Annotated in this window: 138 protein-coding genes, 1 tRNA gene and 6 pseudogenes; 67 read left to right on the top strand and 78 right to left on the bottom strand. The window is 68.1% G+C overall.

What is annotated here, in order from left to right; genetic code table 11:
• Nucleotides 1–110: 110 nt before the first annotated feature.
• Nucleotides 111–722: an NAD(P)H-dependent oxidoreductase gene (locus tag ABZW96_RS25020; RefSeq protein WP_355078052.1), complete on the bottom strand. Its 612-nt coding sequence runs from the start codon at nt 720–722 to the stop codon at nt 111–113.
• A gap of 12 nt (nt 723–734) precedes the next feature.
• Nucleotides 735–2,210, bottom strand: a complete 1,476-nt coding sequence (locus tag ABZW96_RS25015; RefSeq protein ID WP_355078051.1) for an ornithine decarboxylase — start codon at nt 2,208–2,210, stop codon at nt 735–737.
• Nucleotides 2,211–2,379: 169 nt separating this feature from the next.
• Between ABZW96_RS25015 and ABZW96_RS25010 the strand changes: the two genes are divergently transcribed.
• The 4 genes from ABZW96_RS25010 (at nt 2,380) to ABZW96_RS24995 (ending at nt 9,872) form a co-directional block, all read left to right on the top strand.
• Nucleotides 2,380–3,570, top strand: coding sequence for an alcohol dehydrogenase catalytic domain-containing protein (locus tag ABZW96_RS25010; RefSeq protein ID WP_355078050.1), 1,191 nt, complete (start codon nt 2,380–2,382; stop codon nt 3,568–3,570).
• 92 nt (nt 3,571–3,662) lie between these two features.
• The gene (locus ABZW96_RS25005; RefSeq protein WP_355078049.1) at nt 3,663–8,267 is read left to right on the top strand and encodes a cation-translocating P-type ATPase; all 4,605 of its coding nucleotides are present in this window, start codon (nt 3,663–3,665) and stop codon (nt 8,265–8,267) included.
• Between the two features lie 166 nt (nt 8,268–8,433).
• Nucleotides 8,434–8,994 (top strand): hemerythrin domain-containing protein, encoded by a 561-nt coding sequence (locus tag ABZW96_RS25000; protein ID WP_355078048.1) that lies wholly within the window; start codon nt 8,434–8,436, stop codon nt 8,992–8,994.
• Between the two features lie 38 nt (nt 8,995–9,032).
• Entirely contained in the window at nt 9,033–9,872 is an 840-nt protein-coding gene (locus ABZW96_RS24995; RefSeq protein WP_355078047.1) for an SDR family oxidoreductase, read from the top strand.
• Between the two features lie 67 nt (nt 9,873–9,939).
• On the opposite strand, the gene ABZW96_RS24990 is transcribed toward ABZW96_RS24995, so the two are convergent.
• From ABZW96_RS24990 to ABZW96_RS24980, 3 genes are read right to left on the bottom strand one after another with little or no spacing between them, the layout of a single operon-like run.
• The gene (locus ABZW96_RS24990) at nt 9,940–10,170 is read right to left on the bottom strand and encodes a DUF6480 family protein (RefSeq protein WP_355078046.1); all 231 of its coding nucleotides are present in this window, start codon (nt 10,168–10,170) and stop codon (nt 9,940–9,942) included.
• A gap of 9 nt (nt 10,171–10,179) precedes the next feature.
• On the bottom strand, nt 10,180–10,296 hold the full coding sequence (locus ABZW96_RS24985; RefSeq protein WP_355078045.1) for an LPXTG cell wall anchor domain-containing protein: 117 nt from the start codon (nt 10,294–10,296) through the stop codon (nt 10,180–10,182).
• A gap of 49 nt (nt 10,297–10,345) precedes the next feature.
• Nucleotides 10,346–10,726, bottom strand: a complete 381-nt coding sequence (locus ABZW96_RS24980; RefSeq protein WP_355078044.1) for an inorganic diphosphatase — start codon at nt 10,724–10,726, stop codon at nt 10,346–10,348.
• Between the two features lie 178 nt (nt 10,727–10,904).
• Here ABZW96_RS24980 and ABZW96_RS24975 point away from each other — a divergent pair, with 178 nt between their 5' ends.
• The 5 genes from ABZW96_RS24975 to ABZW96_RS24955 all read left to right on the top strand — a co-directional run bounded on the left by ABZW96_RS24975 (nt 10,905) and on the right by ABZW96_RS24955 (nt 14,902).
• Nucleotides 10,905–11,846: an alpha/beta fold hydrolase gene (locus ABZW96_RS24975; protein ID WP_355078043.1), complete on the top strand. Its 942-nt coding sequence runs from the start codon at nt 10,905–10,907 to the stop codon at nt 11,844–11,846.
• Nucleotides 11,843–12,406 carry a helix-turn-helix domain-containing protein gene (locus ABZW96_RS24970; protein ID WP_355078042.1) on the top strand — a complete coding sequence of 188 codons (564 nt, stop codon included), beginning with the start codon at nt 11,843–11,845 and terminating at the stop codon, nt 12,404–12,406. The genes ABZW96_RS24975 and ABZW96_RS24970 overlap by 4 nt, the downstream gene beginning before the upstream one ends.
• Before the next feature lie 92 nt (nt 12,407–12,498).
• On the top strand, nt 12,499–13,122 hold the full coding sequence (locus ABZW96_RS24965) for a hypothetical protein (RefSeq protein ID WP_355078041.1): 624 nt from the start codon (nt 12,499–12,501) through the stop codon (nt 13,120–13,122).
• Nucleotides 13,123–13,277: 155 nt separating this feature from the next.
• The gene (locus tag ABZW96_RS24960; protein WP_355078040.1) at nt 13,278–14,057 is read left to right on the top strand and encodes a helix-turn-helix transcriptional regulator; all 780 of its coding nucleotides are present in this window, start codon (nt 13,278–13,280) and stop codon (nt 14,055–14,057) included.
• Nucleotides 14,054–14,902 carry a fructosamine kinase family protein gene (locus ABZW96_RS24955; protein WP_355078039.1) on the top strand — a complete coding sequence of 283 codons (849 nt, stop codon included), beginning with the start codon at nt 14,054–14,056 and terminating at the stop codon, nt 14,900–14,902. The genes ABZW96_RS24960 and ABZW96_RS24955 overlap by 4 nt, the downstream gene beginning before the upstream one ends.
• A 13-nt stretch (nt 14,903–14,915) precedes the next feature.
• On the opposite strand, the gene ABZW96_RS24950 is transcribed toward ABZW96_RS24955, so the two are convergent.
• From ABZW96_RS24950 to ABZW96_RS24940, 3 genes and pseudogenes are all read right to left on the bottom strand, one after another.
• Nucleotides 14,916–15,791 (bottom strand): TIGR03619 family F420-dependent LLM class oxidoreductase, encoded by an 876-nt coding sequence (locus ABZW96_RS24950; RefSeq protein ID WP_355078038.1) that lies wholly within the window; start codon nt 15,789–15,791, stop codon nt 14,916–14,918.
• Nucleotides 15,792–15,918: 127 nt separating this feature from the next.
• Complete coding sequence (locus tag ABZW96_RS24945; RefSeq protein ID WP_355078037.1) at nt 15,919–16,422, bottom strand: VOC family protein; 504 nt, start codon at nt 16,420–16,422, stop codon at nt 15,919–15,921.
• A pseudogene (locus tag ABZW96_RS24940) lies at nt 16,419–17,038 on the bottom strand (SDR family NAD(P)-dependent oxidoreductase). Before ABZW96_RS24940 ends, ABZW96_RS24945 begins: the two are co-directional and overlap by 4 nt.
• A 76-nt stretch (nt 17,039–17,114) precedes the next feature.
• Here ABZW96_RS24940 and ABZW96_RS24935 point away from each other — a divergent pair.
• Complete coding sequence (locus ABZW96_RS24935; RefSeq protein ID WP_355078036.1) at nt 17,115–17,753, top strand: TetR family transcriptional regulator; 639 nt, start codon at nt 17,115–17,117, stop codon at nt 17,751–17,753.
• Nucleotides 17,754–17,765: 12 nt separating this feature from the next.
• On the opposite strand, the gene ABZW96_RS24930 is transcribed toward ABZW96_RS24935, so the two are convergent.
• Nucleotides 17,766–18,017 (bottom strand): hypothetical protein, encoded by a 252-nt coding sequence (locus ABZW96_RS24930; protein WP_355078035.1) that lies wholly within the window; start codon nt 18,015–18,017, stop codon nt 17,766–17,768.
• A 240-nt stretch (nt 18,018–18,257) separates the two neighbouring features.
• Between ABZW96_RS24930 and ABZW96_RS24925 the strand changes: the two genes are divergently transcribed.
• Together ABZW96_RS24925 and ABZW96_RS24920 are read left to right on the top strand one after the other, a co-directional pair.
• Complete coding sequence (locus ABZW96_RS24925; protein WP_355078034.1) at nt 18,258–18,437, top strand: hypothetical protein; 180 nt, start codon at nt 18,258–18,260, stop codon at nt 18,435–18,437.
• Nucleotides 18,438–18,568: 131 nt separating this feature from the next.
• Nucleotides 18,569–19,867 (top strand): NtaA/DmoA family FMN-dependent monooxygenase, encoded by a 1,299-nt coding sequence (locus ABZW96_RS24920; protein WP_355078033.1) that lies wholly within the window; start codon nt 18,569–18,571, stop codon nt 19,865–19,867.
• 22 nt (nt 19,868–19,889) lie between these two features.
• On the opposite strand, the gene ABZW96_RS24915 is transcribed toward ABZW96_RS24920, so the two are convergent.
• Nucleotides 19,890–20,219: a helix-turn-helix domain-containing protein gene (locus ABZW96_RS24915; RefSeq protein ID WP_355078032.1), complete on the bottom strand. Its 330-nt coding sequence runs from the start codon at nt 20,217–20,219 to the stop codon at nt 19,890–19,892.
• Nucleotides 20,220–20,282: 63 nt separating this feature from the next.
• Here ABZW96_RS24915 and ABZW96_RS24910 point away from each other — a divergent pair, with 63 nt between their 5' ends.
• Complete coding sequence (locus ABZW96_RS24910) at nt 20,283–20,678, top strand: VOC family protein (protein ID WP_355078031.1); 396 nt, start codon at nt 20,283–20,285, stop codon at nt 20,676–20,678.
• Here the strand turns inward: ABZW96_RS24910 and ABZW96_RS24905 are convergent.
• From ABZW96_RS24905 to ABZW96_RS24895, 3 genes are all read right to left on the bottom strand, one after another.
• Nucleotides 20,675–21,454: a hypothetical protein gene (locus tag ABZW96_RS24905; protein WP_355078030.1), complete on the bottom strand. Its 780-nt coding sequence runs from the start codon at nt 21,452–21,454 to the stop codon at nt 20,675–20,677. The two genes, ABZW96_RS24910 and ABZW96_RS24905, sit on opposite strands and share 4 nt — an antisense overlap.
• A 565-nt stretch (nt 21,455–22,019) precedes the next feature.
• Nucleotides 22,020–22,841: a proteasome subunit beta gene (gene prcB / locus ABZW96_RS24900; protein ID WP_355078029.1), complete on the bottom strand. Its 822-nt coding sequence runs from the start codon at nt 22,839–22,841 to the stop codon at nt 22,020–22,022.
• Between the two features lie 95 nt (nt 22,842–22,936).
• Nucleotides 22,937–24,256 carry a family 1 glycosylhydrolase gene (locus ABZW96_RS24895; protein WP_355078028.1) on the bottom strand — a complete coding sequence of 440 codons (1,320 nt, stop codon included), beginning with the start codon at nt 24,254–24,256 and terminating at the stop codon, nt 22,937–22,939.
• Nucleotides 24,257–24,595: 339 nt separating this feature from the next.
• Here ABZW96_RS24895 and ABZW96_RS24890 point away from each other — a divergent pair, with 339 nt between their 5' ends.
• Entirely contained in the window at nt 24,596–25,693 is a 1,098-nt protein-coding gene (locus tag ABZW96_RS24890) for a hypothetical protein (RefSeq protein ID WP_355078027.1), read from the top strand.
• A 42-nt stretch (nt 25,694–25,735) separates the two neighbouring features.
• Here the strand turns inward: ABZW96_RS24890 and ABZW96_RS24885 are convergent, their stop codons facing one another.
• From ABZW96_RS24885 to ABZW96_RS24870, 4 genes are all read right to left on the bottom strand, one after another.
• The gene (locus tag ABZW96_RS24885; RefSeq protein WP_355078026.1) at nt 25,736–26,983 is read right to left on the bottom strand and encodes an alpha/beta fold hydrolase; all 1,248 of its coding nucleotides are present in this window, start codon (nt 26,981–26,983) and stop codon (nt 25,736–25,738) included.
• A gap of 36 nt (nt 26,984–27,019) precedes the next feature.
• Complete coding sequence (locus ABZW96_RS24880; RefSeq protein ID WP_355078025.1) at nt 27,020–28,018, bottom strand: SMP-30/gluconolactonase/LRE family protein; 999 nt, start codon at nt 28,016–28,018, stop codon at nt 27,020–27,022.
• Nucleotides 28,019–28,358: 340 nt separating this feature from the next.
• The gene (locus ABZW96_RS24875) at nt 28,359–29,075 is read right to left on the bottom strand and encodes a metal-dependent hydrolase (RefSeq protein ID WP_355078024.1); all 717 of its coding nucleotides are present in this window, start codon (nt 29,073–29,075) and stop codon (nt 28,359–28,361) included.
• 397 nt (nt 29,076–29,472) lie between these two features.
• Complete coding sequence (locus tag ABZW96_RS24870) at nt 29,473–30,015, bottom strand: AAA family ATPase (RefSeq protein WP_355078059.1); 543 nt, start codon at nt 30,013–30,015, stop codon at nt 29,473–29,475.
• Nucleotides 30,016–30,464: 449 nt separating this feature from the next.
• Here ABZW96_RS24870 and ABZW96_RS24865 point away from each other — a divergent pair, with 449 nt between their 5' ends.
• Both ABZW96_RS24865 and ABZW96_RS24860 read left to right on the top strand, forming a co-directional pair.
• A complete protein-coding gene (locus ABZW96_RS24865) occupies nt 30,465–31,337 on the top strand; it encodes a hypothetical protein (protein WP_355078023.1) in 873 nt (290 codons plus the stop codon).
• 859 nt (nt 31,338–32,196) lie between these two features.
• Complete coding sequence (locus ABZW96_RS24860; protein WP_355078022.1) at nt 32,197–32,784, top strand: hypothetical protein; 588 nt, start codon at nt 32,197–32,199, stop codon at nt 32,782–32,784.
• Between the two features lie 72 nt (nt 32,785–32,856).
• On the opposite strand, the gene ABZW96_RS24855 is transcribed toward ABZW96_RS24860, so the two are convergent.
• On the bottom strand, nt 32,857–33,705 hold the full coding sequence (locus tag ABZW96_RS24855) for an LLM class F420-dependent oxidoreductase (protein ID WP_355078021.1): 849 nt from the start codon (nt 33,703–33,705) through the stop codon (nt 32,857–32,859).
• A gap of 54 nt (nt 33,706–33,759) precedes the next feature.
• Here ABZW96_RS24855 and ABZW96_RS24850 point away from each other — a divergent pair, with 54 nt between their 5' ends.
• The 4 genes from ABZW96_RS24850 (at nt 33,760) to ABZW96_RS24835 (ending at nt 38,267) form a co-directional block, all read left to right on the top strand.
• Complete coding sequence (locus ABZW96_RS24850; RefSeq protein ID WP_355078020.1) at nt 33,760–34,146, top strand: MerR family transcriptional regulator; 387 nt, start codon at nt 33,760–33,762, stop codon at nt 34,144–34,146.
• Nucleotides 34,147–34,458: 312 nt separating this feature from the next.
• Nucleotides 34,459–35,028: a GNAT family N-acetyltransferase gene (locus ABZW96_RS24845; RefSeq protein WP_355078019.1), complete on the top strand. Its 570-nt coding sequence runs from the start codon at nt 34,459–34,461 to the stop codon at nt 35,026–35,028.
• A gap of 66 nt (nt 35,029–35,094) precedes the next feature.
• The gene (locus ABZW96_RS24840) at nt 35,095–37,308 is read left to right on the top strand and encodes a molybdopterin oxidoreductase family protein (RefSeq protein ID WP_355078018.1); all 2,214 of its coding nucleotides are present in this window, start codon (nt 35,095–35,097) and stop codon (nt 37,306–37,308) included.
• Nucleotides 37,309–37,682: 374 nt separating this feature from the next.
• Complete coding sequence (locus tag ABZW96_RS24835) at nt 37,683–38,267, top strand: SMI1/KNR4 family protein (RefSeq protein ID WP_355078017.1); 585 nt, start codon at nt 37,683–37,685, stop codon at nt 38,265–38,267.
• 92 nt (nt 38,268–38,359) lie between these two features.
• Here ABZW96_RS24835 and ABZW96_RS24830 read toward each other — a convergent pair whose 3' ends face one another.
• Nucleotides 38,360–39,331, bottom strand: coding sequence for an enoyl-CoA hydratase-related protein (locus ABZW96_RS24830; RefSeq protein ID WP_355078016.1), 972 nt, complete (start codon nt 39,329–39,331; stop codon nt 38,360–38,362).
• Between the two features lie 137 nt (nt 39,332–39,468).
• Nucleotides 39,469–40,371, bottom strand: coding sequence for an alpha/beta hydrolase (locus ABZW96_RS24825; RefSeq protein WP_355078015.1), 903 nt, complete (start codon nt 40,369–40,371; stop codon nt 39,469–39,471).
• 127 nt (nt 40,372–40,498) lie between these two features.
• Here ABZW96_RS24825 and ABZW96_RS24820 point away from each other — a divergent pair, with 127 nt between their 5' ends.
• Complete coding sequence (locus tag ABZW96_RS24820; protein ID WP_355078014.1) at nt 40,499–42,355, top strand: Na+/H+ antiporter; 1,857 nt, start codon at nt 40,499–40,501, stop codon at nt 42,353–42,355.
• Between the two features lie 10 nt (nt 42,356–42,365).
• Here the strand turns inward: ABZW96_RS24820 and ABZW96_RS24815 are convergent, their stop codons facing one another.
• A complete protein-coding gene (locus tag ABZW96_RS24815; protein WP_355078013.1) occupies nt 42,366–42,914 on the bottom strand; it encodes a TetR/AcrR family transcriptional regulator in 549 nt (182 codons plus the stop codon).
• 145 nt (nt 42,915–43,059) lie between these two features.
• On the opposite strand from ABZW96_RS24815, the gene ABZW96_RS24810 reads away from it, so the two are divergent.
• From ABZW96_RS24810 to fadD11, 3 genes and pseudogenes are all read left to right on the top strand, one after another.
• The gene (locus ABZW96_RS24810) at nt 43,060–43,182 is read left to right on the top strand and encodes a hypothetical protein (protein ID WP_355078060.1); all 123 of its coding nucleotides are present in this window, start codon (nt 43,060–43,062) and stop codon (nt 43,180–43,182) included.
• A gap of 25 nt (nt 43,183–43,207) precedes the next feature.
• A pseudogene (locus ABZW96_RS24805) lies at nt 43,208–43,402 on the top strand (enoyl-CoA hydratase/isomerase family protein); the annotation flags it as partial.
• Nucleotides 43,403–44,039: 637 nt separating this feature from the next.
• The gene (fadD11, locus tag ABZW96_RS24800; RefSeq protein WP_355078012.1) at nt 44,040–45,881 is read left to right on the top strand and encodes a fatty acid--CoA ligase FadD11; all 1,842 of its coding nucleotides are present in this window, start codon (nt 44,040–44,042) and stop codon (nt 45,879–45,881) included.
• Here the strand turns inward: fadD11 and ABZW96_RS24795 are convergent.
• The 7 genes from ABZW96_RS24795 to ABZW96_RS24765 all read right to left on the bottom strand — a co-directional run bounded on the left by ABZW96_RS24795 (nt 45,865) and on the right by ABZW96_RS24765 (nt 52,039).
• Nucleotides 45,865–46,944, bottom strand: coding sequence for an MBL fold metallo-hydrolase (locus tag ABZW96_RS24795; protein ID WP_355078011.1), 1,080 nt, complete (start codon nt 46,942–46,944; stop codon nt 45,865–45,867). The genes fadD11 and ABZW96_RS24795 overlap by 17 nt on opposite strands.
• Nucleotides 46,945–46,987: 43 nt before the next feature.
• On the bottom strand, nt 46,988–48,226 hold the full coding sequence (mshC, locus tag ABZW96_RS24790; protein WP_355078010.1) for a cysteine--1-D-myo-inosityl 2-amino-2-deoxy-alpha-D-glucopyranoside ligase: 1,239 nt from the start codon (nt 48,224–48,226) through the stop codon (nt 46,988–46,990).
• A gap of 137 nt (nt 48,227–48,363) precedes the next feature.
• Entirely contained in the window at nt 48,364–48,786 is a 423-nt protein-coding gene (locus ABZW96_RS24785) for a hypothetical protein (protein ID WP_355078009.1), read from the bottom strand.
• A gap of 78 nt (nt 48,787–48,864) precedes the next feature.
• On the bottom strand, nt 48,865–49,674 hold the full coding sequence (locus tag ABZW96_RS24780) for an SCO1664 family protein (protein WP_355078008.1): 810 nt from the start codon (nt 49,672–49,674) through the stop codon (nt 48,865–48,867).
• Nucleotides 49,675–49,678: 4 nt separating this feature from the next.
• A complete protein-coding gene (locus ABZW96_RS24775; protein ID WP_355078007.1) occupies nt 49,679–50,263 on the bottom strand; it encodes a DUF3090 domain-containing protein in 585 nt (194 codons plus the stop codon).
• A 71-nt stretch (nt 50,264–50,334) separates the two neighbouring features.
• Nucleotides 50,335–51,093 carry a histidine phosphatase family protein gene (locus ABZW96_RS24770; protein ID WP_355078006.1) on the bottom strand — a complete coding sequence of 253 codons (759 nt, stop codon included), beginning with the start codon at nt 51,091–51,093 and terminating at the stop codon, nt 50,335–50,337.
• 16 nt (nt 51,094–51,109) lie between these two features.
• Complete coding sequence (locus ABZW96_RS24765) at nt 51,110–52,039, bottom strand: undecaprenyl-diphosphate phosphatase (protein ID WP_355078058.1); 930 nt, start codon at nt 52,037–52,039, stop codon at nt 51,110–51,112.
• A gap of 281 nt (nt 52,040–52,320) precedes the next feature.
• On the opposite strand from ABZW96_RS24765, the gene ABZW96_RS24760 reads away from it, so the two are divergent.
• The 4 genes from ABZW96_RS24760 (at nt 52,321) to ABZW96_RS24745 (ending at nt 56,357) form a co-directional block, all read left to right on the top strand.
• Entirely contained in the window at nt 52,321–53,280 is a 960-nt protein-coding gene (locus tag ABZW96_RS24760) for an aldo/keto reductase (protein ID WP_355078005.1), read from the top strand.
• A gap of 83 nt (nt 53,281–53,363) precedes the next feature.
• Nucleotides 53,364–54,353, top strand: a complete 990-nt coding sequence (locus ABZW96_RS24755) for an ABC transporter substrate-binding protein (protein WP_355078057.1) — start codon at nt 53,364–53,366, stop codon at nt 54,351–54,353.
• Nucleotides 54,350–55,444, top strand: a complete 1,095-nt coding sequence (locus tag ABZW96_RS24750) for an iron ABC transporter permease (RefSeq protein ID WP_355078004.1) — start codon at nt 54,350–54,352, stop codon at nt 55,442–55,444. Before ABZW96_RS24755 ends, ABZW96_RS24750 begins: the two co-directional genes overlap by 4 nt.
• 82 nt (nt 55,445–55,526) lie before the next feature.
• The gene (locus ABZW96_RS24745) at nt 55,527–56,357 is read left to right on the top strand and encodes a heme ABC transporter ATP-binding protein (protein WP_355078003.1); all 831 of its coding nucleotides are present in this window, start codon (nt 55,527–55,529) and stop codon (nt 56,355–56,357) included.
• A gap of 88 nt (nt 56,358–56,445) precedes the next feature.
• On the opposite strand, the gene ABZW96_RS24740 is transcribed toward ABZW96_RS24745, so the two are convergent.
• The 5 genes from ABZW96_RS24740 to ABZW96_RS24720 all read right to left on the bottom strand — a co-directional run bounded on the left by ABZW96_RS24740 (nt 56,446) and on the right by ABZW96_RS24720 (nt 60,750).
• Nucleotides 56,446–57,234 (bottom strand): hypothetical protein, encoded by a 789-nt coding sequence (locus tag ABZW96_RS24740; RefSeq protein WP_355078002.1) that lies wholly within the window; start codon nt 57,232–57,234, stop codon nt 56,446–56,448.
• Between the two features lie 185 nt (nt 57,235–57,419).
• Nucleotides 57,420–57,719: a recombinase family protein gene (locus ABZW96_RS24735; protein WP_355078001.1), complete on the bottom strand. Its 300-nt coding sequence runs from the start codon at nt 57,717–57,719 to the stop codon at nt 57,420–57,422.
• Nucleotides 57,720–57,748: 29 nt separating this feature from the next.
• Nucleotides 57,749–59,842, bottom strand: coding sequence for an MMPL family transporter (locus tag ABZW96_RS24730; protein ID WP_355078056.1), 2,094 nt, complete (start codon nt 59,840–59,842; stop codon nt 57,749–57,751).
• An 11-nt stretch (nt 59,843–59,853) separates the two neighbouring features.
• Nucleotides 59,854–60,387, bottom strand: coding sequence for a hypothetical protein (locus tag ABZW96_RS24725; RefSeq protein ID WP_355078000.1), 534 nt, complete (start codon nt 60,385–60,387; stop codon nt 59,854–59,856).
• A 6-nt stretch (nt 60,388–60,393) separates the two neighbouring features.
• Nucleotides 60,394–60,750, bottom strand: a complete 357-nt coding sequence (locus ABZW96_RS24720) for a hypothetical protein (RefSeq protein WP_355077999.1) — start codon at nt 60,748–60,750, stop codon at nt 60,394–60,396.
• 153 nt (nt 60,751–60,903) lie between these two features.
• Here ABZW96_RS24720 and ABZW96_RS24715 point away from each other — a divergent pair, with 153 nt between their 5' ends.
• The 3 genes from ABZW96_RS24715 to ABZW96_RS24705 are packed head-to-tail and all read left to right on the top strand — an operon-like array spanning nt 60,904 to nt 63,297.
• Nucleotides 60,904–61,917, top strand: coding sequence for a hypothetical protein (locus ABZW96_RS24715; RefSeq protein WP_355077998.1), 1,014 nt, complete (start codon nt 60,904–60,906; stop codon nt 61,915–61,917).
• The gene (locus tag ABZW96_RS24710) at nt 61,917–62,216 is read left to right on the top strand and encodes a DUF5703 family protein (protein ID WP_355077997.1); all 300 of its coding nucleotides are present in this window, start codon (nt 61,917–61,919) and stop codon (nt 62,214–62,216) included. Before ABZW96_RS24715 ends, ABZW96_RS24710 begins: the two co-directional genes overlap by 1 nt.
• Before the next feature lie 4 nt (nt 62,217–62,220).
• Nucleotides 62,221–63,297: a quinone-dependent dihydroorotate dehydrogenase gene (locus tag ABZW96_RS24705; RefSeq protein ID WP_355077996.1), complete on the top strand. Its 1,077-nt coding sequence runs from the start codon at nt 62,221–62,223 to the stop codon at nt 63,295–63,297.
• Nucleotides 63,298–63,307: 10 nt separating this feature from the next.
• On the opposite strand, the gene ABZW96_RS24700 is transcribed toward ABZW96_RS24705, so the two are convergent.
• Entirely contained in the window at nt 63,308–63,697 is a 390-nt protein-coding gene (locus ABZW96_RS24700; protein ID WP_355077995.1) for a hypothetical protein, read from the bottom strand.
• Nucleotides 63,698–64,456: 759 nt separating this feature from the next.
• Here ABZW96_RS24700 and ABZW96_RS24695 point away from each other — a divergent pair.
• The 3 genes from ABZW96_RS24695 (at nt 64,457) to ABZW96_RS24685 (ending at nt 68,697) form a co-directional block, all read left to right on the top strand.
• Complete coding sequence (locus tag ABZW96_RS24695; RefSeq protein WP_355077994.1) at nt 64,457–65,938, top strand: PfkB family carbohydrate kinase; 1,482 nt, start codon at nt 64,457–64,459, stop codon at nt 65,936–65,938.
• Nucleotides 65,935–66,675: a GTP cyclohydrolase II RibA gene (gene ribA, locus ABZW96_RS24690; RefSeq protein ID WP_355077993.1), complete on the top strand. Its 741-nt coding sequence runs from the start codon at nt 65,935–65,937 to the stop codon at nt 66,673–66,675. Before ABZW96_RS24695 ends, ribA begins: the two co-directional genes overlap by 4 nt.
• Before the next feature lie 189 nt (nt 66,676–66,864).
• Entirely contained in the window at nt 66,865–68,697 is a 1,833-nt protein-coding gene (locus ABZW96_RS24685; protein ID WP_355077992.1) for a long-chain fatty acid--CoA ligase, read from the top strand.
• 124 nt (nt 68,698–68,821) lie between these two features.
• Here the strand turns inward: ABZW96_RS24685 and ABZW96_RS24680 are convergent, their stop codons facing one another.
• Together ABZW96_RS24680 and ABZW96_RS24675 are read right to left on the bottom strand one after the other, a co-directional pair.
• Nucleotides 68,822–69,352, bottom strand: coding sequence for a hypothetical protein (locus ABZW96_RS24680; RefSeq protein WP_355077991.1), 531 nt, complete (start codon nt 69,350–69,352; stop codon nt 68,822–68,824).
• A 73-nt stretch (nt 69,353–69,425) separates the two neighbouring features.
• Nucleotides 69,426–69,878 (bottom strand): helix-turn-helix domain-containing protein, encoded by a 453-nt coding sequence (locus ABZW96_RS24675; RefSeq protein ID WP_355077990.1) that lies wholly within the window; start codon nt 69,876–69,878, stop codon nt 69,426–69,428.
• A gap of 84 nt (nt 69,879–69,962) precedes the next feature.
• Here ABZW96_RS24675 and ABZW96_RS24670 point away from each other — a divergent pair, with 84 nt between their 5' ends.
• Nucleotides 69,963–71,273 carry an MFS transporter gene (locus ABZW96_RS24670; protein WP_355077989.1) on the top strand — a complete coding sequence of 437 codons (1,311 nt, stop codon included), beginning with the start codon at nt 69,963–69,965 and terminating at the stop codon, nt 71,271–71,273.
• 235 nt (nt 71,274–71,508) lie between these two features.
• Complete coding sequence (locus ABZW96_RS24665; protein ID WP_355077988.1) at nt 71,509–72,639, top strand: FAD-dependent monooxygenase; 1,131 nt, start codon at nt 71,509–71,511, stop codon at nt 72,637–72,639.
• 223 nt (nt 72,640–72,862) lie between these two features.
• Here ABZW96_RS24665 and ABZW96_RS24660 read toward each other — a convergent pair whose 3' ends face one another.
• Both ABZW96_RS24660 and ABZW96_RS24655 read right to left on the bottom strand, forming a co-directional pair.
• Nucleotides 72,863–73,090, bottom strand: a complete 228-nt coding sequence (locus ABZW96_RS24660) for a hypothetical protein (RefSeq protein WP_355077987.1) — start codon at nt 73,088–73,090, stop codon at nt 72,863–72,865.
• A 96-nt stretch (nt 73,091–73,186) separates the two neighbouring features.
• Nucleotides 73,187–73,543, bottom strand: coding sequence for a hypothetical protein (locus ABZW96_RS24655; protein ID WP_355077986.1), 357 nt, complete (start codon nt 73,541–73,543; stop codon nt 73,187–73,189).
• Nucleotides 73,544–73,913: 370 nt separating this feature from the next.
• Between ABZW96_RS24655 and ABZW96_RS24650 the strand changes: the two genes are divergently transcribed.
• Nucleotides 73,914–75,251 carry a hypothetical protein gene (locus tag ABZW96_RS24650; protein ID WP_355077985.1) on the top strand — a complete coding sequence of 446 codons (1,338 nt, stop codon included), beginning with the start codon at nt 73,914–73,916 and terminating at the stop codon, nt 75,249–75,251.
• Nucleotides 75,252–75,866: 615 nt separating this feature from the next.
• The gene (locus ABZW96_RS24645; RefSeq protein ID WP_355077984.1) at nt 75,867–77,003 is read left to right on the top strand and encodes a hypothetical protein; all 1,137 of its coding nucleotides are present in this window, start codon (nt 75,867–75,869) and stop codon (nt 77,001–77,003) included.
• A gap of 139 nt (nt 77,004–77,142) precedes the next feature.
• On the opposite strand, the gene ABZW96_RS24640 is transcribed toward ABZW96_RS24645, so the two are convergent.
• The 5 genes from ABZW96_RS24640 to ABZW96_RS24620 form a co-directional block, all read right to left on the bottom strand.
• Nucleotides 77,143–77,562 carry a hypothetical protein gene (locus ABZW96_RS24640; RefSeq protein WP_355078055.1) on the bottom strand — a complete coding sequence of 140 codons (420 nt, stop codon included), beginning with the start codon at nt 77,560–77,562 and terminating at the stop codon, nt 77,143–77,145.
• A 142-nt stretch (nt 77,563–77,704) separates the two neighbouring features.
• Nucleotides 77,705–77,944, bottom strand: a complete 240-nt coding sequence (locus tag ABZW96_RS24635) for a hypothetical protein (RefSeq protein WP_355077983.1) — start codon at nt 77,942–77,944, stop codon at nt 77,705–77,707.
• A 128-nt stretch (nt 77,945–78,072) separates the two neighbouring features.
• Nucleotides 78,073–78,606 (bottom strand): YbhB/YbcL family Raf kinase inhibitor-like protein, encoded by a 534-nt coding sequence (locus ABZW96_RS24630; protein ID WP_355077982.1) that lies wholly within the window; start codon nt 78,604–78,606, stop codon nt 78,073–78,075.
• 22 nt (nt 78,607–78,628) lie between these two features.
• On the bottom strand, nt 78,629–79,990 hold the full coding sequence (locus ABZW96_RS24625) for a M20/M25/M40 family metallo-hydrolase (protein ID WP_355077981.1): 1,362 nt from the start codon (nt 79,988–79,990) through the stop codon (nt 78,629–78,631).
• Nucleotides 79,991–80,111: 121 nt separating this feature from the next.
• Nucleotides 80,112–80,615 carry a GtrA family protein gene (locus tag ABZW96_RS24620; protein WP_355077980.1) on the bottom strand — a complete coding sequence of 168 codons (504 nt, stop codon included), beginning with the start codon at nt 80,613–80,615 and terminating at the stop codon, nt 80,112–80,114.
• 107 nt (nt 80,616–80,722) lie between these two features.
• On the opposite strand from ABZW96_RS24620, the gene ABZW96_RS24615 reads away from it, so the two are divergent.
• Nucleotides 80,723–83,086, top strand: coding sequence for a beta-ketoacyl synthase N-terminal-like domain-containing protein (locus ABZW96_RS24615; protein WP_355077979.1), 2,364 nt, complete (start codon nt 80,723–80,725; stop codon nt 83,084–83,086).
• Nucleotides 83,087–83,384: 298 nt separating this feature from the next.
• Here the strand turns inward: ABZW96_RS24615 and sigJ are convergent, their stop codons facing one another.
• Both sigJ and ABZW96_RS24605 read right to left on the bottom strand, forming a co-directional pair.
• Nucleotides 83,385–84,305: an RNA polymerase sigma factor SigJ gene (gene sigJ / locus ABZW96_RS24610; protein WP_355077978.1), complete on the bottom strand. Its 921-nt coding sequence runs from the start codon at nt 84,303–84,305 to the stop codon at nt 83,385–83,387.
• On the bottom strand, nt 84,302–85,495 hold the full coding sequence (locus tag ABZW96_RS24605; RefSeq protein WP_355077977.1) for an FAD-dependent oxidoreductase: 1,194 nt from the start codon (nt 85,493–85,495) through the stop codon (nt 84,302–84,304). The genes sigJ and ABZW96_RS24605 overlap by 4 nt, the downstream gene beginning before the upstream one ends.
• 425 nt (nt 85,496–85,920) lie before the next feature.
• Between ABZW96_RS24605 and ABZW96_RS24600 the strand changes: the two genes are divergently transcribed.
• Nucleotides 85,921–87,375, top strand: coding sequence for a serine/threonine-protein kinase (locus ABZW96_RS24600; protein WP_355077976.1), 1,455 nt, complete (start codon nt 85,921–85,923; stop codon nt 87,373–87,375).
• Between the two features lie 13 nt (nt 87,376–87,388).
• On the opposite strand, the gene ABZW96_RS24595 is transcribed toward ABZW96_RS24600, so the two are convergent.
• Nucleotides 87,389–88,366: a zinc-binding dehydrogenase gene (locus ABZW96_RS24595; RefSeq protein ID WP_355077975.1), complete on the bottom strand. Its 978-nt coding sequence runs from the start codon at nt 88,364–88,366 to the stop codon at nt 87,389–87,391.
• Between the two features lie 120 nt (nt 88,367–88,486).
• On the opposite strand from ABZW96_RS24595, the gene ABZW96_RS24590 reads away from it, so the two are divergent.
• Entirely contained in the window at nt 88,487–89,257 is a 771-nt protein-coding gene (locus ABZW96_RS24590) for a helix-turn-helix transcriptional regulator (RefSeq protein WP_355077974.1), read from the top strand.
• A gap of 13 nt (nt 89,258–89,270) precedes the next feature.
• Here the strand turns inward: ABZW96_RS24590 and ABZW96_RS24585 are convergent, their stop codons facing one another.
• Nucleotides 89,271–90,272 (bottom strand): YafY family protein, encoded by a 1,002-nt coding sequence (locus ABZW96_RS24585; RefSeq protein ID WP_355077973.1) that lies wholly within the window; start codon nt 90,270–90,272, stop codon nt 89,271–89,273.
• 104 nt (nt 90,273–90,376) lie between these two features.
• Here ABZW96_RS24585 and ABZW96_RS24580 point away from each other — a divergent pair, with 104 nt between their 5' ends.
• Together ABZW96_RS24580 and ABZW96_RS24575 are read left to right on the top strand one after the other, a co-directional pair.
• Nucleotides 90,377–91,498 carry an epoxide hydrolase family protein gene (locus tag ABZW96_RS24580; RefSeq protein ID WP_355077972.1) on the top strand — a complete coding sequence of 374 codons (1,122 nt, stop codon included), beginning with the start codon at nt 90,377–90,379 and terminating at the stop codon, nt 91,496–91,498.
• A gap of 24 nt (nt 91,499–91,522) precedes the next feature.
• Nucleotides 91,523–91,762: pseudogene (locus tag ABZW96_RS24575) on the top strand (DUF4158 domain-containing protein); the annotation flags it as partial.
• Between the two features lie 65 nt (nt 91,763–91,827).
• On the opposite strand, the pseudogene ABZW96_RS24570 reads toward ABZW96_RS24575, so the two are convergent.
• Nucleotides 91,828–91,959, bottom strand: a pseudogene (locus ABZW96_RS24570) (resolvase); the annotation flags it as partial.
• Between the two features lie 41 nt (nt 91,960–92,000).
• On the opposite strand from ABZW96_RS24570, the gene ABZW96_RS24565 reads away from it, so the two are divergent.
• Together ABZW96_RS24565 and ABZW96_RS24560 are read left to right on the top strand one after the other, a co-directional pair.
• Nucleotides 92,001–92,336, top strand: coding sequence for a metalloregulator ArsR/SmtB family transcription factor (locus ABZW96_RS24565; protein WP_355077971.1), 336 nt, complete (start codon nt 92,001–92,003; stop codon nt 92,334–92,336).
• Complete coding sequence (locus ABZW96_RS24560) at nt 92,336–93,100, top strand: DUF2071 domain-containing protein (RefSeq protein WP_355077970.1); 765 nt, start codon at nt 92,336–92,338, stop codon at nt 93,098–93,100. The genes ABZW96_RS24565 and ABZW96_RS24560 overlap by 1 nt, the downstream gene beginning before the upstream one ends.
• Nucleotides 93,101–93,520: 420 nt before the next feature.
• On the opposite strand, the gene ABZW96_RS24555 is transcribed toward ABZW96_RS24560, so the two are convergent.
• On the bottom strand, nt 93,521–94,360 hold the full coding sequence (locus ABZW96_RS24555; protein WP_355077969.1) for a LysR family transcriptional regulator: 840 nt from the start codon (nt 94,358–94,360) through the stop codon (nt 93,521–93,523).
• 105 nt (nt 94,361–94,465) lie between these two features.
• Here ABZW96_RS24555 and ABZW96_RS24550 point away from each other — a divergent pair, with 105 nt between their 5' ends.
• Complete coding sequence (locus tag ABZW96_RS24550) at nt 94,466–95,191, top strand: SDR family oxidoreductase (RefSeq protein ID WP_355077968.1); 726 nt, start codon at nt 94,466–94,468, stop codon at nt 95,189–95,191.
• A gap of 73 nt (nt 95,192–95,264) precedes the next feature.
• A complete protein-coding gene (locus ABZW96_RS24545; protein ID WP_355077967.1) occupies nt 95,265–96,188 on the top strand; it encodes an NADP-dependent oxidoreductase in 924 nt (307 codons plus the stop codon).
• Between the two features lie 241 nt (nt 96,189–96,429).
• On the opposite strand, the gene ABZW96_RS24540 is transcribed toward ABZW96_RS24545, so the two are convergent.
• Nucleotides 96,430–96,942, bottom strand: coding sequence for a helix-turn-helix domain-containing protein (locus ABZW96_RS24540; RefSeq protein WP_355077966.1), 513 nt, complete (start codon nt 96,940–96,942; stop codon nt 96,430–96,432).
• Between the two features lie 134 nt (nt 96,943–97,076).
• Between ABZW96_RS24540 and ABZW96_RS24535 the strand changes: the two genes are divergently transcribed.
• Nucleotides 97,077–98,030: an NmrA family NAD(P)-binding protein gene (locus tag ABZW96_RS24535; RefSeq protein WP_355077965.1), complete on the top strand. Its 954-nt coding sequence runs from the start codon at nt 97,077–97,079 to the stop codon at nt 98,028–98,030.
• A 125-nt stretch (nt 98,031–98,155) separates the two neighbouring features.
• On the opposite strand, the gene ABZW96_RS24530 is transcribed toward ABZW96_RS24535, so the two are convergent.
• From ABZW96_RS24530 to gmd, 8 genes are read right to left on the bottom strand one after another with little or no spacing between them, the layout of a single operon-like run.
• Nucleotides 98,156–99,505, bottom strand: coding sequence for a cytochrome P450 (locus ABZW96_RS24530; RefSeq protein ID WP_355077964.1), 1,350 nt, complete (start codon nt 99,503–99,505; stop codon nt 98,156–98,158).
• A gap of 11 nt (nt 99,506–99,516) precedes the next feature.
• Nucleotides 99,517–100,794 carry an NAD(P)-binding domain-containing protein gene (locus tag ABZW96_RS24525; protein ID WP_355077963.1) on the bottom strand — a complete coding sequence of 426 codons (1,278 nt, stop codon included), beginning with the start codon at nt 100,792–100,794 and terminating at the stop codon, nt 99,517–99,519.
• Nucleotides 100,791–102,359: a glycosyltransferase family 87 protein gene (locus ABZW96_RS24520; RefSeq protein ID WP_355077962.1), complete on the bottom strand. Its 1,569-nt coding sequence runs from the start codon at nt 102,357–102,359 to the stop codon at nt 100,791–100,793. Before ABZW96_RS24520 ends, ABZW96_RS24525 begins: the two co-directional genes overlap by 4 nt.
• Before the next feature lie 55 nt (nt 102,360–102,414).
• Nucleotides 102,415–103,593: a nucleotide disphospho-sugar-binding domain-containing protein gene (locus ABZW96_RS24515; protein ID WP_355077961.1), complete on the bottom strand. Its 1,179-nt coding sequence runs from the start codon at nt 103,591–103,593 to the stop codon at nt 102,415–102,417.
• Nucleotides 103,594–103,597: 4 nt separating this feature from the next.
• A complete protein-coding gene (locus tag ABZW96_RS24510; protein WP_355077960.1) occupies nt 103,598–104,782 on the bottom strand; it encodes a class I SAM-dependent methyltransferase in 1,185 nt (394 codons plus the stop codon).
• Nucleotide 104,783: 1 nt separating this feature from the next.
• Nucleotides 104,784–105,731 (bottom strand): GDP-mannose 4,6-dehydratase, encoded by a 948-nt coding sequence (locus ABZW96_RS24505; protein ID WP_355077959.1) that lies wholly within the window; start codon nt 105,729–105,731, stop codon nt 104,784–104,786.
• 1 nt (nt 105,732) lies between these two features.
• Complete coding sequence (locus ABZW96_RS24500; RefSeq protein WP_355077958.1) at nt 105,733–106,986, bottom strand: class I SAM-dependent methyltransferase; 1,254 nt, start codon at nt 106,984–106,986, stop codon at nt 105,733–105,735.
• Entirely contained in the window at nt 106,983–108,005 is a 1,023-nt protein-coding gene (gene gmd / locus ABZW96_RS24495) for a GDP-mannose 4,6-dehydratase (protein WP_355077957.1), read from the bottom strand. Before gmd ends, ABZW96_RS24500 begins: the two co-directional genes overlap by 4 nt.
• 116 nt (nt 108,006–108,121) lie before the next feature.
• On the opposite strand from gmd, the gene ABZW96_RS24490 reads away from it, so the two are divergent.
• Nucleotides 108,122–108,850: a polyprenol monophosphomannose synthase gene (locus ABZW96_RS24490; protein WP_355077956.1), complete on the top strand. Its 729-nt coding sequence runs from the start codon at nt 108,122–108,124 to the stop codon at nt 108,848–108,850.
• Here the strand turns inward: ABZW96_RS24490 and ABZW96_RS24485 are convergent.
• The 6 genes from ABZW96_RS24485 to ABZW96_RS24460 all read right to left on the bottom strand — a co-directional run bounded on the left by ABZW96_RS24485 (nt 108,828) and on the right by ABZW96_RS24460 (nt 146,018).
• Nucleotides 108,828–109,553 (bottom strand): hypothetical protein, encoded by a 726-nt coding sequence (locus tag ABZW96_RS24485; RefSeq protein ID WP_355077955.1) that lies wholly within the window; start codon nt 109,551–109,553, stop codon nt 108,828–108,830. The two genes, ABZW96_RS24490 and ABZW96_RS24485, sit on opposite strands and share 23 nt — an antisense overlap.
• 58 nt (nt 109,554–109,611) lie before the next feature.
• Complete coding sequence (locus ABZW96_RS24480; RefSeq protein WP_355077954.1) at nt 109,612–110,025, bottom strand: hypothetical protein; 414 nt, start codon at nt 110,023–110,025, stop codon at nt 109,612–109,614.
• Between the two features lie 15 nt (nt 110,026–110,040).
• Entirely contained in the window at nt 110,041–111,864 is a 1,824-nt protein-coding gene (locus ABZW96_RS24475) for a thioesterase domain-containing protein (RefSeq protein ID WP_355077953.1), read from the bottom strand.
• The gene (locus ABZW96_RS24470) at nt 111,861–123,782 is read right to left on the bottom strand and encodes a thioester reductase domain-containing protein (RefSeq protein WP_355077952.1); all 11,922 of its coding nucleotides are present in this window, start codon (nt 123,780–123,782) and stop codon (nt 111,861–111,863) included. Before ABZW96_RS24470 ends, ABZW96_RS24475 begins: the two co-directional genes overlap by 4 nt.
• Complete coding sequence (locus ABZW96_RS24465; RefSeq protein WP_355077951.1) at nt 123,779–145,489, bottom strand: SDR family NAD(P)-dependent oxidoreductase; 21,711 nt, start codon at nt 145,487–145,489, stop codon at nt 123,779–123,781. Before ABZW96_RS24465 ends, ABZW96_RS24470 begins: the two co-directional genes overlap by 4 nt.
• A gap of 178 nt (nt 145,490–145,667) precedes the next feature.
• The gene (locus tag ABZW96_RS24460; RefSeq protein WP_355077950.1) at nt 145,668–146,018 is read right to left on the bottom strand and encodes a helix-turn-helix domain-containing protein; all 351 of its coding nucleotides are present in this window, start codon (nt 146,016–146,018) and stop codon (nt 145,668–145,670) included.
• Between the two features lie 144 nt (nt 146,019–146,162).
• On the opposite strand from ABZW96_RS24460, the gene ABZW96_RS24455 reads away from it, so the two are divergent.
• Entirely contained in the window at nt 146,163–147,032 is an 870-nt protein-coding gene (locus tag ABZW96_RS24455; protein WP_355077949.1) for an NAD(P)-binding domain-containing protein, read from the top strand.
• Between the two features lie 133 nt (nt 147,033–147,165).
• Nucleotides 147,166–147,253, top strand: a tRNA-Leu gene (locus ABZW96_RS24450).
• Here the strand turns inward: ABZW96_RS24450 and ABZW96_RS24445 are convergent.
• The 6 genes from ABZW96_RS24445 to ABZW96_RS24420 form a co-directional block, all read right to left on the bottom strand.
• Complete coding sequence (locus tag ABZW96_RS24445; protein ID WP_355077948.1) at nt 147,232–148,977, bottom strand: recombinase family protein; 1,746 nt, start codon at nt 148,975–148,977, stop codon at nt 147,232–147,234. The genes ABZW96_RS24450 and ABZW96_RS24445 overlap by 22 nt on opposite strands.
• A 776-nt stretch (nt 148,978–149,753) precedes the next feature.
• Nucleotides 149,754–150,167 carry an arsenate reductase ArsC gene (locus ABZW96_RS24440; RefSeq protein WP_281880391.1) on the bottom strand — a complete coding sequence of 138 codons (414 nt, stop codon included), beginning with the start codon at nt 150,165–150,167 and terminating at the stop codon, nt 149,754–149,756.
• A 15-nt stretch (nt 150,168–150,182) separates the two neighbouring features.
• Complete coding sequence (locus ABZW96_RS24435) at nt 150,183–150,854, bottom strand: arsenate reductase ArsC (protein WP_355077947.1); 672 nt, start codon at nt 150,852–150,854, stop codon at nt 150,183–150,185.
• Nucleotides 150,855–150,887: 33 nt separating this feature from the next.
• On the bottom strand, nt 150,888–151,247 hold the full coding sequence (locus ABZW96_RS24430) for a low molecular weight phosphatase family protein (RefSeq protein ID WP_355078054.1): 360 nt from the start codon (nt 151,245–151,247) through the stop codon (nt 150,888–150,890).
• 53 nt (nt 151,248–151,300) lie between these two features.
• Entirely contained in the window at nt 151,301–152,419 is a 1,119-nt protein-coding gene (gene arsB, locus ABZW96_RS24425; RefSeq protein ID WP_281880388.1) for an ACR3 family arsenite efflux transporter, read from the bottom strand.
• Nucleotides 152,416–152,793, bottom strand: coding sequence for a metalloregulator ArsR/SmtB family transcription factor (locus ABZW96_RS24420; protein ID WP_043737611.1), 378 nt, complete (start codon nt 152,791–152,793; stop codon nt 152,416–152,418). The genes arsB and ABZW96_RS24420 overlap by 4 nt, the downstream gene beginning before the upstream one ends.
• A 160-nt stretch (nt 152,794–152,953) precedes the next feature.
• On the opposite strand from ABZW96_RS24420, the gene ABZW96_RS24415 reads away from it, so the two are divergent.
• The gene (locus ABZW96_RS24415) at nt 152,954–153,826 is read left to right on the top strand and encodes an AbiV family abortive infection protein (protein WP_355077946.1); all 873 of its coding nucleotides are present in this window, start codon (nt 152,954–152,956) and stop codon (nt 153,824–153,826) included.
• A 24-nt stretch (nt 153,827–153,850) separates the two neighbouring features.
• Here ABZW96_RS24415 and ABZW96_RS24410 read toward each other — a convergent pair whose 3' ends face one another.
• Nucleotides 153,851–154,717 (bottom strand): metalloregulator ArsR/SmtB family transcription factor, encoded by an 867-nt coding sequence (locus tag ABZW96_RS24410; RefSeq protein WP_355077945.1) that lies wholly within the window; start codon nt 154,715–154,717, stop codon nt 153,851–153,853.
• A gap of 102 nt (nt 154,718–154,819) precedes the next feature.
• Here ABZW96_RS24410 and ABZW96_RS24405 point away from each other — a divergent pair, with 102 nt between their 5' ends.
• The 5 genes from ABZW96_RS24405 to ABZW96_RS24385 all read left to right on the top strand — a co-directional run bounded on the left by ABZW96_RS24405 (nt 154,820) and on the right by ABZW96_RS24385 (nt 159,992).
• Nucleotides 154,820–156,208, top strand: a complete 1,389-nt coding sequence (locus ABZW96_RS24405; RefSeq protein WP_355077944.1) for an FAD-dependent oxidoreductase — start codon at nt 154,820–154,822, stop codon at nt 156,206–156,208.
• A 14-nt stretch (nt 156,209–156,222) separates the two neighbouring features.
• Nucleotides 156,223–157,452, top strand: a complete 1,230-nt coding sequence (locus tag ABZW96_RS24400; protein ID WP_355077943.1) for an MFS transporter — start codon at nt 156,223–156,225, stop codon at nt 157,450–157,452.
• The gene (locus ABZW96_RS24395; RefSeq protein ID WP_355077942.1) at nt 157,449–158,285 is read left to right on the top strand and encodes an alpha/beta hydrolase; all 837 of its coding nucleotides are present in this window, start codon (nt 157,449–157,451) and stop codon (nt 158,283–158,285) included. Before ABZW96_RS24400 ends, ABZW96_RS24395 begins: the two co-directional genes overlap by 4 nt.
• A 47-nt stretch (nt 158,286–158,332) precedes the next feature.
• Nucleotides 158,333–159,412, top strand: a complete 1,080-nt coding sequence (locus ABZW96_RS24390; protein ID WP_355077941.1) for an FAD-dependent oxidoreductase — start codon at nt 158,333–158,335, stop codon at nt 159,410–159,412.
• Between the two features lie 124 nt (nt 159,413–159,536).
• Nucleotides 159,537–159,992: a VOC family protein gene (locus ABZW96_RS24385; protein ID WP_355077940.1), complete on the top strand. Its 456-nt coding sequence runs from the start codon at nt 159,537–159,539 to the stop codon at nt 159,990–159,992.
• An 853-nt stretch (nt 159,993–160,845) separates the two neighbouring features.
• On the opposite strand, the gene ABZW96_RS24380 is transcribed toward ABZW96_RS24385, so the two are convergent.
• The 3 genes from ABZW96_RS24380 to ABZW96_RS24370 all read right to left on the bottom strand — a co-directional run bounded on the left by ABZW96_RS24380 (nt 160,846) and on the right by ABZW96_RS24370 (nt 163,734).
• The gene (locus ABZW96_RS24380) at nt 160,846–161,511 is read right to left on the bottom strand and encodes a sigma-70 family RNA polymerase sigma factor (protein WP_355077939.1); all 666 of its coding nucleotides are present in this window, start codon (nt 161,509–161,511) and stop codon (nt 160,846–160,848) included.
• 484 nt (nt 161,512–161,995) lie between these two features.
• Nucleotides 161,996–162,811, bottom strand: a complete 816-nt coding sequence (locus tag ABZW96_RS24375) for an ABC transporter permease (RefSeq protein ID WP_355077938.1) — start codon at nt 162,809–162,811, stop codon at nt 161,996–161,998.
• Nucleotides 162,808–163,734 carry an ATP-binding cassette domain-containing protein gene (locus tag ABZW96_RS24370; RefSeq protein ID WP_355077937.1) on the bottom strand — a complete coding sequence of 309 codons (927 nt, stop codon included), beginning with the start codon at nt 163,732–163,734 and terminating at the stop codon, nt 162,808–162,810. Before ABZW96_RS24370 ends, ABZW96_RS24375 begins: the two co-directional genes overlap by 4 nt.
• Before the next feature lie 956 nt (nt 163,735–164,690).
• Here ABZW96_RS24370 and mobF point away from each other — a divergent pair.
• Entirely contained in the window at nt 164,691–169,421 is a 4,731-nt protein-coding gene (gene mobF / locus ABZW96_RS24365; protein ID WP_355077936.1) for a MobF family relaxase, read from the top strand.
• A gap of 332 nt (nt 169,422–169,753) precedes the next feature.
• Here the strand turns inward: mobF and ABZW96_RS24360 are convergent, their stop codons facing one another.
• On the bottom strand, nt 169,754–170,650 hold the full coding sequence (locus ABZW96_RS24360) for an aminoglycoside phosphotransferase family protein (protein WP_355077935.1): 897 nt from the start codon (nt 170,648–170,650) through the stop codon (nt 169,754–169,756).
• Entirely contained in the window at nt 170,647–172,107 is a 1,461-nt protein-coding gene (locus ABZW96_RS24355) for a helix-turn-helix domain-containing protein (RefSeq protein ID WP_281918472.1), read from the bottom strand. The genes ABZW96_RS24360 and ABZW96_RS24355 overlap by 4 nt, the downstream gene beginning before the upstream one ends.
• 640 nt (nt 172,108–172,747) lie before the next feature.
• On the opposite strand from ABZW96_RS24355, the gene ABZW96_RS24350 reads away from it, so the two are divergent.
• From ABZW96_RS24350 to galE, 4 genes are read left to right on the top strand one after another with little or no spacing between them, the layout of a single operon-like run.
• Nucleotides 172,748–173,146, top strand: coding sequence for a hypothetical protein (locus ABZW96_RS24350; protein WP_355077934.1), 399 nt, complete (start codon nt 172,748–172,750; stop codon nt 173,144–173,146).
• Between the two features lie 17 nt (nt 173,147–173,163).
• On the top strand, nt 173,164–174,492 hold the full coding sequence (locus ABZW96_RS24345; RefSeq protein WP_281918470.1) for a phosphomethylpyrimidine synthase ThiC: 1,329 nt from the start codon (nt 173,164–173,166) through the stop codon (nt 174,490–174,492).
• 1 nt (nt 174,493) lies between these two features.
• On the top strand, nt 174,494–175,519 hold the full coding sequence (locus ABZW96_RS24340) for a hypothetical protein (RefSeq protein WP_281918469.1): 1,026 nt from the start codon (nt 174,494–174,496) through the stop codon (nt 175,517–175,519).
• A complete protein-coding gene (gene galE, locus ABZW96_RS24335) occupies nt 175,516–176,496 on the top strand; it encodes a UDP-glucose 4-epimerase GalE (RefSeq protein WP_355077933.1) in 981 nt (326 codons plus the stop codon). Before ABZW96_RS24340 ends, galE begins: the two co-directional genes overlap by 4 nt.
• Nucleotides 176,497–177,151: 655 nt before the next feature.
• On the opposite strand, the gene ABZW96_RS24330 is transcribed toward galE, so the two are convergent.
• Nucleotides 177,152–177,544 (bottom strand): transposase, encoded by a 393-nt coding sequence (locus ABZW96_RS24330; protein WP_355078053.1) that lies wholly within the window; start codon nt 177,542–177,544, stop codon nt 177,152–177,154.
• Nucleotides 177,545–177,816: 272 nt separating this feature from the next.
• On the opposite strand from ABZW96_RS24330, the gene ABZW96_RS24325 reads away from it, so the two are divergent.
• The 3 genes and pseudogenes from ABZW96_RS24325 to ABZW96_RS24315 form a co-directional block, all read left to right on the top strand.
• Nucleotides 177,817–181,413, top strand: a complete 3,597-nt coding sequence (locus ABZW96_RS24325) for a P-loop NTPase fold protein (protein WP_355077932.1) — start codon at nt 177,817–177,819, stop codon at nt 181,411–181,413.
• Between the two features lie 209 nt (nt 181,414–181,622).
• Entirely contained in the window at nt 181,623–181,766 is a 144-nt protein-coding gene (locus ABZW96_RS24320) for a hypothetical protein (protein WP_281918466.1), read from the top strand.
• Between the two features lie 245 nt (nt 181,767–182,011).
• Nucleotides 182,012–182,116 (top strand): annotated as a pseudogene (locus ABZW96_RS24315) (excalibur calcium-binding domain-containing protein); the annotation flags it as partial.
• Nucleotides 182,117–182,572: 456 nt separating this feature from the next.
• Here the strand turns inward: ABZW96_RS24315 and ABZW96_RS24310 are convergent.
• Nucleotides 182,573–182,786, bottom strand: a pseudogene (locus ABZW96_RS24310) (N-acetyl-gamma-glutamyl-phosphate reductase); the annotation flags it as partial.
• 623 nt (nt 182,787–183,409) lie between these two features.
• Here ABZW96_RS24310 and ABZW96_RS24305 point away from each other — a divergent pair.
• Both ABZW96_RS24305 and ABZW96_RS24300 read left to right on the top strand, forming a co-directional pair.
• Nucleotides 183,410–183,802: a hypothetical protein gene (locus ABZW96_RS24305; protein ID WP_355077931.1), complete on the top strand. Its 393-nt coding sequence runs from the start codon at nt 183,410–183,412 to the stop codon at nt 183,800–183,802.
• Entirely contained in the window at nt 183,799–184,806 is a 1,008-nt protein-coding gene (locus ABZW96_RS24300) for a site-specific integrase (RefSeq protein WP_355077930.1), read from the top strand. The genes ABZW96_RS24305 and ABZW96_RS24300 overlap by 4 nt, the downstream gene beginning before the upstream one ends.
• Nucleotides 184,807–185,014 lie beyond the last annotated feature (208 nt).

Raw genomic sequence — 185,014 nt, 5'->3', positions numbered from 1 at the left:
CGCCCGCGGCGCGCGTGGTGTTTTTACACCCGCCCGGCGCGGGGGGGGGGGGGGGGGGGGGGGGGGCCCCCGGGGGGGGGGGGGGGGGGCCCCCCCCACGGGCGTGGGAATCATTCAGCGGGAGGGTACTGCTGGGCGCCGAGCACCCGGGCCAGGTGCGCGGCGTTCCTGGCCAGCGCCGCGGTCGCCGAAGCCACCGCCTTCGGCACCGAGTCGAGGTCCTGATAGTCGGTGCCGCCCATGGCCTGATCGTTCCAGTACGTGCACCCCTGTGCCGGGATGGTGAATCCGATGTCGTTGAGCCCTTGATACAGGTCGGCGACGATCTTGTGCGCGCCGTCCTCGTTGCCGACGACCGCGACCGTGGCCACTTTGCCGACCATGGCGGGACGACCCGCGTCGTCGGTTTCGGACAGTTCGGCGTCCAATCGCTCCAGCATCCGCTGCGCCACCGACGACATGTGCCCGACCCAGGTGGGGGTGGCCACCAGCAGGATGTCGGCCGCCGCGATCCGTTCGCGGATGGACGGCCACTGGTCGCCGGGGCCTTCGTCGGCGGTCACTCCGGGTAGCACGTCGTAGTCCACCAGCCGCAGCACCGTGCCCTGCACGTCGTGTTCGGCCAGCTCGTCGAGGACCTGCCGGGCGATGACATCACTGCTGGATTCGGCGGGGGACTTCTTCAGCGTGCACACCAGGGCGAGCGCGGTCGGTCCGGCCATGAAAGAAACCTCCTACGTTTCGGTTCGATCGCGGGCGACGACGCGGATCGTGCGCAGCCGGGAGTCGGCCGCGTCGGGGACGTTCATGCCCGCGTCGAGCCCGGTGCGCAGGTAGTCGACGACGGCGGCGTCGATGCGCTCGCCGGGTATGACCACCGGAATGCCCGGCGGATAGGGCGTGATCTGTTCGCCGGCGATCCGGCCGACGGCGTCGCGCGCGTCCACGGTCTCCACCGGGCCGAAGAACGCGTCGCGCGGCAGCATCACCGAGTCCAGTTGCAGGTCCTCGGGCGAGGGCAACTGGATGCGTGGCGGCCGCGGATCGCTCAGTTGGTCGCGCCACGCGGCGATGCCGTCGACCAGGACATCGATGGTGTCCTTGTCGTCGGCGAGCGACAGCGTGGCGAGCAACCGGCGGTGATCGGTCAATCCCATGTCGATGCGGCGGTGCTCACGCAGCCAGTCAGCGGCCTGATAACCGCTGGCCCCGGTACCGGACACGTCCATGAGGACCTGCAACCGGTCGAGGTCGTGGGAGGCTTCGACACCGAGCAGTTCGTCTTCCAGCACCTTGATGCCGGGGATCTCGGCGAGCCGGCGCCTGGCCTGTTCGGCTACGCGCAGCGCGGAACCGAGCAGTTCCTGCCCCCGCTCGACCATCTGCCTGCGCCAGCCGTCGAGCGCGGCGTAGACCAGCACGTTCGGGCTGGTGGTCATCAGCAGGTCCGCGCATTCGCTGAGCCTGATCGTGTCGACCAGATCGCCTTGGACGTGGAAGACCGAGCCCTGCTCGAAACCGGCGCCCATCTTGTGCACGCTGACCACACACAGGTCCGCCCCTGCGTCCATCGCCCAGGTCGGCAGGTCGTCGTGGAACGGCAGATGCGCGCCCCACGCCTCGTCGACGATGAGCGGCTTGCCGCGCTGGTGACAGACCTCGGCGATGCCGGCGATGTCCGCGCAGGTGCCGTAGGGACTCGGGCTCACGATCAACGCGCCCGCGGCGTCGGGGTGTTCCTCCCATGCCTCGGCGACCTGCCGCGGCGAGGGCGGGTGGGCGAAATGCTGCTCGGCGTCCCAGCGCGGGGTGATCCAGTGCGGCTGGACACCGGAGAAGATCAGCCCGGCGACCACGGATTTGTGGCTGTCGCGCGCCACCAGCAGGCCGCCGTCGTGACCGCCCGCCACCGTCATCATGGCCGCCTTCACCGATAGCGAACTGCCGCAGGTGGAGAAGAACGCCGATTCCGCGCGCACCGCGTCGGCCATGAGCGCTTCGGCGCGCGACAGGTAGCCACCGCGCGAGAGCCGGTCGTCGAGCCCGGCGACGGCCAGGACATCGGAGCCGAAGGCGTCGCGGCCGATCACGTCCAGGACGCGTTCGTCGGTTCCGCGTCCTTGCCGATGCCCAGGAGGCGTGAAGCCGTACCGGCCCAGCCGGTGATAGTCGGCGAGGGCTTCCAGCAGGGGAGCTCGTGAATGGTCCACGGCTACCGCCTACCCCGAATGCGCGGCGGCACACATCCGGCGTACCCGCCGCGCACCGAGCCCGTGGCCTGCGGTGTTGCCCCACGGCAAACCCCGGCGCGGTCGTTTCGGGCACAGGTGTCCGGGTAGGACGGGGACAAGTACCGACCCCGACCGAGGAGCCGCGCGGATGAAGGCAGTGACCTGGCAAAGGCGACACAAAATCGCCGTGGAGACGGTGCCCGATCCTCGGATCGAGGCCCCGACGGACGCGATCATCGAGGTCAGTTCCACCGGCATCTGTGGATCCGACCTACACCTGTACGAGGTGCTCGGCGCCTACATGAGCAACGGCGACGTCCTCGGCCACGAACCCATGGGACGTGTGGTGGAGACCGGTTCGGCCGTCACCGGGCTGGAACGCGGTGACCGCGTGGTCATCCCGTTCCAGATCAGCTGCGGCGCCTGTTACATGTGCCGGACCGGGCTGCCCACCCAGTGCGAGACGACGCAGGTCCGCCGATACGGCTGCGGCGCCGCCTTGTTCGGCTATTCGAAGCTCTACGGGCAGGTGCCCGGCGGCCAAGCCGAGTATCTGCGGGTGCCGCACGCGGACGCCACCCACATCACCGTGCCCGACGGACCGGCCGACGACCGCTTCCTGTACCTGTCGGACGTACTGCCCACCGCGTGGCAGGCGGTGGAATACGCCGGGGTGCCCGACGGCGGATCGGTGACCGTGCTGGGTCTGGGCCCGATCGGGGACATGGCCTGCCGGGTGGCCGCGCATCGCGGCTATCGCGTCATCGGTGTCGACCGGGTACCCGAGCGGCTGGCGCGGGTGGCCGAGCGCGGCATGGAAGTGATCGACCTCGACGCCGTCGACGAGCCGCTCGGCGACATCATCCGCGGCTGGACCGACGGCCGGGGCACCGACTCGGTGATCGACGCGGTGGGGATGGAAGCCCACGGCTCGCCGATCGCGTCGATGGCCCAGCGCTCGGCGGCGTTCCTGCCCGATTTCGTGGCCCAGAAGGTGATGGACACCGCGGGCGTCGACCGGCTCGCGGCACTGCACTCCGCCATCGACATCGTCCGTCGCGGCGGCACGATCTCGGTGATCGGCGTCTACGGCGGCATGCTCGACCCACTGCCGATGCGGGTGTTGTTCGACAAGCAGATCCAGCTGCGGATGGGCCAGGCGAACGTCAAACGGTGGGTCGACGACATCATGCCGCTGCTGCGCGACGGCGACCCGCTGGGCGTGGACACCTTCGCCACCCACCGCCTCCCACTGACCGATGCGGCGCAGGCCTACGCCACCTTCCAGCAGAAGACCGACGGCGCGGTGAAGATCGTGCTCGACCCGACCGCGAACTGACCGGCGGAGCGGGTCCGCACCGGACCCGGCCGCGGTGCCCGCACCGCGGCCGCGGACGGTTTGCTCTGCGCATGCCTGGGTAGCTGCCGTGTATGAGCTTCTTACTACGCGGAGTCGTCTCACCGTGGTGGCTCGAGGCGCCGACCTCCGTTGCGGCGGAGATGGCCCGCGCGAGCGTGGAGAAGGCCGTCGATGTGGGAATGAAGGCGGCGCAGGCGCCGGTGCAGGCGGTGGCAGCGGGCGCACGGGCAGGCGTGTCGCTGCTGAATCTGGGCAGTAACGAGGAGTTGCGCGACGAGTTGGCCGCGCTGATCGACCCGCACGCGCTACGCTCCCGGCGCCGGGTGGCGCTCAACGAGGACCGGGCCACCGTGGAGGTGCGCGGCCTGGACTCCGGCAGGAGCGGAGACATCACCGAGGCGCTGCACCGGACGCTGGACCGCCGCCGCGATGTGCGTTGGTGGCGAGTGAACGCGGTGACCGGCCGCGTCGTGGCCGCTCTCGAGCACGGTGCGGCCGACCTGCCCGCCCTGGTGTCGGCCATCGAATCCGTCGAGACCGATACCGCGGTCGGCGATCTGGACTGGAGTCGCGGCTGCGAGCACCCGGGCGACCGGGAACCGCTGCTGGCGGCCGGGATCCAGGTCGCGGGCGACGTGTGCGCGATCGGGTTGTCCGCCATGAGCGCCGTGCTGCCGTTGCGCGGACCCGCCCGTGTGTTGCGCGCCGCCGCCGCCTTCGTCGACACCCAGCCCCGCCTCCGCAAACGGCTCGAGGATCAGCTCGGCCGTCCACGGACCGATTTGGTGCTGACCACGGCGAACGCGATCGGCAACGCCCTGGGCAACAGTGCGGCGGCGGGCACGGCGAATCTGGTGATCGACGCGGTGCACCGCGGTTTCACGCTGACCGAATCGCTCACCCGCTACGTGCAATGGCAGGACTGGGAGGCCGAGATCGACCGCCGTCCAGCGGAAGTGTGCGACCCGCTGACCCCGCCCGACCGTGTGGTCGACATGCCGCAGGGCCCGATCGAACGGGTCGCCGACGAAACGGCCGCGGGTGCGCTGGCGGGCGCGGTCACCTCCGTCCTCGGCGGACGTGGCCTGTTCGGCGCGGCCGACGCACTGGAACTCGGAGCCCCCAAGGCGGCGCGGGCCAGCCGCGAGGCCTACGGCGCGCTGGTCTCCACGATGCTGGGCCGCGCGGGTGTGCTGACGCTGCACCCGCGGGTGTGGCGGCGGCTGGACCGACTGTCGGCGCTGGTCATCGATGGAGAATCGCTGCTGACCACACGGCGTCTGGTCCTCGAGGCCGAAGCGAGCGACCCGAGATGGTCGGTCGCCGAGGTATGGAGCGCGAGCCAGCGGCTGCTGTGGGAGCACGAGACCGGCGAAAGCCGCGACGACGCGCAGCCCGACCACACCGGCCGCTACCTGTCGGCCGGCGGCCACCGCAGACTGGTGCACCCCGCGACCGGAAAACCCGACGACGGTGTGACGCGCCGCCCAGTGTGGCGCGAACTCCACGACAACGGAACACCGGTCGGGCGGGTCCTGGTCGGCCGGGAACTCGACCGTCGGGCATACGCGCTGCTGGGCCGGGCGCGCAGCGCGGGCCTGCGCGTGACGCTCGCCGCGAGCGCCGACGCCGCCGAGTTGCGGTCCATGGCCGACGAATTCGTCTCCCCGTCCACGTCGATGAGCGGGCTGGTGCGCGCTCTGCAACAGGACGGTCACGTCGTCGCCGTGTTGAGTCCCCGCGCGCACAAGGCGCTGGCCCACGCCGACGTCGCGATCGGTCTGGCCGTGCGGGAGGACAACGCGCTGCAGATGCCGTGGACCGCCGACGCGGTCTGCCGCGACCTCGCACAGGCCGACCGCGTCCTCGCCGCCGTCGCTCCGGCCCGTCAGGTGAGCGAACGCGGCCGATCACTGGCCCTGTCCGGCGCGGCGCTGGGCGGTCTGCTGCTCGCGGTCGCCCCGGACAGCGCGGGCCGCTCGTCGCCCATGACCGCCGCCCACTACACCGGTCTGCTCACCGGCGCCTACACCGGATGGCGTTCGGCGCGCACCGCCCCACCGGCCACGCTCGCACCGTTGCTGCCCTGGCACGCCCTCGAACCCCAAGAGGTGCTGAGCCGGTTGCCGCGGCCGCTCGCGGTGCCCGAGCGCGCCCGGCCCGGCGCGGTCGCCCGCATCCCCGGCGTGAGCGTCATCGCGGCGGCGGCGTCGTTCGCCGGTCAGTTGCGCCGGGAACTCGCCGATCCGCTCACCCCGATCCTCGGCGTCGGCGCGGTCGCCACCGCGGTGCTCGGCGCGCCGTCGGACGCGGTGCTGCTGTCGTCGGTGCTCGGCGTCAACGCGCTGGTCTCCGCCTGGCAGCGCCAGCGCGCGGAGAACGCGCTGTTCCGCCTGTTCGAAGGCGAGCAGCTCAGCGCCCGCGTGATCGACCGCGCCGACCTCGACACCGCCGAACCGCGCGAGCACCTGGTGCCCGCCGACCTCCTCGAACTCGGCGACGTGATCGTGCTGCGAGCCGGGGAAGTGGTCCCCGCCGATGCCCGGCTGCTGCGCGCGGACGATCTGGAAATGGACGAATCCGGCCTCACCGGCGAATCGATCACCGTCGAGAAACAGGTCGCGGCGACCCCGGGCCGGGCGCTGGCCGAGCGCGCCTGCATGGTCTTCGAAGGCAGCACCGTGGTCAACGGCACCGGGCGAGCGATCGTCGTGGCCGTCGGTCACGACACCCAGGCCGGCCGCGCCGCCGCCGGTGCCATCCCGCCGGAAAAGGCCGGTGTGCAGGCGCAATTGCGCCGCCTGACCGACCGGGCCCTGCCGTTGACGCTCAGCGGCGGCGGCATCGTGACCGGACTGGGCATGCTGCGCGGCAGGCCGCTGCGCACCGCGATCGCCGACGGCGTGGCGGTCGCGGTCGCCGCGGTCCCCGAAGGACTGCCGCTGGTGGCCACGGTCGCTCAGCTCGCCGCCGCCCGCAGGCTGTCGCGACACGGCGTGCTGGTGCGCGCCAGCCGCACCGTCGAGGCACTGGGCCGGGTGGACACCCTGTGCTTCGACAAGACCGGCACCCTCACCGAGGGGCGGCTGCGCCTGACCACACTCGCCGATCTCGACGAGCAGTGGCCCGCCGACGCCGACTGCGAGCACGCGCACCGCCTGCTGCGGGCCGCGACCCGCGCCTGCCCCGATCCCGCCGAGGGCCCGATCGTGCACGCCACCGACCGCGCGGTGGTCGAGGCCGCGGCCGAGGCGCTCGGCGACGACCCCCGCCGCTGGGACGCGATCGAGGAGATCCCGTTCGAATCCAACCGCGGCTACGCCGCCACTCTCGGTCACACCTCCCGCAAACTGCGGCTGATCGTGAAGGGCGCCCCCGAGGTGGTGCTCTCGCGCTGCACCGGCGTGCGGATCGACGAGACCGACCATCCCTTCGACGACCGCCTGCGTGAACGCGCCGAACAGGTGGTTCGCGATCTGGCCGAGCAGGGCTTGCGGGTGCTGGTGGTGGCCCGGCGCGACCTGCCGACCGAACCCGACGACGTCGAGGCGGCGGTCGCCGAACTGAGTCTGCTCGGCTTCATCGGCCTCGCCGACGCCCCGCGCCCGCAGACGGTGCCGCTGGTCACCGCGTTGCAGCGCAACGGAATCAGCGTCCGCATGATCACCGGCGACCACCCGGTGACCGCGGCGGCGGTGGCCCGCCAGCTCGGCATCGAGGCGGGGGAGGTGGTGACCGGCGCGGATCTCGACCGTCTGGACGAGACCGCGCGTGCGGAACTGATCGAACAGAGCACGGTGTTCGCTCGCGTCAGCCCGGAACACAAGGTGCGCATCGTGGCGGCGCTGCGCCGCGCGGGACACGTGGTCGGGATGACCGGCGACGGCAGCAACGACGCCGCCGCGATCCGCACCGCCGACGTCGGAATCGGTTTGGCCGCACAGGGTTCGGTCGCCGCCCGCAACGCCGCCGACATGGTGCTCACCCATCCCGACCCCCTGGTGCTGCTGCACGCCCTCGTCGAAGGCCGCGGCATGTGGCAGCGGGTCACCGACGCCGTCGGCGTGCTGGTCGGCGGCAACGCAGGCGAGGTCGCCTTCACGCTGTACGGCACCGCCGTCAGCGGCCAGGCGCCGCTGGGCACCCGGCAGTTCCTGTTGGTGAACATGCTCACCGACATGTTCCCCGCCATGGCGCTGGCGCTGTCGCGGGAACGGGACGCGGTCGATCCCGACGACACCGACGACCCGCAGGCCCAAGCGCAGCGCGCGGCGGAGCGGCTGGCCGAACTGCCGCCCGCGCGCCTGGGCCCCGACCTGCTGCACACGCTCGGCGTGCGCGGTGTCGCCACGGCCACCAGCGCCTCGGTCGCCTGGACCCTCGGCCGGATGACCGGCACGCAGCGCCGCGCCGCCACCATCGGCCTGGTCGCGCTCATCGGCACACAGCTGGGTCAGACGCTGGTCTCCGGTTACCGCAGCCCGTTGGTGTGGCTCACCACGGCCGCCAGCGGTGCGGTGCTCGGCGCGGTGGTGATGACACCGGGACTGTGCGGCTACTTCGGTTGCCGCCCGCTGGATCCGGTCGGCTGGGGGATCGCGACCACCTGCGCGACCACCGCCACCGTCGCCGCGGTGCTGGTTCCGCGGCTGCTGCCCCCACCGGAATCGGAGTAGCAGCGGCGCGCTGATTGGCGTCTGTCCGCCCGGGTACCCGCCGGGCGACGGGCCTCGCCACGGGCACATGATCCCCGGTCCGCGCGGCGACCCGGCGGCCGGTCGCCCAGGGCACGAAAACCTGAGCCCACGAACGCATTCCACGACAACAGAAACGAGTGTTGCGATGACCGACCAGGATGTCGTCGACCTGCTCACCGCCCAGCACGAGGAGATCCGCACGCTGCTGGCGCGACTGAAGTCGGGTAACGACGGGAAACAGGACTTGTTCACCGAGTTGGTGCGGTTGCTGGCCGTGCACGAGAGCGCCGAGGAGGAGGTCGTGCATCCGGTCGCCGGACGGGCCCGGTTCGGCGCCGACGCCGACATCGTGCAACCGCGGCTGGAGGAGGAGAACGCGGCCAAACGCGCGCTGGCCGACCTCTACGACCTCGGGGTGGACCATCCCGAATTCGATGCCCGGCTCGCCGAATTCGCCGACGCGGTGGACGAGCACGCCGCGCACGAGGAGGCCGAGGAATTCGCCCTGCTGCGCGCCCAGTTCTCCAGCAGCCAGCTCCAGCGGATGGCCGGATCGCTGCGGGCCGCCGAGGCCGTGGCGCCCACCCGGCCGCACCCGCACGCGGGGGAGTCCGCGCTCGCCAATCTGGCGGCGGGCCCGCCGCTGGCGCTGTTCGACCGGGCCCGCGACGCGGTGCGCGACTGGCGCCGCCAGCACGACAGCTGAACCACCCACAGCCCCGAAACGCCAGAAGGAGGACCGACATGGGGTTTCCCGAGCAGCAGCAGAAAGTCCCCGGTATCCAGGCCAAGATGACTCCGGTGCCGGATTGCGGTGAGGACAGCTACCGCGGTTCCGGCAAACTGACCGGCAAGGCCGCGGTCGTCACCGGCGCCGACAGCGGCATCGGGCGGGCGGTGGCGATCGCCTACGCGCGTGAAGGCGCGGACGTATTGATCTCCTACCTCGACGAGGACGAGGACGCGAAGGAAGTCGCCGATCTGGTGACGCAGGCCGGACGCAAGGCCGTGCTCGTGCCCGGCGACCTGTCCGAAGCCGCCCACTGCCGCGCCGTCATCGACCGGGCAGTGCGGGAATTCGGCAAGATCGACGTCCTGGTGAGCAACGCGGCGTTCCAGATGACGCACGAGACCCTGGAAGAGATCAGCGACGAGGAGTTCGAGCACACCGTCAAGCTGAACATCAACGCCTACTTCTACCTGGTGAAGGCGGCGCTGCCGCACATGCCGCCGGGGTCGTCGATCATCGGCAGCTCTTCGGTGAATTCCGACATGCCCTCGCCCACCCTGGCTCCGTACGCGGCGACCAAAGCCGCCATCGCGAACTTCTCCGCCAGCCTCGCGCAGCTACTGGGTGAGCGCGGGATCCGGGTCAACAGCGTTGCGCCGGGACCGATCTGGACTCCGTTGATCCCGTCCACCATGCCGGTGGAGAAGGTCACCCACTTCGGGGACGACACCCCGCTGGGCCGCGCCGGTCAACCGGCCGAACTGGCGCCCACCTACGTCATGCTGGCCTCCGACGACGGCAGCTATGTCTCGGGCGCTCGGATCGCCGTCACCGGCGGCAGGCCGATCCTGTGACCCTCGGCGCGCGATAGCCCCACGGTCGGCCGATCTCCCGGATCGGCCGACCGTGGGTGGCGGCGGGTCACAGCATCGTCACCACGAGCCCGACCGCGACGGCGACGAACAGCAGGATTACCAGCGCCCCGATGAGCATCGCCAGCACGCCGGTGACCGGGAAGTGGTGTCGGGTGCTCGGCTCCGGCGCGGACAGACCGGACGTCTGCGGGGTGTCCGGTGGTGTGGCGCCGGGCGACACCCCGCCGCCGGGTTCCAGGTCGGGAGTTTTCGCGGGGTCGGGGTCCATCGCGTTCATAGCCGCTCCCTACTCGCCGTCGTTTCCGGGTGCCTCGGGTGCGTCGGGCCGTTTGCCGGACCTCTTGCGATACAGGATCACCGCGCCGACCAGCACCGCGAGTCCGAGAATCACCAACAGTTCCATGGCAGGGGCCTACCCGGTATCGGCGTGCCCAATCGAGAGGGGCTGCCGGTCACCTGCCGATGATCACGTAGTGACCGGCGGTCTCCTGGAACTCGACGGCGTCGGCGATCGCCGCGTCGTCGAGCGCGGGGCTACCGTCCGCGACGACGAGCAGCTTGTCGTCATCGTCGTAGAACCGGTGGATGATCCCCACGCAGCGTCCGCGGGCGAAGACCAGAGGTTCGGACGGTCCGAGGAAGTACCCGTCGAGTTCTTGTCCGTCGGGGGCGCGGGTGAGCGGAACGTATCCGTAGTTGACGAGATAGCGGAATCCGCATCGCGGATGATGGCTGCCGTACGGGCGGTCGATGACCAGATCCACTGTGCGGCCGAGGAATAGACGCGCCAACCGCAGCGATTCGGAGTCCTCGAGTTTCACCGGATCGGTCACCCGCCCCAGGCTACGGCAGATCGATCATGCCGTGGCGCGCGAGCCACGACGGAGCATCACACCGGGCGGCGGCAGGCCGGTCGATCGGGCGCTCCGCTTCGCCCTTCCCGCCCGGCCGCGACACCTGTACGCTATGACCGACCGGTCGGTCATAGCGTGTTCAGTGAAGGAGTAGCAGGTGCGAACCTTGCTTCGATTTGCCGCATCGACGGCCACCGCCGCGGTGTGCCTCCTGGGAGCCGCGCCCGTCGCCGGGGCGCAGGAGCCCGCGAGCGTTCCCTACAGCTATCTGGCGGGGTTGGCCGCGCAGCTGGCGGCGCCGGGGGCGCCCCCGCCGGGAGCCAACGATTGGACCTGCCACCCGGGTGCCGCACATCCGAATCCCGTGGTGTTGCTGCACGGCCTGGGCAACGAGACGGTGAGCTGGCAGACCCTGTCGCCGTTGCTGGCGGCCGCCGGTTACTGCGTGTACACCACCACCTACGGCACCGGTGCGTTCGGTCCGGCGCTGGGCGCGGTGGCGCCGGTCCCCGAGAGCGCCCGCCAGATCGGAGCGTTCATCGACCGCGTCCTCGCCGCCACCGGCGCGGCGAAGGTCGATGTCGTGGGGCATTCGATGGGCGGTGCGGTGCCGTTCTACTACTTCCACCACCTCGGCGGCGCCGGAAAGGTCGCACGCCACATCGGGCTGGGCGCTCCTTATCACGGGTCGACGCTCAGCGGCGCCGACACCGCGGCGAAGCCCCTGCGGGATCTGCCGGGCACCGCGGACGCCATCGCCGACTGCGGCCCCTGCCAGATGTCGCCGGACTCGCCGTTTCTGCGGGAGTTGAAAGCGGACGCCCGGCTGGTGCCCGATGTGCAGTTCGTCAGCATCGTCAGCCGCTACGACGAGATCGCCACGCCCTACACCACCGGCATGCTCGACGGGCCGAACGCCCGCAACATCGTGCTGCAGGACGTGTGCGCCACCGACTACTCCGAACACTACGGGCTCACCTCCGATCCGGTCGCGGTGCGCGAAGTGCTCGACGCGCTGGATCCTGAGCACGCCCGGTCGGTGGAATGCCCGGTGGTCGCGCCGATCGTCGGACCGCTCACCTCGGCGGCCGGGTCGTGAGGTCGGCCGAGCCCGGCCGCAAGGCACTGCTGCACGCGGGCCGCACCCTGCTGGGGGAGGCGGATCTGGCCAAACTGTCGGTGAACGCGATCGTCGCGCAGGCGAACATGGCCAAAGGCAGCTTCTATCAGCACTGGTCCAGCCGCGGAGACTACATCCGAGCGCTGCACCACGCTTTCCACGAGGATTTGTTCGCCCAGGTGCTGGACACCGTCTCCGGCACGCCGCCGGGTATCGAGCGGCTGACCGCGGGTATGCACGCCTACCTCGACGGCTGCCTGGCCCAGCCGGCGACGAAGGCGCTGCTGATCCAGGCGCGCTCCGAGGCGGGCCTCGGTGAGCAGGTCGCGGCGCGCAATCGGCAAGCCGCGCTGGTCATCACGGACGATCTCGCCGCCGCCGGGTGGGCGGACCCGGAACCGGTCGCGATGCTGATCGTGGCCGCGATCGCCGATATCGCGCTCGCGGAGCTGACCGCCTCGCGGACCCGCCCGGACCTGCGTGCGGCCTTGGTACGCCTGGCCACCGGACACCACGGCAACGGGGTAGCCGAACGGTAGCCGAGGCATTGCGTGTGGGCGTGGGCTGGAGGAAGGTGAGTATGTCCGGTGGCGCCACCGGGGCGCCGCCATGAGCATTCGGGAGGTGGCCCGTGTACGCACGTTCCAGCACAATCGCGGCCCAGCCGTCATCGATGGACGACGGGATCGCATACCTCCGCGATGAAGTGATGTCGAATCTGCCGGAGCTGCAGGGGTGGGTCGGCATGTCGTTGCTGGTGAACCGGTCGACGGGACGTTGCATCGCTACGACCTCGTGGGAATCGCAGGAGGCATTGCATGCCAGCAGAGGACGGGCCCAGCAACTGCGCGACGGCCTGGCCCGCCGACTCGGCGGCGAGGTGGAGCGCGTCGAGGAATGGGACATCTCGGCGATGCACCGCGACCATCCCGCCGGCGACGCCGCCTGCGCCAGGTGCAGTTGGGTGCAGGTCGACCCGGGGCAGGTCGAGCGCCTGATCGACACGTTCCGGATGGAAGTGCTGCCGCAGATCGAGACGCTCGACGGATTCTGCAGCGCCAGCCTGTTCGTCGACCGGGACAGCGGCCGAGGGGTGGGCGCGATGGTGTGGGCGACTCGCGAGGCGATGGACGCCACCCGCGAGCACAGCACTCGGATCAGGAGCGCGGCGACTCAGCGGGTCGGCGCCAACGTGCTCGAGGTGGGGGAGTTCGAGCTGGCGTTCGCGCATCTGCGCGTCCCCGAAATGGCCTGACAGCGCCCGAGTTCCGGCCGGAGCACACGCTTCCGGCCGGACATTCGTGTTCCCGCGCGGGCACGGCGACCGGAACGGCCAGGACGCCGCAGGTATCGGCGGCCCTTACCCGAGAGGTAATGGCCGCGACGGCCGGCCGTTCGTAGGATCGGGGCGTGACTACCCCCACGGCAGGTGACCTGCTGCGACATTGGCGCCTGGAACGCAGGCTCAGCCAGCTGGAGCTGGCTGGACGGGCCGACACCTCGGCGCGGCACCTGAGCTTCATCGAAACCGGGCGCGCCACCCCGAGCCGCACCATGATCGTGCACCTGTCGGAGCATCTGGAGATCCCGTTGCGCGAACGCAACCGCGTCCTGCTGGCCGCGGGCTACGCGCCCGCCTACGCGCAGCCCGGTCTGGACACTCCGGCCATGAACGCCGTCCGCGGCGCCATGCGCCAGATCCTCGCGGGCCACGAGCCCTACCCCGCGCTGGCCATCGATCAGAACTGGACGATGATCGACGCCAACAGCGGCGTGGCCGTGCTCATCGCGGACATCGATCCGGCACTGACGAAACCGCCGGTGAACGCGCTGCGGCTGAGCCTGCATCCCGACGGCATGGCCGGCCGCATCCGCAACCTCGCCGAATGGCGTGGCCACATCCTCGCCCGTCTGACGCGCCAAGTAGAGGTCACCGGCGCCAGGGACCTGGCCGACCTGCTCGAGGAGCTGCGGTCCTACCCCGGTGGCGAAGTGGAGCTCACCGTGCCCGAACCCGACCAGGCGGTGGTGCCGCTGCGGATCGAGCACGACGGCAACGAGTTGTCCTTCCTCAGCGTCACGACGGTGTTCGGCACCCCGATGAACGTCACCGTCGCCGAACTGGCCATCGAGTCGTTCTTCCCCGCCGACGAGGACACCATGAAACGGCTCACCGCGGGCGCCCGGTGAGCCGCGCGGCCCAGCTGTCGGCCCTGCTGGACGCGCCCGTCCGCGCCGTCACCGATCTCGGCGCCCGCCACGCGTGGACGCTGCACCGCGCCGAAACAGCCGACGGCAGAACTGTTTTCGTGAAGGCTTCGGCCGAGCCGACATCCGTCTTCGCGGCCGAAGCTGCGGGCCTGTCCTGGCTGCGCGCCACCGCGCCCGACCCGGCCGGGGCCTTGCTGCCGCAGGTCCTGGCCGCCGACGACCGGACACTGGTGCTGCCCTGGCTGGAGGAGACCGGACCCACCCCCGCGGCCGCCGAGCGATTCGGCCGTGAACTGGCCGCGCTGCACGCCGCCCGCGCCGAGCGGTTCGGGGCCCCGTGGGAAGGCTGGATCGCGAGCCTGCCACTGCCCAACACCCCGACCGACGGCCCGTGGTCGCGGTGGTACGCCGAGCAGCGCCTCGCGCCCTACCTCGCTCGGGCGGCGGCGGCGCTCGGCGCCGACGGCACCCGCCTGATCGAACGCGTCATCGATCGCATCGATGAGCTGGCCGGCCCCGCCGAACCACCGGTCCGCATCCACGGCGATCTCTGGTCGGGCAACATCGTGTGGACGCGGGAACGGGCGATGCTCGTCGACCCCGCCGCGCACGCGGGCCACCGCGAGACCGATCTGGCCATGCTCGCCCTCTTCGGCGCTCCACACCTGGACCGTATCCGCGCCGCCTACCACGAAACCCACCCGCCGGCCGACGGATGGCGCACCCGCACGCCGCTGCACCCGCTGCTGGTGCACGTCGCGCTGTTCGGCGCGGGCTACCGAGCGCGGACCCTCGCCGCGGCCGCCGCCGCGCTCGGGTCCTGACCCGCACCCGGCGTCACCCGTCGACCCGGGCGATGACCTTCTCCGCGAAGCGGGACAGGTTGGCGATCTTGGTCTCCAGCGGCTCGGTGTCCTGTTCGGTGGTGTAGGGGAGCCGGAAGCCGACGATCACATCGGTGACTCCTTTGTCCTCGAGACGTTTGATCCCGTCGACAGTGAAACCGTCCAGCGAGATGACGTGCACCTCGAAGTCCTTGCGGGTGCCGTACTCCGCGCGCAACGTGTCCAATTCGCCCAGCAGCCGGTCCAATTCGGCGCCGTCGCCACCGGCGTGCATCCACCCGTCGCCGCGCTGCGCGGCCCGGCGCAACGCGGGCCTGCTGTGGCCGCCGATCAGGATCGGCACCGGTTCGGTCGGCACCGGGCTGATCTTGATCGGCGGAATGTCGTAGAACTGCCCGTGGTATTCGAAATACCCGCCTGCCGAAAGTCCGCGCACGATGTCGATGCATTCGTCCATCCGCGCGCCGCGCTTGTCGAACGGCACCCCCATGATCTCGAAATCGTCCGGCCACGGGCTGATGCCGACACCGAGTCCGAACCGGTTGCCGCTCAGCGCGGCCACCGACGCGGCCTGCTTGGCCACCAGCACGGGCGGGCGAATCGGCAGCTTCAGCACGAACGGGGTGAACCGCAGCGTGGTGGTCACCGCCGCCATCGCCGCGCTGAGCACGAATGCCTCGACGAACGGCTTGTCCTCGAGAAACTCCCGGTTCCCGTCGGGGGTGTAGGGATATTTCGCGTCGGACTCTTTCGGGTACGCCACGCTGTCGGCGACCGCCATGGAGGTGTAGCCCGCCTCCTCGGCGGCCTTGGCCAGAGCGAGGTAATACGACGGGTCGGTCATCGTCTCGGCGTAGGTGAAACGCATGGTGCCTGCCTTCCTGGCGCGTCGAGCGCGCCGCGCGGGTCCCGGGCGGTTGCCGAGACGTGAGGGGAACTGCCGCAGGCGCGACCGTGGCGCCGCGACGGCATCGCGGACTGCCGTGGGTCGCCGCCTACTGCCATGGGTTGGTGAATCCTTCCGGAATCAAATGGTCGAACAGCGCTCGCATCTGCGGTGACAACCGCAGCAGTTCGATGTGCGAGCCGATCGGCCCGCCCTCGAGATAGGCGAACTCCATCCCGACGCCGTCGAACCGGCCGCGCGCGGTGATCTCGATACCGGCCGCCGCGGCCTCGGCGAGCGCGGCGTCGTAGTCCTCGGGCACCCACGCGGCGTGATGCAGTCCGGGGCCGACCCGATCGAGATGCTCGGCGTACAGGCTCACCCCGCCACGCGGCTCGATCAGCTCCAACTGCTGGCCACCCGCATAACCGAGCGCCACACCGATCGTGTAATCGGCCGGGGCCCCGCGCAATTCGGCCGCATGGGGCCCGAAGTGGACCTCCGGAATGGTGAACCATTCACCGACTCCGTACCGGGTGGTGAACGTCTCACGAGCCGAAGCCAGATCACCCACCACCCAGCACAATTGGAAGATCGGGCCGCCTGTGATCATCGGCGGCCTCCGAGACGGCTCAGCAGACCCGGACACCACCGGTGTGCGGCGACCACCGTCCTGTTGTAATGCGGAAACACGATGTAGGGCCGGTTCTTCCGCATGCCACGCAGGATGTGCCGCGCGGCCCGTTCGGAGCCGGTCATCCCGATCGGCGTCCGGCGCAACGGTTCGCGATAGGAGTACCCGGGCAGGTCGCTCCCGGAATCGACGATGTCGGTCGCGACCCCGCCGGGCACGGCCACGCTCACGCGGACACCGGCGGCGGCCGCTTCCACGCGCAGCGCGGTGCTGAGCCCGACCACCGCGTGCTCGGTCATCGCGTACGCGGCCGACGGCGCCACCGGTGTCAATCCGGCCGGCGACGCCACGTTGACGATGTGGCCGGAGCCCTGCGCGCGCATCAGTGGAGCCCCAGCTCGGCCACGGCGCCGTGCACCAAGCGGCGCATCTGGTCGTTGTCGGAGACGTCGACGACCTGGGTGTGGATCGCGGTATCGGCGGCCGGCCCGACCAGCCCGGCGGCGTCGATGTCGGCGGCGACCACCGCGACGCCCCGCGCGGCCAACAGGCGGCACAGCGCGGCGCCGAGGCCGGACGCGGCACCGGTGACCACCGCCACATTATCCACGCCGTTTAATTAATCATCTGTGTTTAACATCGTCAATACTCGTGTTTAGTAGAGTGCGTGCATGCCGAGCGACGAATCGCGCACCGCCTTGCTCGACGCCGGAGAACGCCTCATCGCCGAACGCGGCCTCGACGTGCCGCTGCGCGACATCGCCGCCGCCGCGGGCCAGCGCAACAACTCCGCCGTGCACTACTACTTCGATTCGCGCACCGGACTGATCGAGGCCATCGTCGAGCGCCGGATGAACTGGCTCGAACAGCGGCGCATGCAGCTGCTGGCCGCCCACGAGGCCGACGGCCGCACCAACGACGTGCACACCCTCGTCGCTATGCTCGCGACCCCGATCCTCGAACTGCTCGGCCACGACCGGGTGACTCATCTGGGCCGGTTCCTGGAAGTGGTACGCACCCATCCCGTCGTGGCGGACGCGCACCGTCTCGCCGACGCCGACCGCGCCGCCGTCCGCATCATCGCCACCCGCCTCGACGCCGCGCTGACCGCTCTGCCGCGGCGGCTGCGCAGGCAACGCCTGGAAACCATGGCCACCGTCATGTTCGCGTTGATCGCCGACTACGAACGCACCCTGGAAGCGGGGGTGCGCACCGCCCACCCCGGGGACGCCGCGGAGATCGTGGACATGATCGTCGCCATGCTCACCGTGCCCGTCCCCGAGCGCACGGCCACCGCGCCGGGGCACTGACAACGGCACCCCTCAACCCAGCACCGGCCGTGTACCCGGGGCGACGGCCAGCTGCCGACGCACTTGCGGCCCCGCGGTATCGGGGAACCGTCGGTGCAGTCGGTCGATATAGCGGCGCACCACGCGCAATTCGCTGGACAGCGCGTGCCGCGCGGCGGGATCGTGGCGGTAAGTGGATTCGATGTCCCGCGCCAACGTCCGGGCCTGCCGGGTCAGCAACTCCAAGAAGACCCGAGCCTGGGCGAGGTCGGCGTCGTATTCCATTCGGTAGGCCGATCTGTCGTTCGATTTCTGTATCGGTCGCCCAGCGCTCCCCGTGCCGCGGTCCTCGGCCGATCGGAGCAGAACATGATGCTAACCGAGCCTCAGCCCCTCGGTCGCCGAAACGGAACCGTTCGACCGCTATCGCCTGGCGATCACGTCCGCACTCGTCGACCGAACGCCATCGGCGGGGATGCGCCGTGCCGGACTCGGTCGGATACCGCTCGCGCGTATGGTGATCGTATGGGCGTCATCGGGGAGCTGTTTCCTGGCAAGAAGCTGAACCATGAGGGCAGCGAGGACAGCGACGGGCAGACCCATACACCGCGGTTCGACATCGATCTCGACACCGGAGTGGTACGGGTGCCGCGCGCGGACCGGACACCCGCCGAGGACCACGGCGACGGGCGAGAACAGGCCTAGGATCGGCCCCGGTGTACGAAGCCATGCCACATCACCTCTGTGGCACCGCCCCGCAAATTCCGCTCGGACAGAAAACATCTCGCTGATCGCAACCCGTTACGACAGCGGTGCGCACCGGTAGCGTCGCCGCAATGGGCAAAGTTGGTGGGCGACGACGGCCCCTGAAGACCGTCACGGGAGTCAGCGGTGCGGTCAGCGTGTACGCGGCGGCCATCGATCCGTCCGCCACGACGATCGCGTCATCGATCGAGATCGCGAAAATCGCCGAACAACACAAATTCGACGCCCTCTTCGCCGCCGACCTGCTCAGTTTCGGCGCACAAGGCGCCATCGGCGCCCAGGAACCGTTGATCTTCCTGTCCGCGCTGAGCGCCGTCACCTCGCACGTCGGCCTCATCGCCACGGTGACCACCACCTTCCACCACCCCTACAACCTCGCCCGGCTCTTCGGCACCCTCGACCACATCAGCAACGGCCGCGCGGCATGGAACGCGGTGACTTCCTCGGTGGGGGAGGAGAACTACGGCGACCAGGACCTGCCGAGCCCCGAAGACCGGTATGCCCGCGCCACCGAATCCCTCGAGGTGGTCAACGCCCTGTTCGACAGCTGGCAGTCCGGCGCGCTGACTCCCGACGGGCGCGGCGGCGCGATCCTGGACGCCACCCGCGTGCGGCCCATCGATCACGCCGGGCGGTACTTCACCGTTCGTGGACCGCTGAACATCCCGCCCCTACCGCAGCGCAGACCCGTGCAATTCCAGGCCGGGCAATCGGCGGGCGGCATCGAACTGGGCGCGCGATTCGCCGAGGTCGTGTTCACCTCACTGCCGACCCTCGAAGACGCGGTCACCTACACCAAACGCATTCGCGCACGCGCGAGCGAACTCGGCCGCGCCGAAGGCCTGCCGCTGATCATGAGCTCGTTCCACGCCACCTACGGCGCCACCGAAGCCGAAGCGAAGCGCCTGGCGCGGGAACAGGCCGAGGCGACCGACTTCGAAGCGGGACGCGCCGCCCTCGCCGACATGCTCGGCGGCGGCGTCGACCTGTCCGGCCTGCCGCTGGACAAGCCCCTCCCGGACAACGTGCTCCCCGACGTGGCCTCCGTGCACCGCCGACGCGGCCGGGTAGAGATCTTCAGCAACTTCGCACGGTCGGGAAAGACTTTGCGAGAGCTGATCATCGCCGCCAAAGACACCGGCCACTGGGCCGTAGCGGGCACCCCCGAACAACTCGCCGACGCGATCGAAGAACGCTACGACGCAGGCGTTCTCGATGTGATCTCCCTCGGCGGACTCGCCGACGAACGCACCCGCGACTTCGTCGTCAACGGACTGCTGCCCGAACTACGCCGCCGCGGCATCACCGGTTCCGACTACGTCGGCGCGACCTTCCGCGAAAACCTCGAACTACCCCCGCTACCGGACTGACACGTGCGGCACGCAGCCGCTGTCACATCAACTCGGCGAGATGGGCGCGCGACCACGCGCACATACCGTGCACCAGCCGCAGCAACTCGTCTCCCGCAGGGGTGAGGGAATACTCCACCCGAGGATTGGCCGTGTGGTGATCACGCCGCGCGACCAAACCCTCCCGTTCCAGCGAACGCAGTGTCTCGGTCAGCATCTTGTAGCTCACGCCCTCGATCGACCGATGCAACTCGCCGAAACGGCGTTCGCCGTCCCCGATCTCCTCGAGCACCCGCAACGCCCACTTCGTCGACAGCGCCGCGAAAACACGCCGGGCGACCGCCCTGGCCTGCTGCTCCTCGGTCTCGGACATCCTCACCACTCACCTTCGAGTGCGTACTGCCGGTCGTGCCGATCCGCGCCTAGCGTCGGACCGGTGCGCATCCTGAAAACCTATGCCAGAGTCTTCGTCACCGACCTCGACACCGCCCTGCCGACCTACGAACGGCTGGCCGGAGCGAAGGCCGATCTCCGTTTCGGCTTCGAGCGCGCCGAACTCGCCGCCGTCGGCGACTTCCTGCTCATCGCGGGCCACCCGGACGATGTCGAGCGCTACCGGACCACCGTCGGCCCGGTCATCGTCGATGATCTCGACGCTCTGCTGCGGACGGTGACCGACTACGGCGCTGAACTCATCGCAGGACCACTCACCAGCGCCACCGGGACATTCGCCTACGTCCGGCATGCCGACGGAGCCGAGCTGGAATATGTGCAGTGGTCGCCCGAGACACGAGCGCGCGTACTGGGACCGGACCACAGCATCGCGCGCTAGCGGGTGAGGACCGGCGTCGACCGATGCCCTGAGGTTTCCGGCCGCGGCGGGTTCGTGTTCCGCACCCACGTGACGTTGGCGACCAAGTCGTCATCGAAGACCAGTTCGTCCCACAGCAGCCGCTCGGCGGCGTCCGGCGTCGGCTGTACCGCCGGCCGCGGCGCCGCCGCGACGGCCGCGGGCTGCTCGGGCTCGGCGGGCGGCGGCGTCACCAACCACGACAGGGCCCGCATCGGGCTGAGGCTGTAGCGGCGAGCGCCCTGCGCGATCGCGGCCACCGCGGCGGCGGAGCTCAGCACGCCGGCGACCAACGCCACGGGCGTGAGTCCGGCGCTGGCCATACGCCGTTCCCCGCTGCCCGACCCGCCCTCGCCGAAGATGCGGTGCAGCAACCCCGCGCCGAGACCTTCACCCGGATCGACCAGGATCCGCAATTCCGGCCCCCTGGCATCCAGGTACAGCAAGGCGCTCAGCACCACGATCGCCGCCAGCACACTGGAGCCGACCACCAGGTGCGCGAACCCGCGGGTCCGCAACCGCAGTTGCGCCACCACCGCGAACACGGTGACGACCATCGCTGCCGCGGCCAGCAGACCCCAGGCGCCGCTGATGTTCACGTCACGGAACTTCGACACCGACCACTCGTCGAAACCATTGGTCGCCCCGGTCACCCGGCCGAACGCGTCGGAGCGCGCCTCGCCACCCGAACCCGACGCCGAAAGCCACGGCTGGAACAGCAAGGCGAAGCCGACCGCGCTCGCGGTCGCGGCGAACAAGAAGCCCCAATCCACACCCCGTGGTGGCGTCGCCCCGCGTCCGGTGCCTCCGGAGCCACGGCTCCGACGGTCGCGCGTTTTGCTTGCCTGCCAGGGGGTTGGTTGTACCATTGCTCCAGTTTCGCCGGTGCCGCATGAATAACTCTGCCGCCCAGAGCAATAACAGTGGAATTGCCCCAGAAGCCGAATATCGCGGCACATCGATAAGATGTAATTCGATCGGGCATCATCGGCCATCGACGAAAATCACCGTAAGCAGCTGCGCGACAGCAGGCAAGCGTGATCGATCTCCCACGCATCGCCGCAGCTCCCACGGCCTACCGACGAAGAGTGACCCAACCGGCGAGTAACTTTTCGCGCACGGCGTTGAACTCGACATTCACAGATTTCACCGCAACGATGCCCAACGCGCCGCGCCCCGATTGCTGTGACACGCTTAACAAGACAGCACTAGGACGTCGGTCACAAAATTCACGCGGCACGAACTCGACACGGCCGGAAATTCGCGAATCCCCGCCGCCCGAACGCATTCCCAGCAGCACCGCCCGAAGCGGACATCCCGCCGCTAGTGCCCCTCCGCGGCCGCACGCGCATCCGCCACCGCCCGGGCGATCCGCGCCAGACGCTCCTCCGGCACCTCCACCGCGCCGTCGGCATCGACCAGCACCGCGGTCGGATAGATGTCGCGCAACAGATCCGGGCCACCCGTCGCGGTATCGTCATCGGCCGCGTCGAACAGCGCCTGCACCGCCAGACGCAACGCCGCCTCCGCATCGATCGCACGGTGATAGGTCTTCTTCAACGACGACTTCGCGAACACCGACCCCGAACCGACCGCCGTGTAACCGAAACGCTCCTCCTGCCGACCGCCCACCGCGTCATACGACACGATCCGCACCGCCCGCTCCGGCTCCACAGCGTCCGGGTCGTAGCCGACCAGCACCGGGATCACCGCCATATCCTGCAGCGCCGCAGGCAGATTCGCCCGCACCATCGCCGACAACTTCGTGGCCTTGCCGTCGAACGTCAGCGACGCTCCCTCGATCTTCTCGTAATGCTCGAGCTCCACCGCGAACAACCGGATCATCTCCACCGCCATCCCGACCGTGCCCGCGAAACCCGCCGCCGAATACGTGTCGGTGATGAACACCTTCTGCATATCGCGCGTCGACACCAGATGCGCCATCGTGCCCCGCCGATCACCCGCCACCAGCACACCACCGCGATAACCGATCGCGACGATCGTCGTCCCGTGCGGCGCGACACCACTCGCGCCACCGCCGAAATCCGGATCCGGCAACAACCGCGGCGCATACCGGCGCAGATACTCCGAGAAGGACGCCGCCGGGTACCGCAAGCCGAGCGGCAGGTGACTATCGGTCGTCATGAATCACCTCTCCGGGGGGAGCGTGCCCCACCCGCGAACGCGTGCACTTCCGCCCGACGTTACCGGAACCCCACCACCACCCGGCGACAACCGCGCTAGGCCGGATCCTCCCCGACACAGGTCTCCGCCGCATCGATGTGGACACAGGGAACCGGAGCCCGCGTCGGCCGATAATCCGGCGCCACACCACCCGCGCGGATCAGCCGGGCATACGCGTCGACCCCATCGGTCGGGCGGCGCGCCAACGTCGGATCGGTCAGCACATCGACCGTATAGAGCCCGAACCGCGGCGCATAGGAACCCCACTCATAGTTGTCCGTCAGACTCCAATAGTTGTAGCCGACCACATTCATCCCATCGGCCTTCGCCCGCTGCAACCAATACACCGTGTCCCGCAGATGATCGGCGCGGGTATACCCATCCGGGCGCACCTGCCCGTTCTCCGTCGGAAGCCCGTTCTCCACCACATACAGCGGCCGCCCCGGAAACTGGCGCGCGTAATGCCGCAACGCGTAGTAGATACCCTCCGGATGCACCGGCAGCTCCCACATCGGCGGACCCCCCTCCACACCGCCCTGCGCCGCCTCCCCGGTCTGCGGCAACGGAGCGAAGTAATAGTCCAGACCGATGAAGTCCAACTTCGCCGAAATCCGATCCACAATCGGCTGATTCACCTCCGTCTCCGCACCCGCCACATACCCCAGATTGCTGGTCACCTGAGCACCCGACCGATAACCGTGGATGACGTCGTAGATCTCGTTGTGCGCCTGCGCGATCCGATCCAGCATCACCGGCGCCTCATCGACACCGATCCCGCCCGTGCGCAACTCGGTGCCGACATACGCCACAGGCTCGTTGAACGTCACCCACAGCGGATCACGCGAGGCATACCGCCGCACCACCTTGCGCATGTTCGCCAGCCAATCCTCCACCATGCCCGGATCGCGCCACCCGCCCCGATCCACCGCCCACCCCGGATACACCCAGTGATCCAACGTCAGCATCGGCCGCATCCCCGCCGCGACGATCCGGGCGATCACATCGTCGTAGAACCCGAACGCCGCCTCATCCCAGGCATGCGGCGCCGGCTGCAACCGCGCCCACTCGATACCCACCCGATACACCCGCACACCCAGCCGCGCCGCCAGATCGATATCGGTGAGATAGCGGCGAGCGAAGTCCACCGAATCCAGATACGGATCCGCCGTCCCACCCGACGCGATGAAACGCGACCAGTTGCTGTCCGGCGCATGACCCTCGGACTGAAACCCCGACGACGCCACGCCCCACAAGAAATCCCTACCGAACGCGGGCAACTCCCGGCCCGGCTGAGCAGCGGAAACCCCCGAAGCCATCAGCATCGCCGCAGCGGCCGACAACGCGGCGAACCCGCGCCGGTGAGTGCGTGTACGCATCGCCGTAGCGTAACTGTGCGATTGCTGGCGATCGGGGGAAGAACTCGCGTGTCGTAGATCCCACAACCGTCACAATCCGGGCCCACCCCAACCCCGACCGCCGCGCCAACTCCACGCCCACGGCGAACCATCCGCCGCCGCACTCGCCGACCTCGCGGTATTCGACCCGGCCGCAATAGTTCTCGCCGCCTCCACTGCCGAAGGCCCGCCGCCCGGATCACCATGATCGACAGTCATAGCCCCATCCTCCCAGCGCGTCCCCAGGAAACGCCGCACAACATCACACAAGCGAATCAATTGACCGAGCGCATCCGCCGCCGATCGACCAGACTTGCCCAGGTGACCAGATACGCATTCGATGCCGACCGCGCCGCCCTCGTCGCCACCTGGGCGACCGGACGAGGCGACCTCGCCCAGACGGTGGCCACCCTGCCCCCGCAGGTGACCACGGACCAGGCAACCGATCTGGCGTCGAACCTCACCACCCTCTCGCGGTTCCAATGGCGCACCTACACCCACCCCGCCAGCGCCGCGGGCGACCCCGACGTCCCCAACAGCGAAGCATGGCGCCGCGCCGAAGAACGCCGCAACTTCAAAGAAGTCGAAGCGGGACTGCGCAATCCCCACCTGCCCACCGACGAAGGACTGCTCGTCTCCTACAGCGGCGTCGTCGAATCCGCCCACCGCATCGGCCGCACCCTGCACGACATCGACCACGCCGCCCTGCTCGAAACCGTCGCCGCCGAGGTACGCACCGAACAGGAAGCCATCGAATCCGCCGAACGCGGCGACCTCTCCGGCCGCGCCCGCCAAGCCGTCGAACTGTCCCGCCCCGACGTATCCCCGGCCCAGGTCCACGCCGCCGACGCACTCCTGCGCAACGACCCACTCGGCAGCATCGAACTGTTCACCGAACTCGACCCCGCCTCCGCCTCCGTCGCCGCGGCACACTGGCTCTACGCCGCCGCCGAAGTCGCAGGCGAGGCCGCGAACGTAGCCACCACCGATGTCGTCGCCGAAGCCGACGACATCGAAGCACTCCAAGTCGAGACACCCACCCTCGTCCTCGAACGGCTCGCCGCAGGCGACACCCCGACCGAAGTCGTCCTCGACCTGATCGCCGAAGCGATGGCCGTCCACGAAGGCCGCGTCCCGGCCCCCTGGAGCCTCGTCGCCCGCGTCGCCGACATCGAAGCCCAAGCCCACCGATTCGGCGTCGACGCCGACACCCGCGAAGCAATGCTCACCAGCTTCCGCATCAGCCGACTCGACCCCGCCCGCCCCGCTCTCGACCTCTTGGAAGACCTCCTCGACGGTATCCGCGGCTGCCTGCTGCTCTACGCCGCCCACACCGAGCACGACGACGCCGAAACCGAAAGCCGCTTCGCCGAAGACGTGCGCCTCGAAGCCGACGCCGACCCCGAAGACCTTCTCTGAACGCCGAGGCGGGGCACGGCCACGCCTTGCCCCGCCGGGAGTTCAGCGAGAAACTTCATCGGACCCGGCCGATTCCGAGGCCAACCAGGTACGCAACGCGCGGTAGACCGCCGCGTGATTGAGCAACGTGAAGTGATGCGCCGACGCGACATGCATACCCTTGTCGACATCGAACCCGATGCGCCGGGTCCGAGCCCGGCCCCCACCACTCGGTGTGAGAACCAGCCCGTCACCGATCACACGCCCCAGCGGATGCCGCGAATTCCTCGTGACCGTGGCGGTAACGAAATAATGCTCCGCGTCCCGCAGCAGCGGAACCTCCCGAACCGCCCGGCGACGCAGCGCATCGGCGTCCAGATCACGCCAATCCTCGTCCACCAGGGAGCCGTCCCGAAGGTCCCGGATACCCGCGCTGCGGCGACGCAACAGCCGCCCGAACGGACGAGTTTCCGGAAACCGCACCAGCGCCGCCGACGCGTAATGCACCAACTGCTCCAGCGGCGCGCCCATATGCGGTGAACCCAGGCACACCACGTGGCGCACCCGCCGCACCCACGGCACCCCGGCTTCACTCGCCACAAAGCACGCACCCCGGGCGACCAACCCACCCATCGAATGACCTACCAGCGACACCCGCTCGATCGGCACCGGCCACCCGTCGACCAAGCCCTGCATCAGCTCGCTGAACTGCGCCGCGTTCTCCGAGATATGCAGACCGGTGTTGTACCGGACCTGCAACGACGTGCATCCCGTATCGGACTCCAGACGCTCGGCGTAGGTCGGCCCGCCGCCCAAACCCCACGCGTGCTCGGTTTCCACCAAGCCGTGCAAGAACACCACGATGTGCGCGGCGGGCCGTTGAACGCGCGCACCGACGAGCTCCGCGGGCACGGGAGCGCCGTCGATCCGGAACGTCATCGGCCCGGCCAGAATCGGCCGCGTCCGTTCGAGATCATCACCGATCAAACCCTGCAGCGCGGCCAGCAATCCCGAGCCGTACACCGTGCGTGACGGTGCGGCGCCGGGCAGATCCGCTGCCCGTTCCGCGACCATGCCCGCCGCCACCGCGGATCCACCGACCACGCGGTAGACGCTCTCCGCGATCGCATCGTGCATCAACTCGACCGGAGCCGCCGCAGGCCCCACGCCCCACCGCACCGCCGCGAACACGCGCTGCGCGATCGCCCGGTGCACGGCCGCGATCCCGTCGACCGCACCGCCGAGTTCGTCACCGGCCAACCGGGCCAGCGCCCTGACCTCCGCTTGCCGCTGGGTCACATCCTCCGTCACAAGCTCAGTGTACAAGTGTGCACTGAAAAGTGAACCCTACGGCACCCGCGACACGGCCACCGCCGCCTCGGTGAGACTGCCCAGATACAGCACGCCGTCCTGCTCGACCACGCCGGTCACCATCGAATAGTCGGTGCCCTCGACCTGAAGGTCGTGCACGACGTTGCCGTCGAAATCGACCGCCAGCACCCACACCGTCCGCGCAGGCTTCGGCTGCACCCACTTCGGCAGCGTCCACACGATGCGCCGCAGAATGCCAGGCAGCGGAAGCAGGCGATCCAGCAACGGATTACGCGGCGAAGGAAGCGTGATCCAGATCAGGCCGTCGCTGCCGAGGCCGAGGTTGTCCGGGAATCCGGGCAGATTCTCGATCAAACGTTCCTGCTTTCCCGCCTTCGGGCCGGTCAGCCAATAGCGCGTGAGACGGTAGCCGCCGGTCTCCGCGACGACCACGCTGGAGCGATCGGGTGCCAGGACCACGCCGTTGGCGAATTGCAGATCGTCGATGAGCGTCTCCACGTTGCCCGCGGGGTCCCGGCGGAACAGGCGACCCGTGCCGGAGTGCTCCAGGATGTCACCCATGTACTCGTCGAGCGAGTACCGGCGCGACGACGCCGAGAAGTAGATCGTGCCGTCGGCATCGCGCACCACATTGCTGGCGAACCGTAGTCGCTCGCCGTCGATTTCGTCGACCAGGACGTTCAGCCCGCCCTCGGCGTCCAGCTCCAGCAGTCCACGTTCGAAATCGCAGATCAGCACGCGCCCGTCGGCGTCGGCGTGCAGACCGAGCGGGCGGCCTCCAGTGTTCGCGAGTTCGCGGACGTCGCCGGTCGCCGGATCGATGCTGAGGACCGCACCGCCTTCGACGCCCGCGATGATCTTGCCGTCGGGGGAGAGGACGACATCTTCCGGGCCGGCACCCGGCAGCTCGAGGCGCCGGATGTCGGGAAGAGGTGGAGCACTACGAGTTTGATGCGCTCGTGCGGGGGAGCGCGGTGGTGTCCAGCGTTGCGGCTGCATGGTCGAGGCGAGCATGGCATCAGGGTAGCCGGGGGAGTGCCGAGGTCTCCGAGAAACGGTGCGCGGTCGGGGACCGCTTATGGGCGGAGGCGGAGGTGCCAAGGACGGATGCGTACGGACTGCGCGTAGAAACATGTCGATACGTAGATATGCGCATCTACGAATTCCTTATCATTCCAGCCCGCCTCACTCAACCCGAACAGGCCAAAGCAGCATTGAAGGGGGAGGGGAGCGCGCGAGATCGGCGACGACTACGCGGAGCGGAACGGGCGGCCTCTCACGCTGCTGCCCAGGCCGCCTGTCGCGGCAATCGCGCCGCCGGGAGCGCGGCGGCCTGGGCAGCGGCATCGAGACGTCAGGGCTGGTGGGTGATGGTGTACCAGAGAATTGCCAGGGTACCGACCGTGAAAAGCGGTGCGATGATAAAGGTTTCGACCTTGTTCCCGGTGCGCTCGATGACGGGAAGGCTGACTCGTAGGCCGAAGGGCCAGAACAGGCGGCAGCCGCGCTCGGTGAGGCAGTCGCCGAGCAGGTGGGCCAGTGCGCCGAGTCCGACCGCGAACGGCAGCCAGACCGGCTTGTCGGCGATCCAATGTTCCATGGCGAACGTGCCCGCGGAGGCGAGCACGACGATCGGTCCCCATGCCTTGAAGTTGTTGCCGGACGGGCACAGATGCAGTGCGCGCACAGCCAGGGCGAGGAGGAAGAAAACCAGGCTCAGGGTGAACCAGTGCCCGAGCCAGTGCTCGCCGGCCCACGTGCCGTAGGCGGCGGCCGCGACGAAGACCAGGGAGTGCGTGGCGCCGCGATGGCCGCCGGAGGCCCAGGAGATGAGCTTGCATGCGGTGTGCGTGATCGGACCCAAAGTGTGCGAGATGGTCCCGTCGGGGTGGTCCGCGTCTGGCAGCAGTGCGGCCCCGGCCGTGAGAAAGACGCCGAGCAGCAGATCGACGGTACCGAGATGTCCCGTCGCATCCTGGAGAGCCGGAAACGTCAAGATCGTGACCGGCAGCGTCGCCGCTGCCGCCGACCAGGCCAACGCGCCACTGGTCGCATGTGAATGTCCAAGCACGATTCGAACGTTAGTTCAGCTTGCTATCGGTTCGCGAATGCCGCTGTGCGAGGTCGGAAGTCGTGCGGGAAGCGTGTCCGGCGTTCGGGCTTGCGCGGAAATGAGGTAGGGGAGTGCTGGTAAGAGTCGTGGCGATGCGTAAAACGTTCTGTAGGTGGACAATCCGGTTCAACGCGGGATGCGGGCGTGAGAACCGTTCATGCATACCTCGCGACATCATGAGCGTCGCTTGAAGCGATCCGTGGTGCGCGTGCATTAGCGCGTGAAGGGAAAAAATTGCGATACGTTCCTTTGCGTATATATGCATGATTCCACCTACCGTCGAAGTTCCGACCCAGCCGGACTCAAACCAAAGCAACATCGAGGCCGGGGGACCAGGCGTGATGTGAATCCAGTGCTAGAGGACGTCGCCGATGGCAACAGTCGCTGCGGCCATGATCCGGCGTGCGAGGTCGGATCCGTCGACCGGGCCGGTGGTATCGACGGCGACGACCGGCGTGAGCGCGAGCGGTTCGGCCAGGCGCGCCCAGTGGTCCCAGTCGTGCGCGAGGTGCGCGTCGTCGTGGTACAGGGCGGCACGTGTACGGCCGCGGTATCGGTCGCGGGCGAGCTCCGGCGGAACCGAGCACCAGACCTCCACTGCTCGCGTCGCGCCCGACTTCACGATGCCGTTGGCGGCGTAGCGCGCATCTCGGGGTTTGAACCACCACGAGTCGATCAGCGCGACACCGGGAAGCGCGGCGGCCAGCGCCCAGGCGGCCTCTGTCGCGATCGCCCCGATATTCGGTAGTACCGCGGTGTGATCGAGCCCTGAGCCCAGCGCCTCTTTGATGGCGTCCCGCGTGATCAAGTGCGCACCGAGTTCGAGCGCCAGCGCCGGAGCCAAGGTGGACTTCCCGGAGCCTGGTAGTCCGTTGACGAGAACGAGTAGTTCGCAGATGGCGACGAACCTCCGGGGCGATCGAGAAGAACAAGTCGGCGGGCCTGATTCTCGTTGCGCAGCGCCATGACCGGCAAGCCGGAAGGGGGAGTGTTCGGCCAGTGAACCTATCGCCGATGGTTCCCAGAACTGGGGATCTCACTTCGCACTCCGCGCATACGCTGCATCGCATAGCGCTAGATGATCGATAGCTATATCTCGATCCGGACGTCTGGACGGAGCGTGGCAAATGTCTGGTTTCGATCAGTTCGGCCCAACCAGTGGTAGGCCCTGCGGAGGAGGTTGTGGTGGGTGAGGGGCGCGGAGTTCATCTGTGCGGCAGTGTGCCGTTGGCGGATGCGGAAACAGTCTTCACCGAGGCGGCGCGGCGAATCGGCAAGCACTTGAAGCGCATTCCGGATGGGGAGACCGGAGTTCGGGACAACTGGGTAGTGTGGCAGTTGCCCAAGATGCAGGCGCATCCGGATCTGGAAACCATTCCGCCGCCGAGCCCCGAGTACGGGCCGAGCGAGCGGGTGCGGCCCAAGCCCGGCGTGGACGCGGCGTCGATCGACTTTGGTCCCTTGGGTTACGCGGAGGCGGCGCTGGAATCCTGGCGAGTCTTCCACCGGCTGCGTGAGGACGGGACGATCCCCGCGGGCATTCGGTTCCAGGTGAGCTTGCCAACGCCTATCGCGGTGATCGGTGCGTTCGTCGCGGGTCCGCAGGGCGAGTTGGAGCGTAGGTACGAGGCGCGGCTGCTCGACGAACTCGCCGTCATCCTCGGCACGATCCCGGCGGAAGATCTTGCGGTGCAGTGGGATGCCGCGGTCGAGTTCGCGATCTTCGAGGGCGTCTTCCCGTCGTGGTTCGGCTCCGACTACCCGACGCAGCTCGAGGAAGTGGGGCGGCGGCTCGTTCGGTTGGGCGGTGCTGTGCCCGAGTCGGTAGATCTTGGTTATCACCTCTGCTATGGCGATTTCGGTCACCGGCACTTCGCCGAACCCGCCGATACCGGCAAGCTGGCTGCGGTCGCCGGCCGTATCCTGGGCGGGCTGGAGCGGCGGGTCGACTGGATTCACCTGCCGGTTCCGCGCTCGCGTACCGATGCCGACTATTTCAAGCCTCTCGCCGATCTTGTTTTGCCATCTGGAACGGACTTGCACCTCGGGCTGGTGCACGCGACCGACGGCCGTGCCGGCGCGCTGGCACGGATCGAAGCTGCCCGCTCGGTGGTCGGCGAGTTCGGCATCGCCACCGAGTGCGGTATGGGCCGCCGTCCGGCCGGTCAGATTTCCACGTTGCTGGATCTGCACGCGGAACTCGCGGACTTGCTGGCTTGAATCCGCCTCCTCGACGCCGGGTCATATTTCGGGGTTGGGCCCGGCGCCGAGCCGCGAACCGGCGCGGACACCGACCACGACCACATCGTCGTAACGCACGGCTACGCGCTGGCCTTCGTCATCACCACGTGGATGATGCTGCCGGTGGAGGGTGGCGGTTTCGTGCCGTTCGCAACCGCGCGATCCTCAGCCTCGCCGATACGTCTCACTTGGATGCGCCGGGAGATGAGGCTTCTTCGAACCGGAGGGGCGGTTACCAGTCCTCTAGTTGACATAATGTTGATTATCGGCGCAATTTTGGGGCGGTTCGCAGCAGTGATTGTGCAGCGTATTCGTTGTCTGTCTGCCCGATCCGGTAAGGCGAGAATGATTCGGTGAGTTCGAGGGCTGTCGGACTTCTGCTGCGATTCCGGGAGTGACCTGATTGCGTAACCTGCTGCATAACAGGTTGTGCATCGTCATTTTGTCACTGTGACGTATTGCGTGGCCAGGTGCGCGCCGATACGAAGAACTTGGCAAATATGCCGTCGACGTATGACGCTCTGCGGCAGTGGATGATTGGTCGGCGACGTCGTGGAACGAACGGTTGGGCGACGTCGACCGCATCGTTGCGGACCTGCCCCCTACCCCAGGATGGTTGGAGTGGGTTGGTTGACGAGTCTTGGAATTTTCCTAGATCGGGCTCGTTGGGGCTAGCGGCGGGCTCGGTGGACCGGGATGGCGCTGGATGGCTGTCGTCGCACAGTCCAGTGTTCGGTGATTGGCTCTGGCTGTGGGGGCCAGTTGCGGGCACGCTGGGTCGGTGCTGGTTCGTCGGTTGGTCGCGTTGTAGGTCGGATTGTGGTTGTACGGGTTCTCGATGGCGGTGATGGTGCGGGCGGGGCTCGGGCTGGATCCGTGGGATGTGTTTCATCAAGGTGTGGCGCGGCACGTGCCGATCAGTTTCGGTGCCGTCACGGCACTGACCGGTGTCGCGGTGCTGTTGGCTTGGATTCCGCTGCGACAGTTGCCGGGTCTGGGCACGGTGAGCAATGTCGTGGTGATCGCCGTGTCGGTCGATGCCGGGCTCGCCTGGCTGCCGTCGTGGGATGCGCTGGCGGTGCGGGCCGGTGCCATGGGGGCCGCTGTCGTGTTGAACGCGGTGGCGAGTGTGTTGTACATCGGCGCGGGTATGGGTCCGGGCCCGCGGGATGGACTGATGACTGGACTGGTCCGGTGCACTGGACGTTCGGTGTGGGTGGTGCGCACGGCGATCGAGGTGACGGTGTTGACGACGGGATTGGTTCTCGGCGGCAGCGTCGGTGTGGGGACTTTGGTCTACGCCTTCGGGATCGGACCGCTGATCCACCTGATGATCCCTGCTGTGAACCGATTCCTGCCGGGGTTTTCGCCGTCGAAGCCGGTGCTTGCCGTCGGCGGTGAAGTGGTGGAAGCTCCGGCCGGGTAGCTCGACTCCCCTACTCCTCTTCGAAGCGTCTTCGAATCGTCACAGTGACGAGGGTGTGACTTCGATGTCGGTTCAGCGGTGTGGTCCGAAGCTCACCTCGGCGAGCCGGTCCAACTCGTGCAGCGCCGCATCGTGTGGCAGAACTGGAACGATGCCCAGCAATGTGCGGTGAATTCCCAACTCCGCCAGGTATTGCAGTTGGTGGCGCTGTGGTTGGAACAGTGTCGCGATCACCGGCACCGGCGCTCGACCGTGGCGGTCGGCCAGGGCCTGTAGTTCGTGGATCCCCCTCGCCAGCTCGTCGAGTGGTAGGCCGACGGGGGCCAACCATCCGTCGGCGTGGTCGAGGATGCGTTGGTGTGTGGATGGTCCCCAGCCGCCGAGCCACACCGGGGGGCGCGGCTGCTGGACTGGCTTCGGCCACGAGTACAGCGGGTCGAAATCGACGAAGTCGCCGTGGAATTCGGCTTGTCGGTGGGTCCAGATGTTTGTCATCGCGAGGAGTCGTTCGCGCTGTAGCGCAACTCGTGTTCTGGGATCGGTGCCGTGGTTGCGCATCTCTTCACGCAGCCAGCCGACGCCGACGCCGAGTTCGAACCGTCCTCCCGAGGCCAGGTCCAGGCTCGCCACTTCCTTGGCCAGAATGATCGGATCGCGTTGGACGACCAGCGTCACGGCCGTGCCGATCCGTAGCCGTTGTGTCGCGGCGGCTGCGAACGACAATGTGACGAACGGGTCGAGATTGCGGTGGTAGTCGTGTGGGATCTCGTCGCCACCGGGGTATGGCGTGGTGACCGTGACCGGTATGTGTGTGTGCTCGGCGACGAACAGCGACTCGAAGCCGCGGTCTTCCACTGCCCGGGCGAGGTCGGCCGGGCCGATGCTTTCGTCGGTCACGCCGGTGAAGATTCCGATCTGCATTGGGCTACGGTAAACATTGACGCCAGCGTCAAGGTCAAGGTCGAGGTGAGTGGTATGCGGATCGGTGAACTAGCGCAGCGCACTGGTTGCAGCACGAGGGCATTGCGCTATTACGAGCGGCAGGGTTTGCTGACGGCAGCGCGTGGCGGCAACGGCTACCGCAGATTCGACGACTCCACCGTAGAGACCGTTCTTCGTATCCGTGCTCTTCTGGCAGCCGGGTTGCCCACCGATGTCATCCGTCGGGTACTGCCATGCGCCCGCGACACCGTTCCGCGGTTCGAGCCGTGTGCCGAGGTGGTAGCGATCTTGAAGTCGGAGATCGACCGAATGGACGCGCTTGCCTCGGATCTGGCGCGCTCCCGCCACCTGCTCGCCTCGATTCTGCTCGACTCCGGTGTACCGGTAGCGAGCGACCGCGCCGCGCAGAGCACGACGTAGCAACCGCGCGGTGCTGCGGATCCGGCACGACGTCCCGCGTCGTCTGCGTGGGGCGCACCGAGTGGCCACGGCCGGGCACGATGGGAAACGAGACGCTGTCCGTCGGGGTGCTCGGGTCGATATGAGCACGTTTCGGGCGCAGGCGTGCGGCTGGCCGTACCTCGCCTGGTGACGGCGCATATCCTGCCGGTGGGTACTGTGGGCGGCCGCGCGGCGTCGTCACGTGCGAAACAGGTTGGTGCGAATAGTCTTCGGCGATTCGGTCGACGAAATGCGTGGCGGCAGAGCGCGCGTGTGAGTGACAATCCGGATGTGTCCGCTCTGATGCCCGATGTGGTCGCCGCCGAAGTGTTCGCAGCCGGGACGCAGCCCGCTTTGAGGGGTGAGACCGTGTTGTTGCGGCCTTGGACGAACGCCGACGCGGCGGTGATCCAGGCCGTCTACCAGGATCCGGATATCCAACGCTGGCATGTTCGCGATGTCGTCTCCGAGGCCGAGGCGCGGGAGTTGATCGCCCGCTGGCAGGCGGGGTGGAGCAATGGTGACGGCCCGCAGTGGGCTGTCGTCGTCGGTGACGTGGTGGCGGCGCGGGTCGGTTTGCGGGGCATGTCGGCGGCGGATGGCGTGTCGGGGATCGCGTACTGGACGGCTCCGGGATGGCGGGGCCGCGGCGTGACGCCCGCCGCGGTCGAGACGGTGACTCGGTGGGCGTTCGAGGTGGGTTTCCATCGGCTGGAGGTGTCGCACTCGGTGCGTAATGCCGCGTCCTGCCGGGCGGCGGTGAAGGCGGGATTCGCGCCGGAGGGTGTCCGGCGCAGTGCTGGGTTGCACGCGGACGGTTGGCACGACATGCATTTGCATGTCCGCCTCCGCCCGGCATAGATCCCTGTACGGAAGCAGCTGTCCCAGATAGCCTGTGGGAAGCGATCCGGCAGAAGGTGAAAATTCATGAGCGCTACCACCATTGCCCGGCAGTGCACGTTGTGTGAGGCGCACTGCGGAATTCTCGTCACGGTCTCCGGTGACCAGGTGACGCGGATCGAGGGCAATCCGCAGGACGTGCTGTCGAAGGGGTACATCTGCCCGAAGGCGACGGCGATGGGCGGGTTGCACCACGACCCGGATCGGTTGCGGACGCCGGTGCGGCGGGTGGGTTCGTCGTTCGAGCCGATCGGCTGGGACGAGGCATTCGACGAGATCGGTCGGCGGTTGCGCGAGGTGCGTCGCGAGCACGGCAACAGCGCGATCGGCATGTATCTGGGGAATCCGGCCGCGCACAGCTCGTCGGTGCTGTACGCGGTGTTGCTGCGGTCGGTGCTGCTGACGCGGAACTTCTTTTCGGCGTCGTCGATCGATCAGTTTCCGCAGGAGTTCGTCGCGTGGCGGATGTTCGGCTCGAATGTGCTGATGCCGGTGACCGATATCGATCGGACCGACCGCCTGGTGATCCTGGGGGCGAATCCGGCGGTGTCGAACGGGTCGGTGACGACCATGCCGAATGCGAAGCAGCGGATCCGGGACGTGCGGCGGCGTGGTGGGAAGGTCGTGGTGATCGACCCTCGGCGGACCGAGACGGCGCGGCTGGCCGATCAGCATGTCGCGGTGGCTGCGGGCGGTGATGTGTATCTGCTGCTGGCGATGTTGCATGTGCTGGTCGCCGAGGATCTGTGTGACGAGAAGGCGATTCGCGCGTCGAGCACCGGTTGGGAGCGGTTGCGTGCGCTGGTGGCCGAGGCGTCGCCGGAGCAGATGGCGCAGTACGCGGGAGTGGACGCGCAGACGATTCGCGGGCTGGCTCGGGAGCACGCGGCGGCGCGCTCGGCGGTGCTGTACGCGCGGATCGGGGTGTGCCAGCAGGTGACCGGCACGTTGACGCATTGGCTGGTGAACACGATCAACGCGGTGACGGGCAACTTGGATCGGGCGGGTGGGCAGATGTTCGCGACGCCGCCGATCGATGCGCCGCGGTATGCGAAGTACCTGCCGATGGGGTATGGGGCGTGGACCGACAGCTCCGGGACCTACAAGTCGTTCCGCTCGGAGTTGCCGGTGGCGGCGCTGGCGCAGGAGATGTCGGCCGAGGGGCCGGGCCGGATCCGCGCGATGATCACGTATGCGGGCAATCCGGTGTTGTCCACGCCGCAGCGCGGCCGGTTGGGGGCGGCGCTGGACGGGCTGGATTTCTATGTGGCCGTGGACATGTACGTCACGGAGACGACGCGGCACGCGGACATCATCCTGCCGCCGATCTCGCCGTTGGAGCGCGAGGATGTCAACATCCTGTTCCCGGTGTTCAGTGTGCGCAACAATCTGCGTTTCGACGCGCGTGTGTTCGAGCCGCCCGCCGATGGGCTGGAGGATTGGCAGATCATGGCGCGGTTGGTCACCGAGATGGTGCCGTTGCCTGCGCGGCGGTTCACCGCGCGGGTGCTCAACGCGGTGTTCGATCGGGTCAGCCCCGTGCGGATCGCCACGCTGGGGGTGGCGGCGGGGCCGTATGGGGTGTTGCGGCGGGGTCGCAAGGGTTTGACGGTGGGTAAGGCGCGTGCGGCGGCGGGCGGTATCGATCTGGGTCCGTTGCGGCCGAGGTTGCGGTCGCTGCTGGGGACGAAGGATCGGAAGGTGCATGTGGCGCCGGAGGATTTCGTGGCGGCCGCGCGTGAAGTTCTCGCGGCCGCGCGGCGGGGTGAGGCGGTGACCGCGCCTGCCGGCGGCTACGACTTGAAGTTGATCGGTCGCCGTCATCTGCGCAGCAACAATTCGTGGTTGCACAATGTGCCGTCGATGGTGAAGGGGCGCGATCGTTGCACGGCGCTGATGCATCCGCAGGATGCGGCGGCGCGCGGGTTGCGCGACGGTGAGCCGGTGACGGTGCGTTCGCGCACCGGGGCGATCGTGGTGCCGTTGGAGGTCAGCGACGATATCCGGGCCGGGACGGTGGCGATCCCGCACGGGTGGGGACATCAGGAGCCGGGTGTCGGGTGGACGGTGGCGGCGTCGCTGCCGGGCGCGAATGTGAACCTGCTGCACGATCCGGCGGTGACCGACACGTTCTCGGGGACGGCGGCGGTGAACAACACGTGGGTGACGGTGACGCGGGCGTCGGTCGATTCCGGGGAGCGTGTGGACCTCAGCGAGCGCGAACCCGCGCCGACCGCTTGACGAGTGTGGACCGTCTGCTCGGCAGCGTGATCGCCGTTGGCTGGCGCCAAACGGCTTGACCAGCGGTTATGGCGGTGGCGGTTCGGCTGTCCGGAATGTCCCTCCGCCGGATGGGGTCGCTAGTTCAGGTCTCCCGCGGTTGCCGCATGCAAGGCGTGTTGCGGGCTACAGCCGTGACTGGGAACAGCTCGGGCCGACACGCGCGAATGTTGGCATGATGGGTGCGCCTCCGCCCGCCGGCACTGAACACCGATGTCTCGCAACGGGCTGTTGAACCGTGAAGCCAGGGCGGGTCACGAGACACGGCTGACCCGGACAATCGCATGAATCCGGCGAGTCCCGTTCCGACGGGTCCGACGGATTAGGGAGAACCGATGACAAGCGATGCGCTCGAACGTTTGCGGCGGATTCTGCCGCCGTCGCCGGCCAGCGCGGAGTGGGCGGCGCTGGACCTGCAGGGGGTGGCGGAGGCCGAGGCGGCGTTGGGGGTCCAACTGCCGCCGGACTACCTCGACTTCCTCGCGGTCTACGGCGCCGGGTTGCTTGACGACTCCCTGCTGATCGCGGCACCGGCGACGGCGCCCGGCCACCGGTACAGCACGAGTGTGGTGGAGATCACCGGGACGTTTCGGCGGGCTGCTGCCAAGCCGTACAGGGCCGAGATTCTGGGTGACGGTGACATGTATATCCACTGGGGTGTTGATGGCGGTGGCGACTTCTACTACCTGTGGCGCGTCGAGGGTGAGTCGAGCGCCGAGTGGCCGGTGTGCGTATACGACGACGAATTGACGGTGCTGCCGTACGGGATGGTGGAATTCCTGGCCAGAGCCTGTACCGGAGGCCTTCCCGGCGAGCTGCAGGGCAAGTTCCGCGGCAACGGCCACGAGTTCCTGCACTGGCAGGACCAGTACCGCCGCGACGTCGAGCAGTACGGGTCCGGGTCATACATCCCCGGCTGAGCGACTCGCTTCCGCTCCGCCGACTTCACTGCACCTGACTATGAGCGTGGAACGCTGACGGCCCCCGTGGGTGTCGTCCCCCGCGAGGTGGGTCATTTGCTCACCTGGTCGACGCGGGTGCCGTCCAGCCAGGGTTGGGGGTCGGCCAGGAACGGGGTGTCGGCGAGGCGGTCGAGGTCTTCGAAGAAGGCTTTGGTGGTGCGGGCGGCCGCGGTGGTGGTGCCGACGGAGACGAATCCGGCTTGTTCGGCGTCGAGGCCGCGGGAGAGGGATTTGTCGGAGCCGAAGTAGACGGCGCGTTTGAGTTCGGCGACGACGACCGGGTTGCGGGCGGCCAGCCGGGCCGCGGTGGCCTGGGTTTCGGTGAGCAGGTCCTCGGCCGGCAGTACGCGGTTCACCAGGCCGAGACGCAGCGCTTCCTGGGCGGTGAACGGCGTGCCTTCGAGGGTGACCTCGATGGCTTTGGCGGCGCCGAGCAGGCGGGTGAGGCGTTGGGTCGCGCCGCCGCCGGGAATGAGGTTGGCCAGCGTCTCGATCTGGCCCAAGCGCACGTGGTCGGCGTCGGCGGCGTAGCGCAGATCGCAGGCCAGCGCGATCTCGTGCCCGCCGCCGAGTGCGGGTCCGTTGATGGCGGCGAGGTAGGCGACGCCGGAGCGGTTCATCCGCAAGGTGGTGCGTTTCCAGCGGTAACCCCAGACCAGGCCCGCACCGAGACCGCCGCCGTGGCGTTCGACCAGGTCGGTGGCGCCGGGAACGTGCAGGACGGCAGCGGCGGCGCGCAGGAACGGTGCGGCGGCGCGAGCGGGGACGAAGGGGCGTGGCTTTTCGATCATGCCGCCGAGGGCGGCGGGGTCGGCATGGGTGAGGAAGCGGCCGGGCAGTCCTCCGGTGAGCACGACCGCGCCCACGGTGTCGTCGATATCGACCGCGGCGGTGAGAAGGTCGAGGTCGCGGACGACCGCGGTGGTGACGAAGTTCCACGGGGGCGCGACCACACGCGCGGTGAGTACCCGCCCGGACTGGTCGAGTTCGATGGTTTCCAGGGGCAGGTCGGCGGCGGACATCGGCGGCTCCTTCGGTGCGCATGTCGGCGGTCGGGACGCGAGAACGGTTCCACGCGAACGCGTTTCGGAAGCGGTCCAGCGCGGTCGTGGACTACACCCTAATGTTGCGGACCGGCCGGGCCGGTCCGCAACATCGGTCAGGCCGTGGGCTTGTGGACGCGGGTGTCGTGGAATTCCAGGAATGCCGCGAGGGTCTGCTCGGGTGCCTCCAGTTGCGGGTAGTGGCCGATTCGCGACAGTTCCACGACATCGGGGTCGGTGATCAGTTCGCGGTAGCGGTGCACCATGTGGCCGCCGGAGACGGGATCGGACAGGCCGTCGACGAGCCGGACCGGGACCTGGGTCTGCTGCAGTGCGCCCACCCAGCGCTTGCGCTGCTTGCGGCGTTCGGCCATGTAGCGGATGAGTTTGTGGCCGTTGCTCTTGCCGTGCCTGCTGCACCACAGCAGCCAGAACTGGTGCAGTTCGATGTCGGTGGGTTTGGTGTCGGGCCCGAATACCGCGGCCAAGCTGTGGTGGAAGGTGCGTTCGCTGCCCAGGACGCCGACCAGCGGGCCGAGCGGGCTCGCCAGCAGCCGCTGCACCGGGCGGGGGCGGTGTGTTTCGGGGAACAAGCCGCCGTTGAGTAGGCACACCGACTCGATCACCAGGGATTCGTCGCCGGCGGCGCGGCGTTCGGCGTCGCGGGCCACAAGCTCCTGGGCGACGGTGTCGCCGTAGTCGTGGGCGAGGATGTGGTACCGGCTGATGCCCTGTTCCCGCAGCAGGTTCTCGTGGATGTCGGCTTGGTCGGTGATGCGGTAGTCGTAGTGGCGGGGTTTGGCCGACCAGCCGAAGCCGATCATGTCGGGGGCGATGACCCTGGCGAATCGTTCGCACAGGCCCGGCCAGATCCGATGCCAGTCCCAGGACGCGGTGGGAAATCCGTGGATGCACACCAGCGTCCCGTGGGTGCCTGCGCCTCCGTCGCGCCAGAAGATCTGGTGGCCGCGATGAGTGTGGCGTCGTCCGTTCGCCCGCCAGGACGCGAACTCCTCCATGTCTACCTCCTTGTCGTCGACAAGCATGGCGCGTGTGTGCGCCCGGGCACAGTAGTTCGGTCGGCCGTGCACGTGTCATCTACCGCGCCGGCCGATAGCCGATCGTGCGCTCTGCGAGAATTTCACCGTGCATGTCGCGATCGGCCTGGTTGTTCTCGTCGCGTCGGCGGCCGCGTTGGCGGCGCTGGCGCGACGGTTCGGGATCTCCGAACCGCTGGTACTGACGGTGGGCGGGGTGGCGGCGTCGTATCTGCCGTTCGTGCCGGAGATCCATTTGGAGCCGGAGATCATTCTGCTCGGTTTCCTGCCTCCTTTGCTGTATACCGCCGCGATCCGCACGTCGCTGGTGGATTTCCGGGCGAATGCGCGCACGATCGGGTTGTTGTCGGTGGGGTTGGTGTTGTTCACGACCTTCGCCGTGGCGGTGGTGGTGTGGTGGCTGCTGCCGGTGCCGTTCGCGGTCGCTGTCGCGCTGGGTGCGGTGGTGGCTCCGCCGGATGCGGTGGCCGCCACGGCGGTGGCGCGGCGGATCGGGATGCCGCGGCGGATCGTGACGATCCTGGAGGACGAGTCGCTGTTCAACGACGCGACCGCGCTGGTGGCGTTGCGGACGGCGCTGGCGGCGATGGTGGGCACGGTGTCGGTGTGGGCGGCCGGCGCCGATTTCGCGCTGGCGGCCGGTGGCGGCGCGGCGGTGGGAGTGGTGGTGGCCTATCTGCTGGCGATGTTGCGGCGGCGGATCACCGACCCGGTGATGGACACGACGTTGTCGTTCCTGGCGCCGTTCGCGGCGTATCTGCCCGCTGAGGGCATCCACGCCTCGGGGGTGATCGCGGTGGTCGTGTGCGGGATGATCCTCGGACACAACGCGCCGGTGTGGCAGAGCGCCGCGTCGCGGATCGCCGAGCGCATCAATTGGCGCACGATCCAGTTCATCCTGGAGAGCGCGGTGTTCGTGCTGATCGGGTTGCAGGTGCGCGGCATCGTGGAGGGTGCTTGGCACAGCGAGCTCGACCACGCCACCCTGCTGTGGTCGGCGGTGGCGGTGCTGGCCGCGACGATGCTGGCGCGTCCGGTCTGGGTGTTCGGGTCGTCGTTGTTGTCGCGCAGTCTCGGTGGTGGCGAGGCGGTGCCGGTGAGTCATCTGGTGGTGGTGTCGTGGGCGGGGATGCGGGGGGTGGTGACGTTGGCGGCGGTGCTGCTGCTGCCGCAGGACACTCCGTTGCTGGCCGTGCTGCGGCTGCTGGCGCTGGTGGTGGTGGCGGGAACGCTGCTGGTGCAAGGCACGTCGTTGCCGTGGCTGGTGCGGTGGCTGCGGTTGCGCGCGCCCAGTCGCGCCGAGGACGCGTTGCAGAAGGCCAACGTGTTGCAGCAGGCGACCGCGGCCGGTTTGGCCGCTCTCGAGCGGGAAGTCACGCCGGACACGCCGTCGGGGGTGGTGCAGACGTTGCGTGATCGGGTCCTGTGGAAGGCCAACGCCGCCTGGGAGCGGTTGGGGCGGGCGGAGTCGGAGCTGGTGACACCCACCGCGGAGTACCGGCGGCTGCGGTTGGCGATGTTGCAGGCCGAACGCGAAACCGTCTTGCGCGTACGGGATTCGGGTGCCGTCGACTACGAGATCCTGCAGCATGTGCTGGCGCAGTTGGATCTCGAGGAGTCGATCATCGATCGCTACGACGAGACCGAGGAAGAACGGGTCGAACCGCTGGCGGCGGCGGGGGCCGACGACGCTTGCGCGCATCTGCGGGACGCGCCGCTGGTGCGTGCGCACGGCGGGCCGGACGAATGCGGCGAATGTCTCGCGGAGGGACTGGCGTGGGTGCATCTGCGGATGTGCTTGTCGTGCGGGCACATCGCCTGCTGCGACTCTTCTCCGGGCAATCACGCGACCAAGCACTACGGCGCCAGCGGGCATCCGGTGATGCGCAGTGTGGAGCCGGGAGAGGCGTGGCGCTGGTGCTATGTCGACGAGCTGCTCGGTTAGCCGGAGTGGGTCAGCGCTGCGCGTGGGAGTAGATCAGGCGCGCGTATTCGGCCAGCAGCTGGTCCAGTGACAGGTTCTCCCCGCCCGCGGCGATCTGCTGGTAGCCGACGAGCATCGCCATGCCCAGTGAGGTGACCACGGCGGCGGTGTCGTCGTCGCCGACGACCCCCTTGATCGCTTTGTGCACGGTGCGCCTGCGGGATTCGTCGACGCGCTTGAGTGCGAGGTTGACCGATTCGTCGTTGGCCGCCCAGGCGCGGATGGCGGCTTCGGCGGAATGGTGCAGTCCGGCGGCGAGGTCGGACATGGCGCGGATGTCGTCATCGGGGTTGCCCTGGTTGAACGGCATGGTCCCCAGGATGCGCACTTGGCGGTTCTCCCAGTGTTCGAGCAGGGCGTCGACGAATCCTTGCCAACTGCCGAAGTGGTGGTAGAACGATCCGCTGGTGACGCCGAGCTGCCGGCACAGGACGCCGATGTTGAGACCTTTGAAGCCGAGTTCGGCGAGCACTTCCAAGCCGGTGTCGAAGTACTGCTCCTTGGTGACCACTCGTGACATACGCGCGCCGTTCTCTTCGTTCGGTCAGGGGGAGGGACCGAACAGTACCCCATCGTAGCGTCGGCTGGACCGACCTCGGGAAGTACCGATGCGTACGCCGAGAAGACGCTTCGGTACCTGTTACCTGCTGAAATATTTAGCGCGCGTGGGTGGATCGCGCGCGGATCTGCTCAGCGAGGCGCTCGACCAGGCACAGCCGGTTCGCGCACGGGCATACCTGCGCAGCGGCGTGCGGGCCGTACTCGCCGTCGGTCCCCCACCCCTTTGACCCCTGTTTTCACCATTCCCTTCACCCCGCGATGGCCGCGGTGATCCAGGTCGAGCTCACCCCGAAAAGCGCCGTCGCCTCGATGACCACCGGCCGCCGCTTCGGCGGCGTCGACGCCGCGGTAGCGCTGCTGGCCCCGCTGGGCGGCAAGGACCCCGGCACTCTCGGTGCGATCGAGAACACCAAGTACGCCGCCGCCGTCACGGCACTGACCACCTAGCGCTCCGGCCACCGTGCGGGGCGCACTCGAAATTGCTGCGTCGCAAGAATTCTCCCTCATTCCGTGGGTTGGTAATTCCTGATGGATTGCTGTGTCACGCCTTTTCCTCGGCTTCACGGTGAAGTCGTCGACGGAATGCGGCACGGTGGGAGCGGGAATCTTGTCATCGGACCGGGTGATGGCCGAAGCCGGAGAGATGGCGATGAATCCCAGCTCAGCGCGTATCAGAGGTGGAACACGGCGGTCACCCCGTCCGGTGCAGGCCGGTTTCTGTTTATTCATTCCTCGTTCACGATAAAGACGATCGCGTCATACACGCTGCTGACTTCGTGTTTTCTACTGAAAGGGAGCGATCGTGGAATTGCTGACAGTTCTCGCCGACCTCATGACCGCCGTGTTCCAAGCCGGTAGCGGCAGCGCGGCCTGACCCGCCCCGCCGCGGCGGTCGGTCCGCGACCCCATCGCCCGGCGCGGCGGAATCCGCACGGCCGGAACCGCCGATCCCGTTGCCGGAGAAGTGGTTCGGTCGTGCGCGGACGAACCGGTCGTGGATCCGGAAACGGGCGAAAACGCCCCGCCGAGCACGGTCGGACACCTACGGTCTGGGAAAGCCGGGTGTACCGAACGGGGTTGTGCGATGACCGAACCGAACACGTCCTGCGCCGCATTCCAGCACAGCGCCGCGATCGATGCGGACGCGGTGGCCGTCCGGTCCATCGGCGGCGGACAAACGCTCACCTGGCGCGTGTACGCCGAAGAAGTGCGCGCGGTCGCGGCGGGCCTGGCCGCGCTGGGTGTCGGCCGCGGCGACACGGTGGCGTTGATGATGGGCAACCGGGTGGAGTTCTATCCCCTGGAAGTCGGCGCGCAGCACACCGGCGCGACCTCGTTCTCGGTGTACAACACCCTCTCGCCCGAACAACTGACCTACGTGTTCGCCAACGCGGGCAATCGGGTGGTGATCTGCGAGCAGCAGTACCTCGAGCGGATCCGTGCCTGCGGCACGCCGATCGAGACCATCGTCTGCATCGACGCCACGCCCGAGGGCACCGTGGGGCTCGACGAACTGAGAGCCATGGGCCGCCCCGATTTCGACTTCGAGGCGACCTGGCGGGCCGTGCGGCCAGACGACGTGCTCACCCTGGTCTACACCTCCGGCACCACCGGCGACCCCAAGGGCGTGGAGATCACCCACGCCAATCTGCTGGCCGAAGCGCGAGCGTTCCACGCGGTGCTGCCGGTGGAGTTCGGCGACCGGCAGACCTCCTACCTGCCCTCGGCGCACATGGCCGACCGGTTCTGCTCGCTGTATCTGCAGCAGGTGTACGGCACGCAGATCACCGTGGTGCCCGACCGGTCGCTGCTGCCGGCCGCGTTGGCCGACGTGCACCCCACCATCTGGGGCGCGGTGCCGCGGGTGTGGGAGAAACTGAAGGCCGCCATCGAGTTCTCCGTCGCCGCCGAACCCGACGACGCTCGGCGCGGTGCGCTGCGGTGGGCGCTGGACGTGGCGGCGCGCAAGGCCGACGCCCAGCTGCGCGGCGAACCGATCGATGACCAGCTGGCGGCCGAATGGGCGCGGGCCGACGAGCAGGTGCTGTCGGCGTTGCGCGCCGGAATCGGCCTGGACCGACTGAAGTGGGCGATGTCGGGCGCCGCGCCGATTCCACCGCAGACGCTCGGGTTCTTCTTCGGCATCGGCATCCCGATCTCGGAGATCTGGGGCATGTCCGAACTGACCTGCGTGGCCAGCGCCTGCTCGCCGGAGCAGGCGCGGCTGGGTTCGGTGGGCCGGATGCTGCCGGGAATGCAGTGGCGGATCGCCGAGGACGGGGAATTCCTGGTGCGCGGGCCACTGGTGATGAAGGGCTACCGCAAACAGCCGCGGCAGACCGCCGAAGCGCTCGACCCGGACGGGTGGCTGCACACCGGCGACATCATGTCCGTCGACGCCGAGGGGTATCTGCGGGTGGTCGACCGCAAGAAAGAGCTGATCATCAACTCGGCGGGCAAGAACATGTCCCCGGCCAACATCGAAAACGCGATCAAGGCCGCGACGCCGCTGGTGGGCGCCATCGCCACCATCGGGGACGCGCGCCCGTACAACACGGCGCTGATCGTCATCGACGCCGAGACCGCGGCACTGTATGCCGCCGAGCACGCGCTGCCGGATGCATCGGCGGCGGCGTTGGCGGCCGAGGACGGGGTGATCGCCGCGATCGCGCGCGGCGTGGCGGCGGGCAACGCCACGTTGTCGCGGGTCGAGCAGATCAAACGGTTCACCGTGCTGCCGGTGTTCTGGGAGCCCGGCGGCGACGAGGTCACCTTGACGATGAAGTTGCGGCGCAAGCCGATCGCCGACAAGTACGCCGAGCAGATCGCCCAGCTCTACGCCGAAGACCTCGCCGCGACCGTGCATGAACCCGACGGGCAGCGATCCCGCGCCGGCGGCGCGGACACGCTCACAGCTGGAAGGTGAGCCGCTGCGGGCGCACGTAGTCGGCCGGATCGTGCAGGGTGCGCAGTTCCGGTCGCCGTGGCGCGGTGATCCGTTCCAGTTCCGCGCGCAACGGTGCGTCGTAGGTCGCCGCGCTCGCGGTGAGTCCGGGCAGCCAGTTGTCGTGATGGCTCGGCACGAACAGCGCGGGGGTGAGGGCTTCGATGTAGGTGCGGGGATCGCGCAGCCCGTTGCTGATCTGGTTGTAGCCCTGCACCGCGCCGATCTGCACGTCGGTGGCCGGGAGCGCGGCGAGGGTGTCGAAGACCTGCGGGGCGCGTTCGGTGAGCGGTCCGGTCGAGTCGTGCCACACCAGGCACAAGCCCGGCACCCGGAACTGGTACAGCAGCACCCCTCCTTCGGGGTCGCGCAGCCGCGGCACACCTTGCAGCAGACCGCTCAGCGTCGGCGGGTGGGTCAGCACGATGCCCGGTTGCGGGCGGGGAAAGAAGCGCGGTGATCCGCCGACGGGATCGGACGGGGTGCGTGCGGAGTGCAGGTGCCGCACGACGGTCACCTCGACCGCGCCCACAGCGAAATCCTCCCGGGTGCCGATCGCGGTGCCCGCGTCACCGTGCACGGCGGTGGGGAACGCTGGATCGGTGACCTGTGCGGCGATGCTCGCGCGGTGCTCGGCGGTGCCGTGTACGACCGCGCCGCTGGCCTGGGCGATGCGTCCGGCGTCGGCGGCGTGGTCGAAGTGGCCGTGGCCGATGAAGATCGCCGCGGGCGCCAGGTCCACCAGGTCCTGCGGGGTGGCGGGGACGTAACCGGTGCTGGTCAGCCGGGGCACCCACGCGTCGAGCAGGAACACCGAACCGCCGATGGCCAGGGCGAAGGTGGTGCAGCCGACCCACGACAGCACGACCCGGTCGGTCCGCAGGGCGCCGGTCTGCGGGTCGACGGTGTCGGCGCCGAAGAAGCGGGTGCGCGCGGCGATCGTGCGCGGGTCGGCGGGATCGGCCGCCGGCCGCAAGACGCCTGCGCTGAGGGAGGTCAGTTTGCCGCCGGGGCCGAACAGGCCGAGGCCGGGAAGCTTGCACACCCCCGTACCCCATCACGTGCGGGGGATGCGGGCAAGAGACCGGCTACAGGCGTACGCCCAGCAGGGCGTCGACGGCGGTGGTGATCAGCGTGGGGGCGGCGGTGTCCTGGCCGCCGTAGTCCAGTGCCTGGCGGGCCCAGTTGTCGAGGGCGTCGAGCGCCTTGGGGGTGTCCAGATCGTCGGCCAGGTGCTGGCGCAGGCGGGCGACGGTGTCGGTGGCCGACGGGCCCGCGGGCAACGCGGTGGCTTCGCGCCACAGCTCCAAGCGCTGCTGCGCCCGCTCGAGCAGGGCGTCGGTCCACATCCGGTCTTGCCGGTAGTGGCCGGCCAGCAGGCCGAGGCGGATGGCGGCCGGGTCGACGCCGCCGCGGCGCAGCGTGGACACCAGCACGAGGTTGCCGCGGGACTTCGACATCTTCTCCCCGTCCAGCCCGATCAGGCCGGCGTGCACGTAGTGGCGGGCGAAGCGGCGGCCGGCGATGAGCGACTCGGCGTGCGCGGCGGAGTATTCGTGGTGGGGGTAGATCAGGTCACTGCCGCCGCCCTGGATGTCGAATTCCGGGCCGATGCGGTTCAACGCGATCGCCGAACACTCGATGTGCCAGCCGGGTCGGCCCGGGCCGAACGGAGCGGGCCAGGACGGCTCGCCGGGCCGCGCCGAGCGCCACAGCAGCGCGTCGATGGTGTCGCGTTTACCGGGACGGTCCGGGTCGCCGCCGCGTTCGGCGAACAGCCGCTGCATGGTGGCGCGGTCGTAGCCGGATTCGTAACCGAACTGGTCGGTGGCGTCGGCACGGAAGTAGATGTCGGGGTACTCGGCGTCGTCGACGACGTAGGCGGCGCCGGAAGCCAGCAGTTTCTGCACGAATTCGACGACCTCGTCGACGGATTCGACGGCGCCGACGTAGTCGCGGGGCGGCACGATCCGCAGCGCGGCCATGTCCTCACGGAACAGGTCGGTCTCCGCCGCGCCGAGGTCGCGCCAGTCCACGCCGTCGCGGGCGGCGCGTTCGAACAGCGGGTCGTCGACGTCGGTGACGTTCTGCACGTAGTGCACGTCGTGGCCCGCGTCGCGCCACAGCCGGTTGACCAGGTCGAAGGTCAGGTAGGTGGCGGCGTGCCCGAGGTGGGTGGCGTCGTAGGGGGTGATGCCGCAGACGTACATGGTGGCGGTGGGGCCGGGGGTGACCGGGCGCACCAGACGGTCGGCGGTGTCGTACAACCGCAACGGCGGTCCTGCTCCGGGGACGGTGGGGAGGGCGGTATCGGACCAGGACTGCATGCTTACGAGGGTAAAGGTGTGGTGGAGATCATCGGGCCCCGGCCCGGTCGCCGCGCCCACGCGGCCGGTAGGGTCGCCTGCCGCGACCTGCGTCTTCCAGCAAATCGTGGGATGTCAATAATTACGGTTTCGCTGAATCAGCTGTCGGTGCCGCGGGTGGGATCGGTGACGGTGTTGGGTCCGATCGCGAACGTCCCGTCCAGTTCGGGGATGTCGGGATCGGTGTCGGCGAGCGCGAGCTGAGTGAATTCGCCGCGCGCGACGTCGAACTCGAGTTCGTGATAAGCGACCGTATCGCCCCAGTCCGCGGAAGGCAACGAGATGAACCGCATGGTGAACCGCCCGGAGTCCACCGAACCCTCGGTCATGACGTAGACGCCGAAGTGGTTCTCCCCCGCCGAGCTCAGCCAGTAGACGCCGTTGTCGTAGAGGTGCAGGTCGGTGTCGGGGTAGGGCTTCTTGTCGTAGAGGTGCACGTAGTGCAATGCGATGCGGTAGGTCGGCGCGCCGACGGCGACCCGCACCACCGGCGCCGCGCGATCGGGAGTGGAGTGGGGCATCGCGTCCTCCTCGTCGTCGCGCCGAGCGCTCGAAGCTTCAACTGTGCCAGGAAACCCCGCGCACGGCAGCGGTCGCGATCAGAACGCCGGCCACGGAATGGGCCGGGCGGTGCGCGGCAGCGGCATCACCGGGTCGTCGAGCACCTGCTGGGTGCGTTCGATCAACGCGTCGATCTCGGCGTCGGTGATGTGCTCGCCGAGCGTGTCGGCGAACGCGCCCGGCAACTGCTTGGCGAAGGCGGTGATGTCGGCGATCAGCCCGTCGTCGATGGGCTGCCCGGCCCAGCCCCACAGCACCGTGCGCAGTTTGTGGTCGGTGTGCAAGCAGATGCCGTGGTCGACGCCGTAGACCTGCCCGTCCACCCCTTCCAGCGCGTGCCCGCCCTTGCGGTCGGCGTTGTTGAGCAGGACGTCCAGCACCGCCATGCGCTGCAACCGCGGATCGTCGGCGTGGATCAGCGACACTTCGTTGCCGACGTCGTCCACCGCGCGCAGCACCTCGCGGAAGCCGTCGGGCACCGCGCCCGCGGGGCACAGGTCGATCAGGTCGAGGCGGTCGCCGCGGTCGGTGTGGTTGTCGACGCCCACGACCCAGCGTTGCACCATGCCGAAGCCGAAAGGGCCGTCGCGCAAGATGGTTTCGGGGATCACGCCCCAGCCGATCGCCTCGGAGATCAGATACGAGGCCACCTCGCGTCCGGCCAGGGTGCCGTCGGGGAAATCCCACAGCGGTCGTTCGCCGCGGATCGGTTTGTAGACCACCCGCAGGGGTGTCTCGCCGGTGGCGGTGTCGTTCACGTCGCAGACCAGGGTGACGTTGCTGGCGGTGCTGACCCGCCCGATCACGGTCAGTTCACCGTTGTGGAATCCGTCCCCGGCCTCGGCCACCGAATCACTCCTCCATTTCGGCCGCGCCGAAGATCTCACCGCGTTTGTAGCCGTTGGTGCGCACGCACATGTGCCCGCGCGCCGACAGCGGCTCACCGCACAGCGGGCACGGCGGGCGGCCCGCCGCGATCACCCGGGTGGAGCGCAGCGCGAATTCGCGGGCTTGGATCGGGGTGAGGAACACCCGCACCGCGTCGGGCCCCTCTTCGGTGTCGTCGAGGACCACCGACTCGTCGACCTCGGTCTCGGTGATCGCCAGCAGTTCCACCACCACCGCGCCCGCGTCGGCGTCCCAGCCCAGGCCCATGGTGCCGACACGGAACTCGGCGTCGATGGGGGTGACCAGCGGTGCGTTGTCGGCGACGTCTTCGGCCTGCGGGGGCACTTCGGCGCCGAAGCGGCGCGCGACCTCGTCCAGCAGCAGACCCATCCGGTCGGCGAGCACCTTGACCTGCTGCTTTTCCAGCAGCACGCTGACCACGCGCGGTTCCTGCACGGCCTGCAGATAGAACGCGCGATCGCCCGGCTCACCGACGGTCCCGGCGACGAAACGATCGGGGGTGCGGAATACATGGATTGCGCGTGACACATGCACCTCCTGATATGACCCTGATCGACTACCCGCGGCGCGGGGATTCCATACAACGACCGCTCGGTTGTTTACAAGGAATCTCGACGCTCCGCATTCCCATTATCCGCACTTGCGCTATTGCCGAGCTCGCCACCGGGGACTGGTCCGGAGACCTCGGGTCCCGGCGTCGACGACGACGCCGCTTGCTGTTGAGCGCCGGAGGCGGCGAGGGCCGACAGGTCGGCGCCGGTGTCGTTGAGCCGCCACACGTACGGTGCGGTCGGGGTGTAGCGCACGACGCTGAGCGAGGCCGGTTCGACGAGGATCCGCTGGAAGCCGTCGAGGTGGATGCCCAGGGCGTCGGCGAGTACCGACTTGATCACGTCGCCGTGGGTGCACGCCACCCACAGCGCGTCGCGGCCGTGCTGGGTGGCCAGGGCGCGGTCGTGTTCGCGGATCGCGGCGACCGCGCGGGCTTGTACTTGCGCCAGCCCTTCTCCGCCGGGGAACACCGCGCCGGAGGCGTGCCGTTGCACGACCTTCCACAGCGGTTCCTCCAGGAGTTCGGCGATGGGCCGCCCGGTCCACTCGCCGTAGTCCACCTCGACCAGCCGGTCGTCGAATACCGGTTCCAGCCCGAACTTTTCCGCCAGCGGCGCGACCGTGCGCTGGCAGCGCAGCAGCGGGGAGTGCACGATTCGTTCGATCGGCAGCCCGGCCAGTCGTTCGGCCACGGCCCTCGCCTGCTCCTCGCCGCGCTCGGTGAGCTCGACGCCGGTGCTGCGACCGGCCAGGGTGCGGGCGGTGTTCGAGGTCGACACACCGTGCCGCAACAGGATCACCGTCATGCGGTCAGCCTAGCGATCATGTCGCCGAGACCACCCCGCCCGCCAGCAGACCCATGAGGATCGCGCCCAGCACGATGCGGTAGCCGACGAACCAGTACAGCGAGTGCCGTGCCACGAAACGCAGCAGCCACGCCACCGACGCGTAGCCGACCGCGAACGCCAGCACGGTGGCCACCAGCAGCTGCGGTCCGCTGGCGTTGAGGCCCTCACCAGCGGGTTCGAACGCGTCCGGCAGGCTGAACAGGCCCGAGGCGGTCACGGCCGGGATGGCCAGCAGGAACGAAAACCGTACGGCCGCTTCGCGCTCCAAGCCCAAAAACAGGCCCGCGGTGGAGGTGGCGCCCGAGCGCGAGACACCGGGGATCAGCGCCAGGCACTGCGCGAAACCCATGGCCAGCCCGTCACGGGTGGTCAGTTGCTCGATCGGGCGATCCTTGCGGCCGAAGTGTTCACCGGCGGCGATGACCAGGGCGAAGAAGATCAGCATGAACGACACCAACCATAGATTGCGGGCGCCGGTGCGGATCTCGTCTTTGAGCAAGAATCCCAGCACACCGATCGGGATGGTGGCGATGATCACATACCAGCCGATGCGGTAGTCGAGTTCGCGCTGGGCCTGTTCGTCGAAGACGCGCTTGTGGTCGGCGGTGATGACCGGAAGTCTGGTCGTGGGCTGATCGTGCAGCGGGATCTGCTGGCGGCCGCGCGTGGTCAGTTGCTCGCGCAGACCCGCGAACCAGGCCAACAGGATCCGCCAGATGTCCTTGGCGAAGTACACCAGCACCGCGGCCTCGGTGCCCAGCTGGGTGACCGCGGTGAACGAGGCGCCCGCGTCGTCGCCGAAGAAGACCGACGAGACGATGCGCAGATGCGCCGAGGAGGAGATCGGCAGGAACTCCGTCAGTCCCTGCACCAGACCGAGCACCAAGGCCTGCACCCAGGTCATCGACTCGCCGACCACGAACCATCCTCCACTTCCGCGCGGAATACGCGTTGCTACCTGGGCATTGGTGCGGCGATCGGTCGATTCTTCCTGACCACCGCGCCAATCACGCAGCGACAGTACAGTGTCGAGGCCGCGGCGGCGTGCCCGGCCGTGGCGCTGCCGCCGCCGCGCGGGTCGCGGGTGTGCTCGCCGCACCCGAGCGCGACCCACTGTGCTGGTGGCCGCCGAGTCGCGTATCCACACTCTAGGCTTGGCGCCGTGACGAATGCGCGGACACGGTGATGGAACAGCGGACGGTGGGCCGCAGCGGCCTGCGGGTGTCGCGGATGGGCCTGGCGACCCATACCTGGGGTGCGCACACCGACGCCGAGGACGCGGCGGGGCAACTGGTGGCGTTCGTCGAGGCGGGCGGCACACTGGTGGACACCTCCCCCGCCTACGCGGGCGGGGCCGCGCAGCGGATCCTGGCCGAATTGCTCGGTGACCTGGTCTCCCGCGACGAGCTGGTGCTCAGCGGTTGCGCCGGGATCGCGCCGTGGGGATTCGCCGCGGCGGGGATGCCGGAGGCGGCGCAGGTCACCGTGGACACCTCGCGGCGGGCGCTGCTGCGGCAGCTGGACCGCACGCTGCTGGAGTTCGGCACCGACCATCTCGACATCTGGAATGTCGCGGTGTGGGATCCGCGGACGCCGTTGGAGGAGGTCGCCTCGACGTTGGAGCAGGTGGTGCGCTCGGGCCGGGTGCGTTACGCGGGGGTGCGCGGGTTCGGGGCCTGGCAGCTGGCCAGTCTGGCCGCGGTGGCGCCGGTGACCGCGGCGCAGACGCCGTATTCACTGCTGGCGCGGGGGGCGGAGACCGATGTCGTGCCCGCCGCGCGGTTCCACGGTGTCGGGGTGATCGCCTCGGCGCCGTTGGCGGGCGGCATCCTCACCGGCAAGTATCGCGACGGTGTTCCCGCTGATTCGCGCGGCGCCGACGAGGCGACCGCGGCGGAGATCCGCAGTGGTCTCGACGACCGCGCCACCCGGGTGGTGGATGCGCTGGTGACCGCCGCGGACGGGTTGGGCACCTCGCCGCTGGCGGTGGCGCTGGCCTGGATCCGGGACCGGCCGGGTGTGGCGAGCATGATCGTCGGCGCCCGCGATATCGGACAGCTCACCGGCGTGCTGGCCGCCGAGACCCTGGAGTTGCCGCGGGCGATCGCCGCGGCCCTGGACGACGTCAGTGCACGCGCGGAGTGACACAGATTAGCCTTGCCTGCATGAGCACTGCAGCGGCCAGGGGTGGGAGTCGGATCCGAACCGGATGGCGGCGCGCCCTGCCGATGTTGTTCGCGGTGAGCTTGCTGGCGGTGGTGGTCGCGTGTGGCACCGACGCCGGGTCCTCGCACGGCGGGCACGGGCCGACGACGGCGACGCTGACCGATCTGGATCCGGTGCCCATCGGGCCGGAGCCCACGCCCACGCTGCCGGTGACGGTGCGTTCGTTCGACGGCGCCGAGGTGACCGTCACCGACGCCTCCCGCATCATCGCCGTGGATCGCTACGGCACCCTCGCCCAGATCGTGTACGCGCTCGGGCTGGGGCCCAAGCTGGTGGGCCGCAGCACCTCGGCGGCGTTTCCCGCGGTGCGGGATGTGCCGAACGTGGCCGGGGGCAACGGGTCGCTGAATGTGGAGTCGGTGCTGGCGATGCGGCCGTCGGTGTTCTTGACCGACACCACCAGCGCGGCGCCCGCGGTGCGTGAGCAGTTGCGTGCGGCGGGGGTCACGGTCGTGTACTTCGATCCGGAGCGCACGATGGACGGGGTGGTGCCGCAGATCGAGGCGGTCGCGGGCGCGTTGGGGGTGGCGCAGCGGGGGCAGGCGCTGGCGCAGCGAACCCGCGACGAGATCGCCGCCGCGAGCGCCGCGGTGCCCGCGCAGGACCCGCAGCTGACCATCGCGTTCCTGTATCTGCGTTCCACCGCGATCACGATGCTCGCCGGCCCGGGGTCGGGTGCGGACGCGTTGATCGCGGCGTTGCGGGCGCGGGACGCGGGCGCGGTGGCCGGGGTGAAGGAGCCGTTCACGGCGATCACCAGTGAGGCCATGATCGGCGCGGCGCCGGATGTGCTGCTGGTGATGTCGGACGGGTTGAAGTCCGTCGGCGGTGTGGAGGGGCTGGAAAAGGTGCCGGGGATCGCGCAGACCCCGGCGGGCCGCGACCGGCGTGTGGTGGACATGTCGGATGCGGTGCTGCTGAGTTTCGGGCCGAACACCGGCCGGGTGATCGCGGCGTTGAGCGCGGCGGTGTACGGCACCGGGCACGCATGAGCGTCTCGGAGACGGACACCGCGCGGCCGCCGGTGCCGCCGCTGCCGAAGTCGCGGGGCCGTTCGCGGGTGCTGCTGGTGTTCGCGGTGGCGGTGGCCGGGCTGGTCGCGCTGGCGGTGGCGTCGGCGGCGATCGGTCAGGTGCCGACGACGCCCGCCGAGGTCGCCGGCAGCGTATTGCACCGGATCGGGCTGGATGTGGGGCCGGTGCCCGCGCATCCTGCCGGTGAGGTGACGTTGTGGCAGGTGCGGTTCCCGCGGGTGGTGCTGGCGATGCTGGTCGGTGCGGCGCTGGCGACAGCGGGTGCGTTGTTGCAGGGTGTGTTCGCCAATCCGCTGGCCGAGCCGGGCGTGATCGGGGTGTCGGCGGGGGCCGCGGTCGGTGCGGGCACGGTCATCGTGGTGGGTGGGGCGTTCGTGGCGGCGTGGTCGGTGGCCGCGGCGGCGTTCGTGGCGGGGCTGGCGACCACGTTGCTGGTGTATCTGCTGGCGCGCTCGGGCGGGCGCACCGAGGTCGTCACGCTGGTGTTGACCGGTGTCGCGATCAACGCGTTCGCGGGCGGATTGATCGCGCTGCTGCTGTTCGTGGCCTCCCCCGCCGCGCGCGATCAGATCGTGTTCTGGCAACTGGGGTCGCTCAACGGGGCCACCTGGGAGTCGGTGGGTGTGGTCGCGCCGCTGGCCGCGGTCGGGGTGGCGGCGGCGGTGCTGCTGGCGCCGCGGCTGGATCTGCTGGCGCTCGGAGAGTCGGCGGCCCGCCATCTGGGTGTCGACGTGGAGCGGTTGCGGCGCAACGTGATCGTGGTGGTGGCGATCCTGGCCACCGCCGGTGTCGCGTTCACCGGCATCATCTTGTTCGTCGGTCTGATCGTGCCGCATCTGGTGCGGATGCTGGTCGGCCCTGCCCACCGGATCCTGATCCCGCTCAGCGCCGTGGTCGGCGCGGTGGTGTTGCTGGCCGCCGACGTCGCCGCCCGCTCCCTCGTCGACAACGCCGACCTGCCGCTGGGCATGCTCACCTCCCTCATCGGCGGCCCGGTCTTCTTCTACCTGCTGCGCCGCACCCGCGCCCGGGCCGGAGGCTGGGCATGAGCGGGCCGCGCCGAGTGGCGCATGGCTGCGGTGAACGCCGAGAAGACCTCTCGATGGTGTGCCACTCGACGGGAGATGTGGGGTGAAGGTGCGGGTTGTGCACGAGGTGCCGGGGTGGCCGCGGCGGGGAGATGTGACGGTGCGGGCGTCGGGGGTGAGTGTGGAGCGGCGCGGGGGCGGGCAGGCGCGGCGGGTGCTCGACGGTGTGGATTTCGAGGCGGTGGCGGGGCAGGTCGTCGCTCTCGTCGGGCCCAACGGGGCCGGTAAGTCGACGTTGCTGGCCGCGTTGGCCGGTGAGTTGGCGCCGAGTGCGGGGACGGTGGAGCTCGACGGGCAGCCGTTGGCGCACTGGACGACGTTGGACATGGCCCGGCGGCGGGCGGTGTTGCCGCAGACCCACACCGTCGGGTTTCCCTTCACCGCGCGGGAAGTGGTGGCGATGGGCCGCGCGCCGTGGGTGCGCACCGAACGCCGCGAACACGACGAGAAACAGATCGCCGCCGCGATGGCCGCCACCGATGTCGCTCATCTGGCCACGCGATCGTTCCCGACCCTGTCCGGTGGTGAACGCGCCCGGGTGGCGTTGGCGCGTGTGCTGGCGCAGGACACCGCCACCCTGCTGCTGGACGAGCCGACCGCCGCGCTGGACCTCGGCCATCAAGAGGCCGTGCTGCGTCTGGCCGCCGAGCGCGCCGACGACGGCGCCGCGGTGGTGGTCGTCTTGCACGATCTGGGTGTCGCGGCCGCCTACGCCGACCGCGTCGCGGTCCTGGACTCAGGTCGCATCGCCGCCGACGGTCCACCCCGTGAGGTGCTCACCACCGAACTGCTCACGCGGGTCTACCAGCACCCGGTCGAAGTGCTCGACCACCCGGTCACCGGGGCACAACTGGTGCTGCCGGTGCGCCGCTGAGCGCAGCGGCGACACCGCCTGCCGGGGGTGCGGTCAGGGATCGTGTCCTCGGGTACATGACGAACCGTGACCACAGCTCTAGCAGTGCTCATGTCGCCAGGAAGGTTCTGATGGCTTCGTCGCTGGAGAGGTGGTTGGCACTGATGGTGACGTCGATCGTCGGGTAGTTTCTGCGCACGGCCTCGGCGATGCCGGTGAGTCGATCGGCGACTACCGCGGGGTCGCGCAACGAATCCTGCCCAAGGCCGTCGAAGCCTGGGAACCCGTCGGCGACCAGGGTTACCTCGGGGTTGTCGATGATGTGGTCGTAGGTTTGGAATTCCACGCTGACGATTTTGGATGTGTCTACGCGGCCTGGCGTGGTGAATACGCGGTCGCTGACGCCTTCGACGTAATCGGCCGCCGAATGCCCTTCCGCGGCCATCGGATTCACCCGGATGCGGGTGGCGTCGATACCCAGTACCATCCCCGCGGGATGGAACCGCATCGTGCCGTCGCGGACATCGGTCCAGCTCGTGATCGTTCCGTACACACCGGCGATATCGGGGCCGTCGGTCAGGTAGACAACGTCTCCGGCGGTGCTGTGCGACGCTGTGCGGATATAGCCTTCCTCGGCTGTGGTTTCTGGTCCACGGAAAGCTCGGGGAAAAACTTGGTCGACCTGCCACAGGCGTGCTCCGTTGTAGAAACGATCCGGCGGCGCGGAACCGGGTTCCAGCAGCGGACGCGGGAACGACGGGTCGCCGGTATCGAAAGCATGGCGAAAACCTCTGTCGGCGTCGGAAAATACTCGGGCTGCCTCCGCGGCTCCACCAGCGACGGGCCTGAGGCCGTGTTCGGCATCAGCCCTGGCCAATCTCCTGATCTCGTTGCTCAAGTGCTGGGCGAATCGGGCGTATGCCCGTGCGATCACCTCGGATCTGGTCAGCAAGTCAACGCCCTCGGCTCGATCACCGCAGCTTCCTCGTCTTCTCCCGGCACCGTCGGCGACGTCCGTGTGGTCCTGTGTTCGCGACCGTCAGCCGTGCCGGGGATACAGCCGGGTCGAGCCCAAAGCTGCCGTCAGGGAGATCTGGTCGTCGCGTCTGGCAGGCCGCGGGCGGCGGGGTCGTCACCGACCGCTCGCGCGGTCGGGACCGAGCGGGCGAGCCGGTCGAGTCCCGGGACCACGAGAGCGTCCCCGGCGCGGGCCGCCGCGCGCGTCTGGTCGGGTCCGGGACGCTGACGGTTGGTGCCTGTCGATCCGTGGACGGGACAGCTGCGTTGCCCGCTGCTGCCGAGCTCACCCAACCGGTCGCGCTGAGCGATGAGATCCTTTGTGCCCGTGCAACAGCGGGCATAGCCGATCAACGTGCCGGACATGCCCGAAAGCGTAAACGATTGCCGGTGTCCTACCGCCAGATCAGTTTCAGCACCGCGGGTGTCAGCAGCATGCGGATGACGGTGGCGTCCAGGATCAGGGCGGCGATCATGCCGTAGGCGATGTATTTCATCAGCACCAGATCCGAGAACCCGAACGCACCGGTGACCACGATGAGGATCGCGGCGGCGGAGGTGATCACGCCGCCGGTGTGGGCGATGCCGTAGCGGATGGCCTCGGGGGCGTCCGCGCCGGCGGCACGCGCTTCCGACACCCGCGACAGCAGGAATACCTCGTAGTCGGTGGACAGCCCGAACACCACCGTCACGATCAACGCCAGCACCGCGAACATCAGCGGTCCTGGCGTGAACTGGAAGATCCCCGCGCCGTGCCCCTCGACGAACATCCAGGTCAGCATGCCGAGGGTGGACACGAGGCTGAGCGCGCTCATGGCCACCGCTTTCAGCGCGAGCACCAGCGAGCGGAACGCCGCGTACATCAGCGCCAGTGCCGCGGCGACCAGGATGGCCAGCAGTACCGGCAGGCCGTCGAGCAGGCCGTTGATGCTGTCGCGTTCCAGGGCCGGCACGCCCGCGACCATCACCTGTGTGCCGGGCGGTTCGGGAATGGCGCGCAGTGCGGCGATCACCCGGTCGGCGTCGCGTTTGTCGGTCAGCCCGGCGGCGAGCACGTTGATGCCGTCCTTGGTGGGTGCGGCGGGTTCGAAGCGTCCGGTCAGGCCGGGGATCTGGTTGGCGGCGTAGCGGATGTCGCTCAACTGCTGTGGGTCGGCGCCGAGCACCACCAGTTTCAGTGGCTCGGTGCGGAAGCTGGGAAACAGGGCGTCGAAACGTTCCTGCGCCACTCGCGCCGGGTTGTCGTCGGACAGATAGCGTTCGCTCAGGCCGCCGAATTCGATGTGACGTATCGGGATGCTCAACGCCAGCAGGGCCAGCACGATCGGCACGGCCACCGCCAGGGGGCGGCGCATCGCCCACAGCGCCAGGCGGGAGAAGAAACCGGCGTCGATCTGGGCCTCGGTCTTGCTGCGGGAGAAGCGTTTCCACCCCAGGAAGTCGATGCGGCGTCCGACGATGCTCAACGCCGCGGGCAGCGCGGTCACCGACAGCAGCGCCGCCAGCAGCACCGAGCTGATACCGCCCAGCGGCACAGAGCGCAGCACCCCGTTGGGGAAGATGAACAGCGCCCCGAGGCTGAGGGCGATGATCGCCGCGGAGAACAGCACGGTGCGCCCGGCGGTGGCGACGGTGCGGGCGGTGGCCTCTTCGACGGTGTGGCCCGCGGCGAGTTCCTCGCGGAAGCGGGTGACGGTGAACAGGCCGTAGTCGATCGCCAAGCCCAGGCTGACCAGGGTCATCACGGCGCTGGCGAAGACGTTGACGTCGAGGTGGTCGGTCAGCGCCCGCAGCGCGCCCTGGGTGCCCAGGATGGTCATGCCGCCGATGAGCACCGGCAGCAGCGCGCCGATCACGCCGCCGAACACGAAATACAGCAGGATCGCCACCAACGGCAGGGCGATCATCTCCGCGCGTTTGATGTCGCGTTGCATGCCGGTGTTGATGCCTTCGACGATCGGCTGCAATCCGGCCAGTTGCACGGTCGTGCCGCCCGGGCCGCCGCCTGCGCGTCCGGCGCCGAGATGGTCTTCGATCGCGGCGTAGTTCTGCACCGTCGCGGTGCCCGAACCGCGCAGGCCGACGCTGGCGAAGGCGTGGGTGTGCGTGGCGTCGGTGGCCTGGGCGGAGAACGGGCTGTCCCAGTAGCTGTCGATCTTCTGGATGCGGTCGGGGTAGGCGGCCAGCAATCCGGCCAGGTGCTGGGTGACCGGGCCGCGGACGGCCGGGTCGTCGACGGTGGCGCCGTCGGGTGCGGTGTAGAGCAGGATCAGGTCGCTGTCGGTGTCGCGGCCGAAGGTGCGGTCGGCCAGTTGGGCCGCGGCCACCGATTCGCTGCTCTCGTCGAACCAGCCCTCCTGGGTCAGCCGCCCGGCCAGGTCGCGGCCGTACCAGCCGGAGCCCAGCACGAACAGTACGAACAGGGCGAGAACGAGGTAGCGGTTGCGGTGGACCCACCGCCCCCACCGCAGTGATCCGGAACGGCGCATCGCGTCGCGGGTCAGCCGCAGGCCGGGGTGCGGTAGTCGGCCGAGCGCAGGATGCCGCACAGGTCGGTGCGCGAGATCTTCCACTTGCCGTCGACGAGCACGAAGTGCACGACGGTGGTGCGGACCGCGGCGCCGGTGCCGTCCTTGTCCAGCCGCATGGTGGCGGTCAGGGTGCCGTCGTGGTTGTCGAACACCGGGTCGGTGACGCCGTAGACGGCGCGCGGGTTGTCCTGCAGCGCCTTGTACATGTCGGGGATGGCCTGGCGGAAGGATTCCCCGTCCTCGATGAGGGCGGTGCGTTCGCTGTCGGGCAGCGCCGGGTCCAGTGCCCGCTTGATCTGGGCGTCCAGGTCGGCGGCGGTGGGCAGCGGCGGGTGGGCGGCACGGGAGGACACGGCGATCGAGGACGACAGCGACGCGTTCGCCGAGGACCGGGCGGCGTCGACGGCGGCCTCGTCGGTTCCGGTGTCGCACGCGGCGAGGACCGCCGTCAGCAGCAGACCGGCGGCGGTGAGCGCGGCGCGGGCGAGTGGTGTGTGGGTCATCACTTCCTACATACCTTCGATGACGGAGCTGATCCGTCCCAGCAGGGTACGCACGGTCGTGACGTCCCGTCCCGCGGCGGCCTCGATCGTCGCGGTGTCGGGGATCATATCCCGCACCAGGGCGGCGACACTGCGCTCGTCGTCGAGGTCGATGTCGGTGACCGTGGCGTCGGCGGTGGCGAGCACGTCCTCCGGGCCGGGGACGGCATCGCCCAGATCGCGGCGGTAGATCTCCAGTGTCAGGGTGGCGCGGACCGTGCGGAACGCGAAGGGGTGGCCCTCGGCGGTGGTCCCGAAGCCGTGCGCGTGGGGGCCTACGGTGATGTCGTCGATGACAAATCCCGACGTATGGTCGGCTTTCAACCCGGATCTCCCTGTATCGGACAGTGTGGTCTCCACCGTAGCCGCCGCCGCCGACATTCCGCTCGAGCCGCCACCCCGGTCGGTCGGTTGGTTGCCGCATCATGGTCAGATGGTGAGGTTGCGGAAAATTCGTCGGTAGAAGGAGTTCGGTGGATGCGTCCTCGCGGCTCGCTCGTCTCGGTGTTCGCGGGTGCGGCGGTGCTGGTGTTGCTGGCCGGCTGCTCCTCCGGCTCGGGCGGCCCTGATCTGCCGACCAGGGAACCGGCCACCCCCGCGGTCGCGCCTGCGGTGACGACGCCGCCGGTCGGGCGGGTGCTGCCCGCCGGTCCGCTGGCCGAGTTGCAAGCCGATTCCGGCGGCGGGTTGCTGGCCGGTCTGGACGGTTCGGTCCTCACCGTGCTCGATCCCGCCGCCGCCGCGCCGGTGGTGCGCACGGTGACGTTGCCCGATCGCGCGGGCGGTCTCACGCCGGGCAAGCCGGGTGAGATGCTGGCGGCCGCACCGGGGCGGGTGCTGCGGGTGGACCTCGCCTCCGGGGCGGTGTCCGCGGTGGCCGTCGACGGCGATGTGCGGTCGGTACGCGCACGCCCCGACGGCGGGTTGCTGGTCGGCACCGCCGACGGCCGGGTGCTGGACCTGGCACCCGACGGTGCGGTGACCCGCACGGTGTCCGGGCTCGTCTCCGCCGATGTGCTGGCCGAAGCCGACGGGAACCTGACCGTGCTCGACCGGCATCAGACCGCCATTTTCGAACTCGACCCGGGCGAACAGCGCCCCGGATTGGCGTTGCGCGCCGGTGACGGGGCCACGCAGCTGATCGGCGACACGCGCGGACGGTTCGTGGTCACCGACACCGCGGGCGGCGAACTGCTGGTCTACACCGCGGGACCACTCGTGTTGCGGCAGCGTTTCCCGGTAGGATCTTCGCCTTACGCACTTGCCTACGACCAGCGGTCGGACACCGTGTGGGTGACGTGCACGCAGCGCAACGAGGTCGTCGGATTCGACCTGTCGACTGGTATACCGAAGGAAGTGGGCCGCTACGCCACCGTCAGGCAACCGAACTCGGTGGCTGTCGAGCAACGCACCGGTGATCTGTTCGTGGGGTCCGCGACCGGCGACGGTCTGCAACGGATCGGTGCGGACGATCGGAAGAGAGGGCACTGATGGCTCGGACACCACACGCGGACGAGGATTCCGCGGCATCTACCGAACCGGCAGCACATCGGGGGCGCGGGCGCGCACTGCCCGCGGGCTGGGAAACCACCAGCGACGACTACGAGTACGTGCCGTTGCGGCTGCCGCCGGATGTCACGCGGGTGACCGCGTCCATGCGGCTGGCGATCCAGGCGGAGTTCGGCGGCTGGGAACTCTCGCGGGTGCGCGCCTACACCGACGGCAGCAGGCGGGTGCTGCTGCGGCGGCGAAAATCCGCACTACTACCCCAGCCCGAACCCGGAATGTGAGCCGATGTACGCCCTGCTACTCCGACTGATGTTCCTGGTCGCGCCGGAACGCATCCACCACCTGGTCTTCGCGGTCATGCGGCTGGCCGCCTGGCTCGCGCCGCTGCGCTGGGCGATGAGCAAGGTCCTCGTCAGCCGCGATCCGATCCTGCGCGCCGAGGCGTTCGGGGTCGAGTTCCCCGCGCCGCTGGGACTGGCCGCCGGTTTCGACAAGAACGCCGACGGTGTGGATGCCTGGGCGCCGCTGGGGTTCGGTTTCGCCGAGATCGGCACCGTGACCGCGCAGCCGCAGCCGGGCAATCCGGCGCCGCGGCTGTTCCGGCTGCCCGCCGACCGCGCTCTGATCAATCGGATGGGGTTCAACAATCACGGCGCCGCCGCGGCCGCCGAACGGCTGCGTGACCGGCGTGGTGGGGTGCCGATCGGCGCGAACATCGGCAAGACGAAGATCGTGGCGCCCGAGGCCGCGGCCGCGGACTACGCCACCAGCGCCGCGCTGCTGGGGCCGCTGGCCGATTTCGTCGTGGTCAACGTCAGCTCCCCCAACACGCCGGGCCTGCGGGATCTGCAGGCGGTGGAATCGCTGCGGCCGCTGCTGCGGGCGGTGCTGGACAGTGTGCGGGTGCCGGTGCTGGTGAAGATCGCGCCGGATCTGTCCGACGAGGACATCGACGCCGTCGCCGATCTGGCCGTGGAACTCGGCTTGGCGGGGATCGTGGCCACCAACACCACCATCCGCCGGGACGGTCTGCGCACCGACGCGGCGCAGGTGGCCGCCATGGGGGCGGGTGGCTTGTCCGGTCCGCCGGTCGCCGACCGTTCGCTCGAGGTGCTGCGGCGGCTGTACCGGCGGGTGGGTGACCGGCTGGTGCTGATCTCGGTCGGAGGTATCGAAACCGTCGACCAGGCGTGGGAACGCATCCTGGCCGGGGCGACGTTGTTGCAGGGCTACACCGGTTTCATCTACGGCGGCCCGTTCTGGATGCGCAGGATCCATCGTGGGCTGGCGCAGCGGTTGCGTGCCGGGGGCTATCGCAGCATCGGTGAGGCCGTCGGCGCGGAGCACAAAGCCCACGCCTGAATCAGGTGAGCTAGCCGAGCACGAACGGTGGTTCGGCAGTGCGGGTGCGCACTCGCCGGGATCGTGGTCGATGCCCCGGCGGTGTCGGATCTCCCTTCGGCCGCAATTGCTGGCCCAGCCGAGCGGCCATTCGCTTGGCGAGCAGGATCACCGCGTGGTCGCGCAAGATGCCCAGTTGGTCGGCATAGGCCTCGACGCGGGCCTGGGTCATGCGGTCGTGCACGACGTGCGGGTCGCTGAGCAGTTCGTCCAAAGACATCCCGGCCAGTGCCTGGCCCCGGGTCAGCCGCCGGTCCGGTAGCCAGCTCAGCCGCCAGCTGTCGGTCGCGTCGGTGTCGCGGTAGGCCGATTCCGGGGTTATGTCACTGGTCATCGTCCATTCGGTGGTGTGTATGGTCATCGCGGTCTCCGGTGCAACAGGTGGAGTGAGGCCGGCTCCAGGGTGCTGAGTTCGATGATCACGAATGCCTCCTGTCGTGCATCCGCTGGTGCGGCGCGGTGCAGGCGCCGCATCGTGTGTTCCGCCGGTCCGGCGGGCGCGGTGGGTGTGCCCGGGCCGGAGAAGTCCGCTGCCGGGCCGGGTGGTCCAGGGGGTGGCTCGCTGCTGTGCGGCGGCCGGGGGCACCGCGGTATCGGGCGAGTCGGTGGGCGTCGCGCGCCGAGGGTGGCGTGCGAGGCTGGATCGGCGCGGTGGCAGGCGCCACGGCTGTGGGGTTCGGGAAACGGAGTGGGTAGCTGCCGTCGGGCCGAGAGGCCGGGGCGCTACGGCGTGTGGTCGGCGTACCGGTGTGCCGCCGCGAGGCGGGTGATGACCGGTGCGTTGCCGCGGGGAGCGTCCGGCGGCTGGTTCAGTCCCTCACCTGCTTGGGCACCAGCTCGGTATCGGATCCGCCGGAGCGGTGTTGCCGTCGCCGTCGCGGCTGCCGTATCTGAAGAATCATTCTCATCACCAGCCCTCCCGATGTGCCTGGTGGTGCGATGGGGATCGCCACATACAGTGTGGCATTTGCCGTTCCCCGCGCGCAATTGCCGTTGTAATTTGGTAATTGACAATTTGCCCGCTGGCTAAACCCGATTTGCGTGGCCAACATGCGCGCGACGGCCCGGTGTCGCGCCGATAGAGGAGGGTGGCATCGCCATGGTCCCGCAGGATTCGGGAATGGTTGCCGTTCGCAATATCCTCACCCGCTTGTGCAAACGCTCCGGCCTGAGCTCGGATCGGTTGCGCAGCACCGAGATCGACGTACTACCCCTGCTGGATCTGCTGGCCGTGCGGCAGTACGCCCGGCGTGCGGGCGTCGACCGGGAAGAGGCGGTGCTGCCGCTGGTGCGCGAACTGGCGCTGCGCTTGGGCCCCACCCACCGGCTCGTCGTCGACGCGGAACTGTCACTGGGGCTGTTGCGCGAAAACCCGCCTGCCGGAGTGGATCCCGGCCGGCTCTACGCGCCGGACCTGGGTGAGCGGCGCGAATATCTCGCCGAGCGATGGGCGGTGTTGCACGAAGCCCTTGGGGCGCAACCGATTCCCGGCACACTGACGGTGCGCTCACTGCGTGGCGCCCCCGAGCGCCGGGCGTTCACCGAACTGGCCGCGCAACTGGCCACGGCATCGGTGTTCGACGGCGCGCACGTCGTCGACTTCGGTGCCGCGACGGAAACCACTGCGGCCGAAACCGTTCCGGTGGACGACCGCAGTGTGGTCACGGTGATCGGCGACGCGGTCATCGACCACATGTACGTGGTCGACCGTATCCCCGGCTCCGGCGCGACCGCGCGCGGCAGCTACCGGGAGCATCCCGGCGGCAAGGGCCTCACCCGCGCCGTGGCCGCGGCCCGGCTGGGGCTGCGGGTGCGGTTGATCTCGGCGGTCGGCGACGACGACGCGGGCGATCGCATCCTGGAATACCTGCGCAGCGAACGCGTCGAGACCGAACTCGTCAAAGTGGTGCCTTTCGCGCCGACGCCCGTGACCGCGGTGATCGTGGCCCGCACCGGCGCGGCGAGCACGATCGGCTGCAAGGACGAGCGAATCCGGTTGAGCGCGCAGGAATTGCGCACCGACGCGATCCGTTCGGCGATCGCCACCGCGGACGCGGTGCTGCTGACGTTCGAGCAACCCACCGGCGTCATCGAGCAGATCATGGGGCAGCTGCGCGAACTGCCGCGGCGGCCGCTGGTGGTGGTGCATCCGGCGCCGCGATTGGAACGCCCGCAGTACCTGTATCAGCATCTCGGGGCGGTGGACTACCTCGTCGGCGGCGACAAGGACCTGCAAGCGCTGGCGATGGCCGGCGATGACGCGACCCGGTGTGGCGAGCCGACCGCCACACGGCTGCGCGCGCTCGGCGTCGGTGCGGTCTGCGCGATCCAGGATTTCCGGTGCGAGGTGTGGTCGGACCAGGTCAGCGACCGATTCCAGCCGTTCCCGACGGCGCTGGAGGACTCGGTGGGCGCTCACGCTGCCTTCTCCGCCGCCCTGGTATATCGTCTCGTTTCGACGCGCCGCCCCGCCGAACGCAACGACTACGTCTGGGCGACCGCCGCAATGGTGGCGACGCAATCGATCGGGGATGTCCCCGGGGCAATGCCACTGGTGAGTGAGGTCGAGCGAATTTACAAACTCGCTACGGAGGAGCATTGACCAAAGTTGTGGATCCTGCCGACACCGAGCATCGGTTCCGTCGCAACGGGCATGATCTGCGAGTTCGGGTGGTGGAGTTGACCGGGGAGGGCGAGAAGGGGCACCTGCTGCTGTTCGGCGCGGTCGCCGACGGCTGCCTGGTGCGGGTGCACTCGCGCTGCCTCTACGGAGAGGCGCTGCGGTCGCAGGACTGCGACTGCGGGCCGGAACTGGACAAGGCACTGGATCTCATCCAGGCCGCGGGCTCGGGCGTGCTGGTCTACCTGGAACAGGAGGGCCGCGGCGCGGGCCTGATCGCCAAAGCGCTGGGCTACCGGGAAAGCGAGCGCTCGGGCGCGGATACCTTCTCCAGCTACGAAGCCCTCGGCTACCCCGCCGACGGGCGCACCTACGTGGCCACCGCTCGCGCGCTGGCCGAACTCGGACTGCGTTCGGTGCAACTGTTGACCAACAATCCCGCCAAGGTCGAGGCCCTGCGGCAGGAAGGGTTGCGGGTCACCCCCGTGCCGTTGCGTACCCGGGCGCTGAGCGAACGCGCCCGCGAGTACCTCGAGGCCAAGCGCACCCGGCGCAAGCACTGGATCCCGACCGACTCCGCGCCGTGGGCGTTCGACGAGCACGACAGCGATCCCACCGGCGAACTTCGGGGGGCTGTGGACGCGGTCGTGCTCGCATCCGGTGAGAACGTCCGTCCGCGTCCAGGGCCCGGCGCCGCGCCGGATCTGATCGGTGCCTGAAGGATTGTTGAAGTTTGCCCCACCCGGCTTCCCGCCTGTGGCTACCATGAGTGAGCCGCGCCACATGTGGCGCGCCGACTCGTAGGACCGACAGCGCCTTCGTCGCGCTGTGTCACGGCTTCGAGTCCTGGATCGGGCGTCGGCGCAGACCGGCGCCCGGTTCACGCCAGCGCTATCGGGAACAGGGATATGACGACAACAGAAATCGGATACGCGCATCAGTCGGGCAAAACGGTGTACACCGTTCCCGCCGCATTCCAAGAGACCGCGCGGCTGCGCCCCGACCAGATCGCCTTGCGCAAGGTGGGCGGCACCCAGCAGTACACCTGGCGCGAGTACGCCGAACGGGTGCGTTCGATCGCCGCGGGCCTGGCCGGGCTCGGCGTCGGCCACGGCGACACCGTCGGCATCATGCTCACCAACCGCCCCGAGTTCAATCTCGTCGACACCGCCGCCCTGCATCTGGGCGCCACCCCGTTCTCCGTCTACAACACCAGCTCCCCCGAGCAGATCACCCACCTGTTCACCAACGCGGGCAACAAAATCGTTGTGACAGAACAGGTCTTCCTCGACCGGATCACCGCCTCCGGCGTGCCGGTCGACCACATCATCCTGGTCGACGGCCCCGCCGAGGGCACCGTCACCCTGGAAGAGGTGGAGGCCGCGCCCGCCGCCGACTTCGATTTCGACGCCGCCTGGCAGGCCGTCGGCGCCGACGATTTGGCCACCCTGATCTACACCTCCGGCACCACCGGACCGTCCAAGGGCGTGGAGATCACCCACCGCAACGTGCTCGCCCAGATCATCGTCCTGGTCAGCGGCCCGCTGCAGGTCGGCCTGGACGACCGGGTGGTGTCCTACCTGCCCGCCGCGCACGTCGCCGACCGGATCTCCGCCCACGCGCTCAACCTGCTCACCGGCATCCAGATCACCACTGTCCCCGACCCGCGCGAAGTCGCCGCCGCGCTGCCCGACGCGCGCCCGACCACCTTCTTCGGCGTCCCGCGCGTCTGGCAGAAGATCAAGGCCGGTGTCGAGGGCAAACTCGCCGAAGAACCGAGCCCGGTGAAGAAAGCGCTGGCCAACTGGGCGATCAGCACCGGAATCGCCGCCGCACGCGCCGATCTGGCGGGCAAAGGACGCAGTCCCCTGCTGAGCGCGCAGCATCGGATCGCCGAGACGCTGGTGCTGTCCAAGCTGCGCCACGCCTTGGGCCTGGATCACCTGAAAGTCGCCTCCTCCGGCGCCGCGCCCATCCCGCCGGAGACCCTGGAGTACTTCCTCGGCCTCGGCTTCACCGTCAGCGAGGTGTGGGGCATGTCGGAAACCACCGGCGTGGGCACCTACACCGAACTGGACAAGCCTCGCCCCGGTTCGGTCGGGCGCGCGGCCGACGGCGTGGAGGTGCGACTGGACGCCGACGGCGAGGTGCTGGTGCGCGGCGCGATCGTCACTCGCGGCTACCGCAACATGCCGGACAAGACCTCCGAGGCCATCGACTCCGACGGCTGGCTGCACACCGGCGACATCGGCACCTTCGACGCCGACGGTTACCTGCGGATCGTGGACCGCAAGAAGGAACTGATCATCAACGAAGGGGGCAAGAACATCGCCCCCAGCAACATCGAGAACTCGGTGAAGGCCGCCTCCTCGCTGATCGGTCAAGTCGTGGCCATCGGTGACGCCAAGCCCTACATCGCCGCCCTGATCGTGCTCGACCCCGACGTCGCCGCCCTGCGCGCCAAGGAACTCGACGCCACCGGCGAGGACATCGCCGCCCTGGCCGCCCGGCCGCAGATCGTCGAGGAAGTACTCGCCGCGGTCCAGGCGGGCAACGCCAAACTGTCCCGCGTGGAACAGATCAAACGCTTCACCGTCCTGGGCGCGGTCTGGGAACCCGGCGGCGACGAACTGACGCCGAAGATGTCGCTCAAACGCGCGCCCATCGCGGCCAAGTACAGCGCGGAGATCGAGGCGCTGTACGCCAAAGAGCCCTCCGGCCAGGTGGTCAGCGTCAAGTAAGTCCGTCGAAGAGCGCTGTGGCCCAGAGCATCACGCCTGGGTCCACAGCGCTTTTGCGGTCCCCAGAGGCGACGATTGTGGCCACCCGTCATGCGACTGTCGCCACGCGCGACGAGATCGACACTCAGAACCGTAGTTCGCCGACAGTGTTGAGATCGATGCCGTGCCGCGCGTAGATCTTGATCGTGTTCTCGCCGGTCAGATCGGCTTCGGTGTAGCCGAGCAGTCCGGCGATCCGGATGACGTCGTCCTTGGTCGCGGCTTCGATCTCCAGATACGGCGGGATCCGCGGCCAGGTATCGATCTCGAGCTGCGCGCCGTCGAGGACGAAACTGATCCGCTTGGTCTCCTGATAGGACTTCGCGGTGAAACCCAGCATCTCGAGCAGGGCATTGGCGGCGGCGAAGTCGTCGACGCTCACCTCGACTTCGTGGGTGCCGTCGATGGCGTCACTGGTGATGTGCTTGACGGCGAGCGTGGTCCCATTGCCGTTGTCGCGCAGCCTGATCCACTTCGAGTCATCGCCCGGCGCGATGTCGTAGACGTAGCGGCGCATGAATCGCTCGCCGAGTTTCCGGCCGCCCTTGTCGATGATGTGCTGTTCGATGGCGCCGGGGTCGATGTCGAGAATCTTGGCTTCGTGCTCGATGGGCACTGCTGACTCCTGTTTCGGATGGGCGGTCGATCGAACTTACCCGCCGCGCGCCGCTGGTACCGCCAACTCCTGCTCAGCCGACCTTGTCGACTCGGGTCGTTGCCGCGGTGAGGTTCTTGCCTGCCGGGGTTTGCGGGCGCAGTTCGGCGACCGGGCTGCCGTCGAGGTCCAGGAGTGTGGAGCGCGGCTCGTTGCCGATGAAGGCGTGGCGTTCTCCCCACTGCCGCAACGCGACAATCGTGGTGAAGAGGTCCTGCCCGGCTTCGGTGAGCTCGTAGATGTGCCGCTTGCCGCCGGGGTTCGGGCTGCTGGTGAGGATGCCGTAATCCACCAGCCGACGGAGGCGGTCGGCGAGGATGTTCCGCGCGATCCCCAGGCGCTGCTGGAACTCGGTGAACGCGGCCGCGCCGTCCATGGCCTCGCGCACGATCAGCAAGCTCCACCGATCGCCCACCAGGTCGATCGTTCGGGCTACGGGGCAGGTGGGGTCGGTCCACTCGCGTGCGGAACCGAGCGGCGTCGTCATCGCACTCCTCCCTATCGGTTGCAATACGAAACCATTATGCCTACGCTTCAATGGTTTCATTTTGCTACCAATGATGGAGGTGTGGTGTCGACCGGAGTCACACGATCGCAGCGATGGATCCTGGCGCTGATCTGCGCCGTGGCGGTGTCGACCATCTACGCGATCCAGCCCGTAACCGAAGCAGCGGGACGGGATCTGGGGCTGTCGCCGCAGTCGCTGGGCGGGCTGGTCGCCGCCGGGCAGATCGGCTACTTCGCCGGTCTGGTGGTCTTGGTGCCGCTCGGAGACGTGGTGAACCGCCGCCGCCTCATCACCGCGCATCTGGCACTCACCGCGGTGGGCACCGCTATCGCGGCCGCAGCACCGAACGGTGTTTCCGTGATGGCGGGGCTGGCGATCGCGGGGTTTTTCGCAGTCGTGGTGCAGGTGACGGTCGCGTATGTCGCTGCTGTCTCCGAGCCGGGCGAGCGGGGCCGCAATATCGGGGCCGTCACCTCGGGCGTGGTGATCGGCATTCTCGGTGTCCGTGTCCTCGCGGGCGCGCTGGGCGATACGGTCGGCTGGCGAGCGGTCTACGCGCTGCTCGCCGCGTCCTGTGTGGTGCTCGCCATCACCGCCCGAGCGAGGCTCCACCCGGACCACAGGACGAGCGAGGTGCGATACACGCAGGTGCTGGCATCGATGGGACGGCTCGTGCGCACAGATCGACTGTTGCGGAGCCGGGGCCTGATCGCCCTGTTCCTGTTCGCGTCCTTCGGGACCCTGTGGAGCGGGCTCGCGCTGCCACTCGGCGCCGAGCCGTGGAAGCTGGGCACCACCGAGATCGGGCTGTTCGGATCGGCCGGGCTGGCCGGAGCGCTCGGGGCCGCCCGTGCGGGACGATGGGCCGATGCCGGTCGCGCGCAAACGATCACCGGCTGGTCACTTGCTCTGCTCACCGGCTCCTGGTTGCTCATCGCCCAAGCCCGATCGAGCCTCTGGCCGCTCATCGCCGGTATCATCCTGCTCGACTTCGCCGTCCAAGCCGTGCACGTGAGCAGCCAGCACCTGCTGACCACCGCGCATCCGAACCGCGCCAGCAGCGTCATCGGCGTCTACATGGCCTTCTACTCCCTCGGATCCGCCCTCGGCGCCATCACCACCACCTGGGCATACAGCTCGTGGGGATGGCGGGCCTCCTGCTGGGTCGGCGCGATCTACGCCCTGTCGGCACTGATGCTGTGGGGGCTGGGCCGACTCGGCGGCATCGCGCGCCCCGCCGACTCGAGTGCCGAAGGCGCGAAAGCGCGGACGAACGCCGACCCTCGGCTCTGGATCCCACAGCCCACAGCTCGTTCCGCGAGCGCCCCGCACTCGGAGCTGGAGTGCCGAGCCGGATCGTCGGAGCATCCTTGACGGATGGCAGGCATCCGGCCTGCCACTCACGCCTGCGCGCTCGGCGCGACGATCAGCGTCGAATACCACCGGCACGAAAATCGCTGTGCCAGAGTGTTTCCCGGGCTCCAGGATGGCTGGATGCCTGACGAGGTTCACGCTGCGCGTGGCCGTATGCGGCATACGGGGGATGGACGCATGCGGGTGCAAGCCGGGCGCAAGGACGGTGCAATCCCTGCCCAGCACTCTCGTCACCATGACAAAGTCAGTAACGATCATCGGCGCCGGACTCGGCGGACTCGCTCTGGCCCGCGTCCTGCACGTCCACGGCATCCCGGCCACGGTGTACGAGGCCGAACCGACCCCGACGGCACGCACGCAGGGCGGCATGCTCGACATCCACGACTACAACGGCCAACTCGCCATCGCGGCGGCCGGACTGATGGACGAATTCCGCGGCCTCATCCTGGAGGGCCGCCAGGCGATGCGGGTCCTCGACCCGAACGGGACCGTCCTGCTGGACAAACCCGACGACGGCACCGGTGGACGCCCCGAGGTGCAGCGTGGCGAACTGCGACAACTGCTGCTCGACTCGCTGCCGGCAGGCACAGTCCGATGGGGTCACAAATTCAGCGGCGCTCGCGCTCTCGGCGCGGGCCGCCACGAGGTGACCTTCGCCGATGGCGGCACGGTCGTCACGAGCCTGCTGGTCGGCGCCGACGGCGCGTGGTCACGGGTCCGGCCGCTGCTGTCCACCGCCGTACCCGACTACACCGGCGAGTCGTTCGTCGAGACCTACCTGTTCGACGCCGACACCCGCCATCCCGCCGCCGCGGAAGCGGTCGGCGGCGGGTCGATGATGGCGCCCTCGCCGGGCCGAGAGATCCACGCGCACCGGGAAAGGGGCGACACCTTGCACGCCTACGTGGTGCTCGCCAGGCCGTACGACTGGTTCGCCGCCATCGATTTCACCGATGCCGCCGCGGCCACCGCACGGATCGCGCAGGAGTTCGACGGCTGGGCACCGGAACTCACCGCACTGATCACCGACGCCGACCTACCGCCGGTCTGGCGCCCGCATTACACCCTGCCGATCGGGCACCGGTGGGATCGGATACCAGGGGTGACCCTGCTCGGCGACGCCGCCCACCTCATGCCCACGAACGGCGAAGGCGCCAACCTCGCCCTGCTCGACGGCGCCGAACTCGGCAACGCCCTCGCCGCGCACCCCGACGACATCGAGACCGCCCTGAGCGAATACGAGCAGAACATGTTCGCCCGCAGCACCGAGGTCGCCACCCAAACCGCCGAGCTCTTCGGGGACCGGAACGACGGAACGGCCCAGGGCCTGGTCGCCGCGTTCACCGCACGCGAGCACACCCACTGACCTCGAGCCACTCCGTCGGGCATTCGTACCTGACGCGGGCGCGCGTTGATCAGCCACCCAGCTTCGCTCCGGATCGGTTGAGAAACCGGGCTTGTCAACGCGCGCTCGCGCCGATGGCGAGATCGCGCCGAACACCCACATCGACCAGCAGCTACCCGAATTTCGATGGTGGCGCGACTACGACCGGAACCCTGCCCGGGCCGCAGCGCGTTCGGGCCGACTTTCACGGCTCCAGATACAACCGCTCGCACGGCAGGCGCGGATACCCGTCGGTGTCGTCCATCGACACCTCGACTGCGTCGTGCCAGTGCCGGGCACGCCACTCCTGGACGAACAAGCACGCGGCGGTGACGCAGGCGACGAAATCCATCCGGACGCCGTGCCAGAACACCGACAAATGGACATCCGGCTCGGACGGCAGCGGAGACACGCCGCGCTGATCGCCGTTCACCGTTGCGGCTCCGTAGGCGCGTGTCGGACATGGAGATCGCAGCGTTCGCATCCGCCGATCCCGCAGTGCCTCAACGTGTTCCACACCGCAGGCGCCTCATGCATACGCGATGCCCCGCTTCCGGCGAGCAATGCTTTCGGCCACGCATCCACGGATAGCGGCCACAACGACGCTTCCGGCGGGGCGAAAAGCGCTGGCGGGTCGAACTACCCAGGAACGGAACGTGGTCCCTTGATCGGCTGGACTCGGCAACGCCACGGTTCCACCGGCGCACACCAGCGAGACATTGAGCCGGAACATCTCCGCGAACAGCGTGATGTCATCGGGAAGGTCGGGCTGCGTCAGATACGTCCACCGCTTCGACCGAGGATGCGACATGATCGGCCCGATAGCGTGGTGGTGCCGCTGCATCCAGACCTTCACGTCCTGCCCCAACGTGGCGGGCATGATCACCGCCCACGCCACCCCCATGCGTAGCACTATGCGCCCCACCTGAGGCGGATCGACCTCCGCAGGCAGATCGCACACCTGCCGGTAGTAGGCGCACCGGGACAGCGGTGTGTTCCCGAAAAGTACCTGGACCATCATCAAACCCCCTGCTCAGATCAATCGACGGTGGAGATGCGCCCGGTACCGCGATATGCGGAAACCACCAGGAAGCGGGAGGGGGCGCGCGGTGAGATTCGCGCTGAGCTCCCCCTGACCGGGCGCGTATTCAGCACACACTTCGGATGCGTGGCGAGTAAGGTCGCAGCGGGTGTTGAAAGGTGGTGGATCGGCTTCTTCCGGTGACGAAATGGCGGGCGTGATGAACAGTGCGAACATGCACCTTTCCCAGTGGCTGGCCCGTTCCGGCTGGAGTCGCAGCGAATTGGCGCGCCGCGTGCGCACGCTGGCGGTCGAATGGGGCGAGCCCCAGATCAGGCCCGACGCGTCCAGCGTGCGGCGCTGGGTGGACGAGGGAGAACGCCCGCGCCCGCCGGTTCCGGCAATCCTCGCGGATCTGTTCTCGGCGCACTTCGGATATCGCGTGACGACCTATGACCTCGGTCTGGGTGAGATGCCGGCCGTTGACCGCGCCCTCGTTTACCACCCATCGTGGACACGGACACTGGAAGCGGTCGCAGACCTCGGGAGGGCAGACGTGGATCGCAGGAAGCTCCTTGCCACAGCTCCGTTCGCCGCCGTCGCGGCGATCGGGCCGTCCCGCGACTGGCTGCTGAACACTCTGGATCAGCTACCGGATGAACGTCGGCGAGTACGGCTCGAGGACGTCACCGCCGTGAAGAACATGTTCGGCACATTCCAAGAAATGGATATCTTCCAGGGCGGTGGCTCGGGGCGGCTGGTGCTGGCGGCCTACATGAACGAGCACGTGTACCCGCTGCTGCGGCGCACGCACACAGAAGACGTCCGCGTGGCGCTGTGCGGTGCGGCGGCCGAACAGACCTACCTGCTCGGATGGATGGCGTTCGACAACGGCGAGCACGGCACGGCGCAGCGGTATCTGATCCAGGCGTTGCGCTTGGCCGAAGAGTCACGTGATCCCGCGCTCGGCGCGCACGTCCTCGCCGGACTGGCCGACCAGGCGACCTTGCTCGGGCATCCGCACGAAGGCCGACGCCTCGCGCAGGCGGGCCGCCAAGGCCTGGCGAAGGTGGACGCGCCCGCTTGCCTCGCGGATTTGTGGACCTTGGAGGCCCGCTCGCTCGCCGTCATCGGTGACAAGACAGGTGCCGCGCGTGCGATCAACGCCGCGGAAAACGCGTTCGCTCGCATCGAGCCCGATCGTGAACCCGAATGGGCTCTGTTCATCGATCAGGCATACATCTGCGGTGAGTGGGCGAACGCGTTTCGCGATCTGGGACAGCCGGAACAAGCCGCATCGCACGCCCGCCGATCGATCGCCTACGCCCGTGCGCAGAACCGAGCACGGCGAGGAGCGCTCTCGCACGCCGCGCTCGCGGTCACCCACCTGCAACGACGCGACCTCGAGGCCGCTCACGCCACCGGCGTGCGGACACTGGATCTCGCCCGAAAGGTCAAGTCCTCTCGCTCAGTGGAAGCCGTGCACGACATCCAACGGCGCATGGTCGCTTTCGGTCCACATCCTTTGGTCGCGGACTTCGCCGAACGCACCAGATCTTTGCTCGCGGCCTGACCGCGCAGCAGCCGGCTGGAAGGCAGCAGCGTTTCCGCGCAGGAGTGCACACGGTGTGGCGCACTCGCTCGTTCAGCGACGAATTCGAGGCGGTGGACCGGCGAGTGATGCCAGTTGGATCCACCACCTCGTCCAGCGGTTTCCGACTGTCGATCTCCGTAGTCGCCGCCGAGCGCAGGAGTGGCTCGATTTCGGCGACTATCCGATCCTGTTCGTCGGAGGTCTTTCCGAACGGATTCGTGTCACGATGCGCGATGCGGTCGAGTATGGGGGTTGAGGTCCAAGTCCGCGGAATCCGGCGCTAAGAACCACCGATAGCTATTCGCATTGTGCGGCAACGAGTTTCAGCGGTGTCGTCTTGCGGCATCGATCTTCCTGCACGGGTCGACATCTCGACACCGGCGTTGACCCCTGCTGGTTCGTTACACGGCGGGCAGCAACCGCGTGCGGGGCGCATGATGCCGGCGAGGGGCGGGCATGATCCTTCCCGCGATCGGGTGCAGCCTTCCCGTGCCTGGCGGGCGGTTCGATAAAGGAGCCGAGGACAATGAGGTCGCGTGAGGATCGGAACGAACCCGTTCGGGCGGAGCGGGGTAGCGGTGTGTTCGAGCGGCCATGGATGAGCACCGGCGTGACAGGCTGTCGATCGAATCTGCCCGCCGGCTCCAGCGCCAGCTGCCGGCCGAGATCACACCGGGGCTGACCGACAGCGAATTCGACACCATCGAATCCCGCTACAACTTTCGATTCGCCGACGACCACCGAGCCTTCCTGGCAGCCGGACTCCCCGTGGACAAGCCTGGTGAGTCCGGCTGGCGAGGCTGGCCGGACTGGCGACGCGACGACACGGAAGTCTTGCGTGCGTGGCTCGCTCAACCCGCCGAGGGTGTGCTTTTCGACGTTGAACACAACGGTTTCTGGCACCCAGCATGGGGAGACCAGCCCGCCGATCCGATCCGATGTCTGGGGATCGCGCGCCGCGGGCTCGAGGCCGCGCCACGGCTGGTTCCTGTGTTCGGTCATCGGTTCCTGCCCGCCATCGCGGGGCAATGGGGTCACCCGGTGCTGTCGATTGTCCAGACCGACGCGATCTACTACGGCCTGGACCTTTCCGACTATCTTCGGCACGAATTTCTGGGACAGGCCAGCGACCTCGACTTGGCCCACGCAACAGTTCCCTTCTGGAACTACCTTCTCGGCGACAGCGGCGGACCGCCGACCTTGAGGGTCGTCGCACCGTCTGATCCCTACGCTGTCAGTCCCGACCAGGCCGTAGAACGACTGCGCATGCTGGCGCTGGAGCGTCTCATCGGACACCCGGTGGAACCGGAAAAGCTCATCGAAGCCGCCCTCGTCGCACTGGTTGTCGATATCGACAGCGAGTCCCTGCCTCTGCTCGGCGGACTCACCCGAGCAGAGCAAGACCGAGCCGAGGAACTGTTCGACCAGGTGCTGGACGAACTCGACATCGTGGCAACGATTCCCACCGATGAGCGCGATGTCCGGCACCTGCTGGTTCGATGGTGGCTTCGTCAGATCACACAGGGCCACCTGCCACCCGTGATCGGTGCCGAACTGATCGCGACCCAGGCTTGGATGCAGCTCAACCGGCCGCAATCGCTGCGCCCGCTGCTAGAGCTCACCGACCGCTACAGCGACTGGGAAGCCAACCAAACCGCCACGCCTTCCCAGCTTGCTACAGACATCGTCACTGCGGCGCAGGGGCTACTGAACAGCTCGTGGGCGTACTGATCAACTCTCGGGCAGCCGAAGAACAGCTCGATCGACAGCACCGATCGCTGATGCCCAGAATCCGCGACGCGGATCGGATGCACCTGATCAGTTGTGCAGCAAAGACATTGGGCGTAGGTTCGCCCTCGGATCAGCCCGGCTAGCCCAATTGCTCGACGGCGAAGCCGGCCAGTAGCACGGCGAATCCGCCGATCTCCCCCATGATCAAGGCGGCGAGGACGAAACGCATCGACGGCGGCGGGTTGCGCATCTGGTTGTCGGTCTCGCGCTGCAGTCCGAGCCGGACGTAGTTCGCGATCGTCACCACGAACAACAGGATGATCGCACCCGCCGCGGCGGCGTTCACCGCGGTCGGCCAGCCCGACAGCTCGACGAACCACGCGATCAATCCGGTCGCGAACGAATACAGCAACGCGGCCCGGTGGGCGATGTCGACGTACGGGTGGGCCAGGCCGTCCGGCGAAGTGGTCATCCCCTGCCACTTCCACACACCGAGCACCAGCGCCCACAGGAAGATGAGCCCGGCGAAGAAGAGCACCCAGGCGGTTTCCGTGCGAATGATCACGTTCGTACCCTCATCAATCCAATCGCGCCCCCACTCGGGCGCAGTCGAGCGGCAGCGTATCGGCTCCGGGCAACCGGAGCGCAACAGAAACGAACCGCCACTGGGAAGACCGACCAGTCCGACCGGGCAGGTGTGTTCACGCAGGTCCGAGTTCGCCATACGGTACGAGATAGGCATGATTCGTCATGCTCTGCCAGCCTCGCTCGGTCGCCCGCAACGCGTGGGCGCTGGCGGCGGGATCGCTCGGCCACGGAAGCTCGTGGAAGCGATGCCACTGTTCTTCATATTCGGTGCCGACCTCGACCGAAAAGCCGAGAGACCTCTCGATATCGGCAGCGAGCAGACGCGCGCCTCGAACTGCTTCAGAGATGTCCATGGGGTGATTCTCGCCTCCACACGGCGATTCGCGCGTGCGAGCTCCCGCTCCACAAGCTGCGCCGAGCTGGCGACAAAAGCACCGTGGCCCCGAGCGTTTCGCTCAGGGCCACGATCGTGCTGCGGTTCCTACTTCTGCTCGTAGGTGGCGATCAGGGTCGCACGAGCCAGCGTGTGGGAGAACAGGTTGAAGCCCAGGTAGGCGGGGCTGGCGGTCTCATCGATGCCCAGGCTGTCGACGTCGACGGCGTGTACGACGATGAAGTAGCGGTGCGGGCCGTGCCCGGGCGGAGGGGCCGCGCCGACGAAGCCGTGGAAGCCGCCGTCGTTGCGCAGAGTGATCGAACCGGTCGGCATCGCGCCGCCCTCTTCGCCGCTGCCCGCGCCCGCGGGCAGGGAGGTCGCGCTCACGGGGATATCGGCGACGACCCAATGCCAGAAGCCGGAGGCGGTGGGCGCGTCGGGGTCGTACACCGTCACCGCGAAGCTCTTGGTCTCCGCAGGGAAACCCGACCAGGACAGCTGCGGGGAGATGTCCTGGCCTCCCGCGCCGAAGATGCCGCTGACCTGCTCGTTCTTGAACGACTGCCCGTCGGTGACGTCGTCGGAGGTGAGGGTGAACGACGGCACCTTCGGCAGCGCGTCGTAGGGGTTGTAGGTCATGAAACCTCTCTTCCGGATCGGATCAGCTGTGCAGAAGGAAGTGTTCCAGCACGCGGGTGCCGAACTCGAGGGCCTCCACCGGCACCCGCTCGTCGACGCCGTGGAACAAGGCGGTGAAGTCCAGCTCCGGCGGCAGCTGCAACGGCGCGAAACCGAAGCAACGAATACCCAAGCGGGCGAACGCCTTCGCGTCCGTGCCTGCGGAGAGCATGTAGGGGACCGTGCGGCCGCGCGGGTCGTGCGCCAGCACGGCGTTGTTCATCGCGTCGACCAGATCGCCGTCGAAGGTCGTCTCGTAGGCGTCGAGCTTGGTGATCCACTCGCGTTCGACGTCGGGGCCGATCAGCTCGTCCACCTCCCGCTCGAAGGCCGCCTGCCGTCCGGGAATCACACGGCAGTCCACCACCGCTTCGGCGGTCTGCGGGATCACGTTGGCCTTGTACCCGGCCTGCAGCATGGTGGGGTTCGCCGTGTCGCGCAAGGTGGCGCCGATGATGCGGGAGATGGTGCCCAGCTTCGCCAGCTGGCCCTCGATGTCGGGGCCGGCCGGATCGAACTCCAGACCCGTCTCCTCGGCGACGGCGGCCAGGAACGCGGCCACCGAATCCGACAGCACCAGGGGAAAGGTGTGCTTGCCCAGCCGCGCCACCGCCTCGGCGAGGATGGTGACCGCGTTGTCCTCGTGCAGGAACGAGCCGTGGCCCGCACGGGACTTGGCGCGCAATCGCATCCACCCCAGGCCCTTCTCGGCGGTCTCCACCAGATACAGCCTGCGTTCGGTGCCGTCGGGCCGCGGCACGGTGAGCGAGAACCCGCCGACCTCCCCCACCGCCTCGGTGACGCCGTCGAACAGATCGGGGCGGTTGTCCACCAGCCACTGCGAGCCCCACTTGCCGCCGTTCTCCTCGTCGGCGAGGAAGGCGAAGACCAGATCGCGCGGCGGCACCGTGCCCTCGAGCTTGAACTGGCGGGCCACCGCCAGCGCCATCCCGACCATGTCCTTCATGTCGACCGCGCCGCGGCCCCACACGTAGCCGTCGCGCACCGCACCGGAGAACGGATGCACGCTCCAGTCCGCGGCCTCGGCGGGCACCACGTCCAGATGCCCGTGGATCATCAGCGCGCCGCGACTCGGGTCGGCGCCTTCCAGTCGCGCGAAGACGTTGCCGCGCCCGTCCGCGCCGGACTCGACGTACTCGGTGACATACCCCGCTTGATGCAGTTGGTCGGCCACCCACTGCGCACACTCGCGCTCGCCTTTGGTGGTGGCCAGGTCGCCGGTGTTGGAGGTGTCGAAGCGGATCAGCGTGCTGACCAGCTCCACCACTTCCGACACCGCGCGGGAGTTTCTGTTCGGGTCTAATCCTTCGCCAGTTGCGGACACGCTCCCTTTCCTACCACCCGCGCGGCGGGGCGAACGCGCGGCCGGGGTGTCACGGCGAGGCGATGCGGCCCGCACGGTGCGCGATCACCTTCGACAGGGTTGTCATCAGAGTGATCGGAACTCACACCGGATCAGGCGGCTGGACCTTGTCGGGGAACACCACCCGCACGAAGGCCCAGAACCGGAACACCATCCCCAGCGCGGTGCCGATCAACTGGGCGGCCACGAAGTCGGCCACGTTCTGGGTGAAGCGGGAGACCTCGGGCACCTCGAGATGCAGCACGTACCGCGACACCCACAGCGGCGCGGTGTTGATCGCGACGGCAAGGAAGCTGACCAGGTAGAACAGCGCGGCCTCGTGATGACCGCGCCGCCCACCGCGTTCGTCGAAGGACCACTGCTTGTTGAGCACATATGACAGCGTGATCGCCGCCAGCACAGCGACCACTTTCGCCGTCACCGGATGCGGCTCGAGCACAGTGCTCTTCAAGGTCAGGAACACCGCGGTGTCCAGCGTGAACGCTGCGACACCGACGGAAGCGAATCGGAATAGTTCTCGACGCCGTGCCTCGCCCCCCAGCGCGGACGTCACCCGGGCGAAAACGGGGCGTTCGGAAAACAGCACAGGTAAAGTCTCCGACACATGTCCCGACCCCACAACAAGATCGGCAGATTCACCGCACCGCCTGTTGCGCGAGTGCACGGTCGGTGGATCGCGGGCAGGTGAGTAGCGTGAAAAAGACCAAGCGGCGCAACGGTTCTCGGCCGGACCGCGTCGGCGCGGAGCCGATCGCCGTGATCGGCATGAGCTGTCGCTTCGCCGGCGGCGCCGACTCTCCGGAAGCGTTGTGGCGGTTGCTGATCGAGGAGACCGACGCGATCGCCGACGAGCCGCCGCCGGGCCGCTGGTCCGGCGACCACCGCGGGCGCGATCGTGCCGCAGTGGGCAAGACGGTGTCGGTCGCGGGCGGGTATGTGGCGGATGTCGCCGGTTTCGACGCCGAATTCTTCGGGATCACCCCGCGTGAGGCGGCCGATATGGATCCGCAGCAGCGCTTGGCGCTCGAATTGGCCTGGGAAGCCTTCGAAGACGCGGCGATCCGGCCCGACCGGGTGCCGGACACCGGCGTGTATTTCGCCAACAAATTCAACGATTATCGCGCCGTCAAACTCGCCAGGGGCGCCACCGCCATCACCCCGTTCACCAGCACCGGAGATGTCGAGGGTGTGATCGCCAACCGGGTGTCGTACTTCCTGGGTTTCGACGGTCCCAGCATGACCGTGAACGCCTCCTGCGCCGGATCGCTGGTGGCGGTGCACCTGGCCTGCCAGGCGTTGCGGACGGGTGAGAGCGCGCTGGCCGTCGCCGGTGGCGTGCAACTGAATCTGATACCGGAGACCGCGATCGGGTTGTCCGCGCTGGGTGTGCTGTCCGCACGCGGCCGGTCACACACCTTCGACGCCTCCGCCGACGGCTACGTGCGCGGCGAAGGCGGTGCGGTCGTCGTGCTCAAGCCGCTGCGACAAGCGTTGCGCGACGGCGACCGCGTCTACTGCACCCTGCTGGGCAGTGCCACCAACAACAACGGCAGGCACCGCTCCATGCCCGCCAGCAGCGCCGACGGTCAACGGCAGCTGTTGCGGCGGGCCTGCGCGCGAGCGGGTGTGGACGCCTCGACGATCGACTACGTCGAGGCGCACGGCACCGGCACCGCCGTCGGTGACCGCGCCGAATTGACCGCACTGGCAGAGGTTTACGGCACCGGCAGGCCGCCCGGCGCACCGCTGATCGTCGGCTCGGTCAAAACCAATATCGGACACACCGAAGCGGCCGCGGGCATGGCCGGACTGGTGAAAGTCGCGCTCGCCCTGTCGCATCGCCGGATCCCGCGCAGCCTCCACTTCGACCACGCACCCGCGGAATTCGATCCCGCCGCGACGGGAGTGCGCGTGGCCGACACCGCGATGGCGTGGCCGCGGCACGACGCCCCCGCGCGCGCCGCGGTGAGCGCGTTCGGTTTCGGCGGCTCGAACGCCCACGTCATCGCCGAAGCGGCACCCGCGCACGATCCGGTCGATGACGCTGGCGTCTCGCAGCGGCTGGTGGTGCTGTCCGCCCGCACCGAAGCCGCGCTGCGGGAACACGCTCATCGGCTACGTGAGCGTCTCGTGCGCGACCCGGACATCCGCCTGAGCGACCTCGCGCACACGCTTGCCACGAGAACCGCCTTCCAGCATCGAATTTCGACGGTCGCCGACAACGTCGGCCAGGTTGTCGAATTCCTCGACGCCTACCTCGCCGGGGATGGGGACACCGAGGGAGACGACAACGAGGCGCTGAATCTGCTGCTGGCGGCGGCTCTGCGTCCCGGCACAGTGGACCACCGCGACCTACTGCACGCGGTGGGAAGGCTGTTCGAGCGTGGCATCGAACCCGACTGGACTGCCGTGAACCCGGCGGGCCACCCGGTCTCGCTGCCCACCTATCCCTTCCAGCGCGAACGGCATTGGGCCGACCCGCAGGCCCGCGGCGAGGCACCCGGGTCGCCCTCGTGGGACGCGGTGCCCATCGAAATCGCTGCCACTACTGGCATTTCGAGTGCAAGATCTCAGTCCGCGGCGGTCGCGGCGTCGGGCACAACTGCCGAATCGGTCGATTCCATTGCGATGATCGACGACTCGGCGGCGCGCCCCGTGGCGATCGCGTCGAGTGACCCCACACGTTCCTCCGCGCCCGGCGTCGCTGCGCTCGCCGCCCTGGTCACCACCGAACTGGCCGAAGTCGTCGGCATCGAGCCCGACCGGGTGGCCGCCCGGCAGAACTTCGAACAGCTCGGAATCGGCTCGGTGCACGCCGTGGAACTGTCGGCCCGACTCGGAGCCCGCCTCGGCATCGAGGTCCCCGCCGCCGTCATCTGGGGCTGCCCCACCGTGGAGCTGTTGGCCGCCGAACTCCACGCCCGCCTCGAACCCACGAACCCGGCGACGGCGCCCCCGGAACCCACTGCGTCGGCGGCGGACCCGCGACCGCCGGTGCAGGAGGAAGCTCTGTCGACCGCTGAACTGCTCGCATTGAGCCGGGAATTGCTCGGCTGAACCGAAATCGCAAGCGAGAGCATCTGCGGTGCAGTCGATTCGCGCTTTCGCTGCGGTCGATCGCACTCTCGTCCGGCCTGCGGGAGATCAGCCGGAGAGGTGGGACAGCGCGACGTCCTCCCAGTGGTCCGATCAGTGGGTTCGGGTGGTGCGCGTGGGTGCCGACAGGTGCCCTCGCGGGAAGATCCCACGACCTGGTCCACCTGGCGCGCCCTGCGTCCACACATCGACGCACTCCTCAGCTACACCACTACCGACACCGTCCCCGGCATTATGGGATGCACCAGGTGGGGCGGGACTACGCCGTGGGCGTTTCAGTGCGGCTGATGGCGCGCGGGATTTCGAGAGCGGCCAGTTTGTCGGGGTTGCGGATGCCGTAGCCGCTGACGATCTGGTCGTCGGCGATGTCGAACACGAGGACGGCTTCCAGTTTGTCGCCGATATAGCACGCGAGTGCCGGTTGACTGTTGCAGTTCACTGTCTCGATGCGTACTTCCGGTCGCCGCTGAGCGTATTTGAAGACCGCCATGAGAATCGCGCCCACTCGTTCGGCGCCGACCATGACCAGCTCCGGCAGTGCGGTCACCTTGCCGCCGCTGTCAGTGGTCCAGGTGATGTCCGGCGCGAGCAGCGACAGCAAGCCTTCCATGTCCCCGGTGGTCGCGGCCGTGATGAAGCGTTCGGTGACCGCGGCGGTTCGGACGGTGTCGACGGGGCCGTAGCGCTTGCGCCGGGAATGGACATGGTTGCGGGCGCGGCGGGCGGTCTGATGCACGGCGTCGACGGATTTCCCTGTCGCGGAGGCAATTTCGTCGTAGTCGAAGCCAAAGACCTCACGCAGCACGAAGACCGCCCGCTCGGTGGGGGTGAGCGTTTCCAGCACGATCAGCATCCCCATCGAGACCGATTCGGTGAGTACCACATCGCTCGAGGCGTCACCGTCGGTGAGCAGCAGCGGCTCGGGCAGCCACGGTCCGACGTACTCCTCGCGACGACTGGCGCCGGCCCGCAACGCATTCAATGCCTGCCGCGTGACGAGCTGGGCCAGATAAGCTTTCGTATCCCGGACCGTGGCCAGGTCCACCCCCCGCCACCGTAGATAGCTGTCCTGCAGCACGTCGTCGGCTTCGGTTGCGGAGCCCAGGATTTCGTAGACGATGGTGAACAGCAGCGGTCGCAGGTGAACGAAACGCTCGGTGTGCTCGTCGGTGGAGGTCACGGCTTCGGAACTCCCTGCGGCTCGGCTGCGCTCAGATCCTTACGCCTGCCCAAGCCCAGGAAGGTCGGGATCGCGCCGGGTTTGCGGGCTTCTTTGCGGATGGTCCCGATCGGGCCCGCGAGACCCACCCGTTCCTTGATCCACCCGGCAGTTCGCCCGCCGAGATACATCGGCACGGGTGTGTCGTCACGACGGCTGAATTGCATGGCACCCGCGCGGCTACCCAAACCCACGGTGCAGGCGGTGAAGGCCACGTCCAGCACAGCAGGTTCGTCCCCGGCGATGCGGGCCAGTACATTGTCGGCGGCCTGCGCGCCCAAGGGTTGGGCGGCATAGCAGCTCATCCGCAGTGGGCGGCCCGATGGCGCGACCGCGTCCCCTGCGGCGACGATGCGTTCGTCATCGAGACTGGTCAACGTCTCGTCGGTCAGCAGCCGGCCCAGGTCATCGGTGCGCAGCCCACTGCGTGCCGCCAGTTCGGGCACCCCGAATCCGGCGGTCCAGATCGTGATCGCACCGGGCAGCACATCGCCGTCGGTCAGGACGACCCCGTCGCGTCGCACCTCGCCCACCCGCGCTTGCTCACGCACCTCGACTCCATTCTCTGATAACCACTTCGCCACCGATCGCCGGGCCGGATTCGAGAAGTTCGCCGCCAACTTACCGCCACCCACCAGTGTCACGGTACGGCCCTGCTCCACGAGTTCGGCGGCGGTCTCGATGCCGGTGAGCCCGCCGCCGACGACGACAATCGGCGCCTGGACCGGCACGTCCGCCAGCGCCGCGCGCAGCCGCTGGGCGTGTTCGAATTCGGCTATCGGGAAGGCGAATTCGGTGGCACCGGGCACCGACCCCGGCACGGCGGCGGTGCTGCCGACCGCGTAGACCACGTAGTCGTAGTCGAGTGCGCGCCCCGAACCCAGTTCCACCCGGCGGGCGGCGGTATCGATGCGGATGGCACGATCGACGATCATCCGCACCCCGGCGCCGAGCAGTGTGTCGTAGTCGATGGCAGCCTCATGGGTACCGGCCACGAACTGGTGCAACCGCATGCGCTCGACGAACCGCGGACGCGGATTGACCAGTGTGATCTCGACATCGCGCCGCAGCCGCAGCCGATTGGCCGCCACGGTACCGGCGTAACCGCCGCCGATCACAACCACTTTGGTGATGGCATTGAAATCAGTCATGCCCTCCAGACACGCCACACCGTCCAGATCTGACACGAAGTGACAGCCGTCACATTCGCAGCCCGTCGCCAGCCCGCTGAGATCGTCGACTCGCGTACAGGCGGAGTGCACGAATCGGCAGTACAGGGCGGCCTGCGGGTCCTCCCAACGCAGGTATCGCGTCGCCGATCTGGAACATGTTCACTCAGAGGATGACGGCTTCCGCCGGCCCCCAGCCTCGCCGCAGGGCGGTCCGATGACGGATGCAGAACTGGTATACGCTGCGCGGCCACTCCTCGGCATACTTGGCCGCGATCGGTTCGAACCGGTCGACCTTCGGCGACGGCCACGGACCGTGCGGCAGGTCCCCGTCGCGAAGCCGGGCCCGGAAACCAGGAGTTATGCTGCCTGCGGTCCGGGTGGCCGGGTCTAGAAGGGGGCCATAGGTGTTGAGGCAGCACGAGTCGTTCGCCGGCTACGTGATCGAGGGCGTGCTCGGGCAAGGCGGTATGGGCACCGTCTATCTGGCGCGGCACCCGCGCCTGCCGCGGCTGGTGGCGCTCAAACTGCTCAATCGCGCGGTGTCCGAGGACGAGGAGCTGCGCAGGCGGTTCGAACAGGAAGCCAATGTGGTTGCGCGCCTGGAGCATCCGGGCATCGTCGGCGTCTACGACCGCGGCACCGAGGACGGGCACCTGTGGATTTCCATGCAGTACGTCCGTGGCACCGACGCTGCGCGGCTCGATCCCCGGAGCGCCCGCCCCGAACAGGTCCTGCGGATCGTCGGCGATACGGCGAAGGCGCTGGACTACGCCCACAGCCGAGGTGTGCTGCATCGCGACATCAAACCGGCCAACATCCTGATCGCCGAACCGGAAGCCGGTCGCGAAACACATGCTCTGCTCACCGATTTCGGGATCGCGCGAATACTCGACGCCGATACCAAACTGACCGCCACCGGAACGTTCACCGCCACACTCGCCTACGCCTCGCCGGAGCAACTGTCCGGTGAGCCGGTCGATCACCGCGCCGATCAATACTCCCTCGGGTGCACCCTCTACACGATGCTGGCGGGGCAACCACCGTTCCCCTCGACCAACCCCGGTCAGATCGTCGCCGGACACATCGCCAAGCCGGTGCCGCGCCTCAGCGAAACCCGCCCCGAGTTGCCACGACGACTCGACGAGGTGATCGCCCGTGCCCTGGCCAAGCACCGCGACGAACGATTCGCCAGCTGCGGCGACTTCGCCGCGGCCGCGGCGGCGGCCCTGCGCGGCGACGCTCCCGCCGTGGCGCCCGCGCCGACTTTCGTCGACCAACGCTCGGCCCACCCCGCCACGGCGGTCGACCCGTGGCCGCGTTCGGCCCCGACCCTGCTCAACCAGCCTTCGGAGCCCCGGTGGCGCGCCCAACACCTACCGCCGCTGCAGCCGCTCACGCCCATCCACGATCCGGCCCGGCCATCCGGCGTCGTTCCCAGGATCGGCGCTGTCGTCGCGTTCGGCTTCGGGCTGGTCTTCTGTCTGATCATCGCCAACGGGGTGATGGAGCTGACGACCCCGCACATCGAATACGGTCACCGCCAGACGCTGCGTGAGGTCGCCCTCGAACTTCTCGCCCCCATGGCGATCTCCACCACGATGGCACTGGTGCTGCTCGGCGGCTCGATCGCACTGTTCCGGCGCAAGCGAGCGGGCCGCATCGCCGTGGCGCTGGGTACCGGGATCCTCACGCTGGTCGGCTTGGTCGGAGCCGGAGCCGGTCTGGGTGGCGACAGCCGTACCAGCGACCTGGTTTTCGTTGGCACGCTCCTGTTTTTCTCCTGTACGGGGCTGCTGTGCACCCTGTCCCCCGCGACCAGGCGCTGGCTCGCTGACAAGCGTCCCAGGAACCGGCCATGAGCCCGCAGAGCGCTCAGGGCACCACGACGATCTTTCCGGTGGCCCGGTTGTCCTCCATGTACCGATGGGCTGCGACGATGTCGTCCAGACCGAAGACACGGTCGAGGTTGGGTCGATAGACACCGGCCTCGACTTCGTCGACGACGCGCTGCAGCACGGCCGCGCCCGCGCTGCCCTTCAGGTTGTCGCTGTGGAAAGCCGTCAGTTTGGTTCCGGACGGGATCATCGCTATCGGTTCGAAGTCCGAGATCAGCCACCCACTCAGCGAACCCGCCACACATACCGTGCCGCCCCGGCGGACCAGGCGCAGCGAGTCCACCGCCGTGCGCGCTCCGACGAGATCCAGCACGTAGTCGGGCCCTTCGGGCCAGACCGCCTGCACGCCGGCCGCCAGCGACCCGCCGTCGTCGACGAGTACGTGGTCGACGCCGATCGCGGTCAGCGCGTCGATCTTGTCGTGCCGTCGGGTCGTGGCAGCGATCTCGACGCCGCGGCCGGACGCGATCGACGCTGCCGCCATACCCACCGACGATGTCCCACCGCGAATCAGCAACCGCCCCTGGCTATCCGCCACGATGCCCAATGCGTCGAGTGAGCCCTGCGCGGTCAAGTATGTCTCGGGCAGTGCGGCCAAGACCTCCCACGGCAACCTGGTGGTGACCGGCATCAGCAGCGAATTCGGCAACAACGCGTACTGCGCGTAGCCGCCGTCGAACTCCCGGCCCATCTCCCCCATCACCGCCGCGACGGTCGCGCCGACCGGCAACATGGGATCGGTCGAGGCTGCCACGATTCCCACACATTCGATCCCGAGCACACGGGGGAACCGGACGTTCGGGGAATGTCCCTGACGGGTTCGCAGCTCCGATCGGTTCAAGCCCGCGCCCTTCACCCGCACCAGGCTCCAGCCCTCCCGAATCGCTGGTACCGGTAGCTCACGGATCTCCAGTACCTCCGGGTCACCCGCCCGTACACAGACGGCCGCTCGCATCGTCGTACTCGTCGTCTCACACCGCATCGGGGCGGCGGTGCTGGCTGAATGGAGGTCATTGCGCATGCGTCCACTGTCGCCAGCCGATCGTGTGGCCGTCTACCGATAGAATGCCAACCCATGCCCGTTGGCCGCCAACTTCCCCGGCTCGGCCCGACATCCCAACTGTGGCCGTCCGGAGGGGTGCACCTGTGGCCGTCGGGGGGAACGAGCTCGGTGCACTCCCATCCGCGTGGACACCTGGTCTACGCGGCTCGCGGCGTCCTGTCCGTGCACACCGAACAGGGCACATCGATCGTTCCGGCCAATCGAATCGCGTGGACCCCTGCCGAGTTCACGCACTACCATCGGGCGCACGGCGACACCGACATGCGGATCGTCTTCCTACCCCCATCCCAGGCGCGGCTCGTGCCGGACCGTCCCGCCGTGTTCCTGGCTTCCGGCCTCGCCCGCGAAATCTTGCTCACCCTCACGAGCCCACGCGACCACGACCGCGCCGCGCGGGCTCGCCTTCGCCGCGTCCTCGTCGATGAACTCCAGGAAGCACACGAACAGCCACTCGTGCTGCCGAAACCCGATGACGACCGGTTGCAAGCGATTGCGCGGATCCTCTCCGAGAACCCCGCGGACAACACGTCACTGGCCGAACTCGGGCGCACGATCGGAGCCAGTGCCCGCAGCCTCAGCCGCCTGTTCCACAACGAACTCGGCATGACCTTCTACGAGTGGCGCACCCAGCTCCGCGTCTACCACGCACTCGTCCTGCTCGCCGACGGCCACGACACCACCCGCGTCGCCCACGCCTGCGGCTGGGCGAACCCCAGCAGCTTCATCGCCGCTTTCACCAACCTCGTCGGCACCACCCCGGGCCGCTACCGCACCACTCCATGACCTCGGCGCCACATCACAAGGCCCCGCCCGTCGGTGGCGACCAACGACGTCGACCCGACGACGGGGCGAGCGCGCGCTGGTAGCGCTCGCTGATCGTCCGCAGGGTCCGCACCAGTTCGGGTGAGTCCACGATCTCGAAGTCGGCGCCAAGCAGCCCGAGGTAGAGCGCCAGCATTTCCGGATGGTCGGAGCCGGGTTCGAACGCGCACCGGTCCTCGCTCAACGGCTCGACGTCGACGGGAATCGGGAGTCGGCTGCGCACGTGATTCGCGGGCGCGTGCACGATCACCCTGGCGCGGAAGCGCCACGTCGACTCGCCGATTCCGCGGGCGACTCGTGCGGTGATCTCATGGTCTGGCGGCAGTGGCCGCGGCGTAAAGCGGGGGCCGGTCGGTGTGCGGGGCCGCATCCTGTCGACGCGAAAGGTCCGCCAGTCGACGCGGTCGAGGTCCCAGGCCATCAAATACCAGCGTTGTCGATCGTTGATCAGGCGATAGGGCTCCACCGAACGCCGACCGGCGGCCCCCGAATGCGTCTGGTAGTCGAACCGCAGTCGTTCATGGTCGCGGCAGGCGTCGGCGATCACGGTCAGCACATCCGGGTCGACGAGCGGGCCGCGCGGGGCAAGCGCGAGGGTGTGCGACCCGAAGGCGTCGACGCGACGGCGTAGCCGCGACGGCAATATCTGTTGCAGTTTCGTCAGTGCACGCAACGAGGTCTCCTCGATGCCCGCGATGGAACCGGCTGCGGCGCTGCGCATCCCGATCGCGATCGCGACCGCTTCGTCGTCGTCGAGCAGCAGCGGCGGCAGCGCACCTCCGACACCCAGCCGGTATCCACCGTCGACACCCGGCCGAGCCTCGACTGGATAGCCGAGCCGTCGCAGGCGGTCGACGTCGTTGCGGACGGTGCGCACGGTGACCTCCAGTCGAGCGGCCAACTCGGGTCCGGTCCAGTCGCGGCGCGCTTGCAGCAAGGAAAGCAGACGAAGCAGTCGTGCCGAGGTTTCGAACATTGATCGATCTTCTCCCGAATTGAGGAACCAACCTTTCCGCAATGGCAACTACCTTATGTTTCACCGGCGCGAAACGCTCGCCCGAGCCGACAGAGAGAATCCCAATGAGTGACGCAATCCAGCCCTTTCGCATCCACATCGCGCAGTCCGATCTCGATTACCTGCACCATCGGCTCGCCGATGCCCGCTGGCCGGCCGAGTTGCCCGATGCCGGCTGGAACCGCGGCATACCGCAGCTCTACCTGAAGGAGCTGGCCGAATATTGGCGCACCGGCTACGACTGGCGTGCGCAGGAAGCCGCGCTCAATTCCTATCCGCAGTTCACGACCGAGATCGACGGCCAGCGCATTCATTTCCTGCACGTCCGCTCCGGCCGAGCGGACGCGACGCCACTGCTGATCACCCATGGCTATCCCAGCTCGGTCGCCGAATTCCTCCACCTCATCGAGCCTTTGGTCGACCCGGCCGAGGGGCCTGCGTTCCATGTGGTCGCGCCGTCGTTGCCCGGTTATGCCTTCTCCACTCCGCTCAGCGCGACCGGCTGGGCGATGGGCCGCACCGCGGACGCGTGGATCGAGCTGATGCGCAGGCTGGGCTACCAGCGCTACGGGGTTCACGGCGGCGACGTCGGCGCAGGCATATCCGGCCTGGTCGGCGCCCGCGACAGCGAGCATGTCATCGGCGTCCACGTCGTTACCGATCCGCTGACCGCCGCCAATGTGGCGACGTTCCTTCCCGGAATGGCCGAGCGCCTCGATGCCGACGACCCGGTCGACAAGCTGATCCTCGAGCGCATGGACGCGTTCCGCAAGGAGGGTTCCGGATACTTGTCGATCCAGCAGAGCCGACCGCAGACCATCGGTTACGGTCTCGTCGATTCGCCGCTACTGCAGCTGGCGTGGATCGCCGAGAAGTTCGAGGAATGGACCGACTTGCCGATCGATCGCGACCAATTGCTCACGACCGTCAGCCTTTACTGGTTCACCGGAGCGGGCATCACCGCGGCGCACACCCTCTATGACCAAGCGCACTCCTCGGATTGGGGCGCGCCCGCGGTACCGCAGGGCTTCGCGGTGTTCAGTGCGGACGAGACCGTGCGCAAGGTAGTCCCGGCGCCGCCGGACGCGCACTGGACCGAATTCGAGCACGGCCTGCACTTCCCGGCCATGGAGGCGCCGGCTCAACTGGCAGCTGATCTGCGAACATTCTTCGAACATCTGCGATAGCCCGAACCCGATGGAGTAATCGCAGCTGTTGCGCTGTGCACACTGCCTCGGCTCGGGTTCGTGCCGGACAAGGTGTCGACGGCGCCGCCGGTAGCGGTGGCCCGGCTGGCTACCGAGCTGAACGTCGATGCGAGCGCGATCGGTTCCTACGGCCGCCGAGCGCAGACACACACCGATCACCTGCGCTTGGTGGCGCAATACCTGGGCCGGCGGGGGCCGGGTCCGGCGGTCCTGGTGGAGCACGTGGCTCATGCCCGCGAGCAGGGGTCCCGGTAGAACTCGCGCGAACTGAATTGATAGGGCTACACGCGCGGTGCGGGGCCGCTGAGGTGGATCGTTTTCCGGGCGGTGAGAGGGAGTTTGGGCTGCTTGCCCTCGAGGCGGCCCTTCGCGCGGGCCTTGGCCATGCCTTCGCGGGTGCGCATGTGGCCGAGATTGGCCACGAATTCGGCCACCATGGCCTTCTTTATTCGCTATTTAGCTATGGTGCTAAATTGTAAACATGACCGAGTTCGGGCCTGAAGAGGAAGCCGGGGTGTTCCGCGCGCTGGCCGACTCCACGCGTCGACAGATCTTGGAGGACCTCCGCTCCGGCGAGTTGACCGCGGGTGATATCGCCGCGAGGTTTCCGATCAGCGGTCCCTCGATCTCCCGGCATCTGGGCGTACTCAAGGCAGCCGGGCTCGTCCGAGAGCGACGAGCCGCCAATCGAATCTTCTACTCGCTTGTCGAGGAACGACTGGCGCTGTGTGTCGGCAGGTTCCTCAGCGCGATCTGCCCGGAGCAGGTCATCGTCAGGCAGCGCAGACTGCGAACCACCAAGAACAGGGGAACCTGATGAGACCTCCGCGGCTGTCCAGCGTCGTCGAGCGACGCCTTCTGGTCAATTACCGAGTCGACCCTGACGCCGCCGCGAGCTTGGTGCCGCCGCCGATGCGACCTCAATTGGTTGGCGGTTGGGCGGTTGCCGGCATCTGCCTGATCCGCCTCGGACAGCTCCGGCCCAGTCGGCTATCCGGCTGGGTCGGGCTGCGCAGCGAAAACGCGGCACATCGCATCGCGGTGGAGTGGGATGGTCCGCAGGGACGCTCGACCGGTGTGTACATCCCGCGCCGCGACAGCGGTTCGGCGATCAATGTCCTTGCCGGTGGCCGACTGTTTCCGGGTAAGCACAGTTTGGCGCGATTCGACGTGCGGGAAACAGCGCAGGACGTGCATGTGGCCTTCACCAGTCAGGACAAGATGGTCTCCGTGAGCGTGGACGTCCGGACCACCGAGCGGTTCCAAGGAAGTGAACTGTTCGCCGATCTGGCGCAGGCATCGGACTTCTTTCGGCGTGGCTCGGCCGGATTCTCGGCCACGCGTAGCGGTCAATGCCTTGATGGGCTCGAACTCCAGACGGACGCATGGCAAGTCGAGCCGGTCGATATCCAATCGGTTCGGTCTACGGTCTTCGACGACCGGGACCGGTTCCCGCCAGGCAGCGCGGTGCTCGACTGCGCCTTACTCATGCGGCAGGTGCCGGCGACCTGGCACCCCCTTCCGCCGCTGCGGGTCGATGCCGGCTCCACGCCTGCAGGGAATAGCGCACATCCGGAATGAGTGCACTGCGCCAGTCGTCGGGCGGGTAGCACCGGATCCAGCTCCCCGTACACGGCAGTTTCATGAGCGCGACTTTCCGCGCCGAAGTCGAGGGCCTTCTCGCGGGGAACCTCAACGGCAGCCAAGCCGACCACCAGCCCAGCACACCCCGCAGCCCGAACCAGACAACACGACATCGGTGCTGGTCAAGCCATTGTCGTTGTTTTTCGCGCGAGTTCTACCGGGACCCCGAGCAGGCGCAGCGGGAAACCTATGACCGGCTGGCGCATGAACTCGCGCCGCAACGGTGCGCACAGCTGGACGGGTTGCCGGTCACCGATGTGTCGCCGAAGGTGTCACGGTCGCGGTGGCTGTCGACCGGCCGGTGGAGGCGCCTGTGGTGGCGGTGAACTCGGTGCGGTCGGCGAACAGTGGTGCCGATCAGAGGCGTGTCGCGGTGCGGACGAGGTCGGCAACGGCTTTGGATCTGCTGTGTGGCGGCCAGGCGATGACGGTCGTGACCACCGGTGCGTCCGGCACCGCCACCACGGCATGATCGTCGCGTAGCTGAGTTCGCAGCGACTCGGGCACGACCGCGCAGGCCAGTCCGAGCGCGATCAGTTGGAGCAGTTGGGTATGGTCGCGCACCCGCGGGCCGGGGCCGTCCGGATAACTTCCATCCCGTCGCGGCCAGCGCGGCAGAGGCAGATCCGTCTGGGCGTTGAGCTCGGCGAACGACAGATGCGCCCGGTCGGCGAGGGGATGACCCGCGGGCAGGACCACCACCTGCTGTTCAGTATGCAGATCCTCGGTGTCGAATCCGGCTGTCGTGTCGTAGGGCCGGTGGAGCAGCGCAACGTCGGCACGCCCGTTGCGCAGCAGGCTTTCCGGTTCGCCGGGCCCGCACAGCATCACCTCGACGGCCACGGCGCCCGGTTCGGCGGCGTAGGCGTCCAGCAGCTTCGACAACAGTTCCCTGGACGCACCGGCCTTGGTGACCAGCACCACACCCGGCTGGTCGGCCGCGGCGCGGCGGGTGCGGCGCTCGGCGGCTTCGACCGCGTCGAGCGCGGTCCGGGCCTCGCGCAGCAGCACCGTCCCGGCCTCGGTCAAGGCGATGGCGCGAGCGGTGCGGTGCAGCAGAACGACTCCGAGCCGCCGCTCGAGCTGCTGGATGGCTCGCGAGAGTGGTGGTTGCGCCATGGAGAGCCGTTGTGCCGCCCGCCCGAAGTGCAACTCCTCGGCGACGGCGACGAAATATCGCATCTCCCGCGTCTCCACCAGGCCATGGTAACCGGCGATGACCTCGACCGATACCCGTGCGGTATCGACGCAAACCCGACCGGTCTTGGACGCCGCACCCGCAACCGCAGCAGGATCGACGGTGTGAGTGAACAGACGATCGCGCTGGTGACCGGCGCGAACAAGGGAATCGGATACGAGATCGCCGCCGGCCTGGGCGCGCTCGGCTGGCGAATCGGTGTGGGCGCGCGGGATCGGCAACGCCGCGACACCGCGGTGGAGAAGCTGCGCGCGGCCGGGACCGATGCGTTCGGTGTGCCGCTCGACGTGACCGACGACGCGAGTGTGGCCGCCGCGGCCGAAATGATCGCTGACCAGGCCGGCGGGCTCGACGTCCTGGTCAACAACGCCGCGATCACCGGCGACCTGCCGCAGACACCGACCACCGTCGATCCCGCGACCGTGCGAATCGTCGTGGAAACCAACGTGATCGGGGTCATTCGGGTCACCAACGCGATGCTGCCGATGCTGCGCGCCTCGGCCACACCGCGAATCGTCAACATGTCCAGCAGCGTCGGCTCGCTCGCCCTGCAAACCACACCCGGCATCGACATGGGCCCGGTTCCCGCCGCCTACTTGGCGTCGAAGACCTTCCTCAACGCCCTCACGATCCAATACGTCAAGGAACTCAGCGACACCAAAATCCTGATCAACTCCGGCTGCCCCGGCTTCACCGCCACCGACCTCAACGGCTTTCGCGGCGTCCGCACACCGCAACAGGGCGCGGCCATCGCGATTCACCTCGCGACCCTGCCCGACGACGGACCGACCGGCGGATTCTTCGACGACGCCGGAACAGTGCCCTGGTGACAAGAACACCGTTGCCGCCCGTTCCCGTTCTCGACGTCAGCTGCGCGCCGCGCGCCGAGGGAGAAGCAAGACCATGACAAAGGCAGTCAGATACGACGAGTTCGGCGGAATCGAGGTCTTGCGGGTCGACGACGTCGACCGGCCCGTACCCGAGGACGGGCAGGTCCTCGTGCAGGTAAGGGCGGCAGGCATCAATCCCGGTGAGGCGGCCATCCGTACCGGCGCGATGGCCGACATCTTTCCCTCGACATTTCCGTCCGGGCAGGGCAGCGACCTCGCTGGGGTTGTCGCCGAGGTCGGCGCCGGAGTCGACCGATTCTCGGTCGGCGACGAGGTGATCGGGTTCTCCGAGAAGAGGGCCGCCCAGGCCGAGCTGGTCCTGGTCGACGTCGACAACCTCACACCCAAACCGCGCAACGTCTCATGGGAGGTGGCGGGCGGCCTCTACGTCGCCGGCGTGACCGCCTGGCGGGCAGTGCATTCCGTACAGCTCGAGCAGGGTGAGGCCGTTGTGGTATCCGCGGCGGCCGGCGGAGTCGGCTCGCTCGCCGTACAGCTCGCTCGCCGTGCCGGAGCCACCGTCATCGGCCTGGCGAGCGAGCGCAACCACGAATGGCTGCAAAGCCACGGCGTGATTCCGGTAGCCTACGGAGCCGGCGTCGCCGAACGGATCGAGACCGCCGCACCGGGCGGCGTCGATGCCTTCATCGACACCCACGGCGGCGGCTACGTCGAACTGGCCCTGGCTCTCGGCGTCTCGGTCGAACGGATCGACACCATCGCCGATTTCGCGGCAGCCGCGAAGTACGGAGTCAAAACCGAACCCGGAACCGACGCCAGGCCCGGCGCCGAGGTGCTCGCCGAATTGGCCGCCCTGATCGCCGACGGACACCTCGAAGTCCCGATCGCGAACGTCTACCCGTTGGCGCAGGTCCGCCAGGCCTACACCGAACTCGAACGCCGCCACACCCACGGCAAGATCGTGCTCGAGCCCTGACCTGCACCAACACAATGCAGCCTGCTCCGAACGGCCTCGCTCATTGCCGCGGCGCGTGCCTCCGTGGTGATGGGCAACGCGGACGGACCAGGCGAATCCCGATCTGTCCTGGCTTCGAACGCGTCCGAAGGGCCGAACTGCATCGAGTTGCGGTAGCCGCGGCTGTCGCGGCTCGGCACATCAGGCCGTTGCTCCGCGCGGTTTTTCCGTCCGGCATCAGTCCGTCAAAGGAGACGTGCACTTAGTTGGCGCCGCGTCGGCGCCGCGCCTCCCGCAACTCGGGGTCGAGACGTTCACGCATGAAACCGTCGGCCCCTGGGCCGGCGAGGAAGGCGAGGTCGACGGCCGAGAGGGGGCGTCCGCTGTGCTGGTCCACGAGGCCGGGCATGACCTCCTCCCCGGTGTCCCGATCGGTGAGGACCACGCTCGGCGCATCCGATCCCGTGTGTTTGCGGCCCCAGGCGTACAGGGCGACGAGGACCGGAGAGAGGTCTCGCCCCTTGTCGGTGATGACGTACTCGTAGCGGGGCGGGGACTGGCTGTAGCGCCTGCGTTCGAGCAGCCCGGATTCGACCAAAGTGCGCAATCTCCTGGTCAGCATATTCGGGGCGATGCCGAGGTTGCGTTCGAACTCGTCGAATCTGGTGAACCCGTCCAGCGCGTCGCGCACGATCAGCAGCGTCCACCAGTCGCCGACATACTCCAGAGCGCCCGCAATCGGGCACCCCATCGCCTGGAAACTCGTTCGCCGCACCTGCTGATCCTTTCGCCATCCACAGTAACCCTACAGTAACTTGCATAATAGTAGTTACCGGTTCTAGCGTGGGCGTCGCAGCCGGACCACGAGCTGCCACATCTCACCCTGGTGAACGATCGGAAGGCGCACTTGTGACTTTCTCCCCCGACAGCCCCCGAACCACCACGCTCGTCATTGGTGCGGGCGGACGACACGGCGGCACCGGCTCACATGTCGTGCGGCGTCTTCGTGAACACGACCACGGGGTCCGCGTGCTGGTCCGCGCGGATGACGAACGCGCACAACGCCTCCGCGCTCTCGGCGCGCAAATCGTCGTGGGCGATCTGCTGGATCGCCGGACGCTGGATGCGGCCGTGCGGGACGTGGACACCGTGTATTTCACCTATCCGGTCGCTCCCGGCATCGTGCAGGCCGCCGCCAATCTCGCCTCCGCGATCCGGCATGCCGAGACCACGCCGCGGCTGGTCGTGATGTCCATGGCGGTCTCGGCCTCCGACAACCCCAGTGGGCTGGGACGCGCGCAATGGGCCGCTGAACAGGTGCTGTCCTGGGCGGGACTGGAACCGACGATCTTACGGATCAAGGCCCTGTTCTACGAGAACATCGTGCTGTTGCACGCCGGATCCATCCGCCAGACCCGCAGCTTCGCCAACAGTTTCGGCGATGCGGCGGTGCCGTGGATCAGCGGTCTCGACGCCGCCGATCTCGCCGTGGCGGCGCTGACCGACCCGGCGCGATACGCTCGCGGCACCACGCTCTACCCGCAGGGGGCGACCGTGCACAGCCACGCCGAGATCGCCGCTCTCATCGGTGCCGAAACGGGAACACCGGTCCGATACACCTCCATCCCTGCCGGTCAATGGCAGCGCGAACTGGAAGCCCTCGCACACAACGGCACCGAACCATCCATCAATCCAGCCATGGCGCAGCACATTTCGGCCATCGGCGCGGTGTTCTCCCAGCTGCCCTCGGCCCCGCCGGTCGATACCACCGCACCCACCGAGGCCATCGGCCGTTCGCCGCAGACGTTCGCCGAGTTCCTCCGCGAACACAGTCACCAGTTCGTTGCGGCCCCCGGACGTTGATCCATCGGATCCGGGCGTGTGCGCACTAGTGGGCAGCAACGCTTCAGGTACCAGGTGACACGATTCTTACTGGCACCCCGTCAGGCATGCTCGAAGCTCCTGAAGTGTGCGGCCACGGCGGGAGGTCAGGTCGTCGCGGGTTCGGTGACGCGGCGGACCGGGCGGATGCGGATGCCGAACTCCGGGCGCAGGTTCACCGAAGCCAGCGGCACCACCGGGTGGGTGTCGTCGAGTTCGAGGCGGAAACGCTGCACCGTCATGGCCAGGATCAGCACCATCTCCGTCATCGACATGTCCTTGCCCAGGCAGATGCGGGGGCCGCCGGAGAACGGGAAGAACGCGAACTTGTGCCGTTCGGCCACGGCGGCGTCGGCGAAACGCTCCGGACGGAACTGCTCCGGGTCGTCCCACAGACGTTTGTCGCGGTGGACGTAGTACATGCACAACGTGACCCGCGCGCCCGCGGGCACGTGGTAGCCACCGATCTCGTCATCGGCGATCGGCGTGCGTTCGACGATCCAGGCGGGCGGATACAGCCGCATCGTCTCCTCGATCACCATGCGGCAGTAGCTGAGCTGTCCCAGATCGGCGAAGGTGGGCGTGCGGTCGCCGATCACGGAGCGGACCTCCTCGGCCAGTCGCTCTTGGATCTCGGGATGGGTGGCCAGCAGGTAACACGCCCACGACAGCGCGTTGGCCGGTGACTCGTGACCGGCCACCAGCAAGGTCTTGATCTCGTTGAGCAAGTCCTCCTCCCGCATGCCCTGCCCGCCCTCGTCGCGAGCGCGCACCAGCGCGGTGAGCACGTCGCTGGTGTCGCCGCCGCGGCGGCGTTCGTCGATGAGATGGCGCACCACGTCGTCGAGTTCGCCGACCTTGCGCGCGACCCGGCGGGCCTCCGGCGTCGGGAACGACTGCGGTAGCTTCACCGGCGCGTTCACCCGCTTCATGATGAGCGCGAACGCCGCGCGCATCGCGTCGGTCACCTGTGTGGTGTCGGTGGACAGGTCGATGCCGAACAGGATCCGGCCGGTCACCGCGAGCAGCAGCTTGACGTAGTCGTCGTAGATGTCGCGGAATTCTCCGGCCGCGGCGTCCCAGCTGTCGAGCATCGCCGCGGCGCTGTCGGTGATGTCGTCGGCGAAACCCTTGACGTGCGAGTGGGAGAACGCCGGGGAGATGAGTTTGCGCTGTCTACGCCAGTACTCCAGGTTGTTGGTGGTCAGCTGCCCGTCGCCGAGCAGGATGCTGAACTCGTCGTAGATCGGGCTCTTGCGATAGTTGGTGTAGTTGTCCTTGAGGACGTACTCGGTCATCGCCGGATCCGCGACGAGGTAGACCAGCATCGGGCCCGCCTTGACCCGCACGACGTCGCCGTAGCCGTCCAGCAACGCGCCCACCGTCGTCAGCGGGTTCTTCGCCAGTTTCGGCAGCATGCGTCCGGTTTCCACCAGACCGGGCCCGGGTGCTTTCATGGTCCGACCTTTCACTTCAAGAGCTTGGCGTGCTTGCGCAGCTGGTTCACGTAGTCCTGTTTCTCCACCACCAGCGGGTACTGGTCGGCGTGATAGAGCCGCAGCCCGGCGTACAGGTCGGGCTGGCGGCCCTGGGTGGCGCGGTCGAAACGCTCGACCCGCACCGGGTCGTTCGCCTTGGCGCGCAGATATTCGGCGACCAACTCGGCCTGCTTCTCGTAGACGTCCCAGTGCGAGCCGATCGGGCGCACCATCCCGATCACGAACAAGTCGCGGGTGTGCGGCGGAAAGATGTTGAGATACAAACCCGGTCGCAGGCTGCCGTCGGCCCAGTTCAACAGAGTTCGGTCGACGACGGGGTAGTTCGGCACGAACCCGGTGGCCAGCACCACCAGGTCGACCTTCTCCTCGGTGCCGTCGGCGAACGTCACCCGGTCGTCGTCGATCGATGTGACGTCGGGTTTGGGTGTGATGTCGCCGTGTGTGTAGTAGTGGTGCAACTGGTCGCCGAGCATCGGGATGACGATGCCCTCGGCGAAATCGGGCACCGGCAGCCCAAACGAGCGAGAGCGGCCGCGCAGATAGGAGAACAGCCGCTCGAAGGCCCGCTTGCGCAGCGGCCGCCACATCCGGCCCTGCAGCATGCTGTCGGTCGGGCGGCCCAGCATGTACTTGGGCATGCAGTAGAACCCGCGCCTGCTGCTGTGCAGGGTCAGCGCGGCGTTGACCGCGCAGTCGGACAGGATGTCGGCCGCCGACTGCCCGGCCCCGATCACCAGCACCCGCTTGCCGAGCACCTGTTCGGGATCGCGGTACTCGCTCGAATGCAGCACCGGCACCGTGCCCGAGCCGGGGATGTCGATGCGGCGCGGGGTGCGGTCGTGGCCGGTGGCGATGACGACTCCCGCGTAGCGTCGCTCGGATCCGTCGGCCAGCGTCACCGACCAGCCGTCATCGCCGGGCTCGACGTGCCGCACCGCGGTGTTGAACCGGATGCGCGGCCACAGCTCGAAAGCGTCGGCGTAGGCGTTGAGGTAGCGCAGCACGAGTTCGTGCCCGGGATAGTCGGGATAGTCATTGGGCATCGGGAACCCCGAAAACGCCTGCACCCCTTTGGAAGCGATCACGTGCGTGTTGCGGCTGACCGGCGAGTCCGGGCGCCGGGCGTCCCAGATCCCGCCGATACCGTCGGCCGCTTCCAGCACCTCGAAATCCAAGCCGTGCGCGGCGAATTCGCGTGCGGTCGCCAGACCGGCCGCACCCGCGCCGATCACGCAATAGGTGCTCATGCCGCGGAGACCCGTTCCGTTCGCGGGGAGTCCTCTTGCGGCGGCGTTGCTTCCGGCTCGGTGCCCGCGCTCGCCCGCCAGGCCACGAAGAAGCAGGCCACGTAGATGATCGTCTGCGCCACCAGCGTGAAGTAGACGTTCTCGTTGTAGACCGCGATGATCAGCCAGGCCACCGTCAGCAGGGCGACGGTGCGTTTGCCGCCGCGCATCAGCCCCGCGTACACCGCCAGCATCCACACCGCGCCCACCGCGATGTACACCCACGGCCCGAACGGCGCGCGGAACGACGCCAGCGTCAGCACCGCCAGCCAGATGGCCAGCTGCTCGGCGCGCACCCGCGGCCCTTCGGCCCCCGCCGACAGCCGCCGGTGGATGCGCACCGCGGTGACCGCCACCAGGATCAGCAGCAGCAAGGTGTAGACGTTGGTGATCAGGCGAGCGGGACCGACAGGATCGCCGATGTCCCAGCCCATGATGTTCGCCTTGTAGGGCAGCCCGAACGGCGAATAGTTGACCAGCTGATTGGCGCGTTCGACCAGCACGAACTGGTGGAACTCCCCGCTGGCCAGCCGCTTCCAGGTGCCGTCGGACAAGAACTGCCGCCACGGCTCCCAACCGAAGATCGCCAACGTCGCCAGTGAATACAGGCCGCCGAACACGGCCGTCCAGGCCGCGGGCCGCCAGCGCCGCTGGACCAGCAGATAGACCAGCAGAATCGCCGGGGACACCTTGGCGACGATCGCGAACGCCAGCGCCGCGCCGCCGAAGATGTTGCGCCGCAGATGGAAAAGCGCCATCGCGCCCGCACCGCCGACATACAGCACCAGCACGTGGACGTTGCCGATCTGCATGGTCGCCAGCGTCGGCAGGCTGATCCACACCACCGGGGTCAGCGCCGCCAGCACCCCGCCCTGCCTGCCGCCGATCCAGCGGGCGATGGCGAACATGGCCACCAGCACGATCGCCACGTACAGCGAGTAGTACAGCGCCCGCAGCGTGGCGAAGTCGTGGCTGAACAGCAGCAGCAATCGCGGCAGCAGCAGGAACGGCGGCGGGTAGAGGTAGGCGTCGCGATCCTGCGGTGTCACCGCGGGCAGGATCGAATCCGCCTGGGGCGACTCGTAGCGGTGACGGTCGTAGAGACCGGCCGGGTCATGTTCGGCCATGAGCGCGCCGCTGATGTAGCCGGACAGGTGGGTCTTCTTGACCAGGAAGTCGTCGTCGGCCGACAGCGAGGCGTCCACGTTGTCGGCGTCGAGGATGAACTGCGTCAACCGGGCCAGGACCGCGACGACGAGCACGATCACCAGGCTCCACAGCACCCGCACCACGATCGGTTTGCTGCGCACCACCTCCCGCCACTCGTCGGGCACCCTCGGCACGAACAGCACGAACAGCACCGCCGCGCACACGATGCCGAGCACGGCGGTCACGGGGCCCGGTAGGCCGGTGAGCGCGAGCACGATCATCACGACGGGGACGAGAATGCCGACCACGAACACCGCGTACATCGCGGCGTAGTAGTCGAGCGAACCACGGAACCTGGTCCATGTCCTGGATATCATCTGCAACCTACGGCTTTCGGTTCCCGCGCCGCCCGGTTCGGGCCGCGCGGTCGGTCTATCTGGTCGCTGCTCCGGCGTGCTCGGCCAGCAGCGGAACAACCTGGGACACCACATCGCCCGGTGCGGGCGCGGCGCGCAGGTCGGCGCCGATCTGTTCGGCGGCGGCGCGGAAACGCGGCTCCCGCAGCAGCGTGCGGATCGCGGTGGTGAGCGCCTCGACGTCGCCTTGCCCGGCAGCGGTCTCTGCGGTCAGCCCGGCCCCGCTGCGCACCAGGCCCCTGGCGTAATCGAACTGGTCGAACATCTGTGGCAGCACCAACTGCGGCAGGCCGAACCAGCCTGCGGTGAGGCCGGTGGTCGAGCCGCCGTGATGCACGAGCAGATCGCAGCCCGGCAGGAATAGGTTCAGCGGAACCTCTTCCACGACACGGACATGGTCGGGCAGTTCGCCGACCGTGGCCCGGTCCGGTGCCGAGAGCGCGACGACGACCTCGGCGTCGTCGACGGCGGCCAGCGCGGCGAGCACGGACTCCAGCGGCCGGGGACCGGTCAGGCCGAGCGTGCTGCCGCCCATGCAGACCGCGATCCGTTTGCGGCCGTGCTCGTTGCGGTGCCACGGCGGCAGCACGCCGGTGCCGTTGAACGGGACGTAGCCCAGCCGGATGCTCGGCGCGGCATCGGGCGCTTGCAGCCGCGGCGGGCAGATGTCGAGCACGGCGACCGGGTCGGCCAGCCGAGTGCCCGCCTCCTCGGCGAGTGCGGCGGTGCGGTCGGTGAAGGGACCGCCGGTGGGGTCGATGCCCCAGCGGTGCACCAGCACCGGCAGATCCAGTTGCGCGCCGAGCGCGCGGCCGATGGTGGCCAGCGGGTCGGTGAGGATCACCTCCGCGCCCCAGTCGGTGGCCACCGCGGCGAACGTCTCGAGGTACTGGCGGGCGTGGTTGTGCCAGTTCTGCGCGGCGATCTGCCACAGGCCCTGTCCGCTGGACTGGTCGCGGTCGGCGAACAGCGGCAGCGGGAACATGCCCGGGTTCACCTGGGTACGCAACTGGTCCATCGGCACGTTCAACGCGGTCACCTCGACGGCGTTGAGCCCCGAGCGCAGCGCGGTCGCCGTCACGTCGTCGCGCGAGGCGACCAGCACTTCGTGGCCTGCCTGGCGCAGCGCCCAGCAGAACGGCACCATCGCCAGCAGATGGCCCGACGAGGGCACCGGCACGACTAGAAACTTCATCCGATCACTCCTTCGGCTTCATCCACTCCATCGGATTGGTGTGCCGAGGCACCCATGATGGAGCCGATTGCTCGGCATTGCGGCGTTTTTCGATCACCACGATGTTGTGGTAGAAGTGCAGCGCCCCGATCCAGTCGTCGAAAGCGCCTGCCGCTCGGCCGGATTCCTTCTCGAATTCCTGGTGGTGCAGGGCGTCCACCAGGGTCTTCAGATAACCGATGGTGGTGGCCGGATCGTCGGTCGCGGTGCTGCTTCCGCCCCAGCCCGACCAGTAGGAGGTCTGAGTGTCCTCCACCACGTACAGTCCGCCCGGCCGCAGGTGGGCGAACAGCGCACCGAACGAGGCGATCACGTCGCCGCTGATGTGGCTGCCGTCGTCGATGATGATGTCGAACGGGCCGAGCGAGTCGCCGAGCCCGTCGAGAAACGCCGGATCGCCCTGATCGCCGCGCAGGGGTTGCAGGCGCGGCTCGGCGATGCCGGACTTGTCGAAGTAGTCCAGCCCGAACACCAGGCCGCGGCGGAAGTACTGCTTCCACATCCGCAGCGACGCGCCGCCGACGTCGGGGGCGGTGTATCCGCCGATGCCCAGTTCGAGGATGCGGATCCGGCTGTCGCGCAGCGGCGCGAAATGCCGCTCGTAGTGCTGGGTGTACCAGTGCCCGCCCCACTTGTCCGAACCGAAGTGCAGCGACAGCGCGTCGAGGTCGTAGTGGTGGGGACGGCAGGCGGTGACGATGCGGTCGGCGGCGACGGCGGCGGCGTCGCGGGCCAATCGCCACGGGTCGTCCGGCGCGAAACTGCCCGGCCCCGGCTCGTCCTTGATCGTGATGGCGCGGGTGCCCAGGGCGGCGTCGGGCGGTCCGTAGACCGCGCGCAGCAACTCCACCAGATCCTGGCGCACCACCAGCCACGGATCCTCCAGGGTGCCCGGCGCGATCGCGGGGTCGTCGGCGCCGAAGGTGACCAGGTAGTCCAGCTGTTTGCCCTCGTGGGTCAGCTCGAACACCGCGGTCACCGGTTGTCCAGGGCGCGCGCCGTAGCCCGCGCGCCAGGCGATCTCCTTCAGCACCGCGTCGGCGACGGTCTCGGTGCCGATCTCGCCGATCCGGGCGGCGGTCTCCTCGGGGACGCCGTCGGCGACGGAGATCAAGTGGGCGGCGAGAACGTTCTCGTCGTTCAGGGTCACGTCATCCATCCGTTCCGCCGGTGCGTACCGGCCTCGATTGCTCAGCAAGGCGCACGCCCTCGGCGACGAGCATGGCCCGCACCATGCCGTGGAAATCCACCGAAGGGCGCCACCCGGTCCGCGCGCGTAACTTCCTCGACTCACCCACTCGCGGTCGCCCGCCGCGGGTGAGCACCGAGGACCGTTCGCGGACATGGTCGTGCCAGTCCAGTCCGGCCATGCCGAACGCCGCCGCGCAGAACTGCGCGACCGTGTGGTGTTCGCCGGTGGCGACGACGAACTCCTCCGGCTCGTCGAGCGCCAGGATCCGCGTCATCGCCTCGACGTAGTCCGGCGCGTATCCCCAGTCGGCGCCCGCGTCCAGCCTGCCCACCTCCACCGCGCCGGTCTCACCGCGCTGGATCCGGGCGACGGCGCGCACGATCTTGCGGGTGACGAATTTCTCTGCACGCAAAGGAGATTCGTGGTTGAACAGAATGCCGGCCGCCGCGAAGACGCCGCGGGCACGGTAGGTGCGGCAGGCCAGCAGGCCGGCCGCTTTGGTCACCCCGTAGATGGAGTCCGGTCGCAGCCCGCTGTTCTCGTCGCACACCGCGTCGCCGTCGGAGCCGAAGACGTGCGACGAGGCCGCGTAGAACAGGCGGGTGCCGGTGCGGTGGCGATCGATCGCCTCCGCGAAATGCTGCACCGGCAGCGTATTCACCCGATGCGAGGCGCGGGCCAGCTCGTGCGGGTCGCCGTGGTCGTCCTGCGAGGAATGTTGCACCGCCGCCAGCAGGTAGACCTGCCGGGGGCGTTCGGCGGCGACGAGTTCCTCGACCGCGGCGGCGTCGGTGATGTCGACCGGGCCGTCGCGGCCGATGCGCAGCACGCGCTCGCCGCGCCCGGCGAGCAGGTCCGACAGCAGCGTGCCGTCCTGCCCGGCCGCGCCCGTGACGACGATGGTCATCTCACACCACGTCCAGTTCCGGCAGCGGGAACACCAACCGCCCGCCCGCCGCGCGGAAAGCGCTCTCCCGCTCCAGCATCATGGTGCGGAAATGCCAGGGCAGCACGAAGAACTGGTCGGGCGCCATGGCACGCGCCTGCTCCTCGGACACGATCGGGATCGCGCTGCCGGGGGTGAACTTGCCGAACTTGTCGTCGTTGACCTCCGCGATGCACGCCAGATCCTCCGGCCCGATCCCGCAGTGCTGCAGCACCACGTTGCCTTTCGTGGAGGCTCCGTACCCGAGCGTGCGCAGGCCGGCCTTGCGGGAGCGGTCGAAGAACTCCCGGACCTGTTCGCGGTGCTGGTCGACCCGTTTGGCGAATTCCGCGTACGGCTGCGAGGTGTGCAACCCGAGCGCGGACTCCTCGTGGCGCATCCGATCCAGCGCGGCGGCGTCGGCAGGCGAGGCGACTCCTTGCTTGCCGAGTGTGAGTGCGAAGCTGCCGCCGTTGACGGTATTGCGTTCCACCTCGAGCACCACGAATCCGCACCGTCGCGCCATCCACTCGATCTGGTCGAGGGTGTAGTACTCGAGGTGCTCGTGACAGATGGTGTCGTAGGAGGTGGTGGCCAGCATCGCGGGCAGATAGCTCTGTTCGAGCACCCAGATGCCGTCGTCGGCGAGGTTGTCGTACACCGCGCGCATGAACTCCAGCGGGCGCGGGACGTCATAGAACATGGCGATCGAGGTGATCACCTTGGCCCGCCGCCCCTCGAGCACCGATTCGGCCAGCTCGTGGTCGAAGTAGCCGGTCACCAACCGCGCGTGCGGCGGATAGAACCGGCGGAACTTCTCCCCCAGCGGGTCGATGCCCAGAATCGTCGCCGACCCTTCCGGATAGGCGCGCAGCAACGTCGCGTCGTTGCTGCCGATGTCGATCACCACGTCGTCCGGTGACAGCGGCACCCGCTGCCGGATCCTGTCCACCCGGTGGGCGAGGTGCTCGATCATCGATCGATTCAGCCCGGAGCGGTATCCGTAGCCGGGGGAATACATTTCGCCGAAGTCCGCGGTGTGGCGCAACTGCACCAGCCCGCACTCCTCGCTGCCTTCGGGCACGCAGCGCACCAACTCCAAGGGGTAGCGCGGCACCTCGGTGGGATCGGTGGCCGGGAACACTCCCGTCAGCGCCATCGTGCCGAGGTCGACGACCGTTTCGAGCCGGGTGTTCCCGCACACCCGGCAGCCCTGCACCGCCACTGCTTGCGTCACGCGTTCTCCATATCGTGGGCGACCATCAACTCGACGAGTTCGGTGAAACTCGTCCGGGGCTGCCACCCGAGCTTCTCGCGCGCCTTGCTCGGGTCACCGGTGAGATGATGCACCTCTGCGGGGCGGAAATAGGTCGGATCGACCTCGACGAGCACTCGCGAGGTTCGCCGGTCGATCCCCTTCTCGGTCAATCCGGTTCCTTCCCAGATCAATTCGACACCGGTGGCGGCGAACGCGGTCTCGCACAGCTCGCGCACGCTGTGCGTCTCGCCGGTGGCGATCACGTAGTCGTCGGGTTCGGACTGTTGCAGCATGAGCCACATCGCCTCGACGTACTCCTTGGCGTATCCCCAGTCCCGGCGAGCGTCCAGGTTGCCGATGAACAACTTCTCCTGTTTGCCCTGCGCGATGCGCACCGCGCCCCTTGTCACCTTGCGGGTGACGAAAACCTCGCCGCGCCTAGGTGATTCGTGGTTGAACAAGGTGCCGTTGACCGTGTACATCCCGTAGGCCTCGCGGTGGTTGACCGTGATCCAGTACGCGTACAGCTTCGCCACCGCGTACGGCGAGCGCGGATGGAACGGCGTGCGCTCGCTGAGCGCCACGTCGTGCAGGCCGCCGTAGAGCTCCGAGGACGAAGCCTGGTAGAAGCGGGTCGCGATGCCGGTCTTGCGGATGGCGTCCAGGATGCGCAGTGTGCCGATCGCGTTGGTCTCCGCGGTGAACTCCGGGATCTGGAACGAGATGTGCACGTGCGACTGCGCGCCCAGGTTGTAGATCTCCGCCGGTCGTACGTCCTCCAGGATCCGGTTGAGACTGCTGGAATCCATCAGATCCCCGTAGTGCAGGAACAGCCGGCGTTGGGAATGGGTATCGGAATACAGGTGGTCTATGCGGTCGGTATTGAAATTCGACGCACGCCTGACAATCCCGTGCACCTCATATCCTTGCTGCAACAGGAATTCTGTCAGATAAGACCCGTCCTGGCCGGTGATGCCGGTTATCAGTGCCTTTCTCATCAAACCTCCAGCCCCGAGACTAACCGGTCGTCAAATGGCGGGCAATACCTATCTTTCGGTCGCCGCCGGTATTAGAATTCGATTGCATGAGCGCGGCCTCCGAAAAAACTCTGGTAATGATTCCGACGTACAACGAGCGTCGCAACGTGGGCCCGTTGCTCGCTCAGATCCTGGAACAGGGCTCCGATTTCGACGTCCTGTTCGTCGATGACAATTCCCCGGACGGCACCGGAGATCTGCTCGATGAGCTGGCCCGACAGCACGCGCCCCGCATCCATGTGCTGCACAGGGCGGGACGGCAGGGCGTGGGCTCCGCACACCAGGCCGGTATCCGCTGGGCATACGCGCAGGGATATGCGCACATCATCACGATGGATTCCGATTTCGCGCATCCGCCGTCGTATCTTCCGGCATTGCGCGCCGCTTCCGACGGTTTCGACATCGTGGTCGGATCGCGCTATCTGAAAGAGGACAGCCTCGCCGACTGGACTCCCTTCCGCAAGGTCCTCACCCGGGTCGGGCATTTTCTCACCGTGACACTGCTGCGGATGCCCTACGATGCCACCGGCGCGTTCCGATACTACCGGTTGGACACGGTTCCGGTGGCGGCTTTCGATCGCGTTCGCTCGAACGGCTACTCCTTCTTCTTCGAAAGTCTCTACATCCTCGCCGCCAATGGTTTCCGGATCGAACAGGTGCCGATCCACGTCCTCAACCGCACCGCGGGCGCCTCCAAGATGCGCACCCGCGATGTCGCGACCAGCGTGCGCTTCCTGCTGGTGCTGTGCGGGGAGAAGTACCTGCGCCCCGGCAGGCATCGCGTCACCTCGCCCGCGCATCGCTGATCCTCCGCCCGGCCAGCCAGTCGATCACCGCCGCCGCCTCCGGCCAGTCCGGGCCGGTGGCGGTGGTCGGGAACTGGTCGTCGACAACATCTTTGGCGAACTGCGAGGACGAGCCCACCGCGTCGCGTACCTCCGCCAGCGTCACGGTGGTGCGTGCGCCGACCTCGCGCAGGCCGGTGTCCTCCAGGTGGGCGGCGATCCAGTCGGCGCACCAGTCCACCGGGGCGAAACTCTGCCGGGAGCGGCCGCTGGCGAACACCGGACGGTCGGCGGCCATGTCGGCCAGCACACCCTTGCGGTAGTCGCCGCCGTACATCGGGCCGAGCCGGACGACGAAAGTGTCGCGGCCGGAACACATTCGCTCGGCCTCCGCGCGATGGCGGCCGTAGACCGTGTCCAGCTGGGTCCGTGCGGAGATGCTGCTGATCTGCACGAACCGGTCCCAGCGCCACTGCTCGCGCAGCAGGCGCGTCTTGTCCACCGTCTCCCGGCGATCGTCGCCGGGATGCTGCTCGGCCCAGAACCGCTTCGACGGGCAGGCGGCGTTGATCAGCACGTCGTAACGACCTGCCGTGCAGTGGAATTCGTGGTCGTCCCGCACCACGGGCACGACCTCCCATCGCCGCATCCTGCCGAGCGCCTCGACCAGTGCGGCGCCCACGTATCCCGCGGCGCCGAGCACCGCCACCCGCATCCCGCTCATGCGAGGTCCTGCCCGGCACGGGCGGCCGCGCTGGTCGGCCGCACCGATATTCGGCCGCTCACGACTTGCCTTCCAAGGTGTGCGGCAGCGGCGCCACCTGCACGATCGGCGGATCGCACTCGTCCCACGGCTTGGTCAGCATCGCGACGAAGGTCAGCGGGGTGATCGAGTACACGGTGTGCATCACCCCGATCGGCGTGCGCGTGCAGATGCCCTTGCCCACATGGATGAACTCCTCCGGGCAGTCCGGATCCGCGTAGTCGTCCTTGGTCACCAGCACGCCGTTGCCCTCGACGAACAGCAGGTACTCGACGAAATGCGGGTGGTAGTGCAGGCCGCGCACCTTGCCGGGGTGCATGTAGATCAGGTTGAACTCGAGCAGGGGTTCCGGCGGGACCCAGGTGAAAATGCCACCGCGCCCGTCGCGGACGGTGTCGAGGTTGCACGACGGGGTGAGGACTTCGACCTTCATTACTGCATCCCTTCATCAGGCGGATACCGCGTCGGGGCGGACAGCGGCGAGCTTGTCCGCGAGCGAGTCGAGCAGCGCTGCCCGCTGCTCGACGAGAAAGAAGTGGCCGCCGGGCAGCAGCTCGGTGGAGCGCAGTCCAGGCAGGACGTCGCGCCAGGCCTCCAGCTGGGAGGCCGCGACCTGGCGGTCGTCGCGACCACCGAACAGGTGGGCCGGGCACGACGGCGCGGCGGCGGGTGTGAATCGGTAGTCGTCGAAGATCTCGAAGTCGCTGCGCAACGCGGGCAGGAACAGCGCCATCACCTCCGGGGTCTCGCGCACTTCCGGCGGTATGCCGCCGTAATGGCCTACCGCCGCAACGAACTCGTGGTCCGGTAGCTCCGACAACCGACCCGGCCTGGGGAGATGCGGGGCCACCGCACCACCGAGGAACAACGCGCGTGGCGCGATCCCCTCGGGCAGGCGGCGGGCGACCTCGTAGGCGGCCAGCGCGCCGAGGCTGTGGCCGAAGAACGCGAACGGAAGATCGGTCAGCGGCAGCACCGCGGTCAACGCCGTCTCGACCAGATCGGTGAATCGCCGGATCGGCGTCTGCGCCAGATGCCGTTGGCGGGCAGGCAGTTCCAGAACGCACAGCTCGATCCAGTCGGGCAGCTGGCGCCGCCACGGCGTGTAGGCCGCCGCCTTGCCGCCGGCGAAGGGCCAGCAGAACAACCGCAGGCTCGGCGTCGCGGCGCTCTTGCGATGGATGGTCAGCCCTTGCGCCTCGCGAATTGGTTGCGCCGCAACCGCCGTCGGAGAGGTCATCGCAGCCGGAGCGGGTTCCGGTACGACCGGCATAGCCGTTCTCGGTGTGACCGGCGCAGCCGCTGTCAGTGCGGCTGCCGAGGAAATCGCCGAGACCATCTCAGCCGGAGCGGCTTTCGATAGGGGCAGCGCACGTACATCAGCTACCGTCGCGATCCGGGTCACCGGGGCATCCAGCGTCGCGAAGAACTTCGACAGCGGTGCCGACGGGCCCACCTCGTAGCGAGGTGTGCCCGAGCGCAGCAACGCTCGCATGTTCGCCGTCCAGCGCACCGGGGCGGAGATCTGGCGGACCAGATGCTCGGCGAGGGTTTCGGGCCGATGGAACTCCCCGGTGTAGTTCGAGGTCACCGCGACCGCGCGCTCAGCCCGTATGCGCGGTGTGCATTCGGCCAGATGCCCCGCGAACTCGTCCTCGATGCCGCGCATCCAGCGGGAGTGGAACGGCGCGCTGACCCGCAACGGGACGAACCGCAGTTCCGGGAAGCGCTCGCCGAGCACGACACGGGCGGCCGCGACAGCGTCGCGTTCACCGCTGATGACCAGCTGATCGGTGGAATTGTCGTTGGCCACCTCGACGCCCGCCTCGGCCACCAGATCGGCCACCCCCGAGTCGGCGATGCCCGGTAGGATCAGCGCGGCCATCGCGCCCGCGCCCTCCGGCACCGCGCGCTGCATCAGCGCGCCGCGCGTGCGCACCAGCCGTACCCCGTCGGCGAGTTCGAAGACGCCGGCCGCGACCAGCGCGGCGTACTCGCCGAGACTGTGTCCGCCGAAAGCGACCGGTTGCCAGCCGGATTCGCTCACCAGCACCCGGTAGGCGGCGATCTCCATCGTCAGCACGCACGGCTGGGTGTACTCCGTGCGATGCAGTCGCGGATCCCGCTCGACGCAGATCCGCAGCAGGTCCTCGCCCACCGCGGCGCTCGCCTCGGCGAAAGTGTCTCGCGCGAGCGGGAATTCGGCGCAGAGATCCGCTCCCATCCCGGTGCGCTGCGCACCCTGCCCCGGGAAGACGATCGTGCAGCTCACCGCAGCACCTCCGCGGTCGGCTCGGCCCCGCGGGGTGCGGGGATGTAGCCCACCTCCGCGCAGTGCGCCAGGTACACCCGCACCAGATCCTCGGTCGGCGGGCAGTCGATGCCCGCCGCGCCGAGCACGCGGCGGGTGTAGGTGCAGTCGGCGTAGGAACTCTCCTCGTAGTGGATGGTGCCGAACAGTTCGATGCCGTACTTGAACATCTCCAGGGTCTGGCTGTCGTACACCTCGTCGGTGCCCAGCCGGTAGATCTGCCGGTCGGTGGCCCTGCGGTGGAATTCCTCCAGCGGCACCAACGCCACCTCGTACCCGGCACGCTGGACGTAGCGGACCACGTCGTAGTAGCGCCGGATGTCCGGATTGGTCAGGTGGTAGGTCTCCCGGTAGGTGGCGCGGCGCGTGGCGATGTGCACGATCGCGGCGCTGACGTAGTCGACCGGACTGATGTCCCAGTGCACCGGCGTCAGCATCGTCTCGCCGGTCTCGATCATCGTCTTGAGGATGTCGTAGTACGCGCCTTTGACGCTGACCTCGGAGAACGGGTACCGGCCGGTCCGGCTGTCGCCCATGATGTTGCCGGGGCGAACGATGTCCCACAGCAGTCCGCGTTCGCTCGCCTCCCGGATCAGCTTCTCCGACTCGTATTTGGTCTGCTGGTAGGGCAGATGGTCGTAGCCCTGACCCAGTTCGAGATCCCGCTCGGTGAACGGCGGGTTGTTGAAGTTGAGCCGATCGCCCAGCGCGCTGAAACTCGACACGTACACCAGGTACTTGCCGCGCGAGCGCAACGCGAATTCCACCGCGCGACGGGTTCCTTCGACGTTGATCGGGGCCAGGGCGTCGTAGAAGGTGACCAAGGTGGTGCGGCCCGCGGCGTGGATGGTCAAGTCCACGTCGTCGGCCAGCCGCCGCCAGGTGACCTCGTCCAGGCCGAGCCGTTCGCTGGAGACGTCGCCGAGCACCGCGGTGACGCGCTGCGCGAACGCCTCGTCGAGGGTCGACTCCGGGTCGTAGGTGCTCAGGAAGTGCTTGATCCGCCGCTCGGCCGCGGCCACGGTCTTGCCGCGCACCAGACAGGTCACCCGGACGTCGGTGCGGGTGAGCAGATCGTGCAGCAGCTTGCCGCCCAGCACGCCGGTCACGCCGGTGATGAAGACCGACCGCACCGGGATCGGGACCTCTGTCGTCACCACGGGGATGTCCTGCTGGGCCGCTGTGGCCGCGGCGGCCACGGTCGGGCGCGGAGCGTCGTCGTGTGCCGTGCCGGAGATGATGCCCTCGGCCACCAGGTAGTGCGACAGCGACGCGATCGTCGGATGCAGCTCGGTCGATTCCGCCGGGATCTTGACGTCGTAGTGCTTCATCAGCCGGTTGAGCATTCGGACGGTGGCCACCGAGTCGAATCCGAAGTCGGCGAATTCCGCCTCGAGGTCGAGCTCGGCCGGGTCGGACTTGGTCAGATCGGCGAAGATCTCCCGGATGTGCTCGGCGAGCCGGTCGCACAACTCGCTGTCGAATGCGTCACCGGAGGACTCGGCGACGGCCGGTGCGGCGACTTCGGCGGTGGGCGTTTCGACCGGTTCCGGCGGTGCCGCAACGCCCTGAAGCGCTGTGCCGTTCGGTGAGTGCCCGTTGCGCTGCTCCGACTGCGGTGGCTCGATCTCCTGCGTGACCACCGTCTTCGCGACCACGTGCGGTGTTCGTCTGCGGTAGTCCTCGGGCACGATCCAGTACCTGCGCCGGGCGAACGGATAACCTGGCAGACCCACGATCCGGCCGAAGGGCTGCTCGTAGCCCTGTTCCCAGTCCACGGTCCATCCGCCTGCCCACAGTTCGGCGACTCGCGGCAGGTTGCCCGACCGCAGCAGGGCGCGCACTTCGGCGCGGTCGGCATCCGATTCGCCGGGCAGCTCGTCGAGGTCGCGGTGGGTGCGGGCCACGCCGCGGAAGACCAGTAGTCCCTCCGCCGGTGCGGGTGCGCCGGCATCGGCTGTGCTGTCGAGTAGTTCGACGAGTTCGGCCGTCGAGGTGGCGACCACCGCGAGTCGATGTTCGAACGGTGTCCGGCCGACGGCCAGCGTCCACGCCACATCGGGCAGGGCGAGCGGGTGATCGCGCAGCCGATCGGCGGTGCGGGCGGCCAGCTCCGCGAGCCGGTCGGCGTCGCGGGCGGACAACACCACGATCCTCGGCCGCCCATCTTCCGGCGTTGCCGCGACGGGCTCGGCGTCGGTGAGGATCATGTGGGCGTTGGAGCCTCCCGCGCCGAACGAGCTGACGGCGGTGACGCGTGGTGTGCCGTCGCCGGGGCGCGGCCAGGGTGTGGGCCGATCGATGACGTGGAACGGTGTCGCCGCGAAGTCGATTCCCGGGTTCGGTGGATCGCTGTGCAGGTTCGGCGCGATGGTGTCGTGGCGCAGTTGTAGCAGCGCCTTGACCACGCCCGCCGCGCCCGCCGCCGCTTCCAGATGTCCGACACTGGATTTCGCCGAGCCGATGCCGCAGTAGCCCTGCTCCGCTGTCGAGCGCCGATAGGCCTTGGTGAGGGCCGCGATCTCGATCGGGTCGCCCAGCGCGGTACCGGTGCCGTGGGCTTCCACGTAGCCGATGTCGGCCGCGTCGACGCGTGCCGCGGTCAGGGCTCGGCCGATGAGGTCGGCCTGGGCGACTGGGTTGGGGACGGTGAACCCGTTGGTGCGTCCGCCGTGGTTGACGGCGCTGCCCCGGATCACGCCGTAAACGCGGTCACCGTCGGCGCGTGCGTGCCGCAGCGGTTTGAGGACCAACGTGACCACACCCTCGCCCGGCACGTAGCCGTCGCCGCCCGCGCCGAACGTCCGGCAGCGGCCGTCGGTGGATGCCCAGCGGCCGTAGCCGAGCAGCAAGTACTTGCCGGGATGGATCGACACGTTCACCCCACCGGCCAGCGCGTAGGCCGCTTCGCCGCGGCGCAGACTCTCGCAGGCCAGATGCAGCGCGGTCAGCGACGCCGAGCACGCCGTGTCGACCGCGAGAGACGGGCCGGTGAAGCCGAAGTGGTAGGACACCCGATTCGCCACCGCGAAATACCCCGAGATCGGCACGCCCACGAACGCCTGGTACTCGGCGTAGCCGACCCCGGCGAAGACGCCGGCATCCGGCAGGCCGCGTGCGGCGGCGCTGCGGCGTACCCGATCGGGCGAGTAACCCGCGTCTTCCAAAGCCGCCCAGGAGGTTTCGAGGAACAGCCGCTGCTGCGGGTCCATCTCCTCGGCGTCTTTGGGGGTGATGCCGAAGAAGCGAGCGTCGAACTTGTCGACGTCGTCGATGAATCCGCCCCAGCGCGCGTAGGTGGTGCCCGGTTCGTCGGGATCGTCGGACAGGTATTCGCGGTGATCCCAGCGTTGCGGCGGCACCTCGACGATGCAGTCGCGACCGGCGACCAGGTTGGCCCAGAACTCCTCGATGTCCCCCGCCATCGGGAACTTGCCCGCCATGCCGATGACGGCGATGTCCTCGGCGTCGTCCGCGTCGTCCGCGTCGTCGACGGAATGCTCGGCGGGAGCGGTGGGCTCGGAGGCGACCGAGCCCACCGACGCGGGTGCGCCGCCGGATGCCGCGGTTGCGGTCGTCGTGTCGTCGGTGATGGCGGCCAGACGCGGCCCGTGCTCGTCGGCGAGGTAGCCCGCGAGGTCGCGGACGGTCTGGTATTCGAACATCAGCGTGCTCGGCATCGGTCCGAAGTCGGTTTCCAGCCGGTCGTTCATCTTGCTGATCAGCACCGAGTCGATGCCATAGTCCTGCAGCGGGATTCGGGTGCGGATCCGCTGCGGGTCGAGTCGGCAGTACTCGGCGAGCAGGCCTTTGAGGTAGGTCTCGGCGGACTGCCGTCGCTGCGTGGGGTCCGGCGATGTGGGCAGGACATGATCAGGCGCAGCAAGTCCACGAGCCCGATCGTCGGCAGCGTTCTGGAGCGCGCTGTTGTCCTGGAGCGCAGCGGCCGTCTGTGTCGCGGGCACCGACGAGCCTCCGACCGCTCGCGAGGATGTCGCAGGTCCATCGAGTGCCGTCTCGACCATGGACGTGCCGGATGCCACCGCTGCGGCGGTGCTGAGCTCGCGGGGCGCCGCGCCGGTCGATGGGGCTGCGGTGCGCTGCGTCGCGGCGAGGTCCTGGGCTTCGCCGACAACGGAGCTGTGCGACGGGCGCGCCGTGTGCTCGGACGAAGGGACGCTCATGTCCGGTGCCCAGCACCGTTCCCGGTCGAACTCGTAGCCGGGCAGATGGATACGGCGCGCGGCCGGGTCGGCCCAGCCCGCATGTGAGACGTGCCCGCCCTCGACCCATTGCCGTGCCACCGCCTCCGGGTCGTCCAGCACGGTGGCAGTGTCGCGGTCCGCGGCGGGGGTGTCGGTCGTTCCGGTGTAGACCCCGGCAGGCCGGTCGCCGTCGGCGAAGGCGGCAAGCCGGGCCACGACCGCATCCACCGAATCCCCGACCACCGCGAGCCGATGCTCGAATTCGCTGCGCCCGACCGCGAGCGTGCGCGCTACGTCGGCGAGCGACAAATTCGGATGCGCCGCGAGATGCCTGCGCAGCGTCCGCGCCATCCGCGACAGGCTCGTAGCGCTGCGCGCGGAGAGCACCACCACCTGCGGTACCCCGGGCCCCGCACGCCGTGCGGTCGCTACGGCCGGTGCGCCGTCGACCACCAGGTGCGCGTTGGTGCCGCTGAAACCGAAGGAACTGATCGCGGCTCGGCGTGGCGCGCCGTCCCAGGCCCGCAGTTCGGTGTTGACGAAGAACGGCGACTGCTCCAATCCGAGCAGCGGATTCACCGAAGCGACGTGCAGCGACGGCGGCACCTGTCCGGCGCGCATGGCCAGCAGCACCTTGAACAGGCTCGCCATGCCCGCGGCGTGCGAGGCGTGCCCGATGTTCGATTTCACCGATCCCACCGGGATGACGCCGACCGCGTCGGTGTAGCGACGGAACGCCGCGGTGAGTGCCTCGAGTTCGATCGGGTCGCCCAACCGCGTTCCGGTGCCGTGCGTTTCGACGTAACCGATGGTGGACGGATCGATCCCGCCGTCGCGATACACCGCCAGTTCCAGTTCGGTCTGCGAACGAACGCTGGGTGCGGTGATGCCGTTGGTGCGGCCGTCATGGTTGACGCCGATCCCGCGGATCACCCCGTGGATCGGGTCGCCGTCGCGTTCGGCGGCGGCCAACGGCTTGAGCACCACCACACCGACACCCTCCGCGATCACGAAACCGTCGGCGTCGGCATCGAAACTCGCGCATCGCCCGCGTGGTGAGAGCATGCCCATCGACGAGGCGAGCAGGTGGTATTCGGGTGTCACGAACACCGCGACACCCCCGGCCAGCGCCAGCTCCGACTCCCCCGCGGCGAGACTGCGGCAGGCCTGGTGCAACGCGACCAGCGCCGAGGAACACGCGGTGTCCAGACCGAGACACGGGCCGGTGAGATCCAGGTGATAGGCCACGCGGGCAGGCAGGATGGCCGGGCTGTTACCGGTGAACACGTGATGGGAGCCGACCGTTCCGCGGTTGCGCAGCAGGGTGGCGTAGTCCGAACCGGGTGACCCAGCGAAAACGCCGCAGCGGGTGCGCCGCAACGACTTCGGGTCGATGGCGGCGTCTTCCAGGGCCAGCCAGCTGTGTTCCAGGAACAGCCGCTGCTGCGGGTCCATGTAATCGGCTTCGGCAGGCACTATGTCGAAGAACGCCGGATCGAACTCCTCGACGCCGTCGAGGAAGCCGCCCCACTTGGAGTAGGTCTTGCCCGGCGTCGCCAGGCCGGGACGGAAATGCTCAGCGATCGGCCAGCGTCCGGCGGGGATCTCGGTCACCGCGTCCCGCCCTGTGGCGAGATCGCGCCAGAACTCCTCGAGGTTCGCCGCGCCCGGGAACTGCCCGGACATGCCGATGATGGCGATGTCCATCGATGTCGACCTTTCGCTGGGCCGTGCGGGCGGCGCGGTGGCGGTTCGAGGAGCCGAAGCGCCTTGTTCGGCCATGTGCCTGCTGAGCAGCCGCACCGACGGATGGTCGAAGACCACCGTGGGTCGCAGCGCCAAGTCGTAGCGGGCGTTGACTCGATCGATGATCTTCACCGCGAGAATGGAATCGACGCCGTAGTCCGAGAGCGGCAGCTCCGCGCGCACCTCGCCGCGCCCGACACCGAGGCCCTCGGCGACGAGGGCGACGAGTTCGGCTTCCAGGGCGGCCGCACCACGCACGGTGGCCGGTTCCGCGTCCGGCCGCGCACCGGCGGGCGGGTTCTCGGTATCGGCGAGGCCGACTCGCGCGGTGGCGGGCTGCGCATCGGCCGGGGGCAAGGCGACAGCGGGCAGCGTGGTGACGCTGACCGCGGCCAACACCCGGAAACTCGGCTCCGGGTCCTCCGACAGGCCGGGACCCCAGGCGCGGATTCCGGAGAAACCCGCCGCACTCATGGCGTCCCGCCACTGCGATTCGGACAGCAACGGCGAATACGGGAGACGCGCCTCGGGATCGCGATACGCGTGCCAGCCCTCCAGCAGGCCGAACGTCAGCGCGAGAACCTCGAGGTCGGCGGTCGCTTCGGTACAGGCGAGCACGCCACCGGGCGCGAGCAGCCGCCGGACGTTGCGTAACGTCGCGTCGATCGACCGCGTCGCGTGCAGGACGTTGGCACAGATCACCAGATCGGCCTGGTGTGCGGGGAAGCCTTGCGCGATCGGATCCGCCTCGATGTCCAGCACCCCGAACCGCACGTTCGACCGCGTACCGAAGGTGCGTCGCCCGTGCGCGACGAAACTGTGCGACACGTCGGTGTAGTGATAGTCGAACGCGATCCCGTGTTCGGCGAGCGCGTCGAGCACCGCGTGCGTGGAACCTCCGGTGCCCGCGCCGACTTCCACGATCCGCACCGGCCGGGTCTCGCCGTGCCGCTGCGCCACGGCCGACACCAATCCGGCGAGCAATCCGTTGGTGAAGTCGTAGGCGGCGTTGCCGCGATAGATCGCGCCGACCAGTTCGAGGTCTCCGGCGGGGAACAGCACCTCGGTCGCGGACATCTCGCCGCGCAGTACGCGGGGATAGGCGGCCAGGCAGGCATCGAGCAAGGCCACGTACGGTTCGGTCTCCGGGAAGCGCGCGAGCAGGTCGGCGCGCATCCCGCCGGTACCGGGTGGCGGACCAGGCACTTCGATCCGGTCGTCGTGCCATCGCACCAGCCCATGTCGCCGCAGGATATCCAGGCAGCTGGTGCGTAGCCGGTCGAATTCGGGCCGCACACCAAGGCGCGCGTCCAGCGACCGCGTGGTCCACTCCCCCGGCGTGAGCCCCATTCCGGCGAAGGTGGCGAACAGCAGCATCGCCGCGTAGCGGCCGAGTTCGGCCTTACCGGGCTCCACTGTGCCCGCGGGCCGGACAAACGCTTCGAACCCCTCCACCGCGGCGTCGAATCCCGAGCGCGGCGGTGCGATGATCCAGTAGTCGGTGCGCTCGAACGGATAGCCGGGAAGCGGAACTCGGCGCTGTGGCCCGCCGCGTCCACGCCAGTCGACATCGGCGCCCGCGACCCACTGCCTGGCCAGCTCTCGGTCGTCCGCCGCGGGCGCGTACAGCGGTGGCCGGGGGTGTGCGTCGACGCTGCCGGTGACCACGGGGCCGAGCTGGTCGGCGCCGAACTGGTCGAGCGCGTCGGCCACCTCGAGCGGCGAGGACGCGACCACCGCGAGCCGGTGGGCCAGTGCGGGCCTGCCCACTTGCAAGGTGCGCACCGCGTCGAGGAAATCCGCGGGGTCGAGGGTGCGGAAGTGCCGTGCCATGATTTCGGCATAGCGGCGCAGCCGCTCCGGAGTGCGCGCGGACAGCACGAAGATCTCGGGTTCACCGGTGGCGCCCGGACGCACTCGGTCGTCGATGAACTCCGCGAGCACCACGTGAGCGTTGGCGCCGCCCGCCCCGAAGGCGCTGATACCCGCGTGCCGCGCGACCGCGACGCCGTCGACGGTGCGGCGCGGCCAATCCTCCAGTTCACGCGGTAAGCGGAACGGCACCGAGTTGAACGCGATGGCCGGATTGACCTGTGCGGCATGCAATGTCGGCGCGATCCGGCCGTGACGCAGCTGCAACAGCACCCGGGTGAGACCCGCGACGCCCGCAGCCGCTTCCAGGTGGCCGATGTTCGACTTCGTCGACCCGAGTGCGCGGGAGCGGCCGCCGTCGTTCCTGCCGAAAGCGGCGGCCAGCCCGGCTATTTCGATCGGATCGCCGAGCGGTGTCCCGGTTCCGTGCGCCTCGAGGTAGTCGATCGCGGCGGGGTCGACCCCGGCGGCGCGCAGGGCCTCGCCGATCACGTCGGCTTGCGCCCCTGGATGCGGCACGCTGTACCCGGAGGTCTGCCCGCCGTGATTCACCGCGCTGCCGAGGATCAGGCCGTGGATGGTGTCGCCGTCGGCGCGGGCGGCCGACAGCGGCTTCAGATACAGCGCCCCGACGCCTTCGCCGGGCACATAACCGTCGGCGCTCGCGGCGAAGGGCCTGCACCGGCCACTCTCGGACATCATGCCCAGGCTGTGCAGCAGCAGGAATTTGTCCTCGTGCAGCAACAGGTTCACCCCGCCGACGAGCGCCGCGTCGCATTCGCCGTCGAGCAGGCTGCGCCGCGCCAGATGCAGTGCGGTCAGCGACGCCGAACACGCGGTGTCCACGGTGAGGCTCGGTCCACGCAGACCGAGGGTGTAGGAGGTGCGGTTCGCGATCGACGACGGGATCGAGGCCACCGCGACCGGATCGCCGTCGCGGCTGGCCGCCACTCCGAGCAGCCGGTAGTCGCTCCAGGTGGCGCCTACGAACACACCCACCCGGCGGTCGCGCACGGCCGGGTCGGTGTGGTGGTAGCCGGCGTGCTCGAGCGCCGCGTACGCCTGCTGCAGGAACAACCGCTCCTGCGGGTCAAGCAGCGGCGCCTGAACCGGCGGGATGCGGAAGAACTGGGGGTCGAAACCACCCACGTCACGCAGGAATCCGCCGGTCATCGGTGGCGCGCCGGGCGTGCCTCGGACGGAGGTGAGCCACCAGCGTTCGGCGGGGACCGGGCCGACCGCGTCGTGTCCGTCGCGCAGATTGCGCCAGAACTCCTCGATGTCCTCCGCGTCGGGGTAGCGGCCGCTGATTCCGACGATCGCGATGGGCTCCTCGACGGACTTGCGATGCTCGTCGACCGGCACGGTCGCGTGATGCGCATCGCCCTGCGCGGATGGCGCGTCGGACGGTGCGGTTGCCGGTTGTAGTCGTGCTCGCAGGATGTCGCTGTGGCCCCATACCGCGGCCAGTTGTGCGCGGTGGAGCGTCGCGCAGGACAACAGCAGGTCCAGTCCGGTCGCGGTGGGCAGCAGTCCCACACCGGCGCGCCGCAGCGCGGCGATCTGCTCGGCGGGCGGACGCATACCGCCTTCGGCCCACAGCGGCCAGCCGATGCTGATCGTCCTGCTTCCGGCTCGGTCGCGTTGTTCGGCGAAGACGTCGAGATAGCGGTTGGCCGCCGCGTAATCGGCTTGCCCCGGGTTGCCCAGCACCGCGGAGACCGAGGAGAACAACACGGTCAGGCGGGTCTCCGGCAGCGCCCGCGTCAAGTGCTCGACGCCGTAGACCTTCGGTGCAAGAACGGTTCTCGCGTCGTCGCGGCTGCTGCCGGACAGCAGTCCGTCGCGCAACTGACCCGCACCGTGGTAGAGCACGTCGACCGGCCCGAAGGTGGCGTGGGCGATCGCGGCGACGCGTTCGGCGTCGGCCGCGACCGACACGTCGGCGCGCACGTGTACGGCTTCCGTGCCGAGTTCGCCGAGCTCGGCCAGCAGTCCCGCGGCCGACGCGTCGAGCGGACGGCGCGATACCAGCACCAGCCGTGCGCTGTACTCGGCGGCGAGGCGGCGGGCCAGGTGACGGGCGATCCCACCGAATCCGCCGGTGACGACGACCACCGACCCCGTGCGCAGCACCGCGTCGCCGGAACTCGGCGTGGCATCGGTGAGCGGGCGGGTCCGGCGGATCCGGCGTTCTGCGCCGTGGTAGCGGATCTCGGTGGCGGGGTCGCGTTCTTCGACGCCCAGCTCCGTGGCCACGATGTCGTCGATCGGACGGGCGGGGTCGCGTTGGATGGCCCGCAGCAACGGTTGCGGCTGCTCGAGCCGCAGTGTGCGGGCCGCACCGCCCAGGAGGGCGCAACTCGATTCACCCGCGGGTGTCGCCGGTGTGAGAGCCAGCACCAGGCGCACCGGCGGTTCGGACACCGCCGCGACCGCGCGCAGCAGATCGCGCAGCGGCAGGTACACCCGTTCGATCAGCGCCTGCGGCTCACTGTCTGTCGTCGTTTCGGGCCACAGGTACACCGCGGCGTCGAAGCGCAGCCGCCGGGCCGTCAGCTGGTCGACCAGCAGCTTCATGTGCCGTGCGTCCGCCGGGTCGACGACGAAAGCGTCTGTACCGGAGACGAACTCGCCACCGGGACGGACCCGGATGACAGTCGCGGCCGCGCCGTGCGGGTAAGGGTGCTCGGCGGTATCGAAGACGAGCAGGCTGGTGGGTTCCCGACGCGTATGCGCGGTGGTGTCGGGCTCCCAGTCGAACCCGAAAACGACGAGGTCTTCCGCCGCTACCGATTCCGGCGACGCGACCTGGTCAACTGTCGGCGGGCCCGCCACCTCGGCGACCACGGTGGATTCAACGGGCACGGTGTCCGGGGTCGACGTGGCGGGGCGGTAGTTCGCGCCGGCGATGTCGGCGAGATGTCCGGCGAGCGCGTCGATGGTCTGGTACTCGAACAGCAGCGTCGGATACAGCGGCTCGCCGACTCTCGCCTCCAACTCGGCGGTCAGCCGCAGTAGACGACCGGAATCCAATCCGAGCTCGTAGAACCCGACGTCGGTGGCGATCCCCGCGGCGTCGGCGCCGAGTTCACCGGCCACGAGAGCGGCCAGATCGGCGGTGATCACCGCACGCGGATCACCTGAGGCCACCGGCACAGTCGTCGGTCGCGGCGTGGCTTGTCCCGTGGGTGCTGCCTGCGGCCGCGTCAGCAACCGCTGGATATCCGCGCTGCCACGCACACGCTTGGACGTCAGCCGATACCGCGCCACCGGCGCCCCGTCCCGGTCGTAGAGCGCCACATCGGCTTCGAGCAGGTCCCCGCCGTGCCCGCCGCCGCGGACCGCCGCTCGCACGAGCACCTCCTCGGGAGTCGCGCGCCAGGCGCGGACGTCGCCGAAGAAGATGGGGATGAACGCGCTGTCGTCGTCCACGCCGAGCCGCTGCGGATCGATGAACGGCACGATCGTGGAGGCGTCCAGGAACGTGGGATGCAGCAGGAAGCCGGGCAGATGCGCCGCGGCCTCCGCGCCGAGACCGAGCGTCGCGGTGACCACATCGTCGCGCCGAGCGAAATACCCAGTGGCGCGCATGAATTCGCGATGATCGATACCGCGGCCGCCGGTCTGGGCGTACAGCTCCGCCATGCCACGCGCACGCGACGCCGCCCGCAACTCGGCCGCATCGATCCCCGGCGGCTGATCGGAGGAAGCAGACCGCACCACAACGCATTCCGCGACAGGCTCGATCGCGCCGACCGGCACGCCTTTCGCGTCCAGGCTCTGTACGTCGATGGCGATCCGGCCGGTCGGACGATCCACGCGGAACGCGATGCGCACCGCGCCGTCGTCGGCGAGGGCGACCGGACGCTGGAACAACGCCTCCCGGATCGTCAGCTCGCCGGGCCGGTACCCCGCCGCCATCGCCGCGCGCAGGATCATGTCGAGATACACCACGCCCGGCAGGATCCGCACACCGTGCACGCGATGGTCGCGCACCACCGGGTCCTCGGCGCGCAGGGTGGTGGCGAAGCTGTCCAATTCGATCCCGCTCATCGCAGCGGCTCCACTTGGAGGAACGACGGTGCGGGCGCGCTGATCGGCACCACGATCCGCGGCGCGGGCTCCGTCGATGTGCTGGGAACCGTTTTCGGCAGCATGAAGCTCCTCTTGCGGAAGGCGGGTGGATCCAGGGGGTGGCGTGTCGGACGGTGCCCATCGGGCGCCTGCTCGACGATGAGGTGGGCATTGGTGCCGCCGAAGCCGAACGAGCTGACGCCCGCCGCGCGGGGCCTGCCGTCGGCCGGCTGCCACGGGCGCAGTTCTCGGTTGACCTGCAGCGGCGATCCGGCGAACTGGAATCGCGGATTGAGGTTGTCGCAGTGCAGCGACGGCGGCAGCGCCGAGTGGTGCACGGCCAGGATCGTCTTGACCGCCCCGGCGATGCCCGCCGCGGACAGCAGGTGCCCGATATTGGTTTTCACGCTGCCGACCGCGCACGGCTCCGGGCCGCGCGACCGGTCGCCCAGCACGGTCGCCAACCCCTTCAGTTCGATGGGGTCGCCGATCATGGTGCCGGTGCCGTGCGCCTCCAGATACGACAGCGCGTCCGGGGACATGCCCGCCACTTCGAGCGCCGCGGTGACCACCTCGATCTGCGCCCGCATGTTGGGTGTGGTGATGCCCATCGTGTGCCCGTCGTTGCCGATCGCCGAGCCACGCAGCACCGCGTAGACCCGATCGCCGTCGGCGAGCGCGTCGTCCAGCCGCTTGAGCATCAGCAGCGCCGCGCCCTCGCCCGGCACGAAACCGTCGGCGTCCTCGGAGAACGTCGCGCACCGCCCGTTCGGCGAGAGCACACCCGCCGCCGACAACGTGACGAACAGCATCTCGTCGAGCAGCACTTCCACCCCACCGGCCAGCGCCGCGTCGACCTCGCCCGCCCGCAACGCCTGGCAGGCCAGATGCACCGACAGCAACGACGACGAGCACGCGCTGTCGAGCACGACATTGCCCGCGTGCCAGTCGAAGAAGTCCGAGATGCGCGCGGCGATGAAGTTCTGCCCGATGCCGATGATGGTGTGCCGGTCGGCGACCGGGATGCGGTTGAAGTAATTCGCCGCCCTGCTGCCTGCGTAGACGCCGACTCGCTTGCCCGCCAACTCTTCGCGCCGGTATCCGGCGTCGGTGGTGGCCAGCACCGACGTCTCGAGCAGCAGCCGCTGCAACGGGTCCATCTGCCAAGCGAGCTCGTCGGTGACCCCGAAATACTGCGGATCGAACAGATCGACACCGTCGACGAACCCGCCCCATTTGCTGTTGGTCAGACCGGGCCCGCCGCCAGGGCGGTAGAACCGGGCGGGATCCCAGCGAGCCGGGTCCACCTCCCGGATGCCGGAGGCGCCCGTGGCGAGCAAGCGCCAGAACGCGTCCGGAGTGTCGCCGCCCGGAAGGCGGCAACCGATGCCGACCACGGCGATGGGCTCGGCTGCCCGGCCACGGCGGGCGTCGGCCGCCCAGGTGGCCGCACCGGGACGGTATGTCCCGCTGTCGGGTGTGCGTTGATGATCAGCCGATGGCCGCTGCGGATCGGCCGGTGGATCCGGCGGCGCTTCGGGCGCGAAACGTTCCGGGAACTGCTCGGTCAACAGGCCCGCCAAGTCGTTCAGGGTCGGGAACTCCAGTACCAGCGCCGGGTCGAAGGGCGCGTCGACGACCTGCTCGATCCGGCGCACCGCCGAGGCGATCAACACCGAATCCGCGCCGTACTCCTCGAACCGTTTGTCGCCCTCGAAGCGGGCGGGGGCCAATTTCAGTTCGTCGGAGAAGATGCGCAGCAATTCCTGATACGCCGCCGCGGAGCCGTTCGCCGCCGTGGGCCGCGCGGTCGGCACGGGCGCCGACTCTGCTGCAGGTCGATTCGTCTGTGTCGAAAGATGAAGGGCCGCACCGTGGTAGGGCAAGACCACCGGGGCGGGTAGACCCAGTGCCGCGTCGAGTAGTTCGAATCCTTCCTCGGCGCTGAGGGTGGGCAGGCCGGTGGCGCGGTAGGCCGCGCTGGTCACCTCGCCGAACCCGGTGTCACGGAACGACGGCCAATTGATCGACCGGAACCAGTGTCGTCCCAGTGCGTGCTGGGCCTCGGCGAAGCGGTCGAGGTGCGCGTTGGCCATCGCGTAGTCCGACAGGCCCACCGACAAGCCGGGCAGCACGGCCGACACCGAGGAGAACAAGACGAAGAAGTCGGGACGGTCGGCGGCCAGGACGTCGGCGAGGACCGCGGTGCCCGCCAATTTGGGCGCGAGCACGGTCGCGACGGCGTCGCCGGTCTTGCGCACGAACGCCGGGCTCTCCGCGGATACGCTTCCCGCGCAGTGCAGCACGCCGCCGATCGGGCCCAGCTCGTTGCGCACTCGGTCGAAGAAGCCGGACAAGCCCGCCTCGTCGGTGAGGCTGCCGAAGTAGGTGCGCACGGCGACGCCGCGGTCACGCAACTGCACCAGCCGCCGAACCTTCTCCGCCTCGGGGCCGGTTCCGGCAGCGATCCGGTCCCATTCCGTCTGCGGCGGTAGCGGTTCCCGGCCGAGGACGGCCAAGCGGCGCGCTCCGCGTTCGGCCAACGCCGCCGCGAACGCCGCACCCAGTCCGCGCGTGCCGCCGGTCACCACATAGGTGCGGGCGGGATCCACCACCAGACCGTCGCGTGCTGTCGCGTCGGTGAGTTCGACGGCTTCGCGTATTCCACCGCGATACCGCACCCGCGGCGCGCTGTCCTCGGTGGCCGCGCTCTCCGCGCCCAGTATCGCCAGCAATCGCGCGGGATCGGCGCACACCGCGTCGCGCTCGTCACCTATATGGACGCTCCGTGTGCGCACGTCGCGGATCTCCTCGGCGAGCGCGGCGACCAGGCCGCCCAGCGGCGCGGACTCCGGGCCGTCCGCGCCGGGGTGTCCGGCGGCGATGTGCAGCAGCGCGAGCGAACCGGCGCGCGCCTCGATCACGCCTTGGTAGAACCCCATTCGGCCGAGGTCGCCGGTGGGTCGTCCGGTCGCCGCGGGTACGAGATCGCACACATCGAGGACGCAGTCGGTGTCGGGGTAGCGGGCCGCGAGCGCCCGGCCGAGCGCAGCGCCCGCGTCGAAGTCGTCGCGGTGCAGGTCGCCCGGTAGTTCGGAGAGCCGCACCAGGCGGCCCGGATCACCGGTAGCGGCGGTCAGCGCCTCCACCAGGTGGTGCGGGGTTCGCGCGTCGTATACCAGCAGGGCGCGGCGGGAACGCAGGTCACCGCCGGGCAGCGCGGCTTCTCGCCAGACCGGGACCAGCAACCGTTGCGCTGCTGCCCGGCGGGTCGGCGCGGACTCCCGCATCCCGGCCTCCGTCTCGAATCCGCCCGTCGAAAGCTCCGACAACGGCTCGAGTGCGAGCCGTTGCGCTGATACGGGTTGCGGTGCTCCCGCTTGGAGCGTGGCCTGCCCATTCAGCGCGGGTTGCGCGACCGGGACAGGTCCCGAAGTCGACGTGGGCTGCGGCAGCGAGGTGTTGTCCGGCGTGAATGTGGACTGGTCACTGTGCCCGGCACCCGGTTCGACGCTGGACGCGACGTCCGGAATCCAGTACCGCTCACGGGCGAACGGGTACGTGGGCGCGGGAATCCGGCGTCGCGGTCCCGGATCACGGACGGTGGCCCAATCGAGGTCCTTACCGCCGAGCCAACGCGCGATCCGGGAATCCTCCGCCGCGTCCCGGCACGACCTGGCGCCCGGCACGTCCTCGACCCAGGCGCGGACCGCGGCGCGCAACTGGCCGATGTCGCGCGCGACGAACGCGGCGCGCGCGCTGCCCGCCTGCCGACCCACCTGCATGGTGAAGGCCAGATCGGCGAGGTTCTGCTGCTGCCCGGAGAGGAAACGATCCAGCGCGGTGACGTACTCCGTGAGCCGCTCGCCGTCGCGCGCGGAGACCGGGACGACCTGACCGCCGCTGAACCGCGTCTGCGGCCTGCGATCCACGTACTCCTCGATCACCACGTTCGCGTTGGCCCCGCCTGCCCCGAACGAACTCACCGTCGCCCGGCGCGGCCGCGCCGGATCTCCGCCGGGCCATGGCAGCGGGCGGGACGGGATTCGGAACGGTGTGGCCGCGAAGTCGATGTTCGGGTTGGGCGGCGTGGCGTGCAGCGACGGCACGATGGTCCGGTGGCGCAACTGTAGGAGCACCTTCGTCAGCGCCGCGACACCGGCCGCGGCCTCGAGGTGGCCGACATTGGACTTCACCGAACCGATCGGCAGCTCGGTCACGCCGGACGTGCCGAACACCTTTGCCAGACCGGCGATTTCGATCGGGTCGCCCAGCGCGGTGCCGGTGCCGTGCGCTTCGACGTAGGAGACCGACGCCGGGTCCACGCCACCGGTGCGCAGCGCCGAGCGGATCACCGCCGCCTGCACGTCGGGATTGGGCACCGTGAACCCGTTGACCCGGCCGCCGTGGTTGATCGCGGTGCCCTTGATGACGCCGTAGATGGTGTCGCCGTCGGCTTCGGCGTCGGCCAGCGGCCGCAGCACCAGCGCCCCCACACCCTCACTGGCCACATACCCGTCGCCCCCTGCGCCGAAGGAACGGCAGCGGCCGTCGGTGGAGGCGAACTGCCCCTGGCTGAGCGCGACGAACTTGTACGGGTGCAGTGACAGATTGACGCCGCCGACCAGCGCCAGCCTGCATTCGCCGGCCCGGATGCTCTGGCAGGCCAGGTGCAGTGCGGTGAGCGAGGACGAGCACGCCGTGTCCACCGCCATGCTCGGCCCTTGGAAGTCCAGGGCGTGCGAGACACGATTCGGGATGCTCCAGAACGTCGACCCGGGCAGCGTGCCGCGCCCGAGCCGGGACTCCTCGGCCCCGAACATCTGATAGGTGCCCCACATGACACCGACGAACACACCGGCCTGCTCCGGACGCAGGCCGCCACGGGCCAGGTCGGCCCGGGAGTGTCCGGCGTCTTCCAATGCGGCCCAGGCGGTTTGCAGGAACAGCCGCTCCTGCGGGTCCAGGATCTCCGCCTCGCGCGGGGAGATGGCGAAGAACAGCGGATCGAAGCAGTCGACGTCGTCGAGGAACCCGCCCCACTTGGTGTACGCGGTGAAAGGGTTGTGGCGGTCGGGGACGAAATAGCGGCTGTGATCCCACCGCTGCCGCGGGATCTCGGTGACGCAGTCGCGTCCCTCGACCAGCACCCGCCAATACTCGTCGAGCCCGTCCGCGCCCGGGTAGCGTCCGCTCACGCCGACGATCGCGATGTCCCCTGTCGTGTCGGCGTGGCGATCGGTGTTCGAGATGGCGGCCGCGGTCGGTGTCTCGCGCGATGCGAACGACTCGGCCGACGCATGTCGGGCCTCGTGCTGACCGACGCTAGGCGCGGTCGGCGCGAACGGGTCTGCCGATGCGTGCGCGGTCACGGGCGGCCGGTCGCGCGAAGCCGAGCGGTCGGCAGTGGCAGCCGCGTCGTTTGTGCCGGTCTGGTGAGTGCGCGGGGCAGTATCCGTTGCCCGCGGCGGCACGGTCGCGACGCCGTTCGACATCGGCACGGTGTCGCCCACGGCCATTTCCACGTTCAGCCGGGGAGCGGGCGTCCGCGCCGCCGGCCGATCGGAGGAATCGCCATTGCTGTCGATCGGCGGCGGCGCGGACGGCGCTTGCGCGGAGGCCAGCCGCACCAGCAGGCCGACCACCGCGCGCGGGGTGGGGTACTCGAAAGCCAGGGTGGCGGGCAGGCGGTGACCGCTGGAGCGCGACAGTTCGTCGCGGATCTCGAGCGCCGCGACCGAGTCCAGCCCGAGTTCGTGCAGCGGCCGATCGAGATCATCGCCGGGCGCCAACCCGAGGCAGCGGCGCACCAGCGCCTCCGTGCGCGCGGACAGGTCGGCGGCCAAATCTATTGGCGTGGACGCATTTTCGATCGGCGCGACGAATTCCAGCAGCACGTCCGGCACGTCGGCGGCGGTCGTACCCGACATCGTCAACGGCATTGCGGTGACCGCCGGAGCCGCGGAACCGATCAGTTCGGCGAGCGTGTCGAAAGCCTGCTCGGGCCGCAGCAGGCCGTAACCACGGCGGGCCAGCCGTTGCACCGCGCCGCTGCTGAGCCGCTCGACCATTCCCGTGTCCGCCCACGGGCCCCACGCGATCGACAGCGCGGGCGCGCTCGCCGCGTCGCGCGACTCGGCCACGCCATCGAGGAAGGCGTTCGCGGCGGCGTAGCCGGCCTGACCGGGCAGTCCGACCACTGCCGCGGCCGAGGAGAACAGCAAGAAGAATCGCAAGGACCGGCTCTCGGTCAGCTCGTGCAGATGCCATGCCCCGAACGTCTTCGGCGCGAGCACCCGCCCGACCCGTGCGGCCGTCTGCTCGGCGATCACGCCGTCGTCGAGCACCCCGGCCAGGTGCACCACGCCCGCCAGCGGCGGCAGCTCACGGTCGATCCACGTCAGCGTGGCCGCCACGGCCGTACGGTCGGCGACGTCGAGCGACCGCACCTCGATCCGAGCTCCACGCCCCCGCAATTCGGCGATGGCGGACTCCGCTCGAGCATCGGGCGCGGACCTCCCGGCGAGAACCAGGTCCGGCCAACCGCGATCGACGAACCAGCGCGCCAGCCGCAGACCGACCCCACCCAGGCCACCGGTGATCAGCACCGTCCCACCCGTGCCGGAGGCGACCGTCGGCGCGCTGGGCACTGTCAACGGCACGAGCCGAGGCACCCGACGACGCCCCTGACGCAGCGCGAGCTGCCGCGGCGACGAGGGTGTCACGAACGTGTCGACTACGCAGCGAACGTCGGCATCCTTATCGAGATCGATTACATGACAGCCCATTTCGCGGTGTTCGAGCTGCGCGCTGCGGGCGAATCCCCACAGCGCCGACTGCTGCGGCGCCACCCGATCGGAAGGCTCGACTCGCTGACCGTGACGGGTGAGCAGCCACACCGCCGGTTCTCCGGCCAGCGCCGCGGCCTGCACGAGATGCAGCGCGCCCACCACCAGACGTTCCGCGGCCACCGGTGCGGGCGCGTCCTCGTCGGACAGCGCGACCGCGGAGACGATCCCGCGCAGCGGTGCGCGACCGTCAGCCACCGCGCCGAGCAACGCCCGCACGGCCGCGGGCACGCCGAGGTCGATCTCGAACTCGTCTTCCCCGCGGAACCTGAACCCGTCACCGGGCCTGGCGACTACACACTCCCCGCCACGTGCCCGCAAGTCGTCCGCGACGTCGTCGGCGAAGCTTCCGGGCGCACCGATGACGAGCCAGCGCCCGGCCGCGGAGGCCGGTGCCGCCGGGCCGGTCTCCCGCCAGTCGATACGGTAGGTGTCTGCGACCGACCGATCGGGGAACGCCGGGGCGGACGACTGCCCGGCCGAATTCGGCGTGGGCATCACTCGCAATCCGTTCGCGACCAGCACCGCAGAGCCCTCCTCATCGAGCAGTCGAACATCGGCGACACACAGCTGCGGCGTCTGCTCGAGGACGCGCACATGGCCGAATCGAACGGTGCCCGCCGCGGCGGAGACGAGTACCTGGTCCACCGCGAACGGCACCCACGTCTGCTCGTCGGCCCGCGGCGACATCGCCGCGTAGGTGGCTTGGAACGCCGCGTCCAGCAGAACCGGGTGCACCGCCCCAGGGCCGGTATCGGTCTCGAAATCCGACAACGTGGCCAAGGCTTCGCGCCGACCCAGGCGCAGGCCGACGACACGGCGGAACGCCGGTCCGTAAGGCAGGCCCGCGCGGGTCAGCCGTTGGTAGAACTCCGCTGCAGCCAGGTGTTCCGGGCAGGCGCCGAGAATCTCCCCGAGAGAGGCACCATCCGGGATCCGGTGCGTTCCGGTGCGGACATGGGCGCGGGCGTGTGTGCCCGAGCTTTCCGTCCGCACGTGCACCGCGAATCCGTCGGCGGCCGGGTCGAAGACGATTCGTACCTGCTGCGGGCCGGTCAGCGCGAGCCCGCTGGTGATCACGAGGTCCTCGATCGCGACGACGTCACCGGCGACGAGTCCGCGCGCGACGTCGGCGATGGTGGCGACGAACCAGGCGCCCGGCACGACGACAGTCCGATCCACGACATGGTCGGCCAGATATGACGGAGAATCCGGCCCGAGCGTCAGATCGAAATTCGTTGCCGTGCTGCTCGATATCGAATGATCTGCCTGCCGGGCCGCAGCCGCGGCGATCTCTTGCCGCGTCCGAAGACCCGCATAAGGGACGGCATCCACCTCGGCCGACGGAGGCGCGGCCCCGAGGTGCGTCAGAGGATTCGGCTCGGCTGCGATGCCCGATCCTGGGACCGTCTCGTGACCGCGAGTTGGATGGGTCGTGACGCTGCGATCCGATAGCTCGGCATGCAGATGCATCGAAACCTTCGAGTGTCCTGCGCCGGCGGCCTCGGAGTGCGAAAGGACTGCGTCGACCGGACGCGTCGAGTAGCCCACGGCGGGTGTCGGTGCGGTTCCGGGCTCCTCCGAGACGCTGCCCGACCGCGTGGAGATAAGCGTGTGCCCGTCGCCAGCGCTGCTCGGTGCCGCCACAGCGGCGTAGGACCGGGATTCGACCCAATAGCGTTGCCGCTGGAAGGGATACGTCGGTGCGAGCACGCGCCGACGATCGTGCGGACGGTGCACCTGCTCCCAGTCCACCGCCACGCCCCCGACATACAGGCGTCCCAGCGCCGTCATCATCGTCTCGCGATCACCACGACCGCGACGCAACGACGCGACGAACCGCGCCGAGTCACCCAGCACGCGCCCGCCGAGCGCGGACAACGTCGGATGCGGCCCGATTTCGAGGAACTCGTCGATCCCCAGCTCGGCCAGCGCCCGCAAGCCCTGTGCGAACCGGACCGGCTGACGCGCATGCCGCGCCCAGTGCCGCGGGTCGAGTTCGCCCGGGCGCAGCACCGCACCGGTGAGGTTGGAGATCAGCGGAATCACGGGATCGGACATCCTCGCCCGGGACGCCGCCGCGGCGAGGTCGTCGAGAATCGGGTCCATCGCCGCGGAGTGGAAGGCGTGCGAGACGGTGAGATCGGCGGACCGTATACCGTCGGCCGACAACTGCTCGCGCAGCGGATCGAGTGCGGCTCCCGGTCCGGCGACCACCACCTGAGCCGGTCCGTTGTATCCCGCGATCGACACCGCGGGCGCATACCGTGCGACGAGCGGCGAGATCTGCTCGGCGGGGGCGTCGACGGCCACCATCGCGCCTCCGTCCGGCAGGCGCTGCATCAGGCGACCGCGCACGGCCACGAGCCGCAGGGCGTCCTCCACGCTCATCGCCCCGGCGGCGCAGGCCGCGACGTATTCCCCGACGCTGTGCCCGAGCACCGCCGCCGGGGCGATCCCCCACGACCGCCACAGCTCCCACAGCGCCCACTCGACCGCGAACAACACCGGCTGGGTGAACACCGTGCGACGCAACAGCTCCGGACCGTGATCGCCGTAGAGGGCCTCGATCAGCCCGATACCGTCCGCGATCGGCCCCAGCACCGCGTCACAGTGCCGCAGCGCGTCACGGAAGACCGGTTCGGAGTCGAACAACTCGCGTGCCATGCCCGGGTACTGCGATCCCTGCCCGGTGAACAGCAGTGCCACCTTCGTGCGCGCGGTTCGCTCCACCCGGCCACGGATCAGAATCGGCCCACGCAGCTCTCGTGCCGCGACGGCGCTGGTGTCGGCGACCACCGCGAGCCGTTCTTCGAAGTGTGTCCGCGCGGTCGCGGCGGTGTAGGCCAGATCGCCGAGTGTCGCCTGCGCCGAGTCGATTCGGTCTGCCCAGAGCCGCGCGCTGTCGGCGAGGGCGGTCTCGTCGCGCGCGGAGAGGACGAGCACCTGCGCGGTCGGCGATTCCGGTCGCGGCGCGAGTACCGGATCACCCTGCGCCAGGATGACGTGCGCATTGGTGCCGCTCATCCCGAAAGAGCTGACCCCGATCGCCGGTTCGTGCCCGGTGCGCGGCCAGTCCCGCGCCTCCCGCACCACTTCCAACGGCAGCCCGGCCCAGTCGATCAGCGGGTTCGGAGTGTGGAAGTGCAAGCTCGGCGGGATCCGGCGGTGCTGCAACATGAGCACGGCTTTGATGACGCCCGCGACACCTGCCGCCGCCTCGGTGTGCCCGATATTGGTTTTCACCGACCCGATGAGCAGAGGCTGCGTGCGGCCCGATCCGTACACCTCGGCCAGGGCGGTGGCCTCGATCGGATCGCCGAGCGGGGTGCCGGTGCCGTGTGTCTCGACGTAGTCCACCGTGTCCGGCCGCAGGCCCGCCCGTTCCAGCGCGTCGGTGATGACGCGCTGCTGGGCCGGGCCGTTGGGTGCGGTGAGACCGTTGGACCGTCCATCGTGATTCACCGCGACGCCGCGCACGATCGCCAGCACCCGATCGCCGTTGCGCCGGGCCTGCGACAGCCGGGTCAGCACCAGCACGCCGCAGCCGTCGGCGCGGACGTAGCCGTTGGCGTCGGCGTCGAACGCTCGCGAGCGTCCATCGGGCGACAGCGAGGCCAGGCGGCAGAAACCGATGGTGGTCTCCGGAGCCAGCTGGAGGTTCACCCCGCCCACCAGTGCCAGATCGCAACGGCCCGCTCGCAGCCCGTCTTCCGCCGCTTGCAGCGCCACCAGCGAGGAGGAGCATGCCGTGTCCAGCGTCATCGCCGGGCCTTGCAGCCCGAGAACGTAGGCCAAGCGCCCTGCCGCGACGCTCGGCGCCGAACCGATCACCGAGTAGGCGCCGATCGCGGTCGGATGGTCGGCTCGGGTCGGCGTGGCCGGATATTCGCTGAAGCACAGTCCGACGAACACGCCGGTGCGGCTGCCCGCCAACGCGCCGGGTGCGCGGCCCGAGCGCTCCAGCGCCTCCCACGTGGTTTCGAGCAGCAGGCGTTGCTGCGGGTCCATCGCGCGTGCCTCCGCCGCGCCGATACCGAAGAACGCGGGGTCGAACTCGTCGGCGTCGTCGACGAAACCGCCCCAGCGGGTGTACATCGTGCCCAGAGACGCCAGGTCCGGGTCGTAGTAGGCGTCGATGTCCCAGCGCTGCGGCGGCACCTCGGTGATCGCGTCGCGTCCGTGCCACAGCAGGTCCCAGAAGTCCTCCGGTGTGCGCACCCCGCCGGGGAAACGACAGCTCATGCCGACGATGACGATCGGGTCGTCGTCGGTCCGGTCGGTCTCGAAGTCGATGCCCGGCGAAACATCCTGTCTCGCAGACTGTTTCGGTGGAGCCGTGATCGGGTACCGCGGCGTGGGTGCGACCGGGTTCACCTCGTCAGCGACCGGGGGCACATCAGCCGCGACCAAGGGCGCGTCAGCGGGCACCGGGGACACGTCGGCCGCGACCAGACGCACGTCGGCGACCACCGGGGGCACCTCAGCCCCGGTGGGGGACAAATCGTCAGCCCCGGTCAGAGGCAAATCGGCCGCGTACGAGGGCACATCAGCGGCGATCACGTTCGCGCCGCCGGCGGGAGCGGCTGTGCCTCCGCTGGGAGCGGCTGCGCCCTTGCGGTGCAGGAACCGCGCCATCTCACGCACAGTCGGATAGTCGAAGACGAGCCCGGCAGGCAGCGGCATTCCGACCTCGACGGCGAGTGCGGCCCGCAGTTCCATTCCGGTCAGGGAGTCGACGCCCGTGTCGTGCAGTGGCAGATCAGGATCGAGTTCGCCCGCGCGATCGAGTACCCGCATCGCGACGCGCTGGACGAGCGCCTCCCACGGAGCGAGATCGTCGGACGCCGACTGCGTTCGCGGTACCCCGGTGGTCTCCGGCCGAATCGTCGGCGGTACGGCCGGCGCGATCTGCGGCATGCGCTGCGCATACCACCGCTCGGGCACGAATTCGAAGACGCCAGGGGCAGCACTGTCGTGCCGGACGAGGTGCTCCAGCGCCGCGACCGCGTCGCCCGCGGACAGCGGAGGCAGCCCGCGCCGCACGAGACGTGCGGTGACGTCGGGCCGATCGGCGGCCATGCCCACGTCGGCGAACGGCCCCCATCCGATGCTCAGCGCGGGCAGTCCCTCGGCACGCCGCCGCCAGGCCAGCGCATCCAATGCCGCGTTGGCCGCGGCGTAATTCGCCTGGCCAGGGGTGCCGAGTACGCCCGCAACGGAGGAGTAGGTGATGAAGAGTTCGATCGGTTGATCGCGGGTGAGCTCATCGAGGTGGCGCGCCGCATGGTATTTGGGTCCGAGCACGGTCTCGAACCGCGACCAGGTCTGCTCGCTGATCACGCCGTCGTCGAGCACTCCCGCGCAGTGGACCACGCCGCGCAGTGGCGGGAATCCGGATTCCGAAATGCTTTGCAGCAGTTCCGCGACGGCCGCGCGGTCGCCGACATCCGCCTGCCGCGCCGTCACTCGAGCGCCGGTGCCGCGCAGCGATTCCAGCAGCCGTTCCCCTGCGGGATCCGGCGCGCGTCTGCCTACCAGCACCAAATGCCGTGCTCCGCGGTCGGCCAGCCAGTGCGCGGCCTCGGCGCCGAGGCCGCCGAACCCTCCCGTCACAAGATAGGTGCCATCGGGCAACCGGTCGCCGCCCGCGGCAACCGGGACGTCTTTGCCGAGCAGGACGACGCGACCGGGATGATCTCGTTGCGACATGGCGCGGAACGCCTCGGCGGCACGATCGATGCCGTAGGCAGCGTGCGGCAGCGTGGTCAAAGCGCGCTGCTCGAACAGTGCCAGCACACTGCGCAAGGCAGCGCCCAGTCGCCGCGGGTCGACAGCGACCGGATCGAAGGTCCGGTGGTCGACATCCGCATGCCGATGCACCGTTCCGGTCTGCACCGGGTCGACGATCTCGACGAATCGGCCTCCCGCATGCAGTACTTCGGATGCGTGTGCGGCGAGGCCGTCCCCCGAGGTGTGCACGACGACGTCCAGTCCGTGCCCGGCGGTCGCCGCCCGAACCCGTTCGCCCAACTCGTGGCTGCGCCAGGTATGGATCTGTGTGACCGGCAGACCCGTGCTCCGCGCCCAGCGACACAGCGCGGCGGTCGCGCACACCTGCGCTCCGGCGTGCACGGCGAGCTGCACCGCGGCCATGCCGATGCCATCGGCGGGGCCGTGGACGAGCACCCGGTCCCCGGCGCGCAGACCGCCGAGGTCGAACAGCGCGTGCCAGGCGGTGGTGAAGGCGTAGGGCACGGTCGCGCCGTCGGCGAAGGGCAGGTTGTCCGGCAGCCGGGCCACCATGGCCTGGTCCACCGTCACGTGGCGGGCGAAACTGTCGGCCGCCAAGGCGACGACGCGGTCACCGACCGCGAATTGCTCGACCCCGGCGCCAATCGCGGTGATCCGGCCTGCGCACTCGGAACCCAGCGGTCCCGCCCCATCCGGATGGATGCCCGAGGCCACCCAGAGGTCGTGGGCGTTGAGGCCGGTGGCGGCGACGACGATTTCGACTTCCCCTGCTGCCGGTGCGCGTCGGATACCGGGCTCCAACCGCATCCGTTCGAACTCGCCGGAACGGTGCGCGACCAACCGGTAGTCAGTGGACGCGAGGCCTTCGGCGACGCGCGCGGTCAGCCAACGGCCGTCGCGGAGGGCGAATTCGCCTGCGGCGCGGCCGCTGAGCAAACCATCGACGATCGGGGCGCTGTCCACGATGGTTTCCGCGGGCAGGTCCAGCAATCGGCATCCGAACTCGGGGTGCTCGGTGGCCAGCGTTCGTCCGAAACCCCACAGCAAAGCTTGATCAGGGTCTGGCAGGTCGGCCGGGGTGACGCGCTGAGCGTTCACGGTCAGCAACCAGAGCGCGGCAGGCCGGTGTGCTGCCGAGTCCAGAGCGCGCGTCAACCGCAGGGCGGCTTCGATGCGAACCTGGGCAGGAGCCGCCGTCCACGCGAAGGCTATGCCTTGAAACGAATTCGCGGCCTCGGAAGACAGGATCTCGTCGGCTGCGTGCCCGTCCTCGGGGCGAATCATCACGATTTCAGCGCCCCGCGCGCTCAATCCGGCGGCGACAGCGTCCCCGACCGCTCCGTCACCGAAGATCAGCCATCGACCCGCAGGTTCCTCGCGCACGCCACCCTCGACAGGAGCCCATTCCACGTGATGCAGCAGACGTGCGAGTCTTGTCGAGTCCGACTCCGCGGCAAACGATTCCGGCAAGGTATCGAACTTCGCGGCCAGCAGGCTCACACCCTGAACGCTGGCGAGCGGCCGCCCGGACTCCGAGTACAGGGTGGCGTCACCGACGATGATCCGCCTCCCTCGTTCGGTCACCCGCACCCGGCACCGCACGGTCGCATCCCCCGCCGTCGGGTTGCCGAAGAATCGGACACGATCGATCTCCGACGGCAAGAACAACTCCTCGCCCCCGGTAGCCGTCACCACGATGCTGTGCAGACAGGCATCGAGCAGGATCGGATCGAGCGCCGTGCCGTCACCGGCCAACCGGAACGCCGTCTCGGCCTCGGTGGCGCTGATCCGCCGGAACTCCAGGGCGCAGCGGTAGTCAGGACCCAGGTCCAGGCCCAGCCGGGCGAGAGCGTCGTAGTAGGCGGTCCAGATGCGCGCATCGGAATGAGCGGAGTCTGCCGCATACGGTTTCATCGGCTCAGGCTGCGCCGCAGTGAGTGTCGCTTGCGCATAACCGGCTCGGGCGTCGTCGGAGCCGAGGAAGCGCACATCGTGGCCGTCCGGGCCGGGTTCGACCACGACCCGCACCACTGCTTCGGCGGTGACCTCCAACGGCGTGATCAGCCGCAGCTTCCTGACTTCCCATGCCCCGGGCAGTCGAGTGGCGATCTCGTTCAGCTGAACGCTCAGCCACGCCGCGGGCACTGTCGGCAGACCACGCAGCCGATGTCCTGCGAACATCTCCGGGGTGAGCCGCAGGGCGCGTGACGAACTCGAGTCGTCCCGGCGCGGCGTCAGCTCCAACCAATGTCGTTTGCGCTGGAACGGGTAGGCCGGTACATCGACATGTCGCCAATGGTGACCGGAATAGACGGCACCCCAATCGATCTCGGCGCCATCGACATACCGTCGAGCCAGTTCGAGCGACCCGCTCGACACCTCAGTGGCCGACCCGCTCACTGTGACCCCGGAGGCGACGTTCTCGAGCGCGGCACGCAGCTGCGCGGCAGTGTCGAAACCGATCGCCACGCGCTCACCGAAGTGTGTTCGGCCCAGCGCGGCGCGCGCACACAGATCCACCAATGCGATCTCAGGGTGGGCGACGAGCAGATCCCGGTAGCGAGCCGCCAGTTCGCGCAGGGCATCGGTGCTTTTCGCCGACAGGACCAGCAAATGAGGCCCGGCGTCCTTTGGGGCATCGGCCTCCGAGACCTGTGGCGGTTCTTCGATCACCACGTGCGCGTTCGTCCCGCTGATCCCGAAGGCGCTCACCCCCGCCCGCCGGGGCCGTCGAGAACGCCGCCACGGTCGCTCCTCGGCGACCACCCGGATAGCGACCGAATCCCAGTCGATATGCGGATTGCCCGAACGGAAATGCAGCGAGGCGGGAATGCGCTCGTGGCGCATCGACTCGATCACCTTGATGATGTTCGCGATGCCCGCCGCCGCCTGGGTGTGCCCGAGATTCGACTTCACCGACCCGATCCACAGCGGCGTGGTTTCCGTGCGACCCTCCCCTAGGGCTGCGGCCAGGGCGTTCACTTCGATCGGATCACCGAGTGCCGTGCCGGTGCCGTGTGTCTCGACGTAATCGATGTCCCCCGCCTCGACGGCCGCGTCCGCCAGCGCCGCGCGGATGACCCGTTCCTGCGCCGGACCGTTGGGTGCGCTCAATCCCTGGCTGCGGCCGTCGGAATTGACCGCGGAGCCGCGCACCAGCCCCAACACCCGATCGCCGTCCCGCCGCGCGTCCGCCAGCCGCTTGAGCACGAGCATTCCCGCGCCGTCACTCCAGACGACGCCGTCGGCGCGTGCGTCGAAGCTCTTGCACCGGCCATCGGCGGCCAGGCCGCGCGCCCGCGCGAAGTAGATGTCGAGCGAAGGCGTCAGCACCACGGTGGCGCCGCCTGCCAGCGCCAGATCGCATTCGCCGCTGCGCAGACTGCGCACCGCGGTGTGGACGGTCACCAGCGACGAGGAGCACGCGGTATCGATGGTGAGGCTCGGCCCCTGCGCGCCGAGGAAATACGACAGCCGGCCGGAGGCGACGCTGGAGAGGTTTCCGGTGCCGAACCAGGCATCGGGCGCGAGGTCGGCCCGCGCCATCCGTTCGGCATAGTCGTTGGACATCACACCGACGAAGACGCCGGTCCGGCTGCCCTCCAGCCGGCTCGCCGGATAACCGGCGTGTTCGAGCGCCTCCCACGCCGTTTCGAGCAGCAGCCGCTGCTGCGGGTCCAGCATCCGCGCCTCGCCGACGGAGATGTCGAAGAATCCGGCATCGAAATCCTCGACACCGTCGACGAAACCGCCCCAGCGGGTGTAAGTCTTGCCGTCGGCATCCGGGTCCGGATCGAAGACGGCGTCCACGTCCCAGCGGTGCGCGGGTACCTCGGTCACCGCGTCGGTTTCGGTGGTCAGCAGGCGCCACAGATCGGCGGGCCCGCGCACGCCGCCGGGATAACGGCAGCCGACGCCGACGATCGCGATCGCGTCGGCGTAATTGTCCGGGGCAGGCTCGGCTTCGCGTGCTGTGAGCTGAGACACGTTCGGTGTACTAGGTGTAACCGGAAGTTTCGTTGGGTATACCGGGGCTGTGAGCTGCTCGGAGATGCGCGTGGTCGGTCGCTGTTCGGCCTGCTGCCCTGCCGTGCGGCCGGGGGCGGACGTGGCGCCGAGCCGGGCGATCTCCTCCGAGACCGCGGCGACCGTCGGATGATCGAACAGCAGCGTCGCCGGAAGTCGCATCCCCAGATCCGCGGACAGCGCGTTGCGCAGCTCGACCGCCATCATCGAATCGAGCCCGAGTTCTCGCAGCGGCGTGCGGTCGGAAACCGCTGTCGTGCGGCCGAGTGCCGTCATGGCGTGGGTGCGCACCAGTTCCCGCAGTTCCGCCGGATCGCGCGAATCCTGGGATTCGACCGCGGCGATCGGCTCCGGCTCCGCCGAAACCTCTGTGGCGGCGGGAAAGACCGACACGACTCCCTCCGCCGACAGCAGCCAACGCAGTGCTCGGACACCGTCTTCGGCGGCCAGTTCGCCGACACCGTGGCGTGCCCACGCGCGGCGGGCGGCGTCGCTCAGCCCTTCGGCCATGCCGGTGCCCGCCCACGGCCCCCACGCGATGCTCAGGGCCGGCAGTCCTCGAGCCAGCCGCAGGCGGGCGAGGGCATCGAGATACGCGTTCGCCGCGGCGTAATTGCCCTGCCCGGCTGTGCCCACCACGGCGCTGACCGAGGAGAACAGCACGAACAGATCGAGCGGCTGTCCCGCGGTCAGCTCGTGCAGGTGCCACGCGCCCGCGACCTTTCCCGCGAACGCCCGGTCGATGTGCCCGGCAGTCTGCTCGAACAACAGGGCGTCGTCCAGAACTCCCGCACAGTGCACGACCCCGGCCAGCCTCGGCAACTCCACGCCGAAGCGGCTGATCAGGCGGGACAACGCATTCCGGTCTTCGACATCGACCACCGCGGTCTCGACTCGCGCCCCCGAAGCCGCGATCCGCGCCATCTCCCGCTCGTCTCGCGAGGTCGGGCCGCCGCGCCCGGCCAGCACGATCGTGCCCGCGCCGGCCTCGGCCAGCGTCCGCGCGGCAGTCAACCCCAGCGCGCCACGTCCGCCGGTGATCAGATACGCACCGCCACGCTTCACCTCGGGCGCCCCGCCCGGTTCGTCGGAAGGCTGCATCCGCATCGTGTAACGGTGACGCCCGCGCAGCGCGATCGCGGAATCAGTGGCGCCGGAGCGAATCTCGTCCACCAAGCGGTGGTCGTCGCAGCGCGCGTCCGCGGGCAGGTCGATCAGGCGGCACCGCAACTCGGGCAGTTCGGTGCGCGTCACGGCACCCAATCCCCACAGGGTCGCGGCGGCCGGACGCACGGGTTCCCCGGCGAGCGCTCCGGTCGCCCCCATTGTCACCAGGTACAACGGTGCGTCGGAAACCAGCCGAGCCATCCGTTGCACCACCGCGAGCGCGAATCGCGTTTCCACCCGCGCCGATTCGGCGCTGTCGTCCGCTTCGGCATCGGCGAGGTAGATCACCGCACGGTCGTCGCCGGGCCACACGTCGGGATCGGTCGTACGCTCCACGGATACCGCATCGGTACCCGCGGCGCGCAGCGCGGCGGCGAGCCGGTCCGCCTGCTGCCGGACGCCGACCACCAACGCGGCGGCGGGCGCCCGTCCGCTCGGCGACGCCACGACGCGCTCCCAGGTCGGACGGTGGGTGAAGCCGGACATGCTATCCCGATCCTGCGGCTGCCCGGCAGTGCCGGACTCGGCGAACCATACGTCTTCGATATCGCAGACCACCGCGCCGGCGGTATCGAAGACCGTCAGACGAACGGTGCGGCCGGTGCGCTCGGTCAGCGCCCACGCCGTTGCCCCCGCATCCTGGCCGGACAGACGCAGACCGCCGATACCCACCGGCAGACGCGCCGCGTCGCCATCTGCGGACACCAACGCGAGACCGGTCTGGATCGCGGCGTCGAGCAGACACGGCAGCCAGGCGTCCGGTTCGTCGGCGAGTTCCGCCGGGCGCGTCAGTTCGGCGAGCACGCGGCCCTCGCCGGACCACAATCGCGTGATCCAGCGGAATCGCGGGCCGAAAGTCAATCCGGCATCGGCACACCGGCGGTAGAAAGCCGCGACATTCTCTTCGGTGGACAGCGCGAGCCGCGCCGCGGACAGTTCGTCGGAATCGCGGGGTCGATTCGTGGCGGCTCGAACCGTCGCGGACACCGCGGTGACCGCGCCCTCGTCGACGTGGAACCGCACCTCGGCGCGACCGCCCACATCGGAGACCAGCGGCTCGGACAACTCCTCCAGCGGCACCGGTCGCGCGGCGACGAAGTCGATCAGCTCGTGGCCTGCGCCTCCGGCCGCACGCAACGCGCGCAACGCGAGCTCCGCCGCGGGCACCACCGCATGGTCGCGGAAGCGATGCTCGGCGAGATACCCCGTGCTCGGCGACGCGCTCTCGATCGGCACAAAGACCCGCTCTCGTTCGAAGGGGTAGGTGGGCAGGCCGTTGCGCCTGCGCGCGTCCAGCGGAACCACTGCGCTCCAGTCGATTTCAACGCCCAGGCGATACAGCTCGCCGAGCCCGGTCAACAGCACCTCGTCGTCGGTGGACGTCCGGCGCATGCTCGGCACCCACACAGCGGCGGGGTCGGTGTGCCGCCCGAATTCCGACAGCACCGGATGCGGTCCCACATCGAGGTAGACATCCACGCCCGACTCGGCGGCCGAGCGCACACCCTCGGCGAAACGGACGGTGCCACGGGCATGCGCGCGCCAGTACGCCGCATCCATGAGGCCCTCGATCCGCGTGCCGGTCACGTTCGACACCAGCGGAATCGTCGCCGCGCGCGGGACGGGAACCAACTCGCCGACCCTGGCTTCGAAGTCGTCGAGCATCGGATCCAGCAGGGGCGAGTGGAACGCCGCCGTCCCGGGCAGCCGCACGGCACGGATCGACCGTTCCTCGGCAGCCCGCACAACCCGCTGCACCCCGTCCGCCGACCCCGACACAACGAATTGCCCAGGGCTGTTGACCGCCGCGACCGACACACTCGCCGAGAGCTCGTCCAACAGTGTTTCGAACTCCACGGGCGCGGCGAAGACCGCCGCCATCGCCCCTTGCTGCGCCACTGCCTGCATCAACCGGCCCCGTTCGGCAGCCAGACGCAAACCGGTGGCGAGATCGAACACGCCCGCGACGGTCGCCGCGACCAGTTCACCGAGGCTGTGTCCCAACACGACGTCGGGGCGGACGCCGAACGCCGACCACAGCTCGGCGCAGGCCCATTCGAGCGCGAACAAGGCCGGTTGCGCGTACTCGGTACGGGCCAGCACATCGTCGTCCGCCTCGAACAGCACCGACCGCAGACGCAGGCCGCCGCGAAGCGGTCCCAACAACTCGTCGCACCGGTCGAGCGCCGTGCGGAAAGCCGGGTACCTGCGGTCGAGCGCCGCGCCCATCCCGGCGTACTGTGCGCCCTGCCCGGTGAACAGCATCGCGACCCGCGGCTTGCCCGGATCCGGATCGATGGACCGATCTGACGGTGCCGCGAGATCGCGCGCCGCTTCCTCGGCTGTCCTGGCCACGACCGCTCGCCGGTACGCGAAATGCGTGCGTCCCAGCGCCGCGGTGGCGGCGACGTCGGCGAGCGGCATCTCCTGCCGGTCCAACTGCTCCGCATAGCGGTGGGCCAGCGCATCGAGGGCCGACCGGGTGCGCGCCGAAATGACCAACAGCGCAGGCTCATTCGGATCGGCACGCGCCAGGGGCTCGGGTGCCTGCTCCAGCACCACATGTGCGTTGGTGCCCGCGAATCCGAACGAACTCACCCCTGCCAATCGCGGCTGTCGCGTCTGCGGCCAGGCGACGTCGTCGGTCGGCACCGCCAGCGCCGTGCCGTCGAGCCTGATCTTCGGATTCATTGTGGCGAAATCGTGCTGACGTGGAATTCGTTCGTGCTGCATCTGCAGCACCACCTTGATCAGCCCGGCGACGCCCGCGGCCGCCTCGAGGTGCCCGATCTGCGACTTCACCGAACCGAGCAGGCACACCGACCCATCCGCACGTGGCACGCCGACCACCTGCGACAACGCCTCGATCTCGATCGGATCGCCCAGCGGCGTGCCCGTGCCGTGCGTCTCGACGTAGCCGATCCGATCGGCGGCGCACCCGGCGTCGGTCAACGCGTCGCGCAGCAACTCGCGTTGTGCCGTCGGATTCGGTGCGGTCAGCCCCATGGAACGACCGTCGTGGTTCACGCTCGAGCCTCGGACGAGCGCCCTGATCTCGTCACCATCGGCGAGCGCTCGCGAAAGCGTTTTGAGCACAACGACACCCGCGCCCTCGCCACGCACATACCCGTTCGCGCGCGCGTCGAAGGGGCGACAGTGCCCATCCGGAGAGAGCGCGCCCATGCGGGCCAGCGCCTCCGAGGTCAGCTCGGATTGCAGCAGATTCACTCCGCCCGCCAACGCGACGTCGCACTCCCCAGCCCGCAGACTGCGACACGCCTGATGCACCGCCACCAGCGACGACGAGCACGCGGTGTCGATCGCCACTGCGGGACCACGTAATCCGAGCACGTAGGACACCCGCCCCGCCACGATGCTCGACATCGTCCCGGTGAGCGTGTGCGCGTCCACCGAACTCACCCAGTCCGGGGTGATCGTGCGCTGGTATTCCTGCCAGCTGACACCGAGGAACACCCCTGTGCGGGCCGCGGCCGGACCACCTGGCACCAGTGCGGCGTCTTCCATTGCCGCCCAAGCCACTTCGAGCACCAGCCGCTGTTGCGGATCCATCGACGCCGCCTCGCGCGGCGCGATCCCGAAGAACTCCGCGTCCATCGCATCGATCGGACCTGCGAGCAGCCCGGCTCGCCGCCGCGCCCGTCGAGGCGCCGAATCCGTTACCACCCAACGGTTCTCCGGCGCCTCGACGATCGCGTCGCGGCCCGAGGACAGCAGTTCCCAGTACTGCTGCGGGGATTCCGCGCCGCCGGGAAAGCGACAGCCGATTCCCACGATGGCAATCGGCTCGCGCTGCGGCCGCGCCTCCAACTCCTGAATCCGGCGGAGCGCCCGCGTCAGCAAGACCCGTAGGCCGTACCCATCATCCGACATCTGCGAAGCCACCCACATCTTGCAAAAGTTGTGACGTGGAACATACGACGCGCCCGGTTAGGCGTCAATTACCTTCGGTGTGCACAAAATTAACTCAAGTTACCAACTAGTAGCTTGATCTTCCGCTGAACCATGTTGCCCAAGTGAAACATTCACTTTTGAAGGATTCACTTCCGAGCTACTCATGCACCCGCCGCGCGCCGATCCGATCGATCCGCTCCCGCCCCCACGCACCCAGCGGCTCCAGCGCGGCGTTCAGCGCGACACCGATCTCGGTCAACCGGTACTCCACCCGCGGCGGCACTTCCCGATAGACGGTCCTGTCGACGATGCCGTCCTCCTCCAGCTCCCGCAGCTGCTGGATGAGCATCTTCTCCGAGACGCCGGGCAGCCCCTTGCGGAGCTCGCCGAAGCGCCGAACCCGGTGGTTGTCCAACTCCCAGAGAATCAGCGCCTTCCACTTGCCGCCGACGACATCCATCGCCGCGTCGATCCCACAGAAGTACGGCCCCGACCGCTTCGAGCCCATCGTCCACCTTCTCCACCTGTTCACAAACCATTCGGTAAGTACCCCACAAAATAGTAGGTACTTGCCCGCCCGCCGGTTGTCGAGCACTCTTGATTTCAGCGCGCTGACCAGGATTTTCTCGACCTCAAAGGAGCTGAACCCGCAATGGCGGAGACCACGAAGACCCCGGTGACCATCCTGGGACTCGGCGCGATGGGGCAGGCGCTCGCCGCGACCTTCCTGAAGGCGGGGCTGCCGACCACCGTGTGGAACCGCACCCCCGGCAAGGACGCCGACCTCCGCGCCGCCGGAGCCACGAGCGTCGCCACCATCGCCGAGGCGATCGACACCGACGGCCCGATCATCGCCGTACTGCTCGACCACGCTTCGGTGCACGCCACCCTCGACCCGGTAGCCCACCGACTGGCCGGACGGCAACTGATCAACCTCACCAGCACCGCCCCCAACGAGGCCCGCGAACTCGCCGCCTGGGCGGCCCGTCACGACTGCGACTACCTCGACGGCGGCATCATGGCGATACCACCCATGATCGGACAGCCGGGCGCGTCCATCCTCTACAGCGGCTCACGGACGGTCTTCGACGCACACCACGAATCCCTCGAATTACTCGCTGCCGCAGAATACTTGGGCGACGACGCGGGCCTCGCCTCGACCTACGACTTCGCCCTGCTGGCGGCCATGTACGCCATGTTCGGCGGCTTCCTGCACGGCGCGGCCATGATGCGGTCGGTCGGCGTCCCCGCCGCCGAATTCGGCCGGCGAGCCGCCACATGGCTCACCGCGATGACCCAATCCTTGCCGCACCAAGGCGCCGTCATCGACACCGCCACCTACACCGACCCCATCCAGTCCATCGCCTTCCACAAAGCCGCACTCGACGCGATCAACCGCGCCAGCCGCGACGCCCACGTCACCCTCGACTTCGTCGCCCCCTTGAAAACCCTCCTCGACCGCCAAGTGGCCGACGATCGAGGAGCCCTCGGCTTCGAACGCACTTTCGAAGAACTTCTCTGATCCCCCGCGTGGGCCGCACTCCTTCCACCGGTGCGGCCCACACGCCCTTCGCCCGCAAACGCTCAAGAATCCGCAGGTCAAGCCGCGATTTGGTCCACACGGAGATGATCCGATAATCTTGCTGGGCACACCGGTCCGGGTGGCGGAATGGCAGACGCGCTAGCTTGAGGTGCTAGTGCCCTTTATCGGGCGTGGGGGTTCAAGTCCCCCTCCGGACACCAGTGCTAACCCCACAGGGGGTGGCACCAACAATTGCAAGTTGCTGTTGGTGCTGGTAGCGCACTTCTAAGGCCAAGGCTCGGTACAACCGGGCCTTATCGGCCGGATCTCCCGCAGCGAGCACCGCGCGGATGTCACCCAGCGAGTCGATCAACTTCCGGATCTCGGTGTCGGTGAGTCGATTGATCTTGGGAAGACTCTTCAACTCGGCCTGAGCTGCCGCTTTGTCCGCCTGTGCCGCGTTCATGGCCGTGACGAGGGCTTGCGGATCGACTCCGGCCTCGATGGCGGCGAGGTGACGCGCGAGTCTGGCCTCGGCGTCGGTGGTGCGTTGTCGAAGCATTCGCCGACGGGTGTCGGTGTCATCGGTGTCTTGGGCGGCCACGAGAGCCGCGATGGTGTTCTCGCGGTGCTCGCGATCGAACAGGCTCGCCAGCCAGCGGTCGATCGGCCCGACGACGATGTCTTCGCGCAGGTTCACTGTCCGGGGATGGTCTTGTAAGGCCGGACTGCCGGGGGCGATGGTTCTGGCGCGGCATCGGTAGTACACGGCGTCACGAACCAACTCCGCCTGCATCTTTCGACTACAGCCAGCGCAGCGCACGAGGCCGCTCAGTAGATACGGGCGCAGACCGCTGGATGCTCTGTTGCGTTCGAGCTTGGCGCGGGTGCGGTTGCCGCCGCCTGCCCGCTGGCGTCGCAGCAGTTGAGCCTGGGTGAAGGTTTCTACCGAGACGATGGGTGGATGCGCGGGGCTTTTCGAGCGAACGATGCGGTGGGTGGGCGAGCGCCGGAACCGGGTGACGTTACCGGCGGCAGCGTCGTCGGGATCGAGAAGTTCTTCGTGCTTGGTCCATCGTCCGAACACCGCGTAGCCGGTGTAGCGGGGATTCTGCAGGATCGCGGCAACGGTTCCGGCCTGCCAACCGTCCTTGGCGCGATGCCGGTTCTGCTCTGGTCGATGCGCTGACGGACACGGCACACCCTCCCGATTCAGAGCGATCGCGATCGCCTTATCGCCACGGCCAGCGAGGTAGTCACGAAAGATCCGCTGTACCACCGGGGCGGTACTCACATCGAGCGAAAGGATCCGCAACTTCAGCCCATCCGAAGCGCGATTAGGGTTCGGATGCGGCGGACCGTCCACCACTATGTACCCGTAGGGCGGTCGGCCTCCTTGGTGTCGGCCTTCGTTGAGCACTTGAGCGTCCATGCTGGCGCGGGTGCGTTGCTGAACATGCTGGCGTTCGGACTCACTCAGCCCGCCGAGCATGCTCATCATCATCGAGTGCGTGACATTGCGCGGGTCGAAACGCCCGCCGAGTTCCGGCACCCAAACTTCCACTCCATGCGCTTGCAGGCGTGGTGCGACCAAACTGAACTGGTTACCGAACCAGCACCGAGTGCCCTCACCGACAACGATGGCCGTCCACCCTCGGCCCGGATTCTTCAAGTCGGCTAGCAGCCGTGCGGCTTCCCGACGGCGATGCCAGGGCACCGACCGCGACTGGCCGATGTCGAAGTAATCGGCGACGATGGACGCTTCGGACACGAACTTCTCCGCGTTGCCTCGCTGCCACCGATACGAGGTCTCCGGATCCTGATTGTCCTCGGTCGAGCAGCGCCCGTAGAACGCGAACCGTTGATCATCGGCGCTTTCGACGGTTTCGGGGACCAGTCCCAGCAGTTCGTCGAGGACGGCCCATTCGTTGGGTTCGGTCGGCATCGTCGTCCCTCTCGCCGGAGTGTTCGCGGGAATGTCGAAGCAGAAGCGCAAGCAGTGCCCTGGCCGCGTCGTCGGTCAGCGCGGGTGGGCTGTCGGGGCAAACCACTCCGATGATGCCAGGCTCATCGCCTTCTCGGTTAACCCCCCGATTGCTGGCTTCAGTAGACATGCTCGGACCCCGAGCTTTCAAGCCCCTGCGCTGGGCTGAAGATGGCAGAACGCGCGCGATCGCCGCGGAAGGCTCGGCGCATGTCCGCGGAAAGGATGTACGGACCACCCGCAGCAGCGCACGGTCGTAAACCGAAACTCGATGCCAGCCGACCGAGCGCGAAACACTCTGTCCTGCGGTGTATTACGGAAGGTGGCCGACGATGCGGCCGAACCCCGTCTCCACGACTGAGAGGCGCTCTCGAATAACCTGAACGGGCGCGGATATCAGAACCAACCAGTGGCGAGCCTACGAACTCGCGGCGCGCTCCGCTGAAGGTAATGCCAGCTACGCCTGAAGGTGTTTCGAATCCCGCGCCAATGCCTGCGATTCGGGAAACCGCAGCCCGCGACACCATGGTCGTACTCCGAACTCGCTCGGTCGGAAGGAAACAACACCAGCTCGGCAGCACGCACGAGGGAAGCGATGAACCAGGCACGGACATGACAGTCTCCTGACGACCTGTCCGCCGATTCTCCCGCACCCAGGTTACCGGAACGACGGATCCGCCGCCGTTGCCTCGGGTGCGCTCTCGTAGACGCCAGATGTACTGATCGTGTCGATGTCCTCAGTTCAAGCGCGCGGGCAGCAGTTCGGCGACGAGTTCCTCGACACGGACCTTGATCTCGTCGCGGATCGGGCGCACCGACTCGACGCCTTTGCCTGCGGGGTCCTCGAGCACCCAGTCGCGGTAGCTGACTCCGGGGAAGACCGGGCAGGTGTCGCCGCAGCCCATGGTGATGACGACGTCGGAGGCTTCGACGGCGTCGAAGGTGAGGATTTTGGGTGACCGGTCGGAGATGTCGATGCCGACCTCGCGCATGGCTTCGACCGCGGCGGGGTTGATGGACTCGGCGGGCGCGCTGCCTGCGGAGCGGACTTCGATGGCGTCTCCGGCGAGGTGGGTGAGGAATCCGGCGGCCATCTGGGAGCGTCCGGCGTTGTGGACGCAGACGAACAGCACGCTGGGCTTGGATGCCATGAGCGAGTTGGCCTTTCAGCTGGTGGGGATGTCGAGTTCGGCAAGCAGGTGGCGGACGCGGGTTTCGATTTCCTCGCGGATGGGGCGGATGGCGGCGACGTCGAGTCCGGCGGGGTCGTCGAGGTCCCATTCCTCATACCGGCGGCCCGGGTAGAGGGGGCAGGCATCCCCGCAGCCCATGGTGATGACCACGTCGGCTGCCTGCAAGATTTCCTCGGTCCATGGCTTCGGGAATTCGGTGGTGATGTCGATGCCTACCTCGGCCATGGCTTCGACAGCGGCGGGGTTGATCTGCTCGCCGGGCTCGCTGCCGCCGGACCAGGCGACGGCGTTGTCTGCGGCGAGGTGGGTGAAAAATCCCAGCGCCATCTGCGAGCGTCCGGCGTTGTGAGTGCACAGGAACAGCACGGTGGGTTTGCCGGTGTGGGCTTTCCCCTCGACCTTGGCGAGGGCGTTGAGGCGTTGGCGGGCGAAGCGTTCGGCCAGTAGCGGTAGGAAGTTCATGACGGTGGCGCGGCCGGCGAATTGGTCGTAGGAGGAGTGCAGGAACCGTTCGATGGTCTCGACGCCGAAGGTGCCGTCGAATTCTCGCTGCAGGCGGGAGGCGGCGGTTTTGAGGGCGAGTTGCTGGTCGATGGTCAGGTCGTCACGAACGTAGGTGGCGTGGGCGAGGGGGCTGTCGCTCATAGCGGTGTTCCGATGCTGAGTGGTGTGACAGGGTCAGACGGAGGGCTCGAGTTCGGTGAGCAGGTGCTGCACACGGGTGTCGATGTCGTCGCGGATCAGGCGCATGCGTTCGAGGCCGTCGATACCGCGTTCGGAGGGTTCGTCGGTGTCCCAGTTCACGACCCGTACCCCGTCGACGGGATCGACGTGCGCTTCGCGGCCCAGCGTGACGACGAGGTCGACTGCGCGCAGCAGTCGCGGGTCGATCGGTTTCGGGGTCTCCTTGCGGATGTCGACGCCGACTTCCAGCAGCGACTGCACCGACAGCGCGTTGAGACTCGCGCCGGGGGCGGTGCCCGCGGAGTACACCTCGATGCGTCCTTCGGCGGCGTGGCGCATCAGCCCGGCGGCCATCTGGGACTTGCCGCCGTTCTTCACGCACACGAACAGCACAGCAGGGTTCGCGGTCACCGCTCGAGCACCTTTTCCTCTGCCACACCCGAAGAGACGGTCGCGGCAGTGCCGGAGGCGCCGAAGCGGGTGCGCAGCGCCAGTGAGACGTACACCAGCCCGACCAAGACGGGGACTTCGATGAGCGGGCCGACGACTCCGGCGAGAGCTTGGCCGGAGGCGGCGCCGTAGGTAGCGATCGCGACGGCGATCGCGAGTTCGAAGTTGTTGCCCGCCGCGGTGAACGCCAACGTGGTCGTGCGCTCGTAACCAAGGCCGAGGACGGCGCCCAGCAGGTAGCCGCCGCCCCACATGATGGCGAAGTAGGCCAGCAGCGGGATCGCGATCCGCACCACATCCAGCGGTTGGGAGGTGATCTGTTTGCCTTGCAGGGCGAACAGGATGACGATGGTGAACAGCAGCCCGTACAGCGCCCACGGCCCGATCCGCGGCAGCAGCGTGGATTCATACCAGTCGCGTCCCTTGCCGCGCTCGCCGAGACGGCGGGTCAGATAGCCCGCCAGCAGCGGAATCCCGAGGAAGATCAGCACCGACTTCGCGATCTGCCACGGCGAGGTGTCGATCGTGGTCTGCTCCAACCCGAGCCAGCCCGGCAGCACCGACAGGTAGAACCAGCCCAGCACGGCGAACATGAGCACCTGGAACATCGAATTCAGTGCCACCAGCACCGCGGCGGCTTCGCGGTCACCGCAGGCCAAATCGTTCCAGATGATGACCATCGCGATGCAGCGCGCCAACCCCACGATGATCAACCCGGTGCGATACTCCGGCAGATCCGGCAACAGCAGCCACGCCAGGGCGAACATCAACGCCGGGCCCAGCACCCAGTTCAGGATGAGGGAGCCGAGAAGAAGACCGCGGTCGCCGGTGACGGAGTCGAGGCGGTCGTAGCGGACTTTTGCCAGCACCGGGTACATCATGATCAGCAACCCGATCGCGATCGGCAGCGAGATGCCGTCAATCTCTACCGCGCTCAACGCGTCCCCGAGGCCGGGGATCACGCGGCCGAGTAGGAGCCCGGCGACCATGGCGGCGCCGATCCACACCGGCAGGAACCGGTCCAGGGTCGACAGCTTGCCGACGACAGCAGTGTCGGGTTCGGTCCGCACGCTCACGCGCCCACCCCCAACGTGTCGCCGCTGTTGATCAGCAGCACATGCGAAAGGCGTTGCAGCGCTTCGGGAACCACGCGGTAGTACACCCATGAGGCCCGGCGTTCGCTGGTCAACAGCCCTGCCTCGCGCAGCACCTTCAGGTGATGGGAGATCGTCGGCTGGGAGACATCGATGCCTTCGGACAGGTCGCACACGCAGGCTTCCTGGTTGGCGCGGGAGGCGACCACACTCAGCAGCCGCAGCCGCACCGGATCCGACAGCGCCTTGAACACGCCCGCCAAATCGGCGGCGGCCTGCGCGGTCAGTGGCTCTCGCACCAACGGTGCGGCAATGCACGCCTGGACCGGCGTCAACGGCAGCTGAGACTTAGACATGCATCGATATTGACAGATATGGAATCAGTGGCCAAGCGAACATCTGGTGAATGCCGGTCGGCGACCGGTCGCAACACCTCGTCCGAGGCGGGATCATCGTGGTCGGCCAGCGGTACGGAGACGGCATGACGTGGCCGGTGCGTTGCCTCACACTGGTCGGATGCCAACGCCCCGTCTATCGGACCTCACTCCCACGCAGGTCGTCCAGGTGCAGGATGCGCTGTTGCAGAACGCCGACAACCTGCTGAGGTCGGCCATCGCCGTGCTCGACTTGGGCAATGCTGGTTTGGCCCGATCGCTGGCTATTCTTGCCCTGGAGGAGTCCGGCAAAGCGATCGCGATACACCAGCGGCGCGTCGAAATGGCCTACGAACCGGAGGGCACACCCTTCGTGGACCAGCCTCTTCGACAGCTGTGGGGACGGCACGAGGAGAAGTTGCGCCGCGTGCACAGATTCCTGGTTCAGGAGGACTACTGGTTCGATGTCGAACCTCCCGACCCTGATGCCAACCTTGCGATCCTCGGAACTATCGAAGAATGGTCGAAGAACCAGAATGCGATGAAGCAGAAGGGATTTTACGTCGATGTCGAGGGAGGCATTATCGTGTCGCCCTCCGACGAGGTGGACAACCAAGGCTTGCGGGACATCATCGGTCGTGTTCATCAAATCGGTTGGCAACTGCGCCTCGGCGAGCACATCGAAGCCAAACAGCAGGCCGAATGCGCCGAGCCGACCCCGCCGGCGTCCCCGGAGAACATCAAGGAGATCCGGAAGCTGCTCATGAACGCGATGGGTGATGATGGCTTCGACGAAACGACGCTCGACGTTCTGCGGCACGGCAGGCCCGGAATGACCCTGAACAACGATGCCTATAGGTTGCATCTTCCATCGCCGGGGTCCAACCCGTTCCAGAACATGGGCAAACCGGGCTACGAGGCCCAAACTCGGGAATTGCTTCGACTCGGTGAGGAAAACGAGCTTCCGGACGAAGATTCCACACCCGACGATCAGAACATCGGCACCGAGCGCTGAGCACCGGTCACTCGCCGCGCGGGGTCAGCGCACCGGGCTGCGGCGTTCGAGGAACACGCTGTCGCGCCACTTTCCGTCGAGTTGGGCGATGCGTTCGCGCACCCCGACGGTGCGGTAGCCCGCGGAGTGGTGCAGGGCGATAGCGGCGCGGTTGTCCGGAAAAATGGAGGTCTGCAGGGTCCACAGCCCGGCTTCGTCGGCCGCGATGACTTGTTTGTGTAGCAGGGCTTTCCCGACGCCGCGTCCGCGCATCTGCTCGGCCACATACACCGAACTCTCGGCTACGCCCTCGTAGCCTTCATCGCGGGAGGCGTGGCTGAGTGCGGCCCAGCCCACGACTTCGCCGTCGATCTCGGCGATCCATCGGTGCTGCGGTAACCATCGCGCCTCGAGGGTGTCGCGGCTGGGAACCTCGGTGGCGGGTGTCGCCGTGCCGGTGGCGATGCCTTCGCCGTAGATGCGGCGCACCGCCTCCCAATCGTCTGCGCGCATCTGCCGGACGGCGACGTCGGCGGGCAGGTCCTCGGGGCAGCAGGGACGCGGGGTCAACACGCCCATGACCGCGTCGGCGGCGTGGGGCAGGCCGGTGCAGCAGGCGGGGTTGACCATCACCACGGTGGAGGTGCGGTCCTTGTGGACGCTGACGAACCCGACATCGGCGAGCTTGCGCACGTGATGCGACACCGTGGGCTGCCCGATCCCCAGTGCTTCGGCGAGTTCACCGACGGTGATCCCGGCCGGGCGGGTGGCGACTTGATGCAGCAGCCGCACCCGCGTCGGATCGGCCAGGCAGGCGAACCACTGCGCGTAGGTGGTGGCATCACCCACCGTCAGCGCGTCCACCCGGTCCGCACCGGCGGCGCGCACGACCGGCATGTCCAACGACGTCATAACCACCACTATATCGACGAACATCGATGCTTGCATTCATCGACGGACGTCGATAGAGTCCTGCATCAAGTTAATCGATGACCGTCGATGAAAGGATTCCTCATGGTGGACAAACTCCCCGTCGTGGTGGTCGGAGCCGGGCCGATCGGTCTGGCCGCTGCTGCTGAACTGCGTGAACGAGGACTGAACCCGCTGGTGTTCGAACGCGGCGCCACCGCTGGGGCGGCCGTGGGCGAGTGGAATCATGTGCGGCTGTTTTCCCGCTGGGCCGAACTCATCGCCCCGGCCGCGCGCCGCCTGCTCGAGCCCAGCGGCTGGGCCGCCCCGGCCGAGAACACCTACCCGACCGGTCAGGAGTGGGTGAACGATTACCTGATGCCGCTGGCGAAAGCCCTCGGCGAGGACGTGGTCGTCCTCGACACCGAAGTCGTGGGCGTGGCCCGCCGCGGCCGCGACCGGGTCGTGAACGCCGGACGCGACAGCGAACCGTTGTCGGTGCACCTGCGCTACGGCGACGGCAGCGAAGACCGGGTGCTGGCGCGAGCGGTGATCGACGCCTCCGGCACCTGGGGCGCGCCCAACCCCCTCGGCGGCGAAGGGCTGCCCGCGCTCGGCGAAACCGCTGCTACGGCGGTGATCGACTACCGGGTGCCCGACCTCGACGACGACACCGTCCGCGCCCGCTACGCAGGCAAGCACACCGTGATCGCCGGGAGTGGGCATTCGGCGTTGACCGCGATCATCGCACTGGCCGAGGTCGCGAGCAACGAGCCGGGCACCCGGTTGACATGGGTGCTGCGCCGCGGGGAGGTCGGGTCCACTTTCGGTGGCGGCGAGGCCGATCAGCTACCCGCCCGCGGCGCGCTCGGGCAGCGCGCCAAACAAGCCGTCGACGCCGGCCTGCTCACCGTGGTGACCGGATTCCGCACCGACGCAATCGAACCCACCGGCAACGGTCGGCACACGCTGGTGTCGGATGCCGGTCGCCGGATCGAGGAGGTGGATCGGGTGGTGGTGTTGACCGGGTTCCGGCCGGAGTTGTCGTGGCTGTCGGAGATCCGCCTCGGCCTGGATCCTGTGCTCCAAGCGCCGGTGGAGTTGGCGCCGTTGATCGACCCGAACGTGCATTCCTGCGGCACCGTCTACCCGCATGGGGTGAAAGAACTCTCGCATCCGGAGCCGGGTGTGTTCCTGGCCGGGATGAAAAGCTACGGTCGCGCCCCGACGTTCCTGGCGATGACCGGCTACGAACAGGTCCGCTCGCTGGCCGCCGCGCTCGCCGGGGACCACGAAGCCGCTGAACGCGTCGAACTCGCTCTGCCCGACACCGGTGTCTGCGGCGGCTCCGGAGTCTTCGACGCGCCGGCCGAAGAACCCGCTGAAACCACAGCTGGTGGCTGCTGTGGTGGTGCACCGACCGGGCCGGATGTGTTGTCGTCGGGGCCGGTGGCGTTGCAGGAACTGCCGTTGACCGCCGTGCCCGCCCGCTGAGGCGGCCCGTTGTGATGGAGGCTGTTTCCGCGCCATCGCGGCCAGCGGCCACCGGGTCCGGGTTGCGACGAGTGCTGGTGGTGCTGTGCCTCACCGAGATCACAAGCTGGGGAATCCTGTTCTACGCGTTCCCTGTGCTGCTCGGGCGCATCACCACCGACACCGGCTGGTCGGCGACCGCGCTGACCGCCGCGTTCTCCGCCGGGCAACTGCTTGCCGCCCTCACCGGCATCCCCGTGGGCCGCTGGCTCGACCGCCACGGACCCCGCGGGATCATGACCACCGGCTCCCTGCTGTCCATACCCGCCTTGATCCTGGTGGCGACCGCACCCACCTTGGTGTGGTTCGTCGCGGGCTGGCTGCTGGCAGGGATCGCGATGGGGGCGGTGCTGTATCCGCCGGCCTTCGCCGCCCTCACCCGCTGGTACGGCCCGAACCGGATCCGTGCGCTGACAGTGCTGACCTTGGCCGCGGGTTTGGCCTCCACCGTGTTCGCCCCGTTGACCGCGGCCCTGGTCGCGCACATGGATTGGCGGGCAACATATCTGGTTCTGACCGTGATTCTTGCGGTGGTGACTGTGCCGGGGCACTGGTTCGGGCTGCGGCTGCCGTGGCCGCCGCGCCCGCCCGCCGAACCCGAACACGCCCATCTCACCCACCCCGGACCGGTGGCGCGCAGCCGCGCGTTCCTGGTGCTGGCGATCTCGTTGAGCGTCAGCGGGTTCGCCTCCTTCGCCGTGGTGGTCACCCTGGTGCCGTTGCTGACCGAACGCGGTCTCGACACCACTGTCGCCGCGATCGCGCTCGGATTGGGCGGCGCCGGGCAGGTCGCCAGCCGCCTGGGCTACGCGACCCTCGCCGCCCGCACCAGCGTCCGCACCCGCACCGTCGCAATTCTGCTCGCCATCGCCGCCACTACCGCCCTGCTCGGGATGTTCACCACCGCCGCCGCGCTGATCGCGGCCGCGATCGCCGCCGGTATGGCACGCGGCGTGTTCACGCTGCTGCAAGCCACCGCAGTCACCGACCGCTGGGGCAGCGCCCACTACGGCCAGCTCACCGGCCTGCTGTCCGCGCCCCTGACCATCACCATGGCCCTGGCCCCCTTCGGCGCCACCGCCCTGGCCGCCGCGGTCGGTGGGTACGCCACCGCGTTCCTCATCCTCGGCGCCCTCGCCGCCGCTGCCGCGCTACTGGCCGCCGCTAGCATCCCCACCACGCCTGCGAAAGAACCTCACCGATGACCAGCACTCTGCAGCCCGCGCCGCCACCTGGCCGGTCACCGTCCCCGCGGACCCTGGTACGCGGCGGTCGAGTGAAATCCTCGGACGGAACCACAATCACCTACCTCGCCCGCGGTAAGGGCCCCGTCGTGCTCGGTGTGCACGGTGGGCTCGGCAGCGCGATCAGCCTGCTGCCGCTGGCCGAGCACCTCGCGGCCGATTTCGAGGTCGTCTTGATCAACCTGCGCGGGCACGGAACCAGCGGATGGGGCAACTCACCCCCGCACATCACCCACATGATCGACGACATCCGAGCCGTCACCGCCGCCGTCGGACCGGTCACCACCCTGTTCGGCTACTCCTACGGCGCGGTCATCGCCCTCGAAACCGCCCTCGCCGCACCGGAACACTTCAGCCGACTCGCCCTCTACGAACCACCCCTACCGATCACCTACCCGATCCCGGACATCACCCACCTCGAAAACCGCATCAGTGCAGGAGATTACGAACAACTCCTGTTGGACATCACCCCCGCTGCCGGTGGGTTCTCCGCCGCCGAACTCGCCGCCCTGCGCAGCGACCCGCTGTGGATGTCGAAAGTCGCGCACGCCCCCACCCTCATCCCCACCATGCAGATCCTCGCGAGCCTGCCGCCCGCCGTCGACCAGTACGCCGCGCTCACCCTGCCCACCCGGCTGATCGTCGGAACCACCAGCGCCCCATACATCCTCGACGCCGCCGACCACCTCGCGTCCGCGATACCCGGCCTCACTCGCGAAACGCTGCACGGGCAAGGACACCACGTCGACCACCACCTCCTCGCCACCTCCCTAGCCGCCTTCACCCACTCCTGACACACCCGCACCCACCGCCGAAACCCACAACTGAAAGAACGAAACTCATGAGCGACGCCATCGTCATCGGCGCCGGCCAATCCGGCCTGGCCGCCACCTACCACCTGCGCCGCCGTGGCCTGACGGTCACCCTGATCGAAGCCGGCAGCGAACCCGTCGGCTCCTGGCCGCACTACTACGACAGCCTGACCCTGTTCTCACCCGCCCGATACAGCTCCCTACCCGGCATGCCCTTCCCCGGCGACCCCGACTACTACCCCCACCGCGACGAAGTCGTCGACTATCTCCGCCGCTACGCCAGCAGCCTCGATGCCGACATCCACCTCGAGCACCGGGTGGACACCGTTACCCACGACGGACGCACCTTCACCGCCCACACCAACACCGGCGCCGCGTTCGGCGCACCCCGGCTGATCGCGGCCACCGGCGGGTTCGCCTCCCCGAACATCCCCGTTCTCCCCGGCCAGGACAGCTTCACCGGAAAACTCCTGCACGCCAGCCGATACCGTTCCCCACACGACTACACCGGACAGAACGTGATCGTCATCGGCGCAGGCAACACCGCCGTGCAAATCGCCGCCGAACTCGCCCAACACGCCACCGTCACACTCGCCAGCCGACACCCGGTCAAGTTCGTCCCACAGCGACCCCTCGGGCGAGACCTGCACTTCTGGTTCCGGATCACCGGATTCGACACCCTCCCACTCGGCCGATTCGTCACCCACCCACCAACCCAACCCGTCCTCGACACCGGCCGCTACCGCACCGCCCTCGCCACCGACAACCCCACCACCCGACCCATGTTCACCCGCCTCGACCGCACCACCGCCATCTGGCCCGACGGCACACGCCAGCCCGCAGACACCGTCATCCTCGCCACCGGCTACCGACCGCACCTGCCCTACCTGAAAGATCTCGGCGCACTCACCGACAACCACACCCCCCGCCACCGGCAGGGACTCTCCCTCACCCACCCCGGCCTGGGCTACCTCGGCCTGGAATGGCAACGCACCCCCTCCTCCAACTCTCTACGCGGAGTAGGCCGCGACGCCCAACACCTCATCACCAGAATCACCAGCCGTAAGCTGACGACATCGGCACACAGCGATGCTCATCCGAGGTCATGAACCAGCCGAAGTCACGGCGCCAGTCCGACCATGTGCACGCAACAAGCGATCCGGGCTCACGTAACGGCATGAGCGTGCGCTACTCCGTCCGCAACCTGGCCGGGATCGCGCTACGCTTCGGGTCGTGAGCCATCGAAGTCGACTGTGCCACATTGTCATCGACGTATCGGATCTCGACCGAGCGGTCATATTCTGGGGGCGCGCCCTCGACGCGACTGAGGAACCCCTGAACCCCAGCAGCCGCCGTGTCTACCGGCGTCTGCGCCTACCCGATTCCGAGGTACGGATCTTGCTGCAAGCGACCCCCGATGAGAAGGTGTTGAAGGAGCGGATACACATCGACATCGAGACCGACGACGTGGAAGCCGAGGTACGTCGACTCGAGGCGCTCGGCGCAGCCAGGTGGGATCACCAACAGGAACGCGGCTACGACTTCTGGGTCATGCGAGATCCTTGGGACAACGAGTTCTGCGTACTGCAAACCGAATTCCCTCACCTGCTGGCCAGGCGCCCGTCCTGGGATTGGCAGTTACTACTGCGTCCGGTCAGCGCGGAATGCGGCAAGAACGATCCCACGTAGGAATGCCCGCGCACGAAAAATAGGCGACATCCACTTCTGTCTGTGCAAGTACGCTCGACCACGTCAGCTGCCACCACGGCGGACAAAAACGCCAACTGCAGCCCGGTCACTCCGCGGCATGCTCTTCGAGGTTGCCGGATCCGTAGGACACAGGGTTCGGTCCTCACCCAGTATCCGGCTGGTCCAATGTAGGACCGAACCGAACGCCGAGCACACAGACCGAGCAGCTGGCCCTACCAGCTAGGCACACGATCATCGGCGTAGGCACGCCCTGCCAGCAAGACTCGCTCGTTGGTGACGACACTTCTCGCCGATACCGCCACATCCAGGCTCGGTCCTAGTTCGTCGATGAACAACGCCAGGATTCACCAGGAGAGAGCAAGCACCCCGCGAGCACTCGATGCCACGCCAGTTCGGTGAGCGCCGGGAGGATTCCAAGGTCCCAGCCGAATCTTCGACCGTGCCGCGATTGTCCTGCCCGCGTTCACTCACGCTGCGGCGAGGTGCGTCCTTTCCTGTGGTCCTCCGTCTGTCCTGATGCCAGTCCCCACGGATCAAGGAGTCACCATGACCGACCCGACCGAGTTCCAGTCCCCGGCGACAGTTCGCACGGACGCACCCCCGCAACCTGCGGCGCCCACCTGTTGCAGCACCGAACGGCAGACCGCGTGCTGTGATGACAGCGAAAAGGCGACATGCTGCGCTCCAGCGGCCACGGCCGGCGGCGGATGCGGCTGTCAGTAGCCCTCACCCGGGACAGCGCGGTGCGAGCCCCTCGAGGCTCGCACCGCACCTTTGTCTGGTCGTGGTGATATGCGGATGACCGGTGGACGTTCCGAGTCGATGCGCCGGTCTACTGGTCCGAGGGTGCGGTAGCACCACAGCCGCAGCCTGCGTCCCTACTGGCTGTGTCTCCGCAGGCTCCCTCGCGGGGTTGGTAGTCGTGGACGTGGCCGGTGCGGTCCTGGCTGATCCGGCAGCAAGCGTGCAGTTGGGCGTGCAGGGCGGCGCGGCCGCGTTGGACACGGGATTTCATCCCGGACACTGAGATACCGGCCTCGCTTGCGGCAGCGGCGTGCGTGCGGGCGTCGAGGTCGACCATCTTCACCGCGGCCGCCTGCTCGGCGGGCAGCGCGGAAAGCATCGGCACAAGGCAGGCGGCGAGTTCTTTCTGCGCCGCGTCGTCGGCGTCGAGTTCGTCCTCGCCCGCGGACGGGTTGTCCGGGACGGCGTCGACGGGTAGTTCGCGGCGATGGGGCGCCGACCGGTAGTAGTCGGTGATGGCGTTGCGGGTGATGGCATACATCCAACCCAGAAGCCGGTCCTGATCGCGCAAGTTGTCCAAGCTTTTGCCCATGCGCAGGAACACGATCGACAAGATGTCGTCGGCGTCTTCCGGGCGGGAGACCCGGCGGGCGATGAAGGCGCGCAGGTCGCTGGAAAAGCGGCGCCACAGCTGTTCGAGATCACCAGGTTGCGGCTGTGGTGTGGTCGCTGTGGTGGCCGTTGGCTGGCTCATGATCGGGATTCCTCTCCGTCTCCAGCATCCTCGCCTGCTAGCGCGGTGGCGAGCCCTTGGTTCGTCATCGCACGTAATGACGGTGATGACCGCGATCGGACGCATCCGTGCGTCCCTATCCGGAGTGTCACGTCTGTATGGGTGTCGAAGTCGATATCGGAATCTCCGATTCGACAAACCCAATCAGCGCGGTGAGGAGGTGAGAGCGATGCTCACGACACATCTGCTGTCGGATCTGACCGACGAAGAGGTCGATCTGATCGTGGCCGAGGAATTGCATCTGCTCGACACCACCCCATGAGCGCGATCCACGCCGCCACCGGGCATATCCGCTGAACCAGGACACACCCATGCGCCCCTACCTCGCCGCCGGGTAGGGGCCATCAGCGTGCCCGGTTCCAGGTAGGCGGACAGCGCACACGCGAAACCGCCTCGTCCTATCCCTGCCGGATGGAGGAGACGAGGCGGATGCGGCGTACGTCGTTCAGCGGGCACGGGCCGACCGGGCCCACCGGGCGATAGCGGGGGCAACGGTGACCGCGGCCCACAGTCCGAGCGCCGCGACCAGGGCGGTGACGGTGTCCGCGGTGGTGGCGGTGCCGAGAACATGTCCGCGCAGGGCGTCGGTGGCGTGGGCGACCGGATTGACCGTGGCCATGGCCCGCATCCAGCCGGGCATGGTGTCGATCGGTGCGAACGCACTCGAGACGAACATCAGCGGCATCATCACCATCATCCCGGCGAACTGGACCACGTCCGGGCGGCGTAGCCGGTCCCCGATCAGCCCGAACAGCGCGCTCATCGCCCCCGCCAGCACCACCAGCACCACGACCGCGGCAACGGCATCGACGGCGCTGCCGTGGAAGTCGAAACCCAGCAGCACAGCGGCGATCCCGAGCAGCCCGGCTCTCGCGAGAGTGAACACGGCCTCGTTGACGGTGCGAGCCACGCCGGGCAACGTCGCTCGCATGGGCAGGGCCGCGAAGCGGTCGTGCAGGCCGTTGGTGTGATCGATCGCGGCGGAGACTCCGGCGTTGGTGCCGGCCATCACCGTGGAGACCGCGAGCATGGCCGGGGTGAGGAAGTTGATGTAGCTGACCCCGGCCGGGAAGCCGGGTCCGGCGGCGACGCTGCGGAACACCTGGCTGAACAGCACGAGCATCGCCATCGGCATGGTCAGCGAGAACATCAGCAGCTGCGGGACGCGGGCGCTGGTGCGCAGGCTCCGGATGGTCAGGGCGGCGAGCTGGTCGACGATCGGGGAACGCCCGATCACGGTCGTACTAGTGGTGGTGGTCATCGGTGGGCTCCGGTGGTGTGGGCGAGATGGGAGAAGACGTCGTCGAGGCTCGGGGAAGTCACGTCCAGATCGGTGACGTCGATGCCGGCGCGGTGCAGGTCGGCGACTAGTGCGGTCGCGGTGGGGGCATCGTTGACGGTGACCGACACCCGCACCCGGGTGCCGTCGACCCGATCGGTGTCCGGGGTGAACGGCAGATCCGAAATCCGGTGGGCGGGGACGGTGGCGTGCAGGACCTTGCCGCCGACGATCCGTTTCAGCTCGGCGGGAGTGCCGCGAGCGGCGACCCGGCCGTGGCTGAGCACCACGATGTGGTCGGCGAGCCGGTCGGCTTCCTCGAGATACTGGGTCGTGAGCACGACGGTGGTGCCCGCGGCGGTGAGCTCGTCGACGACGTCCCACAATCCGGCGCGGGCGAGGGGGTCCAGACCGGTGGTCGGCTCGTCGAGGAACAGCACCGACGGATCGCCGACGAGGCTGGCGGCCAGGTCAATGCGGCGGCGGGAGCCGCCGGACAGTTCCCCGACCCGCCGGGTCGCGTATTCGTGCAGCCTGAGCCGGTCGATCAGCGCGTCGGCTCGTGTGAGGGCGGTGCGGCGCAGCCCGGTCAGGCGACCGATCAGCTCCAGGTTCTCCCGCGCGGTGAGGAATTCGTCGAGTCCGGCGTATTGACCGGTCACCCCGATCCGGCGGCGAACCTCGGTGGCATCGGCGATCACGTCCAGACCGGCGATCTGCACGCGGCCGACGGTGGGCCGCACCAGAGTGGTGAGCGCGCGGATCAGCGTGGTCTTGCCCGCAGCGTTGTGGCCGAGCACCCCAAGGGTCGTGCCCGCAGCGGCTTCCACGTCGATGCCGTCGAGGGCCCAGGTTTTGCCGTAGGCGACGTGCAGATCCTCGACCACGACGGCCGGGGCGGTCATCGCACACCCCCGACACGGTTGAACACGTGGTTGGAAAGATGGATGGTCATCGCAGGGTTCCTCTCGGAAGAAGGTGTGCTCCCACCCCGGGGTGGATGGGAGTCCGCTTCCTCAGACGAACCAGCCGCGCGATGGATGCACGGGGCCCAGCGGAGGTCGGTGATCATGTGGATCACACGCGGGGCGAGCTACGCCGGGTGCTGCAACCCATGCAGTGACACCGATGACAGCAGCCACTGCCACTCCCGACCCTCATAGCGGCAACGCGGATGCTCGTGAAAGAGGCACCCACCGCGAGGGCGCCGCAAATCACCTGGCGCGGGCGTAGCCGCCTGGCCACGTCCACCCGGAGCCCGCTCCGGTCTCCACGTGCATCAGCCGACATCGACCGCGTCGGCTCCCCGTTGGACCAGCGATCGGATCGCCATCCCATCAACGAAAACCTCTACGCCTCAATTGCGCCCAACATGCCACCCACTTCGCAACTACATCTACATAGACCACTCCTCGTGTCCGGTCCGCGTGAACCTTTCGGACCGCGCCCGCCTGACCTGCGGCACGAAAAGTTGGGGTGGACAGCTCGGCGGCGCAGGTGTCCGGATCTACCTTTCGGATCGAGGGGCGTCAGCCCGGCTGGAGCACGCGACGGAGCGAGTGACAGCGGAGTGACTGACAGCAACGAGCGGATCTTTGCAGGTCAGCATCAGCAGTCACGAAACCTACATCCGAACTCCGAACCCACCCACGAAAAGTAGACCCGAACACCGAAAAGTACATCCGAACAGGACACCTCGCTACCACACCTCCACGACCCATGGCTTCCCCCTCATCTCAGGCACACCTCTTTCATCCCGGATAACACGGTTTGATAACGACCAGCGATTCGTCGAACTCGACGCAAAATCGGGTGGGCGAAACCCTTGGCAACAATCGCGAAGTGTGTGCTTGATAGATGTATGACCGCGACTATTCACAAAGTCGTGGCAGGCAATGGCTATCAGTACTATCTGCGAAATGTGGCTGCGCACGATGCCAGCTCGCGTGGCCGTTCCAGCCTGGCCGACTATTACTCCGCGCATGGTGAGGCACCTGGAGTCTGGCATGGCACCGGCTTGACCGCTCTCGACATCACCCCAGGCGATGAAGTGACCGAGGAACAGATGAAATCCCTGTTCGGGTTGGGTCGTCACCCGAACGCCGACCTGATCGAAACCGAAGTCTACGACGAGCAGGTCCGGCTGGGTGCCAAGCACAAGGATGCCGCGCGAGCAGCAGACAAAGCCTCCCGGTTGGGCAATCCGTATCGCGTTTATCGCGAGGTTTCCGAGTTCCGAAAACGATGCGCGGACGCATTCGAGACACACAATATGTCACGCGGATCGGATCCGCATGACGCTATTCCTGATGCCGAACGGGCACGCATGCGCACTGCGGTGGCGACAAAAATGTTCACCGAAGAATACGGTCGTGCGCCGATAGGTGCGCGCGAGTTGTCCGGCTGGGTGGCGAAGAACTCACGCCCGAACACCGCCGCGGTGGCGGGTTTCGACATCACGTTCTCACCGGTGAAGTCGGTGTCGGTGCTGTGGGCGCTCGCGCCTCGCAGCGTTGCGGAGAAGATCGAGGCCGCCCACCGCGCCGCGATCGACGACGCCCTGGCGTGGATGGAACAGCACGCGGTCGTCACCCGTCTGGGTCGTAACGGTGTTCGGCAGGTAGATGTCGAGGGCATCGTGGCTGCCCGGTTCACGCACCGCGATTCCCGTGCCGGCGACCCGGACCTGCACACACACGTGCTGATCGCCAATCGGGTCGCCACGCTGGATGGGCGTTGGCGCACCCTCTATGGCGCCGCGATCTATCAGTCCGTGGTCACCGTCTCGGAGATCTACAACACCCGTTTAGAGCACCACCTCGAGGATCTCGTCGGTGTGCAGTTCACTGAACGCACTATGAGCGATCAGGTTAAGCGACCGATCCGGGAAATCGACGGCATCCCAGCGTCGTTGATCGAGGCTTGGTCGCGGCGGGAAGCCGACATCAGACTGCGGTCGGGCACGCTCGCGGCAGACTTCCAGCAGCGGTTCGGGCGCGAACCCACCCCCGGTGAAATGTACGACCTGGCGCAGCAGGCCACGCTCGAAACACGCCCCGCCAAGCACGCCTTGCGGTCTCTGGCCGAACAACGCGCCAGCTGGCGGGCCGAGGCGCTGTGGCTGCTCGGTGGCCGGGGCGCCGTGTCGCGGATGATCACTGCGGCACTGAATCCTGGACAGACGCTGCGGGTTACACCATCACCGCAGTGGATCGCCCGTGCGGCCGAGCAGGTGTTGGAGGTGGTTTCGGAGCATCGCTCGACGTGGCGGGCCACCAACGTGCGCGCCGAAACCGAACGACAGTTGCGCGGCAAGGTCACGGGCAGAGAATGGGAACGGGTCACCACAGCCGTCGTTGCCGAGGCGTTGTCGCCTGCGCGGTCGATCGCGCGCGGGGACCCCGACCAGGCCGACGAGCCCGAATTGTCCACGGTTCCGCAGGTGCTGCGCCGCCGCGACGACACCAGCGTCTACGCGAATCCGGCAGCACAGCTCTACACTTCGGCGCGCGTGTTGTCGGTGGAGCGGCGGCTGATCGAGCTGTCGGTCCAGCCCGGCGGACGGCAACTGCCACCAGAAGCAGTCCACGCCGCCGTCCACAGCTTCAACACCACCCACCCGGACCGGCCGTTGAATACCGGGCAGGTCGGTGTCATCGGAGGCTTCGCCACCTCCGGCTTGCGCGTGCATACTGCCAACGCCCCGGCCGGAACAGGCAAGACCACTGCAATGTGCGTGCTCACCGACGCGTGGCACACCAGCGGCGGGAACGTCCTCGGCCTCGCTCCCACCGCATCGGCTGCGGCAGTGCTGGGGAGGTCGATCGGCGCCCGCGTGGAGACCGTCGACAAGCTCCTCTACGTCTTGAACCAGCACACTCCGGGCGCGGACAGCCCCGAGTTCGAACCACCCCCGCTGCCGGATTGGGTGCGTGAGATCGGCTCGGAAACGTTAGTGATCATCGATGAGCACGTCAGGATCAGCAACATCAAACGCCTACGACTGCTCGAGTTCTTAACCGAGCGCGGGGCGACGATCCGCTGCATCGGCGACGACCAGCAGCTGCCCGCGATCGAAACCGGCGGTGCGGACACCGACATGCGTGTCGCCGCAGCCGACCACACGATGACCCTCACGAACGTCGTGCGGTTCGCCTCGACGGCCGAAGGGACTGCCAGCTTGCAGCTGCGCGACGGCGACCCGGCCGCGTTGGGTTGGTATCTGGACAACGGCCGTGTGTATGCCGGTCACCACGGTGCCACCCACGGTGACGCCTACACCGCGTGGATGAGCGACCATCTCTCCGGCCGTGACGGCGTCATGCTGGCGGCCACGCACGAGGTGGTGAGCGCGTTGAATATTCGCGCACGAGCCGACCGGATCGCGCGGGCCGGGGGCGTAGTCGGCGGCGAGTGTGTGCTCGCCGACGGCCTGACCGCCTCTGTCGGCGACACGATCCGCAGTCGCCGAAACAATCCACGACTGCGTCTCGGCGACCACGATTGGGTGCGCAACGGCTACGTCTGGACCATCACCGCCATCCACAACGACGGCAGCATCATCGCCACACACCGCCACTCCCGCGACGAAGATTCCGGCGGGAGTGTGCGCTTTCCTTCGGATTATGTGCGCGCGCATGTGCGTCTCGGGTATGCCGCGACGATCGATTCCGCGCAAGGAATCACCGCCGACACTTGCCATGTCGCGCTCACAGGAGGCGAATCGCGCCAGCAGTTGTATGTCGCGATGACTCGTGGTGTCCATGGCAACCACCTCTACATCCCGACCGCATCGAACGGCAGCGAAGCCTCCTTTTGGAGCGAACCCGCCGTCGTTCCACGCACCGCAGTCGAGGTTCTGGTGTCCATCCTCGAGCGCGATAGTGCACAGAAGTCCGCGCACGTGCAGCTGCGTGATGCGCTCGATCCGCACACCCGGATCGGGCGTGCCCTCGATATCTACCTCGACGCGATCGGGGTCGCAGCCGAAGAAGCGCTCGGTCCGGCCGGACTGGACCGCATCGACACTGCGGCCGAAAACCTGCGCCCGCATCTCACCGACAGCCCCGCCTACCCTCTCCTGCGCCAACACCTCGCGTTCGTCGCGATGACCGGACGCGACCCCATCACCGCCCTACACACCGCGGCCGCGCGCGAACTCGACACCGCCCACGACCCCGCAGCCGTCCTCGACTGGCGCCTCGACCCGTCCGGCACACACTCCACCGGCACCGGTCCCTTGCCCTGGACCCGCGGACTACCCCACACGCTCGACGACCATCCCCTCACCAAAGAACTGCGAGCCCGCCACCGCATCGTCGCCGACCTCGCCGAACAGATCCGCGACGACACCGGCAACTGGACACCCGCCACCGCACCCCACTGGGCGCGCGCACTGTTGGATGTCGACCCGCAGCTGGTGGCCGACCTAGCCGTGTGGCGAGCCGGTCTCCACATCCCCGACCACGACCTACGACCCACCGGTCCACACCGCTACGCCACCATAGAACACGAGCATCAGCAGAGGCTTGACCGCCGTGTCACAAGCGCTTTGGGGGACCGTAATCTGCCGGTCAAAAAGTGGGCGCCCGTCGTCCAACACCTCAACCCACGCATCACCACCGACCCCTACTGGCCCACCCTCGCCGCCAAACTCGAGACCGCACACGAAAGCGGAATCGACGTCATGGGCCTGCTCACCGACGCCGCGAACCAACATTCCCTCCCAGACGAGATGCCCGCCGCCGCGCTGTGGTCACGCGTGCAACTCCAAACACCCACCTCCGACAACGGCGTCATCCACCATCAGCCATCGGACGACGACGCCACGAACTCACTGTCCTCAGAGCTGACAGGGCAGGCGGAGAGCAACCCCCTGATGCTGCTGACCGACGAGGAACTCGATCAGCACATCAGCGAACTCCACCAGCAACTTGCGCTCGTCGACACGGATGCGTTCATCTTCAGCCCTGCCACGTACCGGCACGAAGAGCCCGATCCCGAAGACACCGCCCGCCGCCACCGCGCCGCGCAGGAGGCGATCCGCAACGCCCAACACGCCGACCACCAGCTCGAGGCGGCGGTCGAAGCCGCTGGCACCGCAGCGACCGAATTACACAATGCCCGAGACGAACTCGCCGCGACTCCCCGCTACCGCCGCGGCCACCGCCGCCAGCTACAAGCCCGCATCGACACACTGATCGTCGAACGCAACATTCGCGACCGGCATCACAACTCTGCCCGCACCAACGCCCGCAACGCTCACCGTGAGGCAGTCCTCTTCGCCGGGCCAGAAGACGACTGGCACCACCAACTCACCAGGCACCCACAACCACCGCCGAATGAGCAACTTCCCGAAAGCCAGGTCGAAGCCACCGTCGATGAAGAAGCCAGCGAGCGCACCACCTACTTCCGCCGGCAACTCGTCGAATACCACGCCGAACAGCACCGCCGCAGCACACTGAGCCCGGAACACCGGGTACTGGAAGACCAACTTCGGCAAGCTCCCGCCATGGCGGGCGAGAACGACTTCGACGTCGACCAATCGGTGAGCGTTCCTGATCAGCAGATCGGTACGGATTTCGGACTATGACGTCATCGGCACCTGGACGGCCGAACCATACGGACGCCGATCAGGAGACCGCATGCCAAACCACGGCTCTGTCGACCGGTGCCTAGCGATCGGACGCGATGGCGCAGTTCATCGCACGCCATAGGCTCGCTCGGGTCTATCTCGCTAACGGTGGTTGCGGCGATCTCCATCAGTAGATTTGAGCGTTTGGCCAGCGATCACCTTCAAAGGCCGGATCACCCCGACCGGAAACTAACCAGTACCGGGATCGGATCCGCCGCTAATCGGACACTCTTGAGCTGGTAGTCGCTCGGACTGATTACCTCGATGGTCGCGGAGAACGACGCACGAGATCACGACACCGCTTGCCAGACTGCGGCTTGGTCGCCGGTTCGCAATGACACGAGGCGATGCCGCAGTTCTTCGTCTGCTGCGGGCTTGCTCGGTGCGAGCCGGATGTAGGCGCCGAGCGAGTGCAGTTCGGTGATGTCGCGCAGCAAAGTCCATCCGGGCCAGTCGAGCAGGTCGTATCCGTAGGCGGCTGCGAAGCGTGCCCGCTCGTGTTGTGGTTGGTGGAAGTGATCGGGCAACCCGTTCACCAGGTCGAGTTCGCGTGGCCCGATGCTGCATTGATCCCAGTCGATCAGCACCCACTGCCCATGATCGCAGACGGCGTTCTCGCTGTGGACGTCGACATGCACAAGACCTTCCCCGAGCGGGAATTCGGTCTGCGTGAACTGGCCGACCAGTGCCTCGGCGCGGGCGTGCAGCCACGCCCGCTCCGAGTCGGTGAGTGCAGGTGTCGTCCGCTCGTCATCGAGGGTTAGGGCTTCGAACAGCCGCCGCAGCGGCTGGTATCGCGGCACGGGGAACGGCGGCCGCGCCACCGAGTGCAGCCGCCGTACAAGTGCCCCGAGGTCGGCCGGGCCCGGCGGTTCAGGTGTGGGGCGGTAGGGCCAGAAGGTGGCGATTGCGCCGATGGCGATAACTGGCTGGGTTCCGGATGCTGGAGTGAGCGCGATGGATTGGGTTTCAGCTGCCAGCCACCGTGTGACGGCGACGGCGGTGTGAGCGCGCTCGCGCCGGTAGGCGGTGTCGGGCGCCAGGCGCACGATCAGATCAGCGTGCGGCAGCAACCACACTGCGTTCGACCGATGATGCAGCAGTTGCGCGTCGCGGTCGTCGACGCCGAACTCCTGACAGGCAACACTCACGGCTGCGCGACCGGGAAGCTGGCTTTCGGTGGTCATGAGCCCGCAGTAGCGAGGACCGCCCTCAGATCGCCGCGCAATTCAGCAACGATCGGGTCGCCGTCGTACTGGGTGGCGATGGTGTCCAGGTCGCGGAGGCGGACGTAGCAGCGGGGTGAAGACAGCTCGGTGATCGCCGTAATCGCCTCACGCCCGTACCGGTTGGCCGAGTCGAAATCACCCGCCTGCAAACAGGCGCCGGCAAGGGTGGGTAAGGCGACGGCGCGGCTGCGCGCATGTTCGCTGGCGTGGCCAGGGATCGCGGTGGACAGACGCTCGACCGCCGATAGCGCGAACTTGGGATCGGAGAGCGACAGCAAATAGATCGCATGGCCGTGTTGAGCGGCGATTTCCGCGGGCGTGACGAACCATGCCCAGGAGGGAGTGGTGTCGGGCTCGGCTGCTGCGTAGCGGTCTTCGGATAGCCCGAGGGCGCGCTGGGTGGCTGCGGAGTCGTTCAGGGATGCCCAGCACCAGCCCATTACCGTTGCGATGTATCCGGCGGTGATGGTGCTGATCGGATGGCGCCTGCTGGCGGCGGTCGATGAGGCGAGCTGCACGAATTTTAGTGCTTCATCAGGTCGTTTCAGGTGCAGGGACTGGTGGGCCATGTCGAGGAGAATGCTGACCGTCAGGTCGGTGCTGCGCGGATGGTCTTGGCCGCGGTGGGCGGTTTGCAGGGCGTATGTCCACAGTTTGCGGGCTGAGTCGTGTTCTTCGATGTCGTAGGCCAGCCAGCCGGCCATGCTTGCCAGGTCGGCGGTGGCGATCCACAGACGTGTTCGAACGTCCGTGGTGCATGCGGCGCCTTCCAGGGCGCGGACTTGGTGCAGTTGGGTGAGTGCAGCGGTCCGGCAGAGTCCGCCGCCGTGCGCGAGGTCCCATCGCCGGAATCCGTCGGTGATGGCTTCGATGGCGTCGATGTCGGCGGATCCGATGTGGGGTCGGGTGACTGGCTCGAGCCGGTCAGGAAGGATGCTGCCCAGCCGGTCGAGTTGCGGGTGAAGATGGGAACCGAGTGCGGCTGCGGTTGCCAGGGTGATGAAGTCTCTGCGTTCCACCCACGTCACCTCCTCGCGGGCCAGATTACTCGCAGTTCCGGAGCCGAACCCGAGCAGCGAGGCGGGGATCGCGAAGGTTTCGGCGATTCTGGCGACCAGTTTGGCGCTGGTGAGACGGCGTTCTCCGCGTTCGACGGCTGAGATTCTGGACTGTGTGAGGTCGAGCAACGCGGCCAGTTGAAGTTGTGAGAGGCCGGTTGCTTCGCGAATCACGGTGAACACGACGCTGAAGTCGTGGTCTGCCAGCGCCGCGCGGATCGTGGGATCGTCGAAGAAGTCGGCGGTGAGCGCGTGCTTGAACCCGGCAGCGCAGGCGCAGTCGGCACAGAGGTTTCCGGCGTGTTTGTTGGGCAGCGTCGTGCGGCATGTGCGGCAGATACGTCCCCCAGTATTCATATCTCACCTCAGTCGGTTGACCGCAGTTTGTCTCACAGTATGCGGTGGATGGCTTCTACGTGCACAAATGATCCTTTCGCCTGAACCCAGCCAGTTATTGACGATGCGCAAGCCCCAGTGGGGCTAGTCCCGTCGGGCGTTGGGACGGCAAGCCGCGGCCGCGAATCTGGGACCAGCACCCGATGCCGGGGCATGCGGTCGACTCCCTTCCGCCCTTGCAAGTAATCAGCAACGGGCGGAGCCGGATTCGGGCGCGCGCGACTGGGCCCGGCATCGGCGTGCCCACCCACCGACTGTCAGGGAGCTGTCGTGAGAATTTCGCAGAACACACGGGATCTGTGGGCCGTGCAGTATCGCGACTGCGCGGTTGAACCTATCGATTTGGATCTGGACCGCGCCCGCTTCATTCTCCACGCTCATGCTGCCCACGGGGGCGGATGTCTTCCCTACCTCGCGGCGATGGCCTACTCGTTCGGAATCGAGGTGTAGCCCGAGCATGCCCCCCGAACGCCCCACATCCATACTCACTCGTTCATCGCAGATGACAACGGCTGTGCGACAGGATGCCTCGCTCTTCGGGCCGGATTCTCGGCTTCCTCGGATTCCGGACTGGCACCAGCTATGCGCGGCGTTCCGCGGCGTGACGGGCCACAACCCGGGCGACCATCTGATCACGCGGTGGGCGCAGGCGCTGGCGCATCTGCACCGCACCCGCCGCGTCATCCCCGACCGCGCGGCCGAAGTCGACCGACGCCGAGACGATGTCGTCACGCTGATCGACAACTGGGTTGGCATCTACATTCAGCCACGACGCGGCACCAAACGCATAGGACCGGCAGTGGATGCCCTGGCCGCCGCGTACGTCGATGCCGAACTGACGCTGGCGGCCGCCGAGCACGCCTCCGAACCCGCCGTGCGTGAGGCATGGATCCACGTCAGTGCCCTGGCGGTCGACTGGGCTGACCTGATCACCGAAGTCGTCGACGGCCAACCGCCCCCACCGCGGCCTACCGGGCCCACCACTCCGATACGTCCCTGATCGAAAGGACACGCCAAATGTTCACCCTCGCAACAGATCCTCAGTTCATCGCTACCTCTCAGGCCGAAGACATCGACCCTGACACCGCCGCCCGCCGGGTCGAAAGCGGCACCCTGGTGTTCCTGCGGTCGCACGCGAGCCGGCACATGACGGCCTTCAAACCGCTGCTCGTCGGTGAGGACACCCGCCGCAAAGTCGCCGCTCTCGTCGGACTGGGGCCGCGTGACCGCGACCGGCAGACCATCGTGGAAAGCATGGCGGTCATCCTCGCCGCTGGACCCGACGCTGTCATGGACCTGACCACCAACCCCGAAGGGGTGGCGCTGCGCGCGGATCTGAAGGAAGTCATGGGCGTACCGCTCGGCGCATGCCTGACATACGACCTGTTCGCTGACCCGCGGAAGAAACTGAGCCGCAACGAATTCCTGGACCGATTCGAGCTCGGGTTGGCCGCTGGCGTCGACTTCGTCCTCATCCACGCAGGCATCAACCCCGCCCTCGCGCAGATGAGCGAGAAATCCGACCGAATCATGCCCACAACCTCACGAGGCGGCGGGTTGCTGGCCCGCTACATGCGCGTCCACCACTGCGACAACCCTCTCATCGAGTACTTCGACGGAATCCTCGACATCTGCCGCCGCCACGAAGTCGTCCTCGACCTCGGCGACATCTTCCGCCCCGGCGCCACCGCCGATGCGGGCGATGACCTCAAATGGCGCGAAATCCACCTGCTGGCCGAACTCCGCAAAGACGCGTTGAGCGCCGGAGTGCAGGTGTTGTGCGAAAGCGGCGGACACATGCCGCTGCACCGCATTCCCGAACTGATCCCCGCCTACAAAGAAGCGCTCGGCGGCGCGCCGCTGTGGCTGGCCGGACCGATGGTCATCGACAACGGCGTCACCCTCGACGACACCGTCAACGCCCTCGGTGTCGCGGCGGCCGGACAGTGCGGCGGCGACATGTTCGCCTCCATCACCCACAACGAGCACTACGCCATGCCCACCGCACCCGACACCGCCACCTCGATCCGCATGGTCCGTGTCGCGATCACAGCGCTCGACCTCGTACGCGGCTGGAAACCCGAAATCGCACGACAGCGCGCGATCAGCGTCGCCCGCCGCGCCAACGACTGGGACATCCAGCAAGGCCACGCCCTCTACCCCGGCCTGGCAGGCAACGCGTTCATCACCCACGGCCTGCGCAAAGGCGCGCCCTGCACCATCTGCGGCTCGCTGTGCCCGCACATCACCGCGAAAAAGGTCCACGAGGAAACACCTGTCCCCGCCCACCAGCCCGGACCCGTTCTGCTGCCCATGCCCACGCCTTCCATCGAACCGGAGGCATGAAGTGGACACCGCCTTGGCCGAACGCATCACCGCCCGACTCCCCCACGCCACCGCCGTCGCCCGCGAAGCCCTCGATATCGCCGAAGACCTCCGCACGCTCGGGCACTGCGTACCCGCCGACGACTGGCTGATCGTCGGCGGCTCCCTCGCCCGCGGCGAACCCACCTTCATCCGCCACGACGGTAAGCCGCTGCTGATCAGCGACGTCGACCTCCTATACGTCCACTACGGAGACCACCCCTCAACCCAGATCCACGAACTCGTGTCCCTCGCCGAGAAACACTTCACCACAGTGGATTTGATGACCTTGCCGCTCAGCGACTACCGCGCCATCCAAACCTCCCTCGGGCACGACTTCAAAAATCTCGGCCTGCCCGTCACCGACCGCGGCCTACCCGAACACCACCCCGTCACACTCGACATCCGCGACGCTTACGAAATCCTGCTCTACTACACACAGGCCTACTTCTGGCTCGGCCTCCACGACCAATGGTCCGCCGGAACGGCCTCCACACACTTCCACCTGCTCATCAGCCGACTGTGCGTGAAGATCCTGCGAGCCACCGCCATGCTCGACGGCGCCTACGCCCACCACGACTTCGGTCACATGGCGCCGCACCTCGCCGAACAGATGCGCGCCGAGCTGCGCTGGCGAGCCGACCCCACCCAGCCGCCGATGGATCCGGGACGATTCTGGACCTACCTCCACCACGCCTTCACCCGGTTCGACGCCGAGTTCGGACAACCACGCTCCGACGCGGTCAACTACACGCGCTACGCCGTGACCAGCAGCGGCCGAATCGTCGCCCGCCACCACCAAACCGTCCACGCCCTCGCACGCGCCATGGCCGACGCATGGCACAGCACACCCGACCCGACCGCATTGACTACGGTGAAGCAGCGCGCCTGGGAACGCATCACCGGCTGGACCGGAAGCGCACACCGAGAAAGCCCCGAAGACCACTTCCGCGCGCACAAACAGGCCATCCACGACCACCTACTCGCCATGAAAGTGCAGGTCAGATGAAAATCCTGGTCACCGGGGGTGCAGGATTCGTCGGAGCCACCGTCACACGGCTCCTCCTCGACGCCGGACACAAGGTCACCGTCATCGACGACCTCTCCCGCAACGACGACCGCCAAATCCCCCACGACGCCGAATTCATCAAACTCCGCGTCCACGACATCGCCCAAATCCTCACCCCCACCGCCGGCTACGACGCCGTCCTGCACTTCGCCGGCCTCATCGCCGCAGGCGAATCCATGCACCACCCCGAATGGCACTGGGACAACAACACCCGCGCCTCCCTCGCCCTGCTCGACGCCATGCACACCGCCCACGTCAGCCGACTCGTCTTCTCCTCCACCGCCGCCGTCTACGGCGAACCCACCCAACTACCCCTGCTCGAAACCTCACCCACCAACCCGGTCAACACCTACGGCGACACCAAACTCGCCATCGACAAAGCCATCACCACCTACACCCGCGCCTCCACGCTCGGCGCGATCTCCCTGCGCTACTTCAACGTCGCAGGCGCCCACCACTGCGGCGACGGCACCATGATCGGCGAACGCCACAACCCCGAAACCCACCTCATCCCCCTCGCCCTCGACACCGCCCTCGGCCACCACGACAAACTCACCCTCTACGGCGACGACTACCCCACCCCCGACGGCACCTGCATCCGCGACTACATCCACATCACCGACCTCGCCCACGCCCACCTCCTCGCCCTCGACAACATCCACCCCGGCGAACACAAGATCTACAACCTCGGCAACGGCATCGGCTACTCCAACCACCAAGTCATCCAAGCAATCCGCGACATAACAGGGATCCCGTTCGACATCGAGACCGCACCACGACGACCAGGCGACCCCGCAACCCTCTACGCCTCCTCCGAACTCGCACAACGCGAACTCGGCTGGACACCACAAAAACCCGGCATCACCGACATCGTGCGCGACGCGTGGAAGTTCCACAGTCAGCATCCGTTGCATTAGCCACAATGCGTCGGGGGTCACAGGCCGATCGCCTGTCCCGACGGTTCCGGGCGGGACGCAATTTTCCCGCTCGAAGCGTGGGGTAAGCGCGGGGAGGGTCAAGTTGGTGCCACCCCGGGCGGCTGGTCATCGCTGGCCCCGCGCTGGGGCCAGCGCGGGTTCGGTCAGGGGCGGGTCGCTGGCCCGGCCATCAGGATTATTCGATGCACGGACCCCGCCAGTGTCGGCGGCGGTGCACCGATCCCACGAGGGTCTCGGTGAAGACGATGGCGTCGTCGGCGCTCTCGGGCAACAGGTAGTGCGCCTCGTCCTTGGGTGCCAGGACGCGGCGGCCGTACGCAGTTGGCGGCCCGCCGCGACCGGGGGTTCCGCCGCACTACAACGATTCGGCATGACCCTACGAGACACCCACGGCCGCGCCCGCTGACCGCCCCTTGTCGCTTCCCGCGGGGCGCCGAAGACTCGTCGCAAGAGCGACGAATCCGGCCCAGGTCTCAAAGCAGAACCGCATCTTCGGCCTTCAAGGTTGGCTCTGTCCATCATTTGTGACCGCAGTTGTCCACGAATCGTGACAGCACCATCGATCAGCGTCAGGCGTTGTTCACGAACGCCGACGGCACCGCCTGGCGGGCACTGGCACGCCCGCCCATCGGCACTACAGGGTTTGGCGCTCACTTGACGTCAGGGACTCCGCCGGACATGGGTGGCGATGGGTGGAGCTGTGCGGGTGCCGATTTCGGCCAGGTCTGTGGCCCTGGTGATGGGCTCGAGAGGCAGTGGAATCCACCGAGACGGTCCAGCCGATATCGGCACCAGCGTCGGCCGCTACCTGAACTGCGACGAGGATGCGTTCCCAGGTGCCGTCCACGGCCCACCTGATCAGGCGTTTGTGAGCGGTCTGGAATGAGCTGAGCTCGTCCGGCAGCTCTCGCCAGAGCAAGCAGGTGCGGTACCTCCACGCGATGGCTTCCAAGGTTCGGCGGTGATCGGCCCATCGTCGACCGCGGACCGGATCGGTCGGCATCAGCGGCTCCATCCGGTCCCACATCGCATCAGTGATCACTAATCGGACGGACATATTCGATCAACTGACCGACAGATCAAAGAGACAGGCTCTAGACCGCCAACGTCAGCCACCTGCAACATTGCGACCGGCACCCCTGGGCGGTGTTCAATGCCATGATCCATCACGGCGATGCTGCAGTAGCACCGAAAGACCCGGAAGGTAACGCGGCTCCACCGGAGGCGATGGGTGTGTAGTCCGATTTCTCGCGTCCAAGCCGAGAAAGGGGCACTGCGTGATGGAGGATCGACGTGGCTATGGGTGAGCACACCGCCGGATCGTTGCTGTGCGCTGGCGACTTGGTCACCGACGCGGCGCTTGAGGTCGACGATCACGACGCGTTCGATCACCGTGCGATCGCTCATCGCATCGCGGAGTTGGTGTGCGTCGCGACGCCACCCGTCAACGTCGCGCTGTTCGGCGCATGGGGTTCGGGTAAGTCGAGTGTTTTTTCCACGGTGAAGGACACCGTCGAGAGCCGTAGCCGCACAACACGCGTAATCCGATACGACGCATGGAAATACGGTGGCAAAGCACTCAAACGCAACTTCATCGCGAGTGCAGCCCACAGCTTGTCCATCAATCCCAACGACTTGCGCATCGATCTGCACAACCAGAAGGAGTTCAACGATTTCAACTTGCTGAGATGGCTGTGGCGCAGCCGCGGCAACCTCGTCGTCGGTATTGCCGCCGCGGCGATATTCGCGCTGGTGTGGGGCCTTCTCATGACCGTTGTCACCGTCTACGCCGCGGACATCTCCCGACGTGAAGCGCTGATCAGTAATCTCGTTCCCGCTGGCACCGTCTTCTCGCTGGCGCTCATAGCGTTGTTGGTCGGACCCAAAGCCCTCGAATCCGCCAACGTCAAGATCAGCACGCCAGCTCCGGTCGACGACGATGAGTTCGCGACCGCCTTTCAGGAACTGGTGCAGAAAGCGACCGGCGGCAAGGGACGTTTGGTGGTGTTCATCGATGAACTCGACAGGTGCTTGCCCGAGGATGTCGTTTCCACGCTGATCGATCTGAAGACCTTTCTCGATCAGAGCAGGTGCGTCTTCATCGTCGCCGCCGACCGCGAGGTCCTGGTTCACGCACTGCAGAAGGTGCCGCAGGCCAAGCCCCTGCGAGAAGACGAACCGTATTACGCCACGCCAGGAGCATTCCTGGATAAGATCTTCCAGCACCAACTTGCTCTGCCGCCCTTGCGGCCGCAAGCGCTGGGAAGGTTCGCTCGCGAACTGGTTCATGACCACGATGGCATCTGGGCCGAACTTCGAAATGCCGGCAATGGCGACCGCGAATTTGACCTCGTGATTTATTCGCTGATTCCCGCTCACGTGCGTAGCCCACGCCGTGTCAAGGTCCTTCTGAACGCCTTCGCCACCAATATGCGCGTCGCACAGGCTCGAAATATCGACCATCTCGCTCGTGCTGCCGAGATCGCGAAGCTCACTGCGCTGCAAACGGAGTTCCCCGCCGTAGCCGCGGATCTTCTCACGGTGCCACGCCTGTGCTCATGGCTGCTGAACCCGCCAAGCGACCTCCCTGACGGGGTGAGTACGGTTCTCAAACGCTATGAGGTAGCCGAAATCGCAGCGGTGCCGCTGCCGGGCAACGGCGATGCTCAGAGTCCGGCGGGCCCTTTGCTGGGAACCGCACTGGAGGCCGGTGACAACGACACCCGTGCTGCTCGCCGAGCGGAGAACCGACTCAACCTGGAACTGTGGGCATACCTCCGCAAGACCGCCGCCGTCGGTGTCCACGATCCACGCCCGGAACTGCTGTACCTCAAGGGCGCTGGCTCCGAGCAAGGGATAACCGATCCGCAACTCGGTCACATCATTGATTTCGCCGGTGAGACGCCACCCCAGGACACCGTTGCTGCCTTCGCCAGTCAGCCCCCGGGCACCCTCCGGATCGCCGCTGTTCTCATGGCGCAGCATTCCGACGCCGAATTCGGTCCTTCCAAAGCTTTTCTCGTCGAATCGGTGTGCCGGTTGGCTACGAAACTCGGCGGTGAAGAGCTCGCACCGATTGCCGCACAACTCGCGCCGAGCGTCGCGGTCATGGCAGGTGATCCGGATTGGACACCGCGGATGCTGCCGGGCAGCGTGCTGATCGCTGCTACCGCTGACGACGCAGGAATGCTCGACAAGCTGACCGATCTTCTCGGACAGGCCGATCCCGAACACCTCGGCCAGATTGTGCCCGCACTCGCGCACCTGCGAAACGGCGGGCACCGAGACCGCCTGCTGTCATATATCGCCCGCACCTACCCCGTCGACCCCCAGCCGTTGCTTGATGGTCTGGCCGACCTGCCAACAGCGCATGCCACCGCTCTATGGCGCGCCGCCAACCCAGTCGTCATAGAGCACTGGCACGAACTGGACATTCCGCCCGAGCCGCCCAGAGCAGCGGTCACGAGTGCAGCCACACCGACGGAGACGCCGACACCGAACACCGAAACTGTCGACGAACTCGTCGCTGAGGTCGCCTCGCTGCTCGAATCGGTATGTGCCCGCAGCGAGCCAGCCGCACAGCTGATGTCCGATGTCCTGCTGGCCGTCCAGCAACTCGCATGCGACGACCCTCGACTGCATACCACCATCCGTCGCTCCGCGGATCACATCCTGCCGCTGCTCACAGATCCGCAAGCCCGACAGCAGCATGCCCTAAGAGGGCTGCACCGCGGCTTCGTCGATGACATCGACTTCTGGGCAAGCTTCCTGCCTACACCCCCTGCGCAAGCCGATCTCGTCGCACGCGACGCCGTGGCGTCCCTGCTCAGCGTGATCGTTTCCGAGCCAGCCGACGTCACCGCAGATATCGCCGCAGTCATCGGGTCGGTGGCTGCTTGCGCCCCAGAAACTACTGTCGCTGACATCATCGCCGACGCTGAAACCGAACTGAAACCGCTCGACTGGGCCGGATCCGACACACTCGCCCGCCGCAAGCACTACTACGCCGCGCTGGACGAACTCGCGAACCGTGACGAGTCGGCTCGCGACATCCAGGCTCATGACCTCAGCTCGGCAGTCACTGCAAACGCCTACTCGACCAGCGTTGTCGATCAAGTCATGCAACTGGTTCCCGCACTTGAGCCCTCCGTCGCAGACCAAATTCGCGACAACCTCAGGCAACCTGACCCCCTACAGCCCACTGCCATCGGACACACCAGGGTCTACCTTGCGCTGACCCACCACACCGGTCATCCGCCGCTCCCTGCCGAGCTCATCGCCGCCATCACCACGACTGGACCCGACCATCAGCGACTGACCGAGGAATGGTTGGCAACCTCACCGGCGCATACTGAGGTCATCACCGCTATCTCGGCTCTGACGTCCTACTTCCCTAGCCAGGCACTGCGTGACTACAGCAGTTCCTTGACACTAGAGCGCCGCACCGAGTTGTGGATCCAGGCGCGGGGAAACGGCGTACCCGCCGACGTCTCGAAAGCCATCGGTCAGGCCGGCATCGGCGCCGATGCCGTCCGGTTCGTCTCCCGCCGCATCGAGGATGAGACCCGTCAGGCCGAGCGCAATCGGATTCTCGACTATATCCTCGCCGTGCCGTTAGACCCGTCCGCCGTGGCCGCCGCCAACGAGTTGACACTGCAGCTGCTCGGCCGCGACTGTAAGGGCGACGCCAGACTTGCCGCGCAGCTCATCACAAGAGTCGGCCCGGCTCACGGCTACAAAGAGAAACTGCGTAGCCAATTCCGCGCATACGATCAGGCCGAAACCTTTAACACCGCTCTCCGCAATGCCCTCGTCGATCAAACGCTTCTGGCGCCCAAATCTGAGGTTGCCAAACGTGGGACGCTGCAGCGACTCCTCGACAATTTCAGTAGATGAACGCGCCCACAGAGGCTTTCATTTCACGCGATTGCCGAAATGCGAGGGAGCGAAAAAGCGTTCGGCGGTGGAGGTGTTCGAGCCGCCGATCCAGGTTTTTGGCGGAGTGCCCAGATCCGCCGACGACAGTGATCATTGTTCGACTGTGCCGCGCAACTGAGCCGCTGTTCGAACCACTAGGCCAGCCTCACGAATGGAATACCAGGCTGGTGAGCAAAGCCCGTGGCGGCGGCGTGGTCGCCTGGCAGTTCTGCTCGGTCCAGGGCTGGTGGAGCGTGTTCGGCAAGAGACTCGTCATCGGGGTGGTCAGCCTGGCCCTGCTGAGCGTGGGCCCGCCCGTCCTGGTTGTCTAGCAGCCGTCGTACTCGCACGGCGTGGGCGGCAGCGGAACCGCGGCGACCTGCATGTGTCCACCGGCACATGGTTTCCCGCGCCTGTCCGCGCCTCGGCGGTCGGCACCCACATGACGATTTCGCGAGTCGGGAGCGTCTTATCAGCACGCTCACCCGACCCTACGCGCCACGTACATGAAACAGCGATCGAACACCAGCAAGACGTGCCCGTCCGACTGTGCGGGACATTCGCGCTGCCTCAGCGTCACTACTCCAAGTGCGCCGCCGCGAAGGCCGCGGGTGCCGCGTCGCTACAACCCGGCTACAGATCAGAACTCGACCGCGATAAGGACGGCATCGCCTGCGAATAAGGCAAACCGACGCTGTTTGTGCTGGCGTGGCACAGGAAGTGCAGCAGGACATCTGCTCACCGCTTCCGCAGGTCGATCTCTGTGGTTAGCGCATGTATCCCCCTCCGGACACGTTTTGTCATGCATCCTCTGCAAATTTGCAGAGGATGCGTTCTTTTCAGGGCCCCTAAGATGGTCTGGACACCGCAGATCCGCAAATTTGCGTAGTTAGTCGGTCAAAAGTGGAGGCGCTGACACGGGCGGGTGGTTCGATCGGTCGAGAATGGGGTTTCTGTCGGTGCTCAGAACGCCTTCTCAACCGGAAGCCTTCGTCGCTGGGTTCAAGAATCAGCGGCAGCATTCCTTCCATGCGGGTGTCCGCGAAGGAATCCGCGGCGGGGCGAGGGGGCGGGCGGCCAGCGGGAGCTGGTGGACGGCTCAGCGATGAATCTCCCGGTCGTTCGGTTCGGTGAGTCAGAAGTCGGCGCCGCAGTCGGTGATCACCGGGGATTCGGGCGACTCGGCGGCGACGGCCGCGGACTGGCCGTGCGGCAGCCCGCGGAAGATCACATCGTGGCGGCCGGTCCGGCGGCCGTCGTCCGTGCGAGCACCCGGTCGGCCAGCGGCAGCAGATGCCGCTGCAACTCCCCAGCGCGGTGCCCGCGTTGGAGCCCGCGGTCAGCGCCCCGAGGTGGGAGGGCCTGACCCGAACAGTGTTGTTCGGCAGTATCACTCCGTCCGCCGCTTCGGCGGCCCACAGGTGCCGTTGGCGCCTGCGCGGCGTCATTCGCAGCAGCCGACAAAGTCACCCACTGTGGGTACCTTTTCGGCTGTTGAGGATGAAAGGGTGCCCAGTGTGGGTGTATTTCCGAAAATGTGTACAAAGTGGGTAGCTCTTTGATCTTGACGCTCTGAGCGCTCGTCCGGGAGGCTTGTAACGGGCGGAGCCCGAATAAGTTGAGGTCGAGCAGATTTCGTCTTGGAGACAGGACGAGTCGCGTCATGACACTGGCAAGCATGTTGGGCGCTGCGAGCGTGGCTCGGGGCGGCGGTTGTTGGTGCCGTCGCAGTCGACGAAACCAGTGCAATCCGGACTGTCGGCGAGTGAGGAATCAAAGCGTGAGCACAAGGTCTGGAGAATGGTCATCCCGGCGGGTGCCGGCAGGCTGGGGCGTCCCGGAATCTGCGCCGATGTCTTCGGTGCATGGTTTCCCATCGGGTGTTGCGAGCGCCGACGGAGAAATCCGTGTGCAGTTCGAATCTGCTGGTAATGTCGTGGAGGCTTCATCATCGATGACCCGGGAGGCTCGTCGGGTGGGGCTTCCGTTCGCTTTTCCTGTCGAGTTGCCTGTGCCGCCGATGGGTGAGTTCACTTGTGCGACGACAACGATCGATCCCGCAGGCCGGTTGGGTGACCGGTCGGTGATCAAACGCTTGGGATGGGTTGCTGGGCAACCGGTATCGATCGAGCCCAGCCAGGGACTGCTGCGGACCCGAGCCGTCGCCGAGAGCGAGTCATCGATCGCAGCGAACGGCTACTTGTTCCTGCCGGTCTCCGCCCGCCGCTCGGTGCGCCTACACACCGGCGAGCGGGTTTTGATGGCCGGCGGCCTGGACTGCGGCGTTCTGGTCGTCTGCCCTCTACGGGCGGTCGGTGCGGCGTTGTGGTCCTACCGCCCGGATCTGTTCGAGGCGGCTGTCGGATGAACCGCGAGGATGTCGATACCGCCCTGCAACTGGTCGCCTCACTCGGGCTGACCCTCGACGACCTGGCATCCGCGCAGCCCGATCGAGCGCGCATGCCCACCATCAGCCAATACATCCAATGGATAGCGATCCGCAAGCCTGAAGGCACGAACCACTACCGCTCGTATTGGCCGATCATCGAAACAGTGTGGGGTCAACGATCTCTCGATTCGCTCACAGCGGTGGAGATCGAGGAGTGCGCGGCCCGGCAAAGGCTGCGTGCTGTCGTGCGGGCGAACAGCACAGGTGGGCGCGGCGCAGAAGCCAATCTCATCGCAGCGATGCGTTTCCTGTACCAGAACGCCCAGGATGACGGTCTGATCGAACCCGACGCGAACCCGGCTGCTCAGGCCCGCAAGGCACCTCAGCCTCCTGGACCCGCCTGCGCTCTGAGCGTCGAGCAGATCGAGGATCTCGGCCGCGTGGCCGCGACCACCGGCGATGACACCGAACTCGACGCACTCATCCTGCGACTACACATCGAAACCGCATGCAGCAGAGGTCCAGCGCTCGCGCTGCGTATCGAGGACCTCGAACGCGACGACTGCCTGATCCGACTGCACGAATACCGCGGCGCGATCCGATGGCAGCCCATCTCCCCCACCCTGATGACGCGCCTACTCGGCCACGTCAGACAACGCGGCGGCCGCAAAGCCGCCGACCGGGTCCTGCGCTACCAGAACGGAACACCCGCAGATCTCGCGCGCTACCAATACCTCGTCCGCCGATTTCGCCGCGAACTCCCCTGGGCCGACGACCTACAAATGAACATGAACTGGGTCTGTTACACCACAGAGGTATTCGTCGAAACAAATTTCGGACGTCACACCGCCAGACTGTTCAAACAACGACGCGCACGCGGCCGGAACACCGAAGACCAGAATCGGTTCGACCCTCACCGCCTGGCCACGGTCGCTGCGGTATTGGCCGCCCTCACCGGTGAGCCTCACCCGCTCGCACGCTAGTAGCCACACCTGCTATCCGGTACTTCCGGCATATGGAAGGGCGCTCGAGGGCTCTGGATGGCGGCGTGGCGACCATCGCCCGCCGATGCGGATTCGGCTCAGAGGAACACAGGTCGAAGCGGCGTTGCGATAGTTCCCGAGCACCATCAGTCCAGGACGCTCCGCCCGCGACCGACAGCAGACCGACCAGAACCGGAAAAACAAACCT

Source organism: Nocardia sp. NPDC004168 (assembly GCF_040610355.1).
GTDB classification, from domain to species: domain Bacteria; phylum Actinomycetota; class Actinomycetes; order Mycobacteriales; family Mycobacteriaceae; genus Nocardia; species Nocardia sichangensis.
Note: the sequence above shows the minus strand (reverse complement) of the source record. Positions and strands in the feature narration are given on the sequence as shown.

Bases quoted from the DNA above. Each gene is read 5' to 3' on its own strand.
- ABZW96_RS25020 (WP_355078052.1), bottom strand. From the start codon at position 722: ATGGCCGGACCGACCGCGCTCGCCCTGGTGTGCACGCTGAAGAAGTCC.
- ABZW96_RS25010 (WP_355078050.1), top strand. From the start codon at position 2,380: ATGAAGGCAGTGACCTGGCAAAGGCGACACAAAATCGCCGTGGAGACG.
- ABZW96_RS25005 (WP_355078049.1), top strand. From the start codon at position 3,663: ATGAGCTTCTTACTACGCGGAGTCGTCTCACCGTGGTGGCTCGAGGCG.
- ABZW96_RS25000 (WP_355078048.1), top strand. From the start codon at position 8,434: ATGACCGACCAGGATGTCGTCGACCTGCTCACCGCCCAGCACGAGGAG.
- ABZW96_RS24995 (WP_355078047.1), top strand. From the start codon at position 9,033: ATGGGGTTTCCCGAGCAGCAGCAGAAAGTCCCCGGTATCCAGGCCAAG.
- ABZW96_RS24990 (WP_355078046.1), bottom strand. From the start codon at position 10,170: ATGAACGCGATGGACCCCGACCCCGCGAAAACTCCCGACCTGGAACCC.
- ABZW96_RS24985 (WP_355078045.1), bottom strand. From the start codon at position 10,296: ATGGAACTGTTGGTGATTCTCGGACTCGCGGTGCTGGTCGGCGCGGTG.
- ABZW96_RS24950 (WP_355078038.1), bottom strand. From the start codon at position 15,791: ATGCGTTTCACCTACGCCGAGACGATGACCGACCCGTCGTATTACCTC.
- ABZW96_RS24945 (WP_355078037.1), bottom strand. From the start codon at position 16,422: ATGATCACAGGCGGCCCGATCTTCCAATTGTGCTGGGTGGTGGGTGAT.
- ABZW96_RS24935 (WP_355078036.1), top strand. From the start codon at position 17,115: ATGCCGAGCGACGAATCGCGCACCGCCTTGCTCGACGCCGGAGAACGC.
- ABZW96_RS24930 (WP_355078035.1), bottom strand. From the start codon at position 18,017: ATGGAATACGACGCCGACCTCGCCCAGGCTCGGGTCTTCTTGGAGTTG.
- ABZW96_RS24925 (WP_355078034.1), top strand. From the start codon at position 18,258: ATGGGCGTCATCGGGGAGCTGTTTCCTGGCAAGAAGCTGAACCATGAG.
- ABZW96_RS24920 (WP_355078033.1), top strand. From the start codon at position 18,569: ATGGGCAAAGTTGGTGGGCGACGACGGCCCCTGAAGACCGTCACGGGA.
- ABZW96_RS24915 (WP_355078032.1), bottom strand. From the start codon at position 20,219: ATGTCCGAGACCGAGGAGCAGCAGGCCAGGGCGGTCGCCCGGCGTGTT.
- prcB (WP_355078029.1), bottom strand. From the start codon at position 22,841: ATGACGACCGATAGTCACCTGCCGCTCGGCTTGCGGTACCCGGCGGCG.
- ABZW96_RS24895 (WP_355078028.1), bottom strand. From the start codon at position 24,256: ATGCGTACACGCACTCACCGGCGCGGGTTCGCCGCGTTGTCGGCCGCT.
- ABZW96_RS24880 (WP_355078025.1), bottom strand. From the start codon at position 28,018: ATGCTCGCCTCGACCATGCAGCCGCAACGCTGGACACCACCGCGCTCC.
- ABZW96_RS24865 (WP_355078023.1), top strand. From the start codon at position 30,465: ATGCAGGCGCATCCGGATCTGGAAACCATTCCGCCGCCGAGCCCCGAG.
- ABZW96_RS24860 (WP_355078022.1), top strand. From the start codon at position 32,197: ATGGCGGTGATGGTGCGGGCGGGGCTCGGGCTGGATCCGTGGGATGTG.
- ABZW96_RS24855 (WP_355078021.1), bottom strand. From the start codon at position 33,705: ATGCAGATCGGAATCTTCACCGGCGTGACCGACGAAAGCATCGGCCCG.
- ABZW96_RS24850 (WP_355078020.1), top strand. From the start codon at position 33,760: ATGCGGATCGGTGAACTAGCGCAGCGCACTGGTTGCAGCACGAGGGCA.
- ABZW96_RS24840 (WP_355078018.1), top strand. From the start codon at position 35,095: ATGAGCGCTACCACCATTGCCCGGCAGTGCACGTTGTGTGAGGCGCAC.
- ABZW96_RS24835 (WP_355078017.1), top strand. From the start codon at position 37,683: ATGACAAGCGATGCGCTCGAACGTTTGCGGCGGATTCTGCCGCCGTCG.
- ABZW96_RS24830 (WP_355078016.1), bottom strand. From the start codon at position 39,331: ATGTCCGCCGCCGACCTGCCCCTGGAAACCATCGAACTCGACCAGTCC.
- ABZW96_RS24825 (WP_355078015.1), bottom strand. From the start codon at position 40,371: ATGGAGGAGTTCGCGTCCTGGCGGGCGAACGGACGACGCCACACTCAT.
- ABZW96_RS24815 (WP_355078013.1), bottom strand. From the start codon at position 42,914: ATGTCACGAGTGGTCACCAAGGAGCAGTACTTCGACACCGGCTTGGAA.
- fadD11 (WP_355078012.1), top strand. From the start codon at position 44,040: ATGACCGAACCGAACACGTCCTGCGCCGCATTCCAGCACAGCGCCGCG.
- mshC (WP_355078010.1), bottom strand. From the start codon at position 48,226: ATGCAGTCCTGGTCCGATACCGCCCTCCCCACCGTCCCCGGAGCAGGA.
- ABZW96_RS24785 (WP_355078009.1), bottom strand. From the start codon at position 48,786: ATGCCCCACTCCACTCCCGATCGCGCGGCGCCGGTGGTGCGGGTCGCC.
- ABZW96_RS24770 (WP_355078006.1), bottom strand. From the start codon at position 51,093: ATGACGGTGATCCTGTTGCGGCACGGTGTGTCGACCTCGAACACCGCC.
- ABZW96_RS24765 (WP_355078058.1), bottom strand. From the start codon at position 52,039: ATGACCTGGGTGCAGGCCTTGGTGCTCGGTCTGGTGCAGGGACTGACG.
- ABZW96_RS24760 (WP_355078005.1), top strand. From the start codon at position 52,321: ATGGAACAGCGGACGGTGGGCCGCAGCGGCCTGCGGGTGTCGCGGATG.
- ABZW96_RS24755 (WP_355078057.1), top strand. From the start codon at position 53,364: ATGTTGTTCGCGGTGAGCTTGCTGGCGGTGGTGGTCGCGTGTGGCACC.
- ABZW96_RS24750 (WP_355078004.1), top strand. From the start codon at position 54,350: ATGAGCGTCTCGGAGACGGACACCGCGCGGCCGCCGGTGCCGCCGCTG.
- ABZW96_RS24735 (WP_355078001.1), bottom strand. From the start codon at position 57,719: ATGTCCGGCACGTTGATCGGCTATGCCCGCTGTTGCACGGGCACAAAG.
- ABZW96_RS24730 (WP_355078056.1), bottom strand. From the start codon at position 59,842: ATGCGCCGTTCCGGATCACTGCGGTGGGGGCGGTGGGTCCACCGCAAC.
- ABZW96_RS24725 (WP_355078000.1), bottom strand. From the start codon at position 60,387: ATGACCCACACACCACTCGCCCGCGCCGCGCTCACCGCCGCCGGTCTG.
- ABZW96_RS24715 (WP_355077998.1), top strand. From the start codon at position 60,904: ATGCGTCCTCGCGGCTCGCTCGTCTCGGTGTTCGCGGGTGCGGCGGTG.
- ABZW96_RS24710 (WP_355077997.1), top strand. From the start codon at position 61,917: ATGGCTCGGACACCACACGCGGACGAGGATTCCGCGGCATCTACCGAA.
- ABZW96_RS24705 (WP_355077996.1), top strand. From the start codon at position 62,221: ATGTACGCCCTGCTACTCCGACTGATGTTCCTGGTCGCGCCGGAACGC.
- ABZW96_RS24700 (WP_355077995.1), bottom strand. From the start codon at position 63,697: ATGACCATACACACCACCGAATGGACGATGACCAGTGACATAACCCCG.
- ABZW96_RS24695 (WP_355077994.1), top strand. From the start codon at position 64,457: ATGGTTGCCGTTCGCAATATCCTCACCCGCTTGTGCAAACGCTCCGGC.
- ABZW96_RS24685 (WP_355077992.1), top strand. From the start codon at position 66,865: ATGACGACAACAGAAATCGGATACGCGCATCAGTCGGGCAAAACGGTG.
- ABZW96_RS24675 (WP_355077990.1), bottom strand. From the start codon at position 69,878: ATGACGACGCCGCTCGGTTCCGCACGCGAGTGGACCGACCCCACCTGC.
- ABZW96_RS24665 (WP_355077988.1), top strand. From the start codon at position 71,509: ATGACAAAGTCAGTAACGATCATCGGCGCCGGACTCGGCGGACTCGCT.
- ABZW96_RS24650 (WP_355077985.1), top strand. From the start codon at position 73,914: ATGCACCTTTCCCAGTGGCTGGCCCGTTCCGGCTGGAGTCGCAGCGAA.
- ABZW96_RS24645 (WP_355077984.1), top strand. From the start codon at position 75,867: ATGGATGAGCACCGGCGTGACAGGCTGTCGATCGAATCTGCCCGCCGG.
- ABZW96_RS24635 (WP_355077983.1), bottom strand. From the start codon at position 77,944: ATGGACATCTCTGAAGCAGTTCGAGGCGCGCGTCTGCTCGCTGCCGAT.
- ABZW96_RS24630 (WP_355077982.1), bottom strand. From the start codon at position 78,606: ATGACCTACAACCCCTACGACGCGCTGCCGAAGGTGCCGTCGTTCACC.
- ABZW96_RS24605 (WP_355077977.1), bottom strand. From the start codon at position 85,495: ATGACTGATTTCAATGCCATCACCAAAGTGGTTGTGATCGGCGGCGGT.
- ABZW96_RS24595 (WP_355077975.1), bottom strand. From the start codon at position 88,366: ATGCGAGCGGCCGTCTGTGTACGGGCGGGTGACCCGGAGGTACTGGAG.
- ABZW96_RS24590 (WP_355077974.1), top strand. From the start codon at position 88,487: ATGCCCGTTGGCCGCCAACTTCCCCGGCTCGGCCCGACATCCCAACTG.
- ABZW96_RS24585 (WP_355077973.1), bottom strand. From the start codon at position 90,272: ATGTTCGAAACCTCGGCACGACTGCTTCGTCTGCTTTCCTTGCTGCAA.
- ABZW96_RS24580 (WP_355077972.1), top strand. From the start codon at position 90,377: ATGAGTGACGCAATCCAGCCCTTTCGCATCCACATCGCGCAGTCCGAT.
- ABZW96_RS24565 (WP_355077971.1), top strand. From the start codon at position 92,001: ATGACCGAGTTCGGGCCTGAAGAGGAAGCCGGGGTGTTCCGCGCGCTG.
- ABZW96_RS24560 (WP_355077970.1), top strand. From the start codon at position 92,336: ATGAGACCTCCGCGGCTGTCCAGCGTCGTCGAGCGACGCCTTCTGGTC.
- ABZW96_RS24545 (WP_355077967.1), top strand. From the start codon at position 95,265: ATGACAAAGGCAGTCAGATACGACGAGTTCGGCGGAATCGAGGTCTTG.
- ABZW96_RS24530 (WP_355077964.1), bottom strand. From the start codon at position 99,505: ATGAAAGCACCCGGGCCCGGTCTGGTGGAAACCGGACGCATGCTGCCG.
- ABZW96_RS24525 (WP_355077963.1), bottom strand. From the start codon at position 100,794: ATGAGCACCTATTGCGTGATCGGCGCGGGTGCGGCCGGTCTGGCGACC.
- ABZW96_RS24520 (WP_355077962.1), bottom strand. From the start codon at position 102,359: ATGATATCCAGGACATGGACCAGGTTCCGTGGTTCGCTCGACTACTAC.
- ABZW96_RS24515 (WP_355077961.1), bottom strand. From the start codon at position 103,593: ATGAAGTTTCTAGTCGTGCCGGTGCCCTCGTCGGGCCATCTGCTGGCG.
- ABZW96_RS24505 (WP_355077959.1), bottom strand. From the start codon at position 105,731: ATGACCATCGTCGTCACGGGCGCGGCCGGGCAGGACGGCACGCTGCTG.
- gmd (WP_355077957.1), bottom strand. From the start codon at position 108,005: ATGAGAAAGGCACTGATAACCGGCATCACCGGCCAGGACGGGTCTTAT.
- ABZW96_RS24490 (WP_355077956.1), top strand. From the start codon at position 108,122: ATGATTCCGACGTACAACGAGCGTCGCAACGTGGGCCCGTTGCTCGCT.
- ABZW96_RS24485 (WP_355077955.1), bottom strand. From the start codon at position 109,553: ATGAGCGGGATGCGGGTGGCGGTGCTCGGCGCCGCGGGATACGTGGGC.
- ABZW96_RS24480 (WP_355077954.1), bottom strand. From the start codon at position 110,025: ATGAAGGTCGAAGTCCTCACCCCGTCGTGCAACCTCGACACCGTCCGC.
- ABZW96_RS24470 (WP_355077952.1), bottom strand. From the start codon at position 123,782: ATGAGCGGGATCGAATTGGACAGCTTCGCCACCACCCTGCGCGCCGAG.
- ABZW96_RS24465 (WP_355077951.1), bottom strand. From the start codon at position 145,489: ATGTCGGATGATGGGTACGGCCTACGGGTCTTGCTGACGCGGGCGCTC.
- ABZW96_RS24460 (WP_355077950.1), bottom strand. From the start codon at position 146,018: ATGGGCTCGAAGCGGTCGGGGCCGTACTTCTGTGGGATCGACGCGGCG.
- ABZW96_RS24455 (WP_355077949.1), top strand. From the start codon at position 146,163: ATGGCGGAGACCACGAAGACCCCGGTGACCATCCTGGGACTCGGCGCG.
- ABZW96_RS24445 (WP_355077948.1), bottom strand. From the start codon at position 148,977: ATGCCGACCGAACCCAACGAATGGGCCGTCCTCGACGAACTGCTGGGA.
- ABZW96_RS24440 (WP_281880391.1), bottom strand. From the start codon at position 150,167: ATGGCATCCAAGCCCAGCGTGCTGTTCGTCTGCGTCCACAACGCCGGA.
- ABZW96_RS24435 (WP_355077947.1), bottom strand. From the start codon at position 150,854: ATGAGCGACAGCCCCCTCGCCCACGCCACCTACGTTCGTGACGACCTG.
- ABZW96_RS24430 (WP_355078054.1), bottom strand. From the start codon at position 151,247: ATGGCCGCCGGGCTGATGCGCCACGCCGCCGAAGGACGCATCGAGGTG.
- ABZW96_RS24420 (WP_043737611.1), bottom strand. From the start codon at position 152,793: ATGTCTAAGTCTCAGCTGCCGTTGACGCCGGTCCAGGCGTGCATTGCC.
- ABZW96_RS24415 (WP_355077946.1), top strand. From the start codon at position 152,954: ATGCCAACGCCCCGTCTATCGGACCTCACTCCCACGCAGGTCGTCCAG.
- ABZW96_RS24410 (WP_355077945.1), bottom strand. From the start codon at position 154,717: ATGACGTCGTTGGACATGCCGGTCGTGCGCGCCGCCGGTGCGGACCGG.
- ABZW96_RS24405 (WP_355077944.1), top strand. From the start codon at position 154,820: ATGGTGGACAAACTCCCCGTCGTGGTGGTCGGAGCCGGGCCGATCGGT.
- ABZW96_RS24400 (WP_355077943.1), top strand. From the start codon at position 156,223: ATGGAGGCTGTTTCCGCGCCATCGCGGCCAGCGGCCACCGGGTCCGGG.
- ABZW96_RS24395 (WP_355077942.1), top strand. From the start codon at position 157,449: ATGACCAGCACTCTGCAGCCCGCGCCGCCACCTGGCCGGTCACCGTCC.
- ABZW96_RS24390 (WP_355077941.1), top strand. From the start codon at position 158,333: ATGAGCGACGCCATCGTCATCGGCGCCGGCCAATCCGGCCTGGCCGCC.
- ABZW96_RS24380 (WP_355077939.1), bottom strand. From the start codon at position 161,511: ATGAGCCAGCCAACGGCCACCACAGCGACCACACCACAGCCGCAACCT.
- ABZW96_RS24375 (WP_355077938.1), bottom strand. From the start codon at position 162,811: ATGACCACCACCACTAGTACGACCGTGATCGGGCGTTCCCCGATCGTC.
- ABZW96_RS24370 (WP_355077937.1), bottom strand. From the start codon at position 163,734: ATGACCGCCCCGGCCGTCGTGGTCGAGGATCTGCACGTCGCCTACGGC.
- mobF (WP_355077936.1), top strand. From the start codon at position 164,691: ATGACCGCGACTATTCACAAAGTCGTGGCAGGCAATGGCTATCAGTAC.
- ABZW96_RS24360 (WP_355077935.1), bottom strand. From the start codon at position 170,650: ATGACCACCGAAAGCCAGCTTCCCGGTCGCGCAGCCGTGAGTGTTGCC.
- ABZW96_RS24355 (WP_281918472.1), bottom strand. From the start codon at position 172,107: ATGAATACTGGGGGACGTATCTGCCGCACATGCCGCACGACGCTGCCC.
- ABZW96_RS24345 (WP_281918470.1), top strand. From the start codon at position 173,164: ATGTTCACCCTCGCAACAGATCCTCAGTTCATCGCTACCTCTCAGGCC.
- galE (WP_355077933.1), top strand. From the start codon at position 175,516: ATGAAAATCCTGGTCACCGGGGGTGCAGGATTCGTCGGAGCCACCGTC.
- ABZW96_RS24330 (WP_355078053.1), bottom strand. From the start codon at position 177,544: ATGTGGGACCGGATGGAGCCGCTGATGCCGACCGATCCGGTCCGCGGT.
- ABZW96_RS24325 (WP_355077932.1), top strand. From the start codon at position 177,817: ATGGGTGAGCACACCGCCGGATCGTTGCTGTGCGCTGGCGACTTGGTC.
- ABZW96_RS24300 (WP_355077930.1), top strand. From the start codon at position 183,799: ATGAACCGCGAGGATGTCGATACCGCCCTGCAACTGGTCGCCTCACTC.